We start from the raw sequence: 230,686 nt of genomic DNA on the forward strand, positions 1-230,686 counted from the left end.
CCAAACTGACCGTGAAGTATACGAATCACTGGGATGATCAAGAAATCGCCCTGACCTCACTGGATGCCATGATGACTGACGGCGTGGATGTTGTGTATCCTGCAGGTGACGGCTATAATGTAGCTGTAATTGAAAAGCTGAAGGAAAAAGGGCTTTATGCCATTGGATATGTATCCGATCAATCAGACCTTGGGGAATCGACGGTGCTGACGAGTACAGTACAACATGCAGACAAGTTGTACGGGGTAGTGGCTGAACGGTTTGCGAATGGTGAATTGGATTCGGGTAATTTGGAATTCGATTTCGAAGACGGTGTCATATCAATGGGTAAATATAGTCCTCTCGTTCCTGAGGAATTTCAATCTCAAATGAAGCAACATGTCAAGCACTACATCGAAACAGGAAAATTACCGAATGGAAAGGAATCGAAGCAATGAATCAGGACAAAACAATGGAATTTATGCAAATCGCAATGAAGTATTTCCCTCAAGCGAAAGAGCAGCTTGATCAAACAGGAGTGGAGTTCACTCCCGACATGCTGCAGCCTTTTATGACGCTTTTCACACAAGTTATGGGTGAAGCGTATGAATTAGGGAAACGGGATGCATTACATAAAGAATAAGGGAAGAAAAACGGTCCATTGATGATAATGGACCGTTTTTTTGTGCTCGTATAAGTAATTCCTGAAAGGTTGCAGAGATCGCCTTCAAAAACATATTCGACCTAATGAAATCGCGTATCAGTAAAAAATAATTGCAGAAAGCATGAATCTTCGATAAAATTAGTACCAAGTCATAATAATTGATAATAAACCTAAATACTTAAAAATATAAACGAAAGTAGGGAATGCCAATATGAATACAGGTATTATTGGAATTGGACGTTATCTTCCTGAGACGATCTTAACAAACGCTGACCTTGAGAAAATGGTAGACACAACGGATGATTGGATTCGTACAAGAACAGGCATCGAAGAGCGACGGATAGCAAATAATGAAATAAATACCTCTGATATGGCATTTGAAGCGGCCAAAAAGGCAATCTCTGATGCAGGGATCACAGCTGAAGATATTGATCTCATCATGGTCGCGACGGTCACACCTGATTATCCATTCCCATCTGTCGCCTGCCTGCTGCAAGAGCGCCTGGGGGCGAAGAAAGCAGCTGCGATGGATCTTAGCGCTGCATGTGCAGGCTTCATGTATGGTATGGTAACAGCGAAGCAGTTTATTGATAACGGGGCATATAAGCATGTACTTGTTGTCGGCGTAGAGAAACTATCGAAAATTACAGATTGGGAAGACCGCAACACAGCCGTGTTATTCGGAGACGCAGCAGGGGCTGCCGTACTTGGGCCGGTTCCGGATGGTAAAGGAATTCTTGCATTTGAACTTGGATCTGACGGTTCTGGGGCAAAACATCTTTATCAAGAGGAAAAGCTCGTGATGAACGGACGGGAAGTATTTAAATTTGCTGTGCGTCAAATGGGTGAATCGAGTATCAACGTGATTGAAAAAGCAGGACTCAGTAAAGAAGATGTAGATTTCCTGATTCCACACCAGGCGAACATTCGCATCATGGAGGCAGCAAGACAGCGCTTAGAGCTGCCGGTGGAGAAGATGTCCAAAACAGTCAATAAATACGGGAACACATCAGCGGCTTCGATCCCTGTTTCACTTGTAGAGGATCTCGAGGCTGGAAGAGTGAAAGAAAATGACGTAGTGGTCATGGTAGGCTTCGGTGGCGGATTAACATGGGGCGCCATCATCATGCGTTGGGGTAAATAGACCGGAATAACTCTCATAAACAACTTGCAGATAAAGGAGATGGATTGAATGAATAAGAAACGCGTAGTGGTAACAGGCTTAGGAAGTGTGACGCCTTTAGGAAACGATGTTGAATCGACATGGAAAAACATTAGAGCGGGAAAGACCGGTGTAGGCCCGTTAACAAGGTTGAATGCCGATGAGTATCCAGCGAAAGTGGCGGCGGAATTAAAGGATTTCAATATTGAGGACTTCGGGGTAGAGCGTAAAGAAGCGAGAAAAATGGACCGCTTCACCCATTACGCCATTGCCGCATCCTTAATGGCCGTAAAAGATTCAAAGCTTGATATCACGGATGAAAATGCCCACCGTATCGGTGTTTGGATCGGATCAGGTATCGGAGGCATGGAGACATTTGAACAGCAATATGAAACGTTCCAAAAACGCGGATACCGTCGTGTGAGTCCTTTCTTCGTTCCGATGATCATACCTGATATGGCAACTGGACAGGTGTCCATCATGCTCGGTGCAAAAGGTTTCAACTCTTGTACTGTTACGGCTTGTGCAACAGGGACGAACTCGATCGGTGATGCTTTCAAGGTCATTCAACGGGGAGATGCCGATGTGATGATTTCTGGAGGGGCAGAGGCGCCGATCACGAAGATGAGTGTGGCAGGATTCTGCGCCAATACAGCCCTGTCAACGAACCCGGATCCGGAGAAGGCATCAAGACCGTTTGATGCAGACCGTGACGGCTTTGTCATGGGAGAAGGAGCGGGGATCGTCGTGCTTGAAGAACTTGAGCACGCACTGAAACGCGGTGCACCGATTTATGCGGAAATCGTCGGATACGGTTGTACAGGAGATGCCCACCATATCACGGCTCCTGCACCAGCAGGGGAAGGCGGGGCGAGAGCGATGAAGATGGCCCTTGAAGACGGTGGAATTTCTCCGGAAGAAATGGATTACATCAATGCACACGGCACAAGCACGCCGTACAACGATAAATATGAAACAATGGCTGTGAAAGAAGTGTTCGGTGAGCATGCCTATAAATTAGCGATGAGCTCAACGAAATCCATGACCGGACATCTGCTTGGCGCTGCAGGCGGAGTGGAAGCGATCTTCACGGTGCTGGCTATGAAAGACAGCGTGTTGCCGCCTACAATTAATATCGATACACCAGACCCTGAATGTGACCTTGACTACGTGGCAAACCAGGCAAGGGAACAAGAAGTGAATGTGGCGATGAGTAATTCATTAGGCTTCGGCGGCCATAATGCAACCATCGTATTTAAAAAGTATAGTGATTCATAAATAAAATCAGAGGCCGAGAAAGGTTTCTGCCAAAAAATCCGAACGAGTGTCCAACTCGTTCGGATTTTTCTTTTGGGAAACCCTTTCGTCCGATCTCTCTCCTTTGATCGTGCCCATCTTTTTTCAAGTTGTGAACCTTCCATTCCTTTCATATATATATTAAAAAGCTGAAAAGAGGGATGAGGGTGGCCGTTGCACCTACAGATCATTGGTTGGAGAATGGGATCGACAAGCCATTGGAGCTTCTGAAGAAAACGATAAACGGGAAAGACGACCAGCAATCATTTTATCAATATTTAATGAAGCACGGAATGTACAGGTCTTCAAGACACGCCGAAGATATTTATGAAAAAATGAAAGAAATGAAACTGTGGGAACGTTTTTCATTATATGAAAAGAAGTACAAGCGGAAGTGGAATGGACCAAGCGTCCCGATATATTTATTCCCTGTTCAGGAAAGAAGGGGGATGTTTCAGTCCTCCATGAAGAAATCAGGGGTGTGCTTCAAGGATGAGATATTCTTTTTCCTGACAGAACAGGAAGATCCGAAAGAGTACGAAGCACTGTTTGTTCATGAGTATCATCATTGTGTGAGGATGAAACGGTTGAACAAAAAAGACAGTCAGTACACATTGCTCGATTCCATCATCTTTGAAGGCCTGGCTGAATATGCAGTCAAAGAGTACTGTGGAGAAAATTATATGGCACCCTGGACGAAAGCATATTCCGAAGACGAAATGACAGAGTATCATAAGAAATGGATTCAACCGAATTTAGAAGTAAAGCGAAGGGATCCACTTCATGATCAATTGCTTCTTGGGCAAAAAGGGTACCCGAAAATGCTTGGCTATGCTGCAGGGATGCGGCTCGTCGAAAAATCCTTATTAAAAGAGAAAGTCCCGACATTGCGACTGATAGATAAACCATCTGCCTCATTTCTGTCGGAGAAGTAAGCGGTAAGAAACGGACAAATTCACCGTCATAACTCTAAACCCCGTTCATAGACTATAGTAAGCATGGACGAGCTGCAATCACTCAGTCCAGGGATAGAGGCGGGGCATATGGTGGTACAATTATTCGGATTGTTCATAGGATTTGGACTGGCCGTTTCCGGAGGTGTAAGCTTGATTATGTATTTAAATCTGCTTACGACCGGTATGTCTTTTTTTGAATACTTCCACTTCGTATCCACCAGGGTCGAATGCTATCTATTTCCTATTGGACTCTTCATCATTACGCTGTCTATCTATATTCCCCGGAGAAAAAATCATCCCTGTCCATAAAACCCGTGAAAATAGGAATAAATTTACACCATTTCGCCCATACTGATTGACAAATAAGATTGAAGCAAAGCGAGGGGTCAATCATGTTATATCTTCATGATGTATGGGTAAATTGGTTCGAAGGCGAAGAAAATGGCTACAATGTCTGTCATTTTCACGAGTGGAGAAAAGAGGACGTAATTGAACTGCTTGATCAGGTGCCTCTTATGAAGGTGGATAGTGAACTGTTTCATTACATCGAGAATGATTTATCAGAGTTACCTCAACAACTTCTTAACAATGTTTATCAAAAAGCATATTTGCGTAAAAACCATGAACGAATTCAGCTTGATTACTGCTTCATCGTGACGGATGGGACCGGCATATTAGCGGTCGATACGATTGGTTACACCGTTCCGATTCGAAAAAGCAGGCTCATACCGAGACAAGAACAGCTCGTGTATGAAATGGTGGAAAGTCATGAAACAACTTCGTACTTGATTCATTCGGAAGTGAAGCAGGAAGATTCATATCATATCCTGTCGCCGAGTCCCTATATGATGAGTGGGTTGACGAGGAAAGAAAGGCAGTTGAAGCAGCTGTTATTCATGGCGCTCGATCAGCTTCACAGTTCGAACAATACGGCAGAGATTAGATATTGGTATACAGAGTGGGCGCCGCAGAGATACAGGACGATACAGGAGATGGACTTCGAAGAAATCTGGCAGATGTTATATGAAGAAATGCAGTACGGCTGGTCTGAAAAACACTTGACGCTATGCGAGAATTTAATTAAGGGACAGCCCTTCTTTGAGAAGCTGTGGGAAGTGGAGAACCGCCCTAAAGTGAATTAATGAAAAACCCCCTGACCGATGAACGGGTGAGGGGGTTTTTGCTTGAAAAAAGAAGGTGCCGGGTCATAACTGGTAGTCCTGTCCATTCCCTTGTTTAAACGTGGATTCTGAATGAATCAAAAAACCGAATGGATTCAATCTTCATTAAAGAAGGTCGAATCATTCGGTTTTTCCGTTAGCTTGAGAATGTTAGTCTCAGCTTTTATTTTCTCTTTCTGTCTTTTCGGCCGAGGCCCATTGCTTTTTCCATCTTCTTCAGCATTTTATTCGCCGCAAAGTTGGCCTTTTCCGCGCCCCGGTCGAGGATGTCATCCAATTCTTCAGAGTCGATCAGTTCGTAGTAGCGGTCCTGGACGGGCTTGATGGCATTGACGACCACCTCGGCAAGGTCTCCTTTAAAGTCGCCGTACCCTTTGCCTTCATACCTTTGCTCGAGTTCTTCGATTGTGCTTCCTTCAAGGATCGAATAAATGGAAAGAAGGTTTGAGACACCAGGTTTATTTTCTTTATCATATTTCACGATGCCGTCGGAATCCGTCACGGCACTCTTGATTTTCTTTTCAATCTGTTTCGGATCGTCCAGCAGCGTAATGAATGACTTCTGGTTTGCATCCGACTTGCTCATTTTCTTCAATGGATCCTGAAGGGACATGACCCGTGCCCCGACTTTTGGAATGCGCACCTCTGGAACCGTAAAGATGTCATTATATTTATTGTTGAATCTCTCGGCAAGATTTCTTGTTAATTCCAAATGCTGTTTCTGATCTTCACCGACAGGTACCAAATCCGTACCGTACAGCAGGATATCTGCTGCCATCAATGGCGGATACGTCAACAGGCCAGCTGAAACGGCTTCCTTACCGTGGGATTTATCTTTAAATTGTGTCATCCTTTCAAGCTCACCGATATACGTGACGCATTGCAGGATCCATCCGGCCTGTGCATGGGCAGGCACCTCAGATTGAATGAAAAGTGTTGCTTTCTCCGGGTCGATCCCGCATGCAATATAAAGTGCTGCCAGACTGCGGATGTTCTTGCGCAGCTCCATTTTATCCTGCGCCACCGTTATGGCATGCTGGTCCACCACGCAGAAATAGCAATGATATTCTTCCTGCAGCTCAGTGAACTGCTTCATTGCCCCAATATAGTTACCGAGTGTAATCGTCCCGCTCGGCTGAATCCCGCTAAAGATTGTCTTCATTTCTTATCCTCCTAATAATCATCAAAATAAAAACCCATCCGTCCTATATAAGATAGGGACGAATGGGATCATTTCCGCGGTGCCACCCTAAGTACTCTTCCTGAGTCAGCTTAGTCCATGATAAACATGGTGCCCCTTTAACGTGGGGTGAATCGTCATATGCTACTCTTATTCGCACACAAAGCTCAGAAGTCCATTCCTTTTCAGATGAATACCTGTTCCCACCAGCCACAAGCTCTCTTTCAATTCATACAGAAAAGTACTACTCTTCATCGTCGCCCATTTTTTTATATGCTTTCATTATAAGTAAAAAAAGGTGCGAATTCAAGTGTACAGAAGGTAGGAGAGGGCGATGGAAAGGATGAACGCGACACTGCCGACCATCAGGATCGATTTTGTGATGGAATAGGAGCGTTGAACGCCATATTCCTCATATGCTTCCTTCGTTTCATCCAAATCATCGAATTGGGAAATGAATTTTCCTTGTTTGGTACTGTTCCGGAATCTTTTAAGGGAATAAATAATACCGTTGAAGAAGCCTTTTTGGAATATAAAAAGAAGCCCGCCTGTTGCTACATAAGTAATGCCCACTATAAACAAGCTGTCTATAAAGGAAAGAAGCAGGGATTTCTCCTGACACATGCCGGTGATGATCGACACAAAGAAAAATAATACTGTTAGGATGTGAAAAAAGGTAAGTTTGATCATAATGCTCCTCTGTTGTTTTTTATTAGTAGTATACATGAAACCCATGGAACAGTTCAATGAGGCGGGGCGGTTTGGGTAGAAGAGCTGTTCTATATAGTTATAGAAATAAGTATGTATTCTATTATTTATATTTAGTCTGTTCTTTAAATATTTATAATAAAAAAGTGAATATAGGAATGTGAGATTGATAGGAAGAGGCACCTCATCCCAGATCAGCCGAAATTTACGTTTGTAACAATTGTAATGGGACTTGCTGTTCAAGGTGACTCGAAAAAACCTTGTAACAGCAAGGTTTTTCGGACCTTATACCTACTAATCTGATAATTTAGCAAAAAAACTGTTAAATTCATATTGCAATAATTTCTCTATCATGTATAATAAGTAACAAATCTTCTGAAAATTAGAAGATAAATAAATATGAGATTTACGAGGAGGTCAATTTCAAGATGAAGAAAAAGTTTTCATTCTTGCTGGTTCTTCTTCTGGCTCTGAGTACTTTCTTGGCTGCTTGCGGCGGCGACAAGAAAAGTGAAGGCGAAGAAGAAGGATCAGGTGCTGGCGGTACTGATGAAAAGAAAGAACAGGTACTTAACTTACTTGAGGGTTCTGAGATCCCATCTATGGACTCTACACTTGCAACTGACTCAGTTTCATTCAAAATCATGAACAACGTATTTGAAGGTCTTTACCGCTTAGGTGAAAATGACGAAGCTGTACTAGGTATGGCTGCTGAAGAGCCAGAGATCAGTGAAGACGGTAAAACGTACACGTTCAAGATCCGTGATGCTAAATGGTCTAACGGAGACGCAGTTACGGCAAATGACTTCGTTTACGCTTGGCAAAAGGCTTTGAACCCTGATACTGGTGCAGAGTATGCGTACATAATGTACGATATCAAAAATGCTGCTAAAGTAAATGCCGGTGAAGTTGCACCTGAAGAGTTAGGTGTTAAAGCCCTTGATGATATGACTTTGGAAGTTCAGCTTGAAACGGCTGTACCATACTTCAAAGCATTGCTTTCTTTCGCAACATTCTACCCACAAAACCAAAAATTCGTTGAGTCTCAAGGCGATAAGTTCGGTCTTGAAGCTGATACAGCAATCTATAACGGTCCATTCACACTTTCTGAGTGGAAGCATGAACAAAGCTACCAGTTAACGAAAAACGACAGCTACTGGGATGCTGAAACTGTAAAATTAAAAGAAGTTAACTTTAACGTTGTTAAAGACGTTGCAACTGGTGTAAACCTTTATGAAACAAACAAAGTTGATGTTGCGGGTCTTTCAGCTGAATTCGTAGACAAATATAAATCAGATGAAAACTTCAAAACAAAAGCTGACACAGCAGTATTCTTCTTACGCTTAAACCAAGCGAACGAAGTAATGAAAAACGTAAATGCGCGTAAAGCGATCGATGCTGCGTATGACAAGCAAGGTATGGTAGATGTACTTCTTAACAACGGTTCTATCCCTGCGTACTTCTTAGTACCAAAAGATTTCGTAACAGGTCCAGACGGTAGCGAATACCGTGAAGCTGTTGGCGATTTCGGTGGATATGACACAGCTAAAGCTTCAGAGTACTGGGCTAAAGCGAAAGAAGAGTTAGGTAAAGATTCTATCGAATTAGAATTACTTAACTACGACTCTGACAGCTCTAAGAAAGTCGGAGAATTCTTAAAAGAGCAACTTGAACAAAACCTTGAAGGTTTAACTGTGTCAATCAAAGCACAGCCGTTCAAGCAAAAGCTTGAATTAGAATCAAAAGGTCAATATGACTTCTCATTCGCCGGCTGGGGTCCAGATTATCCAGATCCGATGACTTTCGTTGACATGTTCGTTACTGACGGTGCTCATAACCAAATGGGATACTCTAACCCTGAATATGACAAGTTAATTGAAAAAGCGAAAGGTGAACTATTAAGTGATCCTGAAGCTCGCTGGCAAGCAATGGTTGATGCTGAGAAGATCCTTTTCGAAGATCAAGCAATCAGCCCAATGTACCAACGTGGAACTGCTTTCTTAGAGCGTCCATATGTTAAAGGTCTGTTACGTCACTCATTTGGTGCAGATGCATCATTCAAATGGGCTTACATTGAGTAGTATTTAACTCAAGGAACAAACCTTACGAGGAGAGCGTATGCATAGGCATATGCTCTCCTTTTCCAGTGAAAGTCGAAAATTATCACAAAAATAAAAATACATTGATAATTTGTCGAAAATCGCTATAATTAGGAATGTAGAAAAAATAAGAAAAAAAGGGGGGCTAAAGAATGGTCAGATATACAATTCAACGTATCGTCTATATGATCATCACTTTGCTTATTATCGCAACCGCCACGTTCTTTCTGATGAAGCTCCTGCCTGGATCTCCACTACAAAATGCAGAAAGACTGTCTCCGGAACAACAACAAATCATCCTGGATAAATACGGCCTGAATGACCCGCTGCCAGAGCAATATATCAACTATATGGTTAACCTGGCTCAAGGGGATTTAGGTTTATCCTTCCAATATGATAACCGCCCAGTTACACAAATGATTGGAGATCGTATTGGTCCTTCCGCACTTCTTGGATTCCAAGCTATGGTATTAGGAACATTTCTAGGATTATTGATCGGTATTATTGCAGCGATCAAACATAACACATGGCTGGATTACGGATCGACATTCCTTGCTGTAATAGGTATCTCGATTCCATCATTCGTTTTCGCAGGATTGCTCCAATATTATGTTGGGGTAAAACTAGAATGGCTGCCAGTTGCCCTGTGGGGAGAGTACAAGCACACAATCTTACCTACTCTGTCACTGACGGTGTTCGTTGTTGCGACCATCGCCCGTTTTATGAGAACAGAGATGCTGGAAATTTTAAATTCAGATTATATTTTATTAGCCACTGCTAAAGGGATCTCCAAAACAGGAACTGTCCTGAAGCATGCTGTCCGAAATGCATTGATCCCGATTGTCACGATCTTGGGACCGATGACTGTAGGAATTATGACAGGTACGCTTGTAATCGAACGTATCTTTGCTGTTCCTGGATTAGGGGATCAGTTCGTCGTGTCCATCAATACAAATGATTACACTGTAATCATGGGGATCACCCTATTCTATAGTGCTTTATTCATTGCTGTAATCTTTTTAGTGGACATTCTTTATGGAATCATTGATCCACGTATTCGTTTAGCTGGAGGGAAGAAATAATGGAAGATAACAAAAAGAAATTAGACCAACTCAGTCCCGACCTCTTCCAACCCCAACAGGCTAAGGGAGATGAAGCTGAAAAAATTTCGCGTCCAAGTTTAAATTTCTGGCAAGATTCTTGGATTCGTTTACGTAAGAATAAGGGAGCCATTCTTGGAATCATTATTACCGCGATCATTGTATTCTTTGCAATCTTTGGTCCGATGATGAACGAATACAAATTCAGTGACCAAAACATCCGTCACGCAAAACTCCCTCCTAAAATTGAAGCGCTTTCAGGAATTGAATGGTTACCGTTTGATGGTAAAGATTCAGATGGCTTTGATGTATATGGATCAAGGGATATTAAAGAAAACTACTGGTTCGGTACAGACGACTTAGGCCGTGACCTTTGGACACGTACTTGGAATGGTACCCGTATTTCACTGTACATCGGTATTTTAGCTGCAATCATTGACTTCCTTATCGGGATTTCCTACGGAGGTATTTCAGCTTATTACGGTGGCAGAGTAGATAATATAATGCAGCGTATCATTGAAATTCTTGTAGGAATTCCAAACTTGATCGTCGTCATCCTCTTTATCCTGGTATTTGAGCCTGGTATCTTCTCCATAACCATGGCCATGGTTATTACTGGTTGGACGGGTATGGCCCGTATCGTGCGTGGTCAAGTCCTTCAATTGAAGAATCAGGAATTTGTCCTTGCTTCAAGAACGCTTGGCGCAACAAGCAACCGATTGATTTTTAAACACTTACTTCCAAACGTTATGGGACCTGTTATCATTACGACGATGTTTACAGTTCCAGCTGCAATTTACACGGAAGCATTCTTAAGCTTTATCGGACTGGGGATTGCTCCTCCAAGAGCTTCACTTGGATCATTGGTGAATGATGGATATAGATCGATTCAATCATTCCCTCATATGATGCTGGTACCTTCAGCCGTCATCTCATTGGTTATTTTAAGTTTCAACTTAATGGCTGATGGACTGCGTGACGCGCTAGATCCGAAAATGCGTAAGTAATGGAAGGGAGATAATAATATGTCAAAAATTTTAGAAGTGAATGATCTACACGTCTCCTTCAATACGCAAGGAGGAGAAGTTCAGGCTGTACGCGGTGTAGATTTCCATTTAGATAAAGGTGAAACGCTGGCGATTGTCGGAGAATCCGGTTCTGGTAAATCGGTTACGACAAAAGCCCTTATGAGACTGATCCCGAACCCACCTGGCTTCATCAAGGACGGGGAAATCCTTTTCGAAGGGAAGGATCTTGCAAAGCTGCCGGAAAAAGAGATGCAAAAAATCCGCGGGAAAGATATCTCTATGATCTTCCAGGATCCAATGACATCTTTGAATCCGACGATGACTATCGGTAAGCAAATTATGGAGCCGCTTGTGAAGCATCAAAACATGAGCAAAAATGATGCGAAAAAGCGTGCGATCGAATTGCTTAAATTGGTAGGTCTGCCAAGTCCGGATACCCGTTTCAAACAGTATCCTCACCAATTCTCGGGCGGACAGCGCCAACGTGTCGTCATCGCGATCGCACTTGCATGTAACCCGAAGATCCTGATCGCCGATGAGCCTACGACTGCCCTGGACGTAACCATTCAGGCACAGATCCTTGAACTGATGAAGGATTTACAGAATAAAATCGAGACATCGATCATTTTCATTACCCATGACCTTGGCGTGGTGGCAAATGTCGCTGACCGTGTAGCTGTCATGTACGGTGGTCAGATTGTCGAGACAGGAACCGTAGATGAAATCTTCTACGATCCCCGCCATCCATACACTTGGGGACTGATCGGCTCGATGCCGACAACGGATACTGAAGGTGAACAGGAGCTGGTGGCCATCCCTGGAACGCCTCCGGACCTATTGAATCCGCCGAAGGGAGATGCATTCGCCCTTCGCAGTGAATATGCCATGAAAGTGGACTTTGAACAGGAGCCTCCATATTATAAGGTTTCAGATACACACTATGTTAAATCATGGTTGCTGCATCCGAGCGCTCCACAGGTTGAGCCTCCTGAAGCAGTAAAAGTAAGACAAAGACAAATGCCTGCGAATTATAAAGAGCCGGTACTTGTTGAGGGGGTTCGTTCATAATGGCTGAAAAATTATTAGAAATTAAAAATTTAAAACAATACTTCAATCCTGGAAAACCGAATATGGTTAAAGCGGTTGACGATATCAGCTTTGATATTTATAAGGGGGAAACCCTTGGACTCGTTGGTGAGTCCGGCTGTGGTAAATCAACGACAGGACGTACGATCATTCGTCTGTATGATGCAACCGACGGTCAAGTTCTCTTTAACGGGGAAGACGTGCATGGGAAAAAGTCACGTTCCCAATTAAAGAAATTCAACCGTAAAATGCAGATGATCTTCCAGGATCCATATGCAAGTTTAAATCCGCGTATGAAAGTGGCCGACATCATCGCTGAAGGAATCGATATCCACGGGCTGGCTACTTCAAAGAAAGAGCGTCTGGATAAAGTTCATGAGCTTCTTGAAACGGTCGGTCTGAATAAAGAGCACGCAGGCCGCTATCCGCATGAGTTCTCAGGCGGTCAGCGTCAGCGTATCGGGATTGCTCGTGCTTTGGCGGTAGATCCTGATTTCATCATTGCAGATGAGCCGATTTCAGCCCTTGATGTATCCATCCAGGCGCAGGTCGTGAATCTGATGCAGGAACTGCAGAAGGAGAAAGGGTTAACCTATCTGTTTATCGCCCATGATCTTTCCATGGTGAAATATATCAGTGATCGTATCGGTGTTATGTATTACGGTAAACTTGTTGAACTGACAACAAGTGAGGCGTTGTACAAAAATCCTCTTCATCCATACACTCAATCGTTATTATCTGCGATTCCGCTTCCGGATCCGGATTATGAGCGCACACGGAGAAGAAAAGAATACAATCCTGCAGTCCATAATTACACAGAAGATGACAATCTTGAAATGCGTGAAGTCGTACCTGGACACTTCGTCTATTGTTCAGAGAAGGAATTCGCACAATATCAGGCGTCCTATAAAAACTAATATAAGTAAAGAAGCTCCCTTCAAATTGAGGGGAGCTTTTTTACGATGAAATCCGCTTTGTCATTCTTTTTTGAAAAGTTCATCATACGATATAGGGATGAGCATTAATTTCCTCGGAAATTTCGACAGATTAGGTGGAATATCCCTTTTCTTTCTAGTAATTTCCTTGATAGAATAGAAGGGAAGTTACATATTTTACTAGATAGTACGTCTACCAGAGGAGAGGTTTATGTTGAAATGGAGAAAGGTTGCAACATCTCTATGTTTATTCGCAATGTGTGTCGTTCCGTTTCAGTCAGCGACGGCGGCTGGAGTAGAAGCTAAAAACCACGAGAAAAGAATGCTCTCAATGAGTAACAAGGAATTGACTAGCCCGGTACCGAGGTTCGTATTTGATTCGGGCCTGTCATTTGAATATCCAGATGCGGTGAGAGGAATTTATGTCACAGCCCACTCCGCCGGGGGCGCCAGGTTCGATTCGCTCACAAAATTGATGGATAACAGTGATTTGAACGCGATGGTCATCGACATTAAAGATGATGTAGGGAATCTGACTTATATACCTGAAGAGTCTTCTCCATACCACAGTGTGGGTCAGCCCTACATGAAGGACCCGAAAGCGATATTGAAGGTGCTGGAAGAGAAGAAAATCTATCCGATTGCCAGGGTCGTTGTATTCAAAGACACCGTATTGGCGAACCGAAAACCGGAGCTGTCCTTTAAAGAAGGAAACAAAGTGTGGTCAAATGGAGGTGGGGATTCCTTTGTTAACCCTTTCCTGAAAGAAGTGTGGGATTATAATGTAGGGATCGCCATTGAAGCTGCAAAAATGGGATTCCAGGAAATACAGTTTGATTATGTCCGCTTCCCTGAAGGCTTTGAAAAGCGTGATGAAGACCTGAAGTATGATGGTGGGGAATATGCCAAGGAAGATATCGATAATGTACAAAAGCGGGTCCAGGCCGTCACCGACTTTGTTGCGTATGCACATGATAAGCTTCAACTATACGGTGTGAAGGTTTCTGTAGACATTTTCGGCTACACGGCAACCCTCCCGGAAGCACCGGGCATTGGGCAGAATTTCTCGAAGATATCTGAACATGTGGATGTCATTTCATCAATGATTTATCCGAGCCATTGGACGCCGTACTTCGGGATTGCGAAGCCTGATATGCAGCCCTATGAATTAGTGACGGAATATTCCAAGGTGGAAAAAGCAAAGATTGCCGAACTGAAGAATAAGCCGATTTCGAGACCGTGGCTGCAGGATTTCACAGCATCCTGGTTAGGCAGCGGCAATTATAAGAAATACGGAAAAGCAGAAGTAGAAGCGCAGATCAAGGCGCTGAATGATCAAGGCATAAATGAATTCCTCTTGTGGGATGCAGGAAATTCTTATACAGAAGGTGTGGACTATACGCCTTAAGAAAAAAGCTGGCCTCAGGCCAGTTTTTTCTTCAATTTCGGGGGTATAAAGGAAAGGGATGCCATACTATTTGAAAAATCATTCTATTCTTGTTATGATTAAAGTACTGGAAAGATAAACCGCTTTCAACCACTTTACCCTCTTCATGGGCATTTCCTGCCTGTGATTCCGTATGCATATCCCACGGATACGACTAACACCTAACATAAACTATTTTTTTCAGAGAAACATAATGATAACCCGTTAGTCATTGGAATATTAAATTCATGTGAAGGAGTAGATCCATGCACTGGTATGAAAAATTAAATCAGTATTTTCCTGTAGAGGAAATGAAATCAAAAGAACATCTTGAAACATTACTAAAGGAAAGAAGCGACATCTATCATAAAGATGAAGGCCCACACCACGTCTTGATGTATGCTGAACTTGATGACTTTATCTTCATCGATTATCTCTTCGTCTCGAAGGATGCCCGTGGCCAGGGACTGGGTCACAAATTAATCAATCAGCTGAAGGAAAAGAAGAAAGCTATCATCCTTGAAGTAGAGCCTGTGGATTATGATGATACAGATACTGAAAAACGCTTGAAGTTCTATAAGCGTGAAGGGTTTGAACATGCTGTGAGCATCGGTTATGCCCGCCGTTCCCTTGCTACGAATGAAATCAATGAGATGGAGATCCTGTACTGGGCGCCCAATGAGGAAACTGAAGAATTGATATTCAATTCAATGAAAAAGACGTATGAGTTGATTCATACTTACAAAGACCAAAAGTTTTATGGCGCTTCGTATCAGCCGGTTGATGAAGTACTGAAGCAGGATGACGACAGGGACGAGGATGTATTGAAAAATCTCTGACCACCAGGACCTTATTGTGAATTCGCAATAAGGTTTTCTAAATGAAAAAATGTAAATGTCCAAAATCATGTTTAGCGTCTGTTGGTACAGGGTAAATCTTTTATAGAAACAGATCATTTACCTTATGTTAAACCTATGTATAGGAAAATTGACAAATTGGTTAAAAGTATGTTCATGGGACAAATATTCATGTATAATACATAATAGAGATTTCTTATTTAAACTAATTTTAATTAACAGTTTTGTTTAAATAAAATACTCTATCTTTAAAATAATCCTTAAGGGAGTGTGAATGATTCGTGGTTACATTATTCACTTCACCTAGTTGCACATCTTGTCGCAAGGCAAAAGCTTGGTTAGAAGAGCATGAGATTCCATATACAGAACGTAACGTTTTCTCAGAACCATTAAGCATTGATGAAATCAAAGAAATCCTCCGCATGACCGAGGATGGAACCGATGAGATCATTTCAACCCGTTCCAAAACGTTCCAAAAGCTTAATGTCGATCTTGAGACACTGCCGCTTCAAGAGCTTTTCGAGCTTATTCAAAAAAATCCTGGTCTTCTCAGACGTCCGATCATCCTGGACGAAAAACGCCTACAGGTTGGATACAATGAAGATGAGATCAGACGCTTCCTTCCAAGAAAGGTTCGTACATTCCAGCTCATGGAAGCTCAAAGAATGGTAAACTAACGAATGACTTCAGATTCCCGGTATATTATATACAGTTGGGAATATATAAGTAAAAGGGGCTGACCCTTTAAGGAACGTTGCGTATCCTTTCGGGTCAACCCCTTTTATTTTAGAATAAGTATTATCACTTGAATTTTCTGCGAATATTCGCTAGAATATCAAAAACACCTAAGGGGATTTGTGAAAAAAATGGGTGTTGGTTTCATTCCATTTTTAGTGGTTTTATCATAAAATAGAAGTACAAGGTACAAACTAACCTAAATGTATCTTCTATCTTCACCAGCATTAGAGTGGTATCACTCAGAGGGTGTAGTCCCTTCACCAACATCATGCAAGAAGGGAGAGGTGTTAATTGGAAATCGAACGCATAAATGAACATACCGTAAAGTTCTATATATCATACGGGGATATCGAGGATCGCGGCTTCGACCGTGAAGAAATCTGGTATAATCGTGAACGAAGCGAGGAACTGTTCTGGGAGATGATGGATGAAGTCCATCAAGAAGAAGAGTTCGGTATCGAAGGTCCGCTTTGGATTCAGGTTCAGGCTCTCGACAAAGGGCTTGAAGTGTTAGTGACAAGGGCGCAGATGTCAAAAGACGGTCAGCGATTTGAACTTCCGATTCCTGAAGATAAGTTGAAGGAGCTTCCTGTCGATGAAAGAATTGAAGACCTGCTCGATCAGCATTTCCATATTAAGCAAGATCAAGATGAAGATGCCGAGGTGTCACTTGACTTTACTTTGAAATTCAATGACTTCGAGGATGCGATTGCTCTTTCTCATAGGATGAAAGATATGCCTCTGGAGCATTTAGAAACAAAGCTGCTGGCTTTTGAAAATAAGTATTATATTTACGTCAAATTTTCAGAAACCCACTTTGTAGAAGAAGATATCGACAATATGTTAAGTTTATTGCTTGAATATGCCGATGAGTCACGAATGACTGTCCATCGCATTGAAGAGTATGGAAAAGTGGTCCTCACCGAGAATGTATTTGTTACATTGAGTAAGCACTTTTCGTAAGAATCAATACCGGTTTCATACAGAAATCGGTATTTTTTTATATTATTTGCCCTGAAGGTTGGGGCTTAACATTATGCCTGTGAAAGGTGTCATCAGTATGAAGAATACAGTAAGACTTCTTATTTTCATTGCCGTATTGGCACTCAGTTATATTTTTTACTTTGATCAATATCTTTCCGGAATGGTGAAATATATCAGTATTGTCTTCACTTTCTCGGTTATTGTAATCGGGTTCCTCATTTTCTTTGAAAATCGACATCCAACACAAACTTTAACTTGGCTTGTTGTATTAGGGGCATTCCCTTTCCTCGGCTTTATTTTTTATTTATTATTTGGCCGCAATTACCGTAAGGAAAAGATGTATAAGAAGAAGTACATATTGGATAAAGAAACCTACAATAAATATGAGCCGGGCCCAAAAGATATCAGCCCGGATATGTTCAGCCTGTTCCAGGAGAAACACTTCCAGCTTGCCCAGCGGATAGGCAATAGTGCGATTTCCTTCTCCAGTGAAACGAAGCTTTTGACCAATGGTGAAGAGACTTTTGGGGAAATCCTGAAGTGGCTTCAGACAGCGAAGCATCATATCCATATGGAATACTATATTGTCCGCCATGATGAGATCGGAAACCAGATTAAAGACATCCTGATCGAAAGGGCCAAAGATGGGGTCAAAATACGCTTTCTTTATGATGCTGTCGGGGCTTGGCAGTTATCAAAGGATTATATCGCAGAGATGAAGGAAGCAGGGATAGAAGTTGTGGCATTCGGGCCGGTAAAGATCCCTGTCCTGAATAATAAGTTCAACTTCAGGAATCACCGTAAGATCATCGTGATAGACGGAAGCATCGGATTTGTCGGCGGCCTGAATATCGGGGATGAGTACTTAGGGAAGAATCCTCATTTTGGCTTCTGGCGTGATACACATTTATTTGTGAAAGGTGAAGCGGTACGTACACTGCAATTGATCTTTCTGCAAGACTGGTATTATATGACGAACGATGATTTCTTGACCCCCGGGTATCTCAGCCCTGACCCCGTTGAACATGTGAATGACGGCGGCGTGCAGATGATAGCGGGGGGGCCGGACAATGAATTGAGTGTGTTGAAGAATATTTTCTTTTCCATGATCACGTCTGCCAAAAAAAGCGTATGGATCGCTTCTCCATATTTCGTTCCCGATGAAGATATTTTCTCAGCTTTGAAGATTGCGGCTTTAAGTGGGGTCGATGTGAAACTGCTGGTGCCTCATAAACCGGACAAGCGCATCGTCTTCCATGCTTCACGCTCTTATTTCCCGGATCTGTTGGAAGCTGGGGCCCGTATTTTTGAATATCAAAAAGGCTTCATGCATAGTAAAATCGTGATCGTAGATGAAGAGATGGCCTCTATTGGTACCGCCAATATGGATATGAGGAGTTTTCATCTTAATTTTGAAGTGAATGCGTTTTTGTATAAAACAGAAAGTACGACTTCCATTGTGAAAGAATATCTGAATGACTTAGAGCATTCAGAAGAATTGCTTCTGGAAGAATTTCAGAATCGCCACCTTGGCTATCGAATATTGGAATCCACTTCCCGTTTGATGTCACCTCTCCTATAACAGGCGAATGGGGAAAATGCTCAAGGGACTATGAATATCCGAATGATGGTTTGACGTTCTTTATCGTCGAATCCATTCGGATATTTTTGTTTTTTCGACTGATTTACCAGACTGAAAACCCGGGTGATCTGCAGGGGTGTTCTCTCCATACATAGCGACCTATGGGGAATGTATCGTCCGGTTTTAAGTTTTTGCAGGAATTTTGAAAGTTTTGTCGAATGGAACTGAGAGGAGGTGTCATATGTTAACAGCACTATTAAATCAGCGTGCGTTCACTACCATTCATTATTCACGGGAAGAATTAAGAATTGTAAAGAGAAGAGATCTGCGTTTTCGCTGTCCTCATTGCTCAGAGTCGGTCAATTTACGCATCGGCCATAAAAATGTCCCCCATTTCTCTCATGTTTCCCGTACCGATTGCCTGCTTGTCGGGCGTGAGTCCCCGACCCATCTGCTCGGCAAGGAACTCTTGTATGAAAAACTCCGTTCGATGTATGAACATGTTGAAGTAGAGCACTACATAGCCGGGCTCAATCAGGTGGCGGACCTTTATGTGGAGACCGGCTCAAGAAAGATCGCCGTTGAAATACAATGCTCCACCATCCCCCTCTCAGAGCTCGCTCAAAGGACCAGTGGCTATCACAGCCTGGGGATTACACCTTATTGGCTCCTTACACAGGAAGTAAGGAAGAATGGAATGTTGTCCCTTACATCCTTTCAACAAGCTTTTATCCGATATTCTCCTTCTTTACATTACTTTTTACTACAATTCCTTCCGGAGAAGAAGGGCTTTCAACTGTTTTTCCACCTCATTCCAACTTCATCATCAGCTTTTTTATGCTCGGCCCCCGTCCATATTCCGTTCACTCAATTCAGCCTTCCCCTGACCATACAACCATCCCTCATCCATTCACCTTATTCATTGAAAGATTGGTACCATTACCGTACAAAGTGGATCCGTAGCAAGGTACATTACTATCAGGGAAAGAAAGACCCGTTTCTGAAGGAGGTATACCACGATGGAGACACATTCCTGTATTTACCCCTTTATGTCGGATTGCCGGTCCTTCCACACGGAACCCTCATTAAAACACACAGCGTTCAGTGGCAGTATTATGTATGGCGGGATTGTTTGAAGAAAGGGACTTTTACTGTGAAGGCTGTATTGGATTCCCTCCATCAGCGGGTTAAAAAGGGGGATATAGAATTAAGGACATTCGTGAATGCCGATGCGGACCAGGCACTCGACAGGGTTGTTAAGGGATACCTGGATAGTCTGGAGAAGCTTGGAGTAATAGGGCAGGGCAGCAGGGGAGAATTCCTGGCGGCACCATGGAAATGCCCTGATCAATTTTCTGCATTCGAACGGCACTATGAAGAATTCATGCCCAAGTGGAGGCATTTCATAAAAACCCTGATGCATTCATACCGAGACGGAACCTGATGGCAGTGGTCCTCTCCGTAAACGCTGCATTTTCAGGCGATGCCCTTAAAATCTTTAAAAGCATACAGGATTTCAGAAAAACAGCATATATTAAAAAGGTACGACAAAGATTGTTTTGTTGCAGGAATATGTCAGATAAGAGAGAATGTGTACTATAAGGAATTTTCTGTAGATTACAGGATGGAGGATGAATATGTCAAAAGATACAGCTGTAAAAAGCCTGCCCGGCAGGAAAGACGTCGAAGAGAATTTAACGTGGAGATTGGAAGATATTTTCGAAAGTGATGAAGCGTGGGAGAAGGAATATAAAGAAATCAAACAATTAACGGGGCGTGCAGAAGAGTTTAAAGGTACACTCGCAGACAGCGCAGATCAATTATACAAAGCATTTGCCTTCCAGGATGAAATAATGGAACGTATGGGGAAGGTATATACATATTCTCATATGCGCTATGATCAGGATACGACCAATTCATATTACCAGGGACTAGATGATCGTGCAAAGAGCCTGTATACGCAACTTGGAAGCAAGTTTGCCTACCTTGTGCCTGAAATCCTGTCAATTGATGAGGAGAAGCTCAAGGGATTCCTTGATGAGAAGAAAGAACTGCAGCAGTACAAACATGCACTCGAAGAGATCAACCTCGAACGCCCTCACATCCTTTCAGCTGAAGAAGAGGCGCTGCTTGCCCAGGCATCCGAGGTGTTCAGTGCTTCAAGCAATACATTTGGTATGTTGAACAATGCGGATCTTGAGTTTCCAACCATTACAGATGAAAATGGGGAAGAAGTGGACATCACACACGGACGTTTCATCCGCTTCCTTGAGAGCAGCGACCGCCGTGTCCGCCAAGAAGCATTCAAGAAGGTATATGAAACGTATGGACAGTTTGAGAATACATTTGCATCCACTTTAAGCGGTGCAGTAAAGAAAGATAACTTCATCGCCAATGTAAGGCATTATGATTCAGCGCGGCATGCGGCGCTGTCGAATAACAACATCCCGGAAGAGGTGTATGATAACCTGGTCGGCACAGTCAATAAGAACCTTCATCTCCTGCAGCGGTATGTGAAGCTCCGTAAAAAAGTGCTCGGCTTGGATGAAGTTCATATGTATGACCTGTATACACCACTTGTCAAAGAAGTGAAGATGGACATCAGCTATGATGAAGCACAACAGATGATCCTTGACGGACTGAAACCGCTTGGCGAGGAATATGCCAATGTGCTGAAAGAAGGCTTTGAAAGCCGCTGGGTGGATGTAGTCGAGAACAAAGGTAAACGAAGCGGCGCCTATTCATCCGGTGCTTATGGCACCAATCCATACATCCTCATGAACTGGCAGGATAATGTGAATAATCTATTCACACTCGCCCATGAGTTCGGCCACAGTGTACACAGCTACTATACGAGAAAAACCCAGCCATATACTTATGGCCATTATTCCATCTTCGTTGCAGAAGTGGCATCCACATGCAATGAAGCATTATTGAATGATTACTTGTTGAACACGATCGAGGACGAAAAGAAGCGCCTTTACCTGTTGAATCATTATCTGGAAGGCTTCAGGGGCACGGTATTCCGCCAAACGATGTTTGCAGAGTTCGAACATCTCATCCATAAAAAGGCGCAGGAAGGAGAGGCGCTTACTTCTGAATTCCTCACGAAAGAGTACTATGAATTGAACAAGAAATATTTCGGCGATGACATTGCGATCGACGAAGAAATTGGGCTGGAGTGGGCACGGATCCCGCACTTCTATTACAATTATTATGTATACCAGTACGCAACAGGATTCTCGGCTGCAACCGCGCTCAGTCAACAAATCCTTGAAGAAGGCGAACCTGCTGTAGAACGGTACATTGACTTCCTGAAAGCAGGAAGCTCCGACTACCCGATTGAAGTATTGAAGAAGGCCGGCGTCGATGTGACTACCACTAAACCTGTGGAAGATGCATGCAAAGTATTTGAAGAAAAGTTAAATGAAATGGAAGAGCTGCTGGAGAAGCTTCAGTAAGCGAAGGAGGCCCCGTCATTATTCTGACGGGGCCTTTCCTATAACTCGTCATTTCATCGATTTGAAGCCTCTGAACCGGTTCCGGTTCCCGACAGCCTGGAAGAAAAGCAGAAGGGAAAGAAAGAGAATGGGTGAAGTGATATAGATGGGAATAAGGTGCATCAGGCCAAGGACATTCATGACGAAGCTGATCAGGATCAAGAGGAGCAGGACACCGTATTTTAGTTTAATGAGCATCTTCATTCCCTCCAATGGTCGTCTTACTCCCATATATATGAAGGTCCTGCCGGCTGCATGATTCGATTTTGACAATATTGTGAAATACCATACAAACAACTTGCCAATACAAGTGGATAAGTGATATATTATCAGTGTGAAGTTGATCACAAGCAAACATATACCCCTTTGTTTGACCGTGAAAAATTTCTCCCATCCCCTTTGTTCGTATTGAAAAACCGATGTTGTCATCAACATCGGCTTTTCTTGTATATACGGACATTTTATTATTTTGATATAATGTTCAATTAAGATATTTCCAAAAAGTCCCGTGCTTTGCAGGGAGCTTCTTCACTTTTTGCTGAAGGGTCCACTTCTTCATTTGCTTCTCGACTTCCTCAATCGATAAATCATATACGACGGCTATTTCCTTCGAAGCGACTACACGATAATATTTCATGAACACCTCAAGCGGAGGCAAGGGCTGCTTCTCGGGCTTAGCCGCAAGCATTTCTTCAATGATATGAACGTATACTTCATATCCATACAGTCCCGTAATCTTCAAGCCTTCATCTTCAATATTCTCATTAAAGAAGACGAGGGTGGGGATTTCATCCACTTCCATCTCAGAAGTGATCTTCACGTCACACTGAAACGCCTTGGAAGCAGAAGATGAGTTGATATCATTCATGAATTCACCGAGATCAAGCTTGGCCGCACTGGCACATTCCTTGAGGACCTCGATATTTGAAATATCTTGTTTCTGCAGGAATAATCTTTCCTGCAAGAACCGTAAGAAACGGATGCCTGAATGCTTTCCTTGAAGCTCTGCCGCTTTGATCGCGAATGAAGCGATATATGGTGAGTCTATTGGATTCTCGATCCATAAACTTCCGTCGCAGGACATACCTGAACGGCTGGCTGTTTTATCCCACTGCTGGGCAAGGTCTTCCTGTTTCCGCTTGGTTGCGAGATTCAGGGATGCGAGCTGTCCGCTTAATATATATCGGATCCGGAAATATTGGCCGTACTCAATATGCAATTTCTTCAGTATCGGTTCGAGCGCCCAACATTCCGGACACAGAGGGTCGACAAACATATATATTTCCAGGGGTTTCTTATCCCGTCCGCATCCTTTAAGGTGATGCCAGCTGTCTGTTCTAGTCAACGTCATGACCCTGTTCTGTATTCACCATATGATTGGCGGTCAATACAAGCCGGTGAAAGAAGTCATCCCTTACTGGACCCTCTAGATTGACTTCATCCATCGCCTCATGCATACAGCTTAACCAGGCCTTTGCCCGTGATTGTGTGATGGGAAATGGAAGGTGTCTTGCCCGCAGCATGGGATGCCCGTGCTCTTCCGTATAAAGAGCAGGCCCTCCTAAATATTGCGTTAAGAATTGTTTTTGTTTTCGAGCGGTCTCGGTTAAATCATCCGGGAATATAGGCGCTAATTCCGGATGATTGGATACTTTATCATAAAAAGTGTCAACGAGCATGGAGAGGTTCTTTTCGCCGATAAGATCATAAGGCATTTGTGGTTTCTCGACCATAAGAATGACTCCTTTATACTTAGATTGTAAGTTCATTCTAGCAATCATTTCCCTTTATCTCAAACAAATCGCCTTGCAGCAGCGCGTGCTTCCCCATTTAGTGTAGCCTTTTTAGGGCTCCCTATCCCGTTTTCACCCGTAAAATCATACGTTTCCGGCGTCCGGGGCTGGGTCTAATGGACCGGTGGATTCAGGTGAAAGGAATTTACTGACTGCACAGAATCGGGCATAAAAAAATCCGAACGGTCATTCGAAGCTGAACTCGAATGCGTTCGGATTTTTTTGGAATATCATGCGAAATACCTGTCTGTCACTTTTTTAACATAAGCAGTCGTTTCCTTGAACGGTGGTATGCCATTGTATTTATCGACGTTTCCAGGTCCTGCATTATAAGCTGCAAGTGCCAGATGGACATCTCCGTTATATTTATCGAGCATTTGTTTTAAATATTTGGTTCCGGCAAATACATTTTCTTCCGGATCAAAGATGTTGTTCACACCGAGTCCCCTTGCAGTACTCGGCATGAGCTGCATGAGGCCGGATGCTCCTGCCGGGCTGACAGCCTGTGCATTGAAATTTGATTCCTGCTTGATGACGGCGTTGATCAGCTTCTCGGATAGTCCATACTGCTTTGCAGCACGGGAGACGATCTCCCCTGTATCCTGGGGCGCATTCATTCCGGTACTCTTCACATGTGTGAGACCGGTGAAGGCCTGCGCAGGAGAGAAGGATGACTTAGAAGATATTGCGTCCCTCACCGAGCCAAGTGCCTGAGTCAATGAATCTGGGTTCTGCCCCGAATAGATGGCCTGATTCAATAATTGTTGAAATAAATCACTGGATTGTCCCGATGACTGCTGAACCGAAGAAAGTGATCCCAGGCTGTTGAGTGCCTGAAGCTCCATCATCGTTTTTAATTGCTGAACATTCATGAATGTAACGCCTCTTTCAAAAAATGTATTCCCTTACTATATCGACAGCGTTCAACGCTGTTTGAATTTTTCCATATAGAACCGTTTGATTTTGTTATCGGTTTTTCTCATTGGGATATTTAATTGCTTCAACAGCTCCCGGAATGCGGCTTCTCCCGATTTCCTTTCTTTCGCTTCATACTCAAGTTCGAAATCTTCTTTCCCTAAGTAGGAGCTTTTGTCAAAAACGAGAAGGCCTTCCTTATAATCGATTTCAGCCCTGGTGGTCGTCAGCGTCCCGAAGAGCTCGAGTGCATCACAGTTGATCTCCATGGACTGAAGGGCTTCTGTTACCTCCCCTTGAGGGAAAGTACCCCCGGCCAGAAGTGAGACGGCTTCCTCTTTGGATAGGGGCTGGTGCGTTTCAAGGAGGTCTTCTTTCAATGGCGTTTTTAAAGTCAACGTATAGGTACCGTCTTTTTGTCTGATCCGCAGGGCGGAGTGTTTATTCTTCAGTTGAAAGTCTACTGTATCAAAATAGTGATTATCCTGGGAGATGAAATTCTCTTCGCTTATGTGGAAATGGTCGGTCAATAATAAGAATTCCTCTTCCGTCACCAGATTCTTAAATTCAATTTCGATTTCCTGTGCCATAACATGCATTCCTTTCCTTGCATCTTCCTCCTATTATCTCTTGAATACATGGGAACTTCAATATTTAGATGAAATGGGTGTTCTATGTTAAAATGAAACTGATTGTTTAATGGAAGGATGAATAAAAGCATGAGGAAAATAGTTCAATTTCAACACACAACATATGAAAATGGTGCATTATACTTACATACGGACCAGGCCGATCTCCTGGATGGTGCGTCAGCAGCCGGACAGATCATAGCAGATTCTGATCAGTATGCTTTCGTATACCTTGCTGAAAAAGAAGATGAATACATTTATCTGTATCTTGATGAGTCCCTGTGGCCACAATTGAAGACAGCTTTGAGTGACAAGGCAGCCGTCATCGCGAAAGGCGGCGAGAATAAGTTGGAGCTCGACTCATTCACGGATGAGCTGGACTATCTTGTAGATAACATAGAAGGAAATGGGAACTACGGTGACGAAATGGTTAAAAAGGTAGAGAGTGTGTTTCTGGGAAAATAGTCACGTGACATAAAGAGGTGAGGGGAATGAATCATTGGGAACAATTTTTAGCTCCCTACAAGCAGGCCGTAGATGAATTGAAGATTAAGCTCAAAGGGATGAGGGGAGAATATGAACTTCACAACATCCATTCTCCCATAGAATTCGTGACCGGCAGGGTGAAGCCCATTGCAAGCATACTTGATAAAGCCAATCAGAAGGGAATCAAGTTATCAAATATAGGGGCCGAGCTTCAGGATATCGCTGGATTGAGGATGATGTGTCAATTCGTAGAGGATATACATGTGGTCGTCGAAAAGCTCCGTGCCAGAAAAGACTTTCACATCGTCGAGGAAAGAGACTATGTGACGTGTAAGAAACAAAGCGGATATCGATCTTATCATGTGGTGATAGAATATCCGGTCCAAACGATTTATGGGGAAAAAAATATACTGGTTGAAATACAGATTCGTACGCTGTCGATGAATTTCTGGGCCACGATCGAACACTCCCTGAATTACAAGTACAGCGGCCAGATCCCGGAACAAATCCGCCTCCGCCTGCAAAGCGCAGCGGAAGCGGCATTCAGACTGGATGAAGAGATGAGCTTGATCCGGGAAGAAATCCAGGAGGCCCAAGCCGTCTTCACCCATAAGAAAGAAAAGGACCAGCGGGTGAAAAGTGATAACAATTAACTGAAAACAGCAATGATTCGAAGGGGGTAAACGAATGAAGTTCGCGATAACATCAAAAGGTGATTCGAAATCCAATACGCTGATGCACAAAATGAGAACCTATCTCCAGGATTTCAATCTTGTGTACGATGATGACCAACCGGATATCGTCATTTCCGTAGGCGGGGACGGTACGCTTCTTTACGCATTCCACCGATACAGGTCACGGCTTGATAAAACGGCCTTTGTCGGCGTACATACGGGGCATTTGGGCTTTTATGCGGACTGGGTGCCTGAAGAGATTGAGAAGCTGGTCATCGCCATCGCCAAAACGCCTTATCAGATCATCGAATATCCTTTACTCGAAACAATCATCCGCTACCGTCACGGAGGAAAGGAAACCCGGTATCTTGCCCTGAATGAATCAACGGTGAAAAGTGTGGAAGGCACCCTGGTCATGGACGTGGAAATCAGGGGGCAGCATTTTGAAAGGTTCAGGGGAGACGGGCTCTGTCTTTCTACACCGTCTGGAAGTACAGCCTATAATAAGGCACTGGGTGGAGCGATCATCCATCCGTCACTACCGGCCATCCAATTCGCAGAGATGGCATCGATCAATAACCGGGTGTTCAGGACCATCGGTTCACCGCTGATCCTGCCAGCCCATCATACATGCATGTTAAAACCCGTGAACGGTCCCGATTTCCTTGTGACGATCGATCATCTCTCCCTGCTTCATAAAGATGTGAAAAGCATCCAGTACCGTGTCGCAGATGAGAAGATCCGGTTTGCCCGCTTCCGTCCATTCCCTTTCTGGAAACGGGTGCATGACTCCTTTGTCGCAGATGAGTGATCCAGGAAAAATGTATACATTGGAATGGATCATTCCTGCTTCATATGAAGGAAAGCTGATGAGGGAATTCCTCATCGATCAGCAGATTTCAAAACGAACCCTCACGGCAGTAAAATTTGAGGGCGGTTGTATCACACTCAACGGTAAAGAAGAAAATGTGCGGCATCCTTTGTCAGGCGGAGATGTCCTCACTGTCCGCTTCCCTAAAGAAAAAGAAAGCGAATCACTGAAGGCGGAAGAAATCCGTCTCCCGGTCCTGTATGAAGATGATGACGTGCTCGTTGTGGACAAACCATGGGGGATGAAAACGATCCCCACGAAGGACGAGCCGACAGGGAGCCTTGCGAACGCCATCCTGGGGTATTACCGGCGAAAGGATATCCGTTCCACGGTTCATATTGTCACCCGTTTGGATAAAGACACGTCTGGTCTTGTATTGATCGCAAAACATCGCCATGTCCATCATTTATTCAGCCTTCAACAAAAGGGCAGGGAAATCAAGCGTTCCTATGAAGCCTTTGTCGAAGGAGTGCTGGAGAAGGAAGAGGGCATGATCGAGGAGCCGATAGCCAGAAAAGAGACCAGTATCATCGAACGTGAAGTGAGTGAAACCGGTAAATACGCACTGACCTATTATAGAGTGATGAAGCAGTTTCCCCGGTTCGCCCACATTGAGTTGAACCTAGAAACCGGCCGGACCCATCAGATCCGAGTACATATGTCTTTCATTCAGCATCCCCTCGCAGGTGATGATCTTTATGGAGGCTCATTGGCGCTGATCAAGCGGCAGGCGCTTCATTGCAAAAAGCTTTCTTTTTTCCATCCTGTCAAAAAAGAATGGACCATTATCGAAGCTGCCATGCCTGATGATATGCGTGATGTCCTTGAGAAGCAAACATGTATGTAAAAAAATATTGAACAAGTATAAATCCGAACGATCATTCGACTTCATTTCTGAAATCGGATACGTTCGGATTTTTTGGTAGATGGATGGTTCATCTGACAGGAGGGAAGAAAGCTGGTAGCTGTTTCTCATGTAGAGTTCCCGAAAAGGTGATCTCCCCAGCTCAATCAAAACACCCGGAATTTCTCCCCGACAAAGGGCATTTGTGAAGGGACGCTGACCATTTCCGCCTCAGGGTATCTGAATGCAGTCAATTTCCCGCCGAATACTGCGCCTGTATCGATATTGGCTGTGTTATTGACGATACGTGGTTCCTGCACCGGTGTGTGACCGTACACAATCCATGGCTCACCCTTGTAATCAAGTGCCCAATCTTTACGTACAGGTGTGCCGTCTTCGTTCGTTTCTCCTGTAATGTCTCCATATAAGACGAACGTTTTAACACGGTTGTTCTTCATGCCGATCAAATCCTCCCTGATGCCTGCATGTGCGATGATGAGTTTCCCATGATCAAGTATATGATAGAGAGGAGAACCCTCATATAATTCGATGAACATATCCCGGTAACGGTCCCTCTCGCTTTGCGGAAGGGCGGCCAGTTCTGCTACAGTCGTTTCCAAGCCGTGAAGGATCTTCACGTTGTTTCCCAAAAAGTAACGGTAGAGCTTATTGCAATGATTGCCGGGGACATAAAAAACAGAACCCTTTTGATAAAGGGAGAACACAGTGGAGATGGTTTTTAAAGAGTGGTGTCCCCGGTCGGTCAAGTCTCCGACAAAACCAAGGATACGTCCTTCAGGATGGACAGGCAGTCCGCCAGACCAATCGTAACCGAGCTTGACCGTCAAATCCTTCAGCTCTTTATAGCAACCGTGCACATCGCCGATGATATCAATTTTCATCTTGTACCTTCTTTCTGAATTGAAATGATGGAGCAACATGCTCATGTTCCTATGTGTTACAGCACCTAGGAATAGCGTAAATCTTTATTAAGAATCAATCACTGGCTGCATATTTTTTTATTTAAGGCTGCTAAGTTGAGAATTTTCTCCGATTGAAGATTTAAAAAAATATATAAAATGAATTTTTACAATTATATCTGTCCACTGGAAGCTGGATTGCGTAACTATTAAAGGTTATTGCGCAACTTCTCCACTTCATTGCGTAACTTTCCCCGTTGATTGCGCAACTTTCGGACTTTATTGCGTAACTACCAATCTCAGCGGTTTTCCTCGTCTATGCACCTGCTTGAATGGAAAAGAAAATCATATGCTGCCACAGGCAACATTCTTCCCAGCCTCAGTCATGCATTTTCCTTTTCTTTTCCCGCCATTTATGACATATTAATGTTTCAGTCTTTCATCAAGAAAGAGCTACTATTCAGTATGCCACCTTGGGATTGAGATAAACTGTTAAATAAAGCGATGCACTGAAACAGCAACAGATGGGCTTTGTGATCGTTTTCTAAATCATACATACCGAAATTCATAAGAGACATTCCCATCAAGATTTGCTAGTATTATTACGACTATATACAATTCAGGAGTAAAAGGAGGGCGTATATAATGTCTGAAGTAACTCAAGATCAAGAAAAGGAAAGAGAGAAGCAGGATAAAGAAATGTACGATGAAGACCTTCTCATTAGAGCCCTTCATGAAGAAGATCTCGATTTATTTCGTTCGGAATTTGTCCATTTACACTCATATGATCAAGCAAAGTTTTTCTCTAAAATAGATGAAGATTTACGAAATCGTCTCTATCATTATCTTTCCCCGGAAGAAATGGCGGAGCTTTTTGAAAATCTCGATATTGATGAAGAGGATTATCAAGGGATCCTAGCCGAGATGAATCCTACCTATGCAGCTGAAATGCTTTCCAATATGTATGCCGATGATGCAGTGGATGTCTTGAATGAACTTGATAAAGATCAAGTCGTCAGTTATTTGACCATCATGGACGATGAATCGGCGAAGGAAATTAAAGAACTCCTCCATTATGAAGAGTACACTGCCGGTAGTATCATGACGACCGAGTTCGTGGCCATTTCTAAGAATCAAACGGTGCGATCGGCGATGTATATCCTGAAAAATGAAGCACCGAATGCCGAAACGATTTATTACATCTATGTTGTAGATGATGATAAAAAGCTGGTAGGGGTCATTTCCTTGAGAGATCTCATCATCAGCCATGATGATGTGATGATCGGTGAAATCATGAGCGATCGTGTCATGGCTGTCGGGGTCAGCGAAGACCAGGAGGCGGTTGCAAGACAAATGAAAGATTACGACTTCCTCGCTCTGCCTGTCGTTGATTTTCAGCAGCATCTGCTGGGGATCATCACGGTCGATGATATTATGGACGTCATGGAAGAAGAGGCTTCTGATGATTACTCCAAGCTTGCAGGTATCGCGGATCTCGATTCAATCGACCGCAGTCCTTTTAATGCAGCGAAAAAGCGGCTTCCATGGTTGATTGCCCTTTTGTTCCTTGGCATGTTTACGGCGAGCCTGATCGGAAGATTTGAAGATACGCTGGATAAAGTCGCAATTCTGGCCGTGTTCATCCCCCTGATCGCCGGAATGGCCGGAAACACTGGGACGCAGGCACTGGCAGTCGCAGTCAGGGGGATTGCGACAGGGGATCTGGAGAAGGAAAACAAAATGTCCCTTGTCATCCGTGAAGCGGGTACAGGGCTCATCACGGGTACGACATGCGGCGTTGTGGTAAGTATCGTCGTGTATGTATGGAAAGGTGAATTTTTCCTCGGGCTCCTTGTGGGGATTTCCGTGTTGGTATCCCTTTTTGTTGCAACGCTTGCCGGTACATTGGTCCCCTTACTTATGCACAAGCTAAAAGTGGATCCTGCAGTTGCTTCCGGGCCTTTCATTACTACGATAAATGATATCATCAGTATCCTCATTTATTTTGGCTTGGCTACATTATTTATGAATTACCTAATATAGAGAGAAGAGGGGGAGGTATAATGGAACAGCATGCATCCGTTGCATCACTGGTCATTGTTATCTTAGTAGCTTTTTTGACTCCCATTTTGCTACATCGTTTTAAGTTGAATTTTATTCCCGTCGTGATTGCGGAAATCATCATGGGATTGGTAATCGGAAAAAGCGGATTTAATCTCGTACATCAAGACATGTGGCTTGAGACGTTGTCCACACTGGGCTTTATTTTCCTGATGTTCCTGAGTGGATTGGAAATTGATTTCACCGCCTTTTCAGGGGGCAATAAAAAGAAAGAGATCATGGCGAATGGAAAGGAAGAGCCGAATCGCTTGAAATTGGCGATCATCATCTTCATCGGAATATTCTTCGTTTCACTCGGTCTTTCTTATTTATTTGTCCTGTTTGGGCTGATTGATAATGCATTCCTCATGACGTTGATCATTTCGACGATTTCCCTTGGCGTCGTGGTCCCTACATTGAAAGAAGCGCATATCATGAAAACGGCGATCGGCCAGATCATCCTGCTCGTGGCCGTTATTGCGGACCTTGTTACAATGATCTTATTGGCTGTATTCGTTTCCCTATACGGAGAAGGGCACGGAAATATGTGGCTCCTGTTGATCCTGTTCGGTGTTGGCCTTCTCTTATACTTCCTTGCGAAGAGATTGAAGAACAACCCGTTCATCAAAAGTTTGTCTACAGGAACGGTCCAGATCGGTACCCGTGCAGTGTTTACGCTCATCATCTTGTTGGTGGCCGTTTCTGAGACGGTTGGGGCTGAAAACATCCTTGGTGCGTTCCTTGCAGGTGTGCTCGTATCCCTGCTTGCACCGAACCAGGAAATGGTCCATAAGCTCGATTCGTTCGGATACGGCTTTTTGATCCCGATTTTCTTCGTGATGATCGGTGTCGAACTTGATTTAGGTTCTCTGCTCAGCGATAAGAAGATGCTGTTGCTCATTCCATTTTTGCTGCTGGCCTTCTTGATTTCGAAAGTCATACCGGTGTATATCCTGAGATTCTGGTATGATACGAAAACGACGATTGCCTCAGCCTTCCTGCTGACATCGACGCTATCGCTTGTGATTGCAGCGGCGAAGATCGCTGAAAGAATCGGAATGATCACGCCGCAAATGAGTGGAACACTTATCCTAGTCGCGGTGATCACGTGCATCATCACACCAATTTTCTTTAAAAAGCTGTTCCCGAGGGAAAGTGCAAAAGAGAAGAAGCTGAAAATTACCTTCCTAGGGGCAAATCAGTTAACGATGCCTGTATCAAGGGAGCTCCATTCTTCTCTGTACGAACCTGTCCTATATCATACGAAACAGGATAAATCGGACCGGAGCATTGCAGATTCCCTGTTTACCATCAATGAAATCGATGATTATGAGCTGAAGACGCTAGAAGAGAAGGGTATCTTCCAATCAGATATCATCGTCATTTCAACCGGCGATGAAGAAGTGAATGCAACACTTGCCGTCTCGGCGAAGGAATATGGCGTCAATCGTGTCATCGTGAGGGTGGAGAGTCCCGATCTGCATGAAACGCTCCGTGATCAGGATATAGAGGTTTATTCTGTGTTCTTATCAACGAAGGCATTGTTGCGTGCCCTCATTGAATCGCCGTCAGTCATGAATATCCTGACGAACCAGGAAACATCCCTATACGAGATCCGCATGTTGAACAGTCAATTTGAAGGGATGACATTGCGGAAGTTCCCGTTCACTGGAGACGTCATCTTTGTACGGATCTTCAGGGGGAAAGACTCCATCGTCCCCCATGGGGATACAGAGCTTCATATGAATGACCGTTTAATTGTCACAGGTTCCAAAGAGTATGTGGATGAATTGAAACGTGAGCTTGAATTCTGTGAATATTGCTGATGCAAAAAGAACTTCCCGGGAATTTTTCCTGGGAAGTTTTATTTTTATGAAGGAATAGGGTCCCTTTCTCTCAAATAACTAATAGGTGAGTAAATTTAGGAGGTCAAAAATATGTGGGAAAAAAATATCGAGCAAATCAGGAACAATATAAAAGAAAGCTTCATGGATTTATCCTATGAGCAACTCAATTCAAAACCTGCACAAGGGGAATGGAGCATCGCCCAGATCATCCTTCATCTGGCAGGGGCCGAGACCCGCTTCATGACTCTTGCCCTTGAAGCGGCAGAGCAGGAAGGTGAGGCAGGGGAAGACGTGGACCTCTCCGTCTTTGAGGACCTTTCACAAAAATTAAAAGCACCGATCGATCCGCCGGAGGACCCTAAAAGCAAAGAAGAATTATTAATGGCGCTGGAGCGATCCCGGGCTATGACCACCCGTTTCCTGGAGAAATATTCACATGAGGGTCTTAAGAACAAATCCATGCATCATCACCGTTTCGGGAAGATGCCGATCTGGCAGGTGTTCGAACTCCTTGGCAAGCATGAGAAACGTCATCTGCTGCAAATTGAAGACGTAAAAAAGAGGCTGTAGGAATATTCTTTTCTTTTGGAAGAGTTTGATGTAGAATTAGTATCAGGTACTAATAACATGTATAAATTAGGAGGATGAATATGACTCTTTCATTAGAAGGTAAAACATTTGTCGTGATGGGAGTCGCGAATAAGCGGAGCATCGCTTGGGGGATTGCACGTTCCTTGCATCAATCAGGTGCCCGTTTGATCTTTACATATGCCGGTGAGCGTTTTGAGAAAGGTGTCCGTGATCTTGCAGGAACATTGGAACGCGGAGAAGACTCAATCGTGCTTCCGTGCGATGTGACAAGCGATGAAGATATTGAAAAATGCTTCGCTGCGATCAAAGAAGAGGTCGGTGTCATCCATGGTCTTGCACACTGCATCGCCTTTGCCAACAAGGAAGAACTCGCCGGGGATTATATGAACACGACGAGAGACGGATTCCTGCTTGCCCACAATATCAGCTCATACTCATTGACTGCAGTCGCGAAGGTTGCAAAAGACCTGATGACTGAAGGTGGCAGCATCGTTTCCATGACATATCTTGGCGGAGAGAGAGTCATGCAGAATTACAATGTGATGGGTGTGGCGAAAGCTTCACTTGAAGCCAGTGTGAAATATCTTGCCAGCGACCTTGGTAAACACGGGATCCGGGTCAATGCCATTTCGGCTGGACCGATCCGCACACTTTCCGCCAAAGGAGTGGGTGACTTTAACAGCATCCTGAAAGAAATCGAAGAACGTGCACCGCTTCGCCGCAATACGACACAGGAAGAAGTGGGAGATACGGCTGTATTCCTGTTCAGCGATTACTCAAGAGGTATCACTGGTGAAAACCTCCATGTGGATTCCGGCTATCATGTATTAGGATAAATAATGAAAGACGGCTGCGAGAAATCATTCTTGCAGCCGTTTTTTTGTGCACGAAAGTTTCCATAAAGAAGAAACCCCTGGGCGCTGATTGCATACATATAAAAGTGGAGAACAATCAGGAGGTGTCAACATTGAGTACGATGAACAAAGAAGGGAAAGAGCCTTTGCTTTATATAAACCAGCCTTCATTGGAATCAGTGAAAGGGAATATGCAAGTGACCTACCGCTCTTCCAAAAAGAAGCCGGAGTCCAGAAGTGCTCCGTCTGCACCTGTACATGAAACAACAGCCGACATGCACAGGCCAGTCCAGGAAAAGTCGGAAGCGGGGCAGCCCGCTCCAAAGGTCCAGGAAAGGAAAACGGCAGCTTCATCATTTCAAAGACTGAAACCTTTCAGAGACTTGACGATAGAAGAAAAATTAGCATACATTTCAGCGAGCATCTCAGGAAAAGTCCCATTTCCATGCGAGTTTTCCAATGGAGAAGTGACGGTCAAGGGTGTCATTGTCAATGATGAGGGTAACGACATCATCATTAAGAGCTTTCATGGTGAAGAGGTGCCCATGGAAAAGCGTGGCATTCAAACCATCAAGATGATCGGACTGCAATAAAAAGGAGCCAGGCGGGAAACCCGGCTGGCTTTTTTAAAGTATTGCAGGCACTATTCTTCGCACTCAAGGAAAACGTGTACGTCTTTGATGCATTGAATCGCACAGAAGCAGTCAAGGTCGACTGTGATACATTCGTCTGTGAATACCCACTCTGTGTTGTTGCCCATTGAGTCCATATCCGACCCGGTGCTTGAACTTGAACTTGAAGTGGATGAAGTGGATCCAGTGCTTTCTGCATAGTCAGGTTTTAACACTTGAAGTGTAGCACAGCAGTTATCGAATACTTCTTTTACCCGGAAAAATGGTGATTTCCAAGGGCATCCTTTGATGTGCGCTTTGAATGTCTCGCCATTTTTAAGATACAATTTGAAGATACGAGTATTCAGACGATTAGTAGGACTCACCATAGAGCCTAGTGGCTCAAGGAAACAATCGTTTTTACAATCGTTACATTCCTGGTTTGCTGCATCTTGGATATCTTTAATAGCACGGACGGCTTGACATACGCAACCTTTTGAACTTTTATCTCTTCCGCAACCCATATAGAAGTTCCTCCTTAAAATGAATTTCATTTACATTACTAACATATTGTCAGATAGGCAATTAGGTAACGGACATCTGCCCTCTTTTGAAAATTTGGGCTTGGACAATTTGAAAATCGAAGGGAGTCTTTTTCATTGCAACTGACTTGGGTAGAACTTATTGCATTGGGGTTGGCCATCTTTCGTCTGACCCATCTGATTGTCTTTGATAAAATCACTGAATTTTTACGGGCACCTTTTTTTAATGAGCAGACAGTCGTGGAGGACGATGGGGAGGAAGCGGTCTATCTTATCCCGAAAAAAGGCGGGCTGACCGGGTTTATCGCTGAATTATTATCCTGCTATTGGTGTACAGGTATTTGGGTGTCTGTCTTTTTATATGGTGGATATTGGTTCCTTCCATTATATTTTCACCCCCTCATTGCCATTTTGGCTGTTGCCGGGATTGCCGCAGTATTTGAAGCGGCCGTACAAAGTTGGAAATCAGAGTGATGCTCTAGGTAAATGGTGGAAACAAGCTGGCATTTCTTCACATATACTAAGAAGGGAGAGAGGGTAAAGGAGGAAATGCAAAGTGAAGAATACCTCTGCAAATACAAAGAAACAAGGAAACTCATCCACGAAGAAAAAGGGATGCGGATGTGGATCAAAAGTGAAAAAAAGCTGAGACTGCTCAAATTGGGCAGTCTTTTTTTCATAAAAAATGACTTTATGAAAAAAATAAAGGATGAGTACAAGAAAAAGAGGGATACAAGATGAATAAACATACGGTGATCATCGGCGCTGCTCTGCTCCTGTTAATGGGCTGTGCCAATAAGGAAGATGGAAATGACAGCAAGATCGCGTTAATGAAGAAAACCGATCCGCCACCCATTGAATTGGTGGAGAATCCTGAGACCGACAGCTATGGGCATGCCATCAAACGGGAAATCTCGAAAATGAAAGAGCTCTATGATGTGGCAGTCATTCAGGGGAAGAAAGAAACACTCGTCGTGTACAAAGTAAAGCATCTGCACCGGTTCAAAATGAAAAAAATCGAAAAGAAAATGGATTCATACCTAGAAAATAAATATCCGGATGAAAACTTCATCTTATCAAGCGATTATAAAATATTCCTGGAAACAATCCGCTTAAAAGAAAAGATTAAAAACGGAAGCATTTCAGACAAGGATGCTGAAAAACAGTTCAGTAAAATCGTAAAGCTTCAGAAGGAAAAAACGTAGGAGGAATGTTATGTGGGGAAAAGTACTAAAACACCCGAGCAGAAAAAATATGAACAATTGGAAAAACGATATGAAACAAAGCGGCCGCTGTTAAAAAACGTGATCAAAGCTTTCTTTGTCGGCGGCTTTATTTGTTTGATCGGGCAGGCTGTAACGTATATGTATATTTATTTCTTTAATTTTACAGAGCAGACCGCAGGAAATCCAACCGTTGCCACCATGGTGTTTCTTGCGATGCTGTTGACGGGCTTCGGTGTCTATGACCATATCGGACAATTCGGAGGGGCAGGTAGTGCGGTGCCGGTTACTGGCTTCGGCAATGCGGTGATTTCTGCCGCAATCGAGCATCGCACAGAGGGACTGGTCCTTGGTGTCGGCGGGAATATCTTCAAACTGGCGGGCTCCGTCATTGTGTTCGGGGTGTTCTCTGCCTTTGTCGTTGCGTTAATCAAAACAATACTCATTCAATTGGGGGTGGTTTAATGCTTCAGGGTTCAAGGTCTTGGGTATTTCCGTCCCGCCCGGCCATATTGTCGACCGGAGTCGTAGGCGGGCCATTTGAGAAAAAAGGGAATCTGTCTGCCGATTTTGATCAGTTTTACGATGATTTGTGGATGGGCCAGGATACGTACGAGAAAGCCAACCGTACATTAATAGAAGATGCAGTGGCGATTGCCCTTGAGAAACAGGCACTGAAGAACGGTGACATTCAATTCTTCCTGACCGGGGACCTGATCAATCAAATCACACCGTCCAGCTTTGCGGCAAGGACGAATGGGATTGCCTACTTTGGTCTGTTCGGAGCGTGCTCCACCTCGATGGAAGGACTGGCTCTCTCCGCTTTCCTGGTCAACTATCACGGGGCCCATCGCGTAGTGACAGGGGCTTCGAGTCATAACGCCGCAACCGAGAAGCAGTTCCGTTATCCAACTGAATACGGGGGACAAAAACCTCCAACCGCCCAATGGACCGTGACAGGAGCAGGGTATGCGGTGGTCGGGGAAGGATCTCTCCTAAACGATCCAGCCCCACGAATCACAGCCGCCACGATTGGAAAAGTGATGGATATGGGGCTGAAAGATCCTTTCAATATGGGGGGCGCGATGGCACCTGCTGCCGTCGATACGATCATCGGTCACTTTCAAGATCTGGGCAGGGATCCATCCTACTATGACCTGATCATTACCGGAGACCTTGCCAAAATAGGGAGGAATACTGCATTTGAAATGCTGAAGGAAAAAGGGTATACACTGACAGATCAGCAGTTTCAAGATTGCGGGATGCTCATTTATGGGGAGAATCAGCCGGTTCAGTCTGGTGCGAGCGGACCTGGTTGTTCCGCAACGGTTCTTTATGGGCATCTCTTGAACGAAATGAAGAAAGGCACATATCAACGCATTTTGGTGATTGCAACTGGCGCACTGCTGTCCCCATTGACGTTTCAACAGGGGGAATCCATCCCGTGTATCGCCCATGCGTGCTCCATAGAATATTTATAAGAGGAAGGGAGGAAAAGCTATGTTAGCTATGTTCTTTTGGGCCTTCACCATCGGGGGGATCATCTGCGTGATCGGGCAATTATTGTTTGATGTCGCAAAGTTAACGCCCGGTCATACATTAAGTTTGTTGGTTGTATCAGGAGCGGTTCTTTCCGGCCTCGGATTATATGAGCCGCTTATTGACTTCGCCGGAGCAGGTGCCACAATCCCAATCACGAGCTTCGGTAATGCCCTCGTGAATGGTGCCATGCAGGAAGCTGAAGAGCACGGTGTAATCGGTGTTCTTACCGGGATGTTTGAAGTGACGAGTTCAGGGATATCATCAGCCATCATTTTCGGCTTCATTGGTGCGCTCCTGTTTAAACCTAAGGGATAATAGAGGTGACATTATATGCCTGAATATATACAAGTGGCATTAAGGAGTGTATTCATCCTTCTTTCACTGTTCGCCATCACAAAGTTATTGGGGAAAAAACAGCTGTCAAAGCTTTCCTTTTTTGAATACATTACCGGCATCACGGTAGGGAGCATTGCCGGTACACTCTCAATGGACCGGGGGCTGCCACTGGGCGAAGGGCTGATGAGTATCCTGCTATGGTTCTCATTTCCACTGATCTTTTCCATTCTTTCGTTGAAAAGCATCAGATTCAGACGATTTGCAGAAGGGGAGCCTACCGTTTTTATCCAGGATGGGAATATTGATGAGAAGGCATTAAAGAAAGAGAAATATTCGGTTGATGAGCTGCTTGAGCAATTAAGGAAAAAAGATGTGTTCCGTGCAGCCGATGTAGAGTTTGCGTCCCTTGATACCAATGGGGATTTAAGCGTGCTTTTGAAAAAAGAAAAAAGACCGCTCATCCGCGAAGATCTCCTGGGTGATTCCGACAGATCAACTGCACCCCAGGCGGTGATCACAGACGGCAAGATTGATCTTAAAGCTTTGAATGAAGTAGGGTTCCCAGTGAAGTGGTTAAAAAAAGAGGTCGACAAGCGTCACCTGAAGGTCGAATCGATCTTTTTGGCCCAGCTGGACTGTGAAGGAAACCTGACCTTTGATCTTTATAATTGGACAAACACACAATAAAATAACGAAAAGCCCATACGTAATCCACCCTCTATACATATGTTAGTAAAGACTAAAGGTAAAAGAGAGGTGATATTAACATGCCTTACGGATATGGATACGGTGGATGTTGTGGTTATGGCACAGGAGGATATGGATCAACTTTCGTATTAATCGTCGTGCTTTTCATTCTTTTGATCATCGTTGGAGCTAGCTTCTGTTAGAAAGGGGTACAAAAGGCAGAATCCGAAAGAAAAGGGATTTTGTCTTTTTGTTTTTCCTTCCTGACAATGAATCCTTCGCCCGGATCACGGCGGATCTCCCAACGTCTGGAGAGGACGGGGTATATGTTACCTTTTCAATCACGCTCCCGGTTTTTTTACATATGATGATGATAGTTAAAGGGAGGCGTGATGAAATGAATAACAACTTTTTTAAGAATTTAGAGAAGAAGACAGGCGTAAACATGAATGAAGTGTTAGAGCTTGCGAATTCACTGCAAAATGCAAACTTTAAAGACGAAGCGACCGTCAGAAGTGTCATCAAACGTGTGTCAAAAATCGCAAATAAACCGGTGAATAAAGAAATGGAAGATAAGATCGTCCAGTCGATCATCAATGACGGGAAGCAATTGGATTTTGGGACCATCTCCAACATGCTGAACAAAGGGAAAAAATAATATGAAAATCCAGAAGGGCGATGGACATAAAAAAGCGTGCCGACACGTATTTTATGTTAATTCCCCTTCTTTTTTATGTAATTCTCATCAGTCGGCAGACTTTTCACCGCAGCGTTTTCATTTGATCCATAAAGGGTATCTACTTATTAAGGAGGTCATATTTATGGGATACATTGCCCCGATTCCCCATCATCAGTATAAGCAGTATCAAGAAAGAGAAATGAAGGTTGAAAAAAACCCATTTAGCTTCTACCCGATCCACCCCGTTCAGCCGTTAAAAAATAAATTAGAAACCCATTCAGAAGACTCCGGTCAGCAAGCACATGCTTCAGAAGAAAAAGCCCCATTCCGTCCGTTCTCTCAAGCTTCTGTCCCTTCAAGCGTCATAGCAGAGTTTACAGGAAAAGGGAGGTTGTTTAACGAATATGTATAGTGAATAGATTTTATTGGAGGTATTCAATTGAAACTTCAAAGATTCACTGAACATTGCTTTGCATTTACCGGGGCCGTGACAATCGGCTATTGTATGAAAGATGGAAGGGGTCTCCTCATCGACTCCGGGTTGGACGCGTCAGCAGCGAAGAAGGCAACGAAGATTTTATCCGAAGAAGGATTGCCCTTGGATTATTGTCTCGTCACCCATGCCCATGCAGATCATTTTGGCGGTGCCCGCCATCTCAGGGATAAATGGGGTGTGAAGATTTTCGCTCCCAAAATTGAAAAAGCAATCATGGAAAATCCAATCCTTGAGCCTGTTTACTTATTCAATGGAGCGGAACCGATAAAGGAACTGCGAAATAAATTTCTCGAAGGTCAAGCTGTAGAAGTGGATGAAGAGGTCGTGGAGGGTGATCAAAGAATAGGGCCGTTTTGTCTCCAGGTCATTGATTTACCCGGTCATTCATATGGGCAGATTGGTGTTTTATATGATGGCATCCTGTATGCCGCCGACGGCTATTTTGGGACAGATACGTTAAAGAAGCATGTCATCCCCTTTATAGTGGATGCAGATCAGACGCTTCAATCATTGGAAAAGCTCCTTCACATCCGGTGCAAAGGAGCGATACCTGGCCATGGTCCGTATGAGGAAAATTTTTATCCAACCGTCCAGGCAAATATCGACTTACATAAAGAAAGGCTGGACACACTCTTCAATTTGGTGGCTGATCGTCCTGAGGGGCGTCCCTTTGAACAGATCATGAAGAAGTATTTGGATATTCATGACATTCATGTTCCTTCAGTCGGGCAATGGCTATTGTTCAGGACGTCTGTTACAGCTTATTTGACGAGCCTTGAACGCCAAAACCGCCTCTCATTTACTGTAGAAGGCAACGAATGGCTCATCCGGCCTTAGTCATATCCTTGCACCAACAAGCTTTCTCCATCTTCCCACTCTGCATACATCACATCTTGATAAGATTGAAAGCCTTGTTTTTTGATTTCCTCCATTAACCATCTGTCCTCTTGACCTGCCAGTGTGAGGTTATCGTATACAATTTCGCCGTCGACAATCAATGACAGCGGAAGGGAGGCAGCCTTTAATGGCAGCTGGAGATCCTGGCGCTGCACCATCTCATAAAGGGGCTTTCGAATGACGCTCAATGTTCCGTTCGATTCAAGCAGGGCATATTCACACTCCCTGACCGAGAATATATCTTTCGCCCGAAGAAGGTGCTGAAGCTGATTCAGATCAAGGTTATTTTTCTTTAGTTCATCAAAATTTATTTTGCCTTTATTTATGACCAATGAAGGGGTCCCCTCGAACATATGGCGGAACCGTCTTGATTTCTGTGTGAAGTATTCAGTGAGATAAATCAAACTTCCCCAAATGGTGATGGCTGCCAGGATAGGTACCACCGTTACTTCCTCGTCATAGAGGGAGTTCCCAACAAGCTCACCAAGAATCAATGCAGATATGAAATCGAATGCGGAAATTTGAGTGATTTGCGTTTTTCCAAGGATTTTCGTCAACAGAAGCAGTGCGAAATATCCAACAACGAGCTCGACGACGATGGACTTGATTTCCATGGTGCTCCCCCTTTCCATACAATACCCATTATCGACCATAAGAAGGGTGAATATACGATAAGGGAAACAACAAAAAAAGAACCGGGAACCCTCATTTGGTAAAGGGATCTCCGGTTCTTTTCATATATGCTTTATCATTGATTTATGGGGGATGCCTGCGTCCAGAAATTCTTTAGACGATACGTCGTACCCCAAACCTGTGTAAAATGGAATGGCGTATGTTTGGGCATTTAATTTCAACGTAGATAAGCCCTGCTCCCTGGCATGGTCCTCTATTGCGAGCATCAATGCCCGGCCGGCCCCTTTTCCCCGGAGGTCTCTCAGGATGCAAATCCTTTCGACCTTCCCGGCACCATCAAGGATGCGGAAGCGGCCGGCTCCCGCTGCTTGACCCTGGTCGTACAGGACGAAATGAGTGGAAGCTTTTTCAAAGCCGTCGATTTCCTCTTCCAGGGGAACCTGCTGTTCTTCGACAAAAACCATTTTTCGGATGTTGAATACTTCTTGAATCTGTTCTTCTGTCTTGGCTACTTCTACGATCACTGCTTACTCTTCCTTTCCGAGACGGAATGTTTCGTAGACGGTCCATGAACCATTTTCCAATTGATAGAGAAGGTGAAAGCGGTCAACCGTTTCTTCATGATTGATACCAAGCATGCTGAGAGAGCCGAAAATATCCGAGTGTTCATCATTTGAAAGCTTCTGGGCAATCGTGATGTGTGGGACAAAAGCAAACTCAGGTTCATCTCCCATGAAGTCCTGGCAGTGCATGTCGTCGTGCAGCCCTTGAAGCTCAGGCTTCCCTTCGACCTTGAAATAGATGACGTTATTCACCGGTTGAAATGAACTTACTTTATATACTTTAAGATTGAATGGGTCATATTTCTTGGAAATGACCGATAATTTATCTGCAATTTCTTTGATTTGATCATCATCTGCACTGAAGACGTTCTTCAAAGTCAAATGAGGCGGAACCAGCGCATAATGAGGGTCATAACGTTTCCTATACGAGTTTGCGATATCTTGTAGCTTTTTCGATGGGAAAATGACGATTCCATAATTCATTTCCTTCAATCCTCCTCTATTTCACTATCTTTTTCATATGTTCAGTATAGCAAATTTTTCAAAAATTTAATATAGGGCGAATGAAAGAGAGGATGTGAGATAACGAAATCCCTTCACTTTCAAGACGTACAGTCAAATTCGGTGTGTATTCCCTTTCTTCAGTTCCCGCAGGAGTCGAGCATCTGCAGCGAGAATCAACCAACGAAGATAAATACCAAAAATACATTGGATTAACTACTTATTCATCTTCTGAATAGTAGTGATCAACGTCAATAAAGTACATTGAACTCGATTCATTGCTACGGCAAGTTTTTCATTCTACAGTATCAAATTACCGAAGATGCTCACATTAACGTCTAATTATAGCAACAATCTATTCGAAAAGAGCTTTTAAAAAAGAACAACCCGAACGATTTACTCGTTCAGATTGCTCTTTGGCTGATAGGCCGATGTTCCGGTTTCATCGATTCAGCTGAACATCATCTTCAGCGCCCTTTTTAAATCGGGCTGCCAATGCTTCCATGTATGATCCCCGTCGAATTCATCATAGAAGGTTGAGAAGCTTTTCTGTTCGAAAGACTCATGGAGCTGCCGGTTTGGCTCCAGGAAGTCTTTGACCTTTCCGTCTGTCGTTGTCACTTCGGTTTCCTGTTTGCCGATGACATGATAGATGCTGAGCAGATGAGGTTGTGTGAAAGAGTCCACTGCTTCGAGCACTTTATCATTGACGAACGGAGATTGAAGGATCACTTTACCGAACGTATTGGGATATTTCAATGCGGTCATGAGCGAAACTGTCGCACCGAGTGAATCCCCTGCAAGTGCCCGGCCCATTCCCATATGATAAGTTGGATAATGTTCATCAAGATATGGCACCAATTCATGTGCGAGGAAACGGATATAAGCATCATTTTCCTCACCGTGGGGGTGATATTTCCTTCTGCGGTCTTCCACATCTTTATAAGGCACCCCGACGATAATCATGTTCTCGATTTCTCTGTTCCCGAGGAGTTCATCTGCGATGCGGGGGATCCTCCCCAGTTGAAAATAATCTTTTCCATCCTGTGTGATCAAAAGAGAATATTTATATAGTGGAGAAAAAGTTGCCGGCAGGTATACGAGCATCTTGATCTCTTCATTTAATTCTTTGCTATAGAGGTTTAATTCGTTTACGGTTCCTCTTGCGATTGTCATGATATTGGCCTCCTATATTCACTGTGTTAACGTTTACAGGAGAATTGTATCATATTCTCCCCAATAATTCCGTAAACCGAATTGCAATACGGAATATCAAAAGAATGGTATACTTTTCTATACATAACAGGATTGACTAGAAAGGGGTAGAGGCATGAATAAACCTGTTCATTCAAAAGATGTAACCAAAGCTGCATTACAAAAGCTGAAAGATAGAGGGGTAACGATAGAGGACATAGCCGATATCGTGTATGAAATGCAATTTCCATACAATCAGGATTTGATGATGGAAGATTGTGTGGAGAGTGTAAAAAAAGTTCTGCTGAAAAGAGAAATCCAACATGCAATCCTTGTCGGGGTCGAGCTGGATCAGCTTGCTGAACAAAAGAAACTTTCAGAACCGTTGCAATCGATTGTGGAAACGGACGAAGGGTTGTTTGGGGTGGATGAGACGATCGCATTGGGTGCTGCCCTTGGATATGGAAGCATTGCGGTGACGACATTCGGTCATCTGGACAAGAATAAAATCGGGATCATCCGTGAATTGGATACGAAAAATGGAGAAGGTGTACACACGTTCCTTGATGATATTATTGCAAGCATTGCCGCCAATGCATCATCAAGGATCGCGCACAGCCTGCGGGACCGGGAAGAAAATATTAGCGAAGAAGATAAAATGAAATTTGAGGATGAAGAGCTGATAGGTTAACACCATTCTGCTATATAACAGTGAGACTGAAGATGAATCATTCATCTTCAGTCTTTTTTATGTGGACAAATATGCGTCATAAAAGGATGTCGAAACAGTACAATGAAAACGTTTTATACATTTTGCATACATTCTGCTTCATTCTGGAAATGGTTGAGAGGAAGGGTATTAAGGCTGGTGCGTCAATAGCGAAGTGAGTTGAGGGTTTTTTATGAAAATTGCTAAAAGTTTATGTATTAGATTTGACAAGATTGTTACAGTCTGTGTTACAATTATTTCGTTAAAGTTTAAAAATTGTATAGGGGGAAACAGAATATGAAAAAACGCAGTTTATTTCTAAGCACTGCATTACTTCTCGTTCTATCTGTCATCCTCGCTGCCTGCGGCGGCGGATCAGGTGGCGGTTCATCTGATGGTGAAGGCAACAAAGAGGTTGACTTCATCGGGATTGCTACAGGTGGAACAGGCGGTACATATTACCCGTTAGGCGGTACATTTGCTAACATCATCAAAGATGAAACAGGCATCAAATCAAATGCTTCTACATCCGGTGCATCTGCTGAAAATATGGCGGCCATTAAAGACGGAAAAACTGAAATCGCTTTTACACAAACAGATATCGCGTCATATGCATCTGAGGGAACTGAGATGTTCAGTGATAATAAAGTCGAAAACGCACGTGGTATCGCAACTCTTTATCCTGAAACAATCCAGATCGTAACGACGAAAGACTCTGGTATCAAGTCTGTCGAAGATCTTAAGGGGAAAGTCGTATCAGTAGGAGAAGCCGGATCAGGTACACTATTGAATGCGAAGCAGATCCTTGAGGTTCACGGTATCACATTAGAGGACTTGCAGGCACGCAACCTTTCATTTGATGATTCCACGACGGGTCTTCAGGACGGCACGATCGATGCAGCGTTCATCACTTCAGGTACGCCGACAGGAGCTGTCGAAGGACTTGCTGCAACTGAAGATATCGCGATCGTTCCGGTTGAAGCAGGAAAGATCTCTGAACTGATCGAGAAATACCCTTACTACGCAGAGGATGAAATCCCTGCAGGTACGTACAGTAAAGTGGAAGATGCGGTGACAACCGTTGCCGTCCGTGCAATGCTTGTTACAAGCGCCGACCTTCCTGAAGACGTCATTTATGATGTAACGAAAGCCATTTTCGAAAACACAGATAAAATCACCCACGCCAAAGGGAAAATCATCAAAGCTGAAGATGGACTGAAAGGTATGGGCATCGAATTACATCCTGGTGCAAAGAAATATTTTGATGAAAAAGGAATTTCAATGGAATAGACAGCACCAGCAGATGGACGAAAGGATAGGCCGCTTATAACGGTCTATTCTTTTGTTTTGATTCAAGTTCTACAGAGCTGGATCGGTTGAAAAAAGAGGAATTTAACATGAAAAGAAATCGATTTTTAGCGGGGCTTTTCCTTTTATGCCTCACTGCAGGTTTTGTGTTTGTGCCGCTCCGCTCGTTTTTGGTCATCGAGCCGGTGAATGGAGAAGGAGAGGCTGTCCTCTTCCGTCTTCCTGACAATCATTCATTTTCTGTTCGATACACCCACTCCATTCATTTATCTGAAGTAGAGGAGTATTACCGGCAGACAGTGGGAAATGATATCCAACAAACCGCTTTGCTGTACGAAGATACTGCAATCGGCATGCCGTCTGACGCTGCAGGAAATGAAAAATTTGAGGTGACGGAGGAAGGTAAATATCTTATTTCTAATATGACAAATGAGTTTCCTTACATTGATATACGGATCGGACAGGTTGTCGCAAATCACCGGCTCGTGGTTGACCGGCATGCGTATCCTTTAGCGGACTATTTTGATAAAGGATCAGTCGTTCGTCTTCAAGTAAAGAATCAATCATTATATGAACAGTGGAAAGGAGTGACTGTAGTTGGAGAAAGATAAAGAGTTTGAATCATTGACTGCAGAGCAACAACAAGAGTTACTTGAAAAATACGATCCTGAATCTTCCACGAGAAAATTCCATAACGGGATATTCAAATGGATCATCTTTTTTGGATTGTTAGCATTTTCTTTATTCCAATTAGTGGCATCCATTTTTCAATTCATTCCGAGGCAATTGTTATTATCGATCCATTTAGGATTTGCACTATCATTGGTGTTTTTACTTTTCCCAGCCCGGAAGATTAATCTGAAGAAGAATAAAATCGCCTGGTACGATATCGTGCTTTCTCTCATTTCGGTCGGCATCGGGGCATATTGGCCGCTCATGCAGGACGATATTGTCAACAGAGTGGGCTTGATGACGTCACTGGATTTCTATGTCGGGTTTGCCGCGATGATCCTCGTGCTCGAGGCCACGCGCCGTGCCGTCGGTTTGCCGATCACAATCATTGCCTCAGCATTCATCCTTTATATGTATTATGGAAGATTGATGCCGGGCTTTCTTGCCCACCGGGGATACGATTGGGATGATATCGTCAAGACGATGTTCTTCACAAGTGAAGGGATCCTTGGGACACCTCTATACGTGTCAGCAACCTTCATTTTCTTATTCTTACTATTTGGTGCTTTCCTCGTAAAGACCGGGGTCGGTCAATATTTCAATGACCTGGCTGTGTCGATCGCAGGGAAGCGCGTCGGAGGACCGGCGAAAGTGGCAATCTTCTCAAGTGCGCTCCAGGGGACGATTTCTGGAAGTTCGGTCGCGAACGTTGTAACATCCGGTTCCTTTACGATCCCGATGATGAAAAAACTCGGATACCGTAAAGAGTTTGCCGGCGGCGTGGAAGCTGCCGCATCTACCGGTGGACAGCTGATGCCGCCGATCATGGGGGCTGCTGCCTTCCTGATGGTTGAGTTCATTGGCGGGATTTCCTATTGGGATATTGCCAAGGCGGCGACCATCCCTGCAATCCTATATTTCACGGGTATCTGGATCATGACTCACTTTGAAGCGAAGCGCATCGGTCTTCGCGGACTGTCAGATGAAGAAATGCCTGACCGTAAAGAAGTGTTCAAGAAGATATACCTTCTTCTTCCGATTCTGACGGTCATCATCTTATTGGTAAGCGGGATGAGCGTCATGCGTGCTGCCCTCTGGTCAATCGTTGCAACGATTGTTATCAGTTCCATAAGAAAAGACACAAGAATCGGATTCAGGGACGCAGTGGATGCGCTTGTGGATGGCGCGCGGACAGCATTGTCTGTCGCGGTGGCAACAGCAGCTGCAGGAATCATTGTCGGAGTAGTGACAAAGACGGGCCTCGGACTGACCCTTGCGAACGGGTTGGTTGACCTTGCAGCCGATCTGACAAATTCAACTCAGGGCAAGCTGATCCTCACGTTGGTATTTACGATGATTGCATCGATCGTGCTTGGGATGGGATCACCGACGACAGCGAACTATGTCATCACATCCACCATCGCTGCACCTGCGATCATTTTGTTGGGGGCACCTGAACTTGCAGCCCATCTTTTCGTCTTCTATTTCGGAATCATTGCCGATATTACCCCTCCAGTTGCGCTTGCAGCATTCGCAGCCGCAGGGGTATCCGGTGGAGAACCGATACGGACAGGGGTCAATTCAGCTAAATTGGCGATTGCAGCCTTCATCATTCCGTATATGTTCGTTCTGTCTCCGGAGTTATTGATGATTGATACGACGATTCCAAGGCTCCTTTGGGTAGTCTTTACCGCCGTCACCGGTATGATGGCGATCGGTGCAGGAATGATCGGATATTGGTTCCGAAGGGTGACAATCATCGAACGTTTCCTTTGCGTAGCCACAGGACTGCTTCTGATCTATCCTGAAGGAATGTCGGATATCATTGGATTGGTATTATTCGGTGTGATGCTTGCACTTCAATTCTTCATTAAGAGAGAAGATAAAACACCTTCCAAAGTAACTGCATAAATCAAAAAGGGACTGAAATCCATTGGGGATTTCAGTCCCTTTTCATGATATGCCCATATCTTGTGACTCATGGTGCGGGTATGCGGCAAGGATGTCCTGGATTTTGAATTTCCTCATGTCTCTTCTTAAAAAACAGTAGGCGAGGATGTGATTTTCTTCGATTTTTTTAACAGAGATTTTTCTTTTCGTGCATTGTTGCCGTTCGTTTAAATATATGATCTCTATGGAAAGACGGTTTTTCAGGGAGCGCAAAAGGAGGGGGTGCATCAAAAAACTCCTTTCAATCTGTATAACCACATCATATGCAAACATACGTTCCTTTATACACCTCGTTTAAAAATAGGGGAATTATTTATAGAAAATCCATTGACAATCTTCCATTCCTGACTATAATAGAATATATACCGTATATCGCGACTTGTTAGCTCAGTGGGAGAGCACTTCCTTGACAGGGAAGGGGTCGTGGGTTCGAATCCCTCACAGGTCATACATAGAAAAATCCTGCATCAACATGATGCAGGATTTTTTTTTATTGTGCGCCCGGCATGGGTGTGATCTATAGGGTGAGAGTCCCGAGCCGTGAAGACAGTTGTAGCGGTTAGCTTAACGCAAGGGTGTCCGGGGTGACCTGGAATCTGAAGGAAGCGGGCGGCAAACCTCCGGTCCGAGGAACACGAATCTCATATAAGGCTTGTTGCACTGGATGAGTCTGCAATACAAGATGAAGTCCGAACTGTCGAAGGTGCAGAAAGTAAATGAGGCGGATAGATGGAGGGAAAGATTACACTCTTACCCGGGGAGATCTGGCGGATACGCCTTGAACACTTGGTAACCGGAGAAGCGATTCTCCGCTGAACCGCCAGAAGTCAGCCGAGGTCATAGTACCGGCTTTTCTCGAGGAAGCCGGGAAGGACTGAACAATCAAGAGAGTGTCACGACCTGGCTCATGGTAACTGAGAGACTCACAGACAATCTGAAAAGAGCTGTCCATTTAGAGGTAACGGTGAATTCCGTGAGGGCTGGTGGAAGTGTGAGGCAGGGCCATCGAAAGAGGAAACGTGACACACGAAGGAAAGGAATATCAGTGATGTTGATGAATATGATTCTGTCTAAACCGAATATGCTTGAAGCACTGAAACGTGTAGAACGTAATAAGGGAAGCCATGGCGTGGATGATATGCCCGTACAAAACCTGCGATCGCATATCATGCGCGAATGGCAGTCGATTCGCAAGAATCTCCTTGGGGGAACCTACAAGCCGGGCCCGGTACGTCGAATCGAAATCCCGAAACCAGACGGCGGCGTCCGGTTGTTAGGCATCCCAACGGTGACAGACCGTATGATTCAACAATCAATTGCCCAGATACTCTCCGGGATATACGAGCCGACCTTCTCTGATCATAGTTATGGGTTCCGACCAAATCGGAGTGCCCATGACGCCGTTAGAAAAGCGAAGATGTATATCCGGGAAGGATATCGCTGGGTTATCGATATAGATTTAGAGAAATTCTTTGACAGAGTGAATCATGATAAGCTCATGGGTCTTCTGGCGAAGAAAGTAAAGGACAAAGCACTTCTGAAACTGATTCGTTCTTACCTCAATGCAGGAATTATGATAGAAGGTGTAAAGGTGAAAAGTGAGGAAGGTACGCCACAGGGCGGACCTCTCAGTCCATTGCTTTCTAACATCATTTTGAATGAACTGGACCAGGAATTAGAGAAACGGGGCTACGCTTTATACGGTACGCAGATGATTGTAATATCTTTGTCCGTTCGCCAAAAGCCGGTAACCGGGTGATGACTTCAGTGACAACGTTTCTTGAGAAGAAACTTAAACTGAAGGTGAACCGAAAGAAATCTGCGGTGGACCGACCTTGGAGAAGAACGTTCCTTGGCTTTAGTTTTACATCAAATCGCAAACCAAAAGTCAGAGTGGCCTCCAAAAGTATAAAACGGTTAAAACAGAAAATCCGCTCTCTAACTTCCAGATCTTCAGGATGGTCGATGGAGGTTCGAATCAGAAAGCTGAACCAATATTTAATGGGATGGATCGGCTATTTTCAGCTGGCTGATACACACAGCTTCCTAAAATACCTGGATGCATGGATCAGAAGAAGATTGCGAATGTGTCTGTGGAAGCAGTGGAAACTGCCGAAAACTAAAGTCCGTAACCTCATTGCGCTCGGCGTTCCAAAATGGAAGGCGTATGAATGGGGAAATACCCGGAAGGGATATTGGAGGATCGCACAAAGTCCAATACTACACAGAACCCTTGGCAATCCCTTTTGGAATCGCCAAGGGCTCCTAAGTCTTATCGATAGGTATGAAAGTCTTCGTCAATCATCTTGATTGAACCGCCGTATACCGATTGGTACGTACGGTGGTGTGAGAGGTCGGGGATTAATCATCCCCTCCTACTCGATTTCACACACGAAAAAGGATCCGAATCACTGAGTCGAATCCTTAATGAACCACTATTTAGTTGATTTTTAATTCTTCTTCAAAATAAAATGTACCCGGATGTTCTTTTACGATATAAGAATATCGCTTCATATTTTTTACATACTGATATTTTGAAACAGTCACTGTTTCTCCAGTTTCTTTGATAGTCACCACGGAGCCTATATCGAACCGATTTTTTGTGGATTTCATTTGGCACTCCCTTTCATATATTTTTATTATACCACCGTTCGGCTTGTTACGCGTTATCCCGGGAGGAAAACATCAGGTTCCTTCAAATGACCTATATAATGGTGGGCATCAAAGGTGTTCAGAAAGTTCATGTATGTAAGAGGTCTGACTTTCAAAACTTATCCATTGAAAACTTGATTATTTGTTCTATTCCTGTTATTCTATAAAAGAATTATTTTTGTTCGGTATGCAAGGGAAGAGCAAGATTTGGTTTTCACCTGATATCGCAAGAATAGTAATATATTGTGTGTAATGCACTTTAGGAGGCAACAAACATGGAAAACGGTAAAGTAAAATGGTTCAACGCAGAAAAAGGTTTCGGATTCATCGAAGTTGAAGGTGGAGACGACGTATTCGTACACTTCTCAGCGATCCAAGGTGAAGGTTTCAAATCACTTGACGAAGGTCAAGAAGTTTCTTTCGACGTTGAACAAGGCGCTCGTGGACCACAAGCAGCTAACGTTGTAAAATTATAATTTACCCTTTGTATTTTCAAAAACAGACTCATTCGTGAGTCTGTTTTTTTTATGTTCATAACCATTTCCCTTTCTTGCCAAGTATGTGTCAGCTCAGTCGGTGAAAAATATAGCTGTAACAACCTACTTGATGAGGAGGAGATTTGCATGACAAACAAAAATGACAATCGTGAACGAAAAAATAAATATCCGAACAATAAAAAGAATGACACTGAATTCTCCAAAGACATCAATATCCGAAGTGAAATAACGAAAAAAGATTGCGGAAAAGCCTGATCGTCGTTCGAGATCTTGCATGGTGAACAAGTAGAGGGACGGACCTTTCAAGGTCCGTCCCTCTACTTACTCATGATATTCATGAAGTCTCCGATGAACCCTTCGTAGTCGAGGGTCATGTAGATTTTTGTGGTGGAGGGGGTTTTTTCTGAACCGACCCGGAAATCGGCGATTGATTTGCCCCTTGATTTGCCCCTTGCTTCTCCGTGAATATTCACGACCACATCTCTTTTTAAGTAGCTGCCGAGGGCAGGATTCATGAGGAGGGACAGTGTCAGGACATCGTGCATAGGTGCCCCCTTGATGCCTGGTACAAGCTGTTGATAGGCTTTGAAATAGAAATCATAAACTTTATCAAGGATGGTGATCAAAGGGCTGGAAGATGCGTTCTGGATCTCCTCGATATGCTTGCGGGTGACGAGTGCTTGATTGGTAACATTCAAAGGGACGCTCGTCACACTCTTCACCTGGCTCATGATGAAATGACTTGAAACGGGATCTCCATAGAAATTGGCTTCAGCGATCTTTGAAACATTCCCGGGCACAAGGAAGGCACCACCCATAATATAGAATTCTTTAATTTTTTCCCCGAACTTATCATCCAGGATGAACGCTATCGCAAGGGAAGTATTCCTTCCTACGTCGACTACTGTGACGTCTTCGTACTGATCAATGATATGAAATAAATCGGAGAAGTTCAAAAGCTTCCCTTTGATCGTATCAGGAGGGCGTATCGGCCCCAATCCATTTTTTCCGTGAATTTCCGGATAATATACCGGGTATTCCCCAGTACTGGAGCGGGTGGCCCCACCGATGATCGGGATATGTTCCTGGTTCGCCAGATGAAGCAAATAGGCGACATTGTTTGTTGCCTGGTCTTTATCAACATTTCCATAACCTGACACGATACCGATCAAATGAATGTCCGGATGCAGGAGGGCGTACATGATCGCAATGGAGTCATCGATTCCTGGATCTGCAAACAGAAGTATATTCTTCATGATCTTATCCCCTCGTGTTCAATTTCTTCCAATATATGTAGATAATGTTGGATTATGCTTTGGCACCAGTGTAATCCTGAAATTAGGAATATATCCTCTTATATCCTTTTTATGGATATGGCATCCCGCATTTTTTGAAGGGAAGCTTTCGATCGTTCCTGGCTTTTCATCATGATGGTGACATAGAGTGCGTCCACTATACTTAACTGGCTGATCCTTGATGCAAGGGCTTCGGAGCGGTATTCAGTCTCTTGTGATATGGTGTATAACGGAATATCGATGCGGCTGCTTAAAGGAGTCTTGGCAAAATGGGTGATGGCGATTGTGGTGACCTGATTTTTCTTGGCCACTTCCAATACGTCCAATAAATCCCGGTTTGCCCCTGAGTGTGAAATGAAGACAATCACATCTTCATTTGTCAGCTGTGAGGCTGATATCAGCTGCATATGGGGGTCATTGTATGCAGTAGTGGTCATACCGGTCCTCATAAACTTATGGTGTGCATCCATGGCGACGAAGCCTGACCCGCCTGTACCATAAAATTCAACTCTCCGCGCATGCAAGATCGATTGAACCGCTTGAGAAAAGGTTTCTTCATGCAGGATGCCGAGGGAGTCCTCCAAGGTCCTCATATTCGACCGGAAGACTTTCTTTGCAATGTCCACATTCGAATCGTGTTCATCGAGTGTTTCGTGAATATCCTTGATAGGTGAAACAAGGTCGGACGCGAGTGAAATCTTCATGGCCTGATAGCCTTTGAATCCCAGACGCTTACAAAATCGGAAAACAGTCGCATCTGCCACCCCGAGATCTTCGGCGATCCCGCTGATGGTTGAATGGATAATTTTTTCTGGATTAGCAATAATATAATCTGCAATCAATTTTTCTTTTTCACTGCATTGCGAGTAATGAGAACGGATGCGTGGTAAACACTGAAGTGGCTTCTCGTTTTTTGGCATTGTTGAACCTCCTGTGGAATTCCCATGAAAATTATTTTAACTCAACAGATAAAATAAAAAAATATTATTTCACAAAAACCTAACATGAAAAATTATTTCGTATTATAATAAAAAGCGGGAAAAGTTATTCAAGAAAGGATTGATGGTCATGACCAAACAACAAATAGGAGTAGCGGGTGTAGGTGTAATGGGTAAAAGCCTTGCCTTGAACTTCGAGAGCAGGGGCTATTCGGTTTCGATATATGATGTTTCAGATGAAAAGGTGAGAGAGGTACTCGAAGAACATCAAGATAAAAATATGATAGGCACCCATGATGTAAAGGAGTTCGTCCAGTCTTTAGAAACACCGAGGAAGATTTTGATCATGGTACCTGCAGGGAACATCACCGATAAGGCAATTCAATCACTGGTGCCCCATCTCGATAAAGGCGACATCCTGATCGACGGTGGAAATACATATTTTGAAGACACAGTCCGACGCAATAAGGAATTGGCTGAAATGGGCATCAATTTCATCGGGGCGGGCGTTTCCGGCGGAGAGGAAGGAGCTCTTTACGGACCGGCAATCATGCCCAGCGGACAGAAGGAAGCTTATGACCTTGTAGAACCATTCCTGACAAGCATTGCTGCGAAAGTTAAAGGTGATGCCTGCAGTACATATATCGGTCCTGATGGATCGGGACACTATGTGAAAATGGTCCATAATGGAATCGAGTACAGTGATATGCAGCTCATTTGTGAAGCGTATTACCTGATGAAAAATGTGCTTGGATTGAGTGCATCAGAGCTGCATGAAATCTTTAAGGAATGGAATGAAGGGGAACTCGACAGTTACCTGATCGAAATTACTGCAGATATCTTCACAAAGGTTGATGAAGAAACCGGCAAACCGCTTGTGGACGTCATTTTGGATACGGCTGGCCAAAAAGGGACCGGTAAATGGACAAGCATCAGTTCACTTGAACTTGGTGTCCCTTTATCGATCATTACAGAGTCGGTGTTTGCCCGCTTCATTTCTGCCATGAAAGAAGAACGGGTGAAGGCAAGTAATATCTTAAGAGGTCCTAAACATAAAGAATTCACAGGCAATAAAGAAGCGTTCATCGAAATGATCCGCAAAGCCCTGTACTTAAGCAAGATCTGTTCTTATGCCCAAGGATTCGCACAGCTGCAATCGGCATCGGAGGAGTACAATTGGAACTTGAAGCCAGGTGAAATCTCGATGATATTCAGAGGGGGATGCATCATTCGGGCAGGCTTCCTGGAAGAAATCAAACATGCATATGACCGTAGCCCTGAATTAACGAACCTTCTGCTCGATCCTTACTTCAAAGAAATCGTAGAGAATTATCAGGATGAAGCAAGAGAAGTGGTGGCAACAGCGATTAAGCTCGGTATCCCTGTACCGGGTCTGGCGAGTGCACTGGCGTATTATGACAGTTACCGCTCAGAGTCGCTCCCGGCAAACCTCCTGCAGGCACAAAGGGATTATTTCGGAGCCCATACGTATCAGCGCATCGATAAAGAAGGGACATTCCATACAGACTGGCTTTCTAAATAAGGTTGTCTTAACATGATGGAGCGCTTCTAGTGAAGGCGTATCCCGCGTAACGAGCTATGGGTAATCCTGTAACAAAAAACAAAAAACCGGACACATTCTTTCGCAAAAAAAGAATGTGTCCGGTTTTTTACTTTGCTCTTTTCGCATAGGTTGTTGCTATTATTAAACGTAAATTTGAGACTGTGGAATAAAAAAATTACCATAGCAATGAATCAAGGGTAATGTACTTGGATTACGTTGATCAAAACTATTCAGGACATGAATAAGCAGTTAATTCAGTGAATTTTTGGTTTTTATCTTCATGGTTGATTGGAGTGGAAGATGCTCGACTCCTGCGGGAACTGATGGACAGGTGAGACCCCGCAGGACGAAGTCCGAGGAGGCTCACCGCCATCCCCGCGGAAAGCGAGCATCTGGAGCGGAAATCAACCGCATCTCGCTTGTCTAATAGCCACAATGTTTACGAAAACAGCTTTTTACTTATAGATTTCTGTCAGCCATTTTTTATGATTCCTCACTTGAAGAATCATCTTTCGTATGATGCTTGTCCTTTTCATCCCTTTGATCTTTTTTCAGGTCTTCAAGGGGGATCGGGTCTACGTTTTGTTCACTTTCATGCTGATCGAGGATGCCCTCATGATCCTTGTTGATCTGTTCCGGATTATCGTTCGCCCTTTTTGACAATGAAACTCATCCTTTCCGATTCATGGTTTACTGTACCATACCCTGCTTATGAAGGTGAAAAACGGAAAACTGGAAAAACCGGTAAAAAAGAACCGCCCGTGAGGCGGCTCTTGTATGCGTGCATTAAATTTTCACATCGATATTTGCTTTTTTCTTTAAGTCCTCAACATGTTGCACAAGCTTTTCCTGCTTTTTTTGCTGTTCCAGCTGTTTCTTGATTTGAGGCTTCACATCTTCATATTTAGGTGCATCCTTTGCCTGTTCCTCACCTTGTTGGCTTGTGTACTGATCAAAGAATGTCTTCATTTCATCTTCAGTCACTTCGTCAACTTTGATTTCTTTCTCGACATAGTTTGTATATTTGATGTTTTCAGCAATCTGGTTTTTCAATTCATCCAGCGTGAAACCGGCTTGTTTCATTGCTTCTTCAAATTTCTTTTCATCTTCATACTGCTTTTTAACTTCTTCTAACTGTTTGTTGACGTCATCTTCCGTTGCTTTGTAGCCTTTTTCTTCAGCCTGCTGCATCAATAGCGTCTGGCCGACAAGACTGTCGATTGTCTGTTCTTTGATTTTCTCCGCTGCATCTTTGCTTGTAGGATCTTGTCCCATTTGCTGATATTGCATCTGTGATTGAGAGAGGATATTGTTGAAATCATCGCCTTTGATCTTTTCGTCGTTGACTACGGCAACGATTTTGTCTTCCTCTACCTTTTGTTTATCCATTTTCTTTTGCATTTCTTCCATTTTCTTTGCCTGTTCTTCTTGGGACTGTTGATCGCTTTCTTCCGTTTTCGCTTTATCGTCAGCTTGTTTTTGGCTCTCCTCATCAGAACCGCAAGCAGCTAGTCCAATTGTTAAAAATACCAATAGTAAAGTCGTTAGTAGCTTCTTCATAATAGACTCCTTTCAGAACTAAGGTGTGATCAAGAAAAAATCACTTAATGGGCATTGTATATGATAAACCCTTAAAAAGAAAGTATTAAGATCAAAAAGTATTGTTTGTAACAATGATGAAACAGAATCTTGGAAGGGGCTAGACCTGAGTGCATCATATCTGCGGGCGAACCGGAACGATGGATCCGAGGAGAGAAATATGAAAGAGGAGATGCCTGTCTGTACTTGTTTCTAACCCAAAAAAAGTGGCTGTATAAATAGATGGCTTTCTATTTATACAGCCGAAAATAATGGGGACCAAAGAATACTGTCAAACAACCTTCACCCTGGATTATAAAGAGACATGCAGGTTTGTTCAACGGACCAGAGTGGAGGTGAGATGTGTGTACTGTCGATTTGTTCATGCATTTAGACAGCTCACTCCCTCTTTTGCGGAAATTAATAATTCTAAGCATATTTTAACAGGAGTTTTGCTTTCCATTGTGGAATAGCATGTTATAGCGAAGGAGGAGGAAGATGAATCAATTAATCAGAGTCGGAACGACTTATATCCCGGTGAGGGACGTAAGGGCAGCAAGTGAATGGTATGTGGAGAAGCTGAACGCAGGTTTGAATTACCTGGATGGGGATAAAGCCATTTTGGATCTTGCCGGCCACAGCATGTTTTTAGTGAGCTCACCAGAGGGGGAAAGCAGTAATTTCATGGACAGGCACCAACAAAAGCGGTTTTCCATCACGTTCGAGGTTAACGGATTAAATGAATTAAACGAATTGCGGGATGAATTAAAGAGCAAAGATGTAGAAATCGGTGAAATCGAAGACAGGGGCCATGGCGGTAGAAATTTTATTTTTTATGATAGTGATGGAAATTGCTTTGATGTGTGGAGTGTACTGAGTCCCGACTTTAAAAAAGCTTATCAGCTCTAAAAAATTCCCCTTGAAAATTCAAGCAGTATCATTTAATATGAAGTTCGACACAATATTTTGTGTTTCATTTTAATTATTAAACTACATATTGATTATAACCTGTGAACAGGGTGTCGATTGAGACTTAATAGGGAATCCGGTGTAACTCCGGAACTGTCCCCGCAACTGTAAGTGCTGACGAAATAAGGAACTGCCACTGTCGTAATGTCGATGGGAAGGCCTTAAAGTAGGTGGAAGCATGAGTCAGGAGACCTGCCTTGTTTATCACGTGTTATTCTCTTCGGGAATTGGGAGGATAAAGCGAGGATAGATGTGGCTTTTGCCTGTTCACCTATCTCCGTAATGTCTGGAACCGGTCCCTTTTGAGGGGCCGGTTTTTTTACTCTCTCCCGTTTGATATGAAAGGGAGGAATGGGAATGTCAATGTTTATGAATGTAAGTAGTACCCATGAAGAAGCAGTAAGGAGCCTAAAAAGACTGCATAAGCGGTTTCCACAGCTTCACTTCAAGGAATTTGATGAAAAGGTCAGGGTGTATACGGCTCACCAGCCCGATATGGACAGGGAGAAGTTGAATCGCTTCATGATCCTGACGGCGGTTGAAAGGATTTCATCTCATGAACCGGACTGGACTTATGCTGCTGCCGATCTCTATTTGAGAAGTCTATACCGGAACATTTCAAAAGCCAGGGGAATAGGAGAAGCTGAGCTCTTCGGTTCATTCTATAGGCATGTGACGTCTGTTACCGAATCAGGGTTATATACGAAAGCCCTCCTTGATACGTACAGCGAAGAAGAAATCAATTATCTCGGCTCCATCATGGAAGCAGGACGGGATGAACTCTTCACATATATAGGGATCATCACCCTTGCAGAAAGGTATTTAACAAAATCACATGAAGGAAAGGTTCTCGAGCTGCCCCAGGAACGATTCATGATCATCTCCATGACACTGTTAAGAAATGAGGCAAGGGACAAGCGAATTCAGTTGATTGAAGAGGCATACTGGGCCCTGTCCAATTTGTATATGACGGTTGCCACCCCGACGTTTGCGAATGCAGGGAAAAGTCACGGTCAATTATCGAGCTGCTTTATCGATACGGTGGCAGATGATCTCAGAAGCATCTATGACAGTAATACCGACGTGTCCACGCTCAGTAAAAACGGTGGCGGACTTGGCATCTATTTAGGCAAAATCCGGAGCAGAGGAAGTGACATCAAAGGGTTCAAAGGTGTGAGTTCCGGTGTGATCCCCTGGATGAAGCAATTGAATAACACGGCGGTGTCCGTCGATCAGTTGGGACAGCGTCAAGGCGCGATTGCCGTATATCTGGATGTGTGGCATAAAGACATCTTTTCATTTCTTGATACCCGGTTAAATAATGGCGACGAAAGACAGCGTACCCATGATCTGTTCACCGGGGTATGTCTACCAGATTTATTCATGGAACAAGTCGAACAGAGAGGTGACTGGTATCTGTTCGATCCCCATGAAGTGAAGTCGGTCATGGGGTATTCCCTGGAAGATTACTATGATGAAGAAAAAGGGAACGGATCATTCAGGGACAAATACTGGGCGTGTGTAGCGCATGCGGGTCTTTCGAAAGAAGCGGTCCCCGCGATCGATATTTTCAAGCGGATCATGATTTCGCAGCTTGAAACAGGCACACCATATATGTTTTACCGTGATACGGTCAATCGCTATAATGCCAATCAGCATAAAGGAATGATCTATTGCAGTAATCTCTGCACTGAAATCACCCAGAATATGAGCCCGACAGTGATGGAAGAAGAAGTGATACAAGACGGAAAAATCGTCACATATAAAAACCCCGGTGATTATGTCGTATGCAATCTTGCTTCCCTTTCATTGGCCAAAACGGTCTTGGATGATGTATTGGAAAGGGTCATCCCGATCGCTGTAAGGCTATTAGATCATGTTATCGATCTTAATGAACTGCCGGTCCTGCAGGCGCACATCACAAACCTTCGTTACAGGGGCATCGGCCTCGGTACATTTGGATGGCATCACCTCCTGGCTAAGAAAGGCTTGAAGTGGGAGGGGGATGAAGCGGTGGCATACTGTGATGATCTTTATGAAGAGATTGCGTATCACACAATCAAATCCAGCCACGAATTAAGTAAAGAAAAAGGGGCTTACCCCTATTTCGTAGGTTCTGACTGGTCAACCGGAGCGTACTTTTCAAAAAGGGGCTATTCCGGGGAGCGTTGGGATCGATTGAGGAAGGATGTTTCCCGGGGCGGGATGCGTAATGGATATGTCATGGCCGTGGCCCCGAACTCATCCACGTCGCTCATTGCCGGCTCTTCTGCAAGCATAGATCCTGTCTTCAGGCTGGAGTATTCTGAGGAAAAGAAAGATTATAGAATTCCAGTGACAGCACCTGATCTATCCCCGGAGACGACCTGGTACTATAAAACGGCCTACCATCTCGATCAACATTGGAGCGTAAAACAGAACGAAAAGAGGCAGCGTCATATCGATCAGGGCATATCGTTTAACCTTTATGTGCGAAATGATATTAAAGCCAAAGAATTATTGAAACTTCATCTTGATGCGTGGAAATCCGGACTGAAGACGACTTATTATGTAAGATCGACGTCTGTATCCGATTTTGAAGAATGTGAAAGCTGTCACAGCTAGAAGGGATGATGGAGAATGAATGAATTGAAGGAACGGGTGCTGATCGATCCGACTGCACCGAATAAATCGACAGGGATCATCAATGGCAAAAGCTCCAATATATTAAACTGGGACGATGTCCGCTTTTCATGGGCGTACCCGAAGTATAAAAGGATGCTCGGAAATTTTTGGACGCCGTTTGAAATCAATATGGCCAAGGATATTAAGCAATTTCCGATGCTTTCCGAAAAAGAGCAGGAATCCTTCTTGAAAATCATCGGACTTCTCGCACTGCTCGATAGTGTACAAACAGATTATGCAGGTAAAGTGGCTGATTATCTGACTGATTCGAGCCTGAACGCGCTCATGATCATACTCGCCCAGCAGGAGGTTGTGCATAACCACTCATACAGCTACGTGCTTTCAAGCATCGTTTCCAAGAAAAAGCAGGATGAAGTGTTTGATTTTTGGAAGAACGATTCTATATTGCAAAAGCGAAATGACTTCATTACCAACGGATACAAGGGATTCGTAGAAGCACCGACAATCGACAATTTCTTGAAATCAATCGTGTACGATGTCATCCTGGAAGGATTGTTCTTTTATTCCGGCTTTGCATTTTTTTATAACCTGGCGAGAAATCAAAAAATGGTCGCAACGAGTACGATGATCAATTATATCAACCGTGATGAACAGTTTCACGTTGGATTATTTGAAAAAATCTTTAAAGAAGTGCTTCATGAAAATCCGTCTTATCATACAGAAGAACTCCTCGGGTTCGGCAGGGATACATTCAAACAGGCTGCCCTTCTTGAAATCGAGTGGGGAAGGGAAATCATCGGTAACGAAATAGAAGGGCTGTTAATGAAGGATCTTGAAGATTATATCAAGTTCATGGCAAATAAACGTGCCAAGCAATTAGGATTTGAGCCGCCGTTTGAAGGGTATAAGAACAATCCCCTCAAATGGATTATTGCCTATCAGGAAGTGGACAGGGGGAAGACAGATTTCTTCGAACAAAAATCCCGCCAGTACACGAAAACATCTGATGCCAATGGTTTCGATGAATTGTAATCATTTTGGCTTGCGTAGCTGGGCATATCGTGACCGCAGAAAGCGCAGTGACGGTGAACATGCCGTTCGCCGATAAATTTCTAATATCGCCGTTATATTCTGGATTTCGCCGATAAAATCAATATTTCGCCGTTAAACCCAGGATTTCGCCGTTAAATCCGGAATATCGCCGATAACACCATTCAGGGAGCTCTCAAGGCCTATCATCCATAAGAAATCCGGGCGTTTCTTCGTATTTCTATCAAGAAATCGGATGCGTTCGGATTTTTTCTTTTAGATATCTATTATAGGAACTATTTTTAACGATGATTGAAGCTCATCTTCAAGACGGATGGCCTAGAACTTAAATCCAACATTTCCAGCATCTAATAAAATACCAGGGTTAGAAAAAAGCCCACTATTAATAAGAGAGTTCCCCCCCATAAATCCACTACAAAAAAACATCCACAGGTTTAACGATCCATCTCCCGGGAATATACATACTAGAATAAAAAACAAATCAAGAAAGGGAGATTCAGACATGGCAAATCATTCGACAGAAGCAAAGATGGATTCGAAAGTCGACAGTGCGTTGAGCAATATGTCACAGGACAAGAAAGAGGATATTCTCTCTAACTTTGATCATTTCAAACAATACTTAGGTGATAAAGTGTCATTGGCTGATAAGCTCGGGATGAATGAAGAGATGCAGGCAAAAGCAGCCCAGAAGGTCGGGGACTATCTTGCAGCACATGAAGAACCAAAGAACAGGGAAGAAAAACTGCTGTATGAATTATGGAAAGCAGGTAATAAAGAGGAACAGCATATGCTGTCTCATATGCTGGTGAAATTAGTGCACTCAGAATCCTGATCAAATAGGGCACCGGATCTTCCGGTGCCCTTTCACATGTTACATATGTATTTCCGGTTCTACCATGACTTCCACATTCCCTTTCAGGGCTCGGGTGATCATACATGATTGTTCCGCTTTCATGATCAGTTTCTTTGTGAGTGCAATGTCTTTTTCTGTAGCGGACGGACTTAGAGTCAGTACCGGGCGGTGAATGATTTCTTTATAGGTGATGACGCCTTTACTGACCTCGACGATTCCTTCGGATGTCATGGTCAAATCCTTTTTCTCGATGGAACTGCGTTCGAGCATGGCTGCAAGGGTGATGATATAACATGTAGAGGCGGCTCCGAGCAGCATTTCATCAGGATTTGTGCCGGTCCCCGGTCCGTCCATTTCAGGGGGGATTGAAATCTCAGTATGGAAATTCTCTGAGCTCAGCGTTCCTACATCATTTCTCAGTCCCGGCCAATCTGTCGATATGTGAAACGAGTGTCTAGCCATAGTGGTAAACCTCCTAGAATGGGTGGTAAGCCCATTGTATACATTGATACATAGGATGGTAAAGAAAAAAGACTCTACAAAGTAGAGCCTTTCGGAATCGCATGTATTATGCTTTTGATACGTTAGCAGCCTGGTCGCCACGGTTTCCTTGAACGATTTCAAAAGTAACCTTTTGACCTTCTTCTAAAGTTTTGAATCCTTCGCCTTGAATAGCTGAGAAGTGTACGAACACGTCGTCTCCACCTTCGCGCTCGATGAATCCGAAACCTTTTTCTGCGTTAAACCATTTAACTGTACCTTCTAACATAATGTTACCTCCTCGTGTGTTCTCCACACAAATGTATTACTATTCTTGCTCATGTAACTTCAAGGCGAAAAGCTTTAAAAACTTTGTCTATCCTTCCATTCCGAACAAAAATAATTCTCTTACATAATATCAGGTAAAATCAGAAATGGCAACCCTTACGAAGGCAGCATAGGCCATTATGCGGGAAAATTCTTTCTATTCTGCCAATCCGTCAATTATAATGTGGTTCGCACCTGCCACAGTTCAGGGAAGAACCTGTGATCCAATACTTTCTTTAAATAACCGACACCGCTTGAACCGCCTGTTCCCATTTTATGCCCGATGATCCGTTCTACAGTTTTCATATGTCTGAAGCGCCATTGCTGCAGCCAGTCCTCAATATCGATTAATTTTTCCGCTAATTCGTAAAGATCCCAGTATGTTTCAGGACTTCGATACACAGTCATCCAAGCTTCAAGTACAGACTGATTTTCTGTATAGGGCTCACTGACATCACGGTTGAGGACTTCTTCATCAATGGCAAGACCGGCTTGATGAAGGGATAAAATCGACACATCATATATGGAAGGGGCTTTGTAAGCAGCGTTCAATTGCTGTGACAAATCTGGATCTTTCTTATAAATATCCAGGACGTGCTTTGTTTTATAGCCCAATGCAAATTCAATCATCCTGTACTGGTACGATTGGAAACCGGAAGCTTGACCGAGACTGTCCCTGAACTGGACATATTCTGATGGTGTGAGAGTTGACAGGACGTCCCATGCGTGGATGATCTGTGATTGTATTTTCGAGATCCGGGCAAGCATCTTAAATGCCTGAGAAAGCTCGCCTTTTTGAATGGATGCAATTCCTGCCTGAAGTTCGTGCAGAATCAATTTCATCCAAAGTTCGCTCACTTGATGGATGATGATGAACAGCATTTCATCATGATGTCCTGATAACCGTTTTTGGCTGTCGAGCAGAGTATCCAGCCCAAGGTATTCACCATAAGTCATCCGGTTGATGAAATCTGTATAGACGTGTTCATTCCCCATCTCTTCATGTTTTTTGACCATTTCATTTCTCCCTTTCTTTCGTCTGATAAACAGCGTTGTATAAAATATCCCCAGTTATTCATTTCTTTATGAGAACGGGAATTTCCTTCATTTACTTTCAATACGGTTTTGGGACTATAGATTTAGAATGTCATCATTTGTTTGTGTTAATATTTAGAAAAAAGTTGAGGTGGAGAATGTGGATGGAACGTATCTTACTTCAGGTTTGTTTTTAAGAAAAATGATGGATAGTGATTGGAAGGATATTCATGAATATGCGTCTTTGGAACGTGTGTCCCGCTATCAATGCTGGGGACCGAATACAGAACAAGACACGATTGAGTACGTTCAGGGAGTGTTGGACGATGAAAAAGTCAACCCGCAAACAAGGTTCGTATCGGTGCTTGTCGAGGCATTGACGGGCAGGGTGATTGGAGCGGGAGAAATCACCATAAAGAGTAGAGTGAATGCATGTGGTGAAATCGGTTATATTCTCCATCCTGATTATTGGGGAAAGGGAATAGGTACACTTTTAGGTTCTGCACTGATCGAGAGGGGCTTCGGACACAACAACCTCCACAGGATAGAGGCAACATGCGATCCGTGGAATCAGGGTTCGAAAGGCGTGTTGCGAAACATAGGCATGACCTTGGAGGGGCAGATCCGACATCATCTCAGGATCGATGATGGGTGGAGGGATTCACTGGTTTATGCCATATTTGAGTATGAATGGGAAGGGACAAGTAAAGCCAAGCCATTATAATGAAATTCGGCAACATCAACGGGTCCCTTTTTCCTAATAGTGGATTGATTGGTGCCGGATAGGGGAAAGTAATAACAATGAATTCTATACAGGAGTATATTTCCATGAATTTAATCCATCATATCAAGGTTGTGGCCGGTCGTTTTTTCGGTGAGAGATTTTATGATCAGGCTGCACAACTGGCTTATTATTTACTATTATCCATTTTCCCTTTTTTACTTTTCGTCACTTCCCTGATCAGCTATTTGCCGATTTCGGAAACCAATGTCCTGCTTTTGATCAAACCGTTTGCTCCGGATAAATCTTATGCGATCATCCAAAACAATATTGAACGGATCCTCTATGATCAGAGAGGGGACGTGTTGTCCCTTTCGATCTTCTTTACTTTGTGGCTTGCGTCGATGGCTGTTCAGTCAATGGTGCGCTCATTGAACCTGGCATATAAAATCGAACGGAAGAAGCCTTTCTTAATTGCACTGCTTTATGATTTATTATTGACCGTCGGTTTCATGATCCTGATTTCATTTTCCCTTATCGTGCCTGTCGTGGAAGAGTATATCCGACATGCCAGATTTACAGAGGGGAAAATAAATGGTGACTGGTCGCAGGCGTGGGTCCTTGGCAAATGGGGACTGAGTTCGATTTTCATGTTCGCACTGTTTGTTTTTCTTTACATGGTCGTTCCTAGCAAGCGAATATCATTCCGCCATGTTATTCCTGGTGCCCTTCTGGCAGCCTTTGGATGGCAGGGAGTCTCATGGTTATACGGGACATATGTTAAAATCAACGACTACTCCCAGTTCTATGGTCAGCTTGGAAGTGTCATCACGTTGGTGGTCTGGTTTTACATATCTTCCACCATCCTGCTGATCGGGGGATTGTTAAATGGAAGCATCGCAGGGGAAGCGAAAAAGAAGGGATAGGAGGCATGACGCTGTTCCGCAGACGAAAGAAATCCGAACACCATTCGAAATTCTTTGATGAAATTCGAATGGAGTTCGGATTTTCTTTGAATATAATACTTCCTTGCTTCACGACTGATTTTCTTCCTGCATCATGGCAACGAGCTTTTTGGAAATGGCGAGGAGAACAAATCCAAGGATGATGGCAGCAGCCCCGATGACGGCGAAGATCTCCAGATAACCGAGTGTTGCTGTGAGTGAGGCGAGCTGACCGGCAAGTAAACTCGCGACGCCGATTGCTGCCATCCACACACCCATCAGGAGGGAGGCAATCTTCACGGGTGCCACTTTACTGACGAGAGACAATCCGACCGGTGACAGAAAGAGTTCTCCCAATGTATGAAGAAGATAGGTGAAAATGATGAACAAGAGATTGGCTTTTACGGTTATATTCTGTTCATCAGAACCAGTCTGCATGACTGCCGGTATGAGTACCATGAAGCCGAGGCCGAGAAGGATCATTCCGATGCCCATTTTCGTCGTCATGTTCAAGTCCCCGCTCTTTGATTTTGAAAGACGCAGCCAGATATTTGAAAGAATCGGTGCGAGGATGACAATGAACAATGGATTGACAGATTGAAACCAGGCGACGGGGATGGTATATCCAAATACATCCCGATCGATGAAATTCTTCGTGTACAGTGTGAACGAGCTTCCGGCCTGTTCAAATCCCGCCCAGAAAAATACGACAAAGCAGGCGAGGATCAAGATGGCGGTTGTACGCTGTTTTTCCTTTCGGGTAAGGGGGACGTCGCGGTTCTCGTTTGCTTCTTCTGCCAACAGGCGATTAGGTTTTAATCCAACGGTCCCCAGATATTTACGATTCATTGTACTGAAAATGATCTGCCCGGTGATCATCCCGATGGAAGAAGCAAGGAATGCCCACTTGAACCCGTAATGCATCGTTCCGTCATTCATTGTGGTGAGAAACAGGTCTTCAGCGAGGAAGCCTGCGACAAGCGGTGCGAATAGTGCACCGAGGTTGATGCCCATATAGAAAATCGTAAAAGCTGCGTCCTTCCGTTTATCATTCCGGGGATAAAGCTCCCCTACGAGAGTCGATATATTCGGTTTGAAAAAACCATTTCCGAGAACGAGGAGTGCAAGCCCCGTGTAAAGGCCAGCCTGTGAATGGGTAAGGAATATTGTGAAATCCCCACAGGCCATCGTGATACCACCAATGGTAATTGCACGCCTTAAGCCGATGAAGCGATCGGTCATCCATCCTCCGAAGATAGGTGTGAAATACACACTTCCTGTATAAATTCCGTAGATGGACAGAGCTTCTGCAGGCTCCACACCGAGTCCTCCACTCACATAAGCAGTCGTCAGATATAAGACGAGCAGTGCACGCATGCCGTAATAGCTGTACCGTTCCCAAAGCTCGGTGAAAAATAACAGATACAGTCCTTTAGGGTGTTTTTTTCCCTGGGGTAAGCTTTCTAAATGTGAGTTCACTCTATCACTCCTGATCTATTCTTTGTGCAGTTTCTTTCCAAATCCTTTCATAGTATTCCCGTTCTTTACATAGGCATGTACAAAAAGGGTGGTGAATACCTTGTTCAAAGGATGTATATATTGCGGCCACAACTCACTGGAAGAATGTGAGTTGTATATTGGAGAGGGGCATGGTGGTGAAATCGGAAAGTCTGAGGATATGGTGGGTGGGAATGTCGCTTATTACTCGTGTGAGAGGTGCGGGTACCTTCACCCATTCCTGAAGGAAAAGCGGAAAAAATTCGAAAGGGAGAGTGCAAAGAAAGCGAAACACCTGCGATTGAATATACGATGAACAGAATTTGTCGTCATGTGTTCCATGACGTTATAATGATTGAAGGGAGGGATTGAAATGAATACATATCCAGATACGTCGAAAACACTTCAATTAATCAAGGAGCTTGTGGAAATACCAAGCCCTTCAGGGAATACCAATAAAATCATGGGCTTTGTTGAAGAATATCTTTCTGATTTGAACATTGAGATGAAGAGAAACCGGAAAGGTGCCCTGATCGTCACGCTTCCGGGGGAAGATACAAGCAGGCACAGGATGCTGACTGCCCATGTGGATGCCTTAGGCGCCATGGTCAAGGAAATTAAGGGAGATGGACGGCTTCGCCTCTCGATGATCGGCGGATTCAGATGGAATGCAGTGGAAGGGGAGTATTGCCGGATTGAAACCTCTTCAGGGAAAACATACAGTGGCACCATTCTGATGCATCAGACGAGTGTTCATGTGTACAAAAATGCCGGAGAAGCGAAAAGGGATGAAACCAACATAGAAGTCCGGATAGATGAAAGAGTCACGAATGCCAAAGAAGTAAGGGAACTCGGCATCGAGGTGGGAGACTTTGTTTCTTTTGACCCCCGTGCTGAAATTACAGCAAGCGGATTTATCAAGTCAAGACATTTAGATGATAAAGCAAGTGTCGGCATGCTGCTGCAATTGATTCGACACATCAAGGAAGAAGGGATCACCCTTCCATATACAACTCATTTCCTTATTTCTAATAATGAAGAAATAGGGTATGGCGGGAACTCGAATATTCCGGAGGAGACGATCGAATACCTTGCTGTCGATATGGGAGCGATCGGCGATGGGCAAACAACCGATGAGTATACCGTGTCGATCTGCGCGAAGGATTCAAGCGGCCCTTATCATTACGGTTTGCGCAAACATTTAGTTTCCCTTGCCGACGAAAATGGAATCGATTATAAAGTCGACATTTATCCGTACTACGGATCTGATGCTTCTGCTGCGATCCGGGCAGGATTTGATATCGTCCACGGGTTGATCGGGGCCGGGATCGATGCCTCACATGCATACGAGCGTACCCATGAATCGTCCATCCTTCATACAGAGAAGTTACTATGGCACTATGTAAGATCTAAAATGGTTGTGGAATAATCGAACATCCTTCCTCCATCCACTCAGGTGGGTGGGGGATTTTTTGTGAGGTCGGGGTAGAGGCACCCCCTCAGAGCCGGGGACGTTTAGAGAAAAGAGATGCAGGGTAATGCTACACGTGGGTGAGAAAAGTTTGTTTTGATTTTAGGAGGTATTTCTCTTATCAAAGTGATGATGATAAGATAAAATAAAGACACTAAAAAGTTAAATGAGGTAAGAGAATGAATACATACAATCTGTTAGAGAGCTTAAAGTTAAAAACCATCTACGGTGATCTGCCTTCAGAAATAACAGGCATCCATGTGGACTCAAGAAAAGTGGAGAATGGACATATGTTTGTATGCACGAAGGGATATACCGTGGACGGTCATGATTTTGCTGCAGCGGCTGTTGAAAAAGGAGCCAGGTTAATTGTAGCGGAAAAGCAGCTGGACATCGATTTAAGCAAAGCGGCTTTGGTCGTAGTGAAGGATTCATTCAAGGCGCTGGCCCAGTTATCCAATAAATTCTATCAATATCCTTCCCAAAAGTTGACCGTTTTCGGCGTGACCGGTACAAATGGGAAGACAACGGTAAGCAACCTCATCCATGCCATCCTTAAAAGCGACAATCAGCGTTCAGCCCTGTCAGGAACGATCGGCTTTAATTTGGACGGGGAGCTTTTGCCAAGTGAAAACACAACTTGTGATAACCTGACCAATCAACAGATGCTTCAAAGTGCGTTGGACCGGGGAATCGATCATTTTACCCTCGAAGTATCCTCCCACGGGCTTGCACTTGGAAGATTGTGGGGGATTGACTTTGATGTAGTGGCGTTCACCAACCTTAGTCACGATCATCTGGACTATCACGGTACGATGGAACATTACGGCTATGCCAAAGGATTGCTCTTCTCCCAGCTCGGGCAGGATCTTCAAAACCCAAAATTCGCGGTGTTGAACGCGGATGATGAATGGTATGATCGGTACAGCAGTATGACAGCCCACGAAGTGATCAGCTATGGCCTGGACGCGCATGCAGATTTCAAAGCGGAAAATATCCAATACTTCAATGATTCAACATCGTTCACCTTGCTTTCACCTGAAGGAAGCTATCCCGTTGAAATGAAGCTGCTTGGAAAATTCAACGTATACAATGTCCTGACAGCGATGGCCTGCTTGTATGCGAAAGGAATGAAGGTGTCCCGCCTCGTGGAGATTGTGAAGGAACTGCCTCCTGTAAACGGACGTATGGAAAAGGTTGATCTGGACGCGCCCCTTTCGGTTTATATCGATTATGCACATACACCTGATGCAATCGAAAATGCGATCCAATCCGTCCTTCCGTTCAAAGAGAATAAAATCATCTTCCTGGTCGGTACAGGCGGAAACCGGGACAAAACAAAACGCCCGACGATGGCTGAAAAAGCGTCTCTTGCAGATTATGTCATCCTCACGACCGACGATCCGAGATATGAAGAATATGACAGCATCCTGAAAGACCTTGAAAAAGGGATGCAGCATGATCAATATGCGTTGATCGGTGACCGTGAGGAAGCGGTCAAGCACGCTGTCGAGGTAAGTGAACCGGGGGATATCATTATCTTTGCAGGAAAAGGACATGAAGATTATCAAATCATCGAAAACACAAAATACCCTCACAGCGATAAAGAAATCTGTATTGAAGAAAGTAAGTTAAAGTACCGAAAATGATTGGTACCATATAAGTAAAAAAGCCATCACCCTGAACCATTTGAAAAGGTGATGGCTTTTTTACTATTAGATTTGGATAAAAAAAAGAGAAGGATTAAACCTCCTCTTTTTTGATCGAGCTTAGATGAACATACCTGCAATAGCGGCACTCAGTAAAGATGCAAGCGCTCCCGCAATTACTGCTCTCAAGCCCAGGCGTGCGATATCACTTCTGCGGTCTGGAGCAAGATTACCCAGTCCTCCAAGTAAAATACCTAAAGAAGAAAGGTTCGCAAACCCACATAGTGCAAATGAAATGATCGCTGTTGCTTTTTCAGACATGTTGCCGATCTCAGGGGCAAATGCAGAATATGCAACGAATTCATTGATAACAAGCTTTTGTCCGATGAAGTTACCAGCTGTGATGGCTTCGCTCCAAGGAACACCGATGGCGAAAGCAAGTGGTGCAAATGCATAGCCAAGCAGAAGTTCAAGAGACAGTCCGTCGAATCCGAATACTCCGCCGACAAGACCAAGCAGTCCATTGATCATCGCAACAAGGGCGATGAAGGCAAGTAGCATGGCACCGATGTTCAATGCCAATTGTAAACCGACGCTGGCACCGTTGGCAGCTGCGTCAATCACGTTTGCAGATTCCGAATCCGCTTCCATTTCAAACGCTTCTGGTTCTGGAGAATCATCTGTTTCAGGTACGAATAACTTTGCCATGACAAGACCGGCAGGAGCAGCCATGAAACTTGCTGCCAATAAGTATTCCAGTGGAACACCTAAAAGTGAATATCCAACAAGGACAGATCCGGCAACTGATGCCAATCCACCTGTCATGACTGCGAATAATTCCGACTCAGTCATCTTGGATAGGTATGGACGTACAACTAATGGAGCTTCTGTCTGACCAACAAAGATATTTGCGGCAGCTGACATTGATTCTGCTTTTCTTGTTCCAAGGAGTTTAGATAATCCACCGCCCAGGATTTTGATGAAGAATTGCATGATCTTCAGATAGTAAAGAACAGAAATCAACGCGGAGAAGAAAATGACAACAGGAAGAACATTGAAAGCAAAAATGAATGCGATGTTGGACTCAGCAGTGTAAAGTCCGCCAAATAGGAAGGAAATCCCTTCATTTGAGTAGTTAATGACTGCATTGATGACTTCGGTCAATCCTTTAAGTGCGCTTTGTCCCCAAGATGTTTTTAATACTAGGAAAGCGAAAAAGATCTGTATGGCAAGTCCACCTAGGACTGTTCTGAAATTAACTCGCTTCTTGTTCTTGGAAAATGCAAACGCAATTCCCATAACGACAATGATACCAATAATACCCCATAAATATTGCACTTCTTTCACCTCTTCGATAAGTATGTTTGAAAACTTGTTGCTTACGTGAATTTATTTTACAATGCTTTCAGACGTCTGACAACCTACAATTAAGGATTTTGTCGAAATTTGTACGGAAGCCTTCGTCAATAGTATGCGCAAATACAGCGTTTTCATGAAAGGGGATACAAAAATGAAGATCAGAAAAAATTTTTTGGAAGGCATGGAACAAAAAGTATATATCCATGAAAACAAGAAAGAAGCCTTCATATTAATCTCAATACCGTCGATTGAATGGTCATATTCATTCACATATGAAGAAGAAGAAATCGAGAAGAAATTATGTCATTCATTAAACGGAAAGCTGTCAGAAGAAGAGGCAAGTACAATAAGTGCAAGAATCATCCAGTGGACAAGGGAAATGTAACATTGTGTGAAAGGACCGGGCGCCTTAGGGGAGATGGATTCTTTGTTGCATTGTAACTTTAGAACGAATATGATGAGAAAGTGAGAATGACGAGAAAGGATTTTTATGAATGAAAATAGACTTTATACAGGAAGTTAAATCGAGACGGACTTTCGCCATCATTTCCCATCCAGATGCCGGGAAAACAACACTTACTGAGCAATTGCTCCTGTTTGGCGGGGCGATTCGAGCAGCGGGCACAGTAAAAGGTAAGAAAACAGGGAAGTTTGCTACATCAGACTGGATGGAAATTGAGAAACAAAGAGGAATCTCAGTCACATCTTCCGTCATGGCTTTTGATTATAATGATTTCAGGGTGAATATTCTGGATACCCCAGGGCACCAGGATTTCTCTGAAGACACATACAGAACGTTGATGGCAGTTGACAGTGCGGTCATGATCATCGACTCAGCCAAGGGGATCGAAGCCCAGACGTTGAAACTATTCAAAGTATGCCGCATGAGAGGGATTCCGATCTTCACCTTCATCAATAAGCTTGATCGACAGGGCCGTGAGCCGCTTGAATTATTAGAAGAGCTTGAAGAAGTATTGGGGATCCAGTCTTATCCGATGAACTGGCCGATCGGGATGGGGAAAGAATTCCTCGGAATTTATGACCGATTCCATAAGCGTATTGAACAGTTCAGGGTAGAAGATGATGAACGTTTCATTAACTTGAATGATGAAGGTGAGATTAAAGGGGAACATCCACTGACAGACAGCGGCCTTTATCACCAGGCGTTGGAAGATGTACAGCTGCTGAATGAAGCCGGAAATCCGTTTTCCCGTGAACGGATTGCAAACGGAGAACTTTCACCAGTATTCTTCGGAAGTGCGTTGACGAACTTTGGCGTACAGACGTTCCTTGAAACCTACCTGCAGTTTGCACCATCACCTCAACCGAGAAATTCAGATGCAGGTGAGATCGAACCGACGGCAGAGGAATTCTCCGGATTCGTGTTTAAGATACAGGCCAATATGAACCCGGCCCACCGTGACCGGATTGCATTCGTACGGATTTGCTCCGGTCAATTCGAAAGAGGGATGACAGTCAATCTGTCACGTACAGGTAAGTCCATTAAACTTGCCCAGTCCACTCAATTCCTTGCAGATGACCGAAGCACGGTGAATGAAGCTGTCAGCGGAGATATTATCGGTGTGTATGATACAGGTACGTATCAAATCGGCGATACGCTCGTTCAAGGGAAGAACAGCTTCCAATACGAGAAACTCCCTCAGTTCACCCCTGAGTTATTTGTCCGCGTTACTGCCAAGAACGTGATGAAGCAGAAGCATTTCCAAAAAGGTATCCTTCAACTCGTTCAGGAAGGAGCTATCCAATACTACAAAACGCTCCGAACAGAAGATATTATTTTGGGGGCAGTCGGACAGCTTCAGTTCGAGGTGTTTGAACACAGAATGAAGAATGAATACAATGTTGATGTGAAAATGGAACCGATCGGATCCAAAATTGCACGTTGGATTGAAAACGAAGAAGATGTGAAGGACTCTATGTCAAGCTCCAGAAGCATGCTCGTGAAAGACCGTCATGACAACCTCGTCTTCCTGTTTGAAAATGATTTTGCCATGAGATGGTTCAATGATAAAAATCCAGATATTAAGTTATACAGCTTAATGTAGTTGCTTCAAAAACACCCCTCTTATTATCCGCAGGGGTGTTTTTTGTTTGTCCTGAATGAAAAGATATAGCCAGAGAGATGAAATATATTGTGAATGATGATCATCTTTGAGGTTAAATGGGTTAGTATGGTGGTATAGGTATATCATACCAGTTAAGAAGGGGGCGTTTTGAATGAGTGGAGGATGCATCCATTGTGGAATATCCGCGGAATATATAGAGCGAGGGTATTTTTATTTATACAGTCAAGATCTGAAGGATTTTCCATTAAATAGGAGTTGTGAAGAGACCGGTGATGGGATCTACTACTTTACATATGAGAAACTTGAGGAATTGATAGATGAGTTAATGGTCATGGAAGACAGACTGATAGAAGAGGGCTGGGCGTGCAACATCAGTGCAGAGGCAGAACCTGCTCCCCTCATGCCTGCAGGAAAGTTCCTGAATCTCATGAGATACAGACAGATGGTAGAAACGATTCAGACAGGTGAATTTACAAGTCACCTCCAGCCCATCATCGATTTGAAAGATTCCAGTCTCTTTGGATATGAATCATTATTGAGGGCGGGCAATGGGACACAGAGAATCAATCCTGGAGAATTATTTCAGGCAGCTGCCCTTACCGGCTTTCATTCCATGCTGGATCAAAAGGCGAGGAAATCGGCAATCGAGTCCAGGCAGGGCCAGGTCAAGCCCGGTATCAAAAGCTTCATCAACTTCCTGCCATCGACCATATATAACCCTGAATTTTGTCTGCGCCATACGTTTAAGATTGTGAATGAACTCGGTGTCGCTCCTGAAGATCTTGTATTTGAGGTGGTAGAAACGGAAAAGATAGAGGATGTCGACCATCTCAAGTCAGTCCTTGAAGTGTACAAGAGGGAAGGGATGAAAGTTGCCTTGGATGATGTTGGCTCGGGGTTTGCCACGATTGAAATGCTCACCCTCCTGAAACCTGATTATGTGAAGATTGACCGAGCTTTCGTTTCCCACTGTGATACCGATGAAAAGAACCAGGAATTTCTCAGGCAGGTTATGGAGATTGCAGGTGAGTTAGACATCCAGGTGCTTGCAGAAGGAATCGAGCGGAAGGAGGAACTCTCTTTTTGTAAAGAAATCGGCGTGCATTACGCCCAAGGATATTACATCGGTAAACCTGCCGGTACGGCTACCATGCCCTTTGAAAGTCCTCAGCTCGTGTGAGGATAGACCCATGCCTGATGAAAAACTTGTTGACATTTCTTCCGATGATGATAAGATACTAGTAACAAATACTTTAGTGCATAAAAGCTTAAAAGCGTTTAAGAGAGAAAGTCGTGATTATTCATCAATCAAATACTGAATGTCCTGTTCAACGCAGTAGGGGAAAATGTGACAGCACCCAGAGACTAGACGTAAGCTGAAAGTCTAGGTCCATTTATTTCCGAATTACATTGATCATCATAAGCTGTGCTCATGATAAAGGGACTCATTTATGAAGTGGGGATGAACCTTCCGCCGTCTATTAGACAATGGCCGTTTATCTCAATTAGGGTGGTACCGCGGAGAGCTCTTCGTCCCTATCGGGGATGATGGGTTCTTTTTGTCATTCCTCCACACATACAAGTCAATCAAGAAAAGGAAGTGTCATCATGTTAAATATCAAAAGTGTCCATCAACCTGCCACGGCAGAAGCGGCAGCCGTACTGCTCGCAGTCCTTGGAATCATCAGTTTCACCATCATTTCAGTCGGGGCGGTTCCCCATATACCAATCATTCTTTCCCTGTTTTTCTTGATGGTCTACGGGTTGATCCGAAAAGCCAGATTCAAGGACATTGAACAAGGAATGATTGAAGGGGCACAAGGGGGACTCGGCGCAGTTCTGCTTTTTTTCTTCATCGGTATGCTTGTCAGCAGCTGGTTAATCAGTGGAACCATTCCCACTTTGATGTACTATGGTTTTGAATTTGTGACGCCTCATTACTTTTATGCCATTGCTTTCCTTCTTACCGCTTTGAGCGGTGTGGCAATCGGCAGCTCACTGACAACGGCAGCAACGATCGGTGTGGCATTGATCGGTATCGGTGAAGCGATGGGGTTGTCCATGAGCATCACAGCAGGGGCAATCGTGTCTGGAGCATTCTTTGGAGATAAGATGTCTCCATTATCGGATACAACGAACCTTGCTTCATCGATTGTGAAGGTAGATTTATTTACTCATATCCGCAATATGGCATGGACAACGGTTCCGGCGTTTTTCATTACTTTGATCGTTTTCGGCATCTTGTCGCCGGGAACAGGCGGGGCGGATCTGGTCCAGCTGAAAGATTTACAGGAAGGCTTAACCAAGACCGGCCTTATTCACTGGTATAGTCTGATTCCAGTTTTATTGCTTGTAGGATTGGTTGTATTCAAAACACCTGCACTTTTAACCCTGTCGATTACGATCGCTGTGTCTGTATTGACTTCATTCCTTCATGGCTCCCTGCAGGCGAACGAACTCTTTGGGGTGTTGTTTGGTGGGTATACTTCTGAAACAGGGGTAGAGTCGATTGATTCCCTGTTATCCAGGGGCGGGGTGAATAGTATGATGTTTACTGTTTCCCTCGTCATTCTTTCTCTCAGTCTTGGAGGATTACTGTTTAAACTCGGCATCATCCCTGCACTGCTTTCGAAAGTGGCGGCCGTCATTCAGTCGGGCAGGAGGACAATCCTGTCAACAGCCCTGACGGCAATTGGCATCAACCTGGTGGTGGGTGAACAATATTTATCCATCTTATTGACCGGAGAAGCGTTTCAAAATCAATACAAAAAATTGGGTCTTCATCCGAAGACGCTGTCCCGTACGCTTGAAGACGCAGGGACGGTAGTCAATCCACTGGTTCCATGGAGTGTATGCGGGATCTTCCTCACAGATGTGCTGGGGGTTGCGACACTGGAGTATTTACCATTTGCCGTTTTCTGTCTCATCTCTCCCCTGATCACCATTCTGTACGGATTCACAGGCTGGACGATCGAATCGGAGCATAACAAGACAGATACGGCTCCGAGCCATTCATGAATATGGAAAGGACTGTCCTTTTTGATCATCAGCTTCCATCATGGAAGTGATGCTATTAAAGGACAGTCCTTTTTTGGTGTATCTCACTGTAAGTGTGAAAGTTCTTTCCGAACGTGAAAGTCCCAAGCACGATCATGGACAGATGAAACAGCGGCAGTACAACCAGCATCATGGGCCGGCTTAATATCATTGCACCATGCTGTACCATCAGCGTCTCGATGGCGAGGAGAATGAGGATGGTGAATACTGTGCAGGACCAATCCTTGTTCCGGAAAAAAATCACCAGTGTATAAATATAGGTCGTAAGCCAGATATACAGGGCATTCCCTGCCACCAGATCCCTTGTAGGGTTGGAAAAATAGTTCAGTGGAATGATGTACAGTTCCAGTATCGACGACAGGATCCATGCAAAGGAAAGGGAAACGGTGGAAAGGGCAAAGAAGAGCGTGATGAATTGAATATAATGATTTTTCTGTTCGTGTAATTGTGTCCACCAGCTTTTGGCCATTATGACCGCAACGACAAGGAAAAAGCCTGTATAATATGATTGCCACCAATGGTGTTCATACAAGTCCGTATGAAGGAACCATGTTTCAATCAAAAAGAATCCGGCGATAATGAGCAGGATTTTGGTGGTTTTCAATCGATACACCACAATATACGTAATGGCGATCGGGACGGAGAAAGCTTGAGAACTGATCGACCCCAGTACGCTGTCATTATATTTGTCGGATAAAATATGGGGGTGATATGAATAACTATTGTATAGAACAAAAATGACATATTCGAATACATAGGCAAGACCTGAAATGAACAGCCAAAACAGGATGATATGAGCGGCGATATGCCGGTTTTTCATGACGATGAAAACGAGTAAACATATGCTGATAAGACTGAGGGAAACAAATGGGACCCAGTTCGCCATTATGATGCTCCTTACATTCCGTTATATAAATAGTGTGTACAGAATGAATGGAATTATTTATTTATAAGAAACTACCCACCCAAAACGCTTTAATATTGAAGGATCTTCCTGAAGAGACTATAGTTAACAATAAGTGATTGTCCGAATAAAAAAAGAAAGGGGTAACACCTCATTGAAGATCAGTGATTTTTCCATAAGGAGACCTGTGTTCACCATTGTAACCATGCTTCTCATCCTTATTCTTGGAGGAGTGTCCCTTCTCCGGATTCCGTTAAAGCTCATCCCGGATCTGAACCCGCCTGTCGGGGTCGTCGTGACGAATTACCCGGGGGCCGGTCCGCAGGAAGTGGTTGAAAAAGTAACCAAACCGCTGGAAGAAAGTTTATCTACGCTTCCTGGTATGAAAAACATCCAATCGACCTCACGGGAGGGCTCAAACTTTATCCTCCTCGAATTTTCATGGACAACTTCCATTGATGATATCGAAAATGACGTGCTGCAAAGGATCGATCAAACCCCAATCCCTGATGGGGCAGACAATCCGAGGTTCCTGAAATTTGACCCTGCCCAGTTTCCGATCATTCAATTTTCACTGAGGGAAAATGGGGAAGAGTCTAACCTGAAAACCTTGTCCGAGAGCTTGAAGCTGGAGCTTACAAGAGTAGAAGGTGTAGCGAACGTGAATGTGTCAGGTTCGTTGAAAGATGAAGTGGTCATTGAATTAAATCAGCAAAAGCTGAAGGAACATGGCTTAAGCCAAAAGCAAGTAGTTCAAATGATCCGGGCCAATAATATCACGGCGCCAGGAGATACAATCAATACTGATGGACAAACCCTTACGACCCGTGTGCTCAGTGAACTTCAATCGGTGGATGAAATGAAGGCATTGGTCCTCCGGGTCAATCCGAAAACCGGCAAGAAAATCACTCTTTCAGAAGTGGCTACAGTGGAGAAAAGGCTGCAGGATACAAATACCATCACCCGGGCAAACCAAGAACCTGCCATCCTCTTCAGCGTACTGCAGCAATCCGATGCCAACACTGCATCTGTATCAAAAGCATTTCAAAAAGAGCTGACACGCCTTCTTGAACAGGATCAATATCAATCAGTTCAAGCGGATATTCTTTTTGATCAGGGTGATTACATCACCCAGGCGATTGGAAACATTGCCAATTCATTATTGATTGGCGGGGCTTTTGCCATGCTCGTTCTTTTCTTATTCTTAAAGAATGTCAAGAGTCCGCTGATTATCGGCGTAGCAATTCCATACTCTGTGATCGTCACATTCGTACTGATGTTCTTTGCAGATTTTGCCCTAAACATCATGACCCTGGGGGCCCTTGCACTTGGGATCGGGATGCTTGTGGATAATGCGATTGTGGTTATCGAAAATATTTACCGTCATCTCTCACTTGGGAAAAATCCAAGGGAAGCGGCAAGCATCGGTGCCCGTGAAGTCGGCGGAGCGATTACTGCCTCGACGTTGACGACCGTAGCAGTATTTCTTCCGATTGTCTTTATCACAGGTCTCTTGGGGGAAATCTTCACAGAATTCGCTTTGACGATTTCATTCAGCTTATTGGCCTCCCTGGTGGTGGCGCTGACAGTCATCCCGATGCTTGCGAGCAGATTACTAAAGAAGCCGAAAGGAAATCTGGAAGCGAAGAAAAGACGGTCCAAGACCCGGAATACCTTTTCCCGTTCGGTCAAATGGGCCCTTCGTCACAGATTCATCGTTCTCGGTATCACCGCTCTTGCTTTAGTTGCAGGGGGATTAGGTCTCACAACGGTAGGGACTCAATTTTTACCTCCTACCGATGAAGGATTTTTCAATATGAGGGTCGAATTAGAAAACGGAGCCTCTGTCGACGAAACCAATAAGGTGGTCGAAGCCATCGAAGAAAGGTTAGACAAGGAAAGTGAAGTCGATATATTCGTCAGCTTGATCGGATCCACCCAGGAAGAATCGTTCCGGGGAGGATCAAAAGCGAATATTGCTGAAGTCTATGTAAAGATGAAACCGATAAAGGATAGAGACCGGTCTATCTTCGCTTTTGCCGATGATGTGAAGCCTGAAATCGAAAAAGCGGCCAGAAATGTGAACAAGTCAGCGGAGATTTCCTTCAACCTCCAATCTACGTCAGGATCGAGCCCTCAGACATTGACGTTTAATTTAAGGGATACCGATTCAAATCGGTTGGAGGGATCAGTGGATCGTTTGCTTTCTTCTCTGAAAACAATGGAAAATGTTTCAGAGGTGACCACCGACCAAATGGAGACTGTGAAAGAAGTCCAGATGACGGTGAACCGGGAGAAAGCAATGGAACAGGGGCTTGCTCCCGCTGAAATCGGCACACTCATACAGGATGTAACACGGGGGGTGCTGACGACACAGATGGTGACCGAATCCTCCGATGTGATGAATGTTCTTGTACAGTATGACCGGAATATCACAGAAAACCTTGATTCATTGAAGAATCTACTCATCCAGAATGGTCAGGGAAAGTACATCAAGTTAAATTCAGTTGTGGATTTTGCGATTGAGGATGGCCCCGTGAGGATCCAGAGAATCGATCAGCAGCATGCAGTTCAGTTTACGCTACAGTATGCTGCTTCAACCAACCTTGGTGCCATATCAAAAGCGGTTGATGAAGAAATCGAATCATTGGACCTTCCGGATGAAACGCTCATTTCATTCAGCGGGGACAGAGAACTGCTTGAAGATTCCATCGATGATATGGCACTTGCCCTTGGTCTTGCCATCGTCCTTGTCTACATGGTCATGGCCGCACAGTTCGAGTCGTTTAAATATCCGTTCGTTATCATGTTCACCGTTCCACTCATGGTGATTGGTGTCGCGATTGCCCTTGCTGTCACTGGGACGCCTATCAGTATTTCGGCGGTCATTGGTGTCATTGTACTGGCGGGGATTGTTGTCAATAATGCCATCGTCATCGTCGATTATATCAATCAGCGCAAGCAGACAGGCATCAGCTCTTTTGACAGTATTGTAGAAGCAGTTCAAGACAGGGCGAGGCCGATATTCATGACGGCATTGACGACGATTCTCGGTCTGTTGCCCCTCGCCCTTGGTCTTGGAGAAGGGACGGAAATCAATCAGCCGATGGGCATTGCCGTCATCGGCGGGTTGGTGAGCAGCACGCTGCTGACCCTTTACGTCATTCCTGTTGTATACAGCTTCTTTGATCGAGAAACGAGAAGAATGAAAAGAAAAGTATAAAAAGAAATTTCATCCATCACGAGTCAACCGACAAGCCCGGCAGTCCTTTATGGAACTGTACGGGAAGAAGGTTGACTCTTTTTTTGACCGAATCCAATTCCGTAAGGCAGGGGGAGTATGAAGTATGGGTAAAGGGATCTATTTCATTACCGGGTTCCCGGGATTTTTAAGTTTTAATGTCATTGAAGAACTATTGAAGCAGGAAAGAGCTTCAAAAATTTATCTGCTCCATGTTCCGGCCATGGCAGCCAAAGCAAAAGAGGCGGTCGGGAGGCTTATGGGAAGATCAGAAACCGACATCGCCCTTGTGGAAGGGGACATTACAGAACAGCATCTGGGACTGTCTGAAGAAGTTCTCCGCGACATTCGGAATTCTGTGGATTATGTGTGGCATCTGGCGGCCATTTATGATTTAGCGGTCCCTGAGAAGAAAGCATATAAAGTGAATGTAGAAGGGACCCGTCATGTAAATGATTTCTGTGCCTCGCTCCGTGGGTTGAAGCGGTACGTCTACTTTTCCACTGCTTTTATAGCTGGGGAGAGGAAAGGCGTGTTGAGGGAGGGAGAGCTCCTGAAGCCAAATAGATTTCATAATTTCTATGAACAGACAAAGTATGAAGCGGAAGTACTTGTTGAAAATATGAAAGATACATTACCTGTCACCATCATACGTCCCGGCATTGTCAAAGGTAATTCAGCGACCGGTGAAACGGTGAAATTTGACGGTCCATATTTCATCATGAATATGTTCATGAGATTGTCCTTCCTTCCATGGATCCCGTTCCTTGGCGGAGGGGAATCAGTGATCAATATTGTGCCTGTGGAATATGTCGTGAGGGCGTCCGTCTATTTGGGCCACAGAGAGGGCGGTGAAGGAAAGACCTATCATCTTACCGACCCTGAACCTATCACAGTGAAGGAAGTGTATGAACAGATATTATGGCATATGTTGAAAAAGAAACCGAAAGGAAACATCCCCCTCCCCCTTTCTCATTGGGCATTGGGCTTCAGGCCGGTGCGCCGTTATCTGAGAGTGGAAAAAGAAGCGCTGGATTATTTCTCGATGAAAAGCTCATTTGATTGCAGTCAAGCCCAGCGGGATCTTCAAGGGACAGATATCCGCTGTCCATCCCTGTCAAGTCAGGTTGAAAAAATGGTGGCCTTCTATCTTGAGCATTCCTCAAATGAAGAATTACATGTGAAGATCGATTAAACCTTAGAAGGAAGGCAATATACAAACTTCGTAATATTTGGGAGAGATATGGTAAAAATAAAGTGAGAAGCATCAATAGGAGGAATCTCAAGATGTCATTTTCCCTTTATCCTTACCAACAGAATCACTTCAATAACCATGTTCATCCTTTTCGGATCCTAGCCCATTTTTATCGAGATCAGTTCACGGGGGGCACATGAAATCGTCGATATCAAAGTTAGAAGGAATACTATGGAGTATCGCCCTCCCAGGTTTTCCTCAGTTATTGGTTGGTTTGTGGTTCAAGGGAACATTATTTGTCCTTCTTGAGGTCATCATTAACGTTCAAAGCAACTTCAATCTTGGCATCATGTACAGTTTCTTGGGTGAAACACACAAAGCGGCATCGGTGATCGATTATCAATGGCTGATGTTCTATCCGTGTTTATATATGTTTGCCATGTGGGATGCATATAAAATTGCCGGAACAAATGAAAGGTACAGTTATTTGCCTTTTGTGCTGTCCGCTTACACAGTGACGGTTGGATTGATGTATTCCCCTAAAGTGTATATCTTTGGGAAGTTCATTGGACCTATTTTCCTGCCCATCTTATTCGTCATTCCAGGTGTGGCGGCCGGTCTTTTGATCCGCTCGCTCCTCATCCGTCTGAAATGAGAACTTATTTCTTTACGAAGAAACAATTATAAGATAGAATGAATCTATACAATTGAACGTTTTCTACCTGTCAAAGGGGAGTAGCTATAGGTTCATTACCTAAACAAAGTCGTCAATTCATGGTCTATGCCATCGGCTTTGTTGGCATATCACTATGCTAAGCAAGACCTTTGCCTTATTTAGGCAAGGGTCTTTTTATTTTATAAAAATCCTTGCCTAATGGAAAACTAATGATGTAAATTGGGAGGGACTAAAAAGATATGGATGCTTCAATGTTATTGGAATATGGATGGGTGCTTCTTATATTGGTGGGCCTTGAAGGAATATTAGCTGCAGACAATGCTGTTGTCATGGCTGTCATGGTAAAACATTTGCCTGTGGAACAAAGGAAGAAAGCATTATTTTATGGCCTATTAGGGGCATTTGTGTTTAGATTCGCTGCTCTCTTTCTCATTTCATTCCTCGTCAATGTATGGCAGGTCCAAGCTGTGGGAGCGTTATATTTATTCTATGTAGCAATACATCATTTCGTAAAGAAAAGAAAAGGCACAGACACAATGGAATCAGATGCGGCGAAAGGATCCGGGTTCTGGACGACTGTCCTCAAAGTTGAGCTCGCTGATATTGCATTTGCGGTTGATTCTATGTTGGCAGCAGTTGCACTGGCCGTAACTCTTCAGCCAACTGGATGGTTTGAGGTTGGGGGGATTGACGGTGGTCAGTTTATCGTTATGTTCCTCGGAGGAGTCATTGGGCTGGTGATTATGAGATTTGCCGCTACCTGGTTTGTGAAACTGCTCGAAAGGTATCCTACTTTAGAATCCGCTGCGTTCTTGATTGTCGGCTGGGTCGGTGTGAAACTGGCTGTATTCACCCTTGCTCATCCCGATGTGGCAATCCTTGATCATCACTTCCCTGAATCAAAAGGATGGAAGCTTATATTCTGGAGTGTTTTGATTTTGTTATCAGTCGGCGGATACTTGCTTTCAAGAAGAAGAGCGAAGCAAGCAGAATCTTAATTGAATATTATTAAAAGCTGATGTGAACCTTGCATCAGCTTTTTATTTGTTTCCCGGACCTCAGTGAAGAAGCTGTTTCAGCTGTTGCTGCAAGCGGTGTCTTCCAATATGTCACATCGGTTCATCATCATTGTGTTGGTCAATCTGAAAATTTTTATTAAAAGAAACCCCCTCAAAAAAAGATTCTGTAACGTAACTCCTTTAGTAAGGCGATCGATCGACCAAATTAACGATTAACAGGAGTGTACATATGAAAAAACAACCATTCAACATCATGAAATCATCCTTTGCCGTACTGGTAGCCGGTTCCATTACCCTTTCCGGAACGGCCGCATTTGCAAATTCCAATGATGACAACATCGATACGGTAAAATTGGAGCAGCAAGCGAACCAGGAAGTATCCGTAAACGATGAAGCAGTCATGGATTCAGCCAAGGAAGAACTTGAAAACCTGAAGGATTCTGCAGAAGCACCTTCCTTATTACCGGGGGACTTCTTCTATTTTGCCAAGCTTGCGATTGAAAAGATCCAGCTGGCCTTTACTATGGACGATAGAAAAGAAGCGAAATTATTGGCTGAGTATGCCTCTGAGAGATTGGCTGAGGCAGGAGCATTATTTGCAGACGGAAAGCAGGAAGAAGCCCTTGAAGCGCTGAATAAGGCCGTTGATATGATGGATGAATCTGAAGATCAATGGTCAGAATCTGACGACAAAGAAAAGGATGCTGAACCGGGGGATGAAGAAGCATCCTCAGAAGCGGACCAAGAAGACGACTCATCAAAAGAAGATGAAGCAAACGAAGGTGGGACGCCTTCTGATGCAGATGAAACAGATGCATCTCATGAAGGAGATAAAGTGGACGAGCTTATGGCTCAAAACATCTCGTCTCTCAAAGCTAATGTAGAAAAAGTGAAGAACCCCAAAGCAAAAGCTGCCCTGGTGAAAAATATTGAGAAAAGCTATGTGAAATTAGCTGAAAAGCTTGCAAAGCTTGAAGCTAAAGCATCAAAAAAGGAAGCTGAAACTGAAGACGTGGAGAAGTCTGAACCACAAACGCAGGAAGATGCTGAAAAAGAAGAAAGCACAGAAAAGTCAGATGAATCTCAACCTTCAACACCAGCGCAGCCGGAAGAAGTAAAGGCTGAAGAAGTGAAAGAGGATCATGCACCTGCTCCGGCAAAAGAAGCACACCATGAGAAAAAAGAAGCGAAAAAGGAATGGAAAGCTTCACATGAAGAAATGAAACAAGAAATGAAAAAAGTACACAGGAACGTGAAGAAAGAAGAGAAGGAACACCGTCATGAATGGAAACAAGAATCGAAGCAAAAACGTCATGAGTTGAAAGAAGAAAAGAAACATCATGGTGGAAAGGATCATCAGGAGGGTCAGCGCCACAATGAAAAAAGGGACGAAGGCGGTAAGGGAAAACATAAAGAATAAGTCAGTGACAGAGTCTGATCCATCATTGTGAATCAGTCAGGAAGGGGGAGTTTGTTCCCCTTCCTTCCCCTTAACCTTTTACATTCAACATCAGATGAGTATAATAGTGTGCAGGACGGGGTGAGGCTGATGCTAAATTTATTATTATTTCTATTAACAAAACAAAAAAAGAAACAATCACTAGAAGAGATGGCAGTCAGAATCCAAAATGGTGATGAATCTTTGTTGAATACAGTACTGGAAGACTATAAGCCGTTTATCAAAAAGACGGTTTCTTCCGTCTGTAAAAGATATATTTATGAAAGCGATGATGAATTTAGCATCGGCCTGATCGCTTTCCATGATGCGATCCTAAAGTATAATCACGAGCGGGGATCTTCTGTCATCAGCTTTTCTGAAGTGATCATCAAGCGGAAAGTCATAGACTATATCAGGAAAAACGGAAAAGTGCAGGATATCAGCATTGATTTCGCACTGGCTGGAGATGGTGATGAAGAGACAAACCTGACACTCGATCAGCTGGTATCTGTTGAAGAATACCGCAAGCAGAAGGAAGCACAGCTACGCCGTGAAGAAATCTCTTCTTTCAAAGAACAGCTGACACAATATAAATTGACCTTCAATGATCTGATCGAACAGTCACCGAAGCATGATGATGCAAGGGTCAATGCCATCCTCATCGCCAAAAAGGTTGTGGCTTCAGTAGAACTGATGGATTATTTATTAGAAAAGAAACGTTTACCTATCAAAAAATTAGAAAAGCAGGTAAACGTCAGCAGAAAGACAATCGAAAGAAACAGGAAATATATCATAGCGATTGCGCTTATTCTTGTAGGGGATTATGTGTATTTACGGGATTACTTAAAAGGACGGTTAGAGATATGAAAAAAGGGATCATTATGGAAATCAAGGATCACAACCTTGTGATGATGACACCGGATGGGGAATTCCTGACGAGCAGAAAGCAGCCTGGTATGCAGTATGCAGTCGGTGAAGAGATTCCTTTCTTCCCAGTCGCAGGGGGGCAACGCAGCGCAAAATCAATCGGCAGATGGAAATGGAAAGTGCCGGCATCCATCATGACAGCCATCATCATCATTGTTACCTTATTGTCAGGCTCTATGGTAGGGCAGGATACGGCGTATGCGTATGTTTCAGTCGATATCAACCCGAGTATGGAATTGGCTCTGAATAAGGATCAACAGGTGATCAGCATCACACCTTATAATGAAGATGCCGAAAAGCTCTTAAAGAAGCTCTACGGCTGGGACCATGAAGAAGTGAGCGCTGTGACTGAAAAAATCTTCTTGTTAAGTGAGAAGATGGGATACTTGAAAGAAAACCAACATGTCCTGATCACCTCTTCCTTCATCAAAGGATCGGACCGTCAAAAGGAAAGTGAACTTAAAGCTGAATTGAACAAATTTGCCGAAGGCTTCAGCACTGGGCATAATGCGAACATCATCATGAAAGAAACCTCGGAGAAAGTCAGGGAAGAAGCATCAGAGAAAGGGATGACGGCGGGTTCATTCATCCAGCAAACCGAGGAGAAAAAAGACAAAGCGAGTGTAGAGGATCATAAAAAGCCGGATATAAAAGAAATAAATGAGAAGAAACCCGCTCCTTCTATCCAAAAAAACGAGCCTGAACAACAGGAGAAAAAACCCGATCACCCGGTTAAAACAGAAAAGCCACAGCAGAAAGAAAAAACTGAACAACATTCTCAGAAGTCCCAACCGCCTGCCGCTGTCCCTCAACCTAAAGCTCCGGCAGAGAAGAAGGGATCCACACATCACGGCAAGCAGGAGTATAAAAGGAACAATGATCATAAATCCCCCCGTTCTGAGAGAGAGGATTTCCGGAGCGGCAGACATGATTCAAAACTCCATGACCGGGTAAATCACGGTGAACAAAGAGAAAAAAATCGTCATGATCGAAAAGATCAAAAAAGAGAGTAAAACAAAATGGACTCATCCTCGGATGAGTCCATTTGCATGAAAAGAAGCAGCTGGATCAATGCCAGCTGCCCTATGCCATCATTATTTAGTTTGTTGTCCTGAAAGTTGGGACTGAGCCTGTTTGACGAGGCGTTTCGTAATTTCTCCTCCGACAGAACCGTTTGAACGGGCAACTGTATCGGATCCAAGCGTCACACCGAATTCTTGGGCAATTTCATACTTCACTTGATCCAGGTATTGTTCTACTCCAGGAACAAGTAATTTATTTGTGCTCTTTGCCATCGTATTAACCTCCTTACAGCAATACTAGAAACATCAGATGCTTCAGTACCTATATTATTTGTATAAAGTGAGAGAACATGTTTGGTAATATTTCGCCGAATTTGAATAGTTTACATCGATCACCAAGTCCAATCTACCCAGGTGGTTTAAGGGTCTCAGGTTAAAGGAAGAATAAACATATAAGAAATTATCGGTTTTTCCTTTCAATCTTGATCCAGATTCATTAAGATAGATAAGGAAATAACGTTGAAAGGGAATTACAGACATATGTGGTATAAGCTTAGATTAAATTTAAATAAATTAACGCCCGCTCAGGTCATCGTAACGTATTACCTGCTTGCAGTGACGATTGCGACCATTTTGCTCAGTCTCCCGATCGCACATAAACCGGGTGCAGAATGGAGCTTTTTAGATGCGATCTTCACCGCTGTAAGTGCTGTGAGTGTCACCGGTTTGACGGTTGTCAGTACAGTGGACACCTTCAGTACGACGGGGATTTTCATCCTGATGTTCGTCCTTCAGTTCGGTGGAATCGGGATCATGACACTCGGGACTTTCTTTTGGCTGATTGTCGGAAAGAAGATCGGTCTAAAGGAACGGCGCTTGATCATGACAGACCAAAATCAGACAAGCCTTGCCGGTCTCGTCAGCTTATTAAAGCAAATACTGCTGTTGATCATCCTGATTGAAATCGTAGGTGCATTCATATTGGGTGTGTATTTCATCGGATACTTCCCGACATGGCAAGAGGCGTTCCTTCAAGGGCTCTTCGCTTCTGTCAGTGCGACGACAAATGCAGGGTTCGACATTACCGGGCAATCCCTCATTCCATATGCGAATGATTACTTTGTACAATTCATCACCATCGTATTGTTGACATTGGGGGCGATCGGCTTTCCTGTCCTCATCGAGACGAAGGATTATCTCATGAGCAGTCATAGGAACAGGCATCATTTCTCGTTGTATTCAAAGATCACAACCGTCACTTTTTTCAGCCTGCTTGTGATTGGGACGTTGATCATCTTCTTGTTTGAATATAACCGGTACTTTAACGGAATGCAGTGGCATGAATCCTTCTTTTATTCCTTCTTCCAATCGGCCACAACGAGGAATGGAGGGTTGGCTACCATGAATGTGGCTGAGTTTTCCTCACCGACACTTTTGGTGATGAGTGCACTCATGTTCATCGGAGCCTCCCCAAGCTCGGTCGGCGGCGGGATCAGGACGACTACGTTTGCACTGAATATATTGTTCCTGTTCCACTTTGCAAAAGGAAATCAAACAATCAAAATTTTTAAAAGGGAAATTCACCAGCAGGATATCATTAAGTCATTAGTCGTGACGATGATGGCCATCTTCCTTTGCTTCTTCTCCGTCATCATCCTGACTTTCACAGAAGATCATTCGTTGATGGAAATCGTATTTGAGGTTGCTTCAGCCTTCGGGACGACTGGATTATCTATGGGAATCACTTCTGAACTTTCATCCATCGGGAAATGCGTCATCATTGGATTGATGTTCATCGGGCGTGTAGGAATTCTATCCTTCTTGTTCATGATTGGAGGAAAAGAAAAGAAAGACAAATATCATTATCCGAAAGAGCGTGTCATCATCGGATAGTGAACGAAAAAAGCGATGCTTGTGGGCATCGTTTTTTCTATGGGCTGTTATCACAAATAAGGTAGTTCCGATCATACGGCCAAACGATCCATCATGATAGAATTCACGAATTCCCTTCTCTGGATGTATCTGATTACCAGTCCCATTTCGTAGACCATTAATCATTTCCGTCAAATCCAAATAAAAGAGCGGGTACATATTTTAAACTGAGTCCTTCGATATGTATGATTTTTTCATTTCAACACCGCATACGGTACGTCAAAATGCATTAGAAGAAAGATGATGATCGGACATGATACGATCCAGGCAATGAGGGGGTTTTTATGATGAATGAGAAGGACGGTGAACATCATGACATTAAAAAGCAGGTCCCACCCGAAATGCCACCCATGATGATAAGTCATCATCCCGAGCACATGTGCAAGGCCTTCTGTAAGCCCGTAAACGGCTGTCCACAGCCAAATCCACCCTATCATTCCTTTGGTTGTATGGGGAAGCCTGCCGATAAAGATGGCAATGGTCGCAGTATACTGAACAACCATCTTGCTGATCGAAATGATGGTGTGATTGAGGTAAACGTGATCTTCAAAGGGAGTGATCGTCCTGAACTCCCACATAGAGTAATCAAACAGTAAAAATTGGGAAAGTAAATCCCCGATGATAAAAAACAATAAAGTGGGATAATAGCTGTAAAATCCTTCCAGTTACCGAATTTCCAACCAATTACTGCGTAAAAAAGTAAAAAAAGTAAAATCATCTCTTTTCCCCATTCAACGTTTTAACTTAGTTTTCGGCTAAACGCCTGAATTATTCAATATTTTTCAAGCAGGGGCCTGTATAGGGAGGCTTTTCCTCCTAAGTTTGTAAGAATGGAAAGGCACCTTCCCGGGAAAAATAGGGGAAGAAAAGGAGATGAGTGATCATGAAAAGAAAAGCTCAGTATGATGCTGCAGAGAAAAACAATAAAACACCGTTGAAAAACAAACAGGAAACAGAATTCTCAGCTGAATTCACCCAGGGAGAGGATCCGGCAAAAGGAAAAAATCGCAATTCTTCAAAAGGAAAGCAAGGTAGGGGGAAATGACGGATAAGAAACAGTCCTTTCGTGAAGAGTTCGGTCAAGAATTCGGAGATGTAAATGCAGCCAAAATCATGGAAGTGACACAAAAGCAGCCGAAGGATAAAAAGAAGATAGAGCAAAAGCCTTCAAGATAAAAAAAAATCCGAACGACATTCGCATTTTTAAAATGCGAACGTGTTCGGATTTTTTTATTTTGGCAGCAAAGCTGCTCATCCCTGTCTGCAATTTTACTGTTGAACAAGTTCCCGATCAAATTCGAAAACGGTCGATTGACCTGTGGCCGGTTCAAAGTATGCAAGCACGTATACGTCCCGCCCGTCAGTCGATTGAATACTTTCAAGGAGGGTGTGCTTATACAATTCTTTTTCGTTCAGGTTTAAACCTGCAAACGCATCACCTGCTATTGCGGGTTGCTGAAGCAGGCTTTGATAGATGGCAGAACGATCTTCCTTCGTCATTTCGTGGCTCCACCAAGGTTTTCTTGGCTTATACTTTTGATTTTCCAGGTAGTCAAGCTTCATCAGTCCTTCAATGACAGAGATCGGATAGCTGGTCTCTGTGGACAGGAACTCATGAAGCCTTCTGAATAAATCTTCTAATTGATGGCCGATTCTTGACCACCCGCGATTTTCCCAATAAGAACCGAAAAGCTGGAAGAAATCAAATGGTGTTTCGAAGCAGTTGGTGACAAGATATTCAATCGTCCGGTCCATGCGATGGTCGTTCCAATACTTCTCCAGGACGTCCTCCACCTGTTTGATTCGGACGATATCGTCGAATGATAAGACGTTATTGCCAAGTATTTCATACGGTGAATGGTCCATGTACGTATATTGGTGATCATTGGCACGGATTCTCAAGCCTGTACCTCGAAGCATTTTAAGGAATCCTAATTGCAATTCTTCCGGACGCATTTCGAATACATCATTGAACGTCTTCCGGAAAGATTGGTAATCTTCTTCCGGGAGGCCTGCGATCAGGTCAAGATGCTGATCGATTTTGCCTCCTTCTTTGACCATTGTGACTGTCCGTGTGAGTTTGCTGTAATTTTGTTTCCTCATGACAAGGTCATTGGTTTCGTCATTGGTGGACTGAATGCCGATTTCGAAACGGAATAATCCCGCAGGGGCATGTTCATTCAGGAACTCGATCACTTCAGGTCTCATGATATCTGCAGTGATTTCAAATTGAAAGACCGTTCCAGGTAAATGCTCATCGATGAGGAATTGGAACATCTCCATCGCATAGCTTCTGCTGATATTGAACGTCCGGTCCACGAATTTAATGGTTTTTGCACCATTGTTCATCAGGAAGCGGATATCTTCTTTCACCTTTTCTCTATCAAAGTAACGTACGCCTACTTCGATGGAAGAAAGGCAGAACTGACATCTGAAAGGGCATCCCCTGCTCGTTTCGATATAGGTCACCCGTTTTCCAAGTTCGGACAGATCTTCTTCGAATCGGAACGGGGATGGGACCTCCCGTAAATCGATCTTATTTTGTTGAGGCTTGATGACATGCTTTCCGTCTTCTACATAAGCTACGCCAGACACCTTCGACCAATCACTGTCACCGTTCAGTTCATCCAATAACTGCTTGAAAGATTCCTCCCCTTCTCCGATCACAATGAAGTTCACGTCTTCAAGACGGTCGAGCCAGTAGGGGATATCATAGGTGACTTCCGGACCACCGAGGACGATTGTGACTTCAGGAAGGATCTTTCTGAGAATCTTGACGACCTTGATGGTTTCTTCAATATTCCAAATGTAGCAGCTGAATCCAATCACATCAGGTTTTTTTGAAAAAAGGTCAGATGCAATGTTCAGCACCGGATCTTTAATCGTATACTCGGCAAGCTCTATCGGATGTTCATCTTCAACATAGGCCTTTAAGCAACGAATTGCCAAATTCGTATGGATATATTTTGCATTCAACGTACTTAATACGACTTTCTTCATTCATAATCTCCTTTATGCTATATCCGATGGAGGTTTCATCAATCGGATGGTTATCACCGTATTGGTTGTTCGTACAACTTTAGGATTTGTCCTGACTATCATTTTATCTAAGCGGGAAGGAAACCTCAATATTTGTTCTGCAATGAATTTAAATTTCTTGGAAGGTTTTGAAGGAATTCGAAGAAAAGTTACGAATATTAATAAGTAAATATCTCGTACCATTGCCTATGCTTCTGCAGTCATCTCATCAACCAATAATCGAATAGTACTCATGAAAAGGGACTGACCCGACAGTAAGACGGGTCAGCCCTTTCTAGTGAGATTTATCTTGTCTTCATTTCCCTTTTCGATAGGAATTTCTGTAACCTTGTCGACTTGAATTCAATAATCGGTTGCGTGATACTTGTGAACAGTGATGTCGAGAAAATCATCGTAAGAGCGAAGGATACACCAAGCAAAGTCAATAAGCTTGTAGTGGGATCGATCGTATCCTTTAGATGGCTTTCCCGGAAGAGCCGGATGATGAAACCGTGCATCAAGTACACATACAAAGTGTTTTTGCCCCATTTAGTGAAGAACTGCCTTTTAGAAGGCACAAACGTAAAGAAGCTGAAGATCATCAAGACATTCAGGAGATAAACTGCAGCCCTGACACCCATGCTGATCATGCTGTTCACTTCAAAGTCTCCGTAAGGCTTGGAGCCGAGCAGCCATTTGTCAGAGAACTCCGGGATAAAATACATCCCTAAAAACACGATGACAAATAATGTACCGGCTACAATGCGGGCTTTGTACGTTTTGAAATATTCAAAGTGCTCCTTTTCCATATAGTATCCCATCAGGAATAACGGAAAGAACACAAATGTCCTGGACAGACTTAAATAATTTGAGATCACATCCACGAAGCCTACGAGTAAGCCTATGGTAAATGCCACGGTCAAGCCTGTGACCGGTTTGAACTTCCCCCACTTGATGAAAGCATACAAAAGTGCATTCCAGCAGAATAAGCTGATCAAGAACCATAATGACCAATGGGGATTCAACGGGTCGACTTCAAATGTAGATTTCTGATACAGAAAGTAATAATACACCGTATAGATCAGTTGAAATACCAGGTACGGGAGTATGAGTTTCTTAGCCAGCTTCTGGATATATCCCTTTTTGTAAAATCCTTTAGCAAAAAATCCGGCTACCAGTATGAATGCCGGCATATGGAATGTGTAGATCGTTTTATACAGCGAGAGGATAAAGGGATCACTCTCGATATAGGATCGGATGATATGTCCAAATACCACAAGGAAAATTAAAATGAATTTGGCATTGTCGAAGTAATAATCACGCTGTTTCATAAGTTCACCATCTTTTAGAATAGTTTAATCCTAATTCATTCTTACCCTAGGATACAGTGAGCAAAACACGATTTCACTGTTAATTATCACCAAAAGGATGGTTAGCTATGCGAGTTCTGTAAATGTTGAGCCATAAGTCGTCTTTTAAAATTGAAGGGGATGAAGAAATGACTAACAGTAGTAAATTACAAAAAGACCGGGATCAGGAACAATGTCATCCTATAGATAGGGAAATCTGCCTAGCATCGCCAATGGCGATGCTTGTGATCGATCAGGATATGAGGGTGGCGTATGCGAATCCGGACGCCTGCGAAACGTTGAAGACAGATCTTGCAAGTATGGAAGGAATGGGGTTCAGCAGCTATTTCACCTCAGTACCTGCCCCGATTGTCGCCCATTATAAAGAGGTGATGGCAACGGGCAAAACACTTGAAGATGAGACATTGATGACGGTTGATGACAAGCAAATCCTTCATGTAGAGCTTCTACTCAAAAAATCGACCCATTCTCCCAACGCCTATTTATATTTCAAAGATGTAACTGACCTGAAAGAAAAAGAAAGGAAAGACCACATGAACGTACACCTCCTTTCCAATATCTTTCAAAATGCCTCTGAAGGCATCGTGCTTTTCGACATCGAAGGAAATATCAACGACGTCAACCAAGCTTTCAGCATGCAGGTCGGACTGAGTAAAGAGGAAATCACCAAACGTAATATCAGCTCCTTCGTACCGGAAAACGCCCACTATAAAATAGATAAAATCAAGGAATTGATTTCTGATAATAAAAAGGCCCGGGGGGAAATCCCGATAAAGAAATCCTCAAGTATCTCAATCGTCGAATTTACGACGAGCCCCTATGTACACCATAAACTTCATATGGCGATTTTAAGGGATGTGACAGAAAAGAGGCAGATGGAGATCCAGTTGAAGCGCAATGAAGAATTATTCAAGGGGTTATTCGAGGAGGCGATCGACGCCATCGTCCTGTGGGATCAGGATGGAAGGGTGTTGAAGGCGAATTCTTCCGCACTGAAAATATTCGAATGCACCCTGGCGGACCTTCTTTCAAAAAAAATCAGTGATTTTGTTTATCCGTTGGAAAGCCATAAGTTTGAGATGGTCATGGAACAATTGTACAAGTGCGGGGCAGTGCGTGATGAAGTATTATTCCTGATGCCGAACAATCAGTTGAAGCATCTTGAATTCACTTCGAAGCTCCATTCCGTCGATGGCTACAATATGACGATTTTCAGAAATGTAAGTGAACGTTATCAGATGGAAAAGGAGCTCCGGGAGAGTGAGGAGCGTTTCCGGAAGATTTTCGAAGGGTCGCTCGATGGTCTTCTGTTAACCAACCATCATGATGTGGTCGTTGATGCCAATCCAGAAGTGAGCAAAATCATCAACATTGAAAAAGATCAGCTCATCGGTAAAGATGTACGTGAAATATTGAATATCGAACCAAAGGAAGAATCCTATGAAGAGTATTTACAGCAGTTAAAAGAAAACGGGCAGGCAACATTTCAAAAAACCTTCACATACCACGGTGAAAGGGTTCAATATGTAGAGCTGTCCTCTAAGTATAATCTGCTTTCGAACCTGAATCTTACCATAATCCGTGACATCACGGACCGCGTGGAGATGCAGGAGCAACTGAGGAAGTCGGATACGCTGAGTGTCGTCGGCGAGCTCGCAGCCGGGATCGCACATGAAATCAGGAACCCGATGACTGCCCTCAAAGGATTTATCCAGCTCCTCGAAAACAGTGTCGGCAATGAACATGAAATGTACTTCAATGTGATCACTTCAGAACTGCAGAGGATTGAATCGATCATTACCGAATTCCTCGTCCTGGCTAAACCCCAGGCGATACAATATCAGGAAACAAATTTAATCAAAATCATGAAAGATACGACTGAACTGTTGAATGCCCAGGCTGTGATGCATAACGTCCAATTCAGGGAGAGATATGAAGAAAATCTGTCCCCGATCATCGCAGAACCGAATCAGCTTAAACAGGTGTTCATCAATATTATAAAAAACGCGATTGAAGTCATGACCGACGGAGGGTTTATCTCAATCTCCATTTCCGAGACGGGGGCAGGGAAGATCCACATTGAAATCAAAGACGAAGGAAGCGGGATCTCGAAGGATAAAATAAAAAAATTAGGAGAACCATTTTACACGACAAAGGAGCGGGGGACTGGACTTGGTCTCATGGTGAGCTTTAAAATTATTAAAGAACATAAAGGGCACGTGGACGTTGAGAGCAAAGTAGGAAAAGGAACCACTTTCCACATCTTTCTTCCAAAATCATAAAGGAGGCAGATATGATGTCAACACAATCGATTGTGATAAAAAGCCCTATTGGCCCGTTAAAGCTCACTGCGGACGAAAGCCACCTCATCTCGGTTCATTTTGTAGAGGAAGCAGAACATCCTGAGACAGAATCGGACAATGTGGTGCTGAAACATGCAAGTGAGCAAATCCGGCAGTTTTTTAACAGAGAAAGAAAGGCATTCGACCTGCCTTTGAAAATCGAAGGAACCGCATTTCAGCAGGAAGTGTGGAAAGCCCTGCAGGCAATCCCCTACGGTGAGACCCGGTCGTATCAACAGCTGGCCGAGTCCATACAAAGACCGAAAGCTGTACGGGCAGTCGGACAGGCGAATAAAGTCAATCGCTTCCCTGTCATCATTCCCTGTCACCGCGTCATTGGGAAAAATAAAACCCTTACCGGCTATGCAGGAAAACAAGTGGATAAGAAAGAGACATTATTGCAGCTGGAGCAATGAGAGGAAAACAGGCATTCATGTGATGCCTGTTTTTTTCATTGTGGTGAAGAAATTTATTGATTTCTCTATCTAATTAGATTATCATCTAATTAGATGATTGTCGAAGTAGGGGGGTGTTGAATTGCAATTAAGCAAGCAGGTGGCTTTTCATAAAGTGATGGGAGATCCCACCAGGATTAAAATCGTGTATTTACTGCAGGAAGAATGTTTGCATGTGGGGGCGATTGCAGGGAAGCTCGGATTGTCGGCACCGACAATTTCCCACCACCTCACAAAAATGAAGGAGTGCAATCTCGTATTCTCAAGAAAAGAGAAGAACACGGTGTATTATCACCTGAACAAAAAGGTATTGGCTCATCACGGGAGCGTACTTCAACAATTTGCCCAAGAAGGGAAAGGGGATGTCCCAGTGTCTGATAAGGTCTTAAAAGAAAAACAGAAAGTCATGAATAATTTCCTTGAGAAAAATGGTCGCCTCAAGAATATTCCTTCTCAACAAAAAAAGAAATTATTTCTGTTGGAACATATGGTAGAAGGTCTGAAAGTCGGCGAAAAGTATCCGGAAAAAGAAGTGAACGAATACATCAAGCAGTTTCACGATGACTTTGCCACACTCAGGAGAGAGTTCATCATTCATCAGTTTATGTACCGGGAAAATGGGATTTATGAAGTGAACCCAAAGGAGATGTGGGCATCGAGTAAATTATATGTAGCTGAGGAAGGGTGAACCTCCAATCGATATGATGAGGCAGGCCGAAATGAGTACCCGCCAAAAAATCAATTCCGCTCGGATTTTTTGTCATGAAAGATTTTATTATATATCTAGCAGGCTCCATCTGGTCCGTGCTTTGAGCAGGGGGGCATAGTTATGTCCCCCTGCTCAATTTTCCCCCACATTTCACAGGGAAACCATATATAAACCCCTGCAAGATTGGAACGTACATCCGATCAACAACCTCTTAATAGAATTCCGGTCTCCGGTCATCAAAAATAGGAATTCTTCTGCGTACGCTGTCTACTTCTTCCAAGTTGATTTCAGCAGTGACCAGTTCCTCAGAGGACGATCCTTCCGAGATGATATCTCCCCAAGGACCGATGACCAATGAGCACCCGCCAAATTCGTTGTTTGGATCTCTGCCCACTCTGTTGCATGCAACCACAAAGCATTGATTTTCAATTGCCCTTGCCTTCAACAGTGTTTTCCAGTGGTCGATCCGTGCAGCAGGCCACTCTGCCACCACAAAGACTACTTTGGCGCCAGAGAGGACATGTTTCCTGAACCATTCGGGGAAACGGATGTCATAACAAATCAATCCTGCCATCGATTCTCCTTGAAGGGAGAACATGCCCATTTCTGAGCCCGGGAGAAGGTAGTGATGTTCGTCCATTAACTTGAATAAATGAAGTTTCGAATATTTTTTCACTGCATCTCCTTCGGCATTTGTAACCAGCAGCGTATTGGTAATCCCTTTTTCTGTTTTGGTTGGGACAGAGCCACCGATCATATGGATCGAATATTTCTTGGATAAAGAAGATAAGAAGTCGGTGGCTTCCTCGGCAGATTCGTCAGCAAGATCACCTAAACGCGAAAGGTCGTACCCGGTCGTCCACATTTCAGGTAAAACCACTGTGTCGCAGCCTTGGTCACTTGCTTCTTTTATCATTTCCGCAGCTCTTTTTTTGTTGCTTTCAGGATCGCCGAATACAATATCCATTTGTACAAGACCGATTTTTCGGATCATTTTTCCATCCCCTCAGTATAGGCTGTTGAAAATTTTTGCTTTACATTCTTTCGTATCCGTTATATCATTTGTGACTAGAATTTGAAAGTATTTAATTTTCAAAAAACACAGAGGTGAAGTTATGAAGACCTTTCCTAAAGCCAAACGAATCGATTTATTGCCACAACAGTTTTTTGCATCGCTTGCAAAGAAAGTGAATGATGCGATTGAAAAAGGAAACGATGTCATCAATCTCGGGCAGGGGAATCCCGATCAGCCGACCCCGCCTCATATTGTAGAGAAAGTGGCAGAAGCGGCCGCTTCACCGGCCAATCACAAATATCCTCCCTTTAGGGGATTGTCTTCATTCAAAGAGGCGGCTTCCGCCTTTTACCTTAGAGAATATGATGTGGAGGTCGACCCTGAAACAGAGGTAGCGGTATTGTTCGGCGGGAAGGCGGGACTGGTTGAGATTCCCCAGTGTTTGTTGAATCCGGGGGACGGGGTGATGGTGCCGGATCCTGGGTATCCGGACTATCTGTCTGGAGTGGCATTGGCAGAAGCAAGGTTGATCAAGATGCCGCTCTCTGAGAGCAATGGATTTCTTCCGGATTATGGGGCACAAACCAAGGAAGATCTTGAAAACGCAAAGCTGATGTTCCTTAATTATCCGAATAACCCGACAGGAGCGGTTGCAACAAAAGGATTTTTTGAAGAAACGGTTGCCCTTGCAAAGGAAAATGACATTTGTGTGGTGCATGATTTTGCCTATGGTGCAATTGGATTCGATGGACATAAGCCGGTAAGTTTTCTCCAGACAGAAGGGGCAAAGGATGTCGGCATTGAAATTTATACATTATCCAAAACGTATAATATGGCCGGTTGGAGAGTGGGATTCGCGGTCGGTAATCAAAGTGTCATAGAAGCGATAAACGTGATGCAGGACCATCTCTATGTGAGCTTGTTCGGGGCAGTCCAGGAAGCGGCAGCAACAGCGCTGATGAGCTCTCAGGACTGTGTGGCCGGGCTCGTTTCTACATATGAAGAGAGAAGACAGGTGTTGATCGAAGGGCTGAAGGAAATCGGTTGGGAAGTGACCGCACCACGAGGTTCTTTCTTTGCATGGCTGAAGGTGCCCGAAGGATTTACCTCCGAGAAATTTGCCGATTATTTGCTGGAGGAAGTCAATGTGGCTGTTGCACCGGGTGTAGGTTTTGGAGAATGTGGTGAAGGATTCGTACGTGTCGGATTGTTGACTACGGTCGACCGGCTTAAAGAAGCCATTTCTCGTATCGATCGTTTAGGTTTATTCAGCCGCATAACTTGATAGGATTTCGACCACCCCACTTCTTAGAAAGATGGGGTGTTTTTTCGATTTTTCATGTGACTTCTGCGAAAAATGTCTAATATAGAAACATTACTGCTTATTTTGTCTAGTTTTGCGAATCTATTTACTTTTCAGATAATAATTGCGATACTTTTCAAGTAACGAAATTACCTTATAAGCACGAGGAATTAAAAAAAGGAGTTTATCAGAAATGGGTCGTCTATTAAAAAAGAAATGGTTACTAATGAGAATCAACCAAAAACGTTCAGAAATGATTACTTTGGGGGAGAGCATCGGATTGTGTGCCGATGAGACGATCAAATGCAGCCAAGCATTGGACAAGCTGCTGAACGAGTATGATAAGTGCACAAGCAACGTTGTATCCTTCACCCGGCCTGACACATCCTATGAATTTGGTCAGTACATCAAAAGTTTGTTGAAAAGAACTGCTTCGTGACTTCTCATCAAGACTTCCCCACCTAAAAAGAAAATACCAGAGAGTAACAACTTCCTTCATTTCCACAACCAATATGCTCAAACTATCATTCGTCATTTCAATAAGGAAAGGCCGGTGCGTTCATTTTCGCACCGGCCTTTCCTTTTGGTGATTTAGGAGAATATTGACAAGGGAGCGTATAAATTGTATAATATTTTGAAGCTGAGATATTTTCAAAGGAATGAAGGATATGAGCACCTCACAAGAATCAAAACAGTCTTTAAAGCTTTTCATTGTACTTTCGAGAGCGTTTAAAGCCTTAAACGAAGAAATCAACAAAAACATCCAGGAAAATGGGTTGAACCCGACAGAATTTGCTGTCCTGGAGCTACTTTATCATAAGGGAGACCAACCTTTGCAACAGATAGGCGGTAAGATCCTCCTTGCATCGGGAAGTATCACATATGTAGTGGATAAACTGGAGAAAAAAGGTTATCTCAAACGCAATGCATGCCCTAAAGACCGTCGGGTCACATATGCACAAATCACTGAAAACGGCAGGGAACTTATCGATGACATCTTCCCCAACCATGAAAAGCGCATACATGAATTAATGTCTGCCCTTTCAGCGGAAGAAAAAGAAGAAACGATTCACATGTTAAAGAAGCTTGGCCTGTCGATCAAAGATCTGTCTTACTAGAATATGGTCGGAGGAAGAGTCCTGGCCGAGCAAAAATCCGAGCGAAGTTAAAAATCTACTTCGTTCGGATTTTTTTGTTCTACCCCTATATAGATATATTTAGCAGGATCCAGCTGTTGCAAGGAAATCAACAGCATCTCGCTAATTTATAAGCCACAATGTTTACGCAAACAGCCTACCAAAATGAATTGTACTTTATAGAGGTTGGTGCTTTTAGTACCAAGCGCCTGTGTTCAACTGAAAGCCATATATCTTGGTCAATAAAACAGGAAAAACCATCCCTCTGGTCGAATTACTATAATCGGACGGGAAAAGAAGGAGGATATATCTATGAAATTTGAAGAATTTACATATGAACGCCCGAATTTGGAAGACATTCAACCAGCTTTCATGAAGGAGCTGGAAAAATTCAAAGCTGCAGCAAATGCAGAAGAACAAATAGAAGCAATGAAAGAAATCAACGTCATCCGGATGCATATCGACACGATGCAAAATATTTGTTATATCAGACATTCCATCGATACAAACGATGATTTCTACAAAAATGAACAGGAATATATTGATGATATGATGCCTGAAGTACACGGGCTTGTTACACAATATTATCAGGAGCTTGTGAATTCACGTTTTCGCGGAGAGTTGGAGAGTAAGTGGGGGAAACAATTATTTTCTTTGGCAGAAAGTGAAATCAAGACGTTTTCACCTGAAATCGTGCCGCTTCTGCAAAAAGAGAATAAGCTGTCATCTCAATATACAAAACTATTGGCATCGGCGAAAATCCCGTTTGAAGGAGAAGAGCGAACCCTTGCCCAGATGGGCCCCTTCGCTCAATCGGTAAACAGGGAGACAAGGAAGCAGGCTGCTCACGCGACTGTATCATTTTTCGAAGAAAACCAAGAGGAATTAGATCGCTTATTTGATGAATTGGTGAAGCTTCGCCATGAGATAGCGACCACGCTCGGGTACAAAAATTTCGTGGAATTGGGCTATTACAGGATGACCAGGACAGATTATACACCAGAAATGGTCAAAGTATTCCGTGATCAGGTGAAAGAGCATATCGTCCCGCTGGCAACGGAATTAAAAGAAAGACAAGGAAACCGGATTGGCATTGATTCCATGAAGTTCTATGACGAGTCATTCAAATTCACTTCCGGAAATGCCACCCCGAAAGGGACGCCCCAGTGGATCATTGACAACGGAAAGAAGATGTATGAGGAGTTATCACCTGAAACAAAGGAATTCTTTGAGTTTATGATTGATCATCATCTCATGGACCTTGAAGCGAAGAAAGGAAAAGCAGGAGGCGGTTATTGTACATATATAGCGGACCACGCCTCTCCATACATCTTTTCAAACTTCAATGGCACATCAGGGGATATCGATGTGTTGACCCATGAAGCGGGACACGCATTCCAGGTATACTCGAGCAGGGGATTTGATATTCCTGAGTATATTTGGCCGACGTACGAAGCATGTGAAATCCATTCCATGAGCATGGAGTTCTTCACATGGCCGTGGATGGAATACTTCTTTAAGGAAGATCGTGATAAATATCAATTCTCCCACCTCAGTGAGGCCCTTCAGTTCCTGCCATACGGGGTTGCGGTAGATGAATTCCAGCATTTTGTGTACGAAAATCCTGAAGCGACGCCGGCTGAGCGTAATGAAGCATGGAGGAACCTTGAGAAAGTCTATCTGCCACATAAAGATTATGACCATGTGTCTTACCTCGAGAATGGCGGGTTCTGGCAGCGACAGTCCCATATATATAATTCTCCATTCTATTATATCGATTACACGCTGGCTCAGATTTGCGCCTTTCAGTTCTGGAAGAAAATGAATGAAGACCGTGAAGAAGCATGGGGTGATTATGTATCCCTTTGTAAATTGGGAGGCAGCATGTCATTCACTGCGCTTGTGGAAGCGGCGCATTTGGATTCTCCTTTCACGGAAGGTACCGTAGAGAAGGTAATCCAACCGATCCGCCAGTGGCTCGATGGAATAGACGATAAATCGCTATAAACCTTAAAAGGCACAAAAAAATACGTTTTAAATCCATACGAAATCCGAACGATCATTCGAAAATAGAATGCGTTCGGATTTTTTAATTCGAAGAAATAATCAGCACATATTGGGCTAAGTGTCCTGGTTATGGCCCACACCATGCTGAGGTGCAGGAAATGTTGTCCTTCACATGATTTAAAGGCAAACCGGATAAGAAATATTCACTTTTGCTTCTGTTTTCCTCAGCTTGTACATATGGTGAAGTAGAAGGTGGCAGAGGTGATACAGTGAAAAAATTAGCCGGATCTTTTCAAATAGCAGCAGTGTATGTAGGAACCGTGATCGGAGCGGGTTTTGCAACGGGCAGGGAGATAGTAGAATTTTTCACCCGTTTTGGCTTTGTGGGTTTTATCGGGATTTTATTAAGCGGATATTTATTTATTACGATGGGCACGAAAATCATGCTGAAATCTCACGATATTAAAGCCCAGTCTTTTGAAGAATTTAATGAATACTTATTTGGGAAGTGGTTTGCACGGGTCATGAACATAGTCATGATGATTATGTTGATCGGGGTATCGGCGGTTATGTTGTCTGGTGCGGGGGCAGTATTCGAAGAGCAGCTGCTCTTACCGAAACAGGTGGGGGTCATGTTGACCATCGGGTTGGGATTCATCACCATGATGGTCGGGATCAAAGGCTTGTTTGCCGTGAATACATTTGTCGTTCCGCTGATGATTATCTTTAACCTGTCACTGATGATCTATTCTGTGAGCCATGCCGACTTCCTGGAGTCTTTCATGATGATTCCCCATGCCGATGACGGTTGGAAATCTGTTGTGGCGCCATTTTCTTATGTCGCTTTTAATCTGGCGATGGCGCAGGCGGTGCTCGTGCCTGTGGCAGGAGAAATAAAAGATAGGGAAGTCATTAAATACGGAGGCTACCTCGGTGGATTCTTTCTGACGCTCATCCTGATCTCGAGTCACATGACCCTCGTCACGGTACCGGATGTGACGTCGTATCAGATACCGATGGCCATTGTGATGAAGTCTTTTGTGTCAGGATTTTATTTCGTCTATATCCTGATCATTTACGGAGAAATTTTCACCTCGGTCATCGGCGGTGTATTCGGCCTCGAAAAGCAGCTCGGGAATTATTGGAAGGGGTCATCATTCTTCACTTTTTGCGGTATTTTCCTCGTGATCTATTCCTTGAGCTTCTTTGAATACAGTGAGTTACTTTCGTATCTGTACCCTTTATTTGGCTATATGAGCCTGCTTTTTATCATTTTACTGTGGATGAAACCGGATAAATAAGTCTGAGTAAAAAAGATGCCAATAGTCCAAGTTAATAAAGAATCAATTTTAAAGAAGGAGTGAGGAATTTGACCCAATCCAAACATGAAAAAGAAAGAAAGTGGAATGTAAGAAAAGAAGAACAGCACCCTCACGGGAAGGTTGCTTCTTTCAAAGAGCTTACAGAAGAAAAGGGATCAAATAAATCTTAGTCGGGTAGACATGGATCCCCATCAGCAAAAATAATCCGAACGCATCGATTACTTAGGAATAAATCGGATGCATTCGGATTATTTTTTAAAACACTTTTCAATGTTTATGTGGATATTAGTGGGGGAAAGAATCCGGTGTCCTGTATCTCTCAGGGAAGTACGAGTTCCGAATTTCATCCTTGTCCCAATCGGGCTTTTCGCATGCACAAGCGAGTTCATCGAGATGCCTCATGATATATTGCATATCAAGATTTTGGAGGCTTTCATAGTCGATCCCCTCAAGGATGTAATTTTTGAAGGTCCAGACGATATTTTTCGTTTCTTCCTGGTTGTTCTCCCCAATCATACGGAGTGAACGGAGAATTTCGATAATGATGGAAATGTCCTGCTTTCCATAATGCCTCAGCTGATAAAAGCTGTTGTATAAATAATCGACGAATGTCGGCTGCTCCAATATAATCCGGACGTTGTTTTCTTTATCTGTCAAATATGAGCTTGGCAGCTTATGCTTTGCGAGTTTTGAGAGGATGATCCCGATTTCTTCTATGCAGTTCTTGGCGGTGTTTGGATCATTGATGGCTGGAGAGATGGCTCTTAAAGCGATTTCCACAAGTTTACGGATCCCAAGTTCAATATCTTCAATCGGCTCCTTATCAGGACCAATCACAAGGAATTCCAGGTAGTCCTCTCCGGAAATATCTCCCTCCAATGTCCAGATCGTCATCACCGGCGTCTCATCCAGTAAGTATTCGCCCGGTTTTTTTACCATCCGGATGATGACATTTTCTTTTTCCGCTTTCCTGCTCATCCCCTCAATGTCAATTTGCTGCAGGTAACCAGCCTTTTTACTGCACACGTAATGAGGTTCCGTGTTTTCAAAATAAGATTGAGAAAAATTCGGAGGCTCTGTACTTATTACGTTTCTTCGAAAGAGGTAACTGTCATCAATTTTATGATTCGTTTTGATCGTAATATTATGGATCAAGTTGCTGACCTTCACCCAGTTAGATACATGATGGACGAAATATACGAAAACAAATAAACAAATGACCGCCACCAAGCCTGCAAATGCAGAGGATATATATAATTGCTGCCCTGATTCATCCTGAAGGAGCACCAAAAGGGTAATGCAATAAACCACGCCTGCTACAAAAATGGCGAGCACCCGCTGAGTCGGCTTGTCGTTGATAAAGTTCTGCAGGGTCCTTGGAGAATATTGGGACAGGAATGTCGTCAGTACGACCATGATGGTAGAGAATGTGATCGTCGTCATGGTCATGATCGATGAGGCGATTGTACTGATGATTGTCATCGAGAGATTAAAATTAGAAAAAAGGACTTTAGGAAATATAGGGTAGTCATGCTGACTCAGCCACCAATCGAAGAAGAAGGTGAGAAGGGACAACAGTAAAGCGATGAGGGAGTATACAAATGGGACGAACCAGAAGCTTTTGCTGGCTTTTTTAATGATATGTATATTCATGTTCATGATGGATCCACCTTTAGGTCAGTATGCTATAAGAATATCCCCAAAGCCCTTTCTGTAAACCTCCTTGGCAGGCCCAGTAAAAAGAGCGGGTATATCCCCGCTCTTTTTGCGTCATTTTTTTATGATTTTATAATTTTTATGATTAACCACCGTTTTTTCTTCCAGTTCGAGATCCCGGAAATTTTCCATGACCGTTAAGTCTACTATGACCGAATTTTCATTCACTTTTTCTACCAGCCCTTTTAAGCCATTTCTGAATGTGATCAGGTCACCGATTTCTGCTTTTTTCATGAGATGTCGCTCCTTTTTGCCAAAATTCTACAAACAATTACTCATATTTTGCCGTAAAGTAAACAAAAGGTAAAGAGTTTTCGAAAGATTTCATCAAAAAAATATATCTTGAGCTTTCCACGCAAGAGAAACTACAATAGGACTAGTGAGAATGGAGGGATGGAAATGAACGAACATGAAATCCTTGAACAGTTGCAATCTCTGAGAACAAGGGAGGTAGGGGAGATCAAGGTGATGAAAAATGATTTCCTGGCTTTTCGCTCGGTGCTGGTGAAACAAGAAGACTTCAAACAGTTCAGGGGGATCGCCCAACAAGGCGGGAATATCCTCTTTCAATATTTAGATACACCGAGAAGCTAGCAAGGGCGGGGGAGTCTTCCCCTGCTTTTTTCATTGTCTTTCCAATATATGAAGTGGATGCCCGGTATAGTCTCAGAGGAGAACAGAGTGGTAACCATTACCTGCTGAAATTCCTCTTTTTCATTGTTATCTTATTGTGGAAACCATAGTAAGGAGGCAGAAATATGAGGAAGAAGAACTTTTTTGCAGGGATCGCTGTTCTTATTCTGATTGCATTCTCTACAGAAACAATTGGAGCAAAAGGAATGTACGCCGTAGAAAAAGGGGATTCCCTTTGGAACATCAGCAAGGAGCATTCTGTTTCGGTCAATACATTAAAAAATATAAATGACATACAATCAGATCACATCCACCCAGGTCAATCTTTGAACATCCCTGAAAATGAAGTATCAGCGGGTGACCGTGAATTACTCGCAAGACTTGTTCACGCAGAAGCAAAAGGGGAACCCTATGCAGGAAAGGTAGCCGTTGCGACAGTCGTATTGAACAGAGTCGATTCGGATCGTTTCCCTGATTCTGTACGAGATGTCATTTATGAGATTTCCCATGATCACTACGCGTTTTCACCGGTCAAGAACGGAGAAATCAACAACTCTCCATCAAAAGAAGCAAGAGAAGCCGTTCAGGAGGCAATTGCCTTTAGGGGGCAGGGACAGGGTTCACTTTATTTCTATAATCCGGTTACTTCTACCAGTGACTGGATCACCGGCAGGGTGACATTGCTTGAAATAGGGAATCACCGGTTTGCGAGATGATTTTTGTATGAAAGAACCTATCATTTCCGCTACTTTTTTCTTTTCTGAGAGTGGAATTAATAGTAAAATAGAGTAAAGAATAAGAGGTGATGTTGATGATTGGCACACTAGTGACTCAAATCGAGATGGTACGATTGAAAATGATCCAGTCGGGTATTCGGTTTGGGTTGGACAGTCCGGCTACCATTCAGCTAAGCAAAGAGCTGGATGCCTTGATCAATCTTCATCAGCAACATGTATATGAAAAACATATTCCAAAAAATATAGCTGAATAAATGCAGGGATTAACCTCGGGATCAAACCCTCCAGGTTAATCCCTTTCTATTTGTACATAAGGATTGAGGGGGTTAAGAAAAGGGTATTCTTAATAAATGTATAAGGAGTCAGGACTAAGACTCACATCAATGGAGGTTGTTGGATTTGAAAGATAAAATCGTATGCATAACCGGAGGCGCCAATGGAATCGGAAGGTCACTGGTTGAAGAATTTGCAAAGCAAGGCGCAATCGTTGAATTCATGGATATGGATGGTGAAAAGGGAGAAGAGCTTGCAAGGCGGCTGAAAAGTGAAGGCTTTGAAGTCCGGTTCCATCCGGTGGATGTAGGGGATCATCTGCAAGTGAAGGAAGTATTCAAAGTGATGAAACAAGATCACGGTTCGGTGGACGTGTTAATCAATAATGCAGGGGTATCAAGGTTCATATCATTCTGGGAGATGGAGCCCGACGAATGGAACAGCATCCTCTCTACCAACTTAAGCTCTGTCTTTTACTGTTCAAGGGAAGCGGCAGCCCTGATGAAGGGGCGAGGGGGGAGTATCATAAACTTGGCTTCGACGAGGGCGTCAATGTCAGAGCCGGATACAGAAGCATATTCGGCGACCAAGGGAGGCATTGTGAGCTTAACTCATTCCATGGCCATCACCCTCGCAGAAGAAAGTATCCGGGTAAATGCGATAAGCCCAGGGTGGATTCAGACAGACGACTATGGATCACTGAGGGATAAAGACCATGCCCAGCATCCGGCAGGCAGGGTTGGCAAGCCTGGTGATATTGCAAGAGCCTGCCTGTTTCTTGCGCACCCTGACAACGATTTTATCACCGGGGAAAATCTGGTGATAGATGGCGGGATGACGCGTAAGATGATCTACGAGCATTGATATCCATCATCCCTTTCTTAAAAGAGCTAAATTGATGATGCCGACGAAACAAACAAATACCAAACTTGCAATCATTCCTTATCCCTCCCTATATCTACCAGGATATGCCGGGTAGATTTCGCCGGTTCAGGAAGTATGATAAAAATTTGTAAAGATGATTGGGTTTCTATCCGAACCCGGTCCGAGATTCCCAAGGGGAACAGCGGATCGGGTTCGGATTTTTTATTATGAAAGCTCCTAGTGTTGTCCATCTGGAACATAATCGTGATATAAGGGATATTTTAACAAAGAGTTATGATAGAATAATGTTTAGATAATATTATTTGAATATTACATAAATGATCGTCGTGAAGACTGAATCAGAGGGGGAAAAAGGATGAACCGGTTGAATTTGGTCAAGAGAGAAATGAACAAAGTGTTGGTGGGGAAAGACAAAGAAGTGGATTTGCTTCTGATTGCTTTACTTCAGGAAGGACACGTCCTGTTAGAAAGTGTGCCGGGAACAGGGAAGACCCTGCTTGCTAAAACTTTTTCCCAGTGCATAGACGGGGAGTTCAAAAGGATTCAATTTACCCCGGATGTACTGCCGAGTGATGTGACGGGCATTCAGTTCTTCAACCCCAAATCGCAGGAGTTCGAGTTAAGGACTGGCCCGGTTGTGACAAACGTGTTGCTCGCAGATGAAATCAACCGTGCCACTCCAAGGACCCAGGCAAGCCTGCTGGAAGTCATGGAAGAAAAGCAGATCACAATCGACGGGGAAACCGTCCGGCTTCAGCCTCCCTTTATCGTGGTGGCCACACAAAACCCAATCGAGAGCCAGCAGGGAACATTTCCTTTGCCTGCGGCACAATTGGATCGCTTTTTATTGAAAATTCCTTTCGCTTATCCAAACTTTGAGGAAGAAAGGATGATTCTAAAAAGATTTAAAATCTCTCAGCCTTTGAATGAGGTTGAAAAGGTCGTTACCCTGGGTGACATTCAGGCGATGACAGTAGAGGTGAAACAGGTTCATGTGGATGAAGATGTTGAAGCATATATCCTTCAGATTACGAGGGGAACACGGGAACATGAGTGGATCGAGACAGGGGCAAGCCCGAGGGCGAGTCTCGCACTCCTGAAAGCTGCACAGGGGAAGGCGTATATTGAAGACCGTGATTTCGTCACACCTCAGGATGTCATAGAAGTTGCTCCGTACGTATTACAGCACCGGATACAGTTGACAGCAGAAGCTTCTCTCACAAAGACAAATGAAGAAGTGATGAAGCAAATCGTAGAGACGGTCAGTCTCCCTGTTGAAACGAGGTAGAGAAAAGTGGAATGGAAACGTGAGGTATTGGAAGATCCGAACAATTCATTGAGTGAAATTCTCCTCATTATCGCCTCTGGTGTATGTTTTATATATCAATCTTATGCTGGGTTGGGCCTCTTTCTTCTTTGTGTTCTCTATTTCAGGGCTCATAATTGGTATCTGGGTAAGGTAGGCAAGGGAGTATTTGTTGATAACTTGCCAAAACGGGTCAGGCTTCATTGTGATGAGGAAGGATATTGGGAAATAGAGGTCGGAAATCATGGAATCCCGATTTGGGGTGCTACCTTAAAGTTGTCTTTCAAGGATATTGTCGTCCCGACTGCCCATCCGTATGAATCATATCATGGCAATATGATTGAAGTGTATATCCCCTTTTCCTTGATGAAGGGGAAAAAGGGATCGGTACGGATTCCGATCAAGGGAAACCGGAGGGGACTGTGTCGATTTACAAAGGTGCAGCTGATCATTCCCCATTTGTTCGGCAGCGGAAAAGTGATCATGGATCTGCAGGATCAGATTCCATCCGCGATGATGGTCTTTCCTGCCCCGTCCCCTGTGAAATTCCTGCAGGACCAGGACTCGAACCGATTCGGGGACGTATCGACACCTAATTCTCTCTTCTTCGACGTATTCCAACCGATGGGAACGAGGGAGTATGTGACAGGCGATCGTTTTCAGGACATCCATTGGAAAGCTTCTGCCAGGACGGGGCATTTACAGACGAAGATTTATGCCCCATCCATCAAGAAAGAATGGATGATCGCCATCAACCTTTCAGATCGCTATGCGATAACAGCCCGTTTGGAGTCTATCATCAAGCATGTTTCTTATTTAATGCATGCAGCGGTGGAGCAAAATATTACGTTTTCCCTCGTACTGAATGCGAGGAGCCTGGGGGCCACGCCGTTTTATTTCTTACCGCCGGGGACAGGCAGGAAGCATCAGCAAAAAGCCCTTGAACTGTTGGCGACACTTTCAACAGATGAATTCACCGTCCCTTTTCATATCGTGTTGCAGCATTTACATTTAAGGCAGCTTGCACCATCGGTCTTTATCGTGGCTGGGGTATTGAATTCAAAGGAAGAAGAACGATTGAGAAAAATGGCGATGAAAGAACCGGATATTTATAGATTGAACTCAGATGAAGAGCAAGGAGTCGTGACGTTATGGAATCAAACATTGCCCATTCCTTCTTAACGAAACATCACCAATTATTCATTGTTAAGCTTGGTCTTTTCCTGGGTCTGGATATATTATTTGTACTGCTTGCAGCCACTTTTTTCTCCCGGAGGGCAGAATTCGAAAGTGGATATGTGCCGCTTTTTGGTCTCGTTTATCTATGTTTGTTTCTTTGTATGATTCTATCCGTGAAATGGGGGAAGCTGAATTCAATTCTCCTTTACGGCATGTTGTTGGCGATGCTTGCCCTTGGTGTATACGCATTCGCTGTATCGTGGCTGGTCCTGTTAATTGCCTTGTTATTTATCCATTGGAGGCTCCTCTCTCATTTTCAAAGTGAAGAGGTTCAGATCGATTTGAACAGCGGAGTGGTATTTGCGTTCATCGCTGCATCGGTTGCTTCACTTGTCACCGGATCGATCAGAGATACAGGGAATGGAATCGTCATTTATTGCCTGCTCTTTCTCTTTATCGCACTGATTGGAGCTGGAACTGCAGTTCAGAGAATGATGAACAGGCAGAAAGCCGCGACTGGGGGGAGATATCTTCGAAAGACGGCTCTCATCGTCCTCGGTGTGGGGGTGTTAGGTTGGGGACTAATCTATGCAAGTCCTTTTATCAGAACCGTCTTCTATTGGTTTGTTGAAAAGCTATTCTGGGCCCTCTCATTTTTGGTTGATCCAATTTTTCAAATGCTGGTGAGTTTGAGGGACTGGTTCATGAGTATCATTTCGGGAGATACTCTGGAAGGCTTCGGTGGGAAGCTGAAACAGCCCGATGTAGAAAATGTCCAGCAAAATGCTTTTTATGAAACGGTCTCCATTCCTTGGCTGAAAGAAATCCTGCTCGGACTCTTCCTGCTTGCCGTCATCCTTTATGTGCTGAAAAAAAGAAAGGTGGAGCTGGAATCGGTCGGGGAGGAACCCTTGGCACCTATTATCTCGCCTATTCATTCTAGAGGAGGGGTAAGGGATCGGGTATCATCTCCCATCGTTTATTCAGATGCCACAAATGCCATCCGCACAGCTATGAAAAAACTTGAACGTGAAGCTGACGATGTAAGCATGGGAAGGCAACCTAATGAAACGATCAGGGCTTGGTTCAGCAGGCTGGGACTTCCTGAAGAAGAGGCTTTACTCAGTCTCTATGAAACAGTCAGATACGGAAATAAAGAACCGGACCAAGATGAAGCGGATTATTTCATCAGCAAAATCGCGGAGATCAGCAACGGGCTCAATGCAAAAAAGGAAAGTTAGTCAATCGATTATGAGCTGATGCTTTCGGAAACGAATCGCGTCAGCTTATTTATATTTATAGGGATAGGGTATGATAAGGAAGTAAAGGGGGACGTCTTTCGTGTTGTTTCAACTGAAAAAAGTGCGTTTTAAGGATATCCTCAATATTGATCAGATGAATATCTCTGAATTCAAAACGACTTGTATAGTCGGTGAGAGCGGTGCAGGTAAATCTACACTTTTGAAATTATTAAACAAAATGAATATACCGGATTCCGGAGAGATTACTTATAAAGGAACATCTCTGAAAGGGTTCGATGCTGTTCAATTGAGGAGGAAAGCTGTCATGATTTCTCAGACACCACTGTTATTCGGGGAAACGGTCGAGGAGAATCTTCAGAAGGGCCTTGTTTTCTCCAATCAACCCCAAGCGAGCAAACGTGAATTACAAGATATCCTGAATACAGTGAAGTTGGACAAACCGCTGGATGCTCCTGCAGAACCATTGTCTGGAGGTGAGAGGCAGCGGTTATCCCTTGGACGTGTATTGGTCATGAAGCCGGAAGTCTATCTCCTGGATGAACCGACCTCAGCCCTCGATGAAGAAACTGAAATCGGAGTGATGAAAAATTTCATAGAGAGAGCAAACGCTCATAACGGATCGGTCATCATGGTAACTCATTCTACAAATGTGGCAGAGCAATACGGTGAAGAGATCATCACGATGACCAAATAAACAGAGGAGGTGGCAAACGTGGAAAAAGGGATCATCGATATTGAGCTATGGCGGTTCATTGCAGCATATGGATTTGTTCTTCTGCTGTTATTGATTGTGAAGTGGAGGGGGATTTCAAGGGAGAAACAGATTATCCTTGCTTCGTTTAGGATGACCGTCCAGTTAATTATCGCTGGATATATCCTTACATATATTTTCGATCATCCGAGTCCCCTTATGACCCTTTTCATTATCCTGATCATGGAAGCCTTCGCCATCAGGAATATATTCAAACAGGTCAAATATGATATGGACAAAATATTAAAATGGATGGCTTCAATATCTTTACTGATCGGGACCCTGCTGAGTTTGTTCTACTTCAATATGGTAGTCATTCATTTCACCCCCTGGTATGAACCAAGGTATTTTATACCGATTGCCGGCATGATCGTAGGGAACGCAATGACAGGGATCACGCTTGGGATCAATACACTGCTGGGGGGATTGATCAGTCAAAGGGAGAAAATAGAAGGGGCTTTAATGTTGGGCGCCACACCAAAGGCAGCTTCTAAAGCCTATGTGGATGATGCCTTTGATGCGGCGATCCTCCCGACACTGAATAATATGATTGGTATGGGGATCATCTTCCTCCCCGGTATGATGACAGGACAAATTCTTTCAGGGATCAGTCCGCTGGTTGCGATTGAATACCAGATTGCGATTCTGCTCGGGATCATAGGGAGTGTCGCCATGACTGTGATTTTTTTCATTATATTGGCCAATAAACAATTATTCACAAAAGATGCCCAGCTCAATCTGTAAAAGGCGTCGTTCCCCGTTCTAAATCATTTCTGCAGACATATGCTAGAGAAAGTAGAGTATAAAGGGGAAGGATTCTATGAAATATGAAACAGAACAGGCGCTCCGTGTAAAAAGTCTGGCCATCGATGTCATGGAAGAATTGATGAAAGCAGACAGCAACTACAGTGCACAGGAGCTGAAACAGCTTTCTGAGTTATTTTCAAGGTGCATATGTGATTTAGTGAATGTGTACACCAACACGTCTGAAGATCACGAAATGACATTGAAGGGAACGGTCATCAAAGCAAAAATAGGATACAACCTGATGAAATCAAAAAAAGAAACAGCAGGAAATGCATAGAAACATACCGTCCGACTCAAATGAGATACCCTTTCAAAGTGGAAAGGGCAGATCTCTTTTGAGTCGATTTTTTTATGATTTTACATATTTAGGTTCATAAGAGTGGCAAATTTATGAAATACTAAAAAAATCAAGCTTTACAATTGTGTATCTCTTCATTGCATGCTATTCTTTTTTATTGAACAGCTTTATAGGAACAATGGATTAATTGCTAGAAACAGTTGACGTTTCCTTCATAATCCATTACTTTTATGAAGCAATCAAAAACAAGATCATTAAGGAGTCGATTTACATGGCACAAAAAACATTTACAGTTACAGCTGAAACAGGAATTCATGCTCGTCCGGCAACTTTACTCGTTCAAACGGCAAGCAAATTCGACAGCGATGTACATCTTGAATACAAAGAAAAGAAAGTAAACTTAAAATCAATCATGGGCGTTATGTCTTTAGGTGTTGGTAAAGGTGCAGAAATCACGATCATTACTGAAGGCAGTGACGAAGAGGAAGCATTAAACAGCCTGCAAGAAACATTAAACAAAGAAGGTTTAGCTGAGTAATGTCTAATCTTCTAAAAGGAATTGCAGCATCAAATGGTATCGCGATTGCAAAAGCATATCGCTTAGTTGAACCTGACTTGAGCTTTGAGAAGAAAAGCATCGACAATGCTGAACAGGAAGTCTCGCGTTTCCAGGAAGCCATTGCGACGTCAAAATCAGAGCTTGAAGCAATCCGCGATAAAGCCAGAGTCGATTTAGGGGAAGATAAAGCTCAGATTTTCGAAGCGCATCTTCTTGTCTTAAGCGACCCGGAATTACTGACACCAATTGAAGACAAAGTGAAATCAGAAAATGTAAACGCTGAATTCGCCCTTAAAGAAACAGCTGATATGTTCGTTTCCATGTTTGAATCAATGGATAATGAATACATGAAAGAACGTGCAGCGGATATCCGTGACGTGACGAAACGTGTACTTTCACACCTGTTGGGCGTGCAGATTGCCAACCCAAGCATGGTAACCGAAGAAGTCATTGTGATCGCGGAAGACTTAACGCCTTCTGATACAGCACAATTGAATCGTGAATTCGTTAAAGGATTCACAACTGATATCGGTGGAAGAACATCCCACTCAGCGATCATGGCCCGTTCAATGGAGATTCCGGCTGTAGTAGGTACGAAATCCATTACTTCATCTGTCGAAAATGGAGATATGATTATTGTTGACGGATTAAATGGAGAAGTACATATTAACCCGACTCCAGAAGTGATCGAAGCGTATAAAAAAGAACATGCCCGTTACGAGGAGCAAAAAGCCGAGTGGGCCAAACTCGTGAATGAACCGACGGTATCAAAAGATGGGGAGCACGTTGAACTGGCTGCCAACATCGGGACGCCAAAGGATCTTGAAGGGGTCATCAATCACGGCGGAGAAGGTGTAGGACTGTACCGTACAGAATTCCTATATATGGGCCGTGACGAGCTTCCTTCAGAAGAAGAGCAATACGAAGCTTATAAAGCCGTTCTAGAAGGTATGAAAGGGAAGCCTGTAGTGGTTCGTACGCTTGATATTGGCGGAGATAAGGAACTTCCTTACTTGAATCTGCCTAAAGAAATGAATCCATTCCTGGGTTATCGTGCGATCCGTCTATGCCTGGACGAGCAAGATATCTTCCGTACCCAGCTTAGAGCGTTATTGAAGGCAAGTCCATTCGGAAATCTTAAAATCATGTTCCCGATGATCTCGAACCTTCAAGAGTTCCGCGAAGCGAAAGCCATCCTTGAAGAAGAGAAGAAAGCCCTTCTTGAAAATGGTACAAACGTAGCAGATCATATTGAAGTGGGAATCATGGTTGAGATCCCGTCAACTGCTGTCATGGCTGATGTGTTTGCCAAAGAAGTTGATTTCTTCTCTATCGGTACAAATGACCTCATTCAATATACTATGGCTGCAGACCGCATGAACGAGCGCGTTTCCTACTTATATCAACCGTATAATCCAGCCATTTTGCGCCTTGTGAAATTGGTGATTGATGCGGCTCATAAAGAAGGCAAATGGGCAGGTATGTGTGGAGAAATGGCAGGAGATGAAATTGCAGTGCCAATCCTTCTTGGACTTGGACTGGATGAGTTCTCCATGAGTGCTACCTCCATCCTCCGTGCACGTTCTCAGATCCGTCAGTTGAACCGTGCTGAGATGAAAGAACTGGCAGAAGAGGCACTCACATTAGACACAAATGATGCTGTCATCGCTGCTGTGAAAAAAGCAACATCAATGGAATAAATAAAGGTTTAGAAAGAGGAAATGAGGGTATTATATCTTTGAAGAATAAGGCACACCCTTTGGGCCTTTTCATTCTCATTTCCCCCTTTCTAAAGGATTGAAGGAACGTCACTTCCTTCAATCCTTTTTTTGTTCATTCACTCCAGGGCTTGAATGGATTGCGCCATTCCATCAGCACGCCGTAATCACATGATTCTTCATCTTTCAAATACCCTTTGATTGCCTTTAAAGGCGTTCGCCCGGTTTGCAGTAAAAAGGTAATGACTGGATCTTTATATGATCCTTTGGTCAACTCCTTCACATAGTCCTCTATTTCATACAAATGGGCGACCTTGTGGTAACTTGGGATGCGGCCGCCGCCAAGCAGCCTGTCAAGATCCAGATGTACGACGATTTCAAACATGGCGTCCATCAGTACTTTCCCGAGCTTGTACCCCCTGTAGGATGGATCGATGCAAAGGTCCACCACATACAAGGTGTTTCCATCCTCGGCATGGTTACTGATGAAGCCGCTGTCGGTCATTTCTTCCCATGTGTGTACAGGGTGATCGGGATTGAAGGAGACGATGAGCCCGGTCATGCTGCCGACAATCTTTCCGTCGATTTCCACGCACAGAGAGCCGAGTGGGAAATGTTTTATATGAGAGGTGAGCTGATCTTTACCCCACCATAAGTCAGCAGGAAAAGGAGGGGGAAATGCCCTCTTCTGGATGTTGATCAGCGCATCGAAATCAGCTTCTCTATAATTTCTGATTACTGCTTTATGTATCTGATTCTTTCTGAAAACATACTGTTCTTTCATATACATGATCAGAACCCCGCTTCTCAGAATTTACTTGTTTATTATACTTTATGAAAGCGCTTTTTTAAAGAGTTTTACTGAAATAACTTTTTATCTGTAGATTAGGTGCTTTTCGCATTGGTTGATGTTATTAATAGAGGTTAATGTGAGCATCTTCTGTAAATTGAGATTGTGGAGTGAAAATTACCATAGCAATGAATCACTACTATTCTGAAGATGAACCAGCAATTTATTGAGTGGATTTTTGGTTTTTTATCTTCGATGGTTGATTGGAGCGGAAGATGCTCGACTCCTGCGGGAACTGATGGACAGGTGAGACCCCGCAGGACGAAGTCCGAGGAGGCTCACCGCCAGCCCCGCGGAAAGCGAGCATCTGTAGCGGAAATCAACCGCATCTCGCTTGTCTATAAGCCACAATGTTTACGAAACAGTCTTAGGTTATTTACATAATGTAATGAGGAAATCCCGATAAAAAAGGATGAAGGTGAAGGAAGAAAAAATTCCTGAAGAAAAAATTTAAAAGAGTGGTTTAGCATTTTTAAATACGGGTATCATATAACTAAGCATGAAATTGGAGATTAATTTCTCACTAACACCCCCTTTTCCTTTTTTTGAACCGGCACAGTTTACTGTGTTGGTTCTTTTTTTTGCTTAATGGGGGACCGGTGAATAGGACAGGTTGGGGTGAAACATAATAATCCCATCACCATTGTGGTGAATGAACATTACGGAGGGTGAAAGAAATGGCAAAGCGAACGAAAAAACATGATCCTCAGCAGAAAAATAAAAAAGGTTTCGATTCATCGAAAATCAATGCGGAATTTGCCCATGAAATGGGAAGTGCTGCGGCCAATAAAGTCCACAAAGACAAAGCAAAAAAAGAAAAAGCATCTAAAAATAATGGTGAATACAAAGGGTGATAGGGTAGGCTTTTAGAATGAGGGAAACAAAGAAAATCCGAACAGTGATTGAAGGTTCAACCTCCAATACGTTCGGATTTTTGTTTGACATGACACGCTCCATATTTGGGTCTGTTCTCCTGTGGAAAAGAACGCTGGCAGCCCCGTAACTGTTTCAACTAAGCACTTATGAAATCTTCTATCCGGTCGAGTCCTTCTGTCAGCTGATCCATGGAGCAGGCGTAGGAAAGGCGGAAGTAGCCTTCACCTAAATCAGAAAAGGCATCGCCTGGAACGACAGCCACCTTTTTCTCCTTGGCGAGATTTAAAGAAAAGTCAAATGAACAGAGGGACAGTCTATCCGGTATCTTTACAAAGAAATAAAAAGCACCATCAGGCTTTACGATGTCTTCAAACCCCATGTCTGTCAAGCGGGTGAATACATAATCCCTTCTTTTTTTGTACGCTGCCTTCATGACATCAGCATCATTTTTACCGTCTGTAAGAGCTGCAAAAGCTGCTTTTTGAGAAATGGAAGAAGCACAGGAGACATTATACTGATGAACTTTCAGCAGGTGTCTTGAAATGGTCTCCGGTGCAAACAGCAAACCTATTCTCCAGCCGGTCATGCTGTGCGACTTTGATAAACCATTCACGATGATCGTCTGATCACGGAGAAATTGTGCAATGGAATGATGAGGTTGGTCAAAGGTCAGTTCACTGTATATCTCATCAGCCAGCACAAAAATCCCCCTGCCTCTCAGCAAATCGGCGATCTCCTTCAATTCATCCCTGGATAAGCTGACTCCGGTGGGATTGGACGGATAGGGAAGGATGATGCATTTCGTCTGGGGCGTAAGGCTTTTCTCTATGAGAGATGCATCCATCTTAAAATTATTTTTCGTAATGTCGATATGAACAGGTTTCGCACCGCAAAGATGGATGATTGGCTCATAACCTGGATAAACTGGACCGGGAAGAAGGCATTCATCCCCTTTTCCCAATATTGAGCGGAGAACCACATCGATCCCCTGGGATGCACCGTTTGTCACGATGACTTCGTCTGGATGATAGTGGACATTGTATTTTTCCGCTGCAAACTTTGCTGCGGCTTCACGCAGTTCAAGAAACCCGGCATTATGGGTGTACGTTGTGAAATTGTCATCAATGGCCCTTTTGGCTGCATCCTTAATATGCTGCGGTGTAGGGAAATCAGGCTGACCGATTGTGAGTGAGATCATGCCTTCGATGTCTGAAACCATGTTGAAAAATCTTCGTATTCCTGAAATTTGTATGTTTTTCACGCTTGAGTTGATATACTGCTCCATTATGTACACCTACTTTGATGATTTGTTACATATTTTATCACTATTCCTTGTGTTTACGAAGTGATTTTGTTTGAATGAAACGCAAAGAGGGAAAAGATAAAGAAAATAAAACAGTTAGGAAGAGCATTATGATTCGAACAAGCATTGTCATGGAAAATGGGGAAGTCAAGCATCAGGTCCCCTTATCAAAGATAAAAGAAAAGGGAGTCAAATGGTATTGGGTTGATTTTTCAGAGCCCAGTTCTAAAGATATCCGGTTACTTAAATTGTATTTTCGCTTTCATCCCCTGGCAATCGAAGACTGTCTGGATGATTTCAGTCAGCGGCCAAAGCTCGATTTTTATGATCAGTACATATTTGTGCTCCTTCATGGCATCAATAAGCAAAACCTCGAGTCATATGAAGTCAATATGTTTGTTAATGGAAGATTCATCGTTACGTTTCATAAGGAACCTGTAAAGGAACTGGATCAGCTGTGGAGTGAGATGGAAGAAAGGGGCGGCGAACTCAGCCCCTTTAAAATTATGCATGGGATTGTTGACCGTTTGGTGGATGAATATTTTCCCCTTGTCTATAAGATCGAAGACCGACTGAACAGGATGGAAGATAACACCCATGATGAAGCGGACAGGAATCTGATGGATGAACTGTTCGATATTCGCCACGATATGTCCAGGCTGAGGAGAACACTCGTCCCAATGAGGGATTTACTGTACAGGATCAGTAATTCGGGAAAATTGAATTCCTTGAAAGAAGAACAATTGTATTTCAATGACGTGTATGATCATTTAATCAAACTGGTGGAGATGCTCGAGTCTTACCGGGAGTTTTCCTCTGATATCCGTGATAATTATTTATCGATCAATTCGGATAAAATGAACAATATCATGATGACGCTGACAGTCATTACGACGATCTTCATGCCCCTTACCTTCATAGCGGGGTTATACGGGATGAATTTTGTTTACATGCCTGAACTTGATGAAAGAAACGGATATTTCATCGTCCTTGGAATAATGGGCGTGATTGCCCTTGTCATGTTCGGTTTCTTTGTAAAGATCGGCTGGCTGCGATTCGGCCCTAAAAAACGGAGGAAAAAGAGAAGGTTCCTCCGTTTGAAATAGTATCGCCTTGCAGGGTGGAACAGAACGCCGAACGATTTGTACAGCGCTCTGTTCCATCTCTTTGTCTACGGACTTATCCCTCCCCCAGCCAACCTTCTTTAACTCCTTGATTCACCCATTCCTTGATTTGGGCATAAATATCAGGGGAAATATCCTTCACCCATCTGTTTCTCTTTAATACCTGCTCTGCTTTGATTTGATGCTCCATCCACGATTTCCCTTCCGTTGATACATTTAAAAGCAGGGGCTGGATGTGATCGATGATCATGGCATAAAGAGCTTCGTTCGATTTACCCTCTTCGAATTCATCCCACAGTGAGCGGTATTCATCCCTGATTTTCGCCGGGAGCAAGCCAAAGATGCGATCTGCCGCAAATCTTTCACGTTCCTCCTTGTCTTCATAGCCCTCGGAATCAAAGGCATATGTATCCCCTGCATCGATTTCGACGATATCATGAAGCAGCAGCATTTTCAGAGCTTTGAATAAATCTGTTTCATCCTTCCTTTCATACATATCAAAAAGCGTCATGGCCATGACACAGACGTGCCATGAATGCTCACCGCTGTTTTCACGGCGACTCCCATCTGTAATATACGTTCTCCGATCAACTGATTTCAGTTGATCCACTTCTTTCAAAAAGTGCATCATTTCAGCTAACATCCGGTATCCTCCATGTTTTGGCTTATTCAATCATTATGCTTAGAAGCAGGGGATATTGCAACTCTGTTCATCCAATACGCCGCTACGCCCACATCATGAGATGGCATTTTGATGAAATCGATCCCAGAGGTAGATTTTTTTCGGAAAAAACGTTATATTGGTTGAAGACAATTTAAGAAGAATTGGAGTCTTAAGATAAACTCCGAGAGGTTCTAGCACAACCCTCTATAAAAAACTAAGGAAAACGGCATCCTTAGGTGTCGTTATTTTCTGTTAAGGCGAATGTTTGCCTGAGTTATAGAGTTCGAACAGAATCTCTTTCTTCTATACAGGTGACAAGGACCTGTTGAAAAAGAAAGGAGCACCATTTATGAACACAGAGAAAGCGTTAGTCGTATTTAGCGGAGGCCAAGATAGTACAACGTGTTTATTTTGGGCGAAGCAGCAATTTAAAGATGTAGATGCAGTGACATTCAACTATGGTCAGAGACATGTTGCAGAATTGGACTGTGCAAAGGAGATTGCAGAAGATCTCAATGTCGCTCACCATGTATTAGATATGAGTTTATTGAATCAACTGGCACCAAGTGCATTGACCAGGGACGAAGAAATCACCCAGGAAGAGGGGGAATTACCGTCCACTTTTGTTCCCGGGAGAAACCTATTGTTCCTGTCATTTGCAGGTATTCTCGCAAAGCAAATCGGGGCAAAGCATATAGTGACAGGCGTGTGCGAAACGGATTTCAGCGGTTATCCTGATTGCAGGGATATCTTCGTGAAATCATTGAATGTCAGCCTCAACCTGTCGATGGATGATCAATTTGTCATTCACACACCGCTTATGTGGATCGATAAAGCCCAAACGTGGGAAATGGCAGATCAATTGGGCGCATTTGAATACGTGCAGGAGAATACCCTTACATGCTACAACGGCATCAAAGGCAGCGGATGCGGCGAATGCCCGGCATGTGAGCTCAGACAACGTGGCCTGGACGAATATGTAAAGGATAAAAGAGGGGGAGACAAAGCATGATTCAGCAAATTTACCCGACTCCCGATCATCCTTATGAATTTGAATTGAACAAAGATATGCATTTTGCTGCAGCTCATTATATTCCCCATCCTGATGCCGGGAGCTGTCAGGAAGTGCATGGGCATACGTATTTTGCAAATATTACGATCGCAGGGGACCTCCTCGATGATTCCGGTTTTCTGATTAATTTTCAGCACATCAAGAAATTGATCCATAAGAGATTTGATCATAAAGTGCTCAATGATGATGCGGCTTTTGCTGAAAAGGGACCCATGTCATTTCCAACAACCGAAGTGATGGCAAAAGTAATCTGGGAAATCATCCAGGATCATTTGAATACTCTTCCTCATGGCCCGCAATGCCTGCAGGTGTTCTTAAGAGAAACCCCGACCAGCTATGTGATTTATAGACCGAAGGGGAAGAAATGATGAAGAAGATACCAGTATTAGAAGTGTTCGGTCCAACGATTCAGGGAGAAGGAATGGTCATCGGCCGGAAAACGATGTTTGTCAGGACCGCAGGATGTGATTACAGCTGCTCATGGTGTGATTCAGCGTTCACGTGGGACGGTTCTGCCAAAGATGATATCGTGCTTATGACTGCTGCAGAAGTGTGGGAAAGGTTGAAGGAAATCGGAGGAAGCCGATTTTCCCATGTCACGATCTCAGGAGGAAACCCAGCACTGCTGGCAGGGCTTCACGAACTGATCGCGATCTTCAAGGAAAACGGAATTGAGTCTGCCCTTGAAACCCAGGGTAGCCGCTGGCAGGACTGGTTCTATGACATCGATGACCTGACGATCTCCCCTAAACCTCCAAGCTCCGGTATGGAGACGGACTTCGGGAAGCTCGATTCCATCGTTCACAGGCTTCAGGAAAACGGATCTCAGTTCAGTTTGAAAGTCGTGGTATTTGATGAAACAGACCTGGAATATGCGACGTATGTGCATAAACGCTACCCTTCTGTTCCATTTTATATTCAGACGGGAAACCCTGCTGTATCTGAAGGAGATACAGGGAAGCTCGTTTCTTCCCTTTTAACCGACTATGAAAGACTCATTGAGAAAGTATGTGACAATGAGGATTTGAATCATGTAAGGGTACTGCCCCAATTACACACACTTGTATGGGGAAACATGCGAGGCGTATAGGAAAGAAGCGAGTGATGGTCACTCGCTTCTTTTTTTGACACTTTTTTGCCCTTCCACGTAGGACAGATCTTCCGTGTCATCGATTCCTTCTGCATTCTTTCCGATGGCAATGAGGGGAAGGTTGTACTGTGCAGGAAGAATGTGGTTGCTGATTTCCGCAAAGTCAGGCACATCCCGATTTCCGCGATGATCAAGTTCAGTCATTTGAACACCTCCTCATCTTAGTATGGTTGAGTTGGCATTTTCTATTAGTCTGATATGGTCCAGGTAATAAAAGAAGTGGGAGAGAGCTTATTTTTCCTGAAGGGTAAAGAAGTTCAGCAATTGTTCGATATAAGAAGGGAAGGCAATCAAGCTAAAGCGCATGGAAGGACGAATACAATTGAATCATACTAATGGAATTCTGCTTGAAAGTGGAACAAATGAACTGGAAATCGTGGAATTTGAAGTTCAGCATAATAAATTTGGGATCAATGTCATCAAAGTGAAAGAAATTATCCAACCGAAAACGGTCATTCCGGTCCCTCATTCCCATCCTTATGTAAAGGGGCTCATTCAATTGAGGGGGGAAGTCCTCCCGGTTGTGGATATGGCAAGGGTACTAGGGGTGAAGGAAGAAGAAACAGCGACTTCAAAATATATCGTTTCTGAATTCAACCAGCAGAAAGTCATCTTTCATGTACATAACGTCACTCAGATCCACCGTATATCATGGGATCAAATCGATAAGCCCTCAGAGGTGTATACGGGTGTGCATTCAGGGATCATCGGTGTCATAAAACAACAGGAATCGATGATTCTTTTGCTTGATTTCGAAAGCATCATGCTTGAAATCAATCCAGAGACGGGAATCCGGGTCGAACAGGTGAAGAAGCTCGGACCAAGAGAAAGAAGCAACAAGAAGATCGTTGCAGCCGAAGATTCTCCCCTGCTGAGAAAGCTGTTGAACGATACGTTAAAGGAAGCGGGATATGAAGATGTGGAGTTTTTCGAAAACGGGGCTGATGCTTTCCGCTATTTAGAATCGGTGGCGGAAGAATCCGGGGACATCAAGGATTCAGTACAGCTTGTATTGACGGATATTGAAATGCCGCAGATGGATGGACATCATCTGACGAAACGGATCAAGAGCCACCCTAAGCTTCAGGCTCTTCCAGTCATCATCTTTTCATCTCTGATCACAAATGATCTGAAGCATAAAGGGGAAATGGTGGGAGCGGAAGATCAAATCAGCAAGCCTGAAATCGCAGAGCTGATTTTGAAAATTGACCAGCATATCCTTTAGTCAAAAACCACACTCTGATTGATACCAGGGTAAGATAAAAAATCCGAACGGGTTCGATCTTCATGAATGAATGTCGAATCAACGTTCGGATTTTTTATCTTAAAGACATATTCCACGGCATATGTCCTTTACTTGGAAGAAACCGGTCCCTGTCACTTTAAGGGAAATATGCGTTAACGCACTAAAATCGATAGGCATCAAAAGAAGCTGTCTCCCAATTTTTTGAAGACTGGTTTTTGGTATTGGGGCTTTTCCGGTTTCCGGGTCCGGTCATTTCGGTCAGACAAACCGGTGTATTGTTCCAGGATTCCTTTGGCCTGTTGAAGGGGCATTTTGCATTTTGGGTTTCTTGATCGCTGATCGAGAGAACCCAGGTGAGGCAGCGCTTTAAAATCCTCTTTGGAGGGTGGGAGATGAAAAGTGTAATCTCCGCAATCGATTAATACGTCGGATTGCTGCTGGCTGAATTTAGGGTTGTTGGAAAAGTGCAGTCCCACTTTCCTGGCCTTGCCTTCCTGGATCATTTTCACAAGTGCCCGCTTTTTTAATGTATATAAGTATTTTGGGTTTCCTGCCGTTTTCGCATGTCTGTTTACAGTGAAAATAGCTTGAGAGAGGGTATTTACGGATGTGGAGATAGGGGTGGATTTACTAGTGTTTCTCAAGTTATTGGCTCCTTTCTAATATGTTCATTCCCATTATACTCCTTTTCCCTTTGATTGGAAAGGTATGAGAAGGAAGTCAAGGTAAAAGAAAAGGCCCTACCAAAACATGTTCAGGAGACAGTTTCTGGTGGGCCATATCGTTATCTTTGGGGATAAATATTGATATTCTCTGTAAGATTTTGTGGGATCGACTGATAGTTCGTGGAATTGTAGGGCTGCTGCGGGTACCCTCCAGGATAAGGATATCCTCCGTATGGCGGATAAGGCGGATAGCACGCAGGTCCGTAGCATGGCCGGTTGAAGAGAAGCGGACTAATCGCCAATCCGGCCAATCCACCAGCTAAAAAAGGCAAACCGAAGAAAAAAGGGAAAAAGCGTTGATCCCCGCCCTGGACACCCCTATATCTTGGATACGGGTAATAATATGCAGATCTATACATATAAGAAACCTCCTCTCTCTATTCCCTTTAGTGTATGGCTTCTCTGTATGCTGTGCGCCTGTCTCCCTTTTATTGGGCAACGAGGGGGCCGGGAAAAAAATTATGGATTATTCTCATAAGTATGTAGGAAAATCATGGGTAAAATAGTAAAATATAATCATGACACATTTTGTTGAAAAAGACAGAAGCCTAAAAGGATGAAGAATCCATGAAATGGACAGATATCAACAACACGATCAGTGCAGGAACAGATGTACTGGATACGGTTATGAAAGAACTGATTTTGGACAATATCCACGACATGATTTTCATTATGAAAGTGGAGGAAGGTCCAGTTTTCAGGTATGTATTTATAAATGAATCAGCCAAAAAATACACATCCATCACTGATGAAGACATGGGTCGTTTATTGAATGATGTTGTCAATCCGGAAATGGCTGAGAGGATACAGGTGAAATATTCCGACCTTGTTCATACGGGTGATAGCATCACCTACCAGGATACCTTTAGCATCAGGGATGGAAGTCAGGTGGTGAATGAATCGATCCTTACCCCCATTAAAAATCAAGATGGAGAGGTAGCGTATGTCGTTTCCATCACAAGGGACATCACTCCTGCCATAGAAGAAAAGAAAAGCCTGGTAAAAGCAAAAGAACGCTACAAATCTATTATTGAACATAATCTGGACGCGATATTCATCCTTGATTCCCGGGGGATCATCCTTGAATCGAATGGTGCAGGGAGCCTCTTGACCGGTTACACAAAGGCAGCCCTGATGAATATGAGCATTTATGATTTATTTCACGACCGAAATGAAAAGATCCTTTCGGAAACCTTAAAGAGAACGCTTATGGGGAACCCGTCCGTGATCGACAACAGCCTCCTTCTGAATGAAGCAGGGGAAGAGAAGGTCACTCAATTGAAAATGGTCCCGATTGTCGTCAATGACACATATGATGGCTGCTATATCATCGCCAAGGATATTACAAGGGATCATGAACAAAATGAAATGATCCATTACATGGCCCTACATGACCAATTGACCGGTCTTTGGAACAGGAAAGCCCTTGATGATCACATCCCACTCCTTATTCACAACATGGAAGAAAGCGGGGGTGAGCTTTCGCTGTTATACCTTGATCTGGACAGGTTCAAATTTGTGAATGATACGTTAGGGCTAAAAGGCGGTGACCGGATCCTAAAGAACATCACGGAGCGTATGGTCACCCTTACGAATGAAGATTCCCAGTTGTATCGTCAAGGAGGGGATGAATTCATCTTTCTCTTGAAGAATAGTAATTTTGAAGAAACGAAGGCAAAAGCAAAAGAAATCCTTGCATTATTTATTGATTCCTTTACCTTCGACGGACAGGAATTCTATCTGTCCCCTTCCATCGGTATCAGCCGATTCCCGGCAGATGGATATGATTCGAATTCGCTGATTCAAAAGGCTGCACAAGCCCTGTTTGAAGTGAAGGAAAAGGGAAGGGGGCATTATCGTTTTTATCAGTCTCATATGGAGTCAAGCTTCCCGAACTATATCATCATGGAATCCCACCTGCGAAGGGCGATCGAAAAGGGTGAATTGTTCATCCATTATCAGCCGCAAGTTAATTTATCCACTGGCGCCATCGACAGCTTCGAGGCGTTGATACGATGGAACAACCGAAAATTCGGGTTTGTCTCCCCCGTCCAATTCATCCCATTGGCAGAGGAGACCGGGCTGATCCACCAAATCGGAGAGTGGGTGCTGGAACAGGTGTGCAGGCAGCTCCAATTATGGCGGAATAAAGGATATAAATCCGTAAGAGTGGCGATCAATATCTCTCCAAAACAGTTTCTGCAGGAACAATTGGCAGACACGATCGGATTTTACTTGAAAACGTATAATCTCCCTGCTTCCTGCATAGAAATTGAAATTACGGAGGGAGCCATGCAGGACACCCAGCAGACTTTGAAAATGTTAAAAAGGCTCAAGCGGATCGGGGTTTATATTTCTGTGGATGACTTTGGGACCGGATATTCATCGCTCAATTATTTAAAGCGGTTCCCGATCGACATTTTAAAGATTGACCAATCTTTTGTAAGGGAAATCGGCATGAACCAGAAGGACTCAGCCATCACGAAGACGATCATTCACCTGGCCCACAGTCTCGGATTGGAAGTGATCGCAGAAGGGGTCGAAAGAGAAGGGCAGGTAACTTTCCTTAAAGAGGCGAATTGTCAGAAAGCCCAAGGCTATTTCTTCAGTAAGCCGATTTGTCCGGAGGAAATCGAACAGCAGCAATTTGTTCTTATGTGATGATTTAAAGCTTGTGAAACAGCCTGCGTCCCTTTCTCCACTAAATGTTTGACAGAGTAATGCCGATGACTTATTTTAAAGTGAGGAGAGTGAAAGATTCATAGAAGCTTTGTCTTCGGTTGAATCAGTGTTCCGAGTGCTTTATAAAGGAGAGGGATTATGAAGAAGTCAAAACGTATGGAAATCCTATTTCTCCCTACCGATAGAGGAACGGTTAAAGTGTATGTGTACGGCTTTAATACTCCTCGGTCTTTAGGTCAGGTAGTTGTTTCATATAACCATATATCGATTGAAGCAAAAGGATATTACAGAAATAAAACGATCATCAAGGCACTGGCACAACTGCATGATGCGATCGTAAACAATCCGGATAGTTAAACGTTCAGACTGATGAACAAGAATTTTTTCTTGTTTATCAGTTTTTTTATTGGAATAAATGGTTTTCTTATCCTTCAATATGATAAAATATTGAGTGAATATTCATTCATTTTCAAAGGGGAGATTGAAATGGGAGAGGAACAAGTAGTGATCGTTACTGGCGGATCAAGCGGTATGGGGAAATATATGGCAAAGAGATTTCTCGAGTCCGGTGCGAGTGTGGTCGTGACCGGAAGAAATGAGGAAAGACTTCAGTCTGTTAAAGACGAGTTCTCGTCACTTCAAGGGGATATCGAAATATTTCAAATGGACGTCAGGGAGCAGGAACATGTTCAAGCCATGGTAGAATTTACTGCTTCGAAATTTGGGAAAATCGATGTATTGATCAATAATGCGGCAGGGAACTTCATCTGTCCCGTAGAAAAACTCACGCCAAACGGCTGGAAATCTGTTATTGATATCGTGTTGAACGGGACATTCCTTTGTTCTCATGCGGTCGGTAATTATTGGATTGAGCAAAAGCAAAAAGGATCGATTATCAACATGGTTGCAACCTATGCCTGGAATGCAGGCGCAGGGGTGGCACACTCTGCGGCAGCCAAGGCGGGTGTATTATCTTTGACTAGGACCCTCGCAGTAGAATGGGGCCACAAATACGGCATACGTACCAATGCCATCGCCCCAGGTCCAATTGAACGGACAGGCGGTGCAGAAAAGCTTTGGATATCTGATGAAGCAGCGAAAAGAACGATCGACAGCGTCCCGATGAAAAGATTAGGCACACCTGAAGAAATTGCCGGACTCGCATTTTATCTGGCTTCTGAACAGGCTTCTTATATCAACGGTGAATGCATCACGATGGATGGCGGCCAGTGGCTGAATCCATTCCCGTTCTGATGATGAAAAGCATCCTTCTCTTGTCAATAGACAAGGCAAGGGTGTTTTTTAGTTCGGTACTTTCAGCTCATTTGCATATTTGTGTTATAATTATGCAAAAAACAAGTGTGAGCGTGGGGGAGTAAGAATGGATGCATTAGACGTAATTACCAATATGAATCAAGTGGTACCCTACTTTCAACCAATCTTCAGCGCGGATGAACATAAGATCATCGGATATGAAGTGTTAGGAAGATTGAGGGTCGGCGACAATCATGTAGAAAGCCTCGGACCTTTCTTTTGTGATGAAGAGATACCGGATGAGTATAAACTGGAAGTGGATGAGCATGTTACGCGCAAAGCGCTCGATCAATACATACAAGAAAAGCAGGAAGGGCTTATTTTCCTTAACCGGGATGCAAGGCTCCTGATGCTGGATCATGGAGAATCATTCCTTGAACTTCTGCAGGAATATGAGAAAAAAGGGCTGAAATTTGAGCAAACAGTGATTGAACTGTCTGAGAAGACGTTTTCAGGGGATTTTGATCAGTTGGTCCACTTGCTTCTGTATTATAAAACGTATGGAATCAAGATTGCAATCGACAATGTTGGAGGAAATAGCGGGCAATTGGATCGGCTCTCCCAATTTTCACCTGATATTTTAAAAGTGGATTTATTTCAGTTGAGGAATGATGCCGGCAACAAAGTGTATAAAGATATCCTGTACAGTCTTTCCGTGCTTGCCAGAAAGATTGGGGCATCCTTATTATTCGAGCATATCGAAATCAATTTCCAGCTTCAATTTGCCTGGATGAACGGCGGCCGATATTATCAAGGATATTACCTTCATCATCCTTCGGAATCCTTTTTGAATCCGGATGTGCTAAAAGAGAAATTGAAGGAAAAATGTCAGGACTATATCCGCTATGAAAAGAAGCATCTGGAAACCGGCTATAAGTTTGCGGAAGTGCTTCATAAGGAAATCAGTCAGCTGTTGACAACACTCAAAAAACAGCTGGGAGAATACGATGACATCCTGATGGAAGTTGCAAAGAATTTTTCGGATAAGTGTTTTCGCTTATATATTTGTGATGAAAACGGCTTTCAGATGACGAGCAATTTCCTGAAGATTGATGCCGACTGGACGGTCCAACCGACCTATAAAGGGAAGAACTGGAGCTGGCGCCCTTACTTCCTTGAGAATATCATCCGGATGCAGATCAATAAAAAAGGATTATTATCAGACATATACAGTGACATCGATTCAGGGGAATCCATCAGGACCTACTCATACCCGTTCGGAAACGGGCTCTACCTGTTCATGGACCTTTCATACGAATATTTATTCGAAGAGGATGGCCTCCTGTTTTAGAGGGGAAGCAGCTGATCATCCGCCTCCGCTTTTTTTGATGTCCAGCTCCGGCGGCTAGCCCCTGGAGGTCATTAGCTAAATGGTCCCAAGAAGGCAAAGACCGCCTTCTTATGTCCATTCATCTTATGCTGGTCGGGGCTGAACGAGCCGCCTACGCTTTTCTCTATGTCCAGCTGCAGGGGCTTGAGGCTCGAGGTCATATGCCAAGCAACCCAAAAAGGCAAAAAACGCCTTTCCGGGTTGCTCGTCATATGCTTGTCGCCTCAGAGCAAGCCCCTTCCGCTTTTCATGATGTCCAGCTCCGGCGGCTAGCCCCTCGAGGTCATAAGCTAAATGGTCTATGAAGGCAAAGCCCGCCTTCACAGTCCATTCATCTTATGCTTGTCGGGGCTGCCCAAGCCGCCTCCGCTTTTCTTGTATAGCTTGTATCGATTGGGACAAATTATGCTTAAGGACATTTGTAAGGAGGGGTCATGGATGAGTATGTTTATGATTGTGCTTACCTTGGTTGCCGTTGGGCTTGCAGGATATTCACTTGTGTATACGTTTAGGATTGCCGGACAGGAAAAACGGTTGAAGGGGGATTTTGATACAGATATCCCAGATGTCGTGAAGGAACATCCATTTATTCGAAATCCAGTGTTCCTATCGATATTAATCGGTTCCATCCTGATTATCTTTTTCATTGCTTACTGGTCGATTCGCTATTTATATTGAAGGTTGGAGGCTGCATTACGGTGCGGCTTCTTTGATTTGCAGCAAATTCTTCATAGAGTGAGCCCTTTAGGCAGGCTTTCGATGAGGATAACGGCGAAAATATTAATATAACGGCGAAATCTGAGATTTAACGGCGAAATTTTCAATATAACGGCGATATCCAGGATTTAACGGCGATATTTCAAATATAACGGCGAAATTCATTTTTCCCCCTTTCAAAAAGGATGCTGCATTTTTTTGCCGCATCCTTTTTGGGTGGATTTACCACCGGCAATTGGGTTTGACTGACAGAAATAGAGGGGATTTTACAAACAACTTAAAAAAGTTGTCAGTCAGTGTGAGGAAGAATCGAACGAATGGTAACCAACCGACAATTTTCTGTTGCTACAATGGTTTCATCCTATCAGGAAATGGAGGGAGAAATATGAAAAAAAAGAAATGGTGGCTGTTAGTGGTCATCCTGGTGCTCTTCATTCCAGTCTATGGACAAGTCAAGGAGATCAAAGCTTCTGAATTCAAGGAGGACAACCTCCTTTCTCTGGTAAGAGAAGCATCGATGTCCCAGATTTCCTTAAGTGAAGAGCCCCAGTCGAAAAAACAAATCCACAAGAAACTGTCTCATTATTTCACATCTGATTTAACAGATCACTTCATCCAAGAGAATGTATACGAGGTGGAGGGGGGATTCGTCACTTTTGGTTCGGATTTTGCCCCGTATTATGTGCCTTTTTTTCAATATGATGATACAACGAAGACCGGGTATAGCAAGGGTAAATGGTATGTTTGGGAAGAGAGGTCGGCTGAAGAGGGCCCGTATTCGACCCCTGGTGGCATAGAAGCGGTTGTGGTAACAGAGGAAGAGGGTTCCTGGAAAGTGTCAGAGATCATATACGAATTACCTGAAGACATTTTATCACCGTAATACATAAAACCGGCCGGATTCCAATGATAAGGGAATCCGGCCGGTTTTATGCGTTATAGGTTTAAAGCTTCTGATAGTGCTTCGAGGTTGAAGCCTGAAATGACCGTGTCATCCACCGTGATGGTAGGGGTAGAATAGGATTTCAATTGATTGATCAGGTGCTTTCTTGCTTTTTCATTTTCTGCTATGTTGATTTCCTTGTAGGGGATGGTATGTTCCTTCAAGAACATTTTGACTACCTCACAGGGTGGGCAATCAGGCTGTGTATACAGGGTGACTTCTTTCATGCTGTTGATTCTCCTTTCGGTTTCTTCATAAAATAATCGACAATCCCCATTGCAGATACTTGCATGTCCAGTATCAATAACTCTCGTACAGGGTGATCAGGGGCGACATCATGCCGGGTCATCCAGTTACTTGCATAATGAAACAGGGCAGAGGTGACATTTTTTACGTTTTCCTCAAACGGAAGAGAGGGGACAAAATGCTCCTTGCTGATTTCCATGAACCGCTCAAGATGCTCTTCCACTTCCGAAAGGGCATAAGTTACTTGATCTGTTTCACCGAAATGGCCGAAATATAACCGGTCCAGTCTGCATTCCTTGTACAATTGAATGGCGTGCCTCATCTGATCAGGATTGAATTGATTTGGTGAGGTGGAAGGGAAGTAAAACCTCTTCGGTCCCACGCGATATTGAATACCGGACGTATCACCCGTGAACATTCCGTTTGAGACAGAGTCTAAAATGCTGAAATGGTGATTAGCATGACCAGGGGTGTGGTAAAACGTCAATGTACAGGTTTCACTGAGGTCCAGGGACTCCCTGTCTTCCATCACCCTGATCCGTTCTTCAGGAATTGGGATGATCGGGTGGAAGAGTGCATCGAATTTATCCCCGTAAACCGCCTTGGCACCACTGATCAATCTGCTTGGGTCGACAAGGTGACGCCGTGCTTTCGGATGGACGATGACCGTGGCGTTTGGGCATTCTTGCAGGAAGAGACCCGCACCTCCTGCGTGGTCAAGATGGATGTGGGTTAAAATTATGTATTGAATATCTTCAAGATTAATGTTTAACTTAGAGAGACCTTTTTTTAGATGAGGTATAGATGGACTGGCTGATGTTTCGATAATCGTCAAGGATTTTTCCTTTATGATATAACTCCCGGTGCGTTCATGCATTGAAAGATCCATCAGGTCAACCAGGGATATGCGGGAATCTATCCGGTGAATGCTCATCGTATCAATCCTTTCGGGAAGAATATCGTTCTACCCTTTCATTATAAAGGAATTTTTGTGAAAAAAGGACAAAACATTAGAATTAACAGGATAGAATCTGGTACAATGCAAAAGCTAGAACCAAGATTAGATCAGGAAAGGAGAGACCGATTATGTCTCAGCTTCTTGGAATTATACAAAGATTAAAATCATTACAAGAACAAGGTGAACAAGGGGAAACTCAACAACGATTTTTCGAATATAACGGAAAGAAAATCTGTGAGGTAAAGTACTTGCCTAAACAGGATACTTTCGAAATCGAAGTCATGAATGAAAAAGGAAACAGTTTTCCTTTTGATAACATAGACATTACAGCCATTGAAATTTTCGAACTGCTTCAAGAGGCTCAACAAGATTGATCCATTTAAAAGGTAACCATTCGGTTATCTTTTTTAGTCTCCATTCAAACGTGAAAACATACAATTTTATTCCAGTATGTTAAAATGAATATGTTTGGATCACTTTATTTTTATTATGTAAAATGAGGGGTTATACATGATTTCATTGAGCAGCAAAGCGTTATTGGAAACGAATATTAAGGACTTTATCATTCCTTCTGAGAAGGTTGCACATGTTCAGGTAGGAAACTCCCTGGAGCATGCATTGCTATTACTCACTAAGAGTGGTTATTCTGCCATTCCTGTCCTTGACCCTGCGTTCCGTTTCAAAGGATTGATCAGTTCAAGCCTCATAACGGACTCTATTCTCGGTCTTGAACGTTTCGAGTTTGAAAAGCTTGAATCCATGAAGGTAGAAGAAGTCATGACGGCTGAAGTTCCTATCGTGTCTTTGGAGTCGGACTTTAAGAAGGCATTGGAACTATTGGTAGATCATCCTTTTCTGTGTGTCGTATCTGAAGATGGATACTTTGAAGGGATCATGACGAGACGGGTTGTCTTAAAGCAGCTTCAGCGGCAGCTTTTTAAAAAGGATTAGTCGATCCTGCTGCAGTTACATATGAAAAACATGAAGGATGGCATCAGCGTCATCCTCTTTCTTTTATCCTTTTTTACAGTGCTTTTTTCGTACTGGTCAGCAAACAGCTTCACCTATACATGTCGTAAACCACACACCATTCAACGTAAAGGCAGGGAAAAGAAAATGGAAAGTACGGGGAAGAACATACCGAAAATAACCAAAAAGCCGCTTGTATTAATTTCTGTGATGCTTGCCATGTTCATGGGGGCGATCGAGGCAACAATCGTTTCGACAGCGATGCCGGCAATTGTTGGGGATCTGGGTGGCTTTTCACTATACAGCTGGGTATTCTCTGCTTACTTATTGATGAATGCGATTACGGTATTGATATACGGTAAATTATCTGACTTATATGGAAGAAAACCAATCATCACGTTTGGCATCATGATGTTCCTGATCGGGTCTGTTGCCTGCGGCATGGCCCAATCGATGGAGCAGCTTATACTCTTTCGGTTTATACAGGGGTTTGGGGCAGGCGCGGTGTTGCCGATGGCCACGACGATCGTAGGCGACATTTATTCAAGGGAAGAGCGGGCAAAGATTCAAGGGTATCTTTCCAGTGTCTGGGGGATATCAGCCGTCAGCGGTCCGCTGGTCGGTGGTTTACTCGTTGAATATGCAAGCTGGCGATACGTATTTTGGGTCAATATTCCATTGGGGCTCCTGGCGATTGCCGGTCTGTGGCTGTATTTGCATGAAGAGATTGAGAAGAAGAAGCCTGAGATTGATGTTGGTGGTGCCGGGCTGCTGGTCGTATCACTCGCGTCCCTCCTGTTCCTCCTCGTCGAAGGAGGCCTGAGCTTTCAGTGGGTATCTTGGCAGGCGGCGTTACTCATCGGAATCTTCCTTATAGGCTCAACTGTGTTTATCATCCATGAGCGGCGCACTCCGCAGCCGATGATGCCGTTTGATCTGTGGAAAGTCAGATCGATTACTGTCGCCAATGTCGTGTCGTTGACCACCGGGGTCATTATCATCGGGATATCCAGTTTTCTCCCTGCATTTGTTCAAGGAGTCATGGAAAGGAGTGCTACCGTTGCAGGTTTTACATTGACCGCCATGTCGATCGGCTGGCCGATTTCTGCCACCATCGGGGGGAGACTGCTGTTGAAGATCGGCTACTTTAAAACTTCCCTGATAGGAGGTGTGGCGCTCATTACAGGCGGGGTTTTCTTCCTGCTGATGGACCCTTCCTCCGGTCCACTGTGGGCGGCTGTTGGCTCATTTTTTGTAGGGGTTGGAATGGGGCTCACCTCCACCTCCTTTATCGTCTCGATTCAATCCTCCGTGACCTGGGAGTCGAGGGGAATTGCGACTGCTACAAACATGTTCATGAGGAACCTGGGGACGACGATCGGTGCAGCATTGCTTGGAGGGATCCTTAACAGCAGGTTGAAGACATATTTTGAACATCACGGACAGGATTACTCCATTGATGATGTGAATATGCTGTTGAATCCAGCGGAAAGAAAATCTTTGGCCCAAGAGGAACTTCAACTTCTTCAAGGTGCATTGACAAGCTCCCTGGATTGGGTGTATGGGGCCGTATTTCTGTTTGCGGTGATCAGCTTCACTTTCATTTTATTTTTCCCTAAAGTGCTAGAAAAATAGTTGGATACCGAGCTGTATAATCAGAAGCAGTGTGAGTATGTGCAGAAGGATTCCAACTTGTTTCAAAGAGAGCTTTCCGGCAATCCTTACGGCAAGCTGGGCACCGATCAGTGCGCCTGAAGCAAATGGAAGAGCAATCATCCATTCAACATGGCCGTTTTGAAAATATATTGTAAACGCCCCGAGACAGCTCAGGAACGTTTGAAATCGGGTGAGCGCAACAGAAGTTAAATAGCTCCTGCCATGCAGTAAATGGGTGTACATGAGCATCGTGGCCTGGCCTGGGCCGAATAATCCGTCATACGTACTGATTCCATACAAATATCCGTAAATGCGGTAGCGTATTCTGCTGTCCCCTTTCGGTCTGATTCCTTTATAGACGCTTAAAAGAAGGGCGAATAGAAGGAAGAAGAAAGCCATCCATTCCAGGTGTCTGGCCGGAATCTGATCTGACAGGAGCGCCCCGGTGAGTCCACCGGCAACAGCGATGGGAAGAAGGGGCAAGCATTCCCTCAATGCTACTTTCCGTTCCTTCACTAAATACACAAAGCTTGTAAATGAACTGGTGATATTAGAAAATTTCGCGGTAGCAATCGCTGTATGGACAGGTATTCCGATCAGAAGCATGACGGGCATCCCGATGAGTCCGCCACTTCCTGCCAGCGTACCGATGAATGCCACAGTGAGTCCGGTCAATAACAATATGATTTCCATCCACTCACACCCTTTCCTTGTACCTTCAGTTTATGCGACTTCTATTAATAATGAAATTTAATATAATTTAACTTATAATATAAGAAAAACTTATGAAGGTGATGCTATGGCGTTTTCCGAATATCAATTACTTCATGTACTTGCACAGGAAATGAACATGAGAAAAGCAGCAGAAAGATTATTTGTTTCTCAACCTGCGCTGTCACAAAGACTGCAGACGATAGAGAAAGAATGGGGAACGAAACTGTTTCTCCGTTCCCAAAAAGGGTTGTCCCTCACTCCCGCCGGGGAACTTGTTGTGGGGCTTGCCGGTGAAATGCTTCAAAAAGAAGAAAGTGTGAAGGAAAGGATTCAGGCACTTGAATACGAGGTGCACGGGACATTGAAGATTGCCTGTGCGTCAATCGTTGGACAGAACTGGCTTCCGAAAGTGCTGAAACGATTTGTTGAAACGTATCCCCATGCCAAAATCTCATTAATGACTGGCTGGAGCAGTGAAATTCTTAAAGCGATTTATGAAGACGAAGTCCATATCGGGATCATCAGGGGGACACCTGATTGGAAAGGACCGAAGCATCATCTGTTTCAAGATACATTATACCTGGTGGACAGGGAAATCCAGTCGATTGAGGACGTGGTGAAGACCGATCGTCCGTTCATTCAATTCAAGAGTGATTCGAATTATTACCAGGAAATCCAGGACTGGTGGCACCGTCAATTCCAGACAACGCCGAAGCGCACGATCGTGGTCGACCAGATTGAGACATGCAAGCAGATGACGTTAAACGGAATCGGTTATGCCATACTTCCGGCCATCACGTTGGATGGAATGGAAGAAGATATTTATAAAATTCCTTTAATGGATGAACATGACTCCCTCATACATCGGGATACATGGTTACTCGGGTATGATTCCGCATTTCAGCTGAGACAGGTAACCGCATTTCTCGAAGTTGTAAACGAATTCATTCATGAAAACGCTCAAGATTGATACTTTTTGGTTGTCTTCCACCCTTTAATTTGATAAAGTAATTGCAGAAACGGATTATGAATTTTTATACATAGCGATGGAGGGAATACTGATGAAAATGATGGACGCGAATGAAATTATTTCTTTTATTCAAAATAGTACGAAATCTACACCTGTAAAGGTTTATGTGAAAGGTGATCTCGAAGGAATCGACTTCGGTTCATCTCAAACATTCCTTCAAGGAAATTCCGGAGTTGTGTTCGGGGAGTGGAGTGAGCTTTCTGCCATTCTTGAAAATAATAAAGAAGCGATCGAAGACTATGTAGTAGAGAATGATCGACGCAACTCTGCGATCCCGTTGCTTGACATGAAAGGAATCAAAGCCCGTATCGAGCCGGGTGCTGTTATCCGTGATCAAGTGGAAATCGGTGATAATGCAGTCATCATGATGGGTGCCATGATCAACATCGGGTCGGTTGTCGGAGAAGGTACGATGATCGATATGAATGTTGTACTTGGAGGACGTGCTACTGTAGGTAAGAATTGTCATATCGGTGCAGGTGCAGTCCTTGCAGGTGTCATTGAGCCGCCATCGGCGAAGCCGGTTGTCATTGAAGATGATGTTGTCATCGGTGCCAATGCAGTTGTGTTAGAGGGCGTTACAGTCGGAAAAGGTGCTGTTGTCGCAGCCGGTGCAATCGTTGTGGATGACGTTGCTCCTTATACTGTCGTTGCCGGTACGCCTGCTAAGAAATTAAAGGATATCGATGATAAGACGAAATCAAAGACGGAAATCAAACAAGAGTTACGTCAGCTTTAATAGCAGACTTACATGAAATAAGGATAACCATGGGAAAAGAACGGACGGTCGACGTCGGTTCTTTTCTTGTACACAGGTCCATTCTTACTGCCGATAAAAGGAGAATCACAATGACGATGATAGATTTCAAAGAGATCCGGAGAGATTTGCACCGGATTCCGGAGCTTGGCTTTCAAGAGATTAAAACACAGCAATATTTGTGCAATTATCTTTCAGGCCTTCCGGCAGAACGTATAGAAGTGAAAAAATGGAAAACAGGACTTTTCGTCAAGGTACATGGAACAGAGCCTAATAGAGTAATCGGATACAGGGCAGACATTGACGGCCTTCCGATCCAGGAAGATACCGGGCTTGAGTTTCCCTCGAATCATGAAGGACGTATGCATGCATGCGGACATGATTTTCATATGGCAATCGCACTTGGGGTACTGACCCACTTCGTTCATCACCCCATCAAAGATGACCTTCTCTTCATATTCCAGCCCGCGGAGGAAGGGCCGGGCGGGGCGAAGCCCATGCTTAAGAGTGACATTATGAAGGAATGGAAGCCCGATGTCATTTTCGCGCTGCATATTGCGCCTGAATATGAAGTAGGAACGGTTGCCGTCAAAGAAGGTCTCCTTTTTGCCAATACATCAGAATTGTTCATTGATTTTAAGGGGAAGGGCGGTCATGCGGCATATCCCCATCACACCAGGGATATGATCGTGACGGCTTCTTCATTTGTCACTCAAATGCAGTCTATCGTATCGAGGAATGTGGATCCCCTGGACAGTGCCGTCATCACGGTAGGTAAAATGGAGAGTGGGACGGTCCAGAATATCATTGCAGAAACAGCCAGGTTGGAAGGAACGATCCGCACCCTTTCGGCACAGTCGATGAAAAGCGTGAAAGAACGCCTGGAAGCATTAATCGAAGGGATGAAAATCAGCTACGATTGTGACATAGAAGTGGATTATGGAAGCATGTATCAACAGGTATACAATGACCCTGCCTTGACCAGTGATTTCATTTCATTCCTGCAGGATACGGACAGGAACGTGGTCATATGTAAAGAAGCTATGACAGGGGAAGATTTCGGCTATATGCTTGAAGAAATACCTGGCTTTATGTTTTGGCTTGGTGTTGATTCCCCGTATGGCCTCCATCATGCTAAGTTGAATCCGAAGGAGGAAGCGATCGACTTTGCCATCAGCCTCCTGTCTGATTATATCTCTGCATTGAAATAGCGACATGCATCACGGAAGGCTCTTCCCGATCCTTCCGTGATGTTTTTTTATTTCATATTTTCTCCCACAAAAAAAAGAAGGCATGGTCGCCTTCTTCTTCAGGGTCATTATACATTTTCTTTTTTCTCGATGTACACCTGATGAGGGAATGGGATTTCAATTCCATTCTGATCAAGTGCTTCTTTAAGGGCCTTGCGAAGCTTACGTTCCACGCCCCACTGTTCCATATTTTTCGTTCTGCACAGTACCCTTAATACGACATCGGAAGAGCCCAGTGTTTGAACGCCAAGTACATTCGGTCCTTCAACGATATTGTCGTCCTCTTGGGCAATACTGTCACACGCCTGCTGAAGAACAGCCATCGCTTTATCAATATCATCGTCATAAGAAATCCCGATATCGACAAGTGCTCTCATGTTTCCGCGGGAGTGATTGCTGATGCTGGTGATTTCTCTATTCGGTACATAATGAAGGGTGCCGTCGAATCCGCGAATGTGGGTCGTTCTTAAGCCGACCTCTTCTACAATCCCTGAGAAGCTTGCAGTAGTGACGTAATCGCCGACATCCACCTGCTTCTCAAGCAGAATGAAGAAGCCTGTGACTACATCGCTTACCAGTCCTTGAGCACCGAAACCTACAGCAAGTCCGACAATTCCGGCACCTGCCAGGATCGCAGTCACTTCAATTCCGAAAATTTGTAGAATCGTAACAAAGAACACAAAGATAAGGACATATCCTACGATATTCTTTGAAAGTCCCTGTAAGGTCTGTGCCCGGCCTTCAGAAACATCATTTCTCTGCTTATACTTGTCGAAGATTCTTTCAATTACCCTGTTCGCTGTTGCTTTTACAATAACGAAAGCGATCCAAATCGCTAGTATCTGTAGTGCACCAATCCCAATCGTAACCAATAGACCGCCCCAATTAAAGTTGGAAAGCCGATCCGTTAATGAAGCAAGATTCAGTATGTAATTCAAACAAAATCATCCTTTCCTTAGAATAATGACCCTACTAGTATACACAATACCCCGTAGGTTATGTCAAAGGGATATGTGCAAGATGTAGAATTTTCTTTCGAATGGAGGATGAAATTTCTTATATAAGGAAAAAAGACAAATCATGACAGTGAATGGTAAGTAGTGAATCAAACGAATGTGTGAAAGAAGATCGGTCAAATGGCCGATCTTCTTTTTAGGAAATATTACTATACTAAACTGAAACAGCAGAAGTATTCAAAAAAAGGGAAAAATTCAAAAAAAAGGGTAGATAAATATTTCGAAAGCCGATATATTTAGTAGTACGTTGATTTTAATGGACGGAGTGAAAGGGGAGAAAATATGGATACATTTACTAAATTGAAAGCCTTTTATTGGCCGTATAAAAGGCATTTTATCATTTCGATGATCTTCTTGATTTTTGTAACGGCTATAACCGTTGTCTATCCGATGATATTGCAAGTAACAATCGATGACGTCATTTTGCAAGGGAAGTATGACTGGATCCCGTACTTGGCCTTCGGCTTCATCGGCATCATGGCAGTGAAAGGCGTGGCCACATTCATTCAACAATACAATGGTGACCTGTTTGGCATCACCTCTGTCTACCGTCTGCGAAACGAATTGTATGAAAAGCTGCAGTTCCTTCCATTCAGTTATTATGATAATGCGAAAACAGGAGACCTGATGTCGAGGCTGACAGCGGATGTGGAAGCTTTCCGCTTTTTCCTGTCCTTTGGTTTTTCTGAACTTCTTCGCTTTTTCATGCTCGTGACGGTCAGCTTTGGGGTTATGTTTTACTATTCGCCTTCTTTGACGTTCGTCACGCTCATTTCTTTACCCTTCCTGGCAGTTGTCGTGTACAAATTCGATAAAGCTGTGCACCCGGCCTTCCGCGGAATCAGGAAGTCGTTTGGAAAACTCAATACAAATGTCCAGGAGAATATTTCCGGCATCAATACGGTGAAATCGCTTTCCAGGGAAGGTTTCCAAATTGAAAAATTCAACCGGTCCAACGGGGACTATAAAGATAAGTACCTGCACACTTCCGATGTGTGGGCAAAGTATTTCCCTCTGATGGAGTTTCTCGGGAATGTGAGTGTCGTCACCCTGCTTGCGTACGGAGGATACCTCGTCATGAATGACAATCTACAGCCCGGTGAACTGGTCGCCTTCTACAGCCTGGTCTGGTATATTATCTGGCCGATCATGAACCTTGGCTTTACGATCAATCTCTTTTCACAATCTAAGGCATCAGGGGAACGCTTATTAGAAATCCTGGAAGTGGATGAAGAGATCAACGACCGTGAAGATGTGCTTCATGCTGAGCGGCTGAAGGGGAAAGTCGAATTCAGGCATGTCAGCTTGAACTATACGGTCCATGACGAAGCGGCCCTGGAAGATATCTCGTTTGAAGTTGAGCCTGGGAAGGTCATAGGCCTGATTGGCGGAACCGGTTCCGGTAAAACGAGTATCACCCAGCTGATTACACGCTTTTACGAACCGGAGGAGGGAGAGATCCTGATAGACGGCAGGGACTTGAAAGACTACTCCTTAAAGTCACTCCGTCGAAATATTGGATTTGTTCTCCAGGAAACATTTTTATTTTCGTCGACAATCAAAGCCAATATTGCATACGGCCGGCCTGACGCATCGATGGAAGAAATCGTTGAAGCGGCCAAACGGGCACAGGCACATGAGTTTATCTCAGATTTACCTGACGGTTATGAAACACGACTCGGGGAGAGGGGGCTCGGACTATCAGGGGGCCAGAAACAGCGGATAGCGATTGCCCGGGCCATCTGTACAGACCCGTCGATCCTGATCCTTGATGATGCGACGAGTGCCGTCGATATGGAAACTGAATTCAGGATCCAACAAGACTTGAAAGAAGTCATGGCTGACCGGACAACGTTCATCATCGCCCACCGGATTTCCTCCCTGAAGCATGCAGACGAAATCATCGTGTTAGAAAACGGGAAAGTCGCGGAGCGGGGCGTTCATGAATTCCTGCTGAAAAATAACGGACCGTATCAGCGGATTTATGATATTCAATATAAAGATCAGAAAAATATCGTCCGAACATAAGGAAGGCAGGTGAAAGCATATGAGCAAAAAAACCAAAGTGAATAAAAGTGTTTTAAACAGGTTTCATTATTCTACAGATCAAGTGATCGACAAGCCGTTCAACTGGGAACAGCTATACAGGTTATTATCTTATTTAAAGCCTTATTCCAAAAGACTGCTACCATTGTCCATCATAACGGTTCTGATCACGACCGCCGTCCGATTGATCGTCCCGATCTTAATCGGGGTCTATACCCTGGATAAAGCGATCAGACAGAAGGATCAAACTTTGCTCTTTACACTGGTCGGGATCATCGCCGGCCTTTATCTCTTGAATTACGGGGCGAATGTGTTAAGAATCAGGTGGATGAATCAACTCGGTCAAGGAGTCATTTATGACTTGCGGAAGCATCTGTTCAGCCACGTTCAGTGGCTCTCACACCGCTTCTTTGATCAAAGGTCAGCAGGTTCCATCCTCGTCAGGATCATGAATGACATTAACTCCCTGCAGGAACTCTTTACAAATGGAGTCATCAATCTGTTGATGGATATCATTCTCCTGATTGGCATCATTGTGATCCTCTTTACGTTGAGTCCTGAATTGACGCTTGCAGTCATGGTCATCCTCCCGATCATGTTCTTTATCTCGACAAGTTTGCGGAAGAATATTCGGAGGTCGTGGCAAATGGTGCGCCTGAAGCAATCAAAGCTGAACTCTCACTTGAATGAAAGTATTCAAGGGATCCGGGTCACCCAGTCGTTCACCCAGGAGAAAGAAAATATGGCGTTTTTTGACGGAGTGAACACCGAGAACTTCGACAGCTGGAGAACAGCAACGAAGAAAAATGCCATGTTCCGCCCGATGGTAGAACTGACCAATGCCATCGGGACAGCCGTCCTCATCTGGTACGGTGCCCACCTTATACAGGGCGGCTCACTTGAGCTCGGTGAATTTGTTTCCTTTGCTTTCTATCTGGGGATGTTCTGGGAGCCGATATCGAGACTCGGCCAAGTGTACAATCAGCTTTTGATTGGAATGGCTTCATCGGAGCGCATCTTTGAATTCCTTGATGAACAGCCGATTGTGAACGAAAAAGCGGATGCAGTGAACTTGAAAGACATCAAGGGGCACATTCACTTTGAACAGGTGGAATTCTCTTATGATGATAAACGAAAAGCGCTGCAAAATATCTCACTTGAAATGAAAGCGGGTCAGACCGTCGCATTGGTAGGCCATACAGGCTCCGGCAAGACGACGATTGCCAACCTCATCAGCCGTTTTTATGATCCCACCGGAGGCGTCGTGAGAATTGACGGAGTCAATCTGAGGGATACAGCCGTCTCGAGCCTCAGAAGCCAAATCAGCATCGTGCTGCAGGATACATTCATCTTCTCTGGCACCATCATGGATAATATCCGGTTCGGACGCCCCGGTGCATCAGACGAAGATGTCATGAAGGCGGCAGAAGCGATCGGTGCCCATGAATTCATTCAAAAGCTGTCCAACGGCTATGATACTGAAGTGGAAGAGCGTGGGAATGTCCTGTCAGTCGGTGAAAGGCAGTTATTATCTTTTGCCCGTGCACTCCTCGCAAATCCCCGCATCATCATTCTGGATGAAGCGACGGCGTCCATCGACACAGAAACGGAAGTGAAGATTCAAAGCGCCCTGAAGAAACTGCTGAGCGGGCGTACAGCGATCATCATCGCCCATCGCCTATCGACCATCAGGGAGTCTGATAACATTTTTGTACTGGAAAATGGAAGAATCAAAGAATCTGGAAATCATGGAGAGCTGATGGAGAAGCAGGGAGATTATTATGAGCTGGTGAAATCACAGTTTAAGATGCTAGAAGCGATGTAGAGGATTAAGAGCCCCAAGTTAGTTAGGGGGCTCTTTTTTTGTTTGGAGCAGCTGTTATAGAGAAGTAGGGTGAGAAACCTTTATAAAAAACCTTTCATTACACTACCAGTCAAAAAACATTGTGAAAATCGTCACAAAATATTCATGTTCAACACTTCACAAACTAGAGTGCAGGTTTTATAATGGTCAATAAGTGATAAACAAGAGGTAAGAATGACTTTATGAAAATGTATCCATGAGTGGGGGAATATAGAATGGAATTAGATAGTGTGATTTTGAGTCGGATGCTCACATCGACGACTCTTGCCTTTCATATTATATTTGCGACGATCGGGGTAGGGGTGCCGATCATGATTTCAATAGCAGAGTTCATGGGGATCAAGCGGAACGACGCCCATTACTTGCTGCTCGCTAGAAGATGGGCGAGGGGCTTTACGATTACAGTCGCCGTGGGTGTCGTGACGGGTACGGCGATCGGACTGCAGCTTTCCATGTTATGGCCGTCATTCATGCAGGTAGCAGGACAGGTGATTGCCCTGCCGCTGTTCATGGAAACCTTTGCGTTTTTCTTTGAAGCGATCTTTTTAGGCATTTACCTGTATACGTGGGACAGGTTTAAGAATAAGTGGATTCACTGGCTCCTGACGATTCCCGTGATGATCGGATCTTCAGCTTCGGCACTGTTCATCACGATGGTGAATGCTTTCATGAATACGCCCCAAGGATTTGAGCTCGAGGCAGGAAAAGCGATTAACATCGACCCGATTGCAGCGATGTTAAACCCTGCCACACCGACGAAAGTCTTCCACGTATTAACGACAGCGTACCTGACATCGGCACTTGTTTTGGCAGCCATCACCGCATTTGCGATTCTTCGTAAAAAAGGCGGGGAATACCATAAGAAAGCATTGCGGTTATCCATGGTTTCTGCGTTGATCTTTGCCCTTGCAACCGCATTTGCAGGTGACCTGTCAGCGAAGTTCCTAGCTGAATATCAGCCTGAAAAGCTTGCAGCAGCCGAGTGGCATTTTGAAACCGAAGAGAGAGCTGATTTGATCGTATTTGGAACGCTTGATGAGAACAATGAAGTCCATCATGAAATCAGGTTACCTGGATTTCTGAGTTTCCTGGCAGGAAGTTCATTTGATACAGAGGTAACCGGTTTGAATGAATTTCCTGAAGACGAACGACCGCCACTATGGGTCCACTACATGTTTGATCTGATGGTTTCCATCGGTTTTTACAGTATATTCATTGCAGGGACGTTCATCCTCTTCTGGAAATGGAAAAAGCGAAATGAATGGAATACACCATTATTATGGGGGATCGTCGCGAGCGGTCCGCTGGCGATGCTTGCCATCGAGTTCGGTTGGATTTATGCAGAAGTCGGCAGGCAGCCATGGATCCTGCGAGGATATATGAAAGTGGCAGATGCAGCGACAAAGGCCGATGGCGTCGGTTTGACGTTTGCATTATTTGTCGGGCTTTATATCCTTCTTGGTATTCTGTGCGTTGTTGTATTGATTAAAATGTTCAAGAACAAGCCTGCAGAGGCAGAGCTTGAACAACGTTTTCCCGACATAAACAGTAAAACAGATTGATTGTATCCCTAACAGAGGGAATGGAAGATGCAGGTTGTAAAGAGGGAGGAATGGGTATGAGCTTAGAGGTTCTGGGCATTACCGTGTTGTGGATATTTCTATATGGCTATCTGATCGTCGCTTCGATTGATTTCGGAGCGGGGTTCTTCGCCTTTTATGGAAGAATGAAAGGAAAGGAGCATACGCTGAATGTGTTGATCAGCCGATATCTGTCACCCGTTTGGGAAGTGACCAATGTGTTTTTTGTGTTTTTCTTTGTGGGTTTGGTAGGTTTCTTTCCTGATACTGCTTATTATTATGGGACCGCATTATTGCTGCCGGGGAGTATCGCGATCATCCTGCTTGCGATCAGGGGGAGTTTTTATGCTTTCGGTAATTACGGTTCCAAGGATAATATTGTCTATTTGTTTTTATACGGTGCGACAGGGTTATTGATCCCGGCGTCACTATCGACCGCATTGACAATCTCCGAGGGAGGATTCCTCGAGGAGCAAGGGGATAGAGTGGTCTTCCTTGCGAAGGAACTGTTTACCAGTCCTTATTCATGGAGCGTTGTGGCCTTGTCGATCGTCTCGGTGCTATTCATCAGTGCTACCTTCTTGACGTATTATGCCAATCGGGCCGGAGATTTGGATTCAAGGGAAATTCTAAGACGGTTTTCATTGTTCTGGAGTCCTCCGACGATTCTTGCGAGCTTAGTCGTTTTTGTCTCTTTAAGGGAACATAATCCTGAACATTTCACAAGTGCCCTTGACATTTGGTGGATGTTTGGTTTATCGCTTCTATGTTTTTTCGGGGCATCACTTCTCATCTATCGGAGGAAACGTTTCGGGATGGCGTTTATCCTGGTCATGCTGCAATTCTTCTTTGCATTCTTTGGCTATGGCGCTTCCCACCTTCCTTATATACTAAAACCGTTCATTACGATCGGGGGCAGCGTGACGAACCCGACGATGGGTGTAGCGCTCGTAATCGTGTTCATCGCAGGTCTCCTGCTGTTGATCCCATCCCTGTATCTATTGATGAGGCTGTTTTTATTTGATGCGGACTATGTGAAAGGGAGAAAGTGAGCGAGGAGCTATTTTCGCAGATTGAAAAGGAGAAATGTCATTTTCTCCTTTTTTTTGTGCTAAAATATATTGTATACATAGTACGGGGGGATAAATGGTGAAAAAAGAATTTGTAGTCATAGGGTTAGGAAGATTCGGGGGAAGCATCGTCCGTTCTCTGACAGATCAAGGGATGGAAGTGATGGCCATCGATCAGGATGAAGACAAGGTGAATGAGTTTTCATCCATCGCATCCCATGCGGTAGTGGCTGATTCAACGGATGAATCGGTGTTGAAAAGCCTCGGCATCCGTAATTTTGATCATGTGATTGTCGCAATCGGGGATGATATCCAGGCGAGTATTCTCACGACACTGATGTTGAAGGAAATCGGTGTGAAGAAGATTACGGTAAAAGCTCAGAACGATTATCATGAAAAGGTTCTCCGAAAAATCGGTGCGAACCAGGTTGTTCATCCGGAACGGGATATGGGGAGAAGGATTGCCCATAATATAGTCTCCAATAACGTATTGGATTATCTTGAGCTTTCTGATGAGCACTCGATTGTGGAGATCGTGGCTAACGATCATTTGAGTGGGAATTCACTGATCGATTTAGATATCCGTGCACAATTCGGGATCAACATCGTTGCCATTAAAAGGGACAAGGATATTATTGTTTCACCACAGGCAGATGAGCAGATCCGTGAAGGAGACATCCTGATCGTGATCGGAGCTGATACGGATATCAACCGTTTTGAGAAAAAGGTATTATAATACAGAAGAAGAGGCTGACCCAAATGGGTCAGCCTCTTTTTGTTATCAAACTTCCATGATGATTGGAAGAATCATCGGACGACGTTTTGTTTTCTCATATAAGAATGGCGCCAATGTATCGGTAATCTCATTTTTGATTTCCGACCATTGTGACGTTCTTCTTTCAAGAACTTTGTTCAAGTGCTTGGAAATGAGTGTTTGAGCTTCATTAATCAAGTCACCTGATTCACGCATGTATACGAATCCTCTTGAAATGAGGTCTGGACCGGAAGCGATTTTGAAGTCCTTCATGTCGATGCTCACAACGACAATCACCAAACCTTCTTCAGACAGGATGCGGCGGTCACGAAGGACGATATTTCCGATATCCCCGATTCCGCTTCCATCGATATACACATTTCCGGACGGGATCTTCCCTGCCACCTGGGCAGAATCATTGCTTAATGCAAGTACTTCCCCATTGTCCATGATGAAGCAGTTTCCTTCCTGCACGCCACAATCGACACCAAGCTGAGCATGCATCTTCTGCATACGGAATTCACCGTGGATCGGCATGAAGAATGTAGGATTCATCAGGCGAAGCATTAACTTCATTTCCTGCTGACCACCATGACCTGATGTATGGATATCACTTAAAGGCCCATGGATGACCTCAGCGCCTGCACGATATAATAAGTTGATCGTACGGTTTACGCTGATTGTGTTGCCAGGGATTGGTGAAGATGAGAATACAACCGTGTCACCAGGCTGGATTTGAATCTGACGGTGTGTACCGTTTGCGATCCGGGATAATGCAGCCATTGGCTCACCTTGTGAACCGGTACAAAGGATTGCCACTTCATTCGCTGGTAGGCGATTGATTTGATTGTGCTCGATGAAGGTGTCCTTCGGAGCATTGATATATCCCAGTTCCTGACCGATTGTAATAGCAGCTTCCATACTTCTTCCGAATACAGCGACCTTTCTGTTGTGGAACACAGCTGCTTCTACAACCTGCTGAAGACGGTGGATATTCGAAGCGAATGTAGCGAAAATGACACGTCCGTCTACTTTACGGAAGATATCATTGATGCTTTCACCAACTTTTCGTTCAGACATTGTGAAGTTTGGCACTTCTGCATTCGTGCTGTCAGATAGAAGGCAAAGAACGCCTTCCTTACCGATTTCAGCCATCTTGGTTAAGTTCGCAGGTTCACCAACAGGCGTGAAATCAAATTTAAAGTCACCTGTATGCACAACATTACCAGGTGGTGTCTTCACGACGATTCCATAAGAATCTGGAATACTGTGAGTTGTTCTGAAGAAGGTGACAGATGTTTTGCGGAATTTAACCACATCATCCTCCTGGATGACATTCAGTTTTGCATTGCGCAATAAACCGTGCTCTTCCAGTTTGTTCTTGATCAGACCAAGGGCAAGCTTGCCGCCGTAGATAGGGATATTCAACTCGCGAAGTAAATAAGGAATTCCTCCGATATGGTCTTCGTGTCCGTGTGTAACGAAAAGACCCTTGATTTTATCCGCATTTTTCACCAGGTAGGTGTAGTCTGGGATAACGTAATCAATACCGAGTAATTCATCTTCCGGGAATTTGATTCCTGCATCGATCAGGATAATCTCATCTTGGAATTGTACGCCGTATGTGTTTTTACCGATTTCACCTAAACCGCCAAGGGCAAATACCGCGGTTTGGTCATTCTTTACAAATTTCATCGTTTACTGCTCCAACCCGAAAGAATGGTGGTTTTGTTCATACTCTAAAAAAGCGCCCTCTAGCTTTTGTACGAATTCGATGTTATACGGTTTGTCTTTTAATTTAAGGCGTACGTCACGTTCAGAATCTGCTTCCATGTAAAGCGATTGAGTGCATTCGCGAACAGGCACTTCGGCTTTACTTTCTTGATAAAATACTTTAAAAATCATTTTTCTCTCTCCTTATCCGTTTTCAAAAAATCTAACTTTCTTCTATGATAAAAAAGTTATCAACTACATAACATAAGCGGCGCCCAAGACCCGCAAGGATCAAGCTCTGCAAAAAAAGAGGGATGTTCCATGTCGGCGGGTGCTTGACGCTGGAGCTCGGGATCAGGGAGTCTTACCCCCTGATCGCTTCTTGAGATCGGAACATTCACATGTTCATCTGTTGCCCATTTACGCCCTGTGTTAAAAAAACGATTGACCGATGAATCATTTTCTTAACACAGAGAGGGTTTTTACCCTGAATGATAGCCTTTCATTTAAATAGGATGGAATCACTTACTTTATGTATGATACCAAGTATAAAGGATTCTTTCACTTAAATAAAGTTTTTGAATAATCTTCACGAAATCATGACAAAGATAGAAGAGGGACCAAGGCCCTTGGAGACATAAAGCTTACAGGCGGCATCAGTCCCTTATTCATTGCATGAATGTATGTGAATAGCGGGCTGTGGTAATTGTTTAGGCGTGTGTCACCTCAGGATCGAAGGAATTACGCGATCGTTTTTCTTTTAAGCAATTCTTTCCACTGTTTTAAAAGCTTTTTTCTCAGCTTTTTTAACATGGTGGATCACTCCTTATCAATAGTTTACCGAGATTTTCCTATGAAGTAAAGGAACAAAAATGGGCACGTCTCTGTTGTCTTACTTATATTGTACGGAATTTTTCGAATCTCTTACATGGTTAAGTTTGGTAAATCCCGTTGTAGACGTCTCATCATTGACATTTTTTTCGTAAAGGATTACCTTAATCAACGTGTAAAAGAGAAATGAAATCGAACTGTATGAAAAGGAGAAGGTTTATGTCTAAAATAGTTTTCTTCGATATAGATGGCACGCTGCTTGACCATGATAAACAGCTGCCTGATTCAACCAAGGAAGCGATTCAAACGCTTCAATCAAACGGTACGTATGTGGCGATAGCAACCGGAAGGGCGCCATTTATGTATGAGAGTTTAAGAGAAGAGCTCGGAATCGAATCGTTTGTATCATTCAATGGTCAATACGTCGTTTTCGAGAACGAAGTCATCTATACCAATCCGCTGAAATTCGAGACGCTGGAGGAAATATTGGAAGATACCCATGCAAATGCGCATCCGGTCGTTCATTTGAATCATGAAACGATGAAATCGAATGAGAAACATCATCAATATATCGAGGAAAGTATGAACAGCCTGAAGTTTCCTCACCCAGGATACGCGCCTGATTTCTATAAAGGAAGGGATATTTACCAATCGTTGCTATTCTGCACGGAGGAAGAAGAGAACTTCTATCGTGAGAAATACAATGATTTTACATTCATCCGATGGCACCAGTACTCAATGGATATCCTTCCAAGAGGAGGATCGAAGGCAGAGGGGATCAAGAAGATGATCGCAAAGCTTGGGTTTGACATGGAGGATGTGTATGCATTCGGGGACGGGCTGAATGATATTGAGATGATTCAGTCAGTTGGTACCGGAGTCGCGATGGGCAATGCTGTCCAGGAAGTGCAGAATCATGCAGATATGATCACAAGGCATGTGGATGACGATGGCATTCACCACGGATTGAAAGAACTTGGATTAATATAAACGTAAAATCCGAACGGCTACTCCTGAATGGGGATAGCCGTTCGGATTTTTTTATGGGTTTAAATTGTAAGGAGCTATCTTTCGATGGCTGTGGCATCAGGGATCGGTTGGAATGGATTGTCCTTGTTAATATGATCATAGAACATGATGCCATTCAAGTGGTCGATCTCGTGCTGGAAAACGATCGCCGGCAAACCTTTTAATCGGAGTTTCACTTCATTTCCATCTATATCCCATCCGCGCACTGTCACCCTGGCGTAGCGTGGGACAAACCCTGGGACGCTTCTATCGACTGATAGACAGCCTTCACCTGAAGTTAAGTACGCTTTCTCGACCGAATGACTGATGATCTTCGGGTTGAATAATGCATAACTGTACAGCTTGCCAGTGCTGTCTGTCACATTGACTGCCAGCATCCGTTTGGAAATGTTGATCTGCGGGGCAGCGAGTCCGATTCCGGGTCTGAGACCGTATTTACTTGCTGTTTCAGGATTTTGACTGTTAATGACGTATTCCAATAAACGTTTCAGCGTTTCCTGATCTTCCGGTGTGGGCGGGATCGGGACCTCTGAAGCGACCATTGTCAATGTGGGATGGCCTTCTCGTATGATGTCTTTCATTGTGATCATTTCATTTCCTCCTCGAGTACAATAGAAACAAGAGTAAAGAGCACAGAGCCATAAAAAGACGGTCTGTTTTTCCTTCTCTACTTTTTACGTAATGATAAACTATTATGTATGATCATAGTTTATCATTATCAAGGGAAAAAGTTAATGAATGAGAATTGATATAAACAGGAATACTCATCAGCAAGCAGACATAATGATGAATATGGGAAGAATGGTTCAATCGACATATTTTTCCACAGTTGTAAATCCCTATTGTCAAAAGATGTAGACATAGATATAGTAGAAGATGGTAAATAGTTAAGGGGGATCTAGTTGTGTCGAAATTTCGTTTTGCTTTCATGTTAGGAGCGGCTATTTTTGTGCTGATGGGGTGCGTAGGTGGTTCGACACCCGAGGAGAATTTGTACAACGTTCTTGAAGAGACAGTATCAAAAGAGAATCAATTTGTGAAAGTGCAAAAGCCTCTTCAAGAGTTAGAAGAAAAGGAAAAAGAGATTTATACGAAAATCATGGATCTCGGAATGAAAGAGTTTGACCAGATAGAGAAGCTTTCCGACGAAGCGCTTGAGAACATCGAAGAGAGAAAAGAATATATCGATAAAGAGCGTGCATCCATGAAAGAGTCTAAGGAAGAGTTTGCCAAAGCAGACGAATTCGTCGATGAATTAGAAAAAGAAGAACTGAAAAAAGAAGCCAAACAGCTGAAAAAGACGATGGAAGAACGTTATCAGCTTCATGAAAAATTGACATCTTCTTATCTTGAGGCCCTGTCCCTGGATAAAGAACTTTATCATATGTTTAAAAAGAAAGATCTAACCATGGAAGAACTTGAAAAACAAATACAATCCATCAACGACCAGTATGAAAAAATCAAACAATACAATGATGGATATAATAAGAAAACAGAAGAATTCAATAAACAAAAACAGGCATTCTATTCAGAAGCTGAGCTTGATATGAAAACATCAGAATAAAAACCATAAAAAGAAGCATCGAGACCCGGTGTCCTTAATTGAAAAAGAACCCGTTCGTATCCCATACGAGCGGGTTCTTTTTGTGTCTTTCCTGAACAAATGTTTTAGTAGACAGAAAAAGAGGGAAGTGGTTTTGTGAACACCCTTCCCGGATCACAGATTGATCAACAAGACAATGGACGTCCTTACTCTATAACAGAGGAAGTAGGTTGTTTGTTTATATATAACAGGTTGATATGTGGTAGTGGTACAGTTTTTTCAACAGAGAAATGTAGCTTGCAAAATTTATGTAAAGAAACATGAATTTATAATACTTTGCCGTTGACTTCCTGAAATTTAATATTGTAAACTAATAAAGGTATTTATGAATTGTATTAGTTAATGTGAAAATATGACTAATACAGATAAGCTCGAATATAATTTCGGGTTTTCTTTCTTGGTATTTGTGGAAAACTACTATTAGTGTGTGTCTGCAAGTATTGTGGTAGGACATACTGAATTTGGGCAATCTAAACTTTGTATGTAAAAAAACCAAAATAAATGTATAAAGAAAGGATAGGTGACTTCGATGGCTTCTAAATCCAAGAAGGCACAATTCGATGCAGTAAAGACGCTCGAACAAATTGAAGACAAGTTTGAAATGTTTCAAATCTTGAACGAAGAGGGCGAAGTTGTAAACGAAGACGCTATGCCGGAGATCTCTGATGAGGATCTACAGGAATTAATGCGTCGTATGGTTTACACTCGTATTCTTGATCAACGCTCAATCTCACTTAACCGTCAAGGACGTTTAGGTTTCTATGCACCAACAGCTGGACAGGAGGCATCTCAGATTGCTTCTCATTTCGCATTGGAGAAAGAAGACTGGATCCTACCAGGTTACCGTGATGTTCCACAAATCATCTGGCACGGTCTTCCGCTTGCAAAAGCATTCTTATTCTCACGCGGACACTTCCAAGGAAACCAGGCTCCTGAAGGTGTGAATGTATTATCACCACAAATCATCATCGGTGCTCAATACATCCAAACTGCAGGTGTGGCACTTGGACTTAAGAAACGCGGTAAGAAAGCTGTTGCCATCACTTATACAGGGGACGGCGGATCTTCACAAGGTGATTTCTATGAAGGAATCAACTTTGCAGGTTCATACGCTGCTCCAGCGATTTTTGTTGTTCAAAACAACCAATTTGCGATTTCAACACCACGTGACAAGCAAACGGCTGGCCGCACAATTGCACAAAAAGCAGTTGCTGCAGGTATCCCGGGAATCCTTGTTGACGGTATGGATCCATTGGCAGTATATTCTGCAACATTGGAAGCACGTAAACGCGCAGTCAACGGTGAAGGTCCATCTCTGATCGAGACTCTTTGCTACCGATATGGTCCACATACAATGGCTGGGGATGACCCGACACGCTACCGTACTTCTGAAATGGATACTGAATGGGAAAAGAAAGATCCATTGGTACGTTTCCGTAAGTTCCTTGAAGCGAAAGGATTATGGAGTGAAGAAAAAGAAAACGAAGTAATCGAAGAAGCGAAAGAAGATATCAAAAAAGCGATCAAGGAAGCAGATTCAGCTCCGAAACAAAAGGTGACTGACTTCATCAACAATATGTTTGAAGAACTTCCTTACAACCTAAAAGAGCAATTAGAAATCTACACAGAAAAGGAGTCGAAATAAGCCATGGCGCAAATGACAATGATTCAAGCAATCACTGATGCACTGCGCACAGAACTACGCAACAACGAAGACGTATTAGTTTTTGGTGAAGACGTAGGTCTTAACGGTGGTGTATTCCGTGCAACGGAAGGACTTCAAAAAGAATTCGGTGAAGACCGTGTATTCGATACGCCACTAGCAGAATCAGGAATCGGTGGTTTAGCACTCGGTTTAGCATTAGAAGGGTACCGTCCAGTACCTGAAATCCAATTCTTCGGTTTCGTATATGAAGTAATGGATTCAATCTCTGGTCAAATGGCGCGTATGCGTTACCGTTCAGGCGGCACGTATACTTCACCTGTCACAATTCGTTCCCCATTCGGTGGTGGAGTACATACTCCTGAACTACATGCGGACAGCCTTGAAGGTTTGATGGCACAGCAACCTGGTCTTAAAGTTGTCATCCCATCAACTCCTTATGACGCAAAAGGACTATTAATTTCATCCATCCGTGATAATGACCCTGTCATTTTCCTGGAGCACATGAAATTATACCGTTCATTCCGTCAAGAGGTTCCTGAAGAGGAGTATACAATCGAAATCGGTAAAGCTGATGTAAAACGTGAAGGTACAGACCTTTCTATCATCACTTACGGTGCAATGGTACACGAATCATTAAAAGCTGCTGAAGAGCTTGAAAAAGAAGGTCACTCAGTAGAAGTAATTGATTTACGTACGGTTAGCCCGCTTGACATCGATACAATCATGGCTTCTGTTGAGAAAACGAACCGTGCGATCGTCGTTCAAGAGGCTCAAAAACAAGCTGGTATCGCTGCAACTGTCGTTGCTGAAATCAATGACCGTGCGATCCTTAGCCTTGAAGCACCAGTACTTCGTGTAGCGGCTCCAGACACTGTGTTCTCTTTCTCTCAAGCAGAGCCAATCTGGTTACCGAACCACAAAGACGTTATTGAAACGGCTAAAAAAGTACTTAATTTCTAATGGGGGAGGGGCGGTATGCCCCTTTCATTTATAAAAAGAGAAACAGAAGGGCATTTCACCCTTCTCTTTTCCAATTATAGATATAAGTAATATATAGATATACAAACATTCATCTATTTCTAATCATTATTCAATACAGGAGGTCGAGTCCATGTCATTCGAATTCAAATTACCAGATATTGGTGAAGGTATTCATGAAGGTGAAATCGTCAAGTGGTTTGTGAAAGCTGGCGACAAAGTGGAAGAAGACGATGTACTATGTGAAGTGCAAAATGATAAAGCTGTTGTTGAAATCCCATCTCCGGTAGCGGGAACGGTTGAAGAAATTCTTGTTGATGAAGGTACTGTTGCAGTTGTTGGCGATACCCTAATCAGATTCGACGCACCTGGTTACGAAGATCTTCAGTTCAAAGGCGGAGACGAAGAAAAGAAAGAAGAAAAAGCTGAAGCAAAAGCTGAAGAAAAAACTGAAGGACAAGTTCAAGCAACAGCTGAACAAGGTCAAGATGTGAAGAAAGAAGCGACTCCGGAAGCGAAAAGCGCAGAAACTGAAGTTGATTCTTCCAAACGTGTGATCGCGATGCCTTCTGTTCGTAAATACGCGAGAGAAAATGGCGTTGAAATCCGTCAGGTATCAGGTTCCGGTAAAAACGGACGCGTAGTAAAAGAAGACATCGATGCATTCTTGAGCGGAGATGCGAAGCCTGCTGCAGCGAAAGAAGAAGTAAAAACAGAAGAAAAAGCACCTGCTGCTGAGACGAAAGCGGCTGCACCGAAAGCGCCTGAAGGTGAATTCCCTGAAACGCGTGAGAAAATGAGCGGAATGCGCAAAGCGATTGCAAAAGCAATGGTTAACTCTAAGCAAACAGCTCCTCACGTGACATTGATGGATGAAATCGACGTAACGAAACTTTGGGCTCACCGTAAGAAGTTCAAAGAAGTTGCAGCTGAAAAAGGTGTTAAATTAACATTCTTACCTTACATCGTGAAAGCATTGACCAGTGCACTTCGTGAATATCCAGCTCTTAACACATCAATTGATGATGCAACGAGCGAAATCGTGCACAAGCATTACTACAACATTGGTATCGCTGCCGATACTGAAAAAGGTCTTCTTGTACCAGTTGTGAAAAATGCAGACCGTAAGTCTATGTTCTCTATCTCTAATGAGATCAATGAACTTGCAGGAAAAGCACGTGACGGTAAACTTTCTGGTGATGAAATGAAAGGTGCATCATGCACGATCACAAATATCGGATCTGCAGGCGGCCAATGGTTCACGCCAGTCATCAATCACCCAGAGGTTGCGATTCTTGGAGTTGGACGCATTGCTGAAAAACCTGTGGTTAAAAATGGTGAAATTGTAGCGGCACCTGTGTTAGCATTATCATTGAGCTTCGATCACCGTATGATTGACGGAGCTACTGCTCAACATGCACTTAACCATATCAAGCGTTTGTTGAACGATCCAGAATTATTATTAATGGAGGCGTAATACAATGGTAGTAGGAGATTTCCCAATCGAAACAGATACAATCGTAGTCGGCTCAGGTCCCGGAGGATATGTGGCTGCAATCCGTGCAGCACAACTAGGGCAAAAAGTTACAATCATTGAAAAAGAAAACATGGGTGGAGTATGCCTGAACGTTGGTTGTATCCCATCTAAAGCACTTATCACTGCTGGTCACCGTTTCCATCAGGCACAACATTCTGATGACATGGGGATCGTAGCTGAAAACGTGAAAGTGAACTTCGATAAAGTTCAAGAGTGGAAAGCTGGCGTTGTTAAGAAATTAACCGGTGGTGTAGAAGGACTTCTTAAAGGAAACAAAGCTGAAATCGTTCGTGGTGAAGCTTACCTTGTAGATGAGAATACACTTCGAGTGATGGATGAAAACTCTGCTCAAACTTACAAGTTCAAGAACTTAATTCTTGCAACTGGTTCACGTCCGATTGAAATCCCAAGCTTCAAGTTCTCAAAGCGGGTTCTTGATTCAACTGGTGCACTTGCATTAGAAGAGATCCCAGGCAAACTTGTGGTTATCGGTGGAGGCTACATCGGTACTGAGCTTGGTACTGCATATGCTAATCTTGGCTCTCAAGTCACGATCCTTGAAGGCGCCGACGATATCCTTAGCGGATTCGAAAAGCAAATGACAGCAGTCGTGAAAAAAGAACTTAAGAAAAAAAGCGTAGACGTTGTGACAAAAGCAATGGCTAAAGGCGTTGACGAAAGCGACAGCGGTGTTGTTGTAAAGTATGAAGTAAACGGTGAAGAGAAATCTGTTGAAGCTGATTACGTTCTAGTTACAGTAGGCCGCCGTCCTAACACGGATGAAATCGGTCTTGAAGAAGTCGGTGTTGAGATGACGGATCGCGGTGTCGTGAAAATCGATAAGCAGTGCCGCACGAATATCCCTAACATCTATGCGATCGGGGATATCGTAGATGGACCGCCACTTGCTCATAAAGCATCTTACGAAGGGAAAATCGCTGCTGAGGCCATCGCTGGTGAGCCTGCAGAAATCGATTACCTTGGTATTCCGGCAGTCTGCTTCACGGATCCTGAATTAGCGACAGTAGGTTATACTGAAGCTCAGGCTAAGGAAGAAGGACTTGAAATCGTCGCTGCCAAATTCCCGTTTGCAGCAAACGGACGTGCTTTAGCTCTTAATTCCAGTGATGGATTCATGAAGCTGATTACACGTAAAGAAGATGGCTTGATTATTGGCGCGCAAATCGTTGGATCTGGAGCATCTGATATGATTGCTGAATTAGGACTTGCTATCGAATCTGGTATGACAGCAGAAGATGTAGCAATGACAATCCATGCTCACCCTACATTAGGTGAGATTTCCATGGAAGCAGCAGAAGTTGCAATGGGAAGCCCAATTCATATCATTAAATAATTTACAAAAAAAAGAATGGCCCCAGGGTCATTCTTTTTTTGTTGATTAATTTTATATACCAGTAGTCTAGAAGCGGGATGACAGTAGAAGGAATGTCTGCTTTCGACATGGATTTCAGCCTTTTCAATCGTGGGAAAAAATCTAAGAATAACGTTTCATGCCAGGCTTTTACCATCCCTGCAGGTCTCTTTGAATCACACGCGCTGCTCCGAACATGATTTTCATGCAGCACATTCTGCAAGGGGTATTCCAGTCAGTTCCCCGACAGGATTGTATCCTGATATCTTCTATGAATACAAAAAAATCCGAACGCATTCGATCATCAACGTAGATTGTCGAATACATTCGGATTTTTCAATATCTGCCCAGACTATTTCATCCGTTTATCGTGCACACCATTTTATTCGTCCCAGCTTTTAATCGCGGTTGAGACGGGATGGATTATATTTTCTTTAGACAAATTTCCTTCTACTTTACATATGACCTGGTTGTTTTCTACGACAACAATTGCCGGAGAAGCAGGAGGAGATTCGGTTATTTGATTCGTTTCTTCTGTGTTTAAACTAACCACCTTCAGCTTTTTAAAGTGATCAGGGTACTGTTTCTTAAGTTCAATGATCGCATCGTAATAGGGTATTTCGTTGGAAACATTTTGATCGTCTGTAAAGTAGATCACCTGCTTATCGATGAATTGATCCTTAGCCAGAACAACTTTGCTGGAAGAAATATAATCACATGAAGTCAAAAGCAACATCGTGGAAGTAAGTAATATAAAAGTGAATATTTGCTTCATACATCATCCTCTTTTCTTAAACGATGCTATGAACGGGATATTTGTAAATGAATGCCTTTTAAATTGCTCTTAAGTCACATTCTATCACAGGGAAAAATGTAAAAGGGCCAAGTCATTAAAATGTTACAAAACTGAAAAGACATTCATAATGAAAGTAATGGGAAAAGAATATACTATGATAATACAATGATTAATCCGTGAAGAGATGGGTAAATATACTATCTACCATTCATTCTGAAATCCATCTTTAAATAAATCGTTTAAAGGATGAACTGAGCATGAAATTTTATATTGCTTTTTTGGTTCAAATGATTTTGTGGAGTGTTTTTTATATAGCTGAATGGATTTCGGATAAAGATCATCTTGAGTATAAATGGATGATGTTCGTCCTCTTCTTTTACTTGGCCTTCATTGCAGCAAAAAGAATTGTTCAATCAAGGAAGCTGACGCTGTTTGTCACGTCTTTCAGTTTAACCTGCTTCCTGGCCTTTAAGATTGTATTTGAAAATATGATGGAAATATTTTAGTTCTTTCCCAGTTTTCGCTTAGAATATGTTAAAATATTCAAAGTGAAAACGGAAAGGTGAGAGACATGAAGAGAATTCTGGCGCCGAGTTTAGCCCTCCTGTTATTGACGGCATGTACAAGTGACGCAACCAATGTCAATGAAGAAAAAAAGAAATCCAGTCACGCTGATGTGCTGAAGAGTGATGAAAAACAAGCAGAAAATAGTAAACCTGCTGAGGATGAAGAAACGGATGAGAAGAAGGAACCTGAAGAACAAACAATGATAGAGAAAACCTATAGCATAAATGAGAAAACATGGAGTATTGAACCGATAGGGGATGCCAATCCGAAAGTCGTGCTGTTGACGATTGATGATGCTCCAGATGAACATGCATTGCAGATGGCCCAAGATCTTAAGGCATTGGATGCACCCGCCGTATTCTTTGTGAACGGGCATTTTCTGGACACTGATGAGGAAAAACAAATATTAAAGCAAATACATGATATGGGGTTTACGATCGGGAATCACACATATAGTCATAGTAGTTTAAAAGATCTTTCGGAACAGGAACAAAAAGAAGAAATTTTATCCCTGAATGATCTTGTTGAATCGATTATAGGAGAACGGCCGACTTTTTTCAGGGCACCATACGGACAGAACACCGATTATAGCCGTCAGGTGGCAGTGGATGAAAAGATGTCGCTTATGAATTGGACCTATGGGTATGACTGGGAAAAGCAATATCAAAATAAAGAAGCGATCGGGGATATTATGGTGAACAGCCCATTCCTGACAAATGGGGCGAATCTTCTTATGCATGACCGTTCATGGACTACTGAAGCACTCACTGATATTGTGAAAGGACTTAGAAACAAAGGATACGAAATGTTGGACCCGATTAAAATCCAAACCATTGAATGAAGAGTGGGAGAAGAGAAAAAGCTGTACGAATGAGAGAATGTTCATTCGTGCAGCTTTTTTTGTCATCTTAATGAACATATGTGCATATGAGTCATCCTTTAATAGTATGATTGATTGAAAGAAATAAAACTTAAATATGTTATACAATTTGGGCTTGATATTTTAAATGTGTTATATTATTATAAGGACATAAGAAATAAAGCGTTTACAAAAACATCGTGAAGGAGAGGAAAAAAGATGGGAACAATTGTATGTCAATCATGCTTAGGTACGATCGATCATTATGAAGATGAGAAGGTTTCTGTTTTATTTTCTAACTGCTGTGATTGCGGCGACGATAAAGAATTAGATGATTGATGCTTCGTTCAGGGAGCAGGGGAAATAGATAAAAAGGGGTATATGATATATAAAAAAGGATGAAGAAGGTTGATGCCTTCTTCATCCTTTATTTTTTTACCTGATGGCCCGGTGCTCTTTAATGACCCTTAAATGGCGGAGGTCATAATCTTCTGGACCTTGTACAGGAAGACCTGCCTCGATGTTGGTCTTGATATAATGAATATTTTCCTGGGTGATGATCTCACCGGGGATGAAAATCGGGATACCCGGAGGATATACCATGATGAATTCTGCAATCGTCCTGCCGACAGAATCATCGATCGGGATGACTTCAGTGTGTGCGTAAAAGGCATCTCTTGGTGTAATCGAGAGAACCGGGATGTCGGGCAGCATCACTTTGACAGGCGTGATGTCTCCTTGTTTCTTCAGGCTGGTCGCCAGCTCTTTTAAAGCAGCGATCAATTGATTCCCTTCGATTTCAGTGTCTCCTGGCGTGATGATGCAAAGGATGTTATATAAATCGGACATTTCAACTTCGATATTGTGGGCTTCCCTTAGCCACTTCTCTGCGTCGAAACCGCTGATCCCAAGGTCCTTCACCGATACGATGAGCTTGGTTGGATCGTAGGCATAGGTTGCTTTCGTTCCGAGTATCTCTTCTCCAACACAGTATAAGCCGTCGATGTTGTTAATGTCTTTCCTGATTTGCTGTGAAAGCTCGATTGTCCTGGAGATGAGCGCACGTCCTTCAGTAGCCAGGCGCTTCCTTGCAACATCAAGTGAAGCGAGCAGCAAATAAGAAGTGGAAGTGGTCGTCAGCATACTCAAAATGGTCTGTACACGTTTGGGTGAAACAAGGCCTTCTTTCATGTTAAGGACTGAACTTTGAGTCATTGATCCCCCAAGCTTGTGAACGCTTGTCGCTGCTAAATCAGCGCCTGCCTGCATGGCGGACAGTGGCAGTTCATCATGGAAGTGGATATGCACCCCGTGGGCTTCATCCACAAGAACGGGTACATCATAGGAGTGAGAGATTTCAACAATCTTCTTAAGGTCTGCTGAAATACCGAAATATGTCGGATTAATGACGAGTACCCCTTTTGCATCGGGATTTTGTTCCAATGCCTTTGCAACCGCATCGGTGGTGATACCATGAGAAATCCCAAGGTCTTCATCAATGTCAGGATGGATGAAGATCGGAGTGGCTCCTGAAAATACAATCGCCGACATAACGGACTTATGCACATTTCGAGGCACGATGATCTTATCTCCTGGTCCGCAAACACTCATGACCATTGTCATGATCGCACCACTAGTACCCTGAACAGAGAAAAATGTATGATCTGCGCCGAATGCTTCAGCGGCAAGATCCTGTGCTTTTTTAATCATGCCCTTCGGCTGATGCAAATCATCCAAGGGGCCAATGTTGATCAAATCAATCGAGAGGGCATCTTCACCGATGAAATCCCTGAATTCAGGATCCATCCCTGCACCTTTCTTATGACCTGGAATATGAAATTGGACGGGATTCTTTTTACTATGTTCAATTAAGCCGGTAAATAACGGCGTTTCATTCTGTGACAATTCATTCAACACCTCTTCGAATTCATTATAAATCATACAAACAACGTGCTAAAGATTTCATTATATAGGATTCCACCCATAAATTCATAACTTTTCATTCATTATTTTTTACAAACATATGAATTATAGCACTAAACAAAAACGGTGCATAGTGTCATGAGCCCAGATGGTGTATGTTTTCAGCCCAATTATGATTGTGGAAGGTTGTTTTCGTTAACATTGTGGCTTTTAGACAGTGTTGATTTCGCTCCAGATGCTCGCTTTCCAGGGTTGGAGGTGAGCCTCCTCGGCTTCGCCTGCGGGTCTCACCTTTCCAGCGTTTCCCGCAGGAGTCGAGCATCTTCCGCTCCAATCAACCATCGAAGATAAAAACCATAAATCCTTGGATAAACTGCTTATTCACCTTTTGAATAGTGGTGATCATCGTCATTCAAATACAATGCCCTTGATTCATTGCTATGGCATCTACAGTCTCAAATTACCGAAGATGCTCACATTAACGTCAAATAATAGCACCAATCTATGCGAAAAGATCCTAGTGTAAAGAGCAGATGAATCTACACAGTATCTATATAGAAAATATACCGCAAAAGCACATACTTCCACACAATCCCCCAAACAATAAAAGGATTTCACCGTCCCCATCAAGAATAAGACAATGAATGGAGGGATTCAATTGAATTGGAATACGCGTGTAACAGAGTTATTGAACATACAATATCCGATCATACAGGGAGGGCTTGCCCACTTGGCATATGCAGAACTGGCTGCAGCTGTATCGAATGCTGGGGGCCTTGGACAGATCACTGCGATGTCACTGGACAACCCGGGGCAATTGCGTGATGAAATTAAAAAGGTGAGATCTATGACCGATCAGCCATTCGGCGTCAATTTCGCAATCGGACAGCATGGTCGTCCGTTCAGTGACTTTCTCGAAGTCGCCATTGATGAACATGTACCGGTGGTATCCGTTACGGGAGGAAATCCGACACCTTTTTTTAACCAGCTTGAAGGAAAAGATATCGCTAAACTTGTACTCGTCGCCTCGAAAAGGCAAGCCGTAAAAGCAGAAGAGCTCGGTGCCGATGCCGTTATGGTAGTGGGACAGGAAGGTGGAGGGCATCTCGGTAAGGATGATATCGGTACATTTGTCTTGATCCCGCAAGTGGTGGACGCCGTTAACATCCCAGTTATCGCATCCGGCGGTGTCGGGGATGGACGGGGGTTGATGGCTGCGCTCAGCTTCGGAGCTGAAGGGGTTGAGATGGGCACGAGGTTTATCGCAACCAAGGAATGCGTCCATGCCTCCGACGTATATAAGCGTGCCTTGATTGAAGGGGAAGAGAGTGGTACAGTAGTCATCAAACGATCTTTAGGCGCACCTGCAAGGGCCCTGGCAAATTCCTGGACCAAACAGATCCTTGAAGCGGAAACTTTGAACGCTGGCTATGAAGGATTAAAAGAATACATAAGCGGTGAAGCAAATAAGCGGTATATATACGATGGAGAAATAGATGGAGGCTTTGCGTGGGCAGGGCAGGTGATGGGATTGATCCATGACGTCCCATCCGTTAAAGATCTCGTTCAGCGGATGATCTCCCAGGGAGAAGGCATCCGCCGGCAATGGAACTGAAAACCTCATCATACAGCTAGGAGTTGTTGTACAAATGGAATATCAATACCCTTTTGATATAGACTGGTCAACCGAGGAAGTCATTGATGTCATCGCGTTTTTTGAAGCAGTCGAAAGAGCTTATGAAAAAAGCATTTCAAGGGATGACCTTATGAACCGCTACAAGCGCTTTAAAGAGATTGTACCAGGTAAAGCCCAAGAAAAGACGATATGCAATGAATTTGAAGAGTCAAGCGGCTACTCCGCTTATCGGGTCGTGAAAAAGATGAAGGACGTTCCTGAATCAGAACATATCACGATGAAGTAATCTTCCACCATTCTTTTCCCTGGATACTGATTGATCTGAAGGGGAAAAGCTCCACACCAAAAAAATCCGAACGGCCATTCGACTTTCTGTGATGAAAATCGAATGGGTTCGGATTTTTTTTGGGCCTTTCTTCTCCATTGCCCCGGCAGTTTCGTGGTTTAGTTCATTTTATAAAAGGGTAAAAGTGTTTCAAAGGCATTATTAATTTTTTCGATCAGTTCTTCACCGGAAAGATTGGTCACCTCATCACGATCAAGGTGAAGCCCGCAAAGAAGTTCAGCTTTCTTTACGTGCTGGACACGTTCACTTAATGCAATGAAGTTTTCATGTGACATAGTAGAAAAAGGTGTGGCCTCAGGTTTTGTATGATCCCCCGACCATACAAAGTGGCCAGGAATCATCGATCTGATTTCATCGGCTCTTTCTTCTACCATTTTTCCGAAAGCGGCTTTGCCAGGCGCTTCATAGATCATTGCGAACCATACAAAAAGATGGGTTTCCCACAGTCCAATCTGGAAATGCGGATGCTTTTTATATCCACGTTTATTGTTGGCGAATGCAACCCATGTATCATCGGGAGGATTGACTGAACGGCGTGCATGCTTAGCCACATGGTAAAACATTTCATCGCCTGTCATCGCGCTTAAAGACGGTGTAAAAAGACCGCCGAGATATTCCAGTTTCGGTCTAATCTGTTCCTGGATGGCAGTCATACGATTTTCAAGGCCATCGATGTTAAATACATTAAAATCTTCGGTTGTGAATCCGTTAAATGTCATGATATACCCTCCTTATTTCCACATTATCTTATCACAATGATGGACAAGCTTGAAGTCAATCGACTTATCCATGGGTGTCTGCACATTTTAGTTACAAGATAGAGGGAAACTTCATAATATGTAATAAATATTATCAGAACAATCAGACGATACGAAAATTCGGAAGGGGTGTATGGCCATGAAACAAGTAATGAATACTTCAAAAAAACGTGATGTCCAACAGCAAAGAATGAATGTTTTAAGACTGGAAATGGATTATGAACTAGCTGTCCTGTTCGAAGCGATTCAAACTGAGAATACAGAGACCCAAGCTAAATCCAAACAAAAATTAATGAGCATTCGGGAAGAGCTTATGAAGATGAAGGCCTTATAAAGCTCAATCCTGACGAATATGAAGGCTGCCGATTGAATAATCTACTTTTGAACGCGAGCTCATAGTGGTAAAGAGTTCGCTTTTTTATGGGTAAAAAAAGTGCTCCTGGTACGAATGAATCCAGCTTATGATTACTCCCCCACGCCCCCCTTTCATTCTCCCATTTCCTTAAAGGTCAATCACTTGAAAGAGCCTGGACAATCCTATAAGCTAATAAACTAAGAGTATCAATTCTTGGAGAAGTGGGAGTCAATGTGCTCCCGAACGTCCATATTATTAATGACAATACTGATTTTCGTTACACATACTGGAGGCTAAAGATTTATGACAAATTGGACTGAGTTAGATCAAAATGTGAGAGCGTGGATTGGAGAAGCCGGTGAGCGGATTCGTCAGTCATTCAAAAACGAATTGAGTATAAAAACGAAATCGAACCGGAATGATCTTGTCACGGATATGGATGAGGCGACTGAGCGCTTCTTTACTGAAAACATCCGTACCACCTACCCGGATCATCAAATATTGGGTGAAGAAGGTTATGGGGATGAATTGAAAGAGTTATCGGGTGTTACCTGGATCATCGACCCTATTGACGGGACAATGAACTTTGTTCATCAACAACGAAACTTTGCCATTTCAATCGGTATCTATGATCAGGATGAAGGTAAATTAGGATACATATATGATGTGGTGCACGACGAGCTGTACTTTGCGCATAAGGGTCACGGTGTCTACATGAATGACGTGAAACTTCCAAAGCTTGAACCTGTACCTGTCGAGGATGCAATCGTTGCTCTGAATGCGCTTTGGGTTACGGATAATAAACGCATTAATCCAGCAATCCTTTCCCCGCTCGTAAAAGATGTGAGGGGAACCCGTTCTTATGGATCCGCTGCGATAGAACTCGCATATGTTGCATCAGGCAGACTCGATGCCTATTTAACGATGAGACTTGCACCGTGGGACTTTGCAGCAGGGAAAATCATGATCGAGGAACTTGGCGGAGTCGTCTCCGACTTGGAAGGAAACCCGTTGGACCCACTGAACAAGAGCTCACTCTTCGTCGGGAAACCCGGTTTACACCAAACTATTCTGACGGATTACCTTCAGAAAACACAATAAAAGATTGCAAACAAAAAAAGATCCGAACATAATCGATGTTCCTTAACGAATATCGATTGGTTGTCCGGATCTTTTTTGTCATCACCAACTTAAGGCTCTTAGTGATTAAAGCTTTCCTTCTTGTCTGTATCTCTTCTTTGTTTTGAAACCAAAGCCCATCACAATCAGTAAACAAACGGTACTCGCACCAGCCAACAGTAAACTCTGTAAGCTGATGGAAACGGCGATCCCCATTAATGACACTGCGGCCATAATTGAAAAAAATACAAAAATCCACTTGATGTTTTCCATTTCGCTACCCCCAGAAAATAAAGGAATGATGTTTGTATAATGATTTCTTCTATTCTATATGAATTTTACCTATCATTTTTACGATGTGCAATGGGGAAAGTAAAAGAGAAGGAAAGGATGATTGGAAATATCTAGAACAGTCAGGTCTATATGAAATAATTATTAGGGCTTTTGTCGATGCTGTGATATAATGGTCTAGTTGAACTGAAAAATATTATCTTTTACTATAAAGAAATCCAATATTCAGGAGTGGAAATATGAAATTAAGAAATGACCTTAGAAATATCGCGATCATCGCTCACGTTGACCACGGTAAAACAACTTTGGTAGATGAACTTTTAAAACAATCAGGAATCTTCCGTGAAAATGAAACAGTTTCAGAACGTGCGATGGATTCAAATGATCTGGAAAGAGAACGCGGTATTACAATTTTGGCGAAAAATACAGCGATTCAATATAAAGATTCACGTATCAACATCCTTGATACACCAGGGCATGCCGACTTTGGTGGAGAAGTTGAGCGTATCATGAAAATGGTAGACGGAGTGCTGCTAGTGGTGGATGCGTACGAAGGATGTATGCCACAAACCCGTTTCGTATTGAAAAAGGCTTTGGAACAAAACCTTACTCCGATCGTCGTTGTAAACAAAATCGACAAACCTTCAGCCCGTCCGGAAGAAGTTATCGATGAAGTCCTTGAACTATTCATTGAGCTGGACGCAAATGATGAGCAGCTTGAATTCCCGGTAGTATATGCTTCTGCGATCAACGGTACTGCAAGTACAGATCCGGATCCGGCTAAACAAGACGAGAACATGCAGTGTCTTTATGATTCAATCATCGAGCACATCCCTGCACCAGTAGACAATTCAGAAGACCCGCTACAATTCCAGGTAGCTCTTCTTGATTACAATGATTATGTTGGACGTATCGGAATCGGCCGTGTATTCAGAGGGACGATGAAAGTAGGTCAACAGGTTGTCCTGATGAAGCTTGATGGCTCGATTAAACAATTCCGTGTAACAAAGATCTTCGGTTTCTTCGGATTAAAGCGTGAAGAGATTCAAGAAGCGAAAGCAGGAGACTTGATCGCGGTATCAGGAATGGAAGACATTAACGTAGGTGAAACAGTTTGTCCGGTTGAACATCAGGATCAGCTTCCGGTTCTTCGCATTGACGAACCAACTCTGCAAATGACATTCTTGGTAAATAACAGTCCATTTGCCGGCAGAGAAGGTAAATTCGTTACTGCGAGAAAAATCGAAGAGCGCCTTATGGCTCAACTTCAAACAGATGTAAGCTTACGCGTTGAACCAACGGATTCTCCTGATGCATGGACAGTTTCAGGACGCGGAGAGCTTCACCTTTCCATCCTGATTGAAAACATGCGCCGTGAAGGATATGAGCTGCAAGTGTCCAAGCCTCAGGTAATCATCAAAGATGTAGATGGTGTACAAAGTGAGCCTGTAGAGCGTGTCCAAATCGATATCCCTGAAGAATATATGGGTGGCGTAATCGAATCCCTTGGTCAACGTAAAGGTGAAATGCTGGATATGGTGAACAACGGTAACGGCCAAGTTCGTCTAATCTTCATGGTACCGGCACGTGGCTTGATCGGATATTCAACTGAATTCATGACGCTTACACGTGGTTATGGAATCATCAACCATACATTTGACAGCTATCAGCCGCTTCAAAAAGGCCGCGTTGGCGGACGTCGCCAAGGTGTTCTTGTTTCAATGGAAACAGGAAAAGCGTCTCAATATGGAATCATGCAAGTTGAAGACCGGGGAATCATCTTCGTGGAAGCTGGTACAGAAATCTACGGCGGTATGATTGTCGGGGAGCACACGAGAGAAAATGATATCACGGTAAATATCACGAAGCTGAAGCAGGCGACAAACGTCCGTTCTGCCAATAAAGATCAGACAGTCACAATCAAGAAGGCAAGAATCATGACGCTTGAGGAATCCCTTGAGTATCTGAACGATGATGAGTATTGTGAAGTGACGCCTGAATCGATCCGTCTTCGTAAGAAAATCCTTGATAAGAATGAACGTGAAAGAGCCGAAAAGAAAAATAAGGTTTCTCAATAAACTAAGTGAAGGGGGAGTAGGAAATGGATGTAACAGAGCGTTTGTCCTTTTTCGCATCCCTTTACCGTGTTGACGAAAACGCGGAAATGGGTATGTGGCTGCTTTATATAACCATAGTCGGTCTCTCGATCTTAGTGTACAAGCTTGGCTTTGCCAAGAAGCTGCCGGTGTTGAAATCCATTATGATTTACACCTTTCTTATTCTCGGCTGTACGGTCCTGACGTTTCTCGGCATCTTCCTGCCGGTCGCTGAAGGGCTGGTCGTGGCGGCAATGATCCTCGTGATCTACAAAGTCCGTCTTCATAATGAAAAGAAAAAAGGCACGTTTTCGTAACAAAAAGCTGTCGTTCCCTTTGAGGGAGCGACAGCTTTTTATGTATCGAATGTCTTTTTCTGAAGAGTTGAATAGATGGGTTGCAGTGTCAGGGCATAGAGGATATGTCCGAATGACCATAACACAATTGCCTTTCCGTCCATCAGCGACGGAACTTCCTTTATTGCAAGATAAGAAAGTGGGAAATATAGAAATACAGTCGGCAAGGTCAGGAGGAATGCAAGGATGACTGCCCCTTTCGCCGAAAGTTGAAATCTTTTCACCAGGGAAACGAATATGATCCCGATTCCGCAGGATACCAGTAAGTGCAATAAGAATTCGAACCATTCAGGGAGGGGGTTTGATCCCAATATAGGGATGAAATCCACATTCAGCAGGAGAACATACACCTTGATGCCCGTTAAAGACTGCATCCCTTTCAGAAATAAGCCTAATGCGGTGCCGGAAAGAAGGCCTGTCAGCATTCCCGTCCAAATGGTTTTAGAATTCATCTTTTACCTGTGGGGAACGGTAAAACCGAAAGTTCCCTGTCGAAACCCGTTCCGCCGTCTTTTCTTTGATCCGGTCGTGGCATGGCTCACACATGTACGTATGGATCGGTCGATTTCGCAATTTCTTTGCCTGTAAGGAATAGTCATCAATATTTTCAATAATTTCACACAGTGCACATTTTACTCTCATTTTGACACCTCTATTTCTTTCATCATATGTCTGGTCTTTTTAGTATATCATGTAGTATAGCCGAACGCTTTATTTTACTTTCATGTATGCTTTTAGAGATGGAATTTGGTATAGTATAGACAAGAAGGAACAGTATTGAATTGAGGAGCGCTTAGAGAGAATATACTGCTTCGTAAGGGGGGATAGTATGGCAAACAGAGTAGAACCCGGTTTGATTCCTGTGTTATTCGATGAACTGCAGTCAGAGCGGTTTGTAACGGTTGCTACAGTGGATTTTGAAACAAACGGGCCTAATGTCAGTGCCATATCCTGGGTATTTGCAGCTGATGAAATGACACTGTTGTTAGCCGTGGATCAACGCTCGAGAATTCTCCAAAATATAAAGGGCAACCCGCTGGTCGTGGTGAATTTGATTGCCAACGAATCAACATACTCCATCAGTGGTGAAGCCGAAGTCACAGAGGAGAAATTGGCAGGGGTCCCGTTAAAACTGTCCCTTGTTAAGATTGCGATTAATGAGGTAAGAGATGTCATGTTTTACGGATCAAAGATATCTTCTGAACCTTCATATGAAAAGACATACGATAAAAAGGCAGCGGACCGTTTGGATCGCCAAGTAATTGAAGCCATGAAAAATGCTTAGGATACTAAGCTTTTTCATGGCTTTTTCTCTTAAAAAAAGAAGACTCTTTTCGAATTGATTGTTGTTATTGACAGAGGTTAATGTGAGCACCTTCTGTAATTTGAGACTGCTGAATAAAAAATTGCCATACCAATGAATCAAGGACAATGTACTTTAATGACGTGTAACCATACTATTCAGAAGATGAATAAGCAGTTAGTCCAGTGAATGTTTGGTTTTTATCTTCGATGGTTGATTGGAGAGGAAGATGCTCGACTCCTGCGGGAACTGATGGACAGTGCGAAAAGCGGAGGCGGCTCGTTCAGCCCTGACAAGCATAAGATGAATGGGCTGTGAAGGCGGTCTTTGCCTTCATGGACCATTTAGCTTATGACCTCGAGGGGCTAGCCGCCGTAGCTAGACAGGTGAGACCCCGCAGGACAAAGTCCGAGGAGGCTCACCGCCATCCCCGCGGAAAGCGAGCATCTGGAGCGGAAATCAACCGCATCTCGCTTGTATAAAAGTCACAATGTTTACGGAAACAGCCTTAAAGAACCATCAATCGATCTTATCATAGGTTTGATCTTTTTGTTCTTCCTTAAGCTGCTTCTCTTTTCCTTTATTCATTTTCTTCTTCGGTTCGTCAGGAGCATTCTCCGGATCCGTCTGTTTTAACGATTTAGGGATTTCTGGCATCAACCTTCCTGAAATATCAGAAAGCTCATTCATGATTCCTTGAACCGGCTCACCTCTTTGTATATCCTTGCTGATTTCTTTCAGGCGGGCGAAAAGATCAGGGTCAGCGATCACGATCGCTTCTGCACCGTATGGATCATGCTGAAGAGCTTCTGCGACAGAGTATTTGATTGAGCCTACCTGGGAGCGCTCGACATCTGCGTCGATATCAATCCCGACAAAAGCATATTTCCCGATGACTACTGCAGTGGCATCCTTTACGTCAGGTACACTCGTGGTCAGCTCAACCAGATGCTTTGAGATTTGTTGGCCGGACTTTCGTTTTACGGATTGAATATTACTATCCTGAACCGTAATCGGCTTATTATTTTGACTGTTCGCATCGTTCTTATACCCTACATCGTTTTTGTTGGCACATGCTGCTAAGATGACGGTGACCAATAGTAGAGAGATGAATTTATTCATGTGAGACCTCCCGGATTAAAATCAATATCTTTTCTTATTGTGTAATTTTCTTCTATCTTTATACGTTTATTCATATATTTTAAGAAACGGGCCGTCCTATTTGAGTAGCTGGGAATAACCGGAACAACATTGGCTACATACAATAGTAATAAGAAATCAGGAGCAGGAGGCATCGATTTGAAAAAAATTTATGTATTAGATACCAATGTCTTATTACAAGATCCACAAGCCATCTTTTCTTTTCAGGATAATGAGGTGGTTATACCTGCAGTCGTATTAGAAGAAGTGGACTCTAAAAAGCGTTATATGGATGAAATCGGAAGAAACGCAAGACATGTATCGAAACTGATAGATAATTTACGGCAAGAAGGAAAGCTCCATGAAAAGATCCCTCTCTACACAGGAGGATCACTGCGAATTGAACTCAATCATCGATCATTTCAGCAGTTGCAAGATATTTTTGTCGAAAAAACAAATGATAACCGGATCATAGCCGTCGCAAAAAACCTTTCTCTTGAAGAAGAAGCGAAAAAGGACGGTAAATCGGTGATATTGGTCAGCAAGGATACCCTTGTACGGGTGAAAGCCGATGCCTTAGGGTTGCAGGCGGAGGATTTCCTGAGCGACAGAGTCATTGAAGTGAATGATATTTATACCGGATTTATCGAATTATATATAGAAAGAGAACTTCTTGATAAATTTTATGACAAAGGGGAACTTCCTCTTACCGATATGACAAAGCAGCGATTTTATTCCCACCAATTCCTGATCATGAAAGATGCCCTTGGAAGCTCTGCTTCTGCTCTTGGAATGGTGGACGGCACCGGAATGAAAGTAAAGAAGTTAGTGTATGATCAAGAGCATATGTGGGGGATCAAGGCTAGAAACGTCCAGCAGACAATGGCGACGGAGCTGTTATTACGAGATGATATCTCACTTGTGACGATGATCGGGAAAGCGGGGACAGGAAAGACCCTTCTTGCACTCGCCGCAGGACTTTTGCAGACAGAGGATTTCAATAAGTTCAATAAATTACTCGTCGCCCGTCCAATCGTTCCGGTCGGTAAAGATATCGGCTATCTTCCAGGAGAAAAACAGGAAAAACTCAGACCCTGGATGCAGCCGATCTATGATAATCTTGAATACCTTTTTAATACGAAAAAACCGGGGGAACTGGATGATATTCTTGCCGGGATGGGCTCAATAGAAGTGGAAGCACTAACCTATATTAGGGGGCGGAGCATCCCTGATCAATACATCATCATCGATGAAGCACAAAATCTGACCAAACACGAAGTGAAAACCATCCTGACCCGGGTGGGGGAGCGGAGTAAAATCGTCCTGATGGGAGATCCGGCCCAAATAGATCACCCGTATCTTGATGAATACAATAACGGATTGACCTACGTAGTTGAAAAATTTAAAGATCAAAAATTAGCTGGACATGTCAAGCTGATGAAAGGGGAGAGATCCGGTCTTGCCCAACTGGCAGCGGATATCCTGTAACAAACACATTTATAACGTATGAAAAAAACGGTTCAGGGGTTCCTGAACCGTTTTTGCTTAATTTCGTCATTGCAGACGGAATGCTTTCACATCGGTGATTGGGTGATCCCGGTTGGAGCCGTCTTTGAAATAAATATGGACGGGCCCGTTATCCCTTAAAGGCTTTCCTTCCTTGGAAAATCCAATCAAAAGTTGATCTGCATCGGCGAGTTTGATTTCGTGCTCCCCGTTTGCGGTTTCGATGACGACTTTCGCCGCATCTTCTAAAGGTTCCGCGTTTTGAAGGAAGGGCAGGAACGGAATGGCGAATGTTCCATTGAGTACCTTTTCCTTTTCATATTTTTTTTCTGTTTTTAATGTAGGGGGATATGTGGCACCCTCTTGAATTTCCCTGGACCAGTGCCTGGAAACGGCTTTTGTGTATTCTTCCAATTCATCAACCGTTGCATTCGTTTCTTCGAAATATGTAGTTAAATCCACTTTGCGGTCATCGAATATCCACACACCTGCATCCAATGTGATGGTGAATTTCACTTTTCCGTTGATCGGTACGATACTTTCCACAACAGATTCCTCCTCTCGCTGTTACTATCAGTATAAATGTTCTCCTGAAGTTTGTCACATGGTGATGAAAGCATTTTCAGCGTTTTCAAATGTCGAAAAGAGGGAAACTATAGGTAAGACAGAAGGAGTTGATGGACAGGATGATTAAAACCCAGGAATTATTGGAAGAGCTCGTGGAGCGTGCAAGGCCTTTTGCAGCTGAGGGCAAGGTGGCTGATTATATCCCTGCACTCCGGGATCAAAATCCAAGCGATTTGGCGATCAGTATATACACGCTCGACAATCAATCATGCTATGCAGGGGACCATTTGAAGAAATTCACCCTTCAAAGTGTATCCAAAGTCATCACACTTGCCCTTGTATTGATGGATTATGGTGAGGAATATGTGTTTTCGAAAGTAGGGATGGAACCGACAGGTGATCCATTCAACTCCATTGCCAAGCTTGAAACCCATAAACCCTCTAAACCGCTTAATCCAATGATCAATGCCGGTGCCCTTGCCGTCACGAACATGATTAAAGGGAACACCGCCATGGAAAAATGGGGGCGCCTTATTGAGTTCATTAATCATATGACCGGTGAAACGGTTTCCTATAACGAAGATGTCGCGTATTCAGAATTGCAGACAGCGAACCTGAATCGCTCCCTTTGCTATTTCATGAAGCAGCATGGTGTGATCACAGGGAATGTAGAAGATCTCCTCGTCCTGTACACGAAGCAATGTGCTGTGGAAATGAGCTGTGTGGATTTGGCGAAGATGGGGGCGGTATTTGCAAACGACGGAGTCGACCCTGAAAGCGGGAGGGAAATCATATCGAGGGATGTGGCAAGGGTTTGTAAAACATTCATGGTCACATGCGGCATGTATAACTCATCTGGTGAATTCGCCATCAAGATCGGCATCCCTGCAAAGAGCGGGGTATCGGGCGGCATCATGGGGGCTGTACCAGGCAAGTGCGGGATTGGCATATTCGGCCCTGCCCTTGATGATGTCGGGAACAGCAGTGCAGGCTTGAAGCTTTTAGAAATGCTCAGTGACAAATACTCATGGAGTATATTCTGATGCGAGAGGATCGTCCCTCACAGGGAATGACCGGCTTACCCCGGGACTTGCATTGGAATGAAGAGGTGTAATGAATAAATCCCCCCGAAAAATGATTCGGAATATTGTCATTGAATCCTGTTGAAAACACTTATTTTTCTTGCAATTTGTGTGATTTAGCGATAAAATTTTAAGACAGGAATGCTATTTGTTCGGAATGGGGGGATCACTGTGGCGTCAGAAATGACAATCAATCACCGAGAAAAAGCCTATGAGCTGTTAAAGGCCGACGCAGAAAAGATTTTACAACTTATAAAAGTACAAATGGATAATTTAACGATGCCCCAATGTCCTCTTTACGAGGAAGTATTGGATACCCAAATGTTCGGATTATCTCGTGAAATAGAATTTGCAGTCCGCCTCGGGCTGGTAGATGACCAGGATGGAAAAGAACTGATCGATTCATTGGAAAGAGAACTCTCTGCCCTGCATGATGCATCTACGAAAAAGTAAAATAGTCATGACAACTCAAACAATGCATACATCTGTTGTTTGAGTTTTTTTGTTAGCGGAATAGGATTGGAAAATGATATAAAGATAAAAAGGATTGAATGTCATGATTAAAAAAATAGCAAAGTCATATGACTATTCATTGATCGCTGTATATGTGTTTCTTTGTTTGTTTGGCCTTGTGATGATTTATAGTGCAAGCATGGTCATGGCTGTGGAACGGTTCGGATGGGACAGTGATTATTTTTATAAAAGGCAGATGATCAATATCATCATAGGATTCGTTGCCTTTTCGGTTGCTGCCTGGTTCCCGTATAAAGCCTTCCGGGTAAACAAAATCATCAAGGGACTCATGTTTTTGATCATCGGTTTATTGCTCGGGGTGCATGTTTTCGGTTACGAAGTGAACAATGCCAAAAGCTGGATCAATTTAGGGTTCATGCCGATCCAGCCGTCGGAGTTTGCGAAGCTTGCCGTAATCATTTACCTTGGTTCTGTTTATTCAAAGAAGCAGGCATACATAGACGATTTTAATAGGGGGCTTGCGCCGCCACTGCTGTTTCTTGGTTTCATTTGTTTTTTGGTCTTCCTTGAACCGGATTTTGGAACGGCTGCCATCATTTTTGCCATCGGTGCGATCGTAATCTCCTGTTCCGGGATCAGTTTTAAGACATTTTTTAAACTGACAGGTCTGGGAATGGCTTTCTTTGTTGTCATCTCCCCGTTTATCTACCTTGCGAGGGGCTTCATTTTCACAGAGGAAAGGCTAAGCAGGATAGAAGCCTATCTGTCACCGTTCAAATATGCACAAGGAGAAGGATATCACCTTGTCAATTCTTATCTTGCGATTGGCTCAGGCGGTGTGAAGGGACTTGGACTCGGTCAAAGTGTACAAAAGCTTGGTTACCTGCCTGAACCGCAAACAGATTTCATCATGGCCATCATTGCTGAGGAGCTTGGTGTGTTTGGCGTAAGCTTTGTCATCCTTGGATTGACCTATATCGTCCTCCGGGGTATCTATACCGGTGTGAAATGCCAGGATCCTTTTGGTACGATGCTTGCAATCGGGATTTCTTCTATGATCGGCATTCAGGCATTCATCAACCTTGGCGGGGTATCAGGTTTGATTCCAATCACCGGGGTCCCGTTACCGTTCATCAGTTACGGGGGATCTTCTCTGCTGGTGCTGTCTTTGTCGATGGGTGTCCTTGTAAATGTGTCGATGTTTGTAAAATATGAAGAAAAATATAAAACAAAGAAGGAAAATGACATTCCTTCAGAGAATATGTCTAATAGCAAAAAAATATATGGTGTAAAAATGTAGGTCACTTTGATAGAGTATCTAAAAACTCTAAGTCTAGGGTCTGCCCCCTAAGATACTTCTTTATTATCTTTCGGGACAGCCCTTTTTTCATAGACTGCAATATAGGGAAATCAATCATGAATAGCCAAAAGGAGAGAGAGTATTGAAGACAATCAAAAAAGTATTAGTAGCAAATCGCGGCGAAATTGCCATACGTGTATTCCGTGCCTGTACGGAACTCAATATCAGGACTGTTGCGATTTACAGTAAGGAAGATTCCGGATCTTACCATCGTTATAAAGCAGATGAAGCATATCTCGTCGGGGAAGGAAAGAAACCCATCGACGCTTATTTAGATATAGAGGGCATCATCAGAATCGCGAAAGCTTCAGATGTAGATGCAATTCATCCCGGGTATGGTTTTCTGTCCGAAAATATCCATTTCGCAAGACGATGTGAAGAAGAAGGCATCACTTTTGTCGGCCCTCATTCAGAGCATCTGAATATGTTCGGTGACAAGGTAAAGGCCCGTCATCAGGCACAGATGGCAAATATACCGGTCATTCCGGGCACGGATGGACCGGTAGAGACGCTGGAAGAAGTCATCAGCTTCGGGAAAGATCATGGCTTTCCGATCATCATCAAAGCTTCACTTGGCGGCGGTGGACGGGGGATGCGGATTGTCCGGAACCTTGAAAGCCTGAAGGAAGCGTATGAGCGTGCTAAATCGGAAGCGAAGGCAGCATTCGGCAACGACGAAATATATGTGGAGAAGTTCGTTGAAAACCCTAAACATATTGAAGTACAGATCCTTGGAGATGCCGACGGTAATATTATTCACTTATATGAACGTGACTGCTCGATTCAAAGAAGGCACCAAAAGGTTGTGGAAGTGGCACCATCTGTCGCATTGCCTAATCAGCTAAGGGAAGATATCTGTGAAGCAGCAGTAAGGCTGATGGATAATGTAAAATACGTGAATGCCGGAACAGTCGAGTTCCTTGTGGCAAATGATCAGTTCTATTTCATCGAAGTAAATCCACGGGTTCAGGTGGAGCATACCATCACTGAAATGGTTACAGGAGTGGATATCGTACAGTCCCAGTTAATGATTGCAGAAGGACATGGCCTCCACAGTGAAAAACTTGGCATCCCGCTTCAGGAAGACATCAGGACAAATGGATTTGCCATACAGTCCCGTGTGACAACAGAAGATCCATTGAATAACTTTATGCCGGATACAGGTAAAATCATGGCGTATCGTTCAGGTGGCGGATTCGGCGTGCGGCTCGATGCCGGTAATGGATTCCAGGGAGCGGTCATTACACCTTATTATGATTCCCTTCTTGTTAAACTTTCTACCTGGGCGCTGACATTTGAGCAGGCTGCCTCTAAAATGGTCAGAAATCTTCAAGAATTTAGAATTCGGGGAATTAAGACGAACATCCCATTCCTGGAAAATGTCGTAAAGCATGAAAACTTTATATCCGGCCATTATGATACTTCATTCATCGATACAACGCCGGAACTGTTCATCTTCCCTAATCGAAAAGACCGTGGGACGAAGATGCTATCTTATATCGGAAATGTAACCGTCAATGGTTTTCCGGGTATCGAACAAAAGAAGAAGCCTGTATTCTCCAAGCCAAGAATTCCTTCTCGCGATGTAAGTAAGGAATTCAAGCCTGGTACGAAGCAGATCTTGGACCAGCATGGTGCAGACGGCCTTGTGAATTGGGTGAAGGATCAGAAGTCGGTGCTTTTGACAGACACGACTTTCAGGGACGCCCATCAATCATTGCTTGCAACCCGGGTGAGGACAAATGATCTTAAACAGATCGCACAACCGACATCACAATTGCTTCCGGATATGTTTTCGTATGAAATGTGGGGCGGGGCAACGTTTGATGTAGCGTACCGCTTTTTGAAGGAAGATCCGTGGGACCGCTTATTGTCGATGAGAGAAAGGATACCAAATGTCTTGTTCCAAATGCTTCTCAGAGCCTCGAATGCAGTTGGATACAAGAACTACCCTGACAATGTCATCAGGGAGTTCGTTGAAAAATCTGCATTCGCAGGAATCGACGTCTTCAGGATCTTCGACAGCCTTAACTGGGTGAAGGGGATGGAAGTGGCGATCGATGCAGTTAGACAAAGTGGGAAAATCGCAGAGGCAGCCATTTGCTATACAGGTGACATTGAAGACCCGACACGTACGAAGTACAGTATCGATTATTATAAAAACTTGGCTAAGGAATTGGAAGCAGGGGGCGCACATATCTTAGCGATCAAGGATATGGCCGGGCTCCTCAAGCCACAGGCAGCATACCGTCTGATTTCCGAGCTGAAAGATACGGTCAGCCTTCCTATCCATCTTCATACCCATGATACAAGTGGAAATGGGATCTATACTTACGCAAGGGCCATAGATGCTGGAGTGGATATTGTTGACACAGCGCTTAGTACGATGTCCGGCCTGACATCCCAGCCAAGTGCCAATACGCTGTATTATGCACTAAAAGGGACCGAAAGAGAGCCGAATGTCAACATCGACTCCCTGGAGACGCTTTCCCACTATTGGGAAGATATCAGGAAGTATTATACAGACTTTGAAAGCGGCATGATGTCCCCTCATTCAGAAGTCTATAAGCATGAAATGCCGGGTGGACAATACAGCAACCTTCAGCAGCAGGCCAAAGCTGTAGGGCTTGGTCACCGCTGGGAAGAAGTAAAAGAAATGTATGCAAGGGTCAATCATTTGTTCGGTGATATTGTCAAAGTCACCCCTTCTTCAAAAGTAGTTGGAGACATGGCTTTATTCATGGTCCAAAACGATTTAACAGAGGAGAAGGTGATTGAGCAGGGAGAGAAAATCGATTTCCCTGACTCGGTCGTGGAATTATTTGAAGGATATCTTGGACAGCCACATGGAGGGTTCCCGGAGGATTTGCAAAAAGTTATTTTGAAGGGACGGAGCCCGCTTACCGTTCGTCCGGGAGAGCTCTTGGATGATGTGGATTTCCCGGCGCTCAAAGAGAAACTGTTTGAGGAGCTTAAGCGTCCTGTTACAAGTTTCGATGCACTTGGATACGCCCTATATCCAAAAGTATTCATGGAATACGCCAACACGCTGGACCAATTTGGGGACATTTCCACACTCGATACGCCAACCTTCCTGTTCGGGATGAGGCTAGGTGAAGAAATCGAAGTAGAAATCGAGACAGGGAAGACGCTCATCGTCAAGCTTGTTTCACTCGGACAGGCACAGGCAGATGGAACACGGATTGTGTACTTTGAGTTAAATGGACAGCCCCGTGAAATCGTCATAAAAGATGAGAGCATCAAATCAACCGTAGCGGCAAAAATGAAAGCGGATATGAAAAATGAAAATCATATCGGAGCTTCAATGCCAGGGACAGTCATCAGGGTCATCACTGAAAAAGGTGAAAAGGTTGAAAAAGGAGACCATCTCATGATCACTGAAGCCATGAAGATGGAAACGACCGTGCAGGCACCATTTGCAGGCGTGGTAAAAGATGTCTATGTTCAAAATGGAGATGCCATCTCTCCAGGAGATCTTTTGATTGAATTGGATAAAGCATAAAAAAAGGATTCCGGGATTTTTCCCGGAATCCTTTTTATGATTGTCCCTGTCTGCTTCTTGAAACAAGAAGATTCAAGTAGCAAAGTAAGCCGAACAGACATGCAATGATCAATGCGTGAATCAGGGCTATTGCCAGATTCAGACGGGTGAAGACAATGAGTGCGCCTGAAATCACTTGCAGACACACAAGCGTAAAGGCGATGATCCATCCCCAGTAAATGACTTTTTGATGTTTGTGTTCTTTAACGGCGATGAACGTGATATAGCCAATCCAAATGAATATTAATGCAGCAGCCGTCCTGTGTCCCATCTGAATCCATTCGTAGAGGTTTGTCGGAAGTCCTGGCGACGAGTTGACACATAACGGCCAGTCTTTACAGACAAGGCTGGATTCGGTATGTCTGACAAGGGCACCGGTATAAACGACCAGGTAACTGTAGATGGTCACACCTACCGTATGGAATCTTAATCGCTTATCGATACGCAGTGAATGGGCATCGAATTTTTGATCTACTTCAAATATGAGAAGTGTCAATAATAATATAGAAGCAAAAGATATCAAGGAGATGCCGAAATGCAGTGCCAGCACAAAATCCGACTGTCCCCAGAGCACAGCGGCCGCACCGATCAGCGCCTGCAATACGAGGAAAAAGAATGATAGAGCTGCAAGAAGCTTCGTCTCCCGCTTATATCCGATCGCTTTCCATGACCATATTGATAATGCTGTGACGAGTAATCCAACGCCGCCGGATACGACACGGTGCGCCAATTCTATCACCAGTTCAAACGTTATATCACTTGGAATCAATTGCCCGTTACAAAGTGGCCAGGATCTTCCACAGCCCATGCCGGATTCAGTCTTCGTCACAAGGGCTCCACCCAACAGAACAAACAACATGCCAAGTGCAGTGAGAACCGCAAGCCACTTCAATCCTTTGTGAACACCTTTATGCAATCTATTCACCTTCTTAGTTAATAAACTCTACACACTTTCTATAAATAAATATAGTAGAAAAATATATATGCCCCTACGATGATACCTAAAAGAACCTTAAAACTCAACCGATAAAATGTTACAGAATTATGAGCATTTATCTCATCATTTCAGTGGATAATAATAGTAGAGAAGGACTAATTTGAGGAAAAGTAAAATCTGTAAGCGCTTAGCCCGGTTTTATGGTATGATGGATTTAAAATGTTTGTAGAAATTTGGAGGCCGTTCTCTGTTTTTTCATCTTCACAATTTCTTCACATTATTACCTAATTCTCCCCCAAAAAGGAAATAATATATGGTTTAATATAATATTGATAGCATATATACTATCTTCTAGCTATGCATGAATTTATGTCTGCATATAGAAATAGTTAATCATTTCCTATATAGTATAGAGGTGGAAAGAAACCTCTTGCTTTTTATAGAGAGGAGGAAGAAAATGTCTAATAGTCGAATCATGACAGACATTGAAAAAGCAGATGTTACAGCATCAACTGCTTGGCAAGATTTTTTGGCACTCATCAAAATTGGTATCGTTAACTCAAATTTAATTACTACCTTCACAGGTATGTGGTTAGCTTTTTATTTTACGAATACACACTTTCTAAATTCCCTGGACATCATGTTCCTTACATTGGTTGGGTCCTCCCTGATCATTGGGGGCTCCTGTACCATTAATAATGTGTATGACCGTGACATCGATCACCTGATGGAACGGACAAAGGAACGCCCTACCGTAACCGGGAAGATCAATGGACCGAAAGCACTGACGCTCGGGCTGATCATGATTGCAGTCGGACTGCTGATGCTCTTCATGACAACAGTCACGGCCGGTGTCATCGGGCTGATCGGGGTAATTAGTTACGTGGTATTATATACAATGTGGTCAAAGAGGAAATATGTAAGCAACACGATCGTCGGAAGTATCTCTGGTGCGGTCCCGCCGTTAATCGGTTGGGCGGCAGTGGATGCCAACCTCGATCCCCTTGCCTGGATGCTGTTTCTGATGATGTTCATCTGGCAGCCCCCTCACTTCTATGCACTCGCAATGAAAAGGGTGGAAGAGTACAGAGCAGCGAACATCCCGATGCTCCCTGTCGTCAAAGGATTCAAGACAACGAAGCATCACATCGTCGCATGGGTTGCGGCACTACTGCCATTACCTTTTTTCATGATGGATCTTGGCATGTTCTTCTTTATTCTTGCAACAGCCTTCAACATCGGCTGGCTCGTACTTGGATTGGCAGGCTACAAGATGAAGGACGATATTAAGTGGTCAAAGCTGATGTTCGTCTATTCGTTAAATTATTTAACTATCTTGTTCGTAGCAATGGTCATCGTTACGGTACTATAAGATTAGTGGGAATTCTTTCTGATAAGAAATCCAAATAGATATTTTTTATGAGTCCTTGTTTTATTCAACAGTACATTACATGAAAGAGGGGTTTGATTAAGCTATGAAAGCAAGGCTATCTAAGTGGCGCTTATTCTCAATCGTAGCGATGTTGGCGCTAGTTCTATCTGGCTGTGGAGAGCCATTTCTCTCCACACTTCAGCCAGCTGGTGAAGTAGCACAGACACAATACGATCTGATGATACTAGCTACATCAATTATGGTATTGGTTATCATTGTAGTCATGGTCGTCTATATGGTTACGATTGTTCGTTTCCGTAGAAAGAAAGGGGATACAAGTATCCCGAAACAAGTAGAAGGAAGTCACACACTTGAAATTGTGTGGACTGTCATTCCAATCATCCTTCTTCTCATCCTGGCGGTTCCGACCGTTACTGCTACATTCCAGTTAGCAGATACGAAGGCAATGGATAAAAAAGATGCAGACGGTAAACGTGATGCACTGGTAGTGAATGTTCGTGCCAACCTTTACTGGTGGGAATTCGAATATCCTGATGAGAAAATCATCACTTCCCAGGATCTGGTTGTACCAACCGATCAAAAAGTTTACTTCAACGTCACTGCTTCTGATGTGAAACACTCATTCTGGATTCCTGCTGCAGGAGGAAAGATTGATACGAACGTTGATGGTGTAAACCAATTCTTCCTTGAGTTCGATGATGCAAAATCTGAAGATGCAGGCGGAATATTCTATGGTAAATGTGCCGAGCTTTGCGGTCCTTCACATGCTTTAATGGACTTTAAAGTTAAAGCGCTTCCGAAAGAAGAGTTTACAGCATGGGTTGAAGATATGAAAAATGCAGGGGAACCTAAACCGACTTCTGATTTAGCTCAACAAGGACAAGAAATTTTCAATCAAAAGTGTCTCGCTTGCCATGCAGTATCTCCTCAAGACGGTCGTCCTGAAACGGCTCGTAATGCACCAAACTTGGCCAACTTCGGCGAACGTACTCGTGTCGCTGGAATTCTTGACCATAATAAGGAAGAACTGAAAAATTGGATTGCCGACCCTGAGCAATATAAGCCAGGCAACAAAATGACAGGTACATATGGTAACCTGCAGGAAGATGAAATTGACGCACTTGCAGAGTATTTAATGGGCTTGAAAGTTCAAGAATAATTGGGGATTAGTAAAAGGGAGGTTTAATCGTGAGTAGCTACGCACAGAAAAAAGGCTTCGGCGCGACTGTATGGGACTACATGACAACAGTAGACCATAAGAAGATCGCCATCCTTTACCTTATGGCAGGAGGATTCTTCTTCCTTGTCGGTGGTTTAGAAGCTCTTATCATTCGTATACAACTTGCAGTACCTAACAATGATTTTGTTAGTGCAGGTTTATACAACGAATTATTAACAATGCACGGTACGACGATGATATTCTTGGCAGCTATGCCATTGATATTCGCGTTTATGAATGCGATTGTACCATTACAAATCGGTGCCCGTGACGTTGCGTTTCCTTTCGTAAACTCACTAGGTTTTTGGTTATTCTTCTTAGGTGGAGTATTCCTTAACCTTTCATGGTTTATGGGTGGAGCGCCGGATGCAGGATGGACGTCTTATGCGTCACTTTCCATGGCATCACCGGGACATGGTATCGACTTTTATGTACTAGGATTGCAGATTTCCGGTGCAGGAACATTGATTGGTGGTATCAACTTCCTTGTTACCATCATTAATATGCGTGCCCCTGGCATGACATATATGCGTATGCCATTGTTCACATGGACAGTATTTGTAACATCTGCACTTATTTTATTCGCGTTTCCAGCCTTGACGGTTGGATTGTTCTTAATGTTATTCGACCGTATGTTTGGATCGAATTTCTTTGATGTAGCAAATGGTGGTAATACGATTATCTGGGAACATTTCTTCTGGATTTTCGGTCACCCTGAGGTTTACATCTTAGTATTACCGGCGTTTGGGATTTTCTCTGAAATCATCCCGCATTTCTCAAGAAAACGTTTATTTGGTTACTCTTCAATGGTGTTTGCAACCGTGTTGATCGGTTTCTTAGGCTTCATGGTATGGGCCCACCACATGTTCACAGTAGGATTAGGACCGATTGCGAATGCAATCTTTGCAGTTGCTACGATGGCCATTGCAGTACCGACAGGAATCAAGATCTTCAACTGGCTTCTCACGATGTGGGGAGGAAGCTTGAGATTCACGACGCCAATGCTTTATGCGGTTGCGTTCATCCCTACATTCGTAGCGGGTGGGGTAACTGGAATCATGCTTGCTTCTGCAGCGGCAGATTATCAGTTCCATGATACGTATTTCGTAGTAGCCCATTTCCACTATGTTATTGTTGGTGGTGTAGTATTTGCATTATTGGCAGGTACTCACTATTACTGGCCTAAAATGTTTGGAACAATGTTAAATGACTTCTTAGGAAAAATCGCATTCTGGTTATTCTTTATCGGGTTCCATTTAACATTCTTTATTCAACATTTCCTAGGATTAATGGGGATGCCTCGCCGTGTTTGGACATTCTTGCCTGGTCAAGGATTTGAAACAGCGAACTTGGTAAGTTCCATCGGTGCAGGTTTCATGGGTGTTGCTGTCATCGTTCTGGTAACGAATGTCATCGTTACGCAAGTGAAGGGTGTGAAAGTAGCAAATGACCCTTGGGGTGACGGACGTACAATTGAATGGGCGATCCCATCACCACCTCCATTCTATAACTTCACGCAAACGCCGCTTATCCGTGGTTTGGATGCTTATTGGTTAGAGAAGATGGAAGGTAACAAAGGATTGACGCCTGCTGAACCAGTAGGGGACATTCATATGCCGAATAATTCAATCCTGCCATTCTTCATTTCACTCGGTTTGTTCATTGCAGCATTCGGTGCAATGTACCACTTGGATGATAAAGCATGGGCATTGCCGGTATTGATTATCGGTATGCTGATCACACTTGGGTCTATGTTCCTTCGCTCTGTTGTTGATGATCATGGATATCATGTGCACAAAGAAGATTTAATGGATGATGATAAAGGGGGTAAGGCATAATGCACGCTGAAGAAAAATTCACGCCAAAGACCTGGCCGGCCTCCCCTGAAAAGGCTACCCTTGAGGGGAAAAATAAATTCATGGGATTCTGGTTTTTCCTTGGTGGAGAAACAGTCCTTTTCGGTTCCCTATTTGCAACATATTTAGCGCTTAAAAATAAAGTTCCTAGCGACAGTCATGCACTTACTACTGACATCTTTGATCTGCCGCTTGCGTTTATTGCAACAATGCTTCTTTTGACAAGCTCCTTAACAAGCGTATACGCCATGTATCATATGAAAAACTATAATTTTCAACGGATGCAGGCATGGTTATTGATTACAGTATTGCTTGGAGCAGGGTTCCTTGCTTTGGAGATCTATGAGTTTAATCATTATGTGCATGAATATGGGCATACATTCACTAGTAGTGCATTTGGTTCAGCCTTTTACACATTGGTAGGATTTCACGGTGCCCACGTAGCATTCGGTTTACTTTGGATTGTCAGCCTGATGCTTCGTAATGCGAAACGGGGATTGAATCTATACAACGCGCCAAAGTTCTACTTGGCTTCACTCTACTGGCACTTTATCGACGTTGTATGGGTATTTATCTTTACAGTAGTATACTTAATGGGAATGGTGGGATAAACTGATGGCGAATCAACAATCAAATTCAGGTAACCCAAGTGTAGATTATGAATACCGCCGTAAAAAAAATGCAGAAGACATGAGAATGCAGTTAACTTCTTTCATGTTAATGATTTTCTTAACATTAGTGGCATTTATTGCTGTAGCCGGTGATTTTGATAAGTACTTTATTGTACCGTTCATCCTTTTACTGGCAGTCGTTCAACTCATTTTCCAACTTTATTACTTCATGCATATGAGTCATAAAGGTCATGAAGCTCCTGCGTTATTCCTGTATTCAGGTGCACTTGTTGCATTTATTACAGTGTTAACATTTTTAACAATTGTTTGGATCTAAAGGAAAAAGTCAGCCGAATTTGGCTGGCTTTTTTTTGAGGGTGAGTATAGGTGTTCTTCATTTCGATTGTCCAGCTGCGGCGGCTAGTCCCTCGAGGTCATTTCTGGAACACCCCAAAAGGCAAAGAACGCCTTTCCGGCATGCTCGCCATATGCTTGTCGCCTCTGGGCAAAGCCCCTACGCTTTTCTAATTGTCAAGAACTTGTCATGACCTTGGATTGAAGTGGGGAGGGGTTGTCAGTATAATGGTGATAGGTGTTAATTGTGAAATGAGGTGAGAGGATGCCTTTGGGTATTTTCGGATTTATGGCGTTATGGAGCCCGTTTTTTCTTATGGCGCTGGTATTTGTAACTGTATTGTATTTTTTGATTACGATCAAGTGGAGAGATGGTTTCAAGGAGAGTGAAAAGCTGACTGTAAAACAGGCTTCTTTTTTTCTTTCTTCAATGATTCTGTTGTACGCGATCAAAGGGTCTCCAGTTGAAGTCCTTAGCGGGATTTTGTTTTCCGCGCATATGACACAGATGGCCTTTTTGTATCTCGTTTTTACCCCGTTATTGATACTAGGTATTCCAACATGGTTATGGAAAGCAATGATTACATTACCCGTGGTGAAGCCGATGTTTACTTTTATGACAAAGCCACTTATTTCTTTGTTGTCATTCAATATTGTCTTCTCTGTCTACCACATTCCATTGGTCTTCGATAATGTACGTACAGACGTGACTCTACACGGATTGACCACAATCATTCTGTTTCTTCTTGCGGTATTCATGTGGTGGCCGCTGATTAACCCGGTGGATGATGATATTGAGTTAAGCGGTTTAAAGCGAATTGGCTATATTCTGGGCAGCGCAGTTTTGTTAACACCTGCCTGCGGATTAATCATATTTGCTGAAAATCCAATTTATGCAACATATTATGATCCAAATGAATGGCTTAAAGCCCTGTCTCTTTGCGTACCCGTAAGTACACTCGAAGGACTTACACTGACAGGACCAGAATTGTTCACGTCTATGTCCACTCTGAATGATCAGCAGCTCGGCGGTGTGCTGATGAAGATTGTACAGGAAATTGTTTTCGGCGTCGTTCTCTTTCATTTGTTCTTCCAGTGGTATCGAAAAGATCAGGAACAACAGGAGAAGCTTTCTTACGACCCGGTGGTGGATTCAACAATACCTGAACAATAATAGGGTGCAGGGATGTCCGTTGCGATATCCTTGTATGTACATAGGACGCGCATAAATCTTCGGGTTATCCTTATTTACTGATAAAGAATTTTTTAGAAAAGCGAGGAAAAGAGATGGATTTACCAATTTTACCTACGATAAGCACAAGCTTTATCGTCTTGAGTGCTGTAACAGTGGCAATTGGCTGGTGGCAGATTAAGCAACGAAAGATCGAACAGCATCAAAAGACCATGACACTTGCCGGGATATTTGCACTTATTTTCTTTCTCATTTATGCAAGCAGAACGATCTTTGTAGGAAACACTTCCTTTGGGGGACCAGATTCTATTAAAATCTACTATACGATCTTTTTAGTGTTCCATATCACTTTGGCGACGGTAGGTGCCGTTTTCGGCCTGATGAGTCTGTGGACAGGATATAAAGATAAATTAAAGAGGCACCGTAAGCTAGGTCCGATCACAAGCATCATCTGGTTCTTTACTGCCATAACCGGTGTTGCCGTCTACCTTCTTCTATATGTCTTCTACAAAGGTGGAGAAACCACGTCTGTGATTAGGGCGATTCTCGGTTACTAACATCACGATAGAATTTGAGGCATTTGCAGTAAGGTAAATATTAGATCCGAGCGTTCATGCGAGATTTTTCATGAAACCGCTCGGATTTTTTTGCGAGAAAATGTATGTGTATCATCCGTGACAGCATAAATTGGAAGGCAAGGTGAATACTGCATAGAAGCACTTCATGGAGGTAGCATGTCATACCACCCATTTTCATAGGGGAACACAAAAAAGCAAACCCACTTCAAGTGGATTTGCTTTTTTTGCGTTAATCACCCGTTAAGGAAATAAAGTTGTTAAATTTTAAAATTTGTTTTGATGATGCCTGCTTCTCTTGCCGAGTTAAACACGATGAGAATCAACGGACCGATGATGAATCCCAGGACGCCAAAGAGCTTCAGGCCCAGATACATGGCAATGAGCGTAGCGAGTGGAGATAATCCGATATGCGTACCCATTACTTTCGGCTCGACGGTTCTTCGTATGATTAACAGGACGGCAGCCAATACGGCGAGCTGAGTCCCCAGTGCAATGTTACCGGTCAAGAGATGGAATAAAGCCCATGGACCAAGCACGACAATGGATCCGATCAAAGGAATGAAATCGATGACCCAGATGATGATCGACATGACCACCGCCACTTCTGGAGCGATAAAGAGAAGGCCGATCAGAGATACGAAAAAGATGATGATGCTCACCAGGAATTGCGCTTTGAAAAAACCGAAAATGACGTACGTGAGCCTTGACGTCATGAAGGTTACTTTTTCTGCCGTACGTTCTGTCAGATGCCCGTAAATCGATTTCTTGATCCTTGGCAGATCGAGCATAAATAGAAACAAAGCAATCAGATATACGACAAAACTGACGAGATAATTTGGAATATATGATAAAAACACGCTTATTTTTTCAATATTGAATGAGTCTAGAATTTTGGTTTTAGCGCTGTTTAAAAAGCTTTGAACGTCTTCACTGAAGCTTTCCACCAGTTCATCTGGCAGATCCTCGGTTGCATCGAACATTCTGTCTTCATATTCAAGCCAAATATCACTGAGTTGATTCACATACTTCGGAGCATCTTCTATCAGCTTTATTCCTTCACCGACGACTTTGGTCGTGACAAAGAAAGCAGAAACGCTTATCAGAAGTAAAAACATGATGAATACAGTGAGGACCGCTATTCGCCGGTTTGTAGAAAATCGCCTTTGGATGAAACCGACGGCCGGGTCCAGTAAAAGGGCGGTAAGAATCGCCATGATGAGTGTGACGGACACCGGTAAAACGAAAAACGAGATGATTGAGATCATGGTGATGATCAGGATGATCATAAATACCTTTCTTGTGAAAAACTTGGACAATTGTGTACCCCTTTCTAACAGGAACCTCTTCTTCTTATTATATTAGAGTGTGAGGTGAATGACCAGTGGGAAGAAAGTGAAAATTACTGCGAATCATCAACCGGTTTGGAATTTGTTCAATAAAAAAAACTGTCTATATAGCAGACAGTTTTTATATCAATATTACCAAGCGAAGTTGGTTGCATCTTTTTTGACATCAGCAAGCAGCTTTTCGCATGAAGTGACGAGGTGTTTAGGGAATTCTTCACCTTCACCATACTCTACACCATGCGGGTAGTAATGCTTACCTAGAAGTGGTGTCATCAGTTGAATCACGGCGTCATGCTTACCGACATCCCCTTCGACTGCAAGACCCTGGATGCGTAAATAGAAAATGCCTTCTCTGATTTCAAATTTGCGATCATATGTTACACGTTCGTAATCCCATTGACCGGCGCGGACAAGACCATGAGATTCCATGATATCATCCAAACGGTTTAGATCTACCTTCAGGCTTTCAAATTCAGTTGCTTCAAAACGCATAATTATTCCCTCCTGTATTTGCTTGCATAAGGAATGTAAAGAAAAAGGTCCTTATGCTGGTCGTATGGTAGCAGCATTTATATCGGTGTATGTACAATGATACGAAATGCGGTATTTCTCATTCTTAATAATAGTGGAAAATTCTATATCTTGCAATGTCTTCAATGCTGAAATGATAAAAGGTGTATATATGTCCTTAAAAAGGAAATCATAGTCGGGAGAATCAGTATAGAAGAGGATGGGTGTCATGACGAAAATCAAGGATATTATGACAAAAGAAGTGGAAACGTGCTCGTTGTTGGATAATGTTTATGAGGTGGCCCTGAAAATGAAGGAACATCATGTCGGATCGATTCCGATTGTCGATGAAGATAAATTGGTCGGTATGATGACTGACCGTGATATCGTCCTCCGGTGTATCGCTGAAAAGCATCCGGCATCATCGAAGGTGGAAGATATCATGAGTAAACATGTTATATCAGTAAGCCCTGACATGAATGCGGATGAAGCTGCCCACATCATGGCTGAGCACCAGGTGAGAAGGCTCCCGGTTGTAAAAGGGGACCGCTTGGTTGGAATGATCTCACTGGGAGACTTTGCAATCAGGGAATCATTGGGCAAGCAAGCCTATGTCGCCCTGGAGAATATTTCAGAATCCTATTTTCGGAATAAACCATTTTAAGGGTTGTTTCATGTCATGGGATGTCAGGTGAAAACATCCTCCGAAGAATCTGTTGAAAAATAAACACCAGTATAGAGATGATCGGATGAGCTTGCTGATCATCTCTTTTTCATTTTCCTCTTCTGGGATTTTTGTATGTAAGAGGCCTTGAGTGCTGTACGCGACGTGCCCGCCTTTTGGACGGGGATTTTACTCATACCTGAAAGAATATTGAATTAAGCAACTTGTTTCAGTATAAAAGAAAATATGCTATTCTTACGGATAAACACGATTCTTGAAATGATAATGATGATATAATAATTGTAGGCCCAGTGGCATATGTTGATAGAGAGAGTAGAGAGGAGGGAAGATTCTGAGATCGTTTTTACGAATTTTGATCATTCTTGTCATTATATTGATTATAGGTATTTATCAAGATCAAAAGCAGGAAAATGAACCGCTTAAAGGACCAGAAACCCAAACTCTAAAGGAAAATGACGAAAATCAGTTAAATCAGCCGATAGAAGCTCCTGGTGAAAAGCCGACAACCGGTTTGGCTACATGGATCGGGAAAGGCACCAATATGGTAATAGAATCTTTTGGCGAGCCAGCAAGGATAGAGCCAAGCTCCTACGAATATGAATGGTGGATTTATCCCATTTCAGCTAAACAATACATACAAATGGGCGTCAGGCACAATAAAGTCGTGACCCTGTATGCGATCGGGAATCAGGTGGATGTAAATCCTTACAAGCTTGGCCAAAGGCTTGAAGATATCTATCGTTTTACGATCGTGGATTCTGAAATAGTAGTGAACGATGAAACAGGTTCTTATCAATTTGAATTAAATGAAGAAGATTTGAACACACGCCTTCTTGTCCCTTTGGGGAATATATTTGCCCAGCTCTACTTGGATAAATTCACAGGGAAGCTGACGAGCATTCGTTTTCTTGATGGTGAGACCCTCATAGAGATGCACCCATATGAAATGATGTACCGCGGGGAATTGGCTGAGGCGCTTGAACCGAGTGATGAGCAGTGGGAAAAGGTGAATGGGGCAAGTGAGCAGCAGATATTCGATATCACGAACGTTATTCGGACCCAATTTGAAGAGAATGTCCTTAAGTGGGATGAGGAAACGGCCCAAGTGGCAAGGGGGCACAGTGAAGAAATGTATGAAGAAGATTACTTCTCACATGAGTCTCCGAACTTTGGGGATCTGACTCAGCGACTCGAACGGGGAGGCATTGAATTCAAGGCTGCAGGGGAAAACATTGCATCTCAGTATTCTGATGCACCTGAAGCCGTTCATGGATGGCTGAATTCTGAAGGACACCGGAAGATATTACTTGAGCAGGATTTCACCCATTTGGGGGTCGGCGTGTATAAAGGTTTATACACACAGAATTTCCTGGTGAAAAGCGAAGAAGCAGAATGAGGTACAAGTATCATTCGAGCTGCTGATGACCGTGAGCGTATCACCTGCCCGGTCTGGGTGGGATTTGTACTCAATGACCTGCCAACACAATACATGTATAGGAAGAACAAACAATCCGAACGCACCCCCATCAGGGATGCGTTCGGATTGTTTATTCCTGCATATATTATCCGTTCTTTTTGATGATAAAAAAAGATCCTGTGGAATGTGCGACCACTTTACCTTCAGAGCTCACCACTTTACCGTCGACGACAAGTGTCTTGCTGCCCTGATGGACGAGGTTGGCATGGGCGGTCAGGCGTTCACCGACACCGGGAGCAAGGTAATGTACGTTCAAATTGGTCGTCACTGCACCGTATCCTTCCGGGAGCATCATGTTGGCCAACGTCCCCATTGCCGTATCAACGAGCGTTGCCGTCACTCCCCCATGTACAATCCCCAAGGAATTATATGTGACTGGGGTGATGGGGATGCTCACTTCAAAGTTCCCGTCCTTCACTTCCCGGTCCATGGCAAATATCCCGCCGATCATCGACCCGTTCACTTCTTTCTTCTTCCGCTGTATTCCTTCTAGGAGTTGTCCGATGATCAAAAGTTCTTCTTCCGTTGCACCGGTCACACATTCCTCGAACAAATTTTGTACGTAATCCTTCATCTATGTCATCCTTTTCTAAGTTCGTATCGAACCCTGTATAAGATTGAAAATATAAATAAAATTTTACTACAAAAAGGAAAGTATCACCATTCTTTTCGCCGATTCATAAAGTGTAATAGGTAGATGACCGTAATGGAGGTGTTGAAGAGATGGGTAAAACACTGCATCCTAAAGTGAAGGAATTCAAAGAGTTTGTTAAAAAGCATCCTAAAATCGCCAAAGACGTAAGAAATGGGGGTGCCAAATGGCAGGACCTGTTTGAAGACTGGTATCTTCTCGGGGAAGACGACACAAGATGGGATCAATATAGGGATGAACCTTTGAAGGAAAAGGATCCAGAGTCAACTCATACCGATAAAGGGGGATGGATGGATCAGGTGGGGGAAATGGTGAAGAAGATGGACGCCAGTCAGCTGCAGCAGCATATCAATAATCTGAGTGAAGCACTTGGGACTGTACAGGGCGTATTGAGTCAATTCCAAGGGGGAAACAGCCGTGGATCTGATCAAGCTCCGAAGAAAGAAGCGCCATCCAAGCCTTCACACCCATTTTCATTCCGGAAAGATTAGGAGGGGATATGTGATATGAGGCAGGATATACTTGAGTATATATATGCTAAAGAAGATTTGAAGTTGTTTTTGAGAGATCAACCCCAGTGGTACCGGACGCTTTCCCGCAGCCCAAATGAATTGGAGAAATTCGAAATCGCTTCGATCAATCACTTCCAAAAGACCATCCCCCATCGTGTCCAAAAGTTCTCGAACGGTGTTCAGATGGCTTCCATGATGATTTCTATGTTTCAATCCATGAATAGTGCCGAGTGAGGTGCTATTTTTTTGTTTTTGTGCCGGACTGCTTTCTTACAATGTTGAGTAATAAGTGGCCAAGTTGGGCAAGGCTATTAGTAAGGAGTGGTGTAGACGATGAAAAAATCCGTGTTATTATTGATTGGATTGCTGGTCCTTTTAAGCGGCTGCAAAGAAAAAATGCCTGAACCTGAAATCTTTTCATTCACAAAAAAAGCAGAAGCGGCTAAACAGGATGAAACAGCACTTTCCATCAAGCATATGGTTCAGGGAAATCAGGTATATATTGAGTGTATCGTACCCAATGTAACGTTCACGGCCAACAAAAAAGGAGCGGAAAAAGGGAAGATTGTTGTTCGCTCCGGTACAGGAAAACTGTATAAAGAGTATCATACAGCAGCCTTTGTAGTGAAAAATGTCCCTAAAGGGGTTCATCTCTTTGACGTCGAGATCGTCGGGAAAAACAATAAGCCGCTGGGATTGAAAAAGCAATTCTACGTGACAATTCAATGATCAAAGAAAAAGCCGCCAGATCTGAGCGGCTTTTTCTGTATGGCGGATTCGCTTCCTCCTGGAAAACGTGTTAAAATGTCCTTACGGAGGTGGGCGTTATGCTTGCTACTATAGAAAGAATGGAAATTTTAGATTCAGCTGATGAACTATCCCGATGGATTCTGGAATCTGATGTGGCAGAAAACTATCGGTCGTCTTTATATAAACTTCGCAACAACGCTGAAACCCAGCGGAAGGTTAGTACTTTTTCCAGAATGAAAGAGCGATATGAAGAAGTGCAGCGCTTCGGTCGTTATCATCCTGATTATAAAACGGTCATGAAAGAGATCCGTGAAGTGAAAAGAGAGATGGATCTTGATGAAAACGTGGCAGAATTCCGGAGGGCAGAAAATGAACTGCAGGATCTACTCGATCAGGTGGGCCATTTGATTGCTCATTCGGTTTCCAAAAGTGTTAAGGTCCCTTCAGGAAATCCTTTCTTCTCGAGCGGAAGCTCATGTGGGGGAGGCTGCGGATCTGGCGGAAGCTGCGGCTGTTCAGCATAACCGGTGAAAAGAGCGGACAATGTCTGCTCTTTTTTTGTTTGCAAATTCGTCACTGCTTTAACCGTACGCAGTCAACACAAAGGTTGCCGCAGCAAAACATTTTTTCCTGAGGCACATAAAAGCGGTGCCGATAGACATACAGGGCCCCTTCATTCCTGAAAAATATCGTATCTGAATGCAGTCTTTTCCCCCGCATCGCCCGGGCCGACCATTTGAGGATGATGTGCTCAAGATCTTTTTTCTGATTGGACGATTGGACATAGAGAAAGGGGATGCCTGCACTCCTTTTGACATATGCAGTCTGGATATCGTCCTCCTGCTGAAGCTGAGTAAGAAAGTAGTTCCAAATTTCATTCAAATCCATCTGGTTCCCTCCAAACGATCATGAGTATGTAGTATTCACTTTACCCAATTGTCACCCATCATGTACATGACTGAATGAAAAAATGAGGATGGAGACTCATAAGGGGGGATCTCCATTATTTATCCAGGGTTCCCATGAAGTAAGCGGATTCGTGTTGCTAATTCCCATATTTTTATGCTAGACTTAAAAAAAATGTGATTCCTAGAGGGGAAACTATATGTTAACAGAAAGACAAGGATTAGTTGTTTGGTTACATAGCCTGAAGCATGCCAAGTCCCTAAGACGGTTTGGAAATGTACATTATGTATCGAAGAAAATGAAGTATGTTGTCCTTTATTGTAATCAGGATGACATTGAGTCGGTCATGGAGCGGATATCCACTTATTCATACGTGAAGAAAGTCGATCCTTCTTTTAAGCCGTTTATCAAGTCTGTGTTTGAAAATTCCCGACCAGATAAAGCGAAGGAATATGATTACAAAATGGGGTTTTAATGATTGCTGCCAAAGAGTTTGATCTTGGCAGCTTTTTTTATGCCATTATTGCAGTGGAAGTATGTAGTGATTCAATCGCAGGATTGCGATCAAGTGCTGATAGTAAAGAGCGTTTTCTGGAAAAAGCGTGGACGGTTTTACATCCATCTGAATGATGACCTTGCCCAGACTCTCGGCTTTGCTTTCAAAAAGCGAATAGCGCTGGTTCGGTGTGATATTCGGGTTAGGGACACCTTCCCTTGATATATAGATGGCCTGGAATTTTCCTTGCTCTGTCGGTTTCATGACAAGTGCCAATGAGGTGACTGGACGATCTTTCACGATGGTATGAAAGGCCATCATATGCTGCAGGCGTCCACGGTTCGCTTCGGCAAGTTCCAAAAGTTCATAAATATCCGCGTATCCTTCACCCAGTTCAATAAAACGCTGAATCATTTTGAAATCCCCCTTTTCATGTTGTCTCAATCAATTTCTTATTATTTCAAACAAAGCACCATAAGTAAAGAACGGAAGGAGATCGAGCGCTTGATTGATTCTTTTTAGGTGAATGTTTAATAGAAAAATGAACAAAACGTGAATTCATCAAAATATCCCCCTGCTCAAATGAAAATCTGCTATCGTATAATTAATACTAGAAATGAAGGGGTACGGTATGAAACGTTTTTTATTTACTTTCATGTTAGGTATGGTCCTCGTCAGTGCGAGCATCCTTATCTTTCAATGGATGGGATTCTCAACAGAAAGCGCGGTGGATAAAGGTACGGTAGCGGTGGATCAATCGTATTCGATCATCCATAAGGCGGATACTTTCCAAATAAGCCAGACTCTCCGTTTTTCATCAGCGGTTCCTGATAGGATGACGATCACCTGGCCGGTCGGGGCAGAAGGTTATTCGTGCATCAATCAATCTGAGGATAATTGTCTTACAAAAGAGAACGGTGAATTTCTTATAACAAATATCAGCGGGGCCGAGGAGACTGTCACCCTTACGTATTCTTTAAAAGTGCCTGTAGAAAATGGACGTCTGCTCTTAACGGATTGGTTTCCTGTTCTTTCTTCACTTATTACCGAAAAAACCGATATTCAGATCATAGAAAAAAATGTAAGAGAGGGGAGATGGGTTGCAGGCTACCCTTCTTTCCATCATAAAAAGCTCGATTACATCGATTACTATTTCTTTGATGGTGAGGGGGGGCCGTCAGACCTGATTTGGCTGACTGGTGAATGGGAAGAACATGAAACGGAAGCGGGCAGGATTTTATTTCCTCATTCAGATACAGCAGACCTTGAGGGACTGGAAGCATTGAAGTCCAGCGGTGGATATGTGACCGTTGTGCGTTCGAATGAACTCACTCCCCATTCTTCTCCCCACCTGATCATTGTGAAAAATATGGACGAAACGGCCATTGCTGATGTGAAGGAAAGCCTGATCTATCAATCCTATACCTCGAAGGATGAAGAGGGGTGGATGAAGGAATTCATCGCCGGTCTTCTATTGAACAGGCCACCTGCAACCGGAAAAGCTTCCTGGGCATACAAGGAGATTCGGGAAGCATTGACACCTTCCCAAATGGATGTATTTCGAAGGGAAGTCGAGAGACAAAAAGTACGCACGGTGGATGGGGTCAAACTCGATGAATGGGTAGAGGATGTCACCGGTTTTCACAGTTCGTTTTTCCGTGAAGGGCTGAATAGTGGTGGTCCGTTAACTCTCGCTGCTGATAAGTCCATCATTGTCAGTGACAGACCGGTTGAGCTATCCTATATTCTCTATAAGCAAAAGAAGTTCATTCAATTTCCACAAGCTTTGAAAGCCTTGGGTATGGACTATGAGGAGCTGGAGACGGGGGTTTACTTCATGTCAATGGATGGAAACACGTTCAGGTTCTATGTGGATGAAGACTATTTTATCTATAATGAAGAAAATTACGGCTTATTAGTAAAACCGGTACAGAAAATTGGGGATGCAATTTATATGGACGTTCACTGGTTTGAGAAACTATTTAAGGTTAAAGTCATCGAGAAGGAGAAATCCATCGAGGTAACACGACAAACATAAAAAGCCCTGCAGAACATTCTGCAGGGTCCTTCTATATCCATTTCTGGAAAGAAGGCAAAGGGAGAGGAGAAACCGGAGGAAGAACTTATGGGGAATCGTAAGTCTTCTCCGCGGTTGGCAACAACATCAGTTAGGATGCTGTTATGCATAGTATCACCTATCGTCCCGAAATTATACATGTCTCCACCTTTTTTCGAATGTGGCGATATGTGACAAGATATGTTAGGATAGTGAAGAAAAAATACATATATGGTGGATGATTATGAGAGTAATATCAGGTACATTGAAGGGCAGGCCGCTGAAGGCCGTCCCAGGTAGTGGTACAAGACCCACGACCGATAAAGTAAAAGAATCGATATTTAATATGTTAGGACCCTATTTTGACGGGGGATCTGGCCTTGACTTGTTTGCCGGAAGCGGAGGACTTGGGATTGAAGCCCTCAGCAGGGGTCTGGATTCAGTGATATTCGTGGACCGTGATGCTAAGGCATTTCAGACCATCAAGTCCAATCTTGAAGACTGTCAATTATCGGAGCAGAGTGAAGTGTATCGCAATGAAGCGACAAGGGCCTTAAAGGCGATCGTCAAACGAGGGATTGCATTTGATTACATCTTCCTCGATCCGCCTTACAAACAGCAAAAGCTTCAACAACTTCTCGCATACATCGATGAACACAACCTTTTAAATGAAAGCGGTTTCGTTATGTGTGAACATGGATCGGAAATCGCACTGCCCGAACGCTGTGGAAGTTTAAAGAAGGTAAGAGAAGAAACCTATGGAATCATCAGGATATCGATTTTTTCCAAAGTGGATGATTGACGACGAAAGAGGGGTAAGAAAATGCCAAGCATAGCAGTTTGTCCAGGGAGTTTTGATCCCATTACGTACGGACATTTGGATATTATTAGACGAGGTGCGAAAGTTTTCGATCAAATCAATGTAGTGGTGCTGAATAATTCTTCTAAGAAACCACTGTTTTCTGTGGAGGAACGAATCGAATTGATCCGTGAAGTGACAAAAGACATTCCTAATGTCGTTGTCGGTTCTTTTCAGGGCTTATTGGTCGACTATGCGAAAAATGTCAATGCAAAAGCCATCATCAGGGGCTTACGGGCGGTTTCGGATTTTGAATACGAAATGCAGATCACCTCTATGAACAGAGTGCTTGATGACGAGATTGAAACGTTCTTCATCATGACCAACAATCAATATTCATTCTTAAGTTCAAGCATCGTTAAAGAGGTGGCTAAATACGGCGGCGACATTTCTGAACTGGTGCCGGAACGTGTTGAAGAATCGTTGAAAGAGAAATTCGATGAACTAAATACTGGCGAAGTATAAGAAAAGGGTGCTTCCATCAACAATACAGATGGAATCACCCTTTTTTAATTTTTCAACTGTCTATATGAGTAAAGACCAATGTACAGCATCAAGCTGAAGATGGTGACGATAGGACCGAATGTCTTGAACCAATACAGCGTATCGTTCCAAAAGGGTGCGCTGTCCATAACGAATACCGGGACCGCATTGGAAAGTTCTTCATCAGAGAATCTGATGTAAACAGGCTTCCAAATCAGGAGTGTCACGACCGAGGCGGCAATACCATGAACGAAACGTGCATAGAAAAAAGGTTTGAAACGTATATCTGTCTCGGCAAGGATACTGGCCACTTGGGCCTGCACGCTGAATCCGCTGAATCCAAGTATAAAGCTTGTGATGATCGCCTGATGAAGGAGGGTGGCTTCTGTCACCCCGCTGGTGAGCTTAGAGCCCAATGTGATTTCAAATAACCCTGAGATGAGAGGGATCCTCAGCTGTTCCGGTAATTGCAACAATGAAAAGAATGCAGTCAGTCCGTCTGCAAAGAACGTCGTAATGTTTAATAGATAAAGCATTTTATTGATGACTGAAAACAGGATGATGAAACCGCCGATCATCAATAACGTTTGGATGGAAGAAGTCACTGCGTCTCCCAACAGCTTTCCGATGGGGCGGGAATCCTTTTCTCTCGTACGAAGAAGGGCAGCGAAGGCTTCGAAAAGGATGAACCTTTGCCCCTTTGAAACTCTTTCAGGCTCAGGGAGCGGATCATTTCTTCCATAGAATCTCATCGTGATCCCTACAAGGAAATTCCCTGCATAATGGGCGATGGCAAGCACGATGCCAAGGGTCGCATTTTGAAAGAATCCGACCGATACGGCTCCGAATATAAACAGCGGGTTGGAAGAGTTGGTGAAAGAAACAAGACGCTCGGCCTCAAGCTTCGAGATTTGTCCTTCCTGACGGAGCCTTGCCGTCAGCTTTGCCCCTGCAGGAAACCCTGAAGCCATTCCCATTGCCCAAACGAACCCGCCGACTCCCGGCACCTTGAATAAAGGTCTCATCAGAGGCTCAAGCATAACACCGATAAACCGGACGACCCCGAAACCGATCAAAAGCTCCGACACGATAAAAAATGGAAGCAAAGAAGGAAAAACAATTTCCCACCACATATCCAGACCCCTGATGGATGCTTCCAAAGATTCCCCCGGCATCATGATGAGTGATGCAGCAAATGCGGTGACACAAAATGATAATGCCAAGGTTTTCAGCTTCGATTTAAACAACCGTACTTCCTCCTCCGATGAATAAGGCTTCTTCTATCTCAATCCCTTGTGAAAAGGGGAAAGAATGGTAAAATGAGAGTACATTCAACTTGTCCTCATATTATTCAATATACTCATACAATAAGGAAATAGACCATATGATGAATAAACCGTTCACTCGGGAAAAGGGGGAAGGGCATGGACAGACCTAAAATCGGTTTAGCCCTCGGATCGGGCGGCGCCAGGGGGTTCGCGCATTTAGGTGTACTGAAGGCATTTGTCGACGCCGGCATCCCGATCGATATGATTGCCGGCAGCAGCATGGGCGCACTGGTCGGCTGCTTTTATGGAGTCGGGCATAAAATGGAGGACTTATATAAGCTGTCCACCACTTTCAGGAGGAAGTATTACTTAGACTTCACCGTCCCTAAAATGGGCTTCATTTCCGGAAAAAGAATAAAAGAATTCATTCAGCTATTCACCCATAATAAAAATATTGAAGATCTGAATATCCCTGTAAGCGTCGTGGCGACTGATATCACCAACGGAGAGAAAGTGGTGTTTACTTCAGGGCCGATTTCAAGTGCTGTTAGGGCGAGCATTGCGATACCTGGCATATTTGTCCCGGAACGGATCAATGGCCGTCTATTGGTCGACGGGGGAGTCATCGACCGGGTACCGGTCTCGGTTGTAAAAGAGATGGGAGCGGATATCGTGATAGGTGTGGATGTTTCCCATGTGAAGCGGAATGCCGAGATTACCACCATTTATGATGTGATTATGCAGAGCATTGATATTTTGCAGCTCGAAATCGTCGCTCACCGTGAATTTGCGTCAGATTTCATGATCAGGCCCCATGTGGAAATGTACAGTACGAGGGCTTTCAAAAATATTGAAGAAATCATCGACATGGGTGAAGAAGAGGCAAAGAGGGTTATTCCTTCAATTCAGGAAGCGTTGGACAATTGGAAGGAGTAAACAAATGAAAACCAGAACCTTAATCAGAACCATTGTCATCATGACGCTAATCATGGTGGCGACTTCTTTTTATTATCTACCTTTTTATGTAACAAAACCTGGAGGGGCTCATGAACTGGATCCGATCGTCCATGTTGAAAATGGATTTGAAGACGACGGGGAATTGATGCTGACAACCGTGAGGATGGGTAGGGCCAATATTTATGCCTATCTGATGGCAAGCATAAGGAAATATGAATATATCTACCCCGTGGACGAAATCAGAAGTCCTCATGAAAGTGATGAAGAGTATAATCTCCGTCAGTTGCACCTCATGGCCGACTCTCAGAGCCATGCGATTGAAGTGGCTTATAAAAAGGCTGGGAAACCATATCAGTATCATTATAAAGGGATCTATGTCCTCAATATCTATCCTTCCATGCCTGCTGAAAAAATACTGAAGCCAGGTGACCGCATCACTGCCATCGACGGACAACCCTTTCAGTCATCAGAGGAATTCATTGCATATGTAGGCGGGAAAAAAGAGGGGGAAAAGGTCAACATCACCTTTGTGAGGAACGACGAAGAAATGAAAGAAGAGATTCCCCTGCAGGCATTTCCCGATATGCCGGATAAGATTGGGCTGGGCATCACATTAAGCGATGATAAAGAAATCTCAACCAACCCGCCTGTGGCGCTCGATACGGAAGAAATCGGAGGTCCTTCTGCAGGCTTGATGTTCAGCCTGGAAATCTATGACCAGTTAACTGAGGGTGACCTTGCAAAAGGGCACCGGATTGCCGGGACCGGGACAATCTCGGAAGACGGACAGGTTGGCCGGATTGGAGGCATCGAGCAGAAGATCATTGCAGCGGATAAAGCAGGTGCTGAGTATTTCTTGGCACCGGATGAAGTCATCACGAAGGAAATGAAAGAAAAATATCCTGACTTGGAATCGAATTATGCGGCAGCAAAAAGAACTGCAGCAGATATCGATACAGATATGAAAGTGATTCCTGTGCAGACATTCGAAGAAGCGCTATCCTTCCTTGAATCCTTAAAATAAAAGCAAAGAGACTGCCCGAACTATCGGGCAGTCTCTTTTTCTGTTTACACAATCACGGGAGGATGGGCCCATTCCTGATGCAGCAGTTTCTTCCGTGCATGCACATCCTTCAAGCCCAAAGCATAGATTTCTGCACCTCTGACATCCAACTTGATGTCCTCTTGATCGGCACCGGACAGCTTGCTGATCATTGGGAGTGGAAGATGTTTTTTCTGATGACCGAGGTATTCCCTGCCGGCACTATTCATGCCGAGGAGGCGGATATAGCGGGGGGCGTCATGCCTTGAGCGCATTTCATCCTTTTTGGTATTGGTCAATACATGCAGTAGCATCCGCTGAAGTCGGGTCCATGTATAACGCTTCGTTTTTAATTTCATCATGAAATCTTCGAAGGAGACAGAAGTCTTCGCACACTGTTTCATCCGGTTTTCGATGCCCTCTTCTATTTCATATATCTCTTTTAATTCTTCTGTGGGTGAAGTAAGCAGTTTGAATTGTAAAAGATCCCAGTAATTTTCCCAACGATGATAACCTCCGAATTCCGCTGAATATTTTTTCATCTCATCGATCGATGTCATCGGGAGGTAGGGGGTGACCTCCTCATCGGAACCGGCGCCGAAAATGCTTTTTCGTATGCTCGTTGCACTTGCGATGGAGGAAGAGGAAAAGTGTTGATCATGATATCCGGCAGCTTCCCTGGTAATGGTGAACGCCTTCATTGATGATGCAATCTCATTTCTTGCTTCCATGTAATGAAATCCTAAAATGTTGTTTGGCTTGCTTAAATCAATGATGGAATCGTTCTTCCCCAACATGTTGAAAGCGGAGGAGAGGGCGGAGGGATAGCTCATCCCATCCTGGATATACTCTTTAATGAAGGCATTGTAGGAGGTTTTGTTTCTATCAATAAAACTTACTGTCTCTTCAAATGCTTCAATATCTCCATCTTCACTGCCAAAGCAAAAGCTCTCACATCCCATGCTGTGGAGGAGCGAAATCGCCCCTCTTGAAAAGATCTCTGCATGTTGGGTCGCAAAGCTGTACGGAAGTTCGATGACAATGTCTACACCAGCAGCGAGCGCCATCTTCGTACGTGCCCATTTAGAGACAAGTGCAGGTTCGCCGCGCTGCAGAAAGTGGCCGCTCATCACTGCGACAACAATATCGGCCCCGGTTGCTTTCTTTGTTTCCTTCAGGTGAAATAAATGTCCATTATGGAAGGGATTATATTCTACCACTACTCCTGTAGCCAACATCTATGTCCCACAACCTTTCTACGTTCTATCTATGTACATATCTTCATTATTATATAAGGGAATGTCCACAAATCTCTCATATTTCAAAAGAATCTCAATGAAATGGAGAAAAGATTTGAAAGAGCATCTATTTAAACGTTATAATGACATCACTATAGTTGTAAAGAGTGTAAAGAAAAAATATTGACAAACGGTATTATGAAAGCTATAATTACCTTTGTTGCCTTGAGGTGATTACATTGAAATGGTCAATAATACAATTGCAAAAATTTCGAGACAAGGGACTTTCAATTGACGAATCAATCAATTTGGATGAATTGAAAGAAATCGATCCCCAGATTATAGACGTTTCGCCTATACGAGTGACTGGAAAAGCAGATATCGGTTCCAACCGGGTCACTTTCCATCTTCATATTGAAGGGAAACTCGTGTTACCTTGCTCAAGAACCCTTGTGGATGTCGATTTACCTGTTGACATCAATACGATTGAGACATATCTTCTAAATGAAGCTGATTATGATCAGTATGAAGAAGAGGAAGTACATCGTATACAAGGTGATGTTATTGATTTAAAACCTGCTATCAGAGAATTACTGTTACTTGAGATTCCGATGCAAGTAATCAGTGATGAAGCGAGAGAACATGATGAATTGCCTTCTGGAAAGAATTGGGAAGTTATGACGGAAGAGCAGGCATATCGTGTCGAAGAAGAGGAAGAGAAGAAAGTAGATCCTCGTCTCGCTGATTTAGCAAAGCTTCTTGATCAAAACAAGAACTCTTAAAAGCGAAGTACCAGTTCGACTGGCTTCATAATAAGAATGAATCTCTTTTAAGGAGGTGGGAAGAATGGCAGTACCTTTTAGAAGAACTTCTAAAACAGCAAAAAGACAACGCCGTACACACTTCAAACTAAGTGTACCTGGTATGGTAGCATGCCCAAACTGTGGTGAAATGAAACTAGCACACCGTGTTTGTAAAGAGTGCGGAACGTATAAAGGAAAAGAAGTTGTAAACAAATAATCGTTTACTTCGAAAAAAAGCGTGAAGAGGCCATGGCTCTTCACGCTTTTTTTATATGGCTCTTTTCGCATAGATTGTTGCTATTATTAAACGTTAATTTGAGACTGTGGAATGAAAAATTCCCATAGCAATGATCAAGGGTAATGTACTTGAATGATGTTGATAAATACTATTCAGGAGATGAATAAGCAGTTAATTCAGTGAATTTATGGTTTTTACCTTCGATGGTTGATTCTCGCTGCAGATGCTCGACTCCTGCGGGAACTGATGGACAGTCCGAAAAGCGGAGGCGGCTCGTTCAGCCCCGACAAGCATAAGATGAATGGGCCGTGAAGGCGGTCTTTGCCTTCATGGACCATTTAGCTTATGACCTCGAGGGGCTAGCCGCCGCAGCTGGACAGGTGAGACCCCGCAGGGCAAAGCCCGAGGAGCTCTCGCCAGCCCTGCGGAAAGCGAGCATCTGGAGCGGAAATCAACCGCTTCTGACTTGTCTAAAAGCCACAATGTTTACGAAAACAGCCTTTTATATATATCGGCTGCTTGTACAAAATGGTGCCCAAAGCCTCTTTCGTACCGAAACTTCTTTTCATGCATAATGAAAAGGCATACACTGGAACTAGGATGTTTATGGAAGGGGTATTAGAGAGTATGGGAGATTATACAATACATATGGATGAATCAGGGATACTTCGGTTCGTGATTGACCGCCCTGAAAAGAGGAATGCAGTGAGTTATGAAGTGATGGACGGACTTTCCCTTGTGCTCGATGAAGCAGTGGAAAATGAGAATGTGAAGGCGCTGCTCATCACGGGCAGCGGTGACCAAGCATTCTGTTCAGGAGGGGATTTGTCCCAGTTCCATCGCCTGAAGACGGAGGATGAAAGTTATGAAATGTTGAATAAAATGGGAGGGATCCTTTCGAATCTTGCTTTTTTACCTAAACCTACCATCGCTTACATTAATGGGACAGCAATCGGGGGTGGATGTGAAATCGCGGCAGCGTGTGATTTCAGGATAGCAAGCAGATCGGCGAAAATGGGATTTGTTCAAGGGAACCTTGCCATCACCACAGGATGGGGAGGAGGGACTTTATTATTTGAAAGGCTTCCTGCCAGTAAAGCTTTATCCTTATTAATGACAGCCCGGGTGGAGAATACAGGGGAACTTTATGATATAGGGTTCATTGATCACCTGGTAGATGAAGGACTGACAATCGAAGAATCGCCATTACTTCAAATGATCTCATCTAAATCACCCGGGGTGCTCAGGGCATATAAACAACAGCTCCTGAACAAATGGGATATAGAAAAAATGAAAGAAAATATGAAAGAAGAAATCCGGCAATGTGCAAAATTATGGGCCGGGGATGAGCACCATGAAGCGGTGGACAAGTTCTTGCGAAAGTGAGGCAAACACTTCTGACTGAACAGGGAGCAGGAACCCTGTTCTTTTTTTATGCTAAAAAAGCACGGGCAGATTCTATCTTCTCTAGTAAGAGCATATGTATGGAGAAACTGATCTTTATGGGGGGATGGAAATGTCTTCAAATAGACAGGATGCGTGGAGTCAGGATGAAGATGTATTATTGGCCGAAGTAGTGTTGCGTTTCATACGGGAAGGGGGCACACAGCTGCAGGCATTTGAAGAAGTTGGGAGGAAACTTTCCAGGACGGCAGCTGCCTGCGGATTCCGGTGGAACTCCTTCGTCCGTAAACAATATAAATCCGGTATCGAGCTTGCGAAAAAGCAAAGGAAACATTCTAAAAAGCATACACCAATGATTAAACCGGCAAGTGTCCCCCAGGAAAGTAAGAAGGAACAGGATGCGGATGAGTTGCACGGGGAAGTCTTTTCGATGGACGGGATGATCAAGTATCTTCAGAAAGCGGAAGAGGCTGTTCAGAATGAGGAAAGAATCAGGGGAGAAAATGGAGAGCTTCAAAAACAACTCTCTCAACTTCAGGAAAAACTGCAGGAAACAGAATCGAGCCTGAAAGAATATGAGGCCAAATTCAACCTTCTTGAAGAAGATCATAAATCATTACTGGCAATCTTTGAAAAAGCCAGAAAGATGGCGCTTCTGCAAGGGAATGAAGACAAAGTGAAATTCCAAATGGACAAAAACGGGAATCTGCAAAGGCTGAATAAATGAGCGAACAAACAGACCGGTCAAGGATACTTGACCGGTCTGTTATGGCTTAAATTAATTATTCTTTTGTTCCGTGACGCCTTCAGGAAACCAGACGTATGGATTTTCTCCTAAATCCCGTTCAACATCGTAGGTCACAGCTTCGAAGCCCATTTTCTCCCAGAAGCCCTGGGATTTGATCCGTGAGTTTGTTTTGATCGGCAAGCCGAAGCTTTTGGCAAACTCTACAAGTGTCTTTCCGTAGCTTTTATTTTGATATTTTGGAAGTACTTCAAGCTTCCAAAGTTCAAGATAGTTTTGCGGTGGATCAAAATATTGATCGAATCGGGAATTTCGCTGATACAGGCTCATCCTGGCAACGAGTGTATCTCCGAAGTATATTCCGTAAAAAGGTGACTCACTGTCATTTTCGATGATGTTTGCCTGGAGATCCTCCAACATGGATAATTCCTGCACGCCGTATTCTTTAAATTTCTTAAACTCTTCAAGAGTTTTATAGTTAACTTTTAATTTTTCCACTTTCACTGCCATCATATGACCTCCTAAATACTCTGAAAAATTATGCCTGGTAACAGTTGGGATATCTGTATCCGTTTTCAATTATTTCAATGATGAAAACATTATTTATTATTATTATATAACAAAAAAACAAAAAATTCTGCACTTAATTAAGAAAACGTTTACAATATAGAGGAGGAATTCGACGATTTTTGTAGAATTCGTACTAGGAACAGGAGTGTTCCACGAAGAAAGGGGAGAGATTGTGCAAAAGATATTAATTGCAAACAGGGGAGAAATTGCTTTACGTATCATTAAAACATGTAAACAATTAAATATTCAAACAGTCGCTGTCTATTCAGATGCTGATGCTGATATGCCTTTCGTCAAAGAAGCTGATGCTGCACATCGTATCGGTGAATCTCAGGTGAACCGGTCTTATTTAATGATAGAGAACATTTTGGATGTGGCGAAGAAGGAAAGTGTGGATGGCATTCATCCAGGTTACGGGCTTCTGTCTGAGAATGCAGACTTTGCAAGAAGGGTGACAGAAGAAGGAATGATCTTTGTTGGTCCCTCTTCCGACATCATTGAAAAAATGGGTGATAAAGTAGAGGCAAGAAAAGCGATGGAAGAAGCTTCGGTCCCGGTGGTGCCCGGTAGTGACGGGGGCGTAGGTCTCATTGGGGAAGCAACACGTGTAGCAGCTGAAATCGGATACCCTGTCATGCTGAAAGCAAGTGGCGGCGGTGGAGGGATAGGCATGATCCGCTGTGAAAATGAGCAAGCGCTCGTTCAAAACTTTGATTCCACCAAAAATCGTGCGAAAGCCTATTTCGGCAAAGAAGAAGTATTCCTTGAAAAATGCATCGAGAATGCTAGACACGTCGAAGTTCAAATCTTCGGGGATCAACACGGGAATGTGATTCACCTTTTCGAACGTAACTGTTCGGTGCAGCGCCGCAATCAGAAAGTGATTGAAGAATCACCTTCTCCGGCATTGTCAGCCGAGACGAAAGAAAAGATGTTCGCGGCTGCCATCAAAGCGGGTAAGGCCGTCAATTATACGAATGCAGGGACAGTGGAATTCATTGTGGATGAAGAGGAAAATTTTTATTTCTTGGAAATGAATACCCGTCTGCAAGTGGAACACCCCGTAACGGAGGCAATCACTGGACTGGATCTGGTGAAATGGCAGGTGCTGGTTGCAAGAGGGGAAGCTCTGCCGTTATGCCGTCAGGAAGAAATATTAAATGACGGCCATGCAATCGAATTCCGGGTTTATGCGGAAGATCCAAAAACATTTTTCCCTTCACCCGGTCAGTTGACGACATTGGTATGGGGAGAAGGAGAATCTGTCAGGATCGACAGCGGGTATGAGGAAGGGAATAAAGTGACGCCGTTCTATGACCCGATGATATCGAAATGCATCATTAAAGGGAAGGATCGTGAGGATGCATTACATAAGGCCCGGCTTTTCTTTAAAGGGGTGTCCATTGAAGGAGTTAAAACGAATGTCCCTCTATTTAAGGATATATTGGAAGCTGAAGGCTTTAGGGAAGGATCCTACACGACCAAGTGGCTGCAGGATTTCTTAACGGTCAATCGCACGTAACGATATTATTCAACTATAAAAGAGAGAGAAACTGGAGGAATCAATCATGAAGGAAATCACATCAACCATGGCTGGAACAGTGTTAAACGTATTGGTAGAAACGAATGGCGAAGTATCTGTTGGAGATACCGTCTTAATGCTTGAATCTATGAAAATGGAGATTCCCGTTGAAGCTGAATTGGCCGGGAAAATTTCTGAAATAAAGGTGAACGTTGGGGATTTCGTCAATGAAGGCGACGTCTTGCTCGTAATCGAGGGATGATGGAGAGATACGGCTGTGAGGCGGCAAGTGCCTTGCAGTCTGATCGGTCGATACAAAGAACAGGGGAGTTTTGAGATATACAATACGACGGAGGGGATAGAATGTCTGCATCTAAAACGATCATCGGCACGCTGGAGGAAACAAGGGAAAAGATCGCATCCGGCGGTCAGGCGAAGTACCATGAAAAATTGAAAGAACAAAATAAAATGTTTGTTCGTGATCGCCTTCAACAACTGTTTGATCATGGTGATTATCAGGAAGATGGTATGTTCGCCAATAATAAAGCAGGTGATCTGCCTGCAGATGGTGTTGTCACAGCAATAGGAAAGGTGGGAGGTCAGACTGTATGTGTCACGGCCAATGACTCCACTGTGAAAGCGGGGTCCTGGGGGGCAAGGACGGTTGAAAAAATCATCCGTATTCAAGAAACAGCATTGAACCTCAAGGTTCCGATATTCTACCTGGTGGATTCGGCAGGAGCCCGTATCACTGACCAGCTTGAGATGTTCCCGAACAGACGGGGGGCAGGAAAGATTTTTCATAATCAGGTTAAGATGTCTGGGATGGTACCGCAGATCTGTGTCCTTTTCGGCCCTTCTGCTGCCGGTGGGGCATACATTCCTGCATTCTGTGACATTGTGATCATGGTGGATGGGAATGCATCCATGTATCTTGGTTCACCACGGATGGCCGAGAAAGTCATTGGGGAGAAAGTGACCCTTGAAGAAATGGGCGGTGCAAGGATGCACTGTTCTGTGAGTGGATGTGGAGATCTGCTTGCTGCTTCGGAAGAGGAAGCGATTGAAGAAGCAAAACGATATCTAAGTTATTTCCCGGCAAATTATCAGCACAAACCAAGTGTGAAAGAAGGCCTTGCGCCAAAGCATGAAAAGCTGCTCGAAGATATCATTCCCGAACATCAGAACGCACCTTTCAACATGTATGACTGCATTGACACATTGATTGATGAAGGGAGCTTCTTTGAATTGAAGAAGCTGTTCGCCCCGGAGTTGATTACAGGGTTTGCGAGACTCGACGGGAAAGTGGTAGGGATCATTGCCAATCAGCCAAAAGTCAAAGGTGGTGTCCTTTTTCATGACTCTGCTGACAAAGGTGCGAAGTTTATTCAGTTATGTGACGCGTTCCATATCCCACTGTTGTTCCTAGCTGACGTTCCGGGCTTTATGATCGGAACCAAGGTTGAAAGAGCGGGGATCATCCGTCATGGTGCAAAGCTGATTGCTGCGATGAGCTCGGCGACCGTACCGAAAATTTCCGTCATTGTCAGAAAGGCGTATGGAGCAGGTTTATATGCAATGGCAGGACCCGCATTCGATCCGGACGTCTGTATCGCACTCCCTACGGCGCAAATCGCCGTTATGGGACCTGAAGCAGCTGTCAACGCTGTTTACTCCAATAAGATTCAAGCCATTGAAGATCCGAAAGAAAGGATTCAATATGTGCAGCAAAAACAACAGGAATACAAAGAGCATATCGATATTTATAAATTGGCTTCCGAACTGATCGTAGATGAAATCACTGCTCCGAATGAATTGCGTTCTGTATTGATTCAGCGGTATAAACTCTATGAAACGAAGGAAGTACAGTTCAGTGAAAGAAAGCATCCTGTATATCCTGTATAGTATGAACGAAGGGCTCGTCCTGTGGAGGACGGGTTCTTTATTATAAACGGAGTGATCCTTTTAGCCTATTGTTTTCCTCAGGAGAAAAATTTGGTAAACTGATAGTAAAGATGAACGTAAGGAGCTATTATGAAAATTGGAATCATTGGCGGTGGGTCAATCGGCCTGCTGTTTGCCGGTTATTTAGGAAAAGTGCATGACGTCACCCTTCTCGTGAGAAGGGAGAAGCACATGCTTTCCCTCATGGAGAAAGGTGTGACAATCCTTCACGGGGAAACGTCCATCAAAGTGAAAGTCAAAGCGACAACTTCGATAGAAGAACCTCAAGACATGTACATTGTGACCGTAAAAGAATACGACCTGGGATCGATTGAGGAATTTATTCTGAAGCAGCATCGATCAACACCCCTCATGTTTGTTCAAAATGGCATCGGTCATATTGATTGGATGCATTCCCTTCCCCACGCGAATCTGATCGCAGCAACGGTCGAGCACGGTGCACTGAAAGAAAATGACGTGACAGTCCGGCATCTCGGCAGGGGTAAAACGAATATCTCCTTAGTGAGAGGGAAGTGGGGAGCAATGGAAGAATTGCTGAACGGAAGCAATGCTGCCTTTCCGTTTGTCATCAAGTCAGATTATGAAGAAATGCTCCTATCCAAGTTATTTATCAATGTACTCATCAACCCGCTTACAGCCGTTGCACGCGTCACGAATGGTAAGCTTGCTGATAACCCCGACTTACATCAAATGCAGAAAGATTTATTTCAAGAGCTTCTCCTCTTATTTCCACATATGGACGGCGTGATCTCATTCGAGGATGTCATGGCGATTTGCCGGAATACATATTACAACAGATCTTCGATGCTGAAAGATATTGAATCGAAAAGAAAAACAGAAATAGAATCAATCCTGGGCGTTCTGTTGAAGAAAGCTCATGAAGAAACCCATTTTGTACCCATCATGAATGCACTGTACAGACTAGTAAAAGGAATAGAAAGAGAAGGACTGGGGGGATAAAATGGCTTCCGTGTTTTCAACTGTCGTCGCCATATTTGTGATGGTTCCATTTTTAGGGTATTTCCTTAGCTTTATCGTGGCCAAGGAATTCCTGAAGAATCATCGGAAAGCGGTTCATTTTGCTATCGATATCACTACATTTCTATTGATCATTTCTGTTCACTTTATTGTGATCGCCATTTGGCAGACATCTTATTTGTGGGTCATCGTGTTGGTGATATGTACCATCGGGGTGCTTTTTGCCACCATGTATTGGAAGGTGAAGGGGGAGATCGACTACCCGAAAGTGCTGAGGGGATTTTGGAGGATGAATTTCCTTTTCTTCTTTACCGCATACATCACGCTCATGATTACAGGCCTGATCCTCCGAGTGCTCGATTTATATTAAGATCTGTCCGCAAAGTGCATGGACATGTCTTTTCGCAAGCAGCTTTGGTGCGACTGCTGTGCGGTGTTTTGGTTGCAAATGGTGAAGACTGACCCCGGCCGAAACCCGTGAAAGCATCAGGCAAGTTTTTTCCTTTTCCTTATGTGGAATGATATACTCATCGATAGGATATAAAGAGCCAGAAAAGGAGTAATTCATATGGAATTGGAAAGCTTAAATATTCCAGCAATAAATCAATTCGCCTCACAGTATTTAAAACAAGTGGAACCAGTCACTTCATTCTTTCATTATAATGTCAACAGTCCAAGCGTCTTCTCCGAGCGGATGAATGATTTACAATCCCGTACGTTCCAAAGAGCGGAACTTACAGAATGTATTTCGTCGTATATGGATACACTCCCTGCGTCGGAAGCCGTAGAACGATCGCTGGATAAATTAAAACATAATGCAGTGACCGTCGTGGCCGGTCAACAGGCAGGCTTATTGACCGGTCCCCTTTATACAATACATAAAATCATATCAGTCATTCAGCTGGCAAAACAGCAGGAGGCTGCATTGCAACACCCGGTCGTACCGGTGTTTTGGATTGCCGGGGAAGATCATGACTACCAGGAAGTAAATCATATCTATGTAGAGAAAGATTCAAAACTTGAAAAAATCGGATACCCTGAGAGGGTACTGGAAAAGAAAATGACTTCACATATCAACTATACACAAGCAGCGATGAAGAAGTGGCTGGATGAGATTTTGGTGCACCTTGGTGAAACAGAGTATACCCATTCCCTTTCCGAAAACCTGTACGGAATGATCGAGGAGGAAGAATCGATCGTTCGCTTCTTTGCCCGCATCATCATGAGCCTGTTCAAGGATTTTGGTCTCCTCGTCATCGATTCTTCCTATCCGCCGCTAAGGAAGCTTGAGTCTGGAAGATTCGAAATGCTTATAGAAAACAGCCGTTCAATCACGGAAGCGGTCCTTGAGCAGCAGGAAGAAATCCGTGGGAAAGGGTTCCGAACTCAATTGGACATCGGGCCCACAGCGGCAAATCTGTTTCTGCAAATCCAGGATGAACGTGCCCTTCTGGACCGGGATGAACAAACCTTTTTCGAGAAGAGCAGTGGACGTACCTATTCCACCGTTGACTTATTAACGATTCTCGAAGAGACACCAGAAGCGTTCAGCAATAATGTGGTGACGAGACCATTGATGCAGGAATGGCTGTTCCCTACACTCGCTTTCATTGCCGGTCCAGGTGAAATCGCCTATTGGGGTGAACTGAAAAAAGCCTTTGAATTCGCAGATTTGAAAATGCCGCCGGTTGTACCACGCTTGAATATCACCATCGTCGAAAGAGAAGTGGATAAAAAAATCCGTGACCTGGAGCTGACCCTTCATGGCGTCATCACAGAAGGGGTATCAACTGCCCGGGATGCTTACTGGAAATCACTTGAAAACCCGCGGATTCAGGCGGAGTTGAAAGAAATTCAAGATATCTTGAAGGGGAAATATGAAGCGATCAGACATGAAGCTGTAACAATCGATAAAGGTCTTGATGCCATCATTGATAAGAATCTTGAGTTTCATATGAGTCAATTCGATTTCCTGCAGAAAAGAATAGACAGAGCCAAGGAAGAGAAGCACGCCTTGACACTAGCTCAATTCAGCAAGGTTGAGAACAGCATCAGGCCGAATGGCGGTCCACAGGAAAGAACATGGAACATCCTTTATTTCTTGAATAAATACGGTCCCTCATTCGTCAGGGATCTCACCCTTCAGGAATTCGCCTTTGACGGAACACATAAAGTAGTGTACATCTGAAAGTGGATATAACGGAAAAAGGACCAAATTCGCTTATTAGTGCGAATTTGGTCCTTTTTCCGTTGAATAAAGACAAGATTCTGCGGTGATATCCTGTCTAGATTCCGCAGAAAAAGACTAATGAAAATTAGAGGTTATTTTTTACAAACAAAGAATTTAGAAAGTAGTGGAGAAAAGTGGGGGGATGTGGTACATTTGTGATAGAAAGTGGGGGCAGTGCATATGTTCATGGGCGAATATCAACATAACATTGATAATAAAGGCCGCTTAATCGTGCCTGCCAAGTTCCGTGATCACCTCGGCGAGTCGTTTGTCATCACGAGGGGACTTGATCACTGTTTATTTGGTTATCCCATGGAAGAATGGCGAGCACTCGAAGAAAAGCTCAAAGCCCTGCCACTGACAAAGAAAGATGCCCGTGCTTTTACCCGCTTTTTCTTCTCGGGAGCAACCGAGAGCGAACTGGATAAAACGGGAAGAGTGAATATTCCTGCTACACTTGTGAATTATGCACAATTAGATAAAGAATGCATTATTTTGGGCGTTTCCAATCGAATTGAGATTTGGAGTAAGTCATTATGGGAAGACTATTTCACACAGTCTGAAGATTCATTTGCTGAGCTTGCAGAGAATATGGTAGGGTTCGATATCTAAACCCCACAAAACGTTCGATTGGAAAGGTGAAGTCATGTTTAAACATACAACTGTATTATTGAAAGAAACGGTGGACGGCCTGAATATCAAGGAAGATGGAGTATATGTGGATTGTACTTTAGGCGGCGCCGGACATAGTGAATACCTTGTCAAGCAATTATCCCCTGAGGGTCATCTGTATTGTTTCGATCAGGATGAAACGGCGATCGGGCATGCGAAGGACAAGCTTTTACCCTATCAGGACCGTGTGACGTTCGTCCAATCAAATTTCCGCAATATCAAGGAAGAACTTGAACAGCTTGGCGTACATAGTGTGGATGGGATCTTATACGACCTTGGTGTATCTTCTCCCCAACTGGATACTCCGGAACGGGGCTTCAGTTATCACCATGATGCACCACTCGATATGAGGATGGATCTGCAAGGTGACGTATCCGCTTATGATGTTGTGAATAAGTGGGCATATGAAGATTTGGTCCGGATTTTCTACCGCTATGGGGAAGAGAAATTTTCCAAACAAATCGCCAGAAAGATTGAAGCAGCCCGAGAGCTGAAAGCGATTGAAACCACTGGTGAATTAGTCGAATTGATCAAAGAGGGTATCCCTGCTCCGGCGAGACGAAAAGGCGGACACCCGGCAAAGCGTGTGTTCCAGGCAATCAGAATCGCTGTAAATGATGAGCTGGGAGCATTTGAAGACTCCCTTGAACAGGCAATCGAACTGCTTCATAAAGGCGGAAGGGTGAGTGTCATCACGTTCCACTCCCTGGAAGACAGAATCTGTAAAACGATGTTCAAGGAAAAAGCATCGGGACCGGATCTGCCTCCTGGATTACCAATCATTCCAGAAGGATACGAAGCAGAGCTAAAACTCGTTACCCGGAAACCGATCCTGCCCAACGAAGAAGAATTAGAAGAAAATAATCGGGCCAGGTCGGCTAAATTGAGAATCGCAGAAAAAAATATATAAATAAATAGAAGGAAATGGGAGGGAGAATTGTGAGTAACTTAGCCAGAAATTATGAGCAGCAAAAAGTGGAGAAATCCTATCAATCCGTTCAAGCCAAACCTCAACGCCTTAGGGAAGAAAGACGGTCAGGCATCACACCGGGGGAAAAAATCCTTGTGGCGGTATTTGCCATGATATTCTGTTTCTTAGCTGTACAAATCGTGTCCACACAGGCGGCAATTTATGATGTGAATAAAGAGGTCCAGCATGTGGAATCCACCATTGAAAAACAAGAAAAAGCGAACAACGACCTGAAATTGCAAGTGAGTGAACTGAGCACCTACGAACGCATCTTGGAAAAAGCCAAGGAGCTCGGTCTTAACTTGAAAGAGAAGAATGTTAAGGTTGTTGAACAATAATGAAAAAGAGACCAAGTATGAACATAGGGGCAGCCATCCTTTTCGGGATTTTCGGCTTGCTCTTTTTTGTATTAATGGTTCGCTTCGTCACAATTCAGGTCACAGGGGAAGCTGAGGGTCAGGTACTGGCTTCCCAGGCTGCCAAGAAATATATTAAAAGTAATATACTTGAGGCTCACAGAGGAACGATCTATGACGGGAAGGGTGAAGTCATAGCAGAGGATACATCTGCTTATACGCTGGTGGCGATCTTGGATCCGAGTGTCACAAGCGATCCGAAAAAGCCGAAACATGTGACAGATCCCCGCAAAACGGCCGGCACACTGGCAAAATTCCTTGATATGAACGAGAGTGAAATCTATGAACGTTTGAATAAAGACGGTGCCTATCAAGTGGAATTCGGTTCTGCCGGGCGGGATTTATCTCATCAGATGATGCTTGAAATAAGAGAAGAAAATCTGCCGGGCATCACTTTCAGAAAAGAAGCGAAGCGTTTCTATCCGAATGGTTCTTTCGCTTCCCATCTGATTGGCTTTGCTCAAAAGGTGACCTCAAAAGATGGAGACTCTACGACTGTAGGAAAGATGGGTGTAGAAGCAAGCTTTAATGATGTATTAAAAGGAAAAGATGGTTCCGTTTCCTATAAAAGCGATGTGTGGGGGTATCTGCTTCCGAATGCAGATGAACACGTCACCCCGCCGGAAGACGGCGACGACATCTATTTGACGATTGATAAGAAAATCCAGACATTCCTTGAAGAAGCGATGAATGAAGTCGACAAAAAGTACAAGCCGAAGAAAATGTTTGCGATCGTATCTGATCCGAAAACAGGCAAAATCCTTGCCATGTCACAAAGACCTACCTTCCATCCGGACTCCAGGGTCGGATTATTGGATAACTGGACGAATATCATTGTAGAAGACACCTATGAGCCGGGTTCGACGATGAAGTCATTTTCTCTCGCAGCTGCGGTGAATGAAGGGAAATTCAACCCCAATGAATTGTATCAGTCAGGTAAGTATTATGTAGAAAATGTGCCTAACCCGATTCGTGATCATAATGCAGGAGTGGGCTGGGGGACTATTTCATATCTTGAAGGTGTCCAGAGATCTTCCAATGTGGCATTTGCGAACCTGCTTGATAAGATAGGCTTCAAGCAATATGAAACATACCTCCATGCCTTTGGTTTTGGTGAGCGGACAAATGTAGGATTGCCGAATGAAGCGAGCGGTTCGATCCTTTATCATTATCCGATTGAGAAATATACGACCATTTTCGGTCAAGGGACCACCGTGACTCCGCTCCAAATGATCCAGGCAGAGTCAGCGATCGCCAATGACGGAAAGATGATGAAACCTTACGTCATCTCCAAGATTGTCGATCCAAACACGAAAAAAGTGATCAAAGAGACAAAGCCGGAAGTATCAGGGAGCCCGATTACGAAAGAAACGGCCAAGAAGACAAGGGAATACCTTGAAACGACCGTTACAGCAGAAAATGGAACCGGTACGAGGTTTGCAATCGAAGGCTATCGGGTCGGCGGGAAATCCGGATCAGGTCAAATACCTGATCCGGAAAACGGTCAATATATGAGAGGGAAGGAAAATTACCTGTTCTCATTCATGGGCATGGCGCCGATTGACGACCCTCAACTGATTGTATATGTCGGGGTGCAGCAGCCTGAATTGGAAGATATCGAGATAGGATCGGATCCAGTTTCAGCAATTTTTAGGCCGGTGATGCAAAACAGCCTGAAATATTTAAACATTAAACCTCAGGAAGATGTGAGCCTGAAAAAGCAATCCCTGCCAGATACACAAGATCTGACAGTGGAAGAAGCGAAGAAAACACTCGAACAAGCCGGGGTCTCACCGGTTGTTGTCGGGAATGGATCGATTGTAGTAAAACAGCTTCCCCAGGCAGGAAGTGACCTTCTTGAAGGGGAGAGAGTGATCATCAGAACAGACGGTGACATTACCTTGCCGGACATGAAAGGCTGGTCAGTGAGAGATGTGTTCAAGGTGGCGAACCTTGCTGGTCTGAAGATCAATATGGTTGGAAATGGCTATGCCGTCAGCCAGAATATCCAGCCTGGGGTGAAGGTGAAAAAAGATGAGCCTCTGGTCGTGAACTTTAAAACACCAGAAGAAGCGTCTGCTCCTAAAGAAGAGGAAGACGCGCCCCTCAACTAATAGAAAAGGGTGACGACCGGATGAAAGCCGTTTGTCAGACCTGTTCCGAATTGGAACCGGTCTGCTGGAAATGGTTTTTCATCCGGGTCACTCTTTTTTTATTTCCAGACCCAAAGGTCCTGCTTTCAGTGATTTCAAACATACCCCCATGTGTCCAAGCATATAATGGAACGAGCCATAGAAGGGGAGGTTCCATTCGTGAAAAGAGTATCCAATGTAACGGTAAGGAAAAGGTTGGCTGTAGCCCTGGTAGTTGGTGTCTTGATTTTCTCCATCATTGATATCAGGCTTGGGTATGTCCAGTTTTTCAAAGGGGACTGGCTGACCGGTTTGGCTAAAGATTCGTGGAGTCGGAATATTCCGTTTCAACCTGAGCGGGGGAAGATTGTCGACCGAAATGGGGTTGAACTCGCCGGGAATCAAAGTGCCCCGACGATTTTCGTCGTCCCGAGACAAATCACCGATCCACAGGGGACGGCGGATAAACTGGCGGCCGCTCTTAATATTTCAGTGGAAACTGCATATAAATATGTAACACAGAAAGCCAATATGGTGCTGATCAAGGAAGCAAGGAAGATCTCATACGAGAAAGCGAAAGAAGTAAGGGATTTGAATTTAAAGGGTGTCTATTTAGGGGAAGATTCCAAGCGTTATTATCCATATGGAAGCTACCTGTCTCATGTCCTTGGTTTTGCAGGTATTGATAATCAGGGGCTGATGGGCCTTGAACTTTCATATGATGAAGAACTCAGCGGAGATAAAGGATACGTGAAATTCTTCTCGGATGCAAAAGGGAAGAGAATGCCTGACATGGCGGATGATTTTGAGCAACCAGAGAATGGTCTTGATTTAAAGTTAACGATCGATACAAAGGTACAGACGATTGTAGAGAGGGAACTGGATATTGCACAGGCGACCTATGATCCGGATGGAATCATGGCGATTGCGATGAATCCGAAGACGGGTGAAATACTGGCCATGTCGAGCAGACCGACGTTTGACCCGGCGAACTTTCAAAATGTCCCCCAGGAAATCTACAACAGGAATCTCCCGATATGGAGCACCTATGAGCCCGGATCCACGTTTAAGATCATTACACTGGCCGCTGCGCTCGAAGAGAAGAAGGTAGATCTTTATAAAGAGACCTTTCATGACCCGGGCCATATAGAAGTGGCAGGATCGACCCTTCACTGCTGGAAGCGGGGCGGTCATGGAACCCAGACGTTCCTGGAAGTGGTACAAAACTCATGCAACCCTGGGTTTGTTGAATTGGGTCAGAGATTGGGTAAAGAGACATTATTCAGCTATATTGATGATTTTGGGTTTGGTGAGAAGACAGGAATCGACCTTCAGGGGGAAGGAAAGGGGATCCTGTTCAACCTCGACCGTGTAGGACCGGTTGAGCAGGCAACGACAGCTTTCGGCCAAGGGGTGGCCGTCACACCGATCCAGCAGGTCGCGGCCGTATCTGCAGCAGTCAACGGCGGGATATTGTATCAGCCTTATATTGCAAAAGAATTGATCGATCCGGCCACCGGGGAAGTGGTGATGAGGAAGACCCCGCAGGCAAAGAAACGTGTCATTTCGGAGGAAACATCCAAACAAATCCGCGAAGCCCTTGAAAGTGTCGTGGCAAAGGGAAGCGGTAAGAAAGCTTATGTAGATGGCTACCGGGTCGGTGGGAAGACAGGGACCGCACAGAAAGCGAAGGATGGAAAATACCTTGAAAACAATCACATCGTATCTTTTATGGGTGTCGCGCCTGCGGATGATCCTGAAATCGTCGTTTATGTTGCCGTCGACAATCCGAAAGGGACGATTCAGTTCGGTGGAGTGGTAGCGGCACCGATTGGGGGGAGCATCATCGGGGACAGTCTCGAAGCAATGGGTGTACCGAAAAGAAAAGGGCAGATTGAAAAAGAACTGACCTGGACAGATATCCCGTTGGTAGAAACACCGGATTTAATCGGTCTGACGAAAAGTGAGCTGCAGGAACAACTTGTGAACCTCGATCTTGATATAAGTGGAACAGGGGATAAAGTGGTGAGTCAGTCCCCGGATCCGGGTGTCAAAATCAAACAGGGATCCAAGGTGAGGGTATATATGTCAGAATAAATGTAAAAAACGCCACTTCTACAAGAATACATGATATACTCACCATTTGTGCCCGGGGCTTAAATGATGAAGGAGAGTCCCGGGTCGAATTGAGTACGTGGAAAAAAGATTGATCTAAGTTAAAAGGTTGATAGCTTTCACGCGTGTTTTTTTGTAAAATAAAAAAAGGTTGCTTTCTGCCTGTAAGGAGTTGAAAAGATGAGATTGCACACTTTGCTGGAAGTACTGCCATTTTTCTCAGTCCAGGGTGAAGGGAATCCAGTCATATCAAATATCTCCAATCATCATAAAAAAGTGGGGAATGGGGATTTATTTATTTGTATAAACGGATTGGAAATCGATAGTCATGCACTTGCAGGCGAAGCCTGTCAAAACGGGGCAGCCGCGATTCTCGCTGAGAGGGAAGTGAAGGCAGACGTTCCAGTCATCATTGTCCCTGATACGAAGAAAGCCATGGCGGTCCTGGCAGATAACTTCTATAAGCAGCCCTCCCATCAACTTCTTTTGGTCGGGGTGACGGGTACGAATGGTAAGACGACCACAACACATCTGATTGACCAGGTGTTTTCACGGTGCGGTATGAAAACGGGGATGATCGGCACTTTGCACATCAAAGTAGGGGAAGAGCTGCAGGTCAGTCATAATACGACGCCGGACAGTTTGACTCTGCAACAAACCTTTAGGCGCTTCCTTGATAAAGGCGCCACATCTGCGATCATGGAAGTTTCCTCCCATGCTCTCGACCAAGGAAGGGTGCAGGGGTGCGACTATGATATAGCAGTGTTTACAAATCTGTCTCAAGATCACCTTGATTATCATAAGTCCATGGAGGACTATCGCAACGCAAAAGGCTTATTGTTTTCTCAATTAGGGAATACTTATTTTAAGAAATCACCAAAATATGCGATTATCAATAAAGACGATGATGCAGCTGATTATTTCATACGTTCTACTGCCGCCCATGTTTTTACATACGGTATGTCTGCTTCGGCTGATTTTCAAGCGAAAGACATCGTTTTAAGAGCATCGGAATCAAGCTTTACCCTTGTCACCCCTTTTGGTGAGAGAGAGATGGTTCTGAGGCTGGCAGGACAATTCAATGTATATAATGCCCTTGCCGCAATCGCAACCGCTTCTGCTGCAGGCATCGGGATTGAAGACAGCACCAGGATACTCGAGGGGGCAGAAGGGGTCAGGGGGCGTTTTGAAACCGTTTCTGAAGGCCAGCCCTTCTCTGTCATTGTGGACTATGCCCACACACCAGACGGATTGAAGAATGTGTTGGAAACGATACGGACGATCACAAAAGGCCGTGTCATTGTCGTCGTCGGATGCGGTGGGGACAGAGACCGGATCAAGAGGCCGATCATGGCCGAGATTGCCTGCGAATATGGAGATTATGCCATCTTTACTTCGGATAATCCAAGGACAGAGTCGCCGGAGCAGATCTTAAAGGATATGGAGGCCGGTGTTGTCGGTAAACAGTATCAATTGATCATAGACCGGAAAGACGCGATCAAAGAAGCGGTCGGCCTTGCGAAGGCAGACGATGTCGTGCTGATCGCCGGGAAAGGTCATGAAACGTACCAGATCATCGGCAAACAGGTATACGACTTTGACGACCGGGAAGTCGCACGAAGCATCTTAAAGGGGATGTAGAGATGCTCTTTTATGATGATGTGAAGAAATTATTCCCTGTCACCAAAGGAATCCATTTGCCTGGTTTTACATTTTTAGTAGTTTCAAATTCAACTAGGGTGGACATGAAGAAGGGACTGTACGTCCCTGACGGTGGTGGGAGCGACCTTTTTAAAAGCATTGAAAAAGGCGCGATTGCTTCCTTTTGGCTGAAGGATGCCACGGTGCCGTCTTTTGTTCCCAATCACTTTCCGTTATTTATCGTTGAAGATATACAGGCTGCATATGTAAAATTAAAGAAACATTATCATCAAAATTACAATCAAGAAAAGTGGGAAATTATGACGAAGTTTATATTTAGCAATGAATCTGAAATGCATCAAACTCAACATGAAAGCAAAACTTGGAAAGGGGGGCAATCAAAATGATGGAACAAGTGATTCTATTTACAATCGTCATGGCATTTCTCATAACGGTATTGCTTGCCCCGGTTTTTATTCCTTTCCTGAGAAGGCTGAAATTCGGACAAAGCATCCGTGATGAAGGCCCTGAATCCCATCAGAAAAAGACGGGAACACCGACGATGGGCGGTATTGTGTTTATTTTAGCGATCGTCATCACGACGTTCGTGATGACTGGTAAATATTCTGATCCAGGTCCTGAAACCTACTTAATGATCCTTGTGACTGTAGGGTTTGGTTTGCTCGGCTTCCTTGATGACTTCATTAAAGTCGTCATGAAAAGGAATCTCGGATTGACGTCCAAGCAGAAATTACTTGGGCAGATTGTCATTTCGGTCATTTTTTATCTTATTTTCAAGCAGAATGATTTTCCGACGACCGTATCCATCCCACTTACCGACCTTTCGATTGAGCTGGGCTGGTTTTATTGTCTGTTCATTATCTTTTGGCTTGTTGGATTCTCGAATGCAGTCAACCTGACAGACGGCCTGGACGGATTGGTATCCGGTACAAGCGCGATCGCTTTCGGTGCCCTGGCTGTACTCGCATGGAATCAATCACAGTATGATGTGGCCATCTTCGGTGTAGCCGTAGTCGGTGCCGTACTCGGATTCCTGGTATTCAACGCTCATCCCGCCAAGGTGTTCATGGGGGATACAGGCTCGCTTGCACTCGGCGGCGCCATCGCCACAATTGCCATCTTGACGAAACTGGAAATCCTGTTGATCTTGATTGGTGGGGTCTTTGTGATCGAAACCCTTTCTGTCATCCTTCAGGTTGCTTCATTCAAAACGACCGGAAAACGGATTTTCAAGATGAGTCCCCTTCATCATCACTACGAACTGGTAGGTTGGTCAGAATGGCGCGTCGTCGTGACTTTCTGGACCGTGGGGCTGCTTTTGGCCGTTTTAGGAATCTATATTGAGGTGTGGGTATAATTGAAGAACATTACAAAGTTTAAACATAAAAAAGTCCTGGTATTGGGTTTGGCGAAAAGTGGGGTAAGTGCAGCCTCTCTTCTACATAAGCTAGATGCATTTGTAACGGTGAACGATCAAAAGCCTTTATCAGAAAATCCCGAGGCACAGGGGTTATTGCAAGAAGGAATCAAAGTGATATGCGGAAGCCACCCGATTGAATTATTGGATGAAGGGTTTCAATATGTGGTAAAGAATCCGGGCATCCCTTATCACAATCCATTGATAAAAAAAGCAATTGAAAAAAACATCCCTGTACTGACGGAAGTGGAGCTTGCTTACCTGATCTCTGAGGCAGAAATGATCGGGATCACAGGTACCAATGGGAAAACCACTACAACCACCCTTTTGTTTGACATGCTGAAAGAAGATGAGAAGCATCCGCTCATCGCCGGAAATATCGGGACTGTCGCTTCTGAAGTTGCACAGCATGCGAAAGCGCATGAAAAGATGGTTGTAGAGCTTTCTTCATTCCAGCTCATGGGAATCGAAGAGTTTGCACCCCATATTGCCATCATTACAAACTTATATGATGCCCATCTTGATTACCATGGTGAAATCAATGAATATTGGAAAGCAAAAGCCAATATCACGAGGAATCAGACCGAAAAGGATTACTTGATCATCAATGGCGACCAGGAACATGTCTATGAAACCGTAAAATTCACAAAAGCCCAAGTGATTCCATTTTCCACGAAGGGAGAAGTGGAAGGCGGCGTTTATATAAAAGACGGAGCCATCTTCTTCAGGGAAGAGCGGATTGTTTCATTAGATTCCATCGTATTACCAGGCGCACATAATCTAGAAAATATCCTGTGTGCGATCGCTGCAAGCAAAATTTACGGCGTGTCCAATCAAAGCATAGAGAAGGTGCTGGGTACGTTCGCAGGGGTGAAGCACCGTACTCAATTCGTCCGAGAAGTGGATGGCATCAAATTTTATAATGATTCCAAAGCGACGAACATACTTGCCACGAAAAGTGCACTGAATGCATTTGAGTCGCCTACCATCCTGCTCGCAGGGGGATTGGACCGGGGGAATGAGTTTGATGAGCTCCTTCCTTATTTAGAAAATGTGAAAGTGTTGATCACCTTTGGGGAAACGGCCGGGAAGTTCGTGAAAACAGGAGAGAAGGCAGGGATACAAACGATCATTCCTGTCGATAATGTGGAAAAAGCTGTTCCGGTTGCTTTCGGACATGCGGACAAAGGGGATGTTGTATTATTGTCTCCTGCATGTGCGAGTTGGGATCAATATCGAACTTTTGAAGAACGCGGTGACATTTTTATTGACGCAGTGCATAAGCTTTAATAAGGGCTTGTCCATAAAGAGCATCCAACCTTTTCAACCAGTCATTCCATCCAACATCAGTCATTGACTTTGCTCGAACGGCTCTAAATTTGTCTATTCGAGGTGTTTAAGATTGCCCTTAAAAAAATCGACCCCCGATTTTATACTCATTGTGGTAACACTGACTTTACTTGCGATTGGATTGATCATGGTATACAGTGCAAGCGCCGTTTGGGCGGATTACAAATTTGATGATTCCTTTTTCTTTGCGAAAAGGCAGGTGCTCTTTGCCGGTGTGGGACTGTTTGCCATGTTCTTCATCATGAATGTCGAGTATTGGACGTGGAGGAACTGGGCAAAGATCATCATCATCATTTGTTTCGTCTTACTTGTGCTCGTTTTGATTCCGGGTATAGGGGTGTTGCGGAATGGTTCAAGAAGCTGGATCGGGGTCGGAGCGTTCTCGATCCAGCCTTCAGAATTTATGAAACTGGCCATGATCGCATTCCTTTCTAAATACCTTTCTGAAAACCAAAAGTACATCACTTCCTTTAGGAAAGGGGTACTGCCGGCCCTCCTGCTCGTGTTTACGGCATTTGGGATGATCATGCTGCAGCCGGACCTCGGTACGGGGACGGTGATGGTCGGGACGTCAGTTGTCATGATCTTTATTTCAGGAGCAAGGATCAAACATTTTGTCGGACTTGGGATGATCGGTGTGCTTGGATTTGTCGGCCTCGTTATTTCCGCACCATACCGGATTAAGCGGATCACTTCTTTTCTTGACCCGTGGGAGGATCCGCTGAATAGCGGCTTTCAAATCATTCAGTCACTTTATGCCATCGGTCCAGGGGGATTATTCGGACTGGGTCTCGGACAGAGCAGACAGAAATTCTTTTATCTGCCCGAACCGCAGAACGATTTCATCTTTGCGATCCTGGCCGAAGAACTGGGCTTTATAGGCGGGACACTCGTGTTGCTTCTGTTTTCCTTGATCTTGTGGAGGGGGATCAGAATCGCACTGGGGGCACCGGACTTGTTTGGGACGTTCCTTGCCCTTGGCATCGTTACGATGATTGCGATTCAGGTGATGATCAATGTAGGGGTCGTGACCGGCCTCATGCCTGTTACCGGAATCACCCTTCCATTTCTCAGCTACGGGGGATCATCACTCACCTTGATGTTGATGGCTGTCGGCGTGTTGCTGAATATCAGCCGTTATACAAGGAACTAGCGCTATAAAAACAAATACATGGAATTCCGGACGGATTCAGCATGATTAGCTGAATCCGTCCGTTTTTTTGTGAAAAGACCATTCCTTTTCAGGAGGAGGGCAGGGAAATGTCTCCTTCACACTCGGCAAGGGGAAGATTTATACAGCTTTTGTCTAATTTAACTCTCTTATATCACCTTTTCAGGAACTTGAATGAGCATCGTGCGTGGGGGGAATGAAATGAAGGCGGCGTGCAGGTTGATGAGTCTATCAGGGGAATTCCGGAGAGGCTGTTGAAATCACTGATTTTATCGAAATAATAATAGGATAAAGGAGGATGGGATGTTACAATATATTACATATACGTAATACATGATAATCAGGCCTTTTCAAAAATAAGGAGAGTTTGTTACTGTTGTTAACCAAAACTTTTACAATTCAATGACATGCATTCCTTATGCCTGCATTGTTGTTTAAAATAGAGTCTTACAGTGAATTACATAGGATGGACACCTTTAAGAAGGCTGTACATAACGTAAAAGTGGTATGAATAATCCATCTTAAGCAATTTCCTTACCTTTACGTAACCGGGAATCCCTGCAACTCTATTTATTAAAGATTGATTGAAAAGTGGTGTATGGCAATAAATTACGTTCTGTTTCTCTTTCAACATCCATAATCTTCGTATAAAATAGAAGGTATCCCAATGTAAAGAGTACTTTCATTATAAGACGTGGGCAAGATCGCACGCCTTGATGAATTCAAAGTGAAATTGAGGAGAACGAAATGAAAAAAGAAAATGTTGTTTCCATTGAAGATCGGATCCCGAAATTAAAACAACACAGAAAAAAGAAAGCAAACCGCAGGCTGTTGTTCTTACTTTCTTTATTTATGCTCATGATTCTTTCTGTCGTGTATTTCCAGTCACCGCTGAGTCATGTGAAGGAAGTGAAGGTCTCCGGGAATGAGCTTATTCCGAATCAGGAGGTTCTTCTGGAAAGTGGAATTGACAAAGGCATGAATGTATGGAGTGTCAACAAAAACAAAACAGTGGATCAACTAAAAGGACTTCCTGAAGTGAAGGATGCGGAAGTGAAGCTTTCATTTCCGAACACATACGAGATCAAGATCCGTGAATATAGTAAAAAAGCGTATCTATCGAAGAAGAATAAATTCTTCGTCATTCTTGAAAACGGGGAAGTCCTGGATAAGGGTACGGAGTCGATACCGGTCGATGCCCCATTATTGAGGGGGTTCGAAGAAGATGACGTCCTGAAGAAAATGGTGAAAGAGCTGGGTGAACTTCCTGAAGAGGTTCAGCACCTGATTTCAGAGGTGAATCTCGATCCGAAGAAAACCGATCAATTTCATCTGATCCTGTTTATGAATGACGGATATGAAGTAAGTGCGACGATCAGAAGTTTTTCTGAGAAGATGGTCCACTATCCTTCTATTGTAAGTCAATTAGATCCCTCTGTTAAAGGAATCATTGATTTAGAGGTTGGTTCATATTTCAGGGCATACGAAACGGAAGGTGAACAAAGCGATGAAGAGGATGAGGGTGAGAGGTAAGCATGTAGTCCTCTCTCTTGTATGTTTGGTATTGGGCTTCATCCTTGCATTTTCATTCAGTCTGGCAAACTCTGAACAAAGTGATCAAGGGAGCCGGACAAACGGTCAGTGGAAGCAGGAAGAGGCGTTAAGAGATCAGATCCTGGAGTTTCAGCAGAAGAATAATCGTCTTCAGGAAGAACTTTATGAGAAACAGGAAAAGGTCGTCAATATGGAAAAGGAGTTTTCCAAAGAGAAACAAATTTACTTCAACCTGGCAGAGGATGCCGAGAAGTACCGGATGTATCTCGGGAAAACGAAGGTCAAGGGACCGGGTGTGACAGTCACATTGTCTGATGCCCAATATGACCCGCAGGAAGAAAACGCGAATAACTATATTGTCCATGAACACCATGTATTCAAGGTGATCAATGAGTTATATATTGCGGGTGCTTCCGCGGTTGCAATCAATGGACAAAGGCTCAGTCACGATTCTTACATATTGTGCAATGGTCCGGTCATCAAGGTTGATGGGATTGAATATCCTGCCCCGTTTGAAGTGACGGCGATCGGTGATCCGGATGTATTGTCTTCTGCCATGAATATCACAGGCGGAGTAAAGGATCAGCTTGTGAATGATAATATCATTTTCGAACTGAAGAAGGAGAATTCAGTTATTTTAGAGCCCAAGATAGGTGAATCCTAAGCAGGCCTATGATGGTGACAAACGATCAATTGCCTGCCCCAGTCCGGGTCAGATGTGAAAGTAAGGTGCAATAAATGGACAACAAACTTAAGCTTAGCTTTACAGTGATTACCATCATTATCGGATTTATGGTGGCTATTCAGTTCCAGACCGTCAAAGAACCTGTTGTCCGGGATACACGGGATATATGGGAGCTGAGAGAGGCATTGTTGAAAGAGAAAGAAGCCAATTCCAGTCTATACGGGGAAATGCGCTCGGTGGAGGCGAAGCTGGAGCAGTATAAAACTGAGCAGGAATCAAGTCCCGAGCAAGCGTTGAAAGAAACGTGGGAAGAATTGAGGTCAGAGATCGGCCTGACTGAGAAAAGAGGACCCGGACTTATTTTGACGATTGAACCTGCAATGGAGGAAGTGCTCCTTGGCGAGAAGGTTCAAAATGTCTCCCCGGAACTGTTGGAAAGACTTGTGAACGAACTGAATCTCTATGATGCGGAAGATATATCCATAGATGGTCACCGCCTCGTGAATACATCCGTCATCCGGGATATCAACGGAGAAACCAAGGTTGACGGAAATTCCATACGTGAGATACCGTTTGAAGTGAAGGTGTTGACGAAGGACTTAAAAGCGGCGAAGGATCTATACAGCCGGATGCAGGTCGCCAGGTCTG

The 230,686-nt window shown here is 43.7% G+C and carries 234 protein-coding genes, 1 tRNA gene, 1 pseudogene, 3 riboswitches and 1 other annotated feature (2 of these 240 cut by a window edge); of the genes and pseudogenes, 175 read left to right on the forward strand and 61 right to left on the reverse strand.

Annotated features, from left to right (window positions below; genetic code table 11):
* From KH172YL63_RS06095 to KH172YL63_RS06120, 6 genes are all read left to right on the forward strand, one after another.
* Positions 1-437: the 3' end of a BMP family ABC transporter substrate-binding protein gene (locus KH172YL63_RS06095; RefSeq protein ID WP_173105267.1), read on the forward strand. 532 nt of this gene lie to the left of the window's left edge; only the last 437 of its 969 coding nucleotides appear in the window; its start codon lies off the left edge, out of view; its stop codon occupies positions 435-437.
* On the forward strand, positions 434-622 hold the full coding sequence (locus tag KH172YL63_RS06100; protein ID WP_173105268.1) for a ComZ family protein: 189 nt from the start codon (positions 434-436) through the stop codon (positions 620-622). The genes KH172YL63_RS06095 and KH172YL63_RS06100 overlap by 4 nt, the downstream gene beginning before the upstream one ends.
* Before the next feature lie 232 nt (positions 623-854).
* The gene (locus KH172YL63_RS06105; protein ID WP_173105269.1) at positions 855-1,787 is read left to right on the forward strand and encodes a beta-ketoacyl-ACP synthase III; all 933 of its coding nucleotides are present in this window, start codon (positions 855-857) and stop codon (positions 1,785-1,787) included.
* 48 nt (positions 1,788-1,835) lie between these two features.
* Entirely contained in the window at positions 1,836-3,083 is a 1,248-nt protein-coding gene (fabF, locus tag KH172YL63_RS06110; RefSeq protein WP_173105270.1) for a beta-ketoacyl-ACP synthase II, read from the forward strand.
* A 185-nt stretch (positions 3,084-3,268) separates the two neighbouring features.
* A complete protein-coding gene (locus KH172YL63_RS06115; protein ID WP_173105271.1) occupies positions 3,269-4,036 on the forward strand; it encodes a DUF2268 domain-containing putative Zn-dependent protease in 768 nt (255 codons plus the stop codon).
* A gap of 413 nt (positions 4,037-4,449) precedes the next feature.
* Positions 4,450-5,199 carry a YjbA family protein gene (locus tag KH172YL63_RS06120; protein WP_173105272.1) on the forward strand — a complete coding sequence of 250 codons (750 nt, stop codon included), beginning with the start codon at positions 4,450-4,452 and terminating at the stop codon, positions 5,197-5,199.
* A 202-nt stretch (positions 5,200-5,401) separates the two neighbouring features.
* Here KH172YL63_RS06120 and trpS read toward each other — a convergent pair whose 3' ends face one another.
* Positions 5,402-6,400: a tryptophan--tRNA ligase gene (trpS, locus tag KH172YL63_RS06125; protein WP_173105273.1), complete on the reverse strand. Its 999-nt coding sequence runs from the start codon at positions 6,398-6,400 to the stop codon at positions 5,402-5,404.
* Between the two features lie 51 nt (positions 6,401-6,451).
* Positions 6,452-6,685, reverse strand: a binding site (T-box leader).
* A gap of 39 nt (positions 6,686-6,724) precedes the next feature.
* Positions 6,725-7,108 carry a DUF3899 domain-containing protein gene (locus tag KH172YL63_RS06130; RefSeq protein WP_173105274.1) on the reverse strand — a complete coding sequence of 128 codons (384 nt, stop codon included), beginning with the start codon at positions 7,106-7,108 and terminating at the stop codon, positions 6,725-6,727.
* Positions 7,109-7,554: 446 nt separating this feature from the next.
* Here KH172YL63_RS06130 and KH172YL63_RS06135 point away from each other — a divergent pair, with 446 nt between their 5' ends.
* The 12 genes from KH172YL63_RS06135 (at position 7,555) to pepF (ending at position 22,422) form a co-directional block, all read left to right on the forward strand.
* On the forward strand, positions 7,555-9,207 hold the full coding sequence (locus KH172YL63_RS06135; protein WP_173105275.1) for a peptide ABC transporter substrate-binding protein: 1,653 nt from the start codon (positions 7,555-7,557) through the stop codon (positions 9,205-9,207).
* A gap of 170 nt (positions 9,208-9,377) precedes the next feature.
* Positions 9,378-10,307 (forward strand): oligopeptide ABC transporter permease, encoded by a 930-nt coding sequence (gene opp3b / locus KH172YL63_RS06140; protein WP_173105276.1) that lies wholly within the window; start codon positions 9,378-9,380, stop codon positions 10,305-10,307.
* On the forward strand, positions 10,307-11,332 hold the full coding sequence (gene opp3C / locus KH172YL63_RS06145; RefSeq protein ID WP_173105277.1) for an oligopeptide ABC transporter permease: 1,026 nt from the start codon (positions 10,307-10,309) through the stop codon (positions 11,330-11,332). The genes opp3b and opp3C overlap by 1 nt, the downstream gene beginning before the upstream one ends.
* A gap of 18 nt (positions 11,333-11,350) precedes the next feature.
* Positions 11,351-12,421, forward strand: coding sequence for an ABC transporter ATP-binding protein (locus tag KH172YL63_RS06150; RefSeq protein ID WP_173105278.1), 1,071 nt, complete (start codon positions 11,351-11,353; stop codon positions 12,419-12,421).
* Positions 12,421-13,356, forward strand: a complete 936-nt coding sequence (locus KH172YL63_RS06155) for an ABC transporter ATP-binding protein (protein ID WP_173105279.1) — start codon at positions 12,421-12,423, stop codon at positions 13,354-13,356. The genes KH172YL63_RS06150 and KH172YL63_RS06155 overlap by 1 nt, the downstream gene beginning before the upstream one ends.
* Positions 13,357-13,585: 229 nt before the next feature.
* The gene (locus KH172YL63_RS06160) at positions 13,586-14,782 is read left to right on the forward strand and encodes a putative glycoside hydrolase (protein WP_173105280.1); all 1,197 of its coding nucleotides are present in this window, start codon (positions 13,586-13,588) and stop codon (positions 14,780-14,782) included.
* Positions 14,783-15,066: 284 nt separating this feature from the next.
* The gene (locus KH172YL63_RS06165; RefSeq protein WP_173105281.1) at positions 15,067-15,639 is read left to right on the forward strand and encodes a GNAT family N-acetyltransferase; all 573 of its coding nucleotides are present in this window, start codon (positions 15,067-15,069) and stop codon (positions 15,637-15,639) included.
* 299 nt (positions 15,640-15,938) lie between these two features.
* Complete coding sequence (spxA, locus tag KH172YL63_RS06170) at positions 15,939-16,334, forward strand: transcriptional regulator SpxA (RefSeq protein ID WP_138777213.1); 396 nt, start codon at positions 15,939-15,941, stop codon at positions 16,332-16,334.
* Positions 16,335-16,686: 352 nt separating this feature from the next.
* Positions 16,687-17,358 (forward strand): adaptor protein MecA, encoded by a 672-nt coding sequence (gene mecA, locus KH172YL63_RS06175; RefSeq protein WP_173105282.1) that lies wholly within the window; start codon positions 16,687-16,689, stop codon positions 17,356-17,358.
* A gap of 97 nt (positions 17,359-17,455) precedes the next feature.
* Positions 17,456-18,961, forward strand: coding sequence for a cardiolipin synthase (gene cls / locus KH172YL63_RS06180; protein ID WP_173105283.1), 1,506 nt, complete (start codon positions 17,456-17,458; stop codon positions 18,959-18,961).
* A gap of 241 nt (positions 18,962-19,202) precedes the next feature.
* Positions 19,203-20,405 carry a competence protein CoiA gene (locus KH172YL63_RS06185; RefSeq protein ID WP_173105284.1) on the forward strand — a complete coding sequence of 401 codons (1,203 nt, stop codon included), beginning with the start codon at positions 19,203-19,205 and terminating at the stop codon, positions 20,403-20,405.
* Between the two features lie 193 nt (positions 20,406-20,598).
* A complete protein-coding gene (pepF, locus tag KH172YL63_RS06190; protein WP_173105285.1) occupies positions 20,599-22,422 on the forward strand; it encodes an oligoendopeptidase F in 1,824 nt (607 codons plus the stop codon).
* A gap of 48 nt (positions 22,423-22,470) precedes the next feature.
* Here the strand turns inward: pepF and KH172YL63_RS06195 are convergent, their stop codons facing one another.
* From KH172YL63_RS06195 to KH172YL63_RS06215, 5 genes are all read right to left on the reverse strand, one after another.
* The gene (locus KH172YL63_RS06195) at positions 22,471-22,659 is read right to left on the reverse strand and encodes a hypothetical protein (RefSeq protein ID WP_232066135.1); all 189 of its coding nucleotides are present in this window, start codon (positions 22,657-22,659) and stop codon (positions 22,471-22,473) included.
* Between the two features lie 283 nt (positions 22,660-22,942).
* Positions 22,943-23,812, reverse strand: a complete 870-nt coding sequence (locus KH172YL63_RS06200) for a ClpXP adapter SpxH family protein (RefSeq protein ID WP_197747088.1) — start codon at positions 23,810-23,812, stop codon at positions 22,943-22,945.
* Positions 23,799-24,194, reverse strand: coding sequence for a globin domain-containing protein (locus KH172YL63_RS06205; RefSeq protein WP_173105287.1), 396 nt, complete (start codon positions 24,192-24,194; stop codon positions 23,799-23,801). The genes KH172YL63_RS06200 and KH172YL63_RS06205 overlap by 14 nt, the downstream gene beginning before the upstream one ends.
* Before the next feature lie 290 nt (positions 24,195-24,484).
* Positions 24,485-25,126, reverse strand: a complete 642-nt coding sequence (locus KH172YL63_RS06210; protein WP_173105288.1) for a lytic transglycosylase domain-containing protein — start codon at positions 25,124-25,126, stop codon at positions 24,485-24,487.
* A 51-nt stretch (positions 25,127-25,177) separates the two neighbouring features.
* Positions 25,178-25,759, reverse strand: coding sequence for a CYTH domain-containing protein (locus tag KH172YL63_RS06215; protein ID WP_173105289.1), 582 nt, complete (start codon positions 25,757-25,759; stop codon positions 25,178-25,180).
* Positions 25,760-25,888: 129 nt separating this feature from the next.
* Here KH172YL63_RS06215 and KH172YL63_RS06220 point away from each other — a divergent pair, with 129 nt between their 5' ends.
* Genes KH172YL63_RS06220 through KH172YL63_RS06235 form a run of 4 tightly spaced genes read left to right on the forward strand, consistent with a single transcriptional unit; the run spans position 25,889 to position 28,676 of the window.
* The gene (locus KH172YL63_RS06220; RefSeq protein ID WP_173105290.1) at positions 25,889-26,263 is read left to right on the forward strand and encodes a UPF0738 family protein; all 375 of its coding nucleotides are present in this window, start codon (positions 25,889-25,891) and stop codon (positions 26,261-26,263) included.
* A gap of 26 nt (positions 26,264-26,289) precedes the next feature.
* Positions 26,290-26,937, forward strand: coding sequence for a GTP diphosphokinase (locus KH172YL63_RS06225; RefSeq protein ID WP_173105291.1), 648 nt, complete (start codon positions 26,290-26,292; stop codon positions 26,935-26,937).
* 34 nt (positions 26,938-26,971) lie between these two features.
* Positions 26,972-27,769, forward strand: a complete 798-nt coding sequence (locus tag KH172YL63_RS06230) for an NAD kinase (protein ID WP_173105292.1) — start codon at positions 26,972-26,974, stop codon at positions 27,767-27,769.
* A gap of 10 nt (positions 27,770-27,779) precedes the next feature.
* Positions 27,780-28,676 (forward strand): RluA family pseudouridine synthase, encoded by an 897-nt coding sequence (locus KH172YL63_RS06235; protein WP_173108075.1) that lies wholly within the window; start codon positions 27,780-27,782, stop codon positions 28,674-28,676.
* A gap of 164 nt (positions 28,677-28,840) precedes the next feature.
* Here KH172YL63_RS06235 and prpE read toward each other — a convergent pair whose 3' ends face one another.
* Complete coding sequence (prpE, locus tag KH172YL63_RS06240; protein WP_173105293.1) at positions 28,841-29,575, reverse strand: bis(5'-nucleosyl)-tetraphosphatase PrpE; 735 nt, start codon at positions 29,573-29,575, stop codon at positions 28,841-28,843.
* A 717-nt stretch (positions 29,576-30,292) separates the two neighbouring features.
* Between prpE and mgtE the strand changes: the two genes are divergently transcribed.
* The 5 genes from mgtE to KH172YL63_RS06265 all read left to right on the forward strand — a co-directional run bounded on the left by mgtE (position 30,293) and on the right by KH172YL63_RS06265 (position 35,578).
* Positions 30,293-31,636: a magnesium transporter gene (mgtE, locus tag KH172YL63_RS06245; protein ID WP_232066185.1), complete on the forward strand. Its 1,344-nt coding sequence runs from the start codon at positions 30,293-30,295 to the stop codon at positions 31,634-31,636.
* A gap of 20 nt (positions 31,637-31,656) precedes the next feature.
* Positions 31,657-33,519 carry a monovalent cation:proton antiporter family protein gene (locus KH172YL63_RS06250; protein WP_173105295.1) on the forward strand — a complete coding sequence of 621 codons (1,863 nt, stop codon included), beginning with the start codon at positions 31,657-31,659 and terminating at the stop codon, positions 33,517-33,519.
* 111 nt (positions 33,520-33,630) lie between these two features.
* Complete coding sequence (locus KH172YL63_RS06255; protein ID WP_173105296.1) at positions 33,631-34,110, forward strand: DinB family protein; 480 nt, start codon at positions 33,631-33,633, stop codon at positions 34,108-34,110.
* A gap of 80 nt (positions 34,111-34,190) precedes the next feature.
* The gene (gene fabI, locus KH172YL63_RS06260; protein WP_173105297.1) at positions 34,191-34,967 is read left to right on the forward strand and encodes an enoyl-ACP reductase FabI; all 777 of its coding nucleotides are present in this window, start codon (positions 34,191-34,193) and stop codon (positions 34,965-34,967) included.
* Between the two features lie 131 nt (positions 34,968-35,098).
* Positions 35,099-35,578 carry a CotO family spore coat protein gene (locus KH172YL63_RS06265; protein ID WP_173105298.1) on the forward strand — a complete coding sequence of 160 codons (480 nt, stop codon included), beginning with the start codon at positions 35,099-35,101 and terminating at the stop codon, positions 35,576-35,578.
* A 50-nt stretch (positions 35,579-35,628) separates the two neighbouring features.
* Here the strand turns inward: KH172YL63_RS06265 and KH172YL63_RS06270 are convergent, their stop codons facing one another.
* Complete coding sequence (locus tag KH172YL63_RS06270) at positions 35,629-36,120, reverse strand: CotY/CotZ family spore coat protein (RefSeq protein WP_173105299.1); 492 nt, start codon at positions 36,118-36,120, stop codon at positions 35,629-35,631.
* A gap of 135 nt (positions 36,121-36,255) precedes the next feature.
* On the opposite strand from KH172YL63_RS06270, the gene KH172YL63_RS06275 reads away from it, so the two are divergent.
* From KH172YL63_RS06275 to KH172YL63_RS06320, 10 genes are all read left to right on the forward strand, one after another.
* Positions 36,256-36,612 (forward strand): DUF1360 domain-containing protein, encoded by a 357-nt coding sequence (locus KH172YL63_RS06275; protein ID WP_173105300.1) that lies wholly within the window; start codon positions 36,256-36,258, stop codon positions 36,610-36,612.
* A gap of 263 nt (positions 36,613-36,875) precedes the next feature.
* Positions 36,876-37,343, forward strand: a complete 468-nt coding sequence (locus tag KH172YL63_RS06280; RefSeq protein ID WP_173105301.1) for a sporulation protein — start codon at positions 36,876-36,878, stop codon at positions 37,341-37,343.
* Between the two features lie 12 nt (positions 37,344-37,355).
* Positions 37,356-37,826: a stage V sporulation protein AC gene (gene spoVAC / locus KH172YL63_RS06285; RefSeq protein WP_173105302.1), complete on the forward strand. Its 471-nt coding sequence runs from the start codon at positions 37,356-37,358 to the stop codon at positions 37,824-37,826.
* Positions 37,826-38,842, forward strand: a complete 1,017-nt coding sequence (gene spoVAD, locus KH172YL63_RS06290) for a stage V sporulation protein AD (protein ID WP_173105303.1) — start codon at positions 37,826-37,828, stop codon at positions 38,840-38,842. Before spoVAC ends, spoVAD begins: the two co-directional genes overlap by 1 nt.
* Before the next feature lie 19 nt (positions 38,843-38,861).
* The gene (spoVAE, locus tag KH172YL63_RS06295; protein WP_173105304.1) at positions 38,862-39,218 is read left to right on the forward strand and encodes a stage V sporulation protein AE; all 357 of its coding nucleotides are present in this window, start codon (positions 38,862-38,864) and stop codon (positions 39,216-39,218) included.
* A 15-nt stretch (positions 39,219-39,233) separates the two neighbouring features.
* Positions 39,234-39,926: a DUF421 domain-containing protein gene (locus KH172YL63_RS06300; protein ID WP_173105305.1), complete on the forward strand. Its 693-nt coding sequence runs from the start codon at positions 39,234-39,236 to the stop codon at positions 39,924-39,926.
* 80 nt (positions 39,927-40,006) lie between these two features.
* On the forward strand, positions 40,007-40,129 hold the full coding sequence (locus tag KH172YL63_RS06305; protein ID WP_173105306.1) for a YjcZ family sporulation protein: 123 nt from the start codon (positions 40,007-40,009) through the stop codon (positions 40,127-40,129).
* 194 nt (positions 40,130-40,323) lie between these two features.
* On the forward strand, positions 40,324-40,584 hold the full coding sequence (locus KH172YL63_RS06310; RefSeq protein WP_138777187.1) for a sporulation-specific transcription regulator SpoVIF: 261 nt from the start codon (positions 40,324-40,326) through the stop codon (positions 40,582-40,584).
* A gap of 163 nt (positions 40,585-40,747) precedes the next feature.
* A complete protein-coding gene (locus tag KH172YL63_RS06315; protein WP_173105307.1) occupies positions 40,748-41,017 on the forward strand; it encodes a hypothetical protein in 270 nt (89 codons plus the stop codon).
* Positions 41,018-41,044: 27 nt separating this feature from the next.
* Positions 41,045-41,938, forward strand: coding sequence for an MBL fold metallo-hydrolase (locus KH172YL63_RS06320; protein ID WP_173105308.1), 894 nt, complete (start codon positions 41,045-41,047; stop codon positions 41,936-41,938).
* On the opposite strand, the gene KH172YL63_RS06325 is transcribed toward KH172YL63_RS06320, so the two are convergent.
* The 4 genes from KH172YL63_RS06325 to KH172YL63_RS06340 form a co-directional block, all read right to left on the reverse strand.
* A complete protein-coding gene (locus KH172YL63_RS06325; RefSeq protein WP_173105309.1) occupies positions 41,935-42,612 on the reverse strand; it encodes a DUF421 domain-containing protein in 678 nt (225 codons plus the stop codon). The two genes, KH172YL63_RS06320 and KH172YL63_RS06325, sit on opposite strands and share 4 nt — an antisense overlap.
* A gap of 120 nt (positions 42,613-42,732) precedes the next feature.
* A complete protein-coding gene (locus tag KH172YL63_RS06330) occupies positions 42,733-43,155 on the reverse strand; it encodes a GNAT family N-acetyltransferase (protein WP_173105310.1) in 423 nt (140 codons plus the stop codon).
* A 3-nt stretch (positions 43,156-43,158) separates the two neighbouring features.
* Complete coding sequence (locus KH172YL63_RS06335) at positions 43,159-43,677, reverse strand: YjcG family protein (RefSeq protein ID WP_173105311.1); 519 nt, start codon at positions 43,675-43,677, stop codon at positions 43,159-43,161.
* 468 nt (positions 43,678-44,145) lie between these two features.
* Entirely contained in the window at positions 44,146-44,871 is a 726-nt protein-coding gene (locus KH172YL63_RS06340) for an alpha/beta hydrolase (protein ID WP_173105312.1), read from the reverse strand.
* A gap of 154 nt (positions 44,872-45,025) precedes the next feature.
* Between KH172YL63_RS06340 and KH172YL63_RS06345 the strand changes: the two genes are divergently transcribed.
* From KH172YL63_RS06345 to ltrA, 6 genes and pseudogenes are all read left to right on the forward strand, one after another.
* Positions 45,026-45,580, forward strand: a complete 555-nt coding sequence (locus KH172YL63_RS06345; protein ID WP_173105313.1) for a phosphatidylglycerophosphatase A family protein — start codon at positions 45,026-45,028, stop codon at positions 45,578-45,580.
* Between the two features lie 315 nt (positions 45,581-45,895).
* Positions 45,896-46,888: a TAXI family TRAP transporter solute-binding subunit gene (locus tag KH172YL63_RS06350; RefSeq protein WP_173105314.1), complete on the forward strand. Its 993-nt coding sequence runs from the start codon at positions 45,896-45,898 to the stop codon at positions 46,886-46,888.
* A gap of 107 nt (positions 46,889-46,995) precedes the next feature.
* Positions 46,996-47,517 (forward strand): DUF1850 domain-containing protein, encoded by a 522-nt coding sequence (locus tag KH172YL63_RS06355; RefSeq protein WP_173105315.1) that lies wholly within the window; start codon positions 46,996-46,998, stop codon positions 47,515-47,517.
* Positions 47,504-49,489, forward strand: a complete 1,986-nt coding sequence (locus tag KH172YL63_RS06360) for a TRAP transporter permease (RefSeq protein ID WP_173105316.1) — start codon at positions 47,504-47,506, stop codon at positions 49,487-49,489. Before KH172YL63_RS06355 ends, KH172YL63_RS06360 begins: the two co-directional genes overlap by 14 nt.
* Positions 49,490-49,904: 415 nt before the next feature.
* Positions 49,905-49,976: transfer RNA gene (locus KH172YL63_RS06365), tRNA-Val, on the forward strand.
* Between the two features lie 600 nt (positions 49,977-50,576).
* A pseudogene (gene ltrA, locus KH172YL63_RS06370) lies at positions 50,577-51,838 on the forward strand (group II intron reverse transcriptase/maturase).
* A 129-nt stretch (positions 51,839-51,967) separates the two neighbouring features.
* Here ltrA and KH172YL63_RS06375 read toward each other — a convergent pair.
* On the reverse strand, positions 51,968-52,141 hold the full coding sequence (locus KH172YL63_RS06375; RefSeq protein ID WP_173105317.1) for a hypothetical protein: 174 nt from the start codon (positions 52,139-52,141) through the stop codon (positions 51,968-51,970).
* A gap of 314 nt (positions 52,142-52,455) precedes the next feature.
* Here KH172YL63_RS06375 and cspD point away from each other — a divergent pair, with 314 nt between their 5' ends.
* Together cspD and KH172YL63_RS21710 are read left to right on the forward strand one after the other, a co-directional pair.
* A complete protein-coding gene (cspD, locus tag KH172YL63_RS06380; RefSeq protein WP_173105318.1) occupies positions 52,456-52,656 on the forward strand; it encodes a cold-shock protein CspD in 201 nt (66 codons plus the stop codon).
* A 147-nt stretch (positions 52,657-52,803) separates the two neighbouring features.
* Positions 52,804-52,932: a hypothetical protein gene (locus KH172YL63_RS21710; protein WP_269475199.1), complete on the forward strand. Its 129-nt coding sequence runs from the start codon at positions 52,804-52,806 to the stop codon at positions 52,930-52,932.
* Between the two features lie 62 nt (positions 52,933-52,994).
* Here the strand turns inward: KH172YL63_RS21710 and KH172YL63_RS06385 are convergent, their stop codons facing one another.
* Positions 52,995-53,933 (reverse strand): nucleoside hydrolase, encoded by a 939-nt coding sequence (locus tag KH172YL63_RS06385; RefSeq protein WP_173105319.1) that lies wholly within the window; start codon positions 53,931-53,933, stop codon positions 52,995-52,997.
* A gap of 98 nt (positions 53,934-54,031) precedes the next feature.
* Positions 54,032-54,892 (reverse strand): MurR/RpiR family transcriptional regulator, encoded by an 861-nt coding sequence (locus KH172YL63_RS06390; protein ID WP_173105320.1) that lies wholly within the window; start codon positions 54,890-54,892, stop codon positions 54,032-54,034.
* Positions 54,893-55,040: 148 nt separating this feature from the next.
* Between KH172YL63_RS06390 and gndA the strand changes: the two genes are divergently transcribed.
* A complete protein-coding gene (gndA, locus tag KH172YL63_RS06395; RefSeq protein WP_173105321.1) occupies positions 55,041-56,453 on the forward strand; it encodes an NADP-dependent phosphogluconate dehydrogenase in 1,413 nt (470 codons plus the stop codon).
* A gap of 504 nt (positions 56,454-56,957) precedes the next feature.
* Here the strand turns inward: gndA and KH172YL63_RS06400 are convergent.
* A complete protein-coding gene (locus KH172YL63_RS06400) occupies positions 56,958-57,137 on the reverse strand; it encodes a hypothetical protein (protein ID WP_173105322.1) in 180 nt (59 codons plus the stop codon).
* 123 nt (positions 57,138-57,260) lie between these two features.
* On the reverse strand, positions 57,261-58,034 hold the full coding sequence (locus KH172YL63_RS06405; RefSeq protein WP_173105323.1) for a SurA N-terminal domain-containing protein: 774 nt from the start codon (positions 58,032-58,034) through the stop codon (positions 57,261-57,263).
* 516 nt (positions 58,035-58,550) lie between these two features.
* Between KH172YL63_RS06405 and KH172YL63_RS06410 the strand changes: the two genes are divergently transcribed.
* The 4 genes from KH172YL63_RS06410 (at position 58,551) to KH172YL63_RS06425 (ending at position 63,528) form a co-directional block, all read left to right on the forward strand.
* On the forward strand, positions 58,551-58,961 hold the full coding sequence (locus tag KH172YL63_RS06410) for a VOC family protein (protein ID WP_173105324.1): 411 nt from the start codon (positions 58,551-58,553) through the stop codon (positions 58,959-58,961).
* A gap of 91 nt (positions 58,962-59,052) precedes the next feature.
* Positions 59,053-59,235: riboswitch (cobalamin riboswitch) on the forward strand.
* Positions 59,236-59,384: 149 nt separating this feature from the next.
* The gene (locus KH172YL63_RS06415; RefSeq protein WP_173108076.1) at positions 59,385-61,625 is read left to right on the forward strand and encodes a ribonucleoside-diphosphate reductase subunit alpha; all 2,241 of its coding nucleotides are present in this window, start codon (positions 59,385-59,387) and stop codon (positions 61,623-61,625) included.
* Between the two features lie 15 nt (positions 61,626-61,640).
* The gene (locus tag KH172YL63_RS06420) at positions 61,641-62,678 is read left to right on the forward strand and encodes a ribonucleotide-diphosphate reductase subunit beta (RefSeq protein ID WP_173105325.1); all 1,038 of its coding nucleotides are present in this window, start codon (positions 61,641-61,643) and stop codon (positions 62,676-62,678) included.
* A gap of 520 nt (positions 62,679-63,198) precedes the next feature.
* Complete coding sequence (locus KH172YL63_RS06425; protein WP_173105326.1) at positions 63,199-63,528, forward strand: DUF3243 domain-containing protein; 330 nt, start codon at positions 63,199-63,201, stop codon at positions 63,526-63,528.
* Positions 63,529-63,567: 39 nt separating this feature from the next.
* On the opposite strand, the gene KH172YL63_RS06430 is transcribed toward KH172YL63_RS06425, so the two are convergent.
* From KH172YL63_RS06430 to kynA, 3 genes are all read right to left on the reverse strand, one after another.
* Positions 63,568-64,011 (reverse strand): SACOL1771 family peroxiredoxin, encoded by a 444-nt coding sequence (locus tag KH172YL63_RS06430; RefSeq protein ID WP_173105327.1) that lies wholly within the window; start codon positions 64,009-64,011, stop codon positions 63,568-63,570.
* A gap of 106 nt (positions 64,012-64,117) precedes the next feature.
* Positions 64,118-64,318, reverse strand: coding sequence for a cold-shock protein (locus KH172YL63_RS06435; RefSeq protein ID WP_173105328.1), 201 nt, complete (start codon positions 64,316-64,318; stop codon positions 64,118-64,120).
* 215 nt (positions 64,319-64,533) lie between these two features.
* The gene (gene kynA / locus KH172YL63_RS06440; RefSeq protein ID WP_173105329.1) at positions 64,534-65,373 is read right to left on the reverse strand and encodes a tryptophan 2,3-dioxygenase; all 840 of its coding nucleotides are present in this window, start codon (positions 65,371-65,373) and stop codon (positions 64,534-64,536) included.
* A 178-nt stretch (positions 65,374-65,551) separates the two neighbouring features.
* Here kynA and KH172YL63_RS06445 point away from each other — a divergent pair, with 178 nt between their 5' ends.
* Together KH172YL63_RS06445 and KH172YL63_RS06450 are read left to right on the forward strand one after the other, a co-directional pair.
* Entirely contained in the window at positions 65,552-66,115 is a 564-nt protein-coding gene (locus tag KH172YL63_RS06445) for a GNAT family N-acetyltransferase (protein WP_232066137.1), read from the forward strand.
* A 104-nt stretch (positions 66,116-66,219) separates the two neighbouring features.
* A complete protein-coding gene (locus KH172YL63_RS06450; protein WP_173105330.1) occupies positions 66,220-67,038 on the forward strand; it encodes a YihY/virulence factor BrkB family protein in 819 nt (272 codons plus the stop codon).
* A 108-nt stretch (positions 67,039-67,146) separates the two neighbouring features.
* Here KH172YL63_RS06450 and KH172YL63_RS06455 read toward each other — a convergent pair whose 3' ends face one another.
* On the reverse strand, positions 67,147-68,535 hold the full coding sequence (locus KH172YL63_RS06455) for a peptide MFS transporter (RefSeq protein WP_173105331.1): 1,389 nt from the start codon (positions 68,533-68,535) through the stop codon (positions 67,147-67,149).
* A gap of 391 nt (positions 68,536-68,926) precedes the next feature.
* Here KH172YL63_RS06455 and KH172YL63_RS06460 point away from each other — a divergent pair, with 391 nt between their 5' ends.
* Entirely contained in the window at positions 68,927-69,982 is a 1,056-nt protein-coding gene (locus KH172YL63_RS06460; protein WP_173105332.1) for a M42 family metallopeptidase, read from the forward strand.
* Positions 69,983-70,203: 221 nt separating this feature from the next.
* On the forward strand, positions 70,204-71,673 hold the full coding sequence (locus KH172YL63_RS06465; RefSeq protein ID WP_173105333.1) for a UDP-N-acetylmuramoyl-L-alanyl-D-glutamate--2,6-diaminopimelate ligase: 1,470 nt from the start codon (positions 70,204-70,206) through the stop codon (positions 71,671-71,673).
* 120 nt (positions 71,674-71,793) lie between these two features.
* Here the strand turns inward: KH172YL63_RS06465 and KH172YL63_RS06470 are convergent, their stop codons facing one another.
* On the reverse strand, positions 71,794-73,011 hold the full coding sequence (locus KH172YL63_RS06470) for a NupC/NupG family nucleoside CNT transporter (protein ID WP_173105334.1): 1,218 nt from the start codon (positions 73,009-73,011) through the stop codon (positions 71,794-71,796).
* A gap of 172 nt (positions 73,012-73,183) precedes the next feature.
* On the opposite strand from KH172YL63_RS06470, the gene KH172YL63_RS06475 reads away from it, so the two are divergent.
* From KH172YL63_RS06475 to nhaC, 4 genes are all read left to right on the forward strand, one after another.
* Positions 73,184-73,417: a YueH family protein gene (locus tag KH172YL63_RS06475; RefSeq protein WP_173105335.1), complete on the forward strand. Its 234-nt coding sequence runs from the start codon at positions 73,184-73,186 to the stop codon at positions 73,415-73,417.
* A 109-nt stretch (positions 73,418-73,526) separates the two neighbouring features.
* Entirely contained in the window at positions 73,527-75,098 is a 1,572-nt protein-coding gene (locus KH172YL63_RS06480) for a peptide chain release factor 3 (RefSeq protein WP_173105336.1), read from the forward strand.
* 172 nt (positions 75,099-75,270) lie between these two features.
* Positions 75,271-76,299 (forward strand): EAL domain-containing protein, encoded by a 1,029-nt coding sequence (locus KH172YL63_RS06485; RefSeq protein ID WP_173105337.1) that lies wholly within the window; start codon positions 75,271-75,273, stop codon positions 76,297-76,299.
* 428 nt (positions 76,300-76,727) lie between these two features.
* Positions 76,728-78,137: a Na+/H+ antiporter NhaC gene (gene nhaC, locus KH172YL63_RS06490; RefSeq protein WP_173105338.1), complete on the forward strand. Its 1,410-nt coding sequence runs from the start codon at positions 76,728-76,730 to the stop codon at positions 78,135-78,137.
* A gap of 55 nt (positions 78,138-78,192) precedes the next feature.
* On the opposite strand, the gene KH172YL63_RS06495 is transcribed toward nhaC, so the two are convergent.
* On the reverse strand, positions 78,193-79,062 hold the full coding sequence (locus KH172YL63_RS06495) for a hypothetical protein (RefSeq protein ID WP_173105339.1): 870 nt from the start codon (positions 79,060-79,062) through the stop codon (positions 78,193-78,195).
* 172 nt (positions 79,063-79,234) lie between these two features.
* Here KH172YL63_RS06495 and KH172YL63_RS06500 point away from each other — a divergent pair, with 172 nt between their 5' ends.
* The 7 genes from KH172YL63_RS06500 (at position 79,235) to KH172YL63_RS06530 (ending at position 88,589) form a co-directional block, all read left to right on the forward strand.
* Positions 79,235-82,303 (forward strand): efflux RND transporter permease subunit, encoded by a 3,069-nt coding sequence (locus tag KH172YL63_RS06500; protein ID WP_173105340.1) that lies wholly within the window; start codon positions 79,235-79,237, stop codon positions 82,301-82,303.
* Positions 82,304-82,427: 124 nt separating this feature from the next.
* Positions 82,428-83,516: an SDR family oxidoreductase gene (locus KH172YL63_RS06505; protein ID WP_173105341.1), complete on the forward strand. Its 1,089-nt coding sequence runs from the start codon at positions 82,428-82,430 to the stop codon at positions 83,514-83,516.
* A 196-nt stretch (positions 83,517-83,712) separates the two neighbouring features.
* On the forward strand, positions 83,713-84,171 hold the full coding sequence (locus KH172YL63_RS06510) for a hypothetical protein (protein WP_173105342.1): 459 nt from the start codon (positions 83,713-83,715) through the stop codon (positions 84,169-84,171).
* A 63-nt stretch (positions 84,172-84,234) separates the two neighbouring features.
* Positions 84,235-84,330, forward strand: a riboswitch (yybP-ykoY riboswitch).
* 101 nt (positions 84,331-84,431) lie between these two features.
* Positions 84,432-85,190, forward strand: coding sequence for a TerC family protein (locus KH172YL63_RS06515; RefSeq protein WP_173105343.1), 759 nt, complete (start codon positions 84,432-84,434; stop codon positions 85,188-85,190).
* A 250-nt stretch (positions 85,191-85,440) separates the two neighbouring features.
* Positions 85,441-86,631: a DUF5667 domain-containing protein gene (locus KH172YL63_RS06520; RefSeq protein ID WP_173105344.1), complete on the forward strand. Its 1,191-nt coding sequence runs from the start codon at positions 85,441-85,443 to the stop codon at positions 86,629-86,631.
* A gap of 129 nt (positions 86,632-86,760) precedes the next feature.
* Positions 86,761-87,516 (forward strand): RNA polymerase sigma factor SigI, encoded by a 756-nt coding sequence (gene sigI / locus KH172YL63_RS06525; protein WP_173105345.1) that lies wholly within the window; start codon positions 86,761-86,763, stop codon positions 87,514-87,516.
* Complete coding sequence (locus KH172YL63_RS06530) at positions 87,513-88,589, forward strand: anti-sigma factor domain-containing protein (RefSeq protein ID WP_173105346.1); 1,077 nt, start codon at positions 87,513-87,515, stop codon at positions 88,587-88,589. Before sigI ends, KH172YL63_RS06530 begins: the two co-directional genes overlap by 4 nt.
* A gap of 81 nt (positions 88,590-88,670) precedes the next feature.
* Here the strand turns inward: KH172YL63_RS06530 and KH172YL63_RS06535 are convergent, their stop codons facing one another.
* Positions 88,671-88,871 (reverse strand): alpha/beta-type small acid-soluble spore protein, encoded by a 201-nt coding sequence (locus KH172YL63_RS06535; protein ID WP_173105347.1) that lies wholly within the window; start codon positions 88,869-88,871, stop codon positions 88,671-88,673.
* Between the two features lie 267 nt (positions 88,872-89,138).
* Here KH172YL63_RS06535 and KH172YL63_RS06540 point away from each other — a divergent pair, with 267 nt between their 5' ends.
* Positions 89,139-90,491 carry a TrkH family potassium uptake protein gene (locus KH172YL63_RS06540; RefSeq protein WP_173105348.1) on the forward strand — a complete coding sequence of 451 codons (1,353 nt, stop codon included), beginning with the start codon at positions 89,139-89,141 and terminating at the stop codon, positions 90,489-90,491.
* A gap of 233 nt (positions 90,492-90,724) precedes the next feature.
* Here KH172YL63_RS06540 and KH172YL63_RS06545 read toward each other — a convergent pair whose 3' ends face one another.
* The gene (locus tag KH172YL63_RS06545; RefSeq protein WP_173105349.1) at positions 90,725-91,108 is read right to left on the reverse strand and encodes a hypothetical protein; all 384 of its coding nucleotides are present in this window, start codon (positions 91,106-91,108) and stop codon (positions 90,725-90,727) included.
* 305 nt (positions 91,109-91,413) lie between these two features.
* On the opposite strand from KH172YL63_RS06545, the gene KH172YL63_RS06550 reads away from it, so the two are divergent.
* A complete protein-coding gene (locus tag KH172YL63_RS06550) occupies positions 91,414-91,575 on the forward strand; it encodes a hypothetical protein (protein ID WP_173104247.1) in 162 nt (53 codons plus the stop codon).
* Entirely contained in the window at positions 91,572-91,706 is a 135-nt protein-coding gene (locus tag KH172YL63_RS21715; RefSeq protein WP_269475200.1) for a hypothetical protein, read from the forward strand. Before KH172YL63_RS06550 ends, KH172YL63_RS21715 begins: the two co-directional genes overlap by 4 nt.
* A gap of 93 nt (positions 91,707-91,799) precedes the next feature.
* Here the strand turns inward: KH172YL63_RS21715 and KH172YL63_RS06555 are convergent, their stop codons facing one another.
* Both KH172YL63_RS06555 and KH172YL63_RS06560 read right to left on the reverse strand, forming a co-directional pair.
* On the reverse strand, positions 91,800-93,530 hold the full coding sequence (locus tag KH172YL63_RS06555; RefSeq protein ID WP_173105350.1) for a B12-binding domain-containing radical SAM protein: 1,731 nt from the start codon (positions 93,528-93,530) through the stop codon (positions 91,800-91,802).
* A gap of 323 nt (positions 93,531-93,853) precedes the next feature.
* Positions 93,854-94,879: an acyltransferase family protein gene (locus KH172YL63_RS06560; RefSeq protein WP_173105351.1), complete on the reverse strand. Its 1,026-nt coding sequence runs from the start codon at positions 94,877-94,879 to the stop codon at positions 93,854-93,856.
* A gap of 167 nt (positions 94,880-95,046) precedes the next feature.
* Here KH172YL63_RS06560 and KH172YL63_RS06565 point away from each other — a divergent pair, with 167 nt between their 5' ends.
* From KH172YL63_RS06565 to KH172YL63_RS06575, 3 genes are all read left to right on the forward strand, one after another.
* Entirely contained in the window at positions 95,047-97,200 is a 2,154-nt protein-coding gene (locus KH172YL63_RS06565; protein ID WP_173105352.1) for a PAS domain S-box protein, read from the forward strand.
* A gap of 14 nt (positions 97,201-97,214) precedes the next feature.
* Positions 97,215-97,676 (forward strand): methylated-DNA--[protein]-cysteine S-methyltransferase, encoded by a 462-nt coding sequence (locus tag KH172YL63_RS06570; protein WP_173105353.1) that lies wholly within the window; start codon positions 97,215-97,217, stop codon positions 97,674-97,676.
* Positions 97,677-97,797: 121 nt separating this feature from the next.
* Positions 97,798-98,403: a DUF2087 domain-containing protein gene (locus tag KH172YL63_RS06575; RefSeq protein WP_173105354.1), complete on the forward strand. Its 606-nt coding sequence runs from the start codon at positions 97,798-97,800 to the stop codon at positions 98,401-98,403.
* 232 nt (positions 98,404-98,635) lie between these two features.
* On the opposite strand, the gene KH172YL63_RS06580 is transcribed toward KH172YL63_RS06575, so the two are convergent.
* Positions 98,636-99,418 (reverse strand): carbon-nitrogen family hydrolase, encoded by a 783-nt coding sequence (locus KH172YL63_RS06580; protein WP_173105355.1) that lies wholly within the window; start codon positions 99,416-99,418, stop codon positions 98,636-98,638.
* Positions 99,419-99,539: 121 nt separating this feature from the next.
* Between KH172YL63_RS06580 and KH172YL63_RS06585 the strand changes: the two genes are divergently transcribed.
* The 6 genes from KH172YL63_RS06585 to KH172YL63_RS21580 all read left to right on the forward strand — a co-directional run bounded on the left by KH172YL63_RS06585 (position 99,540) and on the right by KH172YL63_RS21580 (position 105,377).
* Positions 99,540-100,724, forward strand: coding sequence for a pyridoxal phosphate-dependent aminotransferase (locus KH172YL63_RS06585; protein ID WP_173105356.1), 1,185 nt, complete (start codon positions 99,540-99,542; stop codon positions 100,722-100,724).
* A 211-nt stretch (positions 100,725-100,935) separates the two neighbouring features.
* Entirely contained in the window at positions 100,936-101,181 is a 246-nt protein-coding gene (locus tag KH172YL63_RS06590; protein ID WP_173105357.1) for an aspartyl-phosphate phosphatase Spo0E family protein, read from the forward strand.
* 220 nt (positions 101,182-101,401) lie between these two features.
* The gene (locus KH172YL63_RS06595; protein ID WP_442858754.1) at positions 101,402-101,860 is read left to right on the forward strand and encodes a MarR family winged helix-turn-helix transcriptional regulator; all 459 of its coding nucleotides are present in this window, start codon (positions 101,402-101,404) and stop codon (positions 101,858-101,860) included.
* Between the two features lie 330 nt (positions 101,861-102,190).
* The gene (locus KH172YL63_RS06600; RefSeq protein ID WP_173105359.1) at positions 102,191-103,885 is read left to right on the forward strand and encodes a M3 family oligoendopeptidase; all 1,695 of its coding nucleotides are present in this window, start codon (positions 102,191-102,193) and stop codon (positions 103,883-103,885) included.
* Between the two features lie 269 nt (positions 103,886-104,154).
* Positions 104,155-105,186: a YkvI family membrane protein gene (locus tag KH172YL63_RS06605; RefSeq protein WP_173105360.1), complete on the forward strand. Its 1,032-nt coding sequence runs from the start codon at positions 104,155-104,157 to the stop codon at positions 105,184-105,186.
* A gap of 68 nt (positions 105,187-105,254) precedes the next feature.
* Positions 105,255-105,377, forward strand: a complete 123-nt coding sequence (locus tag KH172YL63_RS21580; RefSeq protein ID WP_232066138.1) for a DUF6254 family protein — start codon at positions 105,255-105,257, stop codon at positions 105,375-105,377.
* A gap of 115 nt (positions 105,378-105,492) precedes the next feature.
* Here KH172YL63_RS21580 and KH172YL63_RS06610 read toward each other — a convergent pair whose 3' ends face one another.
* Complete coding sequence (locus KH172YL63_RS06610; RefSeq protein ID WP_173105361.1) at positions 105,493-106,866, reverse strand: DUF2254 domain-containing protein; 1,374 nt, start codon at positions 106,864-106,866, stop codon at positions 105,493-105,495.
* Between the two features lie 111 nt (positions 106,867-106,977).
* Positions 106,978-107,157: a YkvS family protein gene (locus KH172YL63_RS06615; RefSeq protein ID WP_173105362.1), complete on the reverse strand. Its 180-nt coding sequence runs from the start codon at positions 107,155-107,157 to the stop codon at positions 106,978-106,980.
* A 165-nt stretch (positions 107,158-107,322) separates the two neighbouring features.
* Here KH172YL63_RS06615 and KH172YL63_RS06620 point away from each other — a divergent pair, with 165 nt between their 5' ends.
* The 12 genes from KH172YL63_RS06620 (at position 107,323) to ptsP (ending at position 117,313) form a co-directional block, all read left to right on the forward strand.
* Positions 107,323-107,517, forward strand: a complete 195-nt coding sequence (locus KH172YL63_RS06620; RefSeq protein WP_173105363.1) for a hypothetical protein — start codon at positions 107,323-107,325, stop codon at positions 107,515-107,517.
* Between the two features lie 164 nt (positions 107,518-107,681).
* A complete protein-coding gene (locus KH172YL63_RS06625; protein ID WP_173105364.1) occupies positions 107,682-108,272 on the forward strand; it encodes a cell wall hydrolase in 591 nt (196 codons plus the stop codon).
* Between the two features lie 95 nt (positions 108,273-108,367).
* Positions 108,368-108,547: an aspartyl-phosphate phosphatase Spo0E family protein gene (locus KH172YL63_RS06630; protein ID WP_173105365.1), complete on the forward strand. Its 180-nt coding sequence runs from the start codon at positions 108,368-108,370 to the stop codon at positions 108,545-108,547.
* A gap of 139 nt (positions 108,548-108,686) precedes the next feature.
* Positions 108,687-109,430 (forward strand): SDR family NAD(P)-dependent oxidoreductase, encoded by a 744-nt coding sequence (locus tag KH172YL63_RS06635; protein WP_173105366.1) that lies wholly within the window; start codon positions 108,687-108,689, stop codon positions 109,428-109,430.
* Positions 109,431-109,806: 376 nt separating this feature from the next.
* Positions 109,807-110,739 carry an AAA family ATPase gene (locus tag KH172YL63_RS06640; RefSeq protein ID WP_173105367.1) on the forward strand — a complete coding sequence of 311 codons (933 nt, stop codon included), beginning with the start codon at positions 109,807-109,809 and terminating at the stop codon, positions 110,737-110,739.
* A gap of 6 nt (positions 110,740-110,745) precedes the next feature.
* The gene (locus KH172YL63_RS06645) at positions 110,746-111,939 is read left to right on the forward strand and encodes a DUF58 domain-containing protein (RefSeq protein ID WP_173105368.1); all 1,194 of its coding nucleotides are present in this window, start codon (positions 110,746-110,748) and stop codon (positions 111,937-111,939) included.
* A complete protein-coding gene (locus tag KH172YL63_RS06650; protein ID WP_173105369.1) occupies positions 111,909-113,177 on the forward strand; it encodes a DUF4129 domain-containing protein in 1,269 nt (422 codons plus the stop codon). The genes KH172YL63_RS06645 and KH172YL63_RS06650 overlap by 31 nt, the downstream gene beginning before the upstream one ends.
* Positions 113,178-113,277: 100 nt before the next feature.
* Complete coding sequence (locus KH172YL63_RS06655; protein ID WP_232066139.1) at positions 113,278-113,892, forward strand: ABC transporter ATP-binding protein; 615 nt, start codon at positions 113,278-113,280, stop codon at positions 113,890-113,892.
* Positions 113,893-113,910: 18 nt separating this feature from the next.
* Entirely contained in the window at positions 113,911-114,693 is a 783-nt protein-coding gene (locus KH172YL63_RS06660; RefSeq protein WP_173105370.1) for an ABC transporter permease, read from the forward strand.
* 76 nt (positions 114,694-114,769) lie between these two features.
* Positions 114,770-115,033, forward strand: coding sequence for a hypothetical protein (locus tag KH172YL63_RS06665; protein WP_173105371.1), 264 nt, complete (start codon positions 114,770-114,772; stop codon positions 115,031-115,033).
* 292 nt (positions 115,034-115,325) lie between these two features.
* A complete protein-coding gene (locus KH172YL63_RS06670) occupies positions 115,326-115,592 on the forward strand; it encodes a phosphocarrier protein HPr (protein WP_034756145.1) in 267 nt (88 codons plus the stop codon).
* On the forward strand, positions 115,592-117,313 hold the full coding sequence (gene ptsP, locus KH172YL63_RS06675; protein WP_173105372.1) for a phosphoenolpyruvate--protein phosphotransferase: 1,722 nt from the start codon (positions 115,592-115,594) through the stop codon (positions 117,311-117,313). The genes KH172YL63_RS06670 and ptsP overlap by 1 nt, the downstream gene beginning before the upstream one ends.
* A gap of 133 nt (positions 117,314-117,446) precedes the next feature.
* Here the strand turns inward: ptsP and KH172YL63_RS06680 are convergent, their stop codons facing one another.
* Positions 117,447-118,121: a GNAT family N-acetyltransferase gene (locus KH172YL63_RS06680; protein WP_173105373.1), complete on the reverse strand. Its 675-nt coding sequence runs from the start codon at positions 118,119-118,121 to the stop codon at positions 117,447-117,449.
* A 728-nt stretch (positions 118,122-118,849) separates the two neighbouring features.
* Here KH172YL63_RS06680 and KH172YL63_RS06685 point away from each other — a divergent pair.
* Positions 118,850-119,035: a hypothetical protein gene (locus KH172YL63_RS06685; RefSeq protein ID WP_173104248.1), complete on the forward strand. Its 186-nt coding sequence runs from the start codon at positions 118,850-118,852 to the stop codon at positions 119,033-119,035.
* Positions 119,036-119,193: 158 nt separating this feature from the next.
* Here KH172YL63_RS06685 and KH172YL63_RS06690 read toward each other — a convergent pair whose 3' ends face one another.
* Positions 119,194-120,342: an aminotransferase A gene (locus KH172YL63_RS06690; protein WP_173105374.1), complete on the reverse strand. Its 1,149-nt coding sequence runs from the start codon at positions 120,340-120,342 to the stop codon at positions 119,194-119,196.
* Between the two features lie 128 nt (positions 120,343-120,470).
* Between KH172YL63_RS06690 and corA the strand changes: the two genes are divergently transcribed.
* Positions 120,471-121,466, forward strand: coding sequence for a magnesium/cobalt transporter CorA (gene corA / locus KH172YL63_RS06695; RefSeq protein ID WP_173105375.1), 996 nt, complete (start codon positions 120,471-120,473; stop codon positions 121,464-121,466).
* A 73-nt stretch (positions 121,467-121,539) separates the two neighbouring features.
* On the opposite strand, the gene KH172YL63_RS06700 is transcribed toward corA, so the two are convergent.
* Positions 121,540-122,127, reverse strand: a complete 588-nt coding sequence (locus tag KH172YL63_RS06700; RefSeq protein ID WP_173105376.1) for an HD domain-containing protein — start codon at positions 122,125-122,127, stop codon at positions 121,540-121,542.
* Positions 122,128-122,327: 200 nt separating this feature from the next.
* A riboswitch (PreQ1 riboswitch) is annotated at positions 122,328-122,372 on the forward strand.
* A 125-nt stretch (positions 122,373-122,497) separates the two neighbouring features.
* Between KH172YL63_RS06700 and queC the strand changes: the two genes are divergently transcribed.
* The 3 genes from queC to queE are packed head-to-tail and all read left to right on the forward strand — an operon-like array spanning position 122,498 to position 124,310.
* Entirely contained in the window at positions 122,498-123,160 is a 663-nt protein-coding gene (gene queC / locus KH172YL63_RS06705; protein WP_173105377.1) for a 7-cyano-7-deazaguanine synthase QueC, read from the forward strand.
* Positions 123,157-123,588: a 6-carboxytetrahydropterin synthase QueD gene (gene queD, locus KH172YL63_RS06710; protein ID WP_173105378.1), complete on the forward strand. Its 432-nt coding sequence runs from the start codon at positions 123,157-123,159 to the stop codon at positions 123,586-123,588. The genes queC and queD overlap by 4 nt, the downstream gene beginning before the upstream one ends.
* The gene (queE, locus tag KH172YL63_RS06715) at positions 123,585-124,310 is read left to right on the forward strand and encodes a 7-carboxy-7-deazaguanine synthase QueE (RefSeq protein WP_173105379.1); all 726 of its coding nucleotides are present in this window, start codon (positions 123,585-123,587) and stop codon (positions 124,308-124,310) included. The genes queD and queE overlap by 4 nt, the downstream gene beginning before the upstream one ends.
* Before the next feature lie 18 nt (positions 124,311-124,328).
* Here the strand turns inward: queE and KH172YL63_RS06720 are convergent, their stop codons facing one another.
* Positions 124,329-124,514 (reverse strand): hypothetical protein, encoded by a 186-nt coding sequence (locus KH172YL63_RS06720; RefSeq protein WP_173105380.1) that lies wholly within the window; start codon positions 124,512-124,514, stop codon positions 124,329-124,331.
* 178 nt (positions 124,515-124,692) lie between these two features.
* Here KH172YL63_RS06720 and KH172YL63_RS06725 point away from each other — a divergent pair, with 178 nt between their 5' ends.
* Positions 124,693-125,595, forward strand: a complete 903-nt coding sequence (locus tag KH172YL63_RS06725) for a chemotaxis protein (RefSeq protein ID WP_442858755.1) — start codon at positions 124,693-124,695, stop codon at positions 125,593-125,595.
* Between the two features lie 197 nt (positions 125,596-125,792).
* Here KH172YL63_RS06725 and KH172YL63_RS06730 read toward each other — a convergent pair whose 3' ends face one another.
* Together KH172YL63_RS06730 and KH172YL63_RS06735 are read right to left on the reverse strand one after the other, a co-directional pair.
* Positions 125,793-126,260: a YkyB family protein gene (locus tag KH172YL63_RS06730; RefSeq protein ID WP_173105382.1), complete on the reverse strand. Its 468-nt coding sequence runs from the start codon at positions 126,258-126,260 to the stop codon at positions 125,793-125,795.
* A 140-nt stretch (positions 126,261-126,400) separates the two neighbouring features.
* Positions 126,401-126,700 carry a hypothetical protein gene (locus KH172YL63_RS06735; protein WP_442858756.1) on the reverse strand — a complete coding sequence of 100 codons (300 nt, stop codon included), beginning with the start codon at positions 126,698-126,700 and terminating at the stop codon, positions 126,401-126,403.
* 208 nt (positions 126,701-126,908) lie between these two features.
* On the opposite strand from KH172YL63_RS06735, the gene KH172YL63_RS06740 reads away from it, so the two are divergent.
* From KH172YL63_RS06740 to KH172YL63_RS06765, 6 genes are all read left to right on the forward strand, one after another.
* Positions 126,909-129,002, forward strand: coding sequence for an EAL domain-containing protein (locus KH172YL63_RS06740; protein ID WP_173105383.1), 2,094 nt, complete (start codon positions 126,909-126,911; stop codon positions 129,000-129,002).
* Positions 129,003-129,161: 159 nt separating this feature from the next.
* Positions 129,162-129,380 (forward strand): hypothetical protein, encoded by a 219-nt coding sequence (locus tag KH172YL63_RS06745; protein WP_173105384.1) that lies wholly within the window; start codon positions 129,162-129,164, stop codon positions 129,378-129,380.
* Between the two features lie 129 nt (positions 129,381-129,509).
* Positions 129,510-130,277 (forward strand): 2,4-dienoyl-CoA reductase, encoded by a 768-nt coding sequence (fadH, locus tag KH172YL63_RS06750; protein WP_173105385.1) that lies wholly within the window; start codon positions 129,510-129,512, stop codon positions 130,275-130,277.
* A gap of 127 nt (positions 130,278-130,404) precedes the next feature.
* Positions 130,405-131,628 carry an EAL domain-containing protein gene (locus KH172YL63_RS06755; protein WP_173105386.1) on the forward strand — a complete coding sequence of 408 codons (1,224 nt, stop codon included), beginning with the start codon at positions 130,405-130,407 and terminating at the stop codon, positions 131,626-131,628.
* 477 nt (positions 131,629-132,105) lie between these two features.
* Entirely contained in the window at positions 132,106-132,345 is a 240-nt protein-coding gene (locus KH172YL63_RS06760; protein ID WP_173105387.1) for a hypothetical protein, read from the forward strand.
* A gap of 424 nt (positions 132,346-132,769) precedes the next feature.
* Positions 132,770-133,267, forward strand: coding sequence for a DUF3993 domain-containing protein (locus KH172YL63_RS06765; protein WP_173105388.1), 498 nt, complete (start codon positions 132,770-132,772; stop codon positions 133,265-133,267).
* Positions 133,268-133,320: 53 nt separating this feature from the next.
* On the opposite strand, the gene KH172YL63_RS06770 is transcribed toward KH172YL63_RS06765, so the two are convergent.
* The gene (locus KH172YL63_RS06770) at positions 133,321-133,554 is read right to left on the reverse strand and encodes a glutaredoxin family protein (protein ID WP_173105389.1); all 234 of its coding nucleotides are present in this window, start codon (positions 133,552-133,554) and stop codon (positions 133,321-133,323) included.
* Complete coding sequence (locus KH172YL63_RS06775) at positions 133,551-134,507, reverse strand: MBL fold metallo-hydrolase (protein ID WP_173105390.1); 957 nt, start codon at positions 134,505-134,507, stop codon at positions 133,551-133,553. Before KH172YL63_RS06775 ends, KH172YL63_RS06770 begins: the two co-directional genes overlap by 4 nt.
* 152 nt (positions 134,508-134,659) lie before the next feature.
* On the opposite strand from KH172YL63_RS06775, the gene KH172YL63_RS06780 reads away from it, so the two are divergent.
* The 3 genes from KH172YL63_RS06780 (at position 134,660) to KH172YL63_RS06790 (ending at position 137,135) form a co-directional block, all read left to right on the forward strand.
* Positions 134,660-134,905: a YkuJ family protein gene (locus KH172YL63_RS06780; protein WP_034756109.1), complete on the forward strand. Its 246-nt coding sequence runs from the start codon at positions 134,660-134,662 to the stop codon at positions 134,903-134,905.
* Positions 134,906-135,041: 136 nt separating this feature from the next.
* Complete coding sequence (cbpB, locus tag KH172YL63_RS06785; RefSeq protein WP_173105391.1) at positions 135,042-135,482, forward strand: cyclic-di-AMP-binding protein CbpB; 441 nt, start codon at positions 135,042-135,044, stop codon at positions 135,480-135,482.
* A gap of 165 nt (positions 135,483-135,647) precedes the next feature.
* The gene (locus tag KH172YL63_RS06790) at positions 135,648-137,135 is read left to right on the forward strand and encodes an MDR family MFS transporter (protein WP_173108079.1); all 1,488 of its coding nucleotides are present in this window, start codon (positions 135,648-135,650) and stop codon (positions 137,133-137,135) included.
* On the opposite strand, the gene KH172YL63_RS06795 is transcribed toward KH172YL63_RS06790, so the two are convergent.
* Positions 137,124-137,849, reverse strand: coding sequence for a sulfite exporter TauE/SafE family protein (locus tag KH172YL63_RS06795; RefSeq protein ID WP_173105392.1), 726 nt, complete (start codon positions 137,847-137,849; stop codon positions 137,124-137,126). The two genes, KH172YL63_RS06790 and KH172YL63_RS06795, sit on opposite strands and share 12 nt — an antisense overlap.
* Positions 137,850-137,955: 106 nt before the next feature.
* On the opposite strand from KH172YL63_RS06795, the gene KH172YL63_RS06800 reads away from it, so the two are divergent.
* The 3 genes from KH172YL63_RS06800 to KH172YL63_RS06810 all read left to right on the forward strand — a co-directional run bounded on the left by KH172YL63_RS06800 (position 137,956) and on the right by KH172YL63_RS06810 (position 140,868).
* Positions 137,956-138,840, forward strand: coding sequence for a transcriptional regulator CcpC (locus KH172YL63_RS06800; RefSeq protein ID WP_173105393.1), 885 nt, complete (start codon positions 137,956-137,958; stop codon positions 138,838-138,840).
* Positions 138,841-138,931: 91 nt separating this feature from the next.
* Entirely contained in the window at positions 138,932-139,639 is a 708-nt protein-coding gene (dapD, locus tag KH172YL63_RS06805; RefSeq protein ID WP_173105394.1) for a 2,3,4,5-tetrahydropyridine-2,6-dicarboxylate N-acetyltransferase, read from the forward strand.
* Between the two features lie 110 nt (positions 139,640-139,749).
* Entirely contained in the window at positions 139,750-140,868 is a 1,119-nt protein-coding gene (locus KH172YL63_RS06810; RefSeq protein WP_173105395.1) for an N-acetyldiaminopimelate deacetylase, read from the forward strand.
* A 107-nt stretch (positions 140,869-140,975) separates the two neighbouring features.
* On the opposite strand, the gene KH172YL63_RS06815 is transcribed toward KH172YL63_RS06810, so the two are convergent.
* Positions 140,976-141,845, reverse strand: coding sequence for a mechanosensitive ion channel family protein (locus KH172YL63_RS06815; protein WP_173105396.1), 870 nt, complete (start codon positions 141,843-141,845; stop codon positions 140,976-140,978).
* Between the two features lie 360 nt (positions 141,846-142,205).
* Here KH172YL63_RS06815 and KH172YL63_RS06820 point away from each other — a divergent pair, with 360 nt between their 5' ends.
* The 5 genes from KH172YL63_RS06820 to KH172YL63_RS06840 all read left to right on the forward strand — a co-directional run bounded on the left by KH172YL63_RS06820 (position 142,206) and on the right by KH172YL63_RS06840 (position 149,219).
* Complete coding sequence (locus tag KH172YL63_RS06820) at positions 142,206-143,951, forward strand: ABC transporter ATP-binding protein (RefSeq protein ID WP_173105397.1); 1,746 nt, start codon at positions 142,206-142,208, stop codon at positions 143,949-143,951.
* 19 nt (positions 143,952-143,970) lie between these two features.
* Positions 143,971-145,794: an ABC transporter ATP-binding protein gene (locus KH172YL63_RS06825; protein ID WP_173105398.1), complete on the forward strand. Its 1,824-nt coding sequence runs from the start codon at positions 143,971-143,973 to the stop codon at positions 145,792-145,794.
* A gap of 254 nt (positions 145,795-146,048) precedes the next feature.
* A complete protein-coding gene (locus KH172YL63_RS06830) occupies positions 146,049-147,395 on the forward strand; it encodes a cytochrome ubiquinol oxidase subunit I (protein ID WP_173105399.1) in 1,347 nt (448 codons plus the stop codon).
* Between the two features lie 56 nt (positions 147,396-147,451).
* Positions 147,452-148,465, forward strand: a complete 1,014-nt coding sequence (locus tag KH172YL63_RS06835) for a cytochrome d ubiquinol oxidase subunit II (RefSeq protein ID WP_173105400.1) — start codon at positions 147,452-147,454, stop codon at positions 148,463-148,465.
* Positions 148,466-148,562: 97 nt separating this feature from the next.
* On the forward strand, positions 148,563-149,219 hold the full coding sequence (locus KH172YL63_RS06840; RefSeq protein WP_173105401.1) for a potassium channel family protein: 657 nt from the start codon (positions 148,563-148,565) through the stop codon (positions 149,217-149,219).
* Positions 149,220-149,264: 45 nt separating this feature from the next.
* Here KH172YL63_RS06840 and rnjA read toward each other — a convergent pair whose 3' ends face one another.
* Both rnjA and KH172YL63_RS06850 read right to left on the reverse strand, forming a co-directional pair.
* Positions 149,265-150,932, reverse strand: coding sequence for a ribonuclease J1 (gene rnjA, locus KH172YL63_RS06845; RefSeq protein WP_173105402.1), 1,668 nt, complete (start codon positions 150,930-150,932; stop codon positions 149,265-149,267).
* A gap of 3 nt (positions 150,933-150,935) precedes the next feature.
* Positions 150,936-151,142, reverse strand: a complete 207-nt coding sequence (locus KH172YL63_RS06850; RefSeq protein WP_173105403.1) for a DNA-dependent RNA polymerase subunit epsilon — start codon at positions 151,140-151,142, stop codon at positions 150,936-150,938.
* A gap of 858 nt (positions 151,143-152,000) precedes the next feature.
* Between KH172YL63_RS06850 and KH172YL63_RS06855 the strand changes: the two genes are divergently transcribed.
* A complete protein-coding gene (locus KH172YL63_RS06855; protein WP_173105404.1) occupies positions 152,001-152,771 on the forward strand; it encodes a Cof-type HAD-IIB family hydrolase in 771 nt (256 codons plus the stop codon).
* Between the two features lie 74 nt (positions 152,772-152,845).
* Here KH172YL63_RS06855 and def read toward each other — a convergent pair whose 3' ends face one another.
* Positions 152,846-153,400, reverse strand: coding sequence for a peptide deformylase (gene def, locus KH172YL63_RS06860; RefSeq protein WP_173105405.1), 555 nt, complete (start codon positions 153,398-153,400; stop codon positions 152,846-152,848).
* Between the two features lie 314 nt (positions 153,401-153,714).
* On the opposite strand from def, the gene KH172YL63_RS06865 reads away from it, so the two are divergent.
* The 5 genes from KH172YL63_RS06865 to lpdA all read left to right on the forward strand — a co-directional run bounded on the left by KH172YL63_RS06865 (position 153,715) and on the right by lpdA (position 159,948).
* A complete protein-coding gene (locus KH172YL63_RS06865) occupies positions 153,715-154,374 on the forward strand; it encodes a YkyA family protein (protein ID WP_173105406.1) in 660 nt (219 codons plus the stop codon).
* Positions 154,375-154,942: 568 nt separating this feature from the next.
* Positions 154,943-156,058: a pyruvate dehydrogenase (acetyl-transferring) E1 component subunit alpha gene (pdhA, locus tag KH172YL63_RS06870; protein ID WP_173105407.1), complete on the forward strand. Its 1,116-nt coding sequence runs from the start codon at positions 154,943-154,945 to the stop codon at positions 156,056-156,058.
* A 3-nt stretch (positions 156,059-156,061) separates the two neighbouring features.
* Entirely contained in the window at positions 156,062-157,039 is a 978-nt protein-coding gene (locus KH172YL63_RS06875) for an alpha-ketoacid dehydrogenase subunit beta (RefSeq protein WP_173105408.1), read from the forward strand.
* 151 nt (positions 157,040-157,190) lie between these two features.
* A complete protein-coding gene (locus KH172YL63_RS06880; protein ID WP_173105409.1) occupies positions 157,191-158,534 on the forward strand; it encodes a dihydrolipoamide acetyltransferase family protein in 1,344 nt (447 codons plus the stop codon).
* A 4-nt stretch (positions 158,535-158,538) separates the two neighbouring features.
* Positions 158,539-159,948, forward strand: coding sequence for a dihydrolipoyl dehydrogenase (gene lpdA, locus KH172YL63_RS06885; RefSeq protein ID WP_173105410.1), 1,410 nt, complete (start codon positions 158,539-158,541; stop codon positions 159,946-159,948).
* A 400-nt stretch (positions 159,949-160,348) separates the two neighbouring features.
* On the opposite strand, the gene KH172YL63_RS06890 is transcribed toward lpdA, so the two are convergent.
* On the reverse strand, positions 160,349-160,741 hold the full coding sequence (locus KH172YL63_RS06890) for a hypothetical protein (RefSeq protein WP_173105411.1): 393 nt from the start codon (positions 160,739-160,741) through the stop codon (positions 160,349-160,351).
* Between the two features lie 278 nt (positions 160,742-161,019).
* Here KH172YL63_RS06890 and KH172YL63_RS06895 point away from each other — a divergent pair, with 278 nt between their 5' ends.
* The 3 genes from KH172YL63_RS06895 (at position 161,020) to KH172YL63_RS06905 (ending at position 162,527) form a co-directional block, all read left to right on the forward strand.
* A complete protein-coding gene (locus KH172YL63_RS06895; RefSeq protein WP_173105412.1) occupies positions 161,020-161,268 on the forward strand; it encodes a hypothetical protein in 249 nt (82 codons plus the stop codon).
* A gap of 65 nt (positions 161,269-161,333) precedes the next feature.
* Positions 161,334-162,170 carry a polysaccharide deacetylase family protein gene (locus KH172YL63_RS06900; RefSeq protein ID WP_173105413.1) on the forward strand — a complete coding sequence of 279 codons (837 nt, stop codon included), beginning with the start codon at positions 161,334-161,336 and terminating at the stop codon, positions 162,168-162,170.
* A gap of 237 nt (positions 162,171-162,407) precedes the next feature.
* Positions 162,408-162,527 (forward strand): GapA-binding peptide SR1P, encoded by a 120-nt coding sequence (locus tag KH172YL63_RS06905; RefSeq protein WP_173105414.1) that lies wholly within the window; start codon positions 162,408-162,410, stop codon positions 162,525-162,527.
* A 96-nt stretch (positions 162,528-162,623) separates the two neighbouring features.
* On the opposite strand, the gene KH172YL63_RS06910 is transcribed toward KH172YL63_RS06905, so the two are convergent.
* Entirely contained in the window at positions 162,624-164,093 is a 1,470-nt protein-coding gene (locus tag KH172YL63_RS06910; RefSeq protein WP_173108080.1) for an aminotransferase class I/II-fold pyridoxal phosphate-dependent enzyme, read from the reverse strand.
* A gap of 676 nt (positions 164,094-164,769) precedes the next feature.
* Between KH172YL63_RS06910 and KH172YL63_RS06915 the strand changes: the two genes are divergently transcribed.
* On the forward strand, positions 164,770-165,726 hold the full coding sequence (locus tag KH172YL63_RS06915) for an NAD(P)H-dependent flavin oxidoreductase (RefSeq protein WP_173105415.1): 957 nt from the start codon (positions 164,770-164,772) through the stop codon (positions 165,724-165,726).
* Positions 165,727-165,760: 34 nt separating this feature from the next.
* The gene (locus KH172YL63_RS06920; protein ID WP_173105416.1) at positions 165,761-166,033 is read left to right on the forward strand and encodes a UPF0223 family protein; all 273 of its coding nucleotides are present in this window, start codon (positions 165,761-165,763) and stop codon (positions 166,031-166,033) included.
* A 158-nt stretch (positions 166,034-166,191) separates the two neighbouring features.
* Here the strand turns inward: KH172YL63_RS06920 and KH172YL63_RS06925 are convergent, their stop codons facing one another.
* Positions 166,192-166,812 (reverse strand): YktB family protein, encoded by a 621-nt coding sequence (locus tag KH172YL63_RS06925; RefSeq protein WP_173105417.1) that lies wholly within the window; start codon positions 166,810-166,812, stop codon positions 166,192-166,194.
* 178 nt (positions 166,813-166,990) lie between these two features.
* Between KH172YL63_RS06925 and KH172YL63_RS06930 the strand changes: the two genes are divergently transcribed.
* Both KH172YL63_RS06930 and KH172YL63_RS06935 read left to right on the forward strand, forming a co-directional pair.
* Positions 166,991-167,185 (forward strand): hypothetical protein, encoded by a 195-nt coding sequence (locus tag KH172YL63_RS06930; RefSeq protein ID WP_173105418.1) that lies wholly within the window; start codon positions 166,991-166,993, stop codon positions 167,183-167,185.
* A gap of 324 nt (positions 167,186-167,509) precedes the next feature.
* The gene (locus KH172YL63_RS06935; protein ID WP_173105419.1) at positions 167,510-168,307 is read left to right on the forward strand and encodes an inositol monophosphatase family protein; all 798 of its coding nucleotides are present in this window, start codon (positions 167,510-167,512) and stop codon (positions 168,305-168,307) included.
* Positions 168,308-168,412: 105 nt separating this feature from the next.
* Here the strand turns inward: KH172YL63_RS06935 and KH172YL63_RS06940 are convergent, their stop codons facing one another.
* The gene (locus tag KH172YL63_RS06940; RefSeq protein WP_173105420.1) at positions 168,413-168,598 is read right to left on the reverse strand and encodes a YlaF family protein; all 186 of its coding nucleotides are present in this window, start codon (positions 168,596-168,598) and stop codon (positions 168,413-168,415) included.
* Between the two features lie 257 nt (positions 168,599-168,855).
* Here KH172YL63_RS06940 and typA point away from each other — a divergent pair, with 257 nt between their 5' ends.
* Both typA and KH172YL63_RS06950 read left to right on the forward strand, forming a co-directional pair.
* Complete coding sequence (typA, locus tag KH172YL63_RS06945) at positions 168,856-170,694, forward strand: translational GTPase TypA (protein ID WP_173105421.1); 1,839 nt, start codon at positions 168,856-168,858, stop codon at positions 170,692-170,694.
* A gap of 23 nt (positions 170,695-170,717) precedes the next feature.
* Entirely contained in the window at positions 170,718-171,029 is a 312-nt protein-coding gene (locus tag KH172YL63_RS06950) for a YlaH-like family protein (RefSeq protein WP_173105422.1), read from the forward strand.
* A 38-nt stretch (positions 171,030-171,067) separates the two neighbouring features.
* Here KH172YL63_RS06950 and KH172YL63_RS06955 read toward each other — a convergent pair whose 3' ends face one another.
* Together KH172YL63_RS06955 and KH172YL63_RS06960 are read right to left on the reverse strand one after the other, a co-directional pair.
* A complete protein-coding gene (locus KH172YL63_RS06955) occupies positions 171,068-171,520 on the reverse strand; it encodes a hypothetical protein (RefSeq protein WP_173105423.1) in 453 nt (150 codons plus the stop codon).
* Positions 171,510-171,710, reverse strand: coding sequence for a YlaI family protein (locus KH172YL63_RS06960; RefSeq protein ID WP_173105424.1), 201 nt, complete (start codon positions 171,708-171,710; stop codon positions 171,510-171,512). The genes KH172YL63_RS06955 and KH172YL63_RS06960 overlap by 11 nt, the downstream gene beginning before the upstream one ends.
* Positions 171,711-171,897: 187 nt before the next feature.
* Between KH172YL63_RS06960 and KH172YL63_RS06965 the strand changes: the two genes are divergently transcribed.
* The gene (locus tag KH172YL63_RS06965; protein ID WP_173105425.1) at positions 171,898-172,353 is read left to right on the forward strand and encodes a pyridoxamine 5'-phosphate oxidase family protein; all 456 of its coding nucleotides are present in this window, start codon (positions 171,898-171,900) and stop codon (positions 172,351-172,353) included.
* A 537-nt stretch (positions 172,354-172,890) separates the two neighbouring features.
* Here the strand turns inward: KH172YL63_RS06965 and KH172YL63_RS06970 are convergent.
* Complete coding sequence (locus KH172YL63_RS06970) at positions 172,891-173,493, reverse strand: YhcN/YlaJ family sporulation lipoprotein (protein ID WP_173105426.1); 603 nt, start codon at positions 173,491-173,493, stop codon at positions 172,891-172,893.
* 177 nt (positions 173,494-173,670) lie between these two features.
* On the opposite strand from KH172YL63_RS06970, the gene KH172YL63_RS06975 reads away from it, so the two are divergent.
* A complete protein-coding gene (locus KH172YL63_RS06975; RefSeq protein WP_173105427.1) occupies positions 173,671-174,999 on the forward strand; it encodes a PhoH family protein in 1,329 nt (442 codons plus the stop codon).
* Between the two features lie 66 nt (positions 175,000-175,065).
* Here KH172YL63_RS06975 and KH172YL63_RS06980 read toward each other — a convergent pair whose 3' ends face one another.
* Entirely contained in the window at positions 175,066-175,563 is a 498-nt protein-coding gene (locus tag KH172YL63_RS06980) for a peptidyl-prolyl cis-trans isomerase (RefSeq protein ID WP_173105428.1), read from the reverse strand.
* 140 nt (positions 175,564-175,703) lie between these two features.
* On the opposite strand from KH172YL63_RS06980, the gene glsA reads away from it, so the two are divergent.
* The 4 genes from glsA to pyc all read left to right on the forward strand — a co-directional run bounded on the left by glsA (position 175,704) and on the right by pyc (position 182,023).
* A complete protein-coding gene (gene glsA / locus KH172YL63_RS06985) occupies positions 175,704-176,627 on the forward strand; it encodes a glutaminase A (RefSeq protein WP_173105429.1) in 924 nt (307 codons plus the stop codon).
* A gap of 210 nt (positions 176,628-176,837) precedes the next feature.
* Positions 176,838-177,119: an Fpa/YlaN family protein gene (locus KH172YL63_RS06990; RefSeq protein ID WP_173105430.1), complete on the forward strand. Its 282-nt coding sequence runs from the start codon at positions 176,838-176,840 to the stop codon at positions 177,117-177,119.
* 103 nt (positions 177,120-177,222) lie between these two features.
* Positions 177,223-178,440: an FtsW/RodA/SpoVE family cell cycle protein gene (locus KH172YL63_RS06995; RefSeq protein WP_173105431.1), complete on the forward strand. Its 1,218-nt coding sequence runs from the start codon at positions 177,223-177,225 to the stop codon at positions 178,438-178,440.
* Positions 178,441-178,582: 142 nt separating this feature from the next.
* On the forward strand, positions 178,583-182,023 hold the full coding sequence (gene pyc / locus KH172YL63_RS07000; RefSeq protein ID WP_173105432.1) for a pyruvate carboxylase: 3,441 nt from the start codon (positions 178,583-178,585) through the stop codon (positions 182,021-182,023).
* 34 nt (positions 182,024-182,057) lie between these two features.
* On the opposite strand, the gene KH172YL63_RS07005 is transcribed toward pyc, so the two are convergent.
* On the reverse strand, positions 182,058-182,978 hold the full coding sequence (locus KH172YL63_RS07005; RefSeq protein ID WP_332066925.1) for a COX15/CtaA family protein: 921 nt from the start codon (positions 182,976-182,978) through the stop codon (positions 182,058-182,060).
* Between the two features lie 478 nt (positions 182,979-183,456).
* Between KH172YL63_RS07005 and cyoE the strand changes: the two genes are divergently transcribed.
* The 7 genes from cyoE (at position 183,457) to KH172YL63_RS07040 (ending at position 190,181) form a co-directional block, all read left to right on the forward strand.
* Entirely contained in the window at positions 183,457-184,371 is a 915-nt protein-coding gene (gene cyoE / locus KH172YL63_RS07010; RefSeq protein WP_173105433.1) for a heme o synthase, read from the forward strand.
* 103 nt (positions 184,372-184,474) lie between these two features.
* Positions 184,475-185,551: a cytochrome c oxidase subunit II gene (gene coxB / locus KH172YL63_RS07015; RefSeq protein WP_173105434.1), complete on the forward strand. Its 1,077-nt coding sequence runs from the start codon at positions 184,475-184,477 to the stop codon at positions 185,549-185,551.
* A gap of 80 nt (positions 185,552-185,631) precedes the next feature.
* A complete protein-coding gene (gene ctaD, locus KH172YL63_RS07020) occupies positions 185,632-187,449 on the forward strand; it encodes a cytochrome c oxidase subunit I (RefSeq protein ID WP_442858773.1) in 1,818 nt (605 codons plus the stop codon).
* A complete protein-coding gene (locus KH172YL63_RS07025) occupies positions 187,449-188,078 on the forward strand; it encodes a cytochrome (ubi)quinol oxidase subunit III (RefSeq protein WP_173105435.1) in 630 nt (209 codons plus the stop codon). The genes ctaD and KH172YL63_RS07025 overlap by 1 nt, the downstream gene beginning before the upstream one ends.
* A gap of 4 nt (positions 188,079-188,082) precedes the next feature.
* On the forward strand, positions 188,083-188,415 hold the full coding sequence (gene ctaF / locus KH172YL63_RS07030) for a cytochrome c oxidase subunit IVB (RefSeq protein WP_173105436.1): 333 nt from the start codon (positions 188,083-188,085) through the stop codon (positions 188,413-188,415).
* A gap of 282 nt (positions 188,416-188,697) precedes the next feature.
* Complete coding sequence (ctaG, locus tag KH172YL63_RS07035) at positions 188,698-189,606, forward strand: cytochrome c oxidase assembly factor CtaG (RefSeq protein WP_173105437.1); 909 nt, start codon at positions 188,698-188,700, stop codon at positions 189,604-189,606.
* 113 nt (positions 189,607-189,719) lie between these two features.
* A complete protein-coding gene (locus KH172YL63_RS07040; protein ID WP_173105438.1) occupies positions 189,720-190,181 on the forward strand; it encodes a DUF420 domain-containing protein in 462 nt (153 codons plus the stop codon).
* 278 nt (positions 190,182-190,459) lie between these two features.
* On the opposite strand, the gene ytvI is transcribed toward KH172YL63_RS07040, so the two are convergent.
* Together ytvI and KH172YL63_RS07050 are read right to left on the reverse strand one after the other, a co-directional pair.
* Positions 190,460-191,518, reverse strand: coding sequence for a sporulation integral membrane protein YtvI (gene ytvI, locus KH172YL63_RS07045; RefSeq protein WP_173105439.1), 1,059 nt, complete (start codon positions 191,516-191,518; stop codon positions 190,460-190,462).
* A gap of 162 nt (positions 191,519-191,680) precedes the next feature.
* Positions 191,681-192,040, reverse strand: a complete 360-nt coding sequence (locus tag KH172YL63_RS07050; protein ID WP_173105440.1) for a YugN family protein — start codon at positions 192,038-192,040, stop codon at positions 191,681-191,683.
* Positions 192,041-192,287: 247 nt separating this feature from the next.
* Here KH172YL63_RS07050 and KH172YL63_RS07055 point away from each other — a divergent pair, with 247 nt between their 5' ends.
* Both KH172YL63_RS07055 and KH172YL63_RS07060 read left to right on the forward strand, forming a co-directional pair.
* A complete protein-coding gene (locus KH172YL63_RS07055; protein ID WP_173105441.1) occupies positions 192,288-192,722 on the forward strand; it encodes a CBS domain-containing protein in 435 nt (144 codons plus the stop codon).
* Between the two features lie 394 nt (positions 192,723-193,116).
* Positions 193,117-194,139, forward strand: coding sequence for a CAP domain-containing protein (locus KH172YL63_RS07060; protein WP_232066140.1), 1,023 nt, complete (start codon positions 193,117-193,119; stop codon positions 194,137-194,139).
* Between the two features lie 166 nt (positions 194,140-194,305).
* Here the strand turns inward: KH172YL63_RS07060 and KH172YL63_RS07065 are convergent, their stop codons facing one another.
* A complete protein-coding gene (locus KH172YL63_RS07065; RefSeq protein ID WP_173105442.1) occupies positions 194,306-194,794 on the reverse strand; it encodes a PaaI family thioesterase in 489 nt (162 codons plus the stop codon).
* Between the two features lie 149 nt (positions 194,795-194,943).
* Between KH172YL63_RS07065 and KH172YL63_RS07070 the strand changes: the two genes are divergently transcribed.
* The 4 genes from KH172YL63_RS07070 to KH172YL63_RS07085 all read left to right on the forward strand — a co-directional run bounded on the left by KH172YL63_RS07070 (position 194,944) and on the right by KH172YL63_RS07085 (position 196,658).
* Positions 194,944-195,363 carry a YlbD family protein gene (locus KH172YL63_RS07070; protein WP_173105443.1) on the forward strand — a complete coding sequence of 140 codons (420 nt, stop codon included), beginning with the start codon at positions 194,944-194,946 and terminating at the stop codon, positions 195,361-195,363.
* Positions 195,364-195,378: 15 nt separating this feature from the next.
* Positions 195,379-195,618, forward strand: a complete 240-nt coding sequence (locus KH172YL63_RS07075; protein ID WP_173105444.1) for a YlbE-like family protein — start codon at positions 195,379-195,381, stop codon at positions 195,616-195,618.
* 99 nt (positions 195,619-195,717) lie between these two features.
* Positions 195,718-196,113: a hypothetical protein gene (locus KH172YL63_RS07080; protein WP_173105445.1), complete on the forward strand. Its 396-nt coding sequence runs from the start codon at positions 195,718-195,720 to the stop codon at positions 196,111-196,113.
* Between the two features lie 98 nt (positions 196,114-196,211).
* Positions 196,212-196,658 (forward strand): YlbF/YmcA family competence regulator, encoded by a 447-nt coding sequence (locus KH172YL63_RS07085; protein WP_173105446.1) that lies wholly within the window; start codon positions 196,212-196,214, stop codon positions 196,656-196,658.
* Between the two features lie 49 nt (positions 196,659-196,707).
* Here the strand turns inward: KH172YL63_RS07085 and KH172YL63_RS07090 are convergent, their stop codons facing one another.
* The gene (locus KH172YL63_RS07090; protein ID WP_173105447.1) at positions 196,708-197,022 is read right to left on the reverse strand and encodes a hypothetical protein; all 315 of its coding nucleotides are present in this window, start codon (positions 197,020-197,022) and stop codon (positions 196,708-196,710) included.
* A gap of 217 nt (positions 197,023-197,239) precedes the next feature.
* Here KH172YL63_RS07090 and KH172YL63_RS07095 point away from each other — a divergent pair, with 217 nt between their 5' ends.
* Entirely contained in the window at positions 197,240-197,515 is a 276-nt protein-coding gene (locus KH172YL63_RS07095) for a YlbG family protein (protein WP_173105448.1), read from the forward strand.
* A 45-nt stretch (positions 197,516-197,560) separates the two neighbouring features.
* On the opposite strand, the gene KH172YL63_RS07100 is transcribed toward KH172YL63_RS07095, so the two are convergent.
* Positions 197,561-197,950 carry a DUF7147 family protein gene (locus KH172YL63_RS07100; protein WP_173105449.1) on the reverse strand — a complete coding sequence of 130 codons (390 nt, stop codon included), beginning with the start codon at positions 197,948-197,950 and terminating at the stop codon, positions 197,561-197,563.
* A 217-nt stretch (positions 197,951-198,167) separates the two neighbouring features.
* On the opposite strand from KH172YL63_RS07100, the gene KH172YL63_RS07105 reads away from it, so the two are divergent.
* The 3 genes from KH172YL63_RS07105 (at position 198,168) to coaD (ending at position 200,916) form a co-directional block, all read left to right on the forward strand.
* Positions 198,168-199,574 (forward strand): hypothetical protein, encoded by a 1,407-nt coding sequence (locus KH172YL63_RS07105; protein ID WP_173105450.1) that lies wholly within the window; start codon positions 198,168-198,170, stop codon positions 199,572-199,574.
* 262 nt (positions 199,575-199,836) lie between these two features.
* On the forward strand, positions 199,837-200,394 hold the full coding sequence (rsmD, locus tag KH172YL63_RS07110; protein ID WP_173105451.1) for a 16S rRNA (guanine(966)-N(2))-methyltransferase RsmD: 558 nt from the start codon (positions 199,837-199,839) through the stop codon (positions 200,392-200,394).
* Between the two features lie 21 nt (positions 200,395-200,415).
* Complete coding sequence (gene coaD, locus KH172YL63_RS07115; protein ID WP_173105452.1) at positions 200,416-200,916, forward strand: pantetheine-phosphate adenylyltransferase; 501 nt, start codon at positions 200,416-200,418, stop codon at positions 200,914-200,916.
* A gap of 44 nt (positions 200,917-200,960) precedes the next feature.
* Here coaD and ylbJ read toward each other — a convergent pair whose 3' ends face one another.
* Complete coding sequence (ylbJ, locus tag KH172YL63_RS07120) at positions 200,961-202,181, reverse strand: sporulation integral membrane protein YlbJ (protein WP_173105453.1); 1,221 nt, start codon at positions 202,179-202,181, stop codon at positions 200,961-200,963.
* 177 nt (positions 202,182-202,358) lie between these two features.
* Between ylbJ and KH172YL63_RS07125 the strand changes: the two genes are divergently transcribed.
* Positions 202,359-203,138 carry a patatin-like phospholipase family protein gene (locus KH172YL63_RS07125; RefSeq protein ID WP_173105454.1) on the forward strand — a complete coding sequence of 260 codons (780 nt, stop codon included), beginning with the start codon at positions 202,359-202,361 and terminating at the stop codon, positions 203,136-203,138.
* 4 nt (positions 203,139-203,142) lie between these two features.
* A complete protein-coding gene (locus KH172YL63_RS07130; protein WP_173105455.1) occupies positions 203,143-204,183 on the forward strand; it encodes a SepM family pheromone-processing serine protease in 1,041 nt (346 codons plus the stop codon).
* A gap of 44 nt (positions 204,184-204,227) precedes the next feature.
* Here KH172YL63_RS07130 and KH172YL63_RS07135 read toward each other — a convergent pair whose 3' ends face one another.
* Positions 204,228-205,439 (reverse strand): nucleotidyltransferase, encoded by a 1,212-nt coding sequence (locus KH172YL63_RS07135; RefSeq protein ID WP_173105456.1) that lies wholly within the window; start codon positions 205,437-205,439, stop codon positions 204,228-204,230.
* 239 nt (positions 205,440-205,678) lie between these two features.
* Between KH172YL63_RS07135 and KH172YL63_RS07140 the strand changes: the two genes are divergently transcribed.
* The 4 genes from KH172YL63_RS07140 (at position 205,679) to KH172YL63_RS07155 (ending at position 208,611) form a co-directional block, all read left to right on the forward strand.
* On the forward strand, positions 205,679-206,221 hold the full coding sequence (locus tag KH172YL63_RS07140; RefSeq protein WP_173105457.1) for a YceD family protein: 543 nt from the start codon (positions 205,679-205,681) through the stop codon (positions 206,219-206,221).
* A gap of 64 nt (positions 206,222-206,285) precedes the next feature.
* Entirely contained in the window at positions 206,286-206,459 is a 174-nt protein-coding gene (rpmF, locus tag KH172YL63_RS07145; RefSeq protein WP_173105458.1) for a 50S ribosomal protein L32, read from the forward strand.
* Between the two features lie 648 nt (positions 206,460-207,107).
* Complete coding sequence (locus KH172YL63_RS07150) at positions 207,108-207,866, forward strand: enoyl-CoA hydratase/isomerase family protein (protein ID WP_173105459.1); 759 nt, start codon at positions 207,108-207,110, stop codon at positions 207,864-207,866.
* Positions 207,867-207,996: 130 nt separating this feature from the next.
* Positions 207,997-208,611: an RsfA family transcriptional regulator gene (locus KH172YL63_RS07155; RefSeq protein WP_173105460.1), complete on the forward strand. Its 615-nt coding sequence runs from the start codon at positions 207,997-207,999 to the stop codon at positions 208,609-208,611.
* 51 nt (positions 208,612-208,662) lie between these two features.
* On the opposite strand, the gene KH172YL63_RS07160 is transcribed toward KH172YL63_RS07155, so the two are convergent.
* Positions 208,663-209,139, reverse strand: a complete 477-nt coding sequence (locus KH172YL63_RS07160; protein WP_173105461.1) for an N-acetyltransferase — start codon at positions 209,137-209,139, stop codon at positions 208,663-208,665.
* A gap of 232 nt (positions 209,140-209,371) precedes the next feature.
* On the opposite strand from KH172YL63_RS07160, the gene KH172YL63_RS07165 reads away from it, so the two are divergent.
* The 19 genes from KH172YL63_RS07165 to KH172YL63_RS07255 all read left to right on the forward strand — a co-directional run.
* Positions 209,372-210,721, forward strand: coding sequence for an acetyl-CoA carboxylase biotin carboxylase subunit (locus KH172YL63_RS07165; RefSeq protein WP_173105462.1), 1,350 nt, complete (start codon positions 209,372-209,374; stop codon positions 210,719-210,721).
* Between the two features lie 46 nt (positions 210,722-210,767).
* Positions 210,768-210,983 (forward strand): biotin/lipoyl-binding carrier protein, encoded by a 216-nt coding sequence (locus KH172YL63_RS07170; RefSeq protein WP_173105463.1) that lies wholly within the window; start codon positions 210,768-210,770, stop codon positions 210,981-210,983.
* 101 nt (positions 210,984-211,084) lie between these two features.
* Entirely contained in the window at positions 211,085-212,626 is a 1,542-nt protein-coding gene (locus KH172YL63_RS07175) for an acyl-CoA carboxylase subunit beta (RefSeq protein WP_173105464.1), read from the forward strand.
* A gap of 129 nt (positions 212,627-212,755) precedes the next feature.
* Positions 212,756-213,646, forward strand: a complete 891-nt coding sequence (locus KH172YL63_RS07180; protein WP_173105465.1) for a 2-dehydropantoate 2-reductase — start codon at positions 212,756-212,758, stop codon at positions 213,644-213,646.
* Between the two features lies 1 nt (position 213,647).
* Entirely contained in the window at positions 213,648-214,034 is a 387-nt protein-coding gene (locus KH172YL63_RS07185; protein WP_173105466.1) for a DUF3397 domain-containing protein, read from the forward strand.
* Positions 214,035-214,232: 198 nt separating this feature from the next.
* Positions 214,233-215,852, forward strand: a complete 1,620-nt coding sequence (gene bshC, locus KH172YL63_RS07190) for a bacillithiol biosynthesis cysteine-adding enzyme BshC (protein ID WP_173105467.1) — start codon at positions 214,233-214,235, stop codon at positions 215,850-215,852.
* Positions 215,853-216,074: 222 nt separating this feature from the next.
* Positions 216,075-216,506, forward strand: coding sequence for a division/cell wall cluster transcriptional repressor MraZ (gene mraZ / locus KH172YL63_RS07195; protein WP_173105468.1), 432 nt, complete (start codon positions 216,075-216,077; stop codon positions 216,504-216,506).
* Between the two features lie 34 nt (positions 216,507-216,540).
* Positions 216,541-217,476 carry a 16S rRNA (cytosine(1402)-N(4))-methyltransferase RsmH gene (rsmH, locus tag KH172YL63_RS07200; RefSeq protein ID WP_173105469.1) on the forward strand — a complete coding sequence of 312 codons (936 nt, stop codon included), beginning with the start codon at positions 216,541-216,543 and terminating at the stop codon, positions 217,474-217,476.
* Between the two features lie 29 nt (positions 217,477-217,505).
* Positions 217,506-217,874, forward strand: a complete 369-nt coding sequence (ftsL, locus tag KH172YL63_RS07205; protein WP_173105470.1) for a cell division protein FtsL — start codon at positions 217,506-217,508, stop codon at positions 217,872-217,874.
* Entirely contained in the window at positions 217,874-220,066 is a 2,193-nt protein-coding gene (locus KH172YL63_RS07210; protein ID WP_173105471.1) for a penicillin-binding protein, read from the forward strand. Before ftsL ends, KH172YL63_RS07210 begins: the two co-directional genes overlap by 1 nt.
* A 198-nt stretch (positions 220,067-220,264) precedes the next feature.
* A complete protein-coding gene (locus KH172YL63_RS07215; RefSeq protein ID WP_232066141.1) occupies positions 220,265-222,181 on the forward strand; it encodes a stage V sporulation protein D in 1,917 nt (638 codons plus the stop codon).
* 198 nt (positions 222,182-222,379) lie between these two features.
* Positions 222,380-223,840: a UDP-N-acetylmuramoyl-L-alanyl-D-glutamate--2,6-diaminopimelate ligase gene (locus KH172YL63_RS07220; RefSeq protein ID WP_173105473.1), complete on the forward strand. Its 1,461-nt coding sequence runs from the start codon at positions 222,380-222,382 to the stop codon at positions 223,838-223,840.
* Between the two features lie 2 nt (positions 223,841-223,842).
* A complete protein-coding gene (locus tag KH172YL63_RS07225; protein WP_173105474.1) occupies positions 223,843-224,247 on the forward strand; it encodes a hypothetical protein in 405 nt (134 codons plus the stop codon).
* Positions 224,244-225,218: a phospho-N-acetylmuramoyl-pentapeptide-transferase gene (gene mraY, locus KH172YL63_RS07230; protein WP_173105475.1), complete on the forward strand. Its 975-nt coding sequence runs from the start codon at positions 224,244-224,246 to the stop codon at positions 225,216-225,218. The genes KH172YL63_RS07225 and mraY overlap by 4 nt, the downstream gene beginning before the upstream one ends.
* Positions 225,219-226,568 carry a UDP-N-acetylmuramoyl-L-alanine--D-glutamate ligase gene (gene murD, locus KH172YL63_RS07235; protein ID WP_173105476.1) on the forward strand — a complete coding sequence of 450 codons (1,350 nt, stop codon included), beginning with the start codon at positions 225,219-225,221 and terminating at the stop codon, positions 226,566-226,568.
* A 112-nt stretch (positions 226,569-226,680) separates the two neighbouring features.
* Positions 226,681-227,781, forward strand: a complete 1,101-nt coding sequence (gene spoVE, locus KH172YL63_RS07240; RefSeq protein ID WP_173105477.1) for a stage V sporulation protein E — start codon at positions 226,681-226,683, stop codon at positions 227,779-227,781.
* A gap of 765 nt (positions 227,782-228,546) precedes the next feature.
* On the forward strand, positions 228,547-229,332 hold the full coding sequence (locus tag KH172YL63_RS07245; protein WP_173105478.1) for a cell division protein FtsQ/DivIB: 786 nt from the start codon (positions 228,547-228,549) through the stop codon (positions 229,330-229,332).
* A complete protein-coding gene (locus KH172YL63_RS07250) occupies positions 229,307-230,017 on the forward strand; it encodes a DUF881 domain-containing protein (RefSeq protein ID WP_173105479.1) in 711 nt (236 codons plus the stop codon). The genes KH172YL63_RS07245 and KH172YL63_RS07250 overlap by 26 nt, the downstream gene beginning before the upstream one ends.
* 74 nt (positions 230,018-230,091) lie before the next feature.
* On the forward strand, positions 230,092-230,686 hold the 5' portion of the coding sequence (locus KH172YL63_RS07255) for a DUF881 domain-containing protein (protein ID WP_173105480.1). 134 nt of this gene lie beyond the right edge of the window; only the first 595 of its 729 coding nucleotides appear in the window; the start codon lies at positions 230,092-230,094; its stop codon lies off the right edge, out of view.

The sequence above is a fragment of the Bacillus sp. KH172YL63 genome (assembly GCF_011398925.1).
GTDB lineage: Bacteria > Bacillota > Bacilli > Bacillales > Bacillaceae_B > Rossellomorea.

What these genes read in the sequence shown, in the direction of transcription:
- KH172YL63_RS07130 (WP_173105455.1), top strand. Translation starts at nt 203,143, where the DNA reads ATGAAAACCAGAACCTTAATCAGAACCATTGTCATCATGACGCTAATC.
- KH172YL63_RS06825 (WP_173105398.1), top strand. Translation starts at nt 143,971, where the DNA reads ATGAGCAAAAAAACCAAAGTGAATAAAAGTGTTTTAAACAGGTTTCAT.
- KH172YL63_RS06545 (WP_173105349.1), bottom strand. Translation starts at nt 91,108, where the DNA reads ATGTGGGAGTTCAGGACGATCACTCCCTTTGAAGATCACGTTTACCTC.
- KH172YL63_RS06555 (WP_173105350.1), bottom strand. Translation starts at nt 93,530, where the DNA reads ATGAAGAAAGTCGTATTAAGTACGTTGAATGCAAAATATATCCATACG.
- KH172YL63_RS06610 (WP_173105361.1), bottom strand. Translation starts at nt 106,866, where the DNA reads ATGAACATGAATATACATATCATTAAAAAAGCCAGCAAAAGCTTCTGG.
- rnjA (WP_173105402.1), bottom strand. Translation starts at nt 150,932, where the DNA reads ATGAAATTTGTAAAGAATGACCAAACCGCGGTATTTGCCCTTGGCGGT.
- KH172YL63_RS06875 (WP_173105408.1), top strand. Translation starts at nt 156,062, where the DNA reads ATGGCGCAAATGACAATGATTCAAGCAATCACTGATGCACTGCGCACA.
- KH172YL63_RS06615 (WP_173105362.1), bottom strand. Translation starts at nt 107,157, where the DNA reads ATGAAAAAAGCAGAAATCGGTGACCTGATCACATTCAGAAATGGCTTA.
- KH172YL63_RS07135 (WP_173105456.1), bottom strand. Translation starts at nt 205,439, where the DNA reads ATGTTGGCTACAGGAGTAGTGGTAGAATATAATCCCTTCCATAATGGA.
- KH172YL63_RS06535 (WP_173105347.1), bottom strand. Translation starts at nt 88,871, where the DNA reads ATGGCAAAGAGCACAAATAAATTACTTGTTCCTGGAGTAGAACAATAC.
- KH172YL63_RS06890 (WP_173105411.1), bottom strand. Translation starts at nt 160,741, where the DNA reads ATGAAGCAAATATTCACTTTTATATTACTTACTTCCACGATGTTGCTT.
- KH172YL63_RS07220 (WP_173105473.1), top strand. Translation starts at nt 222,380, where the DNA reads ATGAGATTGCACACTTTGCTGGAAGTACTGCCATTTTTCTCAGTCCAG.
- KH172YL63_RS06855 (WP_173105404.1), top strand. Translation starts at nt 152,001, where the DNA reads ATGTCTAAAATAGTTTTCTTCGATATAGATGGCACGCTGCTTGACCAT.
- KH172YL63_RS06665 (WP_173105371.1), top strand. Translation starts at nt 114,770, where the DNA reads ATGAAATATGAAACAGAACAGGCGCTCCGTGTAAAAAGTCTGGCCATC.
- KH172YL63_RS07065 (WP_173105442.1), bottom strand. Translation starts at nt 194,794, where the DNA reads ATGAAGGATTACGTACAAAATTTGTTCGAGGAATGTGTGACCGGTGCA.
- KH172YL63_RS06385 (WP_173105319.1), bottom strand. Translation starts at nt 53,933, where the DNA reads ATGAAGAATATACTTCTGTTTGCAGATCCAGGAATCGATGACTCCATT.
- coxB (WP_173105434.1), top strand. Translation starts at nt 184,475, where the DNA reads ATGAAAGCAAGGCTATCTAAGTGGCGCTTATTCTCAATCGTAGCGATG.
- KH172YL63_RS06620 (WP_173105363.1), top strand. Translation starts at nt 107,323, where the DNA reads ATGAACGAACATGAAATCCTTGAACAGTTGCAATCTCTGAGAACAAGG.
- prpE (WP_173105293.1), bottom strand. Translation starts at nt 29,575, where the DNA reads ATGAAAATTGATATCATCGGCGATGTGCACGGTTGCTATAAAGAGCTG.
- opp3C (WP_173105277.1), top strand. Translation starts at nt 10,307, where the DNA reads ATGGAAGATAACAAAAAGAAATTAGACCAACTCAGTCCCGACCTCTTC.
- KH172YL63_RS07025 (WP_173105435.1), top strand. Translation starts at nt 187,449, where the DNA reads ATGCACGCTGAAGAAAAATTCACGCCAAAGACCTGGCCGGCCTCCCCT.
- KH172YL63_RS07095 (WP_173105448.1), top strand. Translation starts at nt 197,240, where the DNA reads ATGTTAACAGAAAGACAAGGATTAGTTGTTTGGTTACATAGCCTGAAG.
- KH172YL63_RS07055 (WP_173105441.1), top strand. Translation starts at nt 192,288, where the DNA reads ATGACGAAAATCAAGGATATTATGACAAAAGAAGTGGAAACGTGCTCG.
- KH172YL63_RS06300 (WP_173105305.1), top strand. Translation starts at nt 39,234, where the DNA reads ATGCCTGAATATATACAAGTGGCATTAAGGAGTGTATTCATCCTTCTT.
- KH172YL63_RS06220 (WP_173105290.1), top strand. Translation starts at nt 25,889, where the DNA reads ATGAGGAAAATAGTTCAATTTCAACACACAACATATGAAAATGGTGCA.
- gndA (WP_173105321.1), top strand. Translation starts at nt 55,041, where the DNA reads ATGACCAAACAACAAATAGGAGTAGCGGGTGTAGGTGTAATGGGTAAA.
- KH172YL63_RS06340 (WP_173105312.1), bottom strand. Translation starts at nt 44,871, where the DNA reads ATGACAATCGCAAGAGGAACCGTAAACGAATTAAACCTCTATAGCAAA.
- KH172YL63_RS06850 (WP_173105403.1), bottom strand. Translation starts at nt 151,142, where the DNA reads ATGATTTTTAAAGTATTTTATCAAGAAAGTAAAGCCGAAGTGCCTGTT.
- KH172YL63_RS06625 (WP_173105364.1), top strand. Translation starts at nt 107,682, where the DNA reads ATGAGGAAGAAGAACTTTTTTGCAGGGATCGCTGTTCTTATTCTGATT.
- KH172YL63_RS06515 (WP_173105343.1), top strand. Translation starts at nt 84,432, where the DNA reads ATGGATGCTTCAATGTTATTGGAATATGGATGGGTGCTTCTTATATTG.
- KH172YL63_RS06505 (WP_173105341.1), top strand. Translation starts at nt 82,428, where the DNA reads ATGGGTAAAGGGATCTATTTCATTACCGGGTTCCCGGGATTTTTAAGT.
- KH172YL63_RS06100 (WP_173105268.1), top strand. Translation starts at nt 434, where the DNA reads ATGAATCAGGACAAAACAATGGAATTTATGCAAATCGCAATGAAGTAT.
- KH172YL63_RS06905 (WP_173105414.1), top strand. Translation starts at nt 162,408, where the DNA reads ATGGGAACAATTGTATGTCAATCATGCTTAGGTACGATCGATCATTAT.
- KH172YL63_RS06755 (WP_173105386.1), top strand. Translation starts at nt 130,405, where the DNA reads ATGGATGCATTAGACGTAATTACCAATATGAATCAAGTGGTACCCTAC.
- KH172YL63_RS06280 (WP_173105301.1), top strand. Translation starts at nt 36,876, where the DNA reads ATGAATAAACATACGGTGATCATCGGCGCTGCTCTGCTCCTGTTAATG.
- KH172YL63_RS06580 (WP_173105355.1), bottom strand. Translation starts at nt 99,418, where the DNA reads ATGATCCGAAAAATCGGTCTTGTACAAATGGATATTGTATTCGGCGAT.
- fadH (WP_173105385.1), top strand. Translation starts at nt 129,510, where the DNA reads ATGGGAGAGGAACAAGTAGTGATCGTTACTGGCGGATCAAGCGGTATG.
- KH172YL63_RS06720 (WP_173105380.1), bottom strand. Translation starts at nt 124,514, where the DNA reads ATGACTGAACTTGATCATCGCGGAAATCGGGATGTGCCTGACTTTGCG.
- queC (WP_173105377.1), top strand. Translation starts at nt 122,498, where the DNA reads ATGAACACAGAGAAAGCGTTAGTCGTATTTAGCGGAGGCCAAGATAGT.
- KH172YL63_RS06810 (WP_173105395.1), top strand. Translation starts at nt 139,750, where the DNA reads ATGACGATGATAGATTTCAAAGAGATCCGGAGAGATTTGCACCGGATT.
- KH172YL63_RS07105 (WP_173105450.1), top strand. Translation starts at nt 198,168, where the DNA reads ATGAAACGTTTTTTATTTACTTTCATGTTAGGTATGGTCCTCGTCAGT.
- KH172YL63_RS06210 (WP_173105288.1), bottom strand. Translation starts at nt 25,126, where the DNA reads ATGAATGTTCAGCAATTAAAAACGATGATGGAGCTTCAGGCACTCAAC.
- KH172YL63_RS06770 (WP_173105389.1), bottom strand. Translation starts at nt 133,554, where the DNA reads ATGAAAGAAGTCACCCTGTATACACAGCCTGATTGCCCACCCTGTGAG.
- KH172YL63_RS06600 (WP_173105359.1), top strand. Translation starts at nt 102,191, where the DNA reads ATGAAATTTGAAGAATTTACATATGAACGCCCGAATTTGGAAGACATT.
- KH172YL63_RS06935 (WP_173105419.1), top strand. Translation starts at nt 167,510, where the DNA reads ATGACAAATTGGACTGAGTTAGATCAAAATGTGAGAGCGTGGATTGGA.
- KH172YL63_RS06925 (WP_173105417.1), bottom strand. Translation starts at nt 166,812, where the DNA reads ATGACATTTAACGGATTCACAACCGAAGATTTTAATGTATTTAACATC.
- KH172YL63_RS06485 (WP_173105337.1), top strand. Translation starts at nt 75,271, where the DNA reads ATGAGTGGAGGATGCATCCATTGTGGAATATCCGCGGAATATATAGAG.
- KH172YL63_RS06800 (WP_173105393.1), top strand. Translation starts at nt 137,956, where the DNA reads ATGGCGTTTTCCGAATATCAATTACTTCATGTACTTGCACAGGAAATG.
- KH172YL63_RS06780 (WP_034756109.1), top strand. Translation starts at nt 134,660, where the DNA reads ATGTCTCAGCTTCTTGGAATTATACAAAGATTAAAATCATTACAAGAA.
- KH172YL63_RS06895 (WP_173105412.1), top strand. Translation starts at nt 161,020, where the DNA reads ATGAAATTTTATATTGCTTTTTTGGTTCAAATGATTTTGTGGAGTGTT.
- KH172YL63_RS06690 (WP_173105374.1), bottom strand. Translation starts at nt 120,342, where the DNA reads ATGGAGCAGTATATCAACTCAAGCGTGAAAAACATACAAATTTCAGGA.
- mraZ (WP_173105468.1), top strand. Translation starts at nt 216,075, where the DNA reads ATGTTCATGGGCGAATATCAACATAACATTGATAATAAAGGCCGCTTA.
- KH172YL63_RS06270 (WP_173105299.1), bottom strand. Translation starts at nt 36,120, where the DNA reads ATGGGTTGCGGAAGAGATAAAAGTTCAAAAGGTTGCGTATGTCAAGCC.
- KH172YL63_RS06640 (WP_173105367.1), top strand. Translation starts at nt 109,807, where the DNA reads ATGAACCGGTTGAATTTGGTCAAGAGAGAAATGAACAAAGTGTTGGTG.
- KH172YL63_RS06700 (WP_173105376.1), bottom strand. Translation starts at nt 122,127, where the DNA reads ATGTTAGCTGAAATGATGCACTTTTTGAAAGAAGTGGATCAACTGAAA.
- KH172YL63_RS06745 (WP_173105384.1), top strand. Translation starts at nt 129,162, where the DNA reads ATGAAGAAGTCAAAACGTATGGAAATCCTATTTCTCCCTACCGATAGA.
- KH172YL63_RS06460 (WP_173105332.1), top strand. Translation starts at nt 68,927, where the DNA reads ATGAATACATATCCAGATACGTCGAAAACACTTCAATTAATCAAGGAG.
- KH172YL63_RS06350 (WP_173105314.1), top strand. Translation starts at nt 45,896, where the DNA reads ATGAAAAAACGCAGTTTATTTCTAAGCACTGCATTACTTCTCGTTCTA.
- KH172YL63_RS06565 (WP_173105352.1), top strand. Translation starts at nt 95,047, where the DNA reads ATGACTAACAGTAGTAAATTACAAAAAGACCGGGATCAGGAACAATGT.
- KH172YL63_RS06670 (WP_034756145.1), top strand. Translation starts at nt 115,326, where the DNA reads ATGGCACAAAAAACATTTACAGTTACAGCTGAAACAGGAATTCATGCT.
- KH172YL63_RS06560 (WP_173105351.1), bottom strand. Translation starts at nt 94,879, where the DNA reads ATGAAACAGCGTGATTATTACTTCGACAATGCCAAATTCATTTTAATT.
- KH172YL63_RS06430 (WP_173105327.1), bottom strand. Translation starts at nt 64,011, where the DNA reads ATGGCTAGACACTCGTTTCACATATCGACAGATTGGCCGGGACTGAGA.
- ctaF (WP_173105436.1), top strand. Translation starts at nt 188,083, where the DNA reads ATGGCGAATCAACAATCAAATTCAGGTAACCCAAGTGTAGATTATGAA.
- queE (WP_173105379.1), top strand. Translation starts at nt 123,585, where the DNA reads ATGATGAAGAAGATACCAGTATTAGAAGTGTTCGGTCCAACGATTCAG.
- KH172YL63_RS06880 (WP_173105409.1), top strand. Translation starts at nt 157,191, where the DNA reads ATGTCATTCGAATTCAAATTACCAGATATTGGTGAAGGTATTCATGAA.
- KH172YL63_RS06835 (WP_173105400.1), top strand. Translation starts at nt 147,452, where the DNA reads ATGAGCTTAGAGGTTCTGGGCATTACCGTGTTGTGGATATTTCTATAT.
- KH172YL63_RS06830 (WP_173105399.1), top strand. Translation starts at nt 146,049, where the DNA reads ATGGAATTAGATAGTGTGATTTTGAGTCGGATGCTCACATCGACGACT.
- KH172YL63_RS07160 (WP_173105461.1), bottom strand. Translation starts at nt 209,139, where the DNA reads ATGGCAGTGAAAGTGGAAAAATTAAAAGTTAACTATAAAACTCTTGAA.
- KH172YL63_RS06790 (WP_173108079.1), top strand. Translation starts at nt 135,648, where the DNA reads ATGGAAAGTACGGGGAAGAACATACCGAAAATAACCAAAAAGCCGCTT.
- KH172YL63_RS06590 (WP_173105357.1), top strand. Translation starts at nt 100,936, where the DNA reads ATGGGTCGTCTATTAAAAAAGAAATGGTTACTAATGAGAATCAACCAA.
- KH172YL63_RS06735 (WP_442858756.1), bottom strand. Translation starts at nt 126,700, where the DNA reads ATGTATAGATCTGCATATTATTACCCGTATCCAAGATATAGGGGTGTC.
- queD (WP_173105378.1), top strand. Translation starts at nt 123,157, where the DNA reads ATGATTCAGCAAATTTACCCGACTCCCGATCATCCTTATGAATTTGAA.
- KH172YL63_RS06130 (WP_173105274.1), bottom strand. Translation starts at nt 7,108, where the DNA reads ATGATCAAACTTACCTTTTTTCACATCCTAACAGTATTATTTTTCTTT.
- KH172YL63_RS06215 (WP_173105289.1), bottom strand. Translation starts at nt 25,759, where the DNA reads ATGGCACAGGAAATCGAAATTGAATTTAAGAATCTGGTGACGGAAGAG.
- lpdA (WP_173105410.1), top strand. Translation starts at nt 158,539, where the DNA reads ATGGTAGTAGGAGATTTCCCAATCGAAACAGATACAATCGTAGTCGGC.
- KH172YL63_RS06570 (WP_173105353.1), top strand. Translation starts at nt 97,215, where the DNA reads ATGTCAACACAATCGATTGTGATAAAAAGCCCTATTGGCCCGTTAAAG.
- KH172YL63_RS21710 (WP_269475199.1), top strand. Translation starts at nt 52,804, where the DNA reads ATGACAAACAAAAATGACAATCGTGAACGAAAAAATAAATATCCGAAC.
- rsmD (WP_173105451.1), top strand. Translation starts at nt 199,837, where the DNA reads ATGAGAGTAATATCAGGTACATTGAAGGGCAGGCCGCTGAAGGCCGTC.
- KH172YL63_RS06475 (WP_173105335.1), top strand. Translation starts at nt 73,184, where the DNA reads ATGAAGATCAGAAAAAATTTTTTGGAAGGCATGGAACAAAAAGTATAT.
- KH172YL63_RS06950 (WP_173105422.1), top strand. Translation starts at nt 170,718, where the DNA reads ATGGATGTAACAGAGCGTTTGTCCTTTTTCGCATCCCTTTACCGTGTT.
- dapD (WP_173105394.1), top strand. Translation starts at nt 138,932, where the DNA reads ATGAAAATGATGGACGCGAATGAAATTATTTCTTTTATTCAAAATAGT.
- KH172YL63_RS06585 (WP_173105356.1), top strand. Translation starts at nt 99,540, where the DNA reads ATGAAGACCTTTCCTAAAGCCAAACGAATCGATTTATTGCCACAACAG.
- KH172YL63_RS06520 (WP_173105344.1), top strand. Translation starts at nt 85,441, where the DNA reads ATGAAAAAACAACCATTCAACATCATGAAATCATCCTTTGCCGTACTG.
- KH172YL63_RS06630 (WP_173105365.1), top strand. Translation starts at nt 108,368, where the DNA reads ATGATTGGCACACTAGTGACTCAAATCGAGATGGTACGATTGAAAATG.
- KH172YL63_RS06540 (WP_173105348.1), top strand. Translation starts at nt 89,139, where the DNA reads ATGTGGTATAAGCTTAGATTAAATTTAAATAAATTAACGCCCGCTCAG.
- nhaC (WP_173105338.1), top strand. Translation starts at nt 76,728, where the DNA reads ATGTTAAATATCAAAAGTGTCCATCAACCTGCCACGGCAGAAGCGGCA.
- KH172YL63_RS06410 (WP_173105324.1), top strand. Translation starts at nt 58,551, where the DNA reads ATGAATCAATTAATCAGAGTCGGAACGACTTATATCCCGGTGAGGGAC.
- ptsP (WP_173105372.1), top strand. Translation starts at nt 115,592, where the DNA reads ATGTCTAATCTTCTAAAAGGAATTGCAGCATCAAATGGTATCGCGATT.
- KH172YL63_RS06465 (WP_173105333.1), top strand. Translation starts at nt 70,204, where the DNA reads ATGAATACATACAATCTGTTAGAGAGCTTAAAGTTAAAAACCATCTAC.
- KH172YL63_RS06930 (WP_173105418.1), top strand. Translation starts at nt 166,991, where the DNA reads ATGAAACAAGTAATGAATACTTCAAAAAAACGTGATGTCCAACAGCAA.
- KH172YL63_RS06405 (WP_173105323.1), bottom strand. Translation starts at nt 58,034, where the DNA reads ATGAAGAAGCTACTAACGACTTTACTATTGGTATTTTTAACAATTGGA.
- KH172YL63_RS06345 (WP_173105313.1), top strand. Translation starts at nt 45,026, where the DNA reads ATGAATAAACCTGTTCATTCAAAAGATGTAACCAAAGCTGCATTACAA.
- fabF (WP_173105270.1), top strand. Translation starts at nt 1,836, where the DNA reads ATGAATAAGAAACGCGTAGTGGTAACAGGCTTAGGAAGTGTGACGCCT.
- KH172YL63_RS06305 (WP_173105306.1), top strand. Translation starts at nt 40,007, where the DNA reads ATGCCTTACGGATATGGATACGGTGGATGTTGTGGTTATGGCACAGGA.
- KH172YL63_RS06355 (WP_173105315.1), top strand. Translation starts at nt 46,996, where the DNA reads ATGAAAAGAAATCGATTTTTAGCGGGGCTTTTCCTTTTATGCCTCACT.
- KH172YL63_RS07175 (WP_173105464.1), top strand. Translation starts at nt 211,085, where the DNA reads ATGTCTGCATCTAAAACGATCATCGGCACGCTGGAGGAAACAAGGGAA.
- KH172YL63_RS06425 (WP_173105326.1), top strand. Translation starts at nt 63,199, where the DNA reads ATGGCAAATCATTCGACAGAAGCAAAGATGGATTCGAAAGTCGACAGT.
- KH172YL63_RS06205 (WP_173105287.1), bottom strand. Translation starts at nt 24,194, where the DNA reads ATGGTCGAGAAACCACAAATGCCTTATGATCTTATCGGCGAAAAGAAC.
- KH172YL63_RS07225 (WP_173105474.1), top strand. Translation starts at nt 223,843, where the DNA reads ATGCTCTTTTATGATGATGTGAAGAAATTATTCCCTGTCACCAAAGGA.
- KH172YL63_RS07185 (WP_173105466.1), top strand. Translation starts at nt 213,648, where the DNA reads ATGGCTTCCGTGTTTTCAACTGTCGTCGCCATATTTGTGATGGTTCCA.
- KH172YL63_RS07080 (WP_173105445.1), top strand. Translation starts at nt 195,718, where the DNA reads ATGAAAAAATCCGTGTTATTATTGATTGGATTGCTGGTCCTTTTAAGC.
- KH172YL63_RS07155 (WP_173105460.1), top strand. Translation starts at nt 207,997, where the DNA reads ATGTCTTCAAATAGACAGGATGCGTGGAGTCAGGATGAAGATGTATTA.
- KH172YL63_RS07250 (WP_173105479.1), top strand. Translation starts at nt 229,307, where the DNA reads ATGAAGAGGATGAGGGTGAGAGGTAAGCATGTAGTCCTCTCTCTTGTA.
- cbpB (WP_173105391.1), top strand. Translation starts at nt 135,042, where the DNA reads ATGATTTCATTGAGCAGCAAAGCGTTATTGGAAACGAATATTAAGGAC.
- ctaD (WP_442858773.1), top strand. Translation starts at nt 185,632, where the DNA reads ATGACAACAGTAGACCATAAGAAGATCGCCATCCTTTACCTTATGGCA.
- KH172YL63_RS06250 (WP_173105295.1), top strand. Translation starts at nt 31,657, where the DNA reads ATGGAACAGCATGCATCCGTTGCATCACTGGTCATTGTTATCTTAGTA.
- KH172YL63_RS07210 (WP_173105471.1), top strand. Translation starts at nt 217,874, where the DNA reads ATGAAAAAGAGACCAAGTATGAACATAGGGGCAGCCATCCTTTTCGGG.
- KH172YL63_RS06435 (WP_173105328.1), bottom strand. Translation starts at nt 64,318, where the DNA reads ATGTTAGAAGGTACAGTTAAATGGTTTAACGCAGAAAAAGGTTTCGGA.
- KH172YL63_RS06740 (WP_173105383.1), top strand. Translation starts at nt 126,909, where the DNA reads ATGAAATGGACAGATATCAACAACACGATCAGTGCAGGAACAGATGTA.
- opp3b (WP_173105276.1), top strand. Translation starts at nt 9,378, where the DNA reads ATGGTCAGATATACAATTCAACGTATCGTCTATATGATCATCACTTTG.
- KH172YL63_RS06970 (WP_173105426.1), bottom strand. Translation starts at nt 173,493, where the DNA reads ATGAATAAATTCATCTCTCTACTATTGGTCACCGTCATCTTAGCAGCA.
- KH172YL63_RS07170 (WP_173105463.1), top strand. Translation starts at nt 210,768, where the DNA reads ATGAAGGAAATCACATCAACCATGGCTGGAACAGTGTTAAACGTATTG.
- KH172YL63_RS07100 (WP_173105449.1), bottom strand. Translation starts at nt 197,950, where the DNA reads ATGATTCAGCGTTTTATTGAACTGGGTGAAGGATACGCGGATATTTAT.
- KH172YL63_RS06310 (WP_138777187.1), top strand. Translation starts at nt 40,324, where the DNA reads ATGAATAACAACTTTTTTAAGAATTTAGAGAAGAAGACAGGCGTAAAC.
- KH172YL63_RS06530 (WP_173105346.1), top strand. Translation starts at nt 87,513, where the DNA reads ATGAAAAAAGGGATCATTATGGAAATCAAGGATCACAACCTTGTGATG.
- kynA (WP_173105329.1), bottom strand. Translation starts at nt 65,373, where the DNA reads ATGGTCAAAAAACATGAAGAGATGGGGAATGAACACGTCTATACAGAT.
- KH172YL63_RS07075 (WP_173105444.1), top strand. Translation starts at nt 195,379, where the DNA reads ATGAGGCAGGATATACTTGAGTATATATATGCTAAAGAAGATTTGAAG.
- sigI (WP_173105345.1), top strand. Translation starts at nt 86,761, where the DNA reads ATGCTAAATTTATTATTATTTCTATTAACAAAACAAAAAAAGAAACAA.
- KH172YL63_RS06900 (WP_173105413.1), top strand. Translation starts at nt 161,334, where the DNA reads ATGAAGAGAATTCTGGCGCCGAGTTTAGCCCTCCTGTTATTGACGGCA.
- KH172YL63_RS06650 (WP_173105369.1), top strand. Translation starts at nt 111,909, where the DNA reads ATGGAATCAAACATTGCCCATTCCTTCTTAACGAAACATCACCAATTA.
- KH172YL63_RS06995 (WP_173105431.1), top strand. Translation starts at nt 177,223, where the DNA reads ATGATTAAAAAAATAGCAAAGTCATATGACTATTCATTGATCGCTGTA.
- KH172YL63_RS06775 (WP_173105390.1), bottom strand. Translation starts at nt 134,507, where the DNA reads ATGAGCATTCACCGGATAGATTCCCGCATATCCCTGGTTGACCTGATG.
- KH172YL63_RS06765 (WP_173105388.1), top strand. Translation starts at nt 132,770, where the DNA reads ATGAAAAAAAAGAAATGGTGGCTGTTAGTGGTCATCCTGGTGCTCTTC.
- KH172YL63_RS06595 (WP_442858754.1), top strand. Translation starts at nt 101,402, where the DNA reads ATGAAGGATATGAGCACCTCACAAGAATCAAAACAGTCTTTAAAGCTT.
- KH172YL63_RS07040 (WP_173105438.1), top strand. Translation starts at nt 189,720, where the DNA reads ATGGATTTACCAATTTTACCTACGATAAGCACAAGCTTTATCGTCTTG.
- KH172YL63_RS06185 (WP_173105284.1), top strand. Translation starts at nt 19,203, where the DNA reads ATGTTAACAGCACTATTAAATCAGCGTGCGTTCACTACCATTCATTAT.
- spoVAE (WP_173105304.1), top strand. Translation starts at nt 38,862, where the DNA reads ATGTTAGCTATGTTCTTTTGGGCCTTCACCATCGGGGGGATCATCTGC.
- bshC (WP_173105467.1), top strand. Translation starts at nt 214,233, where the DNA reads ATGGAATTGGAAAGCTTAAATATTCCAGCAATAAATCAATTCGCCTCA.
- KH172YL63_RS06160 (WP_173105280.1), top strand. Translation starts at nt 13,586, where the DNA reads ATGTTGAAATGGAGAAAGGTTGCAACATCTCTATGTTTATTCGCAATG.
- KH172YL63_RS06335 (WP_173105311.1), bottom strand. Translation starts at nt 43,677, where the DNA reads ATGAATTATGGAATCGTCATTTTCCCATCGAAAAAGCTACAAGATATC.
- KH172YL63_RS06920 (WP_173105416.1), top strand. Translation starts at nt 165,761, where the DNA reads ATGGAATATCAATACCCTTTTGATATAGACTGGTCAACCGAGGAAGTC.
- KH172YL63_RS06820 (WP_173105397.1), top strand. Translation starts at nt 142,206, where the DNA reads ATGGATACATTTACTAAATTGAAAGCCTTTTATTGGCCGTATAAAAGG.
- KH172YL63_RS07085 (WP_173105446.1), top strand. Translation starts at nt 196,212, where the DNA reads ATGCTTGCTACTATAGAAAGAATGGAAATTTTAGATTCAGCTGATGAA.
- cls (WP_173105283.1), top strand. Translation starts at nt 17,456, where the DNA reads ATGAAGAATACAGTAAGACTTCTTATTTTCATTGCCGTATTGGCACTC.
- KH172YL63_RS06195 (WP_232066135.1), bottom strand. Translation starts at nt 22,659, where the DNA reads ATGCTCATTAAACTAAAATACGGTGTCCTGCTCCTCTTGATCCTGATC.
- KH172YL63_RS07180 (WP_173105465.1), top strand. Translation starts at nt 212,756, where the DNA reads ATGAAAATTGGAATCATTGGCGGTGGGTCAATCGGCCTGCTGTTTGCC.
- pdhA (WP_173105407.1), top strand. Translation starts at nt 154,943, where the DNA reads ATGGCTTCTAAATCCAAGAAGGCACAATTCGATGCAGTAAAGACGCTC.
- KH172YL63_RS06120 (WP_173105272.1), top strand. Translation starts at nt 4,450, where the DNA reads ATGTTATATCTTCATGATGTATGGGTAAATTGGTTCGAAGGCGAAGAA.
- cspD (WP_173105318.1), top strand. Translation starts at nt 52,456, where the DNA reads ATGGAAAACGGTAAAGTAAAATGGTTCAACGCAGAAAAAGGTTTCGGA.
- KH172YL63_RS07125 (WP_173105454.1), top strand. Translation starts at nt 202,359, where the DNA reads ATGGACAGACCTAAAATCGGTTTAGCCCTCGGATCGGGCGGCGCCAGG.
- fabI (WP_173105297.1), top strand. Translation starts at nt 34,191, where the DNA reads ATGACTCTTTCATTAGAAGGTAAAACATTTGTCGTGATGGGAGTCGCG.
- trpS (WP_173105273.1), bottom strand. Translation starts at nt 6,400, where the DNA reads ATGAAGACAATCTTTAGCGGGATTCAGCCGAGCGGGACGATTACACTC.
- KH172YL63_RS06155 (WP_173105279.1), top strand. Translation starts at nt 12,421, where the DNA reads ATGGCTGAAAAATTATTAGAAATTAAAAATTTAAAACAATACTTCAAT.
- KH172YL63_RS06450 (WP_173105330.1), top strand. Translation starts at nt 66,220, where the DNA reads ATGAATTTAATCCATCATATCAAGGTTGTGGCCGGTCGTTTTTTCGGT.
- corA (WP_173105375.1), top strand. Translation starts at nt 120,471, where the DNA reads ATGATTCGAACAAGCATTGTCATGGAAAATGGGGAAGTCAAGCATCAG.
- KH172YL63_RS06795 (WP_173105392.1), bottom strand. Translation starts at nt 137,849, where the DNA reads ATGGAAATCATATTGTTATTGACCGGACTCACTGTGGCATTCATCGGT.
- KH172YL63_RS06230 (WP_173105292.1), top strand. Translation starts at nt 26,972, where the DNA reads ATGAAGTTCGCGATAACATCAAAAGGTGATTCGAAATCCAATACGCTG.
- KH172YL63_RS06760 (WP_173105387.1), top strand. Translation starts at nt 132,106, where the DNA reads ATGAGTATGTTTATGATTGTGCTTACCTTGGTTGCCGTTGGGCTTGCA.
- KH172YL63_RS06135 (WP_173105275.1), top strand. Translation starts at nt 7,555, where the DNA reads ATGAAGAAAAAGTTTTCATTCTTGCTGGTTCTTCTTCTGGCTCTGAGT.
- KH172YL63_RS06200 (WP_197747088.1), bottom strand. Translation starts at nt 23,812, where the DNA reads ATGACGTTGACTAGAACAGACAGCTGGCATCACCTTAAAGGATGCGGA.
- KH172YL63_RS06550 (WP_173104247.1), top strand. Translation starts at nt 91,414, where the DNA reads ATGAAAAGAAAAGCTCAGTATGATGCTGCAGAGAAAAACAATAAAACA.
- KH172YL63_RS06325 (WP_173105309.1), bottom strand. Translation starts at nt 42,612, where the DNA reads ATGGAAATCAAGTCCATCGTCGTCGAGCTCGTTGTTGGATATTTCGCA.
- typA (WP_173105421.1), top strand. Translation starts at nt 168,856, where the DNA reads ATGAAATTAAGAAATGACCTTAGAAATATCGCGATCATCGCTCACGTT.
- KH172YL63_RS06315 (WP_173105307.1), top strand. Translation starts at nt 40,748, where the DNA reads ATGGGATACATTGCCCCGATTCCCCATCATCAGTATAAGCAGTATCAA.
- KH172YL63_RS06960 (WP_173105424.1), bottom strand. Translation starts at nt 171,710, where the DNA reads ATGAGAGTAAAATGTGCACTGTGTGAAATTATTGAAAATATTGATGAC.
- def (WP_173105405.1), bottom strand. Translation starts at nt 153,400, where the DNA reads ATGATCACAATGAAAGACATCATACGAGAAGGCCATCCCACATTGACA.
- KH172YL63_RS07245 (WP_173105478.1), top strand. Translation starts at nt 228,547, where the DNA reads ATGAAAAAAGAAAATGTTGTTTCCATTGAAGATCGGATCCCGAAATTA.
- rsmH (WP_173105469.1), top strand. Translation starts at nt 216,541, where the DNA reads ATGTTTAAACATACAACTGTATTATTGAAAGAAACGGTGGACGGCCTG.
- KH172YL63_RS06225 (WP_173105291.1), top strand. Translation starts at nt 26,290, where the DNA reads ATGAATCATTGGGAACAATTTTTAGCTCCCTACAAGCAGGCCGTAGAT.
- KH172YL63_RS07070 (WP_173105443.1), top strand. Translation starts at nt 194,944, where the DNA reads ATGGGTAAAACACTGCATCCTAAAGTGAAGGAATTCAAAGAGTTTGTT.
- spoVAD (WP_173105303.1), top strand. Translation starts at nt 37,826, where the DNA reads ATGCTTCAGGGTTCAAGGTCTTGGGTATTTCCGTCCCGCCCGGCCATA.
- cyoE (WP_173105433.1), top strand. Translation starts at nt 183,457, where the DNA reads ATGTCTAATAGTCGAATCATGACAGACATTGAAAAAGCAGATGTTACA.
- KH172YL63_RS06235 (WP_173108075.1), top strand. Translation starts at nt 27,780, where the DNA reads ATGTATACATTGGAATGGATCATTCCTGCTTCATATGAAGGAAAGCTG.
- KH172YL63_RS06495 (WP_173105339.1), bottom strand. Translation starts at nt 79,062, where the DNA reads ATGGCGAACTGGGTCCCATTTGTTTCCCTCAGTCTTATCAGCATATGT.
- KH172YL63_RS06165 (WP_173105281.1), top strand. Translation starts at nt 15,067, where the DNA reads ATGCACTGGTATGAAAAATTAAATCAGTATTTTCCTGTAGAGGAAATG.
- glsA (WP_173105429.1), top strand. Translation starts at nt 175,704, where the DNA reads ATGATTAAAACCCAGGAATTATTGGAAGAGCTCGTGGAGCGTGCAAGG.
- KH172YL63_RS07090 (WP_173105447.1), bottom strand. Translation starts at nt 197,022, where the DNA reads ATGGATTTGAATGAAATTTGGAACTACTTTCTTACTCAGCTTCAGCAG.
- KH172YL63_RS06420 (WP_173105325.1), top strand. Translation starts at nt 61,641, where the DNA reads ATGAATGAATTGAAGGAACGGGTGCTGATCGATCCGACTGCACCGAAT.
- KH172YL63_RS06375 (WP_173105317.1), bottom strand. Translation starts at nt 52,141, where the DNA reads ATGAAATCCACAAAAAATCGGTTCGATATAGGCTCCGTGGTGACTATC.
- KH172YL63_RS06255 (WP_173105296.1), top strand. Translation starts at nt 33,631, where the DNA reads ATGTGGGAAAAAAATATCGAGCAAATCAGGAACAATATAAAAGAAAGC.
- KH172YL63_RS07050 (WP_173105440.1), bottom strand. Translation starts at nt 192,040, where the DNA reads ATGCGTTTTGAAGCAACTGAATTTGAAAGCCTGAAGGTAGATCTAAAC.
- mgtE (WP_232066185.1), top strand. Translation starts at nt 30,293, where the DNA reads ATGTACGATGAAGACCTTCTCATTAGAGCCCTTCATGAAGAAGATCTC.
- rpmF (WP_173105458.1), top strand. Translation starts at nt 206,286, where the DNA reads ATGGCAGTACCTTTTAGAAGAACTTCTAAAACAGCAAAAAGACAACGC.
- KH172YL63_RS06955 (WP_173105423.1), bottom strand. Translation starts at nt 171,520, where the DNA reads ATGAATTCTAAAACCATTTGGACGGGAATGCTGACAGGCCTTCTTTCC.
- KH172YL63_RS06510 (WP_173105342.1), top strand. Translation starts at nt 83,713, where the DNA reads ATGAAATCGTCGATATCAAAGTTAGAAGGAATACTATGGAGTATCGCC.
- KH172YL63_RS07150 (WP_173105459.1), top strand. Translation starts at nt 207,108, where the DNA reads ATGGGAGATTATACAATACATATGGATGAATCAGGGATACTTCGGTTC.
- KH172YL63_RS06150 (WP_173105278.1), top strand. Translation starts at nt 11,351, where the DNA reads ATGTCAAAAATTTTAGAAGTGAATGATCTACACGTCTCCTTCAATACG.
- KH172YL63_RS06965 (WP_173105425.1), top strand. Translation starts at nt 171,898, where the DNA reads ATGGCAAACAGAGTAGAACCCGGTTTGATTCCTGTGTTATTCGATGAA.
- KH172YL63_RS21715 (WP_269475200.1), top strand. Translation starts at nt 91,572, where the DNA reads ATGACGGATAAGAAACAGTCCTTTCGTGAAGAGTTCGGTCAAGAATTC.
- pepF (WP_173105285.1), top strand. Translation starts at nt 20,599, where the DNA reads ATGTCAAAAGATACAGCTGTAAAAAGCCTGCCCGGCAGGAAAGACGTC.
- ctaG (WP_173105437.1), top strand. Translation starts at nt 188,698, where the DNA reads ATGCCTTTGGGTATTTTCGGATTTATGGCGTTATGGAGCCCGTTTTTT.
- KH172YL63_RS06415 (WP_173108076.1), top strand. Translation starts at nt 59,385, where the DNA reads ATGTTTATGAATGTAAGTAGTACCCATGAAGAAGCAGTAAGGAGCCTA.
- KH172YL63_RS06940 (WP_173105420.1), bottom strand. Translation starts at nt 168,598, where the DNA reads ATGGAAAACATCAAGTGGATTTTTGTATTTTTTTCAATTATGGCCGCA.
- KH172YL63_RS06105 (WP_173105269.1), top strand. Translation starts at nt 855, where the DNA reads ATGAATACAGGTATTATTGGAATTGGACGTTATCTTCCTGAGACGATC.
- KH172YL63_RS06680 (WP_173105373.1), bottom strand. Translation starts at nt 118,121, where the DNA reads ATGTATATGAAAGAACAGTATGTTTTCAGAAAGAATCAGATACATAAA.
- KH172YL63_RS06480 (WP_173105336.1), top strand. Translation starts at nt 73,527, where the DNA reads ATGAAAATAGACTTTATACAGGAAGTTAAATCGAGACGGACTTTCGCC.
- coaD (WP_173105452.1), top strand. Translation starts at nt 200,416, where the DNA reads ATGCCAAGCATAGCAGTTTGTCCAGGGAGTTTTGATCCCATTACGTAC.
- mraY (WP_173105475.1), top strand. Translation starts at nt 224,244, where the DNA reads ATGATGGAACAAGTGATTCTATTTACAATCGTCATGGCATTTCTCATA.
- KH172YL63_RS06390 (WP_173105320.1), bottom strand. Translation starts at nt 54,892, where the DNA reads ATGCCAAAAAACGAGAAGCCACTTCAGTGTTTACCACGCATCCGTTCT.